Annotated in this window: 236 protein-coding genes, 1 tRNA gene, 5 pseudogenes and 2 riboswitches (2 of these 244 only partly in view); of the genes and pseudogenes, 179 read left to right on the forward strand and 63 right to left on the reverse strand. The window is 43.8% G+C overall.

Annotated features, from left to right (window positions below; genetic code table 11):
- Positions 1-117, forward strand: partial view of a hypothetical protein gene (locus V1499_RS11150; RefSeq protein WP_409276143.1) — the end only. The gene continues 1,410 nt to the left of window position 1, outside the view; 117 of the gene's 1,527 nt are visible here — the last part of the coding sequence; its start codon lies off the left edge, out of view; its stop codon occupies positions 115-117.
- Positions 118-249: 132 nt separating this feature from the next.
- On the forward strand, positions 250-1,053 hold the full coding sequence (locus V1499_RS11155) for a phosphoadenosine phosphosulfate reductase family protein (protein ID WP_409276144.1): 804 nt from the start codon (positions 250-252) through the stop codon (positions 1,051-1,053).
- A gap of 255 nt (positions 1,054-1,308) precedes the next feature.
- Here V1499_RS11155 and V1499_RS11160 read toward each other — a convergent pair whose 3' ends face one another.
- Entirely contained in the window at positions 1,309-1,470 is a 162-nt protein-coding gene (locus V1499_RS11160; protein WP_409276145.1) for a hypothetical protein, read from the reverse strand.
- A 1,151-nt stretch (positions 1,471-2,621) separates the two neighbouring features.
- Here V1499_RS11160 and V1499_RS11165 point away from each other — a divergent pair.
- Positions 2,622-2,954: a hypothetical protein gene (locus V1499_RS11165; RefSeq protein ID WP_409276146.1), complete on the forward strand. Its 333-nt coding sequence runs from the start codon at positions 2,622-2,624 to the stop codon at positions 2,952-2,954.
- A 162-nt stretch (positions 2,955-3,116) separates the two neighbouring features.
- On the opposite strand, the gene V1499_RS11170 is transcribed toward V1499_RS11165, so the two are convergent.
- On the reverse strand, positions 3,117-3,665 hold the full coding sequence (locus V1499_RS11170) for an NADPH-dependent FMN reductase (protein WP_409276147.1): 549 nt from the start codon (positions 3,663-3,665) through the stop codon (positions 3,117-3,119).
- 383 nt (positions 3,666-4,048) lie between these two features.
- On the opposite strand from V1499_RS11170, the gene V1499_RS11175 reads away from it, so the two are divergent.
- Positions 4,049-4,756 (forward strand): pirin family protein, encoded by a 708-nt coding sequence (locus V1499_RS11175; RefSeq protein ID WP_409276148.1) that lies wholly within the window; start codon positions 4,049-4,051, stop codon positions 4,754-4,756.
- A gap of 1 nt (position 4,757) precedes the next feature.
- Positions 4,758-5,033, forward strand: a complete 276-nt coding sequence (locus tag V1499_RS11180; RefSeq protein WP_409276149.1) for a hypothetical protein — start codon at positions 4,758-4,760, stop codon at positions 5,031-5,033.
- 179 nt (positions 5,034-5,212) lie between these two features.
- Here V1499_RS11180 and V1499_RS11185 read toward each other — a convergent pair whose 3' ends face one another.
- Together V1499_RS11185 and V1499_RS11190 are read right to left on the reverse strand one after the other, a co-directional pair.
- Positions 5,213-5,434 (reverse strand): hypothetical protein, encoded by a 222-nt coding sequence (locus V1499_RS11185; protein ID WP_409276150.1) that lies wholly within the window; start codon positions 5,432-5,434, stop codon positions 5,213-5,215.
- Between the two features lie 173 nt (positions 5,435-5,607).
- Entirely contained in the window at positions 5,608-6,024 is a 417-nt protein-coding gene (locus V1499_RS11190; protein WP_409276151.1) for a hypothetical protein, read from the reverse strand.
- A gap of 552 nt (positions 6,025-6,576) precedes the next feature.
- On the opposite strand from V1499_RS11190, the gene V1499_RS11195 reads away from it, so the two are divergent.
- The 12 genes and pseudogenes from V1499_RS11195 (at position 6,577) to V1499_RS11250 (ending at position 18,656) form a co-directional block, all read left to right on the forward strand.
- Complete coding sequence (locus V1499_RS11195; RefSeq protein WP_409276152.1) at positions 6,577-7,152, forward strand: Pycsar system effector family protein; 576 nt, start codon at positions 6,577-6,579, stop codon at positions 7,150-7,152.
- Between the two features lie 2 nt (positions 7,153-7,154).
- The gene (locus V1499_RS11200; protein WP_409276153.1) at positions 7,155-7,910 is read left to right on the forward strand and encodes an adenylate cyclase; all 756 of its coding nucleotides are present in this window, start codon (positions 7,155-7,157) and stop codon (positions 7,908-7,910) included.
- 483 nt (positions 7,911-8,393) lie between these two features.
- Complete coding sequence (locus tag V1499_RS11205) at positions 8,394-9,320, forward strand: hypothetical protein (protein ID WP_409276154.1); 927 nt, start codon at positions 8,394-8,396, stop codon at positions 9,318-9,320.
- Between the two features lie 111 nt (positions 9,321-9,431).
- Positions 9,432-10,409: a hypothetical protein gene (locus tag V1499_RS11210; protein WP_409276155.1), complete on the forward strand. Its 978-nt coding sequence runs from the start codon at positions 9,432-9,434 to the stop codon at positions 10,407-10,409.
- A 749-nt stretch (positions 10,410-11,158) separates the two neighbouring features.
- Positions 11,159-12,391 (forward strand): annotated as a pseudogene (locus tag V1499_RS11215) (MFS transporter).
- Between the two features lie 74 nt (positions 12,392-12,465).
- Positions 12,466-12,508, forward strand: a riboswitch (PreQ1 riboswitch).
- Positions 12,509-12,558: 50 nt separating this feature from the next.
- Positions 12,559-13,221, forward strand: coding sequence for a 7-cyano-7-deazaguanine synthase QueC (gene queC, locus V1499_RS11220; protein ID WP_409276156.1), 663 nt, complete (start codon positions 12,559-12,561; stop codon positions 13,219-13,221).
- 2 nt (positions 13,222-13,223) lie between these two features.
- Positions 13,224-13,700: a 6-carboxytetrahydropterin synthase QueD gene (queD, locus tag V1499_RS11225; protein WP_409276157.1), complete on the forward strand. Its 477-nt coding sequence runs from the start codon at positions 13,224-13,226 to the stop codon at positions 13,698-13,700.
- A complete protein-coding gene (queE, locus tag V1499_RS11230; protein ID WP_409276158.1) occupies positions 13,693-14,418 on the forward strand; it encodes a 7-carboxy-7-deazaguanine synthase QueE in 726 nt (241 codons plus the stop codon). The genes queD and queE overlap by 8 nt, the downstream gene beginning before the upstream one ends.
- Before the next feature lie 862 nt (positions 14,419-15,280).
- Positions 15,281-15,976: a response regulator transcription factor gene (locus V1499_RS11235; protein ID WP_409276159.1), complete on the forward strand. Its 696-nt coding sequence runs from the start codon at positions 15,281-15,283 to the stop codon at positions 15,974-15,976.
- A 3-nt stretch (positions 15,977-15,979) separates the two neighbouring features.
- Positions 15,980-16,915 carry a sensor histidine kinase gene (locus V1499_RS11240; protein WP_409276160.1) on the forward strand — a complete coding sequence of 312 codons (936 nt, stop codon included), beginning with the start codon at positions 15,980-15,982 and terminating at the stop codon, positions 16,913-16,915.
- A gap of 144 nt (positions 16,916-17,059) precedes the next feature.
- Positions 17,060-17,983, forward strand: a complete 924-nt coding sequence (locus tag V1499_RS11245; RefSeq protein ID WP_409276161.1) for an ATP-binding cassette domain-containing protein — start codon at positions 17,060-17,062, stop codon at positions 17,981-17,983.
- Positions 17,976-18,656 carry an ABC transporter permease gene (locus tag V1499_RS11250; protein WP_409276162.1) on the forward strand — a complete coding sequence of 227 codons (681 nt, stop codon included), beginning with the start codon at positions 17,976-17,978 and terminating at the stop codon, positions 18,654-18,656. Before V1499_RS11245 ends, V1499_RS11250 begins: the two co-directional genes overlap by 8 nt.
- Before the next feature lie 190 nt (positions 18,657-18,846).
- Here V1499_RS11250 and V1499_RS11255 read toward each other — a convergent pair whose 3' ends face one another.
- A complete protein-coding gene (locus V1499_RS11255) occupies positions 18,847-19,290 on the reverse strand; it encodes a DinB family protein (protein WP_409276279.1) in 444 nt (147 codons plus the stop codon).
- Between the two features lie 101 nt (positions 19,291-19,391).
- Positions 19,392-19,991: a CBS domain-containing protein gene (locus tag V1499_RS11260; RefSeq protein WP_409276163.1), complete on the reverse strand. Its 600-nt coding sequence runs from the start codon at positions 19,989-19,991 to the stop codon at positions 19,392-19,394.
- Between the two features lie 638 nt (positions 19,992-20,629).
- Between V1499_RS11260 and V1499_RS11265 the strand changes: the two genes are divergently transcribed.
- The gene (locus tag V1499_RS11265; RefSeq protein WP_409276164.1) at positions 20,630-24,748 is read left to right on the forward strand and encodes a S8 family serine peptidase; all 4,119 of its coding nucleotides are present in this window, start codon (positions 20,630-20,632) and stop codon (positions 24,746-24,748) included.
- Between the two features lie 221 nt (positions 24,749-24,969).
- Here the strand turns inward: V1499_RS11265 and V1499_RS11270 are convergent, their stop codons facing one another.
- The 3 genes from V1499_RS11270 to V1499_RS11280 form a co-directional block, all read right to left on the reverse strand.
- Positions 24,970-25,431 carry a DUF2269 family protein gene (locus tag V1499_RS11270; protein WP_409276165.1) on the reverse strand — a complete coding sequence of 154 codons (462 nt, stop codon included), beginning with the start codon at positions 25,429-25,431 and terminating at the stop codon, positions 24,970-24,972.
- A gap of 15 nt (positions 25,432-25,446) precedes the next feature.
- Positions 25,447-26,175, reverse strand: coding sequence for an NAD(P)-dependent oxidoreductase (locus V1499_RS11275; RefSeq protein WP_409276166.1), 729 nt, complete (start codon positions 26,173-26,175; stop codon positions 25,447-25,449).
- 269 nt (positions 26,176-26,444) lie between these two features.
- Positions 26,445-26,777, reverse strand: a complete 333-nt coding sequence (locus tag V1499_RS11280) for a winged helix-turn-helix transcriptional regulator (protein WP_409276167.1) — start codon at positions 26,775-26,777, stop codon at positions 26,445-26,447.
- 227 nt (positions 26,778-27,004) lie between these two features.
- Between V1499_RS11280 and V1499_RS11285 the strand changes: the two genes are divergently transcribed.
- On the forward strand, positions 27,005-27,379 hold the full coding sequence (locus V1499_RS11285; protein ID WP_409276168.1) for a GntR family transcriptional regulator: 375 nt from the start codon (positions 27,005-27,007) through the stop codon (positions 27,377-27,379).
- A gap of 16 nt (positions 27,380-27,395) precedes the next feature.
- Entirely contained in the window at positions 27,396-28,499 is a 1,104-nt protein-coding gene (locus V1499_RS11290) for a DUF1648 domain-containing protein (RefSeq protein WP_409276169.1), read from the forward strand.
- A 181-nt stretch (positions 28,500-28,680) separates the two neighbouring features.
- Here V1499_RS11290 and V1499_RS11295 read toward each other — a convergent pair.
- A pseudogene (locus V1499_RS11295) lies at positions 28,681-28,839 on the reverse strand (recombinase family protein); the annotation flags it as partial.
- 302 nt (positions 28,840-29,141) lie between these two features.
- On the opposite strand from V1499_RS11295, the gene V1499_RS11300 reads away from it, so the two are divergent.
- From V1499_RS11300 to V1499_RS11315, 4 genes and pseudogenes are all read left to right on the forward strand, one after another.
- The gene (locus tag V1499_RS11300; RefSeq protein WP_409276170.1) at positions 29,142-29,765 is read left to right on the forward strand and encodes a hydrolase; all 624 of its coding nucleotides are present in this window, start codon (positions 29,142-29,144) and stop codon (positions 29,763-29,765) included.
- A gap of 48 nt (positions 29,766-29,813) precedes the next feature.
- On the forward strand, positions 29,814-30,146 hold the full coding sequence (locus V1499_RS11305) for a hypothetical protein (RefSeq protein ID WP_409276171.1): 333 nt from the start codon (positions 29,814-29,816) through the stop codon (positions 30,144-30,146).
- 76 nt (positions 30,147-30,222) lie between these two features.
- Positions 30,223-30,333: pseudogene (locus tag V1499_RS11310) on the forward strand (IS1595 family transposase); the annotation flags it as partial.
- Between the two features lie 119 nt (positions 30,334-30,452).
- Positions 30,453-31,469 (forward strand): C45 family autoproteolytic acyltransferase/hydolase, encoded by a 1,017-nt coding sequence (locus V1499_RS11315; protein ID WP_409276172.1) that lies wholly within the window; start codon positions 30,453-30,455, stop codon positions 31,467-31,469.
- A 293-nt stretch (positions 31,470-31,762) separates the two neighbouring features.
- On the opposite strand, the gene V1499_RS11320 is transcribed toward V1499_RS11315, so the two are convergent.
- The gene (locus tag V1499_RS11320) at positions 31,763-31,930 is read right to left on the reverse strand and encodes a hypothetical protein (RefSeq protein WP_409276173.1); all 168 of its coding nucleotides are present in this window, start codon (positions 31,928-31,930) and stop codon (positions 31,763-31,765) included.
- A 263-nt stretch (positions 31,931-32,193) separates the two neighbouring features.
- Between V1499_RS11320 and V1499_RS11325 the strand changes: the two genes are divergently transcribed.
- The 15 genes from V1499_RS11325 to V1499_RS11395 all read left to right on the forward strand — a co-directional run bounded on the left by V1499_RS11325 (position 32,194) and on the right by V1499_RS11395 (position 43,586).
- On the forward strand, positions 32,194-32,631 hold the full coding sequence (locus V1499_RS11325; protein WP_409276174.1) for a hypothetical protein: 438 nt from the start codon (positions 32,194-32,196) through the stop codon (positions 32,629-32,631).
- Between the two features lie 161 nt (positions 32,632-32,792).
- Positions 32,793-33,086: a hypothetical protein gene (locus tag V1499_RS11330; RefSeq protein WP_409276175.1), complete on the forward strand. Its 294-nt coding sequence runs from the start codon at positions 32,793-32,795 to the stop codon at positions 33,084-33,086.
- Positions 33,087-33,304: 218 nt separating this feature from the next.
- A complete protein-coding gene (locus V1499_RS11335) occupies positions 33,305-33,715 on the forward strand; it encodes a hypothetical protein (protein ID WP_409276280.1) in 411 nt (136 codons plus the stop codon).
- 187 nt (positions 33,716-33,902) lie between these two features.
- Positions 33,903-34,070 carry a hypothetical protein gene (locus V1499_RS11340; protein WP_409276176.1) on the forward strand — a complete coding sequence of 56 codons (168 nt, stop codon included), beginning with the start codon at positions 33,903-33,905 and terminating at the stop codon, positions 34,068-34,070.
- A 717-nt stretch (positions 34,071-34,787) separates the two neighbouring features.
- Positions 34,788-35,489: a Type 1 glutamine amidotransferase-like domain-containing protein gene (locus V1499_RS11345; RefSeq protein ID WP_409276177.1), complete on the forward strand. Its 702-nt coding sequence runs from the start codon at positions 34,788-34,790 to the stop codon at positions 35,487-35,489.
- A 133-nt stretch (positions 35,490-35,622) separates the two neighbouring features.
- The gene (locus V1499_RS11350) at positions 35,623-36,069 is read left to right on the forward strand and encodes an HIT family protein (RefSeq protein WP_409276178.1); all 447 of its coding nucleotides are present in this window, start codon (positions 35,623-35,625) and stop codon (positions 36,067-36,069) included.
- 70 nt (positions 36,070-36,139) lie between these two features.
- Positions 36,140-36,646, forward strand: a complete 507-nt coding sequence (locus tag V1499_RS11355) for a kinase (RefSeq protein WP_409276179.1) — start codon at positions 36,140-36,142, stop codon at positions 36,644-36,646.
- 112 nt (positions 36,647-36,758) lie between these two features.
- A complete protein-coding gene (locus V1499_RS11360) occupies positions 36,759-37,097 on the forward strand; it encodes a hypothetical protein (protein ID WP_409276180.1) in 339 nt (112 codons plus the stop codon).
- Between the two features lie 83 nt (positions 37,098-37,180).
- Positions 37,181-37,534, forward strand: coding sequence for a hypothetical protein (locus tag V1499_RS11365; RefSeq protein ID WP_409276181.1), 354 nt, complete (start codon positions 37,181-37,183; stop codon positions 37,532-37,534).
- Positions 37,535-37,734: 200 nt separating this feature from the next.
- Entirely contained in the window at positions 37,735-38,184 is a 450-nt protein-coding gene (locus tag V1499_RS11370; protein WP_409276182.1) for an NUDIX domain-containing protein, read from the forward strand.
- 351 nt (positions 38,185-38,535) lie between these two features.
- Entirely contained in the window at positions 38,536-39,831 is a 1,296-nt protein-coding gene (murA, locus tag V1499_RS11375; protein ID WP_409276183.1) for a UDP-N-acetylglucosamine 1-carboxyvinyltransferase, read from the forward strand.
- Between the two features lie 369 nt (positions 39,832-40,200).
- Positions 40,201-40,743: a sigma-70 family RNA polymerase sigma factor gene (locus V1499_RS11380; RefSeq protein WP_409276281.1), complete on the forward strand. Its 543-nt coding sequence runs from the start codon at positions 40,201-40,203 to the stop codon at positions 40,741-40,743.
- The gene (gene lepB / locus V1499_RS11385; RefSeq protein WP_409276184.1) at positions 40,733-41,530 is read left to right on the forward strand and encodes a signal peptidase I; all 798 of its coding nucleotides are present in this window, start codon (positions 40,733-40,735) and stop codon (positions 41,528-41,530) included. Before V1499_RS11380 ends, lepB begins: the two co-directional genes overlap by 11 nt.
- A gap of 86 nt (positions 41,531-41,616) precedes the next feature.
- Positions 41,617-42,276: an NUDIX domain-containing protein gene (locus tag V1499_RS11390; protein WP_409276185.1), complete on the forward strand. Its 660-nt coding sequence runs from the start codon at positions 41,617-41,619 to the stop codon at positions 42,274-42,276.
- Between the two features lie 215 nt (positions 42,277-42,491).
- Positions 42,492-43,586, forward strand: coding sequence for an L-dopachrome tautomerase-related protein (locus V1499_RS11395; RefSeq protein WP_409276186.1), 1,095 nt, complete (start codon positions 42,492-42,494; stop codon positions 43,584-43,586).
- A gap of 183 nt (positions 43,587-43,769) precedes the next feature.
- Here V1499_RS11395 and V1499_RS11400 read toward each other — a convergent pair whose 3' ends face one another.
- Genes V1499_RS11400 through V1499_RS11410 form a run of 3 tightly spaced genes read right to left on the reverse strand, consistent with a single transcriptional unit; the run spans position 43,770 to position 45,509 of the window.
- Positions 43,770-44,906, reverse strand: coding sequence for a zinc-dependent alcohol dehydrogenase (locus V1499_RS11400; RefSeq protein ID WP_409270007.1), 1,137 nt, complete (start codon positions 44,904-44,906; stop codon positions 43,770-43,772).
- Positions 44,907-44,924: 18 nt separating this feature from the next.
- A complete protein-coding gene (locus V1499_RS11405) occupies positions 44,925-45,284 on the reverse strand; it encodes a spore coat protein (RefSeq protein ID WP_409270009.1) in 360 nt (119 codons plus the stop codon).
- Positions 45,285-45,299: 15 nt separating this feature from the next.
- Positions 45,300-45,509, reverse strand: coding sequence for a hypothetical protein (locus V1499_RS11410; RefSeq protein ID WP_053367862.1), 210 nt, complete (start codon positions 45,507-45,509; stop codon positions 45,300-45,302).
- A gap of 157 nt (positions 45,510-45,666) precedes the next feature.
- Between V1499_RS11410 and V1499_RS11415 the strand changes: the two genes are divergently transcribed.
- The 4 genes and pseudogenes from V1499_RS11415 (at position 45,667) to V1499_RS11430 (ending at position 47,223) form a co-directional block, all read left to right on the forward strand.
- Positions 45,667-45,873 carry a hypothetical protein gene (locus V1499_RS11415; RefSeq protein ID WP_409270011.1) on the forward strand — a complete coding sequence of 69 codons (207 nt, stop codon included), beginning with the start codon at positions 45,667-45,669 and terminating at the stop codon, positions 45,871-45,873.
- Positions 45,870-46,169: a spore coat protein gene (locus V1499_RS11420; protein WP_409270013.1), complete on the forward strand. Its 300-nt coding sequence runs from the start codon at positions 45,870-45,872 to the stop codon at positions 46,167-46,169. The genes V1499_RS11415 and V1499_RS11420 overlap by 4 nt, the downstream gene beginning before the upstream one ends.
- Positions 46,170-46,284: 115 nt before the next feature.
- Positions 46,285-46,792, forward strand: a pseudogene (locus V1499_RS11425) (class I SAM-dependent methyltransferase); the annotation flags it as partial.
- A 38-nt stretch (positions 46,793-46,830) separates the two neighbouring features.
- Positions 46,831-47,223: a YidH family protein gene (locus tag V1499_RS11430; RefSeq protein WP_409270015.1), complete on the forward strand. Its 393-nt coding sequence runs from the start codon at positions 46,831-46,833 to the stop codon at positions 47,221-47,223.
- Positions 47,224-47,226: 3 nt separating this feature from the next.
- On the opposite strand, the gene V1499_RS11435 is transcribed toward V1499_RS11430, so the two are convergent.
- Positions 47,227-47,523, reverse strand: a complete 297-nt coding sequence (locus tag V1499_RS11435) for a hypothetical protein (RefSeq protein WP_409270017.1) — start codon at positions 47,521-47,523, stop codon at positions 47,227-47,229.
- 657 nt (positions 47,524-48,180) lie between these two features.
- On the opposite strand from V1499_RS11435, the gene V1499_RS11440 reads away from it, so the two are divergent.
- The 9 genes from V1499_RS11440 to V1499_RS11480 all read left to right on the forward strand — a co-directional run bounded on the left by V1499_RS11440 (position 48,181) and on the right by V1499_RS11480 (position 66,187).
- Positions 48,181-49,095 (forward strand): dihydrodipicolinate synthase family protein, encoded by a 915-nt coding sequence (locus V1499_RS11440; protein WP_409270019.1) that lies wholly within the window; start codon positions 48,181-48,183, stop codon positions 49,093-49,095.
- Between the two features lie 96 nt (positions 49,096-49,191).
- Positions 49,192-50,586 (forward strand): ABC transporter substrate-binding protein, encoded by a 1,395-nt coding sequence (locus V1499_RS11445; RefSeq protein WP_409270020.1) that lies wholly within the window; start codon positions 49,192-49,194, stop codon positions 50,584-50,586.
- Between the two features lie 76 nt (positions 50,587-50,662).
- On the forward strand, positions 50,663-51,535 hold the full coding sequence (locus V1499_RS11450) for a carbohydrate ABC transporter permease (RefSeq protein WP_115453055.1): 873 nt from the start codon (positions 50,663-50,665) through the stop codon (positions 51,533-51,535).
- A 13-nt stretch (positions 51,536-51,548) separates the two neighbouring features.
- Positions 51,549-52,397, forward strand: a complete 849-nt coding sequence (locus tag V1499_RS11455; protein WP_409270022.1) for a carbohydrate ABC transporter permease — start codon at positions 51,549-51,551, stop codon at positions 52,395-52,397.
- A 178-nt stretch (positions 52,398-52,575) separates the two neighbouring features.
- Positions 52,576-53,265 carry an N-acetylmannosamine-6-phosphate 2-epimerase gene (locus V1499_RS11460; RefSeq protein WP_409270024.1) on the forward strand — a complete coding sequence of 230 codons (690 nt, stop codon included), beginning with the start codon at positions 52,576-52,578 and terminating at the stop codon, positions 53,263-53,265.
- A gap of 55 nt (positions 53,266-53,320) precedes the next feature.
- Entirely contained in the window at positions 53,321-54,208 is an 888-nt protein-coding gene (locus V1499_RS11465; RefSeq protein ID WP_409270026.1) for an ROK family protein, read from the forward strand.
- 12 nt (positions 54,209-54,220) lie between these two features.
- Positions 54,221-55,075: a MurR/RpiR family transcriptional regulator gene (locus tag V1499_RS11470; protein WP_409270028.1), complete on the forward strand. Its 855-nt coding sequence runs from the start codon at positions 54,221-54,223 to the stop codon at positions 55,073-55,075.
- A gap of 499 nt (positions 55,076-55,574) precedes the next feature.
- A complete protein-coding gene (locus tag V1499_RS11475; protein WP_409270030.1) occupies positions 55,575-56,558 on the forward strand; it encodes a nuclease-related domain-containing protein in 984 nt (327 codons plus the stop codon).
- Between the two features lie 509 nt (positions 56,559-57,067).
- Positions 57,068-66,187, forward strand: coding sequence for a carboxypeptidase regulatory-like domain-containing protein (locus tag V1499_RS11480; protein ID WP_409270032.1), 9,120 nt, complete (start codon positions 57,068-57,070; stop codon positions 66,185-66,187).
- Positions 66,188-66,662: 475 nt separating this feature from the next.
- On the opposite strand, the gene V1499_RS11485 is transcribed toward V1499_RS11480, so the two are convergent.
- Positions 66,663-66,857 (reverse strand): alpha/beta-type small acid-soluble spore protein, encoded by a 195-nt coding sequence (locus V1499_RS11485; protein ID WP_316568919.1) that lies wholly within the window; start codon positions 66,855-66,857, stop codon positions 66,663-66,665.
- A gap of 887 nt (positions 66,858-67,744) precedes the next feature.
- Between V1499_RS11485 and V1499_RS11490 the strand changes: the two genes are divergently transcribed.
- The 11 genes from V1499_RS11490 to V1499_RS11540 all read left to right on the forward strand — a co-directional run bounded on the left by V1499_RS11490 (position 67,745) and on the right by V1499_RS11540 (position 77,326).
- Positions 67,745-68,344 carry a cell wall hydrolase gene (locus V1499_RS11490; protein ID WP_409270034.1) on the forward strand — a complete coding sequence of 200 codons (600 nt, stop codon included), beginning with the start codon at positions 67,745-67,747 and terminating at the stop codon, positions 68,342-68,344.
- Positions 68,345-68,466: 122 nt separating this feature from the next.
- Positions 68,467-69,741: a VTT domain-containing protein gene (locus V1499_RS11495; protein ID WP_409270036.1), complete on the forward strand. Its 1,275-nt coding sequence runs from the start codon at positions 68,467-68,469 to the stop codon at positions 69,739-69,741.
- 234 nt (positions 69,742-69,975) lie between these two features.
- Positions 69,976-71,010 (forward strand): hypothetical protein, encoded by a 1,035-nt coding sequence (locus V1499_RS11500; protein WP_409270037.1) that lies wholly within the window; start codon positions 69,976-69,978, stop codon positions 71,008-71,010.
- 42 nt (positions 71,011-71,052) lie between these two features.
- On the forward strand, positions 71,053-72,087 hold the full coding sequence (locus V1499_RS11505) for a hypothetical protein (protein WP_409270039.1): 1,035 nt from the start codon (positions 71,053-71,055) through the stop codon (positions 72,085-72,087).
- Between the two features lie 30 nt (positions 72,088-72,117).
- A complete protein-coding gene (locus V1499_RS11510) occupies positions 72,118-72,363 on the forward strand; it encodes a hypothetical protein (RefSeq protein WP_409270041.1) in 246 nt (81 codons plus the stop codon).
- Between the two features lie 178 nt (positions 72,364-72,541).
- Complete coding sequence (locus V1499_RS11515) at positions 72,542-73,519, forward strand: hypothetical protein (protein WP_409270043.1); 978 nt, start codon at positions 72,542-72,544, stop codon at positions 73,517-73,519.
- A gap of 14 nt (positions 73,520-73,533) precedes the next feature.
- Positions 73,534-74,586, forward strand: coding sequence for a hypothetical protein (locus tag V1499_RS11520; RefSeq protein WP_409270044.1), 1,053 nt, complete (start codon positions 73,534-73,536; stop codon positions 74,584-74,586).
- A gap of 152 nt (positions 74,587-74,738) precedes the next feature.
- Entirely contained in the window at positions 74,739-75,164 is a 426-nt protein-coding gene (locus tag V1499_RS11525; RefSeq protein WP_409270046.1) for a DMT family transporter, read from the forward strand.
- A 50-nt stretch (positions 75,165-75,214) separates the two neighbouring features.
- Positions 75,215-75,913 (forward strand): Crp/Fnr family transcriptional regulator, encoded by a 699-nt coding sequence (locus tag V1499_RS11530; protein WP_409270048.1) that lies wholly within the window; start codon positions 75,215-75,217, stop codon positions 75,911-75,913.
- 88 nt (positions 75,914-76,001) lie between these two features.
- A complete protein-coding gene (locus tag V1499_RS11535; RefSeq protein WP_409270050.1) occupies positions 76,002-76,457 on the forward strand; it encodes a DMT family transporter in 456 nt (151 codons plus the stop codon).
- Between the two features lie 164 nt (positions 76,458-76,621).
- Positions 76,622-77,326, forward strand: coding sequence for a YjjG family noncanonical pyrimidine nucleotidase (locus V1499_RS11540; protein ID WP_409270052.1), 705 nt, complete (start codon positions 76,622-76,624; stop codon positions 77,324-77,326).
- Positions 77,327-77,577: 251 nt separating this feature from the next.
- On the opposite strand, the gene V1499_RS11545 is transcribed toward V1499_RS11540, so the two are convergent.
- Positions 77,578-77,736: a hypothetical protein gene (locus tag V1499_RS11545; RefSeq protein ID WP_409270054.1), complete on the reverse strand. Its 159-nt coding sequence runs from the start codon at positions 77,734-77,736 to the stop codon at positions 77,578-77,580.
- 340 nt (positions 77,737-78,076) lie between these two features.
- Here V1499_RS11545 and V1499_RS11550 point away from each other — a divergent pair, with 340 nt between their 5' ends.
- The 4 genes from V1499_RS11550 to V1499_RS11565 all read left to right on the forward strand — a co-directional run bounded on the left by V1499_RS11550 (position 78,077) and on the right by V1499_RS11565 (position 82,471).
- The gene (locus V1499_RS11550) at positions 78,077-78,937 is read left to right on the forward strand and encodes a DMT family transporter (protein ID WP_409276282.1); all 861 of its coding nucleotides are present in this window, start codon (positions 78,077-78,079) and stop codon (positions 78,935-78,937) included.
- Positions 78,938-79,031: 94 nt separating this feature from the next.
- On the forward strand, positions 79,032-79,742 hold the full coding sequence (locus V1499_RS11555) for an ankyrin repeat domain-containing protein (RefSeq protein WP_409270056.1): 711 nt from the start codon (positions 79,032-79,034) through the stop codon (positions 79,740-79,742).
- Between the two features lie 216 nt (positions 79,743-79,958).
- Positions 79,959-81,845, forward strand: a complete 1,887-nt coding sequence (locus V1499_RS11560; protein ID WP_409270058.1) for an LTA synthase family protein — start codon at positions 79,959-79,961, stop codon at positions 81,843-81,845.
- 218 nt (positions 81,846-82,063) lie between these two features.
- Positions 82,064-82,471, forward strand: coding sequence for a GNAT family N-acetyltransferase (locus V1499_RS11565; RefSeq protein ID WP_409270060.1), 408 nt, complete (start codon positions 82,064-82,066; stop codon positions 82,469-82,471).
- Positions 82,472-82,891: 420 nt separating this feature from the next.
- Here V1499_RS11565 and V1499_RS11570 read toward each other — a convergent pair whose 3' ends face one another.
- Positions 82,892-83,905, reverse strand: coding sequence for a S66 peptidase family protein (locus tag V1499_RS11570; RefSeq protein WP_409270062.1), 1,014 nt, complete (start codon positions 83,903-83,905; stop codon positions 82,892-82,894).
- Between the two features lie 529 nt (positions 83,906-84,434).
- On the opposite strand from V1499_RS11570, the gene V1499_RS11575 reads away from it, so the two are divergent.
- The 13 genes from V1499_RS11575 to V1499_RS11635 all read left to right on the forward strand — a co-directional run bounded on the left by V1499_RS11575 (position 84,435) and on the right by V1499_RS11635 (position 93,288).
- Entirely contained in the window at positions 84,435-85,067 is a 633-nt protein-coding gene (locus tag V1499_RS11575; RefSeq protein WP_409270064.1) for a pyridoxamine 5'-phosphate oxidase family protein, read from the forward strand.
- 17 nt (positions 85,068-85,084) lie between these two features.
- Positions 85,085-85,357, forward strand: a complete 273-nt coding sequence (locus V1499_RS11580; RefSeq protein ID WP_409270066.1) for a hypothetical protein — start codon at positions 85,085-85,087, stop codon at positions 85,355-85,357.
- A 10-nt stretch (positions 85,358-85,367) separates the two neighbouring features.
- Positions 85,368-85,628, forward strand: coding sequence for a hypothetical protein (locus tag V1499_RS11585; protein WP_409270068.1), 261 nt, complete (start codon positions 85,368-85,370; stop codon positions 85,626-85,628).
- 29 nt (positions 85,629-85,657) lie between these two features.
- Positions 85,658-86,260, forward strand: coding sequence for a histidine phosphatase family protein (locus tag V1499_RS11590; RefSeq protein WP_409270070.1), 603 nt, complete (start codon positions 85,658-85,660; stop codon positions 86,258-86,260).
- A 56-nt stretch (positions 86,261-86,316) separates the two neighbouring features.
- The gene (locus tag V1499_RS11595) at positions 86,317-86,625 is read left to right on the forward strand and encodes a hypothetical protein (RefSeq protein WP_409270072.1); all 309 of its coding nucleotides are present in this window, start codon (positions 86,317-86,319) and stop codon (positions 86,623-86,625) included.
- A 70-nt stretch (positions 86,626-86,695) separates the two neighbouring features.
- The gene (locus V1499_RS11600; RefSeq protein WP_409270074.1) at positions 86,696-87,352 is read left to right on the forward strand and encodes a TetR/AcrR family transcriptional regulator; all 657 of its coding nucleotides are present in this window, start codon (positions 86,696-86,698) and stop codon (positions 87,350-87,352) included.
- A gap of 26 nt (positions 87,353-87,378) precedes the next feature.
- Positions 87,379-88,449 (forward strand): alpha/beta fold hydrolase, encoded by a 1,071-nt coding sequence (locus tag V1499_RS11605; RefSeq protein WP_409270076.1) that lies wholly within the window; start codon positions 87,379-87,381, stop codon positions 88,447-88,449.
- 173 nt (positions 88,450-88,622) lie between these two features.
- Positions 88,623-89,207, forward strand: coding sequence for a lysophospholipid acyltransferase family protein (locus V1499_RS11610; protein WP_409270078.1), 585 nt, complete (start codon positions 88,623-88,625; stop codon positions 89,205-89,207).
- Positions 89,208-89,278: 71 nt separating this feature from the next.
- Positions 89,279-89,437, forward strand: coding sequence for a hypothetical protein (locus V1499_RS11615; protein WP_409270080.1), 159 nt, complete (start codon positions 89,279-89,281; stop codon positions 89,435-89,437).
- A gap of 108 nt (positions 89,438-89,545) precedes the next feature.
- Positions 89,546-90,013 (forward strand): DinB family protein, encoded by a 468-nt coding sequence (locus tag V1499_RS11620; RefSeq protein WP_409270082.1) that lies wholly within the window; start codon positions 89,546-89,548, stop codon positions 90,011-90,013.
- A gap of 63 nt (positions 90,014-90,076) precedes the next feature.
- Positions 90,077-90,601, forward strand: a complete 525-nt coding sequence (locus V1499_RS11625) for a YbaK/EbsC family protein (protein WP_409270084.1) — start codon at positions 90,077-90,079, stop codon at positions 90,599-90,601.
- A 218-nt stretch (positions 90,602-90,819) separates the two neighbouring features.
- Positions 90,820-91,119 carry a hypothetical protein gene (locus V1499_RS11630; protein ID WP_409270086.1) on the forward strand — a complete coding sequence of 100 codons (300 nt, stop codon included), beginning with the start codon at positions 90,820-90,822 and terminating at the stop codon, positions 91,117-91,119.
- A 390-nt stretch (positions 91,120-91,509) separates the two neighbouring features.
- Positions 91,510-93,288, forward strand: a complete 1,779-nt coding sequence (locus tag V1499_RS11635; protein ID WP_409270088.1) for a glycoside hydrolase family 3 protein — start codon at positions 91,510-91,512, stop codon at positions 93,286-93,288.
- Positions 93,289-93,402: 114 nt separating this feature from the next.
- On the opposite strand, the gene V1499_RS11640 is transcribed toward V1499_RS11635, so the two are convergent.
- Positions 93,403-93,783, reverse strand: a complete 381-nt coding sequence (locus tag V1499_RS11640) for a hypothetical protein (protein WP_409270089.1) — start codon at positions 93,781-93,783, stop codon at positions 93,403-93,405.
- A 109-nt stretch (positions 93,784-93,892) separates the two neighbouring features.
- Here V1499_RS11640 and V1499_RS11645 point away from each other — a divergent pair, with 109 nt between their 5' ends.
- From V1499_RS11645 to V1499_RS11665, 5 genes are all read left to right on the forward strand, one after another.
- Positions 93,893-94,651, forward strand: coding sequence for an NAD-dependent protein deacylase (locus V1499_RS11645; protein ID WP_409270090.1), 759 nt, complete (start codon positions 93,893-93,895; stop codon positions 94,649-94,651).
- Positions 94,652-94,979: 328 nt separating this feature from the next.
- The gene (locus V1499_RS11650) at positions 94,980-96,017 is read left to right on the forward strand and encodes a fatty acid desaturase (RefSeq protein WP_409270091.1); all 1,038 of its coding nucleotides are present in this window, start codon (positions 94,980-94,982) and stop codon (positions 96,015-96,017) included.
- Between the two features lie 131 nt (positions 96,018-96,148).
- A complete protein-coding gene (locus V1499_RS11655; protein WP_409270092.1) occupies positions 96,149-97,285 on the forward strand; it encodes a sensor histidine kinase in 1,137 nt (378 codons plus the stop codon).
- Entirely contained in the window at positions 97,282-97,881 is a 600-nt protein-coding gene (locus tag V1499_RS11660) for a response regulator (RefSeq protein ID WP_409270093.1), read from the forward strand. The genes V1499_RS11655 and V1499_RS11660 overlap by 4 nt, the downstream gene beginning before the upstream one ends.
- A gap of 114 nt (positions 97,882-97,995) precedes the next feature.
- Positions 97,996-98,925, forward strand: coding sequence for a hypothetical protein (locus tag V1499_RS11665; protein ID WP_409270094.1), 930 nt, complete (start codon positions 97,996-97,998; stop codon positions 98,923-98,925).
- Between the two features lie 33 nt (positions 98,926-98,958).
- Here V1499_RS11665 and V1499_RS11670 read toward each other — a convergent pair whose 3' ends face one another.
- From V1499_RS11670 to V1499_RS11690, 5 genes are all read right to left on the reverse strand, one after another.
- Positions 98,959-99,270: a hypothetical protein gene (locus V1499_RS11670; RefSeq protein WP_409270095.1), complete on the reverse strand. Its 312-nt coding sequence runs from the start codon at positions 99,268-99,270 to the stop codon at positions 98,959-98,961.
- Between the two features lie 263 nt (positions 99,271-99,533).
- Positions 99,534-100,220 carry a Na-translocating system protein MpsC family protein gene (locus tag V1499_RS11675; RefSeq protein ID WP_409270096.1) on the reverse strand — a complete coding sequence of 229 codons (687 nt, stop codon included), beginning with the start codon at positions 100,218-100,220 and terminating at the stop codon, positions 99,534-99,536.
- Positions 100,221-100,418: 198 nt separating this feature from the next.
- Complete coding sequence (gene pheA, locus V1499_RS11680; RefSeq protein ID WP_409270097.1) at positions 100,419-101,249, reverse strand: prephenate dehydratase; 831 nt, start codon at positions 101,247-101,249, stop codon at positions 100,419-100,421.
- Between the two features lie 129 nt (positions 101,250-101,378).
- A complete protein-coding gene (locus V1499_RS11685) occupies positions 101,379-101,600 on the reverse strand; it encodes a hypothetical protein (RefSeq protein WP_409270098.1) in 222 nt (73 codons plus the stop codon).
- Positions 101,601-101,603: 3 nt separating this feature from the next.
- Positions 101,604-102,467 carry a deoxyribonuclease IV gene (locus tag V1499_RS11690; RefSeq protein ID WP_409270099.1) on the reverse strand — a complete coding sequence of 288 codons (864 nt, stop codon included), beginning with the start codon at positions 102,465-102,467 and terminating at the stop codon, positions 101,604-101,606.
- A 517-nt stretch (positions 102,468-102,984) separates the two neighbouring features.
- On the opposite strand from V1499_RS11690, the gene V1499_RS11695 reads away from it, so the two are divergent.
- Positions 102,985-103,275, forward strand: a complete 291-nt coding sequence (locus V1499_RS11695; protein WP_409270100.1) for a hypothetical protein — start codon at positions 102,985-102,987, stop codon at positions 103,273-103,275.
- Between the two features lie 125 nt (positions 103,276-103,400).
- Here the strand turns inward: V1499_RS11695 and V1499_RS11700 are convergent, their stop codons facing one another.
- A complete protein-coding gene (locus tag V1499_RS11700; protein WP_409270101.1) occupies positions 103,401-103,862 on the reverse strand; it encodes a GNAT family N-acetyltransferase in 462 nt (153 codons plus the stop codon).
- Positions 103,863-104,039: 177 nt separating this feature from the next.
- Here V1499_RS11700 and V1499_RS11705 point away from each other — a divergent pair, with 177 nt between their 5' ends.
- Positions 104,040-104,441: a hypothetical protein gene (locus V1499_RS11705; RefSeq protein ID WP_409270102.1), complete on the forward strand. Its 402-nt coding sequence runs from the start codon at positions 104,040-104,042 to the stop codon at positions 104,439-104,441.
- Positions 104,442-104,609: 168 nt separating this feature from the next.
- Here V1499_RS11705 and V1499_RS11710 read toward each other — a convergent pair whose 3' ends face one another.
- Positions 104,610-105,437, reverse strand: coding sequence for an undecaprenyl-diphosphate phosphatase (locus V1499_RS11710; RefSeq protein ID WP_409270103.1), 828 nt, complete (start codon positions 105,435-105,437; stop codon positions 104,610-104,612).
- Between the two features lie 206 nt (positions 105,438-105,643).
- Here V1499_RS11710 and V1499_RS11715 point away from each other — a divergent pair, with 206 nt between their 5' ends.
- The 5 genes from V1499_RS11715 to V1499_RS11735 all read left to right on the forward strand — a co-directional run bounded on the left by V1499_RS11715 (position 105,644) and on the right by V1499_RS11735 (position 108,437).
- Positions 105,644-106,255 carry a hypothetical protein gene (locus V1499_RS11715; RefSeq protein WP_409270104.1) on the forward strand — a complete coding sequence of 204 codons (612 nt, stop codon included), beginning with the start codon at positions 105,644-105,646 and terminating at the stop codon, positions 106,253-106,255.
- A gap of 1 nt (position 106,256) precedes the next feature.
- On the forward strand, positions 106,257-106,643 hold the full coding sequence (locus V1499_RS11720; protein ID WP_409270105.1) for a DUF2500 domain-containing protein: 387 nt from the start codon (positions 106,257-106,259) through the stop codon (positions 106,641-106,643).
- 194 nt (positions 106,644-106,837) lie between these two features.
- Complete coding sequence (locus V1499_RS11725; protein ID WP_409270106.1) at positions 106,838-106,984, forward strand: hypothetical protein; 147 nt, start codon at positions 106,838-106,840, stop codon at positions 106,982-106,984.
- A 77-nt stretch (positions 106,985-107,061) separates the two neighbouring features.
- Complete coding sequence (locus V1499_RS11730; protein ID WP_409270107.1) at positions 107,062-107,394, forward strand: hypothetical protein; 333 nt, start codon at positions 107,062-107,064, stop codon at positions 107,392-107,394.
- Positions 107,395-107,597: 203 nt separating this feature from the next.
- Positions 107,598-108,437 carry an STAS domain-containing protein gene (locus V1499_RS11735; RefSeq protein WP_409270108.1) on the forward strand — a complete coding sequence of 280 codons (840 nt, stop codon included), beginning with the start codon at positions 107,598-107,600 and terminating at the stop codon, positions 108,435-108,437.
- Between the two features lie 52 nt (positions 108,438-108,489).
- Here the strand turns inward: V1499_RS11735 and V1499_RS11740 are convergent, their stop codons facing one another.
- Positions 108,490-109,584 carry a DUF4236 domain-containing protein gene (locus V1499_RS11740; RefSeq protein ID WP_409270109.1) on the reverse strand — a complete coding sequence of 365 codons (1,095 nt, stop codon included), beginning with the start codon at positions 109,582-109,584 and terminating at the stop codon, positions 108,490-108,492.
- Between the two features lie 97 nt (positions 109,585-109,681).
- Here V1499_RS11740 and V1499_RS11745 point away from each other — a divergent pair, with 97 nt between their 5' ends.
- From V1499_RS11745 to V1499_RS11760, 4 genes are all read left to right on the forward strand, one after another.
- Positions 109,682-110,128: a VanZ family protein gene (locus tag V1499_RS11745; RefSeq protein WP_409270110.1), complete on the forward strand. Its 447-nt coding sequence runs from the start codon at positions 109,682-109,684 to the stop codon at positions 110,126-110,128.
- A 73-nt stretch (positions 110,129-110,201) separates the two neighbouring features.
- A complete protein-coding gene (locus tag V1499_RS11750) occupies positions 110,202-110,549 on the forward strand; it encodes a PadR family transcriptional regulator (protein WP_409270111.1) in 348 nt (115 codons plus the stop codon).
- A complete protein-coding gene (locus V1499_RS11755) occupies positions 110,530-111,165 on the forward strand; it encodes an HAAS signaling domain-containing protein (RefSeq protein ID WP_409270112.1) in 636 nt (211 codons plus the stop codon). The genes V1499_RS11750 and V1499_RS11755 overlap by 20 nt, the downstream gene beginning before the upstream one ends.
- A 69-nt stretch (positions 111,166-111,234) precedes the next feature.
- Positions 111,235-112,689, forward strand: coding sequence for a DUF4153 domain-containing protein (locus V1499_RS11760; protein ID WP_409270113.1), 1,455 nt, complete (start codon positions 111,235-111,237; stop codon positions 112,687-112,689).
- A gap of 389 nt (positions 112,690-113,078) precedes the next feature.
- Here V1499_RS11760 and V1499_RS11765 read toward each other — a convergent pair whose 3' ends face one another.
- Positions 113,079-113,747, reverse strand: coding sequence for a DUF975 family protein (locus V1499_RS11765; RefSeq protein WP_409270114.1), 669 nt, complete (start codon positions 113,745-113,747; stop codon positions 113,079-113,081).
- Positions 113,748-113,899: 152 nt separating this feature from the next.
- Entirely contained in the window at positions 113,900-114,931 is a 1,032-nt protein-coding gene (locus V1499_RS11770) for an LLM class flavin-dependent oxidoreductase (protein ID WP_409270115.1), read from the reverse strand.
- Between the two features lie 170 nt (positions 114,932-115,101).
- On the opposite strand from V1499_RS11770, the gene V1499_RS11775 reads away from it, so the two are divergent.
- Positions 115,102-116,469, forward strand: a complete 1,368-nt coding sequence (locus V1499_RS11775; RefSeq protein ID WP_409270116.1) for an aldehyde dehydrogenase — start codon at positions 115,102-115,104, stop codon at positions 116,467-116,469.
- Between the two features lie 56 nt (positions 116,470-116,525).
- On the opposite strand, the gene V1499_RS11780 is transcribed toward V1499_RS11775, so the two are convergent.
- Positions 116,526-117,044 carry a MerR family transcriptional regulator gene (locus V1499_RS11780; RefSeq protein ID WP_409270117.1) on the reverse strand — a complete coding sequence of 173 codons (519 nt, stop codon included), beginning with the start codon at positions 117,042-117,044 and terminating at the stop codon, positions 116,526-116,528.
- Positions 117,045-117,086: 42 nt separating this feature from the next.
- On the reverse strand, positions 117,087-118,034 hold the full coding sequence (locus V1499_RS11785) for a MerR family transcriptional regulator (protein WP_409270118.1): 948 nt from the start codon (positions 118,032-118,034) through the stop codon (positions 117,087-117,089).
- Positions 118,035-118,377: 343 nt separating this feature from the next.
- On the opposite strand from V1499_RS11785, the gene V1499_RS11790 reads away from it, so the two are divergent.
- Together V1499_RS11790 and V1499_RS11795 are read left to right on the forward strand one after the other, a co-directional pair.
- Positions 118,378-118,821 carry a ferritin family protein gene (locus V1499_RS11790; protein ID WP_409270119.1) on the forward strand — a complete coding sequence of 148 codons (444 nt, stop codon included), beginning with the start codon at positions 118,378-118,380 and terminating at the stop codon, positions 118,819-118,821.
- 791 nt (positions 118,822-119,612) lie between these two features.
- On the forward strand, positions 119,613-120,863 hold the full coding sequence (locus V1499_RS11795) for an MFS transporter (RefSeq protein WP_409270120.1): 1,251 nt from the start codon (positions 119,613-119,615) through the stop codon (positions 120,861-120,863).
- A 296-nt stretch (positions 120,864-121,159) separates the two neighbouring features.
- Here the strand turns inward: V1499_RS11795 and V1499_RS11800 are convergent, their stop codons facing one another.
- Positions 121,160-121,315: a hypothetical protein gene (locus tag V1499_RS11800; RefSeq protein WP_409270121.1), complete on the reverse strand. Its 156-nt coding sequence runs from the start codon at positions 121,313-121,315 to the stop codon at positions 121,160-121,162.
- 675 nt (positions 121,316-121,990) lie between these two features.
- Here V1499_RS11800 and V1499_RS11805 point away from each other — a divergent pair.
- A complete protein-coding gene (locus V1499_RS11805; protein ID WP_409270122.1) occupies positions 121,991-122,479 on the forward strand; it encodes a L,D-transpeptidase family protein in 489 nt (162 codons plus the stop codon).
- Between the two features lie 221 nt (positions 122,480-122,700).
- Positions 122,701-123,939: an ATP-binding protein gene (locus V1499_RS11810; RefSeq protein WP_409270123.1), complete on the forward strand. Its 1,239-nt coding sequence runs from the start codon at positions 122,701-122,703 to the stop codon at positions 123,937-123,939.
- A gap of 257 nt (positions 123,940-124,196) precedes the next feature.
- Here the strand turns inward: V1499_RS11810 and V1499_RS11815 are convergent, their stop codons facing one another.
- Positions 124,197-125,546 carry an alkaline phosphatase family protein gene (locus tag V1499_RS11815; RefSeq protein WP_409270124.1) on the reverse strand — a complete coding sequence of 450 codons (1,350 nt, stop codon included), beginning with the start codon at positions 125,544-125,546 and terminating at the stop codon, positions 124,197-124,199.
- 198 nt (positions 125,547-125,744) lie between these two features.
- Here V1499_RS11815 and V1499_RS11820 point away from each other — a divergent pair, with 198 nt between their 5' ends.
- Entirely contained in the window at positions 125,745-126,515 is a 771-nt protein-coding gene (locus tag V1499_RS11820; protein ID WP_409270125.1) for a thermonuclease family protein, read from the forward strand.
- 84 nt (positions 126,516-126,599) lie between these two features.
- Here the strand turns inward: V1499_RS11820 and mntR are convergent, their stop codons facing one another.
- Together mntR and V1499_RS11830 are read right to left on the reverse strand one after the other, a co-directional pair.
- Positions 126,600-127,019 (reverse strand): transcriptional regulator MntR, encoded by a 420-nt coding sequence (gene mntR / locus V1499_RS11825; RefSeq protein ID WP_409270126.1) that lies wholly within the window; start codon positions 127,017-127,019, stop codon positions 126,600-126,602.
- A gap of 240 nt (positions 127,020-127,259) precedes the next feature.
- Positions 127,260-129,104: a M6 family metalloprotease domain-containing protein gene (locus V1499_RS11830; RefSeq protein WP_409270127.1), complete on the reverse strand. Its 1,845-nt coding sequence runs from the start codon at positions 129,102-129,104 to the stop codon at positions 127,260-127,262.
- A gap of 1,065 nt (positions 129,105-130,169) precedes the next feature.
- Here V1499_RS11830 and V1499_RS11835 point away from each other — a divergent pair.
- Positions 130,170-131,129 carry an NAD(P)H-dependent flavin oxidoreductase gene (locus V1499_RS11835; RefSeq protein ID WP_409276283.1) on the forward strand — a complete coding sequence of 320 codons (960 nt, stop codon included), beginning with the start codon at positions 130,170-130,172 and terminating at the stop codon, positions 131,127-131,129.
- Positions 131,130-131,337: 208 nt separating this feature from the next.
- Positions 131,338-132,036 (forward strand): hypothetical protein, encoded by a 699-nt coding sequence (locus tag V1499_RS11840; RefSeq protein WP_409270128.1) that lies wholly within the window; start codon positions 131,338-131,340, stop codon positions 132,034-132,036.
- Between the two features lie 61 nt (positions 132,037-132,097).
- Here the strand turns inward: V1499_RS11840 and tnpB are convergent, their stop codons facing one another.
- The 3 genes from tnpB to V1499_RS11855 all read right to left on the reverse strand — a co-directional run bounded on the left by tnpB (position 132,098) and on the right by V1499_RS11855 (position 134,177).
- Complete coding sequence (gene tnpB / locus V1499_RS11845) at positions 132,098-133,291, reverse strand: IS200/IS605 family element RNA-guided endonuclease TnpB (RefSeq protein ID WP_409270129.1); 1,194 nt, start codon at positions 133,289-133,291, stop codon at positions 132,098-132,100.
- A gap of 229 nt (positions 133,292-133,520) precedes the next feature.
- Positions 133,521-133,655: a BA3454 family stress response protein gene (locus V1499_RS11850; RefSeq protein WP_409270130.1), complete on the reverse strand. Its 135-nt coding sequence runs from the start codon at positions 133,653-133,655 to the stop codon at positions 133,521-133,523.
- Positions 133,656-133,946: 291 nt separating this feature from the next.
- Positions 133,947-134,177, reverse strand: coding sequence for a hypothetical protein (locus V1499_RS11855; protein WP_409270131.1), 231 nt, complete (start codon positions 134,175-134,177; stop codon positions 133,947-133,949).
- Between the two features lie 235 nt (positions 134,178-134,412).
- Here V1499_RS11855 and V1499_RS11860 point away from each other — a divergent pair, with 235 nt between their 5' ends.
- The 6 genes from V1499_RS11860 (at position 134,413) to V1499_RS11885 (ending at position 139,013) form a co-directional block, all read left to right on the forward strand.
- Positions 134,413-135,147, forward strand: coding sequence for an SDR family NAD(P)-dependent oxidoreductase (locus V1499_RS11860; RefSeq protein WP_409270132.1), 735 nt, complete (start codon positions 134,413-134,415; stop codon positions 135,145-135,147).
- Positions 135,144-136,160: an S-adenosylmethionine:tRNA ribosyltransferase-isomerase gene (locus V1499_RS11865; protein ID WP_409270133.1), complete on the forward strand. Its 1,017-nt coding sequence runs from the start codon at positions 135,144-135,146 to the stop codon at positions 136,158-136,160. The genes V1499_RS11860 and V1499_RS11865 overlap by 4 nt, the downstream gene beginning before the upstream one ends.
- 11 nt (positions 136,161-136,171) lie before the next feature.
- Entirely contained in the window at positions 136,172-136,528 is a 357-nt protein-coding gene (locus V1499_RS11870) for a VOC family protein (RefSeq protein WP_409270134.1), read from the forward strand.
- A gap of 302 nt (positions 136,529-136,830) precedes the next feature.
- Positions 136,831-137,643: a YitT family protein gene (locus tag V1499_RS11875; protein WP_409270135.1), complete on the forward strand. Its 813-nt coding sequence runs from the start codon at positions 136,831-136,833 to the stop codon at positions 137,641-137,643.
- A 150-nt stretch (positions 137,644-137,793) separates the two neighbouring features.
- The gene (locus V1499_RS11880) at positions 137,794-138,036 is read left to right on the forward strand and encodes a DUF2164 domain-containing protein (RefSeq protein WP_409270136.1); all 243 of its coding nucleotides are present in this window, start codon (positions 137,794-137,796) and stop codon (positions 138,034-138,036) included.
- An 11-nt stretch (positions 138,037-138,047) separates the two neighbouring features.
- Positions 138,048-139,013: a multidrug resistance efflux transporter family protein gene (locus V1499_RS11885; protein WP_409270137.1), complete on the forward strand. Its 966-nt coding sequence runs from the start codon at positions 138,048-138,050 to the stop codon at positions 139,011-139,013.
- A gap of 54 nt (positions 139,014-139,067) precedes the next feature.
- Here V1499_RS11885 and V1499_RS11890 read toward each other — a convergent pair whose 3' ends face one another.
- The gene (locus tag V1499_RS11890) at positions 139,068-139,667 is read right to left on the reverse strand and encodes a TetR/AcrR family transcriptional regulator (protein ID WP_409270138.1); all 600 of its coding nucleotides are present in this window, start codon (positions 139,665-139,667) and stop codon (positions 139,068-139,070) included.
- Between the two features lie 23 nt (positions 139,668-139,690).
- Here V1499_RS11890 and V1499_RS11895 point away from each other — a divergent pair, with 23 nt between their 5' ends.
- From V1499_RS11895 to V1499_RS11910, 4 genes are all read left to right on the forward strand, one after another.
- Positions 139,691-140,038 carry a VOC family protein gene (locus tag V1499_RS11895; RefSeq protein WP_409270139.1) on the forward strand — a complete coding sequence of 116 codons (348 nt, stop codon included), beginning with the start codon at positions 139,691-139,693 and terminating at the stop codon, positions 140,036-140,038.
- 104 nt (positions 140,039-140,142) lie between these two features.
- On the forward strand, positions 140,143-141,063 hold the full coding sequence (locus V1499_RS11900; RefSeq protein ID WP_409270140.1) for an oxidoreductase: 921 nt from the start codon (positions 140,143-140,145) through the stop codon (positions 141,061-141,063).
- Positions 141,064-141,161: 98 nt separating this feature from the next.
- Positions 141,162-141,626 carry a CBS domain-containing protein gene (locus V1499_RS11905; RefSeq protein ID WP_409270141.1) on the forward strand — a complete coding sequence of 155 codons (465 nt, stop codon included), beginning with the start codon at positions 141,162-141,164 and terminating at the stop codon, positions 141,624-141,626.
- Between the two features lie 110 nt (positions 141,627-141,736).
- On the forward strand, positions 141,737-142,825 hold the full coding sequence (locus V1499_RS11910) for a metallophosphoesterase (protein ID WP_409270142.1): 1,089 nt from the start codon (positions 141,737-141,739) through the stop codon (positions 142,823-142,825).
- A gap of 178 nt (positions 142,826-143,003) precedes the next feature.
- Here the strand turns inward: V1499_RS11910 and V1499_RS11915 are convergent, their stop codons facing one another.
- The 3 genes from V1499_RS11915 to V1499_RS11925 form a co-directional block, all read right to left on the reverse strand.
- Positions 143,004-143,165, reverse strand: coding sequence for a hypothetical protein (locus V1499_RS11915; RefSeq protein WP_409270143.1), 162 nt, complete (start codon positions 143,163-143,165; stop codon positions 143,004-143,006).
- A gap of 77 nt (positions 143,166-143,242) precedes the next feature.
- Positions 143,243-143,479 (reverse strand): transcriptional regulator SplA domain-containing protein, encoded by a 237-nt coding sequence (locus V1499_RS11920; RefSeq protein ID WP_409270144.1) that lies wholly within the window; start codon positions 143,477-143,479, stop codon positions 143,243-143,245.
- A 29-nt stretch (positions 143,480-143,508) separates the two neighbouring features.
- On the reverse strand, positions 143,509-145,017 hold the full coding sequence (locus V1499_RS11925) for an alkaline phosphatase family protein (RefSeq protein ID WP_409270145.1): 1,509 nt from the start codon (positions 145,015-145,017) through the stop codon (positions 143,509-143,511).
- A 194-nt stretch (positions 145,018-145,211) separates the two neighbouring features.
- Between V1499_RS11925 and V1499_RS11930 the strand changes: the two genes are divergently transcribed.
- Together V1499_RS11930 and V1499_RS11935 are read left to right on the forward strand one after the other, a co-directional pair.
- Positions 145,212-145,934, forward strand: a complete 723-nt coding sequence (locus tag V1499_RS11930) for an endonuclease/exonuclease/phosphatase family protein (RefSeq protein WP_409270146.1) — start codon at positions 145,212-145,214, stop codon at positions 145,932-145,934.
- Between the two features lie 46 nt (positions 145,935-145,980).
- Positions 145,981-146,544, forward strand: coding sequence for a YkoP family protein (locus V1499_RS11935; RefSeq protein ID WP_409270147.1), 564 nt, complete (start codon positions 145,981-145,983; stop codon positions 146,542-146,544).
- 26 nt (positions 146,545-146,570) lie between these two features.
- Here the strand turns inward: V1499_RS11935 and V1499_RS11940 are convergent, their stop codons facing one another.
- On the reverse strand, positions 146,571-147,416 hold the full coding sequence (locus V1499_RS11940; protein ID WP_409270148.1) for a metallophosphoesterase: 846 nt from the start codon (positions 147,414-147,416) through the stop codon (positions 146,571-146,573).
- Positions 147,417-147,526: 110 nt separating this feature from the next.
- Here V1499_RS11940 and V1499_RS11945 point away from each other — a divergent pair, with 110 nt between their 5' ends.
- Complete coding sequence (locus tag V1499_RS11945) at positions 147,527-148,663, forward strand: MGDG synthase family glycosyltransferase (protein ID WP_409270149.1); 1,137 nt, start codon at positions 147,527-147,529, stop codon at positions 148,661-148,663.
- Positions 148,664-148,743: 80 nt separating this feature from the next.
- On the opposite strand, the gene V1499_RS11950 is transcribed toward V1499_RS11945, so the two are convergent.
- Both V1499_RS11950 and V1499_RS11955 read right to left on the reverse strand, forming a co-directional pair.
- Positions 148,744-148,817, reverse strand: a tRNA-Arg gene (locus tag V1499_RS11950).
- A gap of 782 nt (positions 148,818-149,599) precedes the next feature.
- The gene (locus V1499_RS11955; RefSeq protein ID WP_409270150.1) at positions 149,600-149,740 is read right to left on the reverse strand and encodes a hypothetical protein; all 141 of its coding nucleotides are present in this window, start codon (positions 149,738-149,740) and stop codon (positions 149,600-149,602) included.
- Between the two features lie 192 nt (positions 149,741-149,932).
- On the opposite strand from V1499_RS11955, the gene V1499_RS11960 reads away from it, so the two are divergent.
- Positions 149,933-150,817 (forward strand): YitT family protein, encoded by an 885-nt coding sequence (locus V1499_RS11960; protein WP_409270151.1) that lies wholly within the window; start codon positions 149,933-149,935, stop codon positions 150,815-150,817.
- A gap of 194 nt (positions 150,818-151,011) precedes the next feature.
- Here the strand turns inward: V1499_RS11960 and V1499_RS11965 are convergent, their stop codons facing one another.
- A complete protein-coding gene (locus tag V1499_RS11965) occupies positions 151,012-151,671 on the reverse strand; it encodes an FMN-dependent NADH-azoreductase (protein ID WP_409270152.1) in 660 nt (219 codons plus the stop codon).
- 163 nt (positions 151,672-151,834) lie between these two features.
- Here V1499_RS11965 and V1499_RS11970 point away from each other — a divergent pair, with 163 nt between their 5' ends.
- The 3 genes from V1499_RS11970 to V1499_RS11980 all read left to right on the forward strand — a co-directional run bounded on the left by V1499_RS11970 (position 151,835) and on the right by V1499_RS11980 (position 153,598).
- On the forward strand, positions 151,835-152,032 hold the full coding sequence (locus V1499_RS11970; RefSeq protein WP_409270153.1) for a hypothetical protein: 198 nt from the start codon (positions 151,835-151,837) through the stop codon (positions 152,030-152,032).
- 127 nt (positions 152,033-152,159) lie between these two features.
- Positions 152,160-152,414, forward strand: coding sequence for a hypothetical protein (locus tag V1499_RS11975; RefSeq protein ID WP_409270154.1), 255 nt, complete (start codon positions 152,160-152,162; stop codon positions 152,412-152,414).
- Complete coding sequence (locus tag V1499_RS11980) at positions 152,411-153,598, forward strand: alanyl-tRNA editing protein (protein WP_409270155.1); 1,188 nt, start codon at positions 152,411-152,413, stop codon at positions 153,596-153,598. Before V1499_RS11975 ends, V1499_RS11980 begins: the two co-directional genes overlap by 4 nt.
- 170 nt (positions 153,599-153,768) lie before the next feature.
- On the opposite strand, the gene V1499_RS11985 is transcribed toward V1499_RS11980, so the two are convergent.
- Positions 153,769-154,557, reverse strand: a complete 789-nt coding sequence (locus tag V1499_RS11985) for a TIGR00266 family protein (RefSeq protein WP_409270156.1) — start codon at positions 154,555-154,557, stop codon at positions 153,769-153,771.
- Positions 154,558-154,774: 217 nt separating this feature from the next.
- Here V1499_RS11985 and V1499_RS11990 point away from each other — a divergent pair, with 217 nt between their 5' ends.
- Together V1499_RS11990 and V1499_RS11995 are read left to right on the forward strand one after the other, a co-directional pair.
- Positions 154,775-155,428: an exonuclease domain-containing protein gene (locus tag V1499_RS11990; RefSeq protein WP_409270157.1), complete on the forward strand. Its 654-nt coding sequence runs from the start codon at positions 154,775-154,777 to the stop codon at positions 155,426-155,428.
- 62 nt (positions 155,429-155,490) lie between these two features.
- Complete coding sequence (locus tag V1499_RS11995) at positions 155,491-155,652, forward strand: hypothetical protein (RefSeq protein WP_409270158.1); 162 nt, start codon at positions 155,491-155,493, stop codon at positions 155,650-155,652.
- 29 nt (positions 155,653-155,681) lie between these two features.
- Here V1499_RS11995 and V1499_RS12000 read toward each other — a convergent pair whose 3' ends face one another.
- Positions 155,682-155,861, reverse strand: a complete 180-nt coding sequence (locus tag V1499_RS12000) for a small, acid-soluble spore protein, H family (protein ID WP_409276284.1) — start codon at positions 155,859-155,861, stop codon at positions 155,682-155,684.
- A 178-nt stretch (positions 155,862-156,039) separates the two neighbouring features.
- Between V1499_RS12000 and V1499_RS12005 the strand changes: the two genes are divergently transcribed.
- The 5 genes from V1499_RS12005 (at position 156,040) to V1499_RS12025 (ending at position 162,668) form a co-directional block, all read left to right on the forward strand.
- Positions 156,040-156,291 (forward strand): hypothetical protein, encoded by a 252-nt coding sequence (locus tag V1499_RS12005; RefSeq protein ID WP_409270159.1) that lies wholly within the window; start codon positions 156,040-156,042, stop codon positions 156,289-156,291.
- 268 nt (positions 156,292-156,559) lie between these two features.
- Positions 156,560-157,840: an MFS transporter gene (locus V1499_RS12010; protein WP_409270160.1), complete on the forward strand. Its 1,281-nt coding sequence runs from the start codon at positions 156,560-156,562 to the stop codon at positions 157,838-157,840.
- A 5-nt stretch (positions 157,841-157,845) separates the two neighbouring features.
- Positions 157,846-158,094: a hypothetical protein gene (locus V1499_RS12015; RefSeq protein WP_409270161.1), complete on the forward strand. Its 249-nt coding sequence runs from the start codon at positions 157,846-157,848 to the stop codon at positions 158,092-158,094.
- Between the two features lie 119 nt (positions 158,095-158,213).
- Complete coding sequence (locus V1499_RS12020) at positions 158,214-160,160, forward strand: LTA synthase family protein (RefSeq protein WP_409270162.1); 1,947 nt, start codon at positions 158,214-158,216, stop codon at positions 160,158-160,160.
- Positions 160,161-160,388: 228 nt separating this feature from the next.
- The gene (locus V1499_RS12025) at positions 160,389-162,668 is read left to right on the forward strand and encodes a helicase C-terminal domain-containing protein (RefSeq protein WP_409270163.1); all 2,280 of its coding nucleotides are present in this window, start codon (positions 160,389-160,391) and stop codon (positions 162,666-162,668) included.
- 119 nt (positions 162,669-162,787) lie between these two features.
- Here the strand turns inward: V1499_RS12025 and V1499_RS12030 are convergent, their stop codons facing one another.
- Positions 162,788-163,255, reverse strand: coding sequence for a hypothetical protein (locus V1499_RS12030; RefSeq protein WP_409270164.1), 468 nt, complete (start codon positions 163,253-163,255; stop codon positions 162,788-162,790).
- A 178-nt stretch (positions 163,256-163,433) separates the two neighbouring features.
- Between V1499_RS12030 and V1499_RS12035 the strand changes: the two genes are divergently transcribed.
- Positions 163,434-164,276 (forward strand): MBL fold metallo-hydrolase, encoded by an 843-nt coding sequence (locus tag V1499_RS12035; RefSeq protein ID WP_409270165.1) that lies wholly within the window; start codon positions 163,434-163,436, stop codon positions 164,274-164,276.
- 86 nt (positions 164,277-164,362) lie between these two features.
- Here the strand turns inward: V1499_RS12035 and V1499_RS12040 are convergent, their stop codons facing one another.
- On the reverse strand, positions 164,363-165,736 hold the full coding sequence (locus V1499_RS12040; protein ID WP_409270166.1) for a dipeptidase: 1,374 nt from the start codon (positions 165,734-165,736) through the stop codon (positions 164,363-164,365).
- A 223-nt stretch (positions 165,737-165,959) separates the two neighbouring features.
- On the opposite strand from V1499_RS12040, the gene V1499_RS12045 reads away from it, so the two are divergent.
- From V1499_RS12045 to V1499_RS12195, 31 genes are all read left to right on the forward strand, one after another.
- A complete protein-coding gene (locus V1499_RS12045; RefSeq protein ID WP_409270167.1) occupies positions 165,960-169,433 on the forward strand; it encodes a hypothetical protein in 3,474 nt (1,157 codons plus the stop codon).
- Positions 169,434-169,670: 237 nt separating this feature from the next.
- Positions 169,671-172,913: an efflux RND transporter permease subunit gene (locus V1499_RS12050; protein WP_409270168.1), complete on the forward strand. Its 3,243-nt coding sequence runs from the start codon at positions 169,671-169,673 to the stop codon at positions 172,911-172,913.
- 310 nt (positions 172,914-173,223) lie between these two features.
- Positions 173,224-173,505, forward strand: a complete 282-nt coding sequence (locus V1499_RS12055; RefSeq protein WP_409270169.1) for a YkvA family protein — start codon at positions 173,224-173,226, stop codon at positions 173,503-173,505.
- Between the two features lie 43 nt (positions 173,506-173,548).
- Positions 173,549-174,220 (forward strand): TerC family protein, encoded by a 672-nt coding sequence (locus V1499_RS12060; protein WP_409270170.1) that lies wholly within the window; start codon positions 173,549-173,551, stop codon positions 174,218-174,220.
- 540 nt (positions 174,221-174,760) lie between these two features.
- Positions 174,761-175,669 (forward strand): 1,2-phenylacetyl-CoA epoxidase subunit PaaA, encoded by a 909-nt coding sequence (gene paaA / locus V1499_RS12065; protein ID WP_409276285.1) that lies wholly within the window; start codon positions 174,761-174,763, stop codon positions 175,667-175,669.
- A 96-nt stretch (positions 175,670-175,765) separates the two neighbouring features.
- Complete coding sequence (gene paaB / locus V1499_RS12070; RefSeq protein WP_409270171.1) at positions 175,766-176,140, forward strand: 1,2-phenylacetyl-CoA epoxidase subunit PaaB; 375 nt, start codon at positions 175,766-175,768, stop codon at positions 176,138-176,140.
- Entirely contained in the window at positions 176,130-176,930 is an 801-nt protein-coding gene (gene paaC, locus V1499_RS12075) for a 1,2-phenylacetyl-CoA epoxidase subunit PaaC (protein ID WP_409276286.1), read from the forward strand. Before paaB ends, paaC begins: the two co-directional genes overlap by 11 nt.
- A gap of 54 nt (positions 176,931-176,984) precedes the next feature.
- Positions 176,985-177,467 carry a 1,2-phenylacetyl-CoA epoxidase subunit PaaD gene (gene paaD / locus V1499_RS12080; protein WP_409276287.1) on the forward strand — a complete coding sequence of 161 codons (483 nt, stop codon included), beginning with the start codon at positions 176,985-176,987 and terminating at the stop codon, positions 177,465-177,467.
- A gap of 62 nt (positions 177,468-177,529) precedes the next feature.
- Positions 177,530-177,838 carry an EthD family reductase gene (locus tag V1499_RS12085; RefSeq protein ID WP_409270172.1) on the forward strand — a complete coding sequence of 103 codons (309 nt, stop codon included), beginning with the start codon at positions 177,530-177,532 and terminating at the stop codon, positions 177,836-177,838.
- Positions 177,831-178,610, forward strand: a complete 780-nt coding sequence (locus tag V1499_RS12090; RefSeq protein WP_409270173.1) for an enoyl-CoA hydratase/isomerase family protein — start codon at positions 177,831-177,833, stop codon at positions 178,608-178,610. Before V1499_RS12085 ends, V1499_RS12090 begins: the two co-directional genes overlap by 8 nt.
- Before the next feature lie 15 nt (positions 178,611-178,625).
- Entirely contained in the window at positions 178,626-179,399 is a 774-nt protein-coding gene (locus V1499_RS12095; RefSeq protein ID WP_409270174.1) for an enoyl-CoA hydratase-related protein, read from the forward strand.
- A 35-nt stretch (positions 179,400-179,434) separates the two neighbouring features.
- The gene (locus V1499_RS12100) at positions 179,435-180,952 is read left to right on the forward strand and encodes an aldehyde dehydrogenase family protein (protein ID WP_409270175.1); all 1,518 of its coding nucleotides are present in this window, start codon (positions 179,435-179,437) and stop codon (positions 180,950-180,952) included.
- 99 nt (positions 180,953-181,051) lie between these two features.
- Positions 181,052-181,924, forward strand: a complete 873-nt coding sequence (locus tag V1499_RS12105; protein ID WP_409276288.1) for a 3-hydroxyacyl-CoA dehydrogenase — start codon at positions 181,052-181,054, stop codon at positions 181,922-181,924.
- Positions 181,925-181,929: 5 nt separating this feature from the next.
- Entirely contained in the window at positions 181,930-183,147 is a 1,218-nt protein-coding gene (locus V1499_RS12110; protein WP_409270176.1) for an acetyl-CoA C-acyltransferase, read from the forward strand.
- 358 nt (positions 183,148-183,505) lie between these two features.
- On the forward strand, positions 183,506-184,381 hold the full coding sequence (gene paaX / locus V1499_RS12115) for a phenylacetic acid degradation operon negative regulatory protein PaaX (RefSeq protein ID WP_409270177.1): 876 nt from the start codon (positions 183,506-183,508) through the stop codon (positions 184,379-184,381).
- 43 nt (positions 184,382-184,424) lie between these two features.
- Entirely contained in the window at positions 184,425-185,378 is a 954-nt protein-coding gene (locus V1499_RS12120; protein ID WP_409270178.1) for an NAD(P)H-dependent flavin oxidoreductase, read from the forward strand.
- Positions 185,379-185,652: 274 nt separating this feature from the next.
- Positions 185,653-186,657, forward strand: coding sequence for an ABC transporter substrate binding protein (locus V1499_RS12125; RefSeq protein ID WP_409270179.1), 1,005 nt, complete (start codon positions 185,653-185,655; stop codon positions 186,655-186,657).
- 94 nt (positions 186,658-186,751) lie between these two features.
- Positions 186,752-187,780, forward strand: a complete 1,029-nt coding sequence (locus V1499_RS12130; RefSeq protein ID WP_409270180.1) for an ABC transporter permease — start codon at positions 186,752-186,754, stop codon at positions 187,778-187,780.
- Positions 187,758-188,552 carry an ABC transporter ATP-binding protein gene (locus V1499_RS12135; RefSeq protein ID WP_409270181.1) on the forward strand — a complete coding sequence of 265 codons (795 nt, stop codon included), beginning with the start codon at positions 187,758-187,760 and terminating at the stop codon, positions 188,550-188,552. The genes V1499_RS12130 and V1499_RS12135 overlap by 23 nt, the downstream gene beginning before the upstream one ends.
- A 37-nt stretch (positions 188,553-188,589) precedes the next feature.
- Entirely contained in the window at positions 188,590-188,976 is a 387-nt protein-coding gene (locus V1499_RS12140; RefSeq protein WP_409270182.1) for a thioesterase family protein, read from the forward strand.
- A gap of 203 nt (positions 188,977-189,179) precedes the next feature.
- Positions 189,180-190,325, forward strand: a complete 1,146-nt coding sequence (locus tag V1499_RS12145) for a Leu/Phe/Val dehydrogenase (RefSeq protein ID WP_409270183.1) — start codon at positions 189,180-189,182, stop codon at positions 190,323-190,325.
- Positions 190,326-190,352: 27 nt separating this feature from the next.
- Positions 190,353-191,420 carry a pyruvate dehydrogenase (acetyl-transferring) E1 component subunit alpha gene (gene pdhA, locus V1499_RS12150; RefSeq protein WP_409270184.1) on the forward strand — a complete coding sequence of 356 codons (1,068 nt, stop codon included), beginning with the start codon at positions 190,353-190,355 and terminating at the stop codon, positions 191,418-191,420.
- 32 nt (positions 191,421-191,452) lie between these two features.
- A complete protein-coding gene (locus V1499_RS12155; RefSeq protein ID WP_409276289.1) occupies positions 191,453-192,415 on the forward strand; it encodes an alpha-ketoacid dehydrogenase subunit beta in 963 nt (320 codons plus the stop codon).
- A gap of 12 nt (positions 192,416-192,427) precedes the next feature.
- A complete protein-coding gene (locus tag V1499_RS12160) occupies positions 192,428-193,651 on the forward strand; it encodes a dihydrolipoamide acetyltransferase family protein (protein ID WP_409270185.1) in 1,224 nt (407 codons plus the stop codon).
- Complete coding sequence (locus V1499_RS12165; protein WP_409270186.1) at positions 193,652-195,124, forward strand: dihydrolipoyl dehydrogenase family protein; 1,473 nt, start codon at positions 193,652-193,654, stop codon at positions 195,122-195,124.
- 25 nt (positions 195,125-195,149) lie between these two features.
- On the forward strand, positions 195,150-196,265 hold the full coding sequence (gene hppD, locus V1499_RS12170; protein ID WP_409270187.1) for a 4-hydroxyphenylpyruvate dioxygenase: 1,116 nt from the start codon (positions 195,150-195,152) through the stop codon (positions 196,263-196,265).
- A 29-nt stretch (positions 196,266-196,294) separates the two neighbouring features.
- A complete protein-coding gene (hisC, locus tag V1499_RS12175) occupies positions 196,295-197,398 on the forward strand; it encodes a histidinol-phosphate transaminase (protein WP_409270188.1) in 1,104 nt (367 codons plus the stop codon).
- A gap of 3 nt (positions 197,399-197,401) precedes the next feature.
- Complete coding sequence (locus V1499_RS12180; RefSeq protein WP_409270189.1) at positions 197,402-198,031, forward strand: flavin reductase family protein; 630 nt, start codon at positions 197,402-197,404, stop codon at positions 198,029-198,031.
- Positions 198,028-198,954 carry a fumarylacetoacetate hydrolase family protein gene (locus tag V1499_RS12185; protein ID WP_409270190.1) on the forward strand — a complete coding sequence of 309 codons (927 nt, stop codon included), beginning with the start codon at positions 198,028-198,030 and terminating at the stop codon, positions 198,952-198,954. Before V1499_RS12180 ends, V1499_RS12185 begins: the two co-directional genes overlap by 4 nt.
- Positions 198,955-198,958: 4 nt before the next feature.
- Complete coding sequence (locus V1499_RS12190) at positions 198,959-200,110, forward strand: homogentisate 1,2-dioxygenase (protein WP_409270191.1); 1,152 nt, start codon at positions 198,959-198,961, stop codon at positions 200,108-200,110.
- A gap of 170 nt (positions 200,111-200,280) precedes the next feature.
- On the forward strand, positions 200,281-202,101 hold the full coding sequence (locus V1499_RS12195; protein ID WP_409270192.1) for a S41 family peptidase: 1,821 nt from the start codon (positions 200,281-200,283) through the stop codon (positions 202,099-202,101).
- 221 nt (positions 202,102-202,322) lie between these two features.
- On the opposite strand, the gene V1499_RS12200 is transcribed toward V1499_RS12195, so the two are convergent.
- Positions 202,323-203,183 carry a DegV family protein gene (locus tag V1499_RS12200; RefSeq protein WP_409270193.1) on the reverse strand — a complete coding sequence of 287 codons (861 nt, stop codon included), beginning with the start codon at positions 203,181-203,183 and terminating at the stop codon, positions 202,323-202,325.
- 207 nt (positions 203,184-203,390) lie between these two features.
- On the opposite strand from V1499_RS12200, the gene V1499_RS12205 reads away from it, so the two are divergent.
- The 4 genes from V1499_RS12205 (at position 203,391) to V1499_RS12220 (ending at position 206,252) form a co-directional block, all read left to right on the forward strand.
- Positions 203,391-203,786: a cytosolic protein gene (locus V1499_RS12205; protein WP_409270194.1), complete on the forward strand. Its 396-nt coding sequence runs from the start codon at positions 203,391-203,393 to the stop codon at positions 203,784-203,786.
- A gap of 172 nt (positions 203,787-203,958) precedes the next feature.
- On the forward strand, positions 203,959-204,606 hold the full coding sequence (locus V1499_RS12210) for a phosphatase PAP2 family protein (protein ID WP_409270195.1): 648 nt from the start codon (positions 203,959-203,961) through the stop codon (positions 204,604-204,606).
- Between the two features lie 227 nt (positions 204,607-204,833).
- On the forward strand, positions 204,834-205,883 hold the full coding sequence (locus V1499_RS12215; protein ID WP_409270196.1) for a mechanosensitive ion channel family protein: 1,050 nt from the start codon (positions 204,834-204,836) through the stop codon (positions 205,881-205,883).
- A 102-nt stretch (positions 205,884-205,985) separates the two neighbouring features.
- Positions 205,986-206,252 carry a DUF2188 domain-containing protein gene (locus V1499_RS12220; protein WP_409270197.1) on the forward strand — a complete coding sequence of 89 codons (267 nt, stop codon included), beginning with the start codon at positions 205,986-205,988 and terminating at the stop codon, positions 206,250-206,252.
- Between the two features lie 121 nt (positions 206,253-206,373).
- On the opposite strand, the gene V1499_RS12225 is transcribed toward V1499_RS12220, so the two are convergent.
- The 3 genes from V1499_RS12225 to V1499_RS12235 all read right to left on the reverse strand — a co-directional run bounded on the left by V1499_RS12225 (position 206,374) and on the right by V1499_RS12235 (position 209,085).
- Positions 206,374-206,709, reverse strand: coding sequence for a hypothetical protein (locus tag V1499_RS12225; protein WP_409270198.1), 336 nt, complete (start codon positions 206,707-206,709; stop codon positions 206,374-206,376).
- A 136-nt stretch (positions 206,710-206,845) separates the two neighbouring features.
- Entirely contained in the window at positions 206,846-208,015 is a 1,170-nt protein-coding gene (locus V1499_RS12230) for an MFS transporter (RefSeq protein ID WP_409270199.1), read from the reverse strand.
- 272 nt (positions 208,016-208,287) lie between these two features.
- Positions 208,288-209,085: an SGNH/GDSL hydrolase family protein gene (locus V1499_RS12235; RefSeq protein WP_409270200.1), complete on the reverse strand. Its 798-nt coding sequence runs from the start codon at positions 209,083-209,085 to the stop codon at positions 208,288-208,290.
- Positions 209,086-209,242: 157 nt separating this feature from the next.
- On the opposite strand from V1499_RS12235, the gene V1499_RS12240 reads away from it, so the two are divergent.
- Together V1499_RS12240 and V1499_RS12245 are read left to right on the forward strand one after the other, a co-directional pair.
- Complete coding sequence (locus V1499_RS12240) at positions 209,243-210,121, forward strand: arginase family protein (RefSeq protein WP_409270201.1); 879 nt, start codon at positions 209,243-209,245, stop codon at positions 210,119-210,121.
- The gene (locus V1499_RS12245) at positions 210,118-210,663 is read left to right on the forward strand and encodes a GNAT family N-acetyltransferase (protein ID WP_409270202.1); all 546 of its coding nucleotides are present in this window, start codon (positions 210,118-210,120) and stop codon (positions 210,661-210,663) included. Before V1499_RS12240 ends, V1499_RS12245 begins: the two co-directional genes overlap by 4 nt.
- Positions 210,664-210,703: 40 nt before the next feature.
- On the opposite strand, the gene V1499_RS12250 is transcribed toward V1499_RS12245, so the two are convergent.
- The 4 genes from V1499_RS12250 to V1499_RS12265 all read right to left on the reverse strand — a co-directional run bounded on the left by V1499_RS12250 (position 210,704) and on the right by V1499_RS12265 (position 215,957).
- On the reverse strand, positions 210,704-212,344 hold the full coding sequence (locus tag V1499_RS12250) for a PhnE/PtxC family ABC transporter permease (protein WP_409270203.1): 1,641 nt from the start codon (positions 212,342-212,344) through the stop codon (positions 210,704-210,706).
- Complete coding sequence (locus tag V1499_RS12255) at positions 212,337-213,098, reverse strand: phosphonate ABC transporter ATP-binding protein (RefSeq protein WP_409270204.1); 762 nt, start codon at positions 213,096-213,098, stop codon at positions 212,337-212,339. The genes V1499_RS12250 and V1499_RS12255 overlap by 8 nt, the downstream gene beginning before the upstream one ends.
- 15 nt (positions 213,099-213,113) lie before the next feature.
- Positions 213,114-214,004, reverse strand: a complete 891-nt coding sequence (locus V1499_RS12260; protein WP_409270205.1) for a putative selenate ABC transporter substrate-binding protein — start codon at positions 214,002-214,004, stop codon at positions 213,114-213,116.
- A gap of 399 nt (positions 214,005-214,403) precedes the next feature.
- The gene (locus tag V1499_RS12265) at positions 214,404-215,957 is read right to left on the reverse strand and encodes an ABC-F family ATP-binding cassette domain-containing protein (protein ID WP_409270206.1); all 1,554 of its coding nucleotides are present in this window, start codon (positions 215,955-215,957) and stop codon (positions 214,404-214,406) included.
- A gap of 191 nt (positions 215,958-216,148) precedes the next feature.
- On the opposite strand from V1499_RS12265, the gene V1499_RS12270 reads away from it, so the two are divergent.
- Positions 216,149-216,586, forward strand: coding sequence for a GNAT family N-acetyltransferase (locus tag V1499_RS12270; protein ID WP_409270207.1), 438 nt, complete (start codon positions 216,149-216,151; stop codon positions 216,584-216,586).
- A 274-nt stretch (positions 216,587-216,860) separates the two neighbouring features.
- Here the strand turns inward: V1499_RS12270 and V1499_RS12275 are convergent, their stop codons facing one another.
- Positions 216,861-217,457: a xanthine phosphoribosyltransferase gene (locus V1499_RS12275; RefSeq protein ID WP_409270208.1), complete on the reverse strand. Its 597-nt coding sequence runs from the start codon at positions 217,455-217,457 to the stop codon at positions 216,861-216,863.
- Positions 217,458-217,585: 128 nt separating this feature from the next.
- A riboswitch (purine riboswitch) is annotated at positions 217,586-217,687 on the reverse strand.
- Between the two features lie 293 nt (positions 217,688-217,980).
- On the opposite strand from V1499_RS12275, the gene V1499_RS12280 reads away from it, so the two are divergent.
- Entirely contained in the window at positions 217,981-219,174 is a 1,194-nt protein-coding gene (locus V1499_RS12280; protein WP_409270209.1) for a glycine C-acetyltransferase, read from the forward strand.
- A 40-nt stretch (positions 219,175-219,214) separates the two neighbouring features.
- Positions 219,215-220,159, forward strand: coding sequence for an L-threonine 3-dehydrogenase (locus V1499_RS12285; protein ID WP_409270210.1), 945 nt, complete (start codon positions 219,215-219,217; stop codon positions 220,157-220,159).
- A 41-nt stretch (positions 220,160-220,200) separates the two neighbouring features.
- Here V1499_RS12285 and selD read toward each other — a convergent pair whose 3' ends face one another.
- A complete protein-coding gene (gene selD / locus V1499_RS12290; protein ID WP_409270211.1) occupies positions 220,201-221,268 on the reverse strand; it encodes a selenide, water dikinase SelD in 1,068 nt (355 codons plus the stop codon).
- A gap of 174 nt (positions 221,269-221,442) precedes the next feature.
- On the opposite strand from selD, the pseudogene V1499_RS12295 reads away from it, so the two are divergent.
- Positions 221,443-221,628, forward strand: a pseudogene (locus V1499_RS12295) (Rdx family protein); the annotation flags it as partial.
- Between the two features lie 127 nt (positions 221,629-221,755).
- Positions 221,756-223,162 (forward strand): L-seryl-tRNA(Sec) selenium transferase, encoded by a 1,407-nt coding sequence (gene selA / locus V1499_RS12300; RefSeq protein WP_409270212.1) that lies wholly within the window; start codon positions 221,756-221,758, stop codon positions 223,160-223,162.
- 97 nt (positions 223,163-223,259) lie between these two features.
- Here the strand turns inward: selA and V1499_RS12305 are convergent, their stop codons facing one another.
- Positions 223,260-223,394, reverse strand: coding sequence for a small acid-soluble spore protein P (locus tag V1499_RS12305; RefSeq protein ID WP_409270213.1), 135 nt, complete (start codon positions 223,392-223,394; stop codon positions 223,260-223,262).
- A 147-nt stretch (positions 223,395-223,541) separates the two neighbouring features.
- Here V1499_RS12305 and V1499_RS12310 point away from each other — a divergent pair, with 147 nt between their 5' ends.
- Positions 223,542-223,802: a hypothetical protein gene (locus tag V1499_RS12310; protein WP_409270214.1), complete on the forward strand. Its 261-nt coding sequence runs from the start codon at positions 223,542-223,544 to the stop codon at positions 223,800-223,802.
- Between the two features lie 131 nt (positions 223,803-223,933).
- On the opposite strand, the gene sspO is transcribed toward V1499_RS12310, so the two are convergent.
- Positions 223,934-224,083, reverse strand: coding sequence for a small acid-soluble spore protein O (gene sspO / locus V1499_RS12315; RefSeq protein ID WP_409270215.1), 150 nt, complete (start codon positions 224,081-224,083; stop codon positions 223,934-223,936).
- A gap of 316 nt (positions 224,084-224,399) precedes the next feature.
- Between sspO and acnA the strand changes: the two genes are divergently transcribed.
- Positions 224,400-227,108 (forward strand): aconitate hydratase AcnA, encoded by a 2,709-nt coding sequence (gene acnA / locus V1499_RS12320; RefSeq protein ID WP_409270216.1) that lies wholly within the window; start codon positions 224,400-224,402, stop codon positions 227,106-227,108.
- Positions 227,109-227,159: 51 nt separating this feature from the next.
- Here acnA and V1499_RS12325 read toward each other — a convergent pair whose 3' ends face one another.
- Positions 227,160-228,200 (reverse strand): NAD-dependent epimerase/dehydratase family protein, encoded by a 1,041-nt coding sequence (locus V1499_RS12325; RefSeq protein WP_409270217.1) that lies wholly within the window; start codon positions 228,198-228,200, stop codon positions 227,160-227,162.
- 214 nt (positions 228,201-228,414) lie between these two features.
- On the opposite strand from V1499_RS12325, the gene V1499_RS12330 reads away from it, so the two are divergent.
- From V1499_RS12330 to V1499_RS12355, 6 genes are all read left to right on the forward strand, one after another.
- Positions 228,415-228,942 carry a redoxin domain-containing protein gene (locus V1499_RS12330; protein ID WP_409270218.1) on the forward strand — a complete coding sequence of 176 codons (528 nt, stop codon included), beginning with the start codon at positions 228,415-228,417 and terminating at the stop codon, positions 228,940-228,942.
- A 140-nt stretch (positions 228,943-229,082) separates the two neighbouring features.
- On the forward strand, positions 229,083-229,214 hold the full coding sequence (locus tag V1499_RS12335; protein ID WP_316571302.1) for an FbpB family small basic protein: 132 nt from the start codon (positions 229,083-229,085) through the stop codon (positions 229,212-229,214).
- 63 nt (positions 229,215-229,277) lie between these two features.
- Positions 229,278-229,421 (forward strand): acid-soluble spore protein N, encoded by a 144-nt coding sequence (locus V1499_RS12340; protein WP_316571303.1) that lies wholly within the window; start codon positions 229,278-229,280, stop codon positions 229,419-229,421.
- Between the two features lie 146 nt (positions 229,422-229,567).
- Complete coding sequence (gene tlp, locus V1499_RS12345; protein WP_409270219.1) at positions 229,568-229,807, forward strand: small acid-soluble spore protein Tlp; 240 nt, start codon at positions 229,568-229,570, stop codon at positions 229,805-229,807.
- Positions 229,808-229,955: 148 nt separating this feature from the next.
- Positions 229,956-230,381, forward strand: coding sequence for an acyl-CoA thioesterase (locus V1499_RS12350; RefSeq protein WP_409270220.1), 426 nt, complete (start codon positions 229,956-229,958; stop codon positions 230,379-230,381).
- Positions 230,382-230,396: 15 nt separating this feature from the next.
- Positions 230,397-230,686, forward strand: the 5' portion of a protein-coding gene (locus V1499_RS12355; protein ID WP_409270221.1) for a hypothetical protein. 22 nt of this gene lie beyond the right edge of the window; 290 of the gene's 312 nt are visible here — the first part of the coding sequence; the start codon lies at positions 230,397-230,399; the stop codon falls past the right edge of the window.

The following is a 230,686-nucleotide window of genomic DNA, read 5'->3' on the forward strand; positions in this document are numbered from 1 at the left end:
AAAAATGGTGGGCCATATACATTAAAACAATACCGTTTAGATATTGAAAGAGAAGGAATTGAGAAATATCTGTTTAAACCAGATGATACTATTCCCTGTGTATGTTCCTTTTCTTAAGTTGTTAGAACCCTCAAATAATGTTTTGGGGGTTTTTTATTTACTTGTATATTGAATTTCATTTTTGGTATAATCAATTTAGAACATACGTTCGAAAAAAGTCACCTTAACTTTTATTAAAGAGGTGGTAATATGAAACATGTAGTTATGTATTCAGGTGGGGTAGGTAGTTACATGGCTGCTAAATTGGTTGCAAATAAGGTTCCTAAGCAAGATGTTATATTATTATTTTCTGATACTCTTAATGAGGATGAGGACTTGTATAGGTTTTTGGAGGAAAGTGTAGCAGAAATTGGTGTTGAACTTGTTAAACTATGTGATGGTAGGGACATTTGGCAAGTATTTAAGGATGTTAGATATCTAGGAAACTCCAGAGTAGCTCCATGTACAAGGATCTTAAAACAAGAACCAGCAAAAAAATGGGTTATTGACAATTTCAAACCTGAGGAAGTTACCTTATATGTAGGTATTGATTGGACAGAGTCACATAGATTAGAAAAAGTAAAAAATAACTGGGCCCCCTTTATTGTATATGCACCTTTATGTGACGAACCGTATATTTCTAAAGATGAAATCTTTCTTGAATTAAAACAACGCGGAATAAAAATACCTCGCTTATACGAAATGGGATTCTCGCATAATAATTGTGGAGGCTTTTGTGTAAGAGCCGGCCAAGCGCATTTTAGAAACTTATTATTTTCACTACCAGACCGATATAGATATCACGAATACAAGGAAGAGGAATTAATAAATTACTTACAAAAGGATGTCTCCATATTAAAAAGGCAAAGGAATTATAAAAACGAGAAAATTACTTTAAAGCAATTAAGAGAGGAAATTGAAAGTCAATCTGAGAATATTGACCTTTTTGATTTTGGAGGTTGTGGTTGTTTTATTGAAGATCCTAGGGCTAGCTACAACTATTGTTATGTTTAAATAATAATTAAAAGGATGAAAGCCTTTGGCTAACATCCTTTTTTATTAACCAAAATCTGGCTCATTTGAATCTGGCTGTATGGTATAAAGTATTAAACAGTCATGACCTTCCTCTTCTAAACGCTCAGTTTCTTCTTCATTTTCATTTGCCTCTTTAATCTTTTCACAAACGAAATGAACTGTACCATCAAATTGAGCTAAAGATACTGTCTCTTCATCGTCATGTTGTAATACTAGTGGGCTGTTGCAGACATGTCAGTTTCCTATTTCATAATTATCAAAACCATGTTTTACTTCATCAATAAAACAACTTGGACAATAGGTATATATGTCAGATCCATAAACTCCAAATTCATCTGTTTTAATAGCATCTGATTTATTAATTTCAGTTTTACATTTTTTACATGTATTAGCCAAAGTAGACCCTCCTAAAAAAATAATATCTAATCCATTATAATTGATTAAAAGCCCTCTTTCACATAAAACATTTCATTTTCCATTTATTAATAAATTTCGGTGAATACTAGGGAATAAAATATGGCGTTATATTAATTCCTTTTTTAAAATCGAATTATCTAATTATGTAAGAGTTTTATGAAATCTATTTTTAAATGAGTTAAATAGATTCCCAACTGAAACAACTTTTATTTAACGATTTATGAACAGGTTTGTCCTTACATATTGGGAGTAATATAGAGAATTTAGATGTACTTTTAAAAAGCTATTTAATTAGTATGGTATTTAATGTAAAGTAAAAAATATATTGGATTATTAATTTATATAATAGGAGGTTTAGTCAATGAGCAAAGTACAACCAGGGTGGGATCCTTATAGAACTATTTTGGTTTAAGTAGGATAGGATATGCACCACCTGCAGCTATTGGTGATATTCTTGATAATTCAGTTCGGTCAGGCGTAAAAAATATATTTGTAAAAGTTGTTAAGAGGAATTCTGAGAGTTTAGATCGAAAAAAAATAATGTTAAAAAGTAAATTATTATTGACCTAACAATACAAAGTTAATATGAACATGAATACTCCTGTTTGCTCTAAGATTCTTCTATTTATGACGGAATTAATAAATCTTATATATAGGGGTATGAAAAAAAGTTTCCGGGCGAGCAAGATCGCATGTTGGTTCTGATGGGGCACTTAGAAAACAAGCAGAAGATAAGTTAGGTGAAAGTTAGAAACTTGCATCTATCATCTTTTCAATTACCCTAGGATCCCAAATTCATTGGCATTCAGGTTCGTATAAGAGTCTGTTGAATACTTAGTCCAAAAATTAAGTTAATCGAAAAAAGTGGGATATGTGACCCTCCCTTTAGGAATATCACTAATATAAGAACTTTTGCTCGAACAACTAAATCAAGTAATCAACCATAAGCTGATGAAATTGTTGAGGGCTTTATTACTGCAAATGCAAAATTTAAATCTAAACTGAAAATGTTTGATAATTAATAAAGGATTTTTGAAGATAGGCAAGTGATCTAAATTAGAAACAGAATGTGGGGTTACTTAAAAACGATGTTCTGCTTCTAATAATGCTATTGTTAAGGAGATGTTTAGATGAACTGCTTCTCCGATTTTGGGAAACAAACAATTGAAGAACGATTTAAAATACAATTAAAAGAGGAAAATAATAAACTCTTAAAGAAAGTATTTAAAAACTTATTAAGTGAAATAATCAATGATTATCAATGTGGCGAAATTGGGGAGGAGTTTAAGGATAAAACATTCAAACTACTAGAAAAAGGAACAGTGAATTTATTTGATATAATTGATCTCTTCACAATATTTAAAGAGTTAAGATTTGAATATGATGAAGACATGAAAATTTATAACGAATTAGAAGAAGAAATATTAAAATTATTTAATATTTATTTGGGATTACTTGGATAACCTCTTCTGCCAATTAATGGATATACTTGTAAAAAATGATTTAAGGAAAGAGAAATATCCAAAATTTTCTTTGAAAGAAGAAAATGAAAGGGAAATATAATTGATAAAAAAAGATGGAGCTTTGGCAGGGAAGTCCTACACAATACTCCAACTTTTTATACATTATTGATATTTCTTGATTAATTCAACGAATTCATTAACGAAGCCTTGTAGGAATTGTGCAGTTCCTTGATTTACCTTGCCATTTTCATCTAGCAATTCATGAACAGAACCGATATATGCTTCTGGTTGTTGAACAACTGGCATATTTAAAAATGCTAGTACTTGGCGTAGGTGATGGTTGGCACCGAATCCGGCAAGAGCACCTGGAGATTGGCTGATGATTGCCGCAGGTTTTCCATTCCAAACGCTTTCGCCATAAGGGCGGGATGCTACATCTAGAGCATTCTTTAATGCAGCTGGGATAGAACGGTTATATTCAGGAGTAACAAATAATACCGCGTCCAATTCTTTGACTGTATTACGGAATGCAGTATATTCTGCAGGAGTTCCCAGGTCTCCTTCAAAATCCTGGTTAAATAATGGCAGGTTGCCGATTTCAACAAATTCCGTAACATATCCTTCAGGGAATAAAGATGCTACGTTATCCGCAATTTGCTTTGAAAAAGAATTCTTCCGAAGACTGCCAACAATGATGCCAACTTTCGTCATACGATTCATCCATCCTTTTTTAAAAATATTGAATTCAATACAAATATCTTGAATTCATTATAATTGTATTGAATTAAAAATATATTGGCAAAAGAATTGCCTCGCAATCAAAAAAGGGAACGGGTGATCATTATTAAATAGATAGGTATACTTAAATAATTGTTAATCTCTATTTAGACTTACCCTCCAAAACGCAAAGGAATCATTCTTGTAAAGTAGCACATTATTTGGCAAGGCGGATTTTTGATTTTATTTCAGCAAAGTGGCTGGATTAATGTGCTTTTTTTCGCTCATACGGAATTTGGAATAGGCTGTTCAAATTGACAGTTTGGGGTTTTTCATCTATATTTATCTTTAATTTGAGACATCCGGGAGTGAGATACATGATTCAAATGTTTTCAGCGGCATCTCGTTACTCTGTAAAAAATGATTGGCTGGAGAGTAATCTTAGTTTTTCATTTGGTGGGTACTATGATGAGGAAAATATCCAATTTGGTCCGCTTCGAGTTTTTAATGATGACACAGTACAAGCCGGTAAAGGATTTGGCATCCATCCACACAGGGAAGCGGAAATTGTATCGATTGTATTGCATGGCCAGTTAAAGCATGAAGATAGCCTGGGGAACAGTGGAATTTTAAAATTTGGAAATGTGCAGCGTATGACGGCTGGAACTGGTTTGCTCCATTCTGAAATGAATCCATCCTATGAAGAGGAAGCAAGCTTTTTACAGCTATGGTTTAAACCATCTGAAAAGCAATTACCTCCTTCTTATGAGGATATTTCTTATAACGTAGATTCAATGAAGAATAAATTGTTGCCAATCGTTTCTTCGGTCCCAACCAAAGGCGCAGCGAAAATTCATAGTGATGTTACATTATACTTATCCAAGTTGGATGAGGGAGAAGAGATCTTCTATCAACAAGAACATGGAAGAAAGATGTATGTCTTTGTGATTGAAGGGGAGCTAATTTTAGATAACGATGTTGTTGTTGGAAAAAGAGACAGTGCGCGCATAACGGAACAAAACAAACTTACTTTAAAATCAACAAAAGAAGCCTTCTTTTTATTGATAGATTTGGGTGGTGTTTAATATGTTATTGATTCGCCATTCGATTGGAAGCAGACTTTTTTATCAGACAGATGAATATGAGATTGATTCAGTAGAAGATAAGTGGGTCATTTCTTTCAAAATTACTGAAGAGGATTCTAAAGAAATCATCAAATTTAAAGACGAATTGAACCTCTTTGATGTAGGGAAAAACCAGAAGACCTGGTATTATACATCAGGCGCGAACGTTAAGTTTAATAAGGAAAAGTCTGAGATTACTATTATTGCAGACCATAAAACAATCTATCCAGTTGATTAAAATAATCACATAAAAAGTGTTTTGTAAGGCAAATTAGTATCATACTAGGTGGTAAGTGATACAGTGTCGGCAGAATAATAGGATTAGCTCTCTAAGTTGTACAGTGATGCTAAAGAGCCAACCTGGAATACACATGACGTGCTTCTTTTTCATTTCCTCTGTCTGTAAATGCTCTGATACTAATAATAACACCTGGCATACTTCACTATCTCTTCCTCCATTTCAGAAAAGTGCATTCCTATGAATTTTTTGCTGAGGATGCCATAGAAGTAGGCGATTGGGTTACGGATGCCATTCTTTGATTTCAATTTGCCGATCATTTGCTTGAATGCGTGGATGGCGGTTTCCAGGATGTCCCGTTCGTTATCGCGGTAGTTGGAGTAGGCGGCAATGTTGGCCATCCGCCAGTATTCCTCGATTGTTTTCGCGTTTGGAAAGAAACAGTTAACAAGTTCTGTGAATTCTTGTGGGATTTTGTCATTTACATATGATCCGTCCAGCTGCTTTTGTTCGGCTGGACGTTCTTTTTTCTCTTTAATTTTTTGTTTTGAAAGATTGGTGGTTTCTGGGTGGTTCAGAATTTCGGGTTTGGGTGGTTCAGAATTTCGGGTTTGGGTGGTTCAATTGTTGGAAAACGGTTGAAGAAGTACAGATTGCTAGTTTGCGAGCCGTTTTTTCGTTCGGTTTCGTGAATGGACAGGATGCCGATTTTCATCGCTTTTTGTGTCATCCGCTTAAAAGTCGTGCGGGAAATTCCGTTCTCGCCCAGGTCCTCGTTGATTGCTTTTAACACGGTTGCGATTTTTGCATTTGACACGCCTGGTACTTTCGCGCAGAAACGGACGAGGCGCTTCAGACCGATCAATTCGCTTTTTGTAAAATCCTCCTTATGAAGCAGAAGCCATTGCTCGAAGTGGCTGTTGAATTCTTTTAGGTTGCTAAAATTTGAGTAGTGTGCGAACGTTTCAATTTTCCCTGTTCTGAGGGTCATAATGGATGCACCATCCTTTCACCTTTTATATAGGGAGGAGGAGGGGAAAAGGACATGGTGGTTCGCATGAAAACGTGTCAGATTGGTGAACTATTGCGAGTATGTTATGAAAAGTGAAGAAATTGTCTAGATTATTTAAGTAATATAAACAAGATGGAAAGTGAGAGGGTTGACTAATTAAGCACCCGCTAAGTAGACCACTAGAAATACAATTACACTTTTACAACTACAAAAAACCCCGAAGCCCCTTTTTAAAAGTGGATCCTTTTTCATTCACTTGAGCAATTGTCAAAAAGAAGGAGAAAGTAATGGAAATTTAAAAATACTGAACCCAGATTACAGAAAAAGTAAATAAGTGTTTTTTTATAGATTTATCAAAGAGTGGTCGCCAGTACTATCACTGAATTTACGTTTGATGTTCCCTTAAAAAGATATTTTTTATTTTAGTTCTGTAGATTTCTTCCTCATTTTGTTAAAGTGCCCGTTCATTTGTTCCTTTTAATATTATTTTCCTGTTATACTATAAATAGTAAATTAGTGGTGGGGTGTAGTATGATTGAAGATAAAACTCTTAATAAGGAAAACTTAGTTTCACAATTAGACCGTCACTTAGATTGGATAAAAAACTGTGATACAAAATCTTCAATTGTGTTAGCTGTAATAGGAATTTTCCTTTCTGTGTTTACTTCCGAGCATTCTATTAATATGTTAAATGATATTTTAACTAAATCAGTCCATAATATTAGTTTTTCTAATTTTTTGTATCTCCTGCTCTTTACACTTTTCTGGTGTATCTTTCTATATGGAGCGTATTGCTTAATTAGAGTGTTAATACCTAGATTGGGTAAAGATGCACAGCTCTATGATAGGACAACTCATAAGGACTCACTTTACTATTTCGAAGACATATCTAAAAACACTTTTTCTGAATACAAGGATAAAATGCTAAGTCTTAGTCAAAGCGATGAATTGACAGATATTCTATCTCAAATTTTCATAAACGCCAATATTTGTACTAGGAAGTATACATATTATAGCAAGGGAATCAAGTACGCATTTTTAGGTATATCCGGAGTCCTTATTTTTTATATAATAGGCATTATTTTGGTAAAGGCGGGAGGATTTTAACATTGAAATCTGTTAATTACAATTACAAAGAACGTAAGGTAAAAGTAGAAGAAATACTGGATAATACAGATAAAGTAAATGAAGTAAATTCTTTTCCAAGAGATGAAGAATTCACTTATACGAACGGATATAAGGCTTGGGCTGGTGCTATATTTGTTGATTTAAGAGACTCCACCACACTTTTTACTAATTCAGATGATGTGGAAATTTCAAAAGTTATTCGTGGGTTTACCTCGGAAATTATAGAAATCCTAAGGAACAATACAGATGGAAACGATCTTAAAGAAATTGGTATTAGAGGAGACTGTGTATTTGCGGTTTACTCAACACCGTATCAACAGGACATTTATGAAATTGCTAGAAGAGCCTTTTATATAAATACTTATATAAAAATGCTAAATAAACTATTGAAGAAACGAAACCTACCCACTATTAAAGTAGGAATTGGATTAGCAACAAAAATTACTTTAGCCGTTAAAGCTGGTAGAAAGTCTTCCGGAATTAATAATTTAGTTTGGATTGGCGAAGCTGTTGCAAAGGCATCTAAGTTATCTGATATCGGTAATAAGAATGGTAAAGACCCTATTGTTATGTCTTCCACCTTTTATGACAATTACATAGAGGTTGGAATTAAAAAAAATGCAAAATCAAAGGATTGGTGGACGTATGTTAATGATAGTACGTATGATGAGTACTATCACGGTGACGTAATCATAAAGGATTTTAACGAATGGATAAATAACGGAATGGAAGATTAATGAAAAACAAAAGCCGAATCCATTATAAATAAAAGAATGTAAAAAACCAACCGAATAGAAATTTTAAATAACCGATATTTTTGGAAATAACTAGACAAAACAGACCATAAACTTTTGGATCTTTTGTGGTAGTTAATCAATTACTGATGGGTGAGTTATTTCGTTTTGTGGGAAAAGGAATTTTCGTAACGGCTAAAATATACATAAAAGGGGAAGCGCATTTCAGGATAGAAACGTGCTTCCCCTTTTGTTGGAATTAGCTTTAGCCGTTTCTGGACACAAGTACCGATTAACTATTCAACTCATTTAAGGTATCTAGATACGGGTCGATAACTGAAAATTAATATTATTACCTTTAGTCGGTACCGTCATTGTATGGGGAAAAAAAGTATTCATTTTATCCTCGAAATAAAGACCTTTTGGAACAGTAAATAATTGGGGTATAATTCCAATTGATTAGAAATAAAAAAGGAGGACTATTGATTGAAACAAAGTAGATGTAGTCATATTTTAGAGCTATCACAGGAATTATTAGATGATATTGAACTTAGCCGTCTTAGTGGGGAACAACTAATTTTAAAAGCTAGTAGATTAGCAAGACTTTCCGGTCCAGAAGAAGTTCAAAAATGGCTATCTCTGGAATTAGGGGGATATATAAATACACCAATAGGAAAAAAGTACATGGCTAAAACAGGCAGATGGATAAATCGAGTAGAAGAAACTGGATATTGGGATTCTTTAGCACAACTAGAAGCCGCATTAGAATCAAATAAATTAAAATTGCAGACAATGAGTATAGCAAATGCAAGTGGTAATTATGAAATTATAGCTATTAACAATGTTATTCAAGCAATAAATATTACGACCAACAATATCTCTAAATATGAATCAATAAAAAGTAGAGTTTTGGCTCAGTTACACAATTTTGTTACGAGTGTGTACTATGATAAGATGTTTGATTCTTTATCCGAAAGTATCTTTGAGACATATAAAAGTGATGTGGATGAATTAATTACTGAATATTGCGGTGAAGTAATTCAACAAATACCATTTGTTATGGACCGATTATCAGATGGAGATTCAGAATCGGTTAGCCAAGCTCTAAATACGTGTAGAAGAATTATTGATTCATTTGCAGATAGTGTCTTCCCAGCACAGGATGAAACTCTTGAAATCGATGGAAATCATATTTCTTTAAAAGCCGACAAAACTCAAAATAGGATTAATGCTTTTATTAATAATAATTGTGAAAGTAAATCAAGAAAGAAAAAGATTAAGCAAAATTTATCCAATTTATATGACCGTGTTTCTACGGGAGTACATAAAAGAGTAGATGTATATGAAGCTAAGTCATTATTTTTAAATACGTATCTAATTTTAGGTGAAATTTTAACTTTAAATAAAAAATAGTATTCAAGTGCTTTAATCTTATGGATTGAATTTTAAAACAGCTTAATTTAATTTCCTTATTTTACGATTATTTTTTACATCAACTAACGCGTTGAAAGGAAGAGAAAACAATTGAATTATCATTTTATTGCTAAATTATTTGATATAAAAATTTCCACTTCTTTGTCCCGAGGTAAAATAATAGATGATAAAGCTCGTATTTCCAATGGAACAATGAATTATAAAAGATTTTTTGAAGATGATTTCTTTATAAAATCCATTGGATTTCTTGAAGCCAATGCATTCGCGAATAGTACTTATGTGTATGAGGTAGGGGAATATAACGACCTAAAGAAGGTTTTTGAAAAACCATACTATCCCACTGCATATCTAAATTACTTAATCAGAAAAGTTCAGATTTTTTTAAACGCTTTATGGTTAGTTAAAGATAATAGTGTTAATTTAGAATTGGGTTTTTTATATATATATTCTAATAACAGTCCACACCTTAGAGGAGTGCATAGCAATTCTGGAACCTCATCACCGACTAATTGTTATGGTGAGTATGAAGAATCAGTGTTTACTATGGATGAGTTGGAACTTGCAATTAAATACAACAACATTATACAATCAGAAAATTGGGACGAAAAAGAATTATCGGCTGGAAGATTGCCTTTAAGAAATCCTTTAACTAAAGAAAACGGCAGAGTTGGAAGAGCATTTTATTTCTTGATGTTAGCTCGAAGTGAATCGGTCTTACCGCTTAAAATAATGAATTTCTGTTCAATTTTAGAGTGCTTATTTACATCGGATAGTTCTGAGGTAACCCATAAAGTATCGGAAAGGTTTGCCCGTTTTATGGGGAAAAATTTAAATGAGCGAATAAGCTATTTTAAATTAGTAAAGGACCTATATAAAATAAGGTCAAAAGCCGTTCACGGACAAATAGTGAGAGAAACTCCTGAGCAAATGAAAGAGCTTTTAAAAGAAATTGACAATAATATTAGAGAAATATTTGTCGGATATTTTACAAGGGAAGAAAAGTATAAAGTATTTAACCTCAATAATGAAGAATATGAGAAATGGTTTAATGAATTAATTCTAAAATAACGGTTTATTTAAAGTATTGATCCTTGTTATCAAACCGAAACTTATTTATTAAAAGAATCCTGGCATATTAAGGTTTTCAAGGTTTGTACAATATTTTCACTTTTCATAGGGTGGGACGATTTCTAGAGGAGGCAGGAATGAAATATGATGTAAAGCAATATAAAAAGGGCGACAACCATATAATGATTATAAAATAGTATTATTATAATATTGTAATGATTAGTCAACACTATATGTAGACTGTGACGCTACAGTACAATTATGCTATCAACTATCTGGAGTCGGACAAAATTCTTATGTGAATTATTCAAAGGCGCGGAAAATACTGGGACTAAATTAGGATTGCCCACTTAGACATTCCAGAAAATTCATCAATCCTGGCAGGAGTATACACATGCAGTCCTCAAGGGAGAGGGCAAGAAGTCCGTTTTGATTATATTCCATTAGAAGAACTTGATTACGATCCAACAAAGGGTTACTTATTACAATATTGTTTTTATTTTCTTTTTTTACAAGTTAAATTTATATACGTTGAAATAAATATTTACAATAATAGTTTGGAATGTAAGTTGATTGGACCGGAGGGCACCAACTCCTGCGGGATGCAGCGGCAAGGTGGGGGTCCACAGGCTCTTGCGCCGAGGAGGCTCCACTGACGACCCGCGGAAAGTGTGTGCCCGGAGCGGTAATCAACCACAAGGTTCCTTTTAATTATAAACATTGTGGAATCAATAAATGCGAGGTTAAACATGACAACATTGCTTTTAGTAATCATATATTTGGCTTTTATCAGCCTGGGGTTGCCGGATTCATTGTTGGGGGCGGCGTGGCCCGTGATGCAGCCAGACTTTGGAGCTCCGCTGGAGACGGCTGGCTACCTTTTTATGACGGTTGCGGGCGGGACAATCATCTCCAGTTTGGTCAGCGGAAGGGTACTTAAACGATTCGGGACCGGCAAGGTTACATTTGTCAGCGTTTTAATGACAGCTGTAGCTTTGCTCGGATTTCATTTTGCTCCATCAATTGGTTGGCTTGTTGTTTTTGCAATCCCACTGGGATTGGGAGCAGGAGCTATTGATGCGGGATTAAACGATTATGTTGCTGTAAATTATAAGGCGCATCATATGAGTTGGTTACATTGTTTTTGGGGAGTCGGACCTACATTGGGCCCTATCATTATGGCTCAGTTTATTTTTAGAGGGTAATACTTGGAGAAATGGATATTTTGTTATTTCTGGCATTCAGTTTGCGTTAGTTATTATCCTTCTCTTCGCTTTGCCTTTATGGAGCAGAGTGAATAAACCCGACACTATTCCTTTTAATGATGAGACTACAGATCAGAAACGTGTAAAGAATCATAAAGATTCTGTAGATGTGCCCCCATTAAAAATTAAGGGGGTAAAACTGGCACTTGCCTCGTTCTTGTTTTATTGCGGGGTAGAAGCAACAGTGGGCCTTTGGGGAAGCAGTTTTTTGGTTAATGTAAAAGGGTTAAGTGCGGCAACGGCAGCTACATGGGTTTCCTTATATTACGCGGGCATCACTATTGGCAGATTTATTACTGGCTTTATTACTTTTAAAATTACGAACCGTACTCTCATTGAGTGGGGCAAATAATAGCATTAATTGGTACTGTTATTGTATTTTTGCCGTTGCCGTCCATTTTTTCATTAATTGGTTTTGTTACTGTTGGCCTCGGCCTGGCTCCGATATTTCCTGGTATGTTGCATGAAACGCCAGCCCATTTTGGGAAAAAGCATTCACAGACAATCATGGGCTGTCAAATGGCACTCGCGTACACGGGTACCACATTCATGCCGCCGTTACTCGGCTTCATGGCGTCCCAAACAACAATTGGAATCTTCCCGATTTGTATCGTGATTTTTGCAGCGGTCATGCTCCTAAGTTCCGAAAAATTGAATCAAGCACTTAACAAGGAGGACTTAATCAAAAGGGAAGATGCAAAACAGTTTGTTAATTAAGTTGGAAGGCCATGCAAAATTTCGTTTAATCGTTTATAATGATGAAATGACCTATATAAAAAATCCGCCATTTGGCGGTAGAGGTTCTAGCTACCCTCTTTAAAAAACTAAGGAAACAGTACTGCTTTCTTTAGCCGTGCTGTTTTTTTGTTGGAAGGAGAAAGAAAATGTTAAAGAGTGAAAAAGCGCTCGTTGTGTTTAGCGGGGGACAGGATAGTACGACTTGCCTTTTTTGGGCAATGGAGCAGTTTGCCGAGGTTGCCGCTGTAACGTTTGACTACAATCAACGGCATATTACAGAAATAGAATGCGCTAAATCGATTGCAAAGGAACTTGGCATTGAGCACTATATCCTCGATATGAGCCTGCTGAATCAGCTTGCCCCGAATGCGTTGACGAGGGACGACATTGAAGTTAAGGATGGGGAAGGCGGCGGGCTGCCCAATACGTTTGTGCCGGGCAGGAATTTGTTGTTCATGTCATTTGCCGGGGTACTGGCCAGCCAGATTGGGGCGAAGCACATCGTTACCGGAGTATGTGAAACGGATTTCAGCGGTTATCCCGACTGCCGTGATATTTTTGTGAAGTCGCTTAACGTGACTCTTAATCTATCGATGGATCAAGATTTTGTTATTCATACACCGCTGATGTGGCTGAACAAGGCTGAAGCATGGAAACTAGCCGATGAGCTGGGAGCGTTCGAGTTTGTCCGTGAAAAGACGCTTACCTGCTATAACGGAATCATCGCGGACGGCTGCGGCGAATGCCCTGCCTGCAAGCTAAGGAAAAAAGGCCTGGATGACTATCTGGCAGAACGGAATGGGATGTAATGATGTACGGATTCAGGATTGTAGATAAATTGCAAAAAATTGATGTAGATATTAAGCGTGACCAATTGAAGTACCATTCGAAACGGGTCCTTGTCAGCAAGGAATTCACGTTTGATTCGGCTCATCATTTACATGATTATGAGGGTAAATGCAAAAACCTTCATGGCCATACGTATAAGGTCGTTTTTGGGATCAGCGGTTTTGTTGACAACCGCGGCTTGATGATTGACTTCGGTGATATTAAAGAAATTTGGAAAAATGAAATTGAAATTTTCTTGGATCACCGATATTTGAATGAAACACTTCCGCCTATGAATACAACTGCGGAAAACATTGTCGTGTGGATTTATGAAAAAATGGCTGAATCGCTGAAAAAACGCGCGAATTTATATGATGGCGCGCGCGTTGAATTCGTCCGTCTCTATGAAACTCCGACCAGCTATGCGGAAGCGAGAAGGGAGTGGATGGAGGATGAGTAAGATACCTGTTATGGAAATCTTCGGTCCGACTATCCAGGGCGAAGGGATGGTCATGGGCCGCAAGAGTATGTTCGTCCGGACTGCGGGGTGTGATTATAAATGCTCCTGGTGCGACTCCGCTTTTACGTGGGACGGGTCTGAAAAAGAAAGAATCCGAATGATGGCCCCAATGGATGTCTTTCAAGAACTCAAGGAACTTGGTGGCGACCACTTCGACCATGTGACGATTACAGGTGGAAACCCAGCTTTGATTGGAGACGCAATGAAACAGTTCATTGAACGTCTTCACCAATCTAATATTGAAGTAGGATTGGAGACTCAGGGAAGCAAGTGGCAGGACTGGTTTTACCTTGTCAACGACTTAACGATCTCTCCTAAACCACCTAGCAGCGGTATGAAACCGGATCTTGAACTATTGGATGATATCATTCGCAAGTTAAAGAACCACAAATCGAACTTTTCACTTAAAATTGTTGTATTTGATGATGCGGACTTTGAATTTGCTAAGATGTTGAATAACCGTTACATGGGGGATCATATTCCATTTTTCCTATCAGTAGGCAATAGCAATCCCGGAGAGGAAGGGGATATTTCAAGCCGGTTACTTCATTCCCTTGACTGGCTGTGGGGGAAGGTGCTGGAAGATCCTGAAATGAACAATGTTCGCCCTTTGCCACAACTTCATGCCTTGGTTTGGTCGAACAAGCGCGGTGTTTAAGGGTCCGCATGACGAAAGTAAGACTAGAGATTTGGTGATTATCTAAAATACCCCAATTAATTCATTGTGTGTAACAAAAAATTAAATCAAGCACTAAAAAAAAAAACCTACTCAAAAGAGAAGATACAAACCCAACCGTTTGTTAAATATTTTTAATAGATTTTCACCTAAAGGGGTACCACCTGTAAAACGCGGATTTACATCGTTAAGGAAAGTCCAAAAGAAAAAACCCAATTTCTTAGTATTGAAGAAATTGGGTTTTTCGTTACTTTGGAAAACTCTTCTTTTGCTGACTTAACTCTTCTTTATCTTCCTTATCTACATTTTTTTCACAGTTTAATTAACAGACTATAATACTGGTAAATTCAATCTATTAATTATAGTCCTTTCCAAATCAGGTGTAAGCTTAATGAGGAAATTGTAATTATCTAGTGTAAAATGGAGCTTATTCGAGTCAATACTGAAGCCATTTACTTTTTTGGCTGTTTTATTTATAAAATCTCTATCTGGTGTTCCAAATGTTACTTTCATTTTTGGCGGAAGAGCCCACATCGCGATTGGAATCCAAGGCCTATGTTTGGAAACAACTATTAAATGTGCGGTACCACTAATGACAAAAATAAATATATCTTTGTCCATTTCTGTTTATAAAGCTACTGCTTTATCCCGAAGCAAATGAACAAGGTTTTTTCGTTCGGTCTGAATCCAATCCTGAAATAAGAATAGGTGCTTAATTTTCATGTTAGGACCATTTATATACATAAGAAGGAGTTTTTAACTAGGTATCGAAGTTAATTGAGATGACAAATGGAGTTTTCCTATACTTATTAGTGAGATTAGTTTAAAGAATGGAAGTGAAGATGTGCAAAGGAAAGTTCTGCTTGTAGAAGATGATAGAGATATTAGTAAATTGGTTAAAAGTTACTTGGAACAGGAAAATTTTACAATACTTACTGCATTTGATGGCGAGGAGGCATTGGCTCTTTTTAAGAAAAATGAGGTGGATTTAATCTTACTTGATCTAATGCTTCCAAAGCTAAGTGGGATGGATTTTCTAAAGCAGATTAGAACAACAAGTTTAGTTCCTGTCTTGATCATTTCAGCAAAAGGCAGTGATATAGATAAAGCGTTAGGTCTTGGTTTTGGTGCGGACGATTATATTAGCAAGCCTTTTTCTATGGTTGAACTAACCGCCAGGGTTCATGCTGCAATTCGAAGGGCTACACAATATCTTCCTTCAGAGAATGAATCTACTTCAACTATCCTCCATTATAATGAGCTTACTCTTGATTTAAAAACCTTTTTGGCACTGGTAAAGGGGGAGACCGTGCAGCTTACATCAAAGGAATTTCATATTTTAAAGCTATTTATGACAAACCAGAACAGGGTGTTTACAAAGGAGCAAATTTACCATTTAATTTGGGAAGATGACTATTATGGAAATGAAAATGTAATTAACGTACATATTAGGAGGCTTCGGGAAAAAATAGAAGTCGATCCGTCCAACCCGGAATACATTCGGACAATATGGGGAATAGGGTATAAATTAGGTGAATAAACTATGACCCTTTTATTAAGTATCATTATCATTTTTTTGCTTATCATTATTGCCGTGCAATCTTATGGTAGGAGAAAAATGAATACGAGCCTGAACGAAATACAAAAAAAACTATCAGATATTTTTGAACAGAAAACGACTGAAAAAGTGTTAATACAAACAGACCACCAAACCATTAAACAATTCCTCATTCAAATGAACCGTCTTTTAGATTACAATCAACAAGTTATTGCGGACTATGTAAAAACGAAAGAAAGCTTAAGAAAACTGCTGTCTAATATGTCTCACGATTTGAAAACCCCGTTAACTGTCATTTTAGGATATGTTGAAAAATTACATTTAGACAACAGTATGAGTGTGGAAGAACGGAGCCAGGCCATTTCCCGTCTTCATCAAAAAACGCTAAATGTCATCACACTGCTCAATCAATTTTTTGACCTTGTTAAGCTTGATTCTGGAGATTATTCGTTCCCTTTAAGCAAGATTTCGATTAATGAAGTTTGCAGGAAAAATGTGCTTGAGTTTTATGATTTGCTTCAATCGAAAAATCTTCGGGTAGAAGTGAACATTCCAGAACAACCTTATTTCGTTCTTGGAAACGAGGAGGCATTAAATCGGGTTTTAAGCAATCTCATATCAAATGCGATCCGTTATGGAAGTGATGGTGGAGTATTTGGTTTAACTGTTCGGGAGGATGGAGAGTTTATTGCGATTGATATTTGGGATAAGGGGAAAGGAATAGCTAAGGTGCACCAAGATCAGGTGTTTGAACGGTTATATACTTTGGATGATGCGAGAAGTCCAGAATTTCAAGGAAGTGGGATTGGATTAAGTATCACGAAAAACCTGATAGAAGTAATGAAAGGTTCCATTTACTTAAGCAGCACCCCTTATGAAAAAACAGTATTTACTTGTGTTTTCCATCGAATTACGTATTAATTACGATCCAAGAGAGGTGTTCAGGTAGAACGGCCTCTTTTTTGCTTTCAATAATAAACTTAAGAGATTTGTAAGGATTGAGAAAGAAAAAAGATATTCTTGATGCTTATGATGAAAATAGATAAAGGAAAGGAGAAATCGGCAATGAATAGTGTGGTGAAAACAACCGGGCTTACGAAAAAGCGAAAAGGAAAAGAACTGGTTACCAATGTTAATCTTCAGATTCATAAAGGGGAAATTTACGGTTTACTTGGTCAAAATGGCGCTGGTAAAACAACAATTATGAAAATGCTCACTGGAATATTGAAGCCAACAAGTGGAGAAATCGAATTATTTGGCCAGAAGCTTACCGAAAGCTCGAAGTTAATGTTAAAAAGAGTCGGAAGTATAATTGAATATCCCATCTTTTTTGAGCACTTAACTGCGATAGAAAATTTGAAGCTCCATTGCGAATATATAGGATATTATGATGAAAAAGGAATAAAACAAGCATTGGATATGGTTCATTTAAAAGGGATTGAGGAAAAATGTGTAGAGGAATTTTCCTTAGGAATGAAGCAGCGTCTTGGGATAGCGAGAGCGATTATTACCAAGCCTGAACTGATTATTTTAGATGAGCCTACGAATGGCCTCGATCCGATTGGAATAAAAGATACCAGGGATTTAATCTTAATGCTTAACAAGGAATACGGAATAACATTTATTCTATCTAGTCATATTTTAGGAGAAATGGAACAGGTTGTGGATAGAATTGGCGTCATTGATAATGGAAGGCTGGTAAATGAAGTAACATTAGAAGATATTCAAAAAGAACGCACGGATTACATCGAGATATTGACAACCGATGTCCAAAAAACACTTTATTTACTTGAGCAAGAACTTAATATCTCAAATATGAAAATTATTCAAGGAAATCGAATTCGCATATATGATTTGACTCATTCTCAAAGCGCGATTTCCAAGTTGTTAATTCTCCATAATGTTGGCATTGAGGAAATTCTAAAACATACGAGCTCCCTGGAAGACTATTTTTATGCTCAAATAAATGGAGGAGATAAAATTGATTAAATTAATCGGTTTAGAATTGAAAAAATTAAAACGTCTTTCTGTTATTAGTGAAGTAATCATTTACTGGCTTATTCTTATGTTTATGCCTTTGTTATTAATAAAAATCGCGATGCCCGTTTTGGGGCAAAGCTATGCTGCGGCCATTGAACATCTTAATTTGAATATACAAATGGGATTAGTCTTGTTTGGGGGATCCCTTATCAGTCAGGTTTTCATAGATGAATATAAAAATAAAACGATTTCACTTGCGTTTGGATACCCCATTAGCAGAAAAAAGCTGTTTATGGCAAAAGTGCTGTTTATCTCACTATTTGTCTTTCTTACTGCAATAATTTCCTTTATCTTAACAGGTTTGACAACCTATTTACTTGATCAGGTTTTTCCATTTATTAACGGACAGCCAACTAACTCGGATATGATTACCTTTTTTAGTAGTATGATTTCTGGTTCGCTATTAATTACATTGATTAGTTTTATACCACTCTTTCTCTTTGGGATTTTGAAAAGAGGAACAATATCCACCGTTATATGCTCAATACTAGTTATGAATTTACCGAAATTATCATATTTCAGTAATTTTGAACAGGAGTACATTCTTGCAGTCATGTGCATACTCGGAGGACTTAGTATCTACCTTTCCATTATTACTGCGGAGAGTGTAGGAGAGATTTAGTTTTGAATGCAAAGGGGGTATACACGTTAAGAAAAAGAATTGGGGGAGGGGAGGTAATCCATGCATGGGCTGCCAACGCTTATACCAATAGATAAATTCAATGATTTTGATATATTAAAAGCCTAATCCCTCCATGTTTTTATCTAGGAATTAGGCTTGTTATCTTTCGCCATTTATTGTGGAGAGATACTTAGCGGAAAAACGGAACTTCTTTTACACCTACCATACGTGCATACAAAAATAGTTGGCCTTTATGGTGTATTTCGTGATCGTACATCGCGACAAGATATCTTCTTTTCTGTCCCTTTAATTTCGGATGTGATGAACTATTTACAGCTTCTAAATCCGCATCTGTCAACGATTCATATGTATTCTTTGTTTTTTCGGTAAAGGCTTTTACCACTTTTCGTATTTCCTCGATTGTCTTACATTCAGGAATGTCTGGTGGAACAATTTCTTCGGACTTGACCAGCGAAACAAACACATCATTCCATCCAGCAACATGCAAGGCAAGTTCACCAAACGTCATTGCCTCTTCCCAAGGCTTGAAATCGATATGTTTGTCATCGATGAGCTCTAGCAAATTTTCCAATACATTTCGATGTTGCAGCCATTCATTCATCATTTGCTCCACTTGAGTCAAAACAATTCCTCCTTTTTATCTATAGTAATTGAAAATCCTACTGAGAAATAAATTCCAGTGGGGAAAGACATAACCCCACTGGAAAGATTTATTTATTCGATATTGGTTACGCGGACGCCAGTGCCGTGGAGTTCTTCGATGATTTGGTTGACGGTTTCTTTTGGCGTTTCTTTTGGAATGGATAGATGGATTTGCCGGACGGCGCGGTTGCTGCCGAGTGTGAACATCGAGAGGATGCTCGTATGTTTGCCGACGATGGCCGAAATGCGCTCGATCGCGTGGTTTTGATCGAACAGGCCGATTGTCAGCGAAATGCCGTCACTGTATGTATCCTCAAGGAGGTCCATGATTTGCGCATGTGTCAGGATGCCGTGGAATTTCCCGTCTTCGTTGACGATGGCGAGGTAAGGAAGCCTTTTGATGCTCTTAAAAATCGTCCGGAAGGAATCGCCGCCCTGTACATAGCCATCCTCTTCTTTAATAATCTTCAGGACACTATCATTTTTATCGCCTGAATATTCAAAAATATCAATTTTTTCGACATTGCCCAAAAATCGGTTTGTACCCGATTCCAGAACCGGCACCCTGCGGTATCCTGTTTCATCCAGGAAAGCAAGAGCCTCCGCAATGGAATGCTTTTCCGAAAGGTGGCTTACATCAGCCTTGTCGATTACGAACTGTTGAATTTTCATGCCATTCCTCCTCAATTCCCATGAATTTCTCTTTCTAGCTATATATATTCTTCAAAAAAAAGAAATTACCTCCTTTTTCCCCTATATGTAGATGGATAAATTTTGACTTTTTGCCCTCTAAAATAGCTTTTTAATATAAGCAAGTTGGAAACGTAAATCGACAAGGAGGGTGGAAACCTCGTCTTTTTTGTCAATCGAAATTTTTATCCTCTATTAAGAACAGACATACTTCGACTGCGGCAGTATCTATAATGAGGGGGAATAGGAATTTCCTCATATTACGTACTGTTAGTGTACAAGCCTTTGCTATGGGTTCAAATTTTCGATTGATCGTCGTGCGAAATAGGTATTTTGCAGGGCGAAACCTTTCGCAATAGGGGTTCCAGAGAGGTCATTTCTATTTTGTTAAACTACTGTGGAATTAATAGGAAAAAACCAAGGGAGTTAGACCTAGCAGAAAAACAAGTCATCTAGTACATATTGCACTTACATAATTTTACATGTTCATGGTACATTCGGATTATTCTGACAATTAAAATGTTGGAATACCGATGGACCAGAAGGGGGGTGGTTATTTTTTAAAAGCGAAGGGGTTTGGCCAGCAAAAAAAGAGAGATTATTAGAAGAGGAGAGTCCTAATGCGTAGAATGAAAAAGAGTTTTAGTTTATTGCTTATTTTTCTACTATCATTTTCCAGCTTTGCGTATGCGGCCCCGCAAAATGGCGCCGAGGAAGCAATCCCTGCATTGGCTGCAGTGCAGAATGGGGAAGAATCCGTCACTCCGACGGATGGAAATGAACCTGCTTTTTCCGATGATGAAAAAGTAAGGGTCGTTGTCGAGCTCAAGGAAGAATCAGCGATTGAGTATGCGACCAAAAAAGGAGTTAAGTTTTCCAATCTCTCAAAAGAAGAAAAGAAAGCGCTGAATGGCAAAGCTGCCAACGCTCAGGAAAAAGTGAAACAGAAGCTTGCCGATAAAAAGGTCAAGATGAATTATAAAAATACTTTTTCTACCGTAATGAACGGCTTTAGCGGCGAGGTTACATACGGTGAGATCAAGGAGATCGAAAGCCTGCCGGAAGTCAAAGAGGTTTACCTGGCCAATGAATATGAGCGGCCGGTTGTCGAACCTGATATGACGACAAGCCATGAGTTCATCCAGTCGTACAGCGCCTGGGCGGATGGCAAGTACAAGGGCGAAGGAATGGTCGTCGCGATCATTGACTCCGGAATCGATCCATCCCACCGCGATATGATTTTGACTAAAGGGGCCAAAGCCGACCTGACTCTTCCAAAAGTGAATTCGGCAATTGCCGAGCATGGGCTTCTAGGTAAGTTCCACTCGGACAAGGTTCCTTACGGCTACAACTATTTTGACAAGAACCAGGAAATCCGTGACCTGGTGCCAGGCGGTTCCAACCATGGCATGCACGTTGGGGGAACTGTCGCTGCGAACGGAAATCCTGACAATGGTGGCGTAAAAGGTGTCGCGCCTGAAGCACAGCTTCTTGCGATGAAGGTTTTCAGTAACGACCCGAACTATGCTTCGACTTTCTCCGATATTTATATCGTTGCGATTGATGAAGCGATCAAACTCGGTGCCGATGTCCTGAACATGAGCCTTGGCTCGGTTGCATCGTTCTATTCTGCTGATGATCCTGCCAACCTGGCGATCACCCGTGCGGTTGACAATGGTATTGTCAGCTCCGTATCAGCAGGGAACTCCCGCCATATCGGACGCGGCTACAAGACGCCATATGCGGAAAATCCGGATATCGGTGTAGTCGGAGCTCCTGGACTTTCCTACAACTCAATCCAGGTTGCGGCTTCCGGAAATAAGCAGACTTGGTATGACTATTCACTTTCTTTGTCTGGAAATGCACTAAACGGAGTTGCCCATTCCGGAGATGACTGGATGAAGAAACCTGGCAACAAGGAATATGATTTAGTATCCCTTGGCAACAAACCTGGAGCTGCTGCAGACTATGCGGGGCTTGATGTAAAAGGAAAAATTGTTGTCGCAATGCGCGGCGGCACGCCTGGTCCGTTCATCGATAAGGCTGCTGAGGCTGCAAGGCAGGGCGCTGCCGGAATCATCGTTATCGATACAGGTACAGGCGGTACGATTTTCAGAGACCTTGGCGGTTTTGATGTTCCGATCATGCTCGTGACGAAACCGACAGGAGACCAACTGAACCAGCTGTACAACGCTGGCAATACTAAGCTGACATTCTCACTTGCCAATGCACAGGTAGCTCCGCAAAATGGACGTCCAACTGAATTCTCGTCCTGGGGCACAACGCCAAGCCTTGACATCAAACCTGAGATCATGGCTCCTGGCGGTAATATTTACTCAACTCTTAATGACAACAAATATGGATTGATGAGCGGAACATCGATGGCAGCTCCACATGTTGCAGGCGGCTCCGCGCTTGTTATGGAGTACATTAAGAAGAGCCCGCTTTATAAAAACCTGCCGCTTGGGCAGCAGACTCGCCTTGCCAAAGTTCTTTTGATGAACACGGCGAAGCAAGCAATCGGCACGAATGACCAGCCTTATTCTCCACGCCTCCAGGGTGCGGGAATGATGCAGATCCACAATGCCACTTTGACTCCAGTTCGCGTTGTCAACCCGGCAACGAATGAAGCGAAAGTGGAGCTGAGGGATTTTACAAGCAAGGTTATTGATTTCAAGGTAAAAGCAATCAACGATTCGAAGAGTGCTGTAACTTATAATGTAAATGTCGATGTCCTGACTGACGCGATTCAGCGCACAGCAGCCGGCGACGTCAACTGGTCTGCTGCAGTGGCAGCCACAGGAGACCCGCATTTGAGAGGCGCCGAACCAATGCCTGGAGCAAACGTAACCGCACCGGCTACTGTAACAGTACCAGCGGGAGGAAGCGTTGAAATTCCAGTCTCGATTGATATTACAAATGCAAAAATTCCTGGCTATACTGCTACAGGAGCGAAGACAACCTTCGACCTGAAGGAAGATATTTTCGTTGAAGGCTTTGTTCGCCTGACGGATGTAAATGGCAAAAACGTCAACCTTGGCGTTCCGTATGTCGGTTTCTACGGCGAGTGGGACCGTCCAAGCATCCTTGATGGAATGCGCAATATTGACAGCAAATTCTACTTTACGGATGCAGCAGGTGGAACTCCTGTAGCGGGCATGATTGATAACCGGCAAACTTATATTGGTTGGGACCCGCTAACGGGATATGCGGATGCTATGAGCAAGTTCGCTCTATCTCCGAATGGCGACGGCCAGTTTGATACGATTGTGCCGATTATGAGTTTCCTGCGTAATGCTGTTGACATGCAGTTCAATATTCTGGATGAAAACGGCAATAAGATTCGGACACTCCGGAATGAGTCGTATGTCCGGAAGCATTATGGAAGCCTGGCTACTCGTTATTCTTTCTCCACAGCACGTGCTTGGGATGGAAAAATCAATGGTTCTTTAGCAGAAGATGGTAAGTATTTCTACGAAATCAAAGCACGTGTCGACATGCAGCACAGGGAAGCAAAGTGGCAAACAAAGAGGATTCCGTTTGTCCTCGATACGACAAAGCCAGTCGTTTTGGACGCTGTTTACAATGCGGCCAAAAAGCAACTTACTTGGGAAGCAACAGATGGTGATGGAATTGGGCTTTCCCATATCAATGTAATGGTCAACGGAAAGAGTGTGTTGCCAGCCAATACGCTGATCTTGCCAACTGCAAAATCTTACAGCTTGGCAAATGTTGAAGTACCTGCGGGGGCGAAGGTTGAAGTTGTAGCCCACGACTATGCCAACAACATCACTGTCCAGGAAGCAACAATTAACGAAAGTGGAGATACTGCACCACCAACGATTTACCTTACAGCTCCTGGAAATGCATCGATCCATACTTCTAGGACGATTGCAGTAAGCGGTTATGCCACAGACGATACGGCAGTCAAAGAAATCTTTGTGGATGGCAAGCCAGTTGATATTACAAAGGTAACAGTAAGTGGTGTCGATCAATATCGCTTCTCTACTAACGTAACGGTGGAGAATGATGGGGTCCATGAATTTGCAATCAAGGCCATTGATATGGCTGGCAATGAAATGCAAATCGTTAGGCGCCCGGTATTCGTCGATACGACTCCTGCTACATTAGAAGTAAATGCCCCGGCAACAGTTGACTTACCTGTTGATAAGGCAAACCTCGAGATTACGGTTAGAGATAATTTCGATTCGATTAGGATGTATGTAAATGACGACGAAGTGTTGTTCAACTCCGGTCCAAGTTCATGGGTAGCCGCGGTGCCATACGAAAAAACCATCAGCCACGAGGTTAGCCTGAAAGAAGGAGACAATACCTTCACAATCCGCGCGGTTGACCTGTCCGGAAGGGCGACAACAAAAACCGTAACAATTAAACGTGAGGCGAAAGCTGAAGAGCCGAAGCCAGATCCAAAACCAGAACCAGCACCTGTACCTGAAATCCTGTCTGTAAGCGTCTCTCCGAACACGGATGTCAGCCACAAGACTCCGGTTTCCATTTCTGGTGAGGCGAGCGAGTCCATTACATGGACAGTTAAAATCGTAAAGCCTGACGGATCCGCGATCAACCTTAAGGAACAAACAAGAAAAACGTACAAAGAAACGTACACTCCTGCCGCTAACGCTGCAAAAGGAACGTACAAAGTCATCTTCAGCGGCGCCAATGACAAAGGCGTTAAAGTCGCCGAAAAGCAGGCTACGTTCACAATCGGGAAAAAATAAGAGTTTTTAAAATGAAAGATGCCTGGCTCCCGCATTGCTGCGGGGCCAGGCATCTTTTTTTATTGTCGAGGTACGGATTCAGTGGTTTACTTTGGGTTGTATCCTCAAGCAATGGAGGGGTTATAATTAAGCAATAACCATGTTGTATCAAAGCCATAACTCCTGCCACTATTTCCTTTTTGATACTACCTACGAGCCGATCGGTGGGCTTTATGGCTTCTTTAGAATGGTTTAAGGACCATAAGCACAATTATGGCAATCATCAGCAGTTGTGACGCCAACTCAATTGGAACGATTTTCTTCATCAATTGAGCGAGCTCAGCGGGTACTTCATCCCCTTTCGTTTGACTTAAAGATACAATCTTCATGATCTTTTTAATGCGCGGCCCGATGAGTCCGTCAATTATGACGACCATTAGCAGCGATAAAAGGATCGATATATTTAGCCACATTTCGGACCAGCCCATGTTGGTTATAATCATAAGCCAAATCCCGGTAATAACAAGCATGACACCGCCTATTTTTGGAAAAAAGGCAAGCTTGTTCGTTACATCTAAAGCAAAGCGAAACTGGTCGGCGGTTTTAGCGGACCTTCGTATGACGGGTACCACGAAAGCGGGACCAACTACTGCGATAGCTGCCAAAGTATGCAAAACGAGGAGCCATCCAAACAAACTGATCATCTCCTTTCTTGCTCTTTAGCGAACTGGAGATTCGCTTTGATAGGCGAGACCGACTCTTTTTCTATTAAAAGGTCCTTCGAGCTCGATATGGTTTAACATGCAATTCACGACATCATCATACGTAACTTCCAGTTCTTTTAGTCGACTGAACAAGTAACCGGCTATATCGGCCTCAGAAAATTCCTTAATAGTCTTTAAAATTGATATGGGCAAGGTTTCTGTTGTTATATGCAGATGAACCGGCCCTGGAGGCTCTATCGAGTCAACCATAGTTCCCGGACACATAATTGACCAATCGAGCTCAGACTGCAGCAATCGTTCAAAATTCCGGTTGTGATTTTTATATTCGGGCGGAAAGCCGGGCAGATTGTTGCCAATGAGATCCGTATAAGGAATATCCAGCAGGCCAGCACCTCCCATTACCCATACCCTCCCAGAAAAATTTGGTTGTTTTTCACATTGGCTAATAATGTTATCAACGAGACGAACGAACTCATCTCCTTGGCCGGCATGGCCGGCAGCTATAATTGCAGCGTCTTGATACGAGAGCGCGTCACGGACGCTTACTGGGTTCATTATATCGTCTACGATCAACTTCACATGTTTTGTGGTACGTTCGCCTTGTTGTTCATAATACTTCTCAGGGTTCCGTACGAATGCGGTCATTTCATGTCCCATTTTGACCCCTTGCTCCAGTGCTCTTCTTCCTGTATTTCCCGTTGCTCCGAAAACAATAATTTTCATTATTTTCCTCCTTTTAATAAAGACTCCCGAAATGTCATCTTTAGACTGACTCAAGCTTAGCATCGTTACTGAATCTTGATAAGAACCCACTTTAATGTAGGGTACTTACTTAAAAGTAATCCTTAGTAGATTGGGATATTCATTTTTGACGATAGCGAAAAATCGTTAAGGAATGCTGACCGCTAAAAAGCAAAAGCTGCCAGCTAAAATCCGCTGGCAGCTTACATTATTAGTGCTTCAATTAAGTGTACAATTTATTGGAATCAGCTTTATGAAGCTGGTTCTTTATATTTCCGATTATTGTGTTTTTCTCCCCAAGCACACATGGATTCTGCTACAGGAATCAATGTTTTGCCATATTCAGTAAGCGAATATTCCACTTTTGGAGGGACGGTAGGGTAGACCGTTCTAGCGATTATGCCCTCTTGTTCCAGATCCCTTAGATGTTGTGAAAGCATTTTTTGAGAAACATCAGGTATAAGCTTTTCGAGATCGCTAAAACGCTTTTTGGATTGTATCAATTGCCATAAAATCATCGGTTTCCATTTACCACCTAGAACATGAATGATTGTCTCCAATGGACATTCCAGCTTATGAATCATCGATAAGTCACCCCTTTAACTTGAAGTATACACTTAACAAGATTTTACAGGAAGTTCTAAAATCCGGTCAACCAAATAAAAGGTATCCTAAACAGACAAAGAAAAAATTCTCTCTTAAAGTGACAACAATTGAAATTTGCAAAAAATAGAAAAAACAAGTTGTGTTATTGTTATAACTGTTATAGTATATATATAACAGATGACACACGGAAAGGAGTGTGAAAAATGTGTATATCGCACTTGATCTCGAGTCGGAAGAACCGATTTATACGCAATTAAGGAATCAAATCATTGCCGGGATTGCAAGGGGAGAGCTTAAACCAGGCGAAGCACTGCCATCGGTCCGGTCGTTGGCTGCGGATATTGGCATAAATTTTCATACAGTCAATAAAGCTTACCAGCTCCTGAAGCAGGAAGGGTTCATCCTTATTCATAGGCAAAAAGGAGTGGTTGTCAATCCCGATGGGACACCGCTCGCGGATGAAGTTTACCTTGCGCAGCTAAAAACAAGGCTTCAACCGTTAATCGCGGAATCAGTGTGCCGGAACGTTTCGGCGGAAGAGTTTTTACGGATGTGCCAACAACTCTATAATGAATTTTAGGGAAGGGGATTTTTTCATGAACACTTCGATTATGCTTCTAATGGTCATTCTATTGATACCAGTTTATGTTTCAATGATTTTTATCCCATATTGGACGAGGAAAACAGAAAGCTTCGGAGTCTCCATTCCAGAGGAAGCCTACCACCTTCCTGATATTAAAGAAATGCGGAAAAAGTATGCATTGTCAACGGGGTTGGCTGCACTCCTAACTGCAGTTATTTTTATACTTACATCAAACGGCCGGAATGAAGAGGCCATTAGCATCCTGTATGCGGTTCTGCTGGTAATTTTTATAACCGCCAGCTTTGGGGTGTACCTGGTTTTTCATAAAAAAATGAAACAGCTTAAAGAGCAGTATAATGAATGGGGCCAAACAGTTCAGTTGGTCATGATCGATACTGGATTTCGTCAGAAAAAGCTGGCCTACTCCAATTTATGGTTTATTATTCCTTTTTTGATTTCAGTTGTCTCCATCGTCATTACTCTAGTCAACTATCAGCATATTCCGGAAAGGTTTCCGATGAAGTATGACTTGAGCGGCGAGGTGACGAATTGGGGAGTGAAATCCTACCGCTCCGTATTGGTCCTACCCATCATGCAAATATATTTGACTCTTTTATTTCTATTCATTAATACTGTGATCAGCAAAGCCAAACAGCAGGTTTCTGCCGCCAATCCCGAGGAATCCATACGGAAAAATATAATTTTCAGAAGAAGATGGTCCCTTTATACGATTTTTGTAGGTACAGGGCTCGTTAGTGTATTCCTTTTTCCACAAATGTCGATTATCTATCCGGTCGATCCAAAGATCCATAATATCGTGCCGCTGGTTTTCGCTGCTGTGGTTTTGATTGGAACACTCGTCCTTTCGATTTTTACCGGCCAGGGCGGAAGCAGGGTGAAAGTGGAGGCCTCTAGTTTAAACGGTAAAGTAGTTAGCCGGGACGACGATCGATACTGGAAGCTAGGAATGTTTTATTTTAACCCGAATGACCCGGCGATTTTTTTGGAAAAGAGGTTTGGTATCGGCTGGACAAATAACTGGGCCCATCCAATCTCGTGGATCATATTTCTGGCGATTATCGGTATTGCTGTAGGAATTCCACTTTTGCTAAGTTAAGAGAATCGCTGATGGCTTTCTTTTAAAAAGGAGAGTAATGGTCTTCTTTTTATAGGAAGGCCATTTTTTACGAGAAAAAATAAAACAAAGCCGATTTATCCATCGGATGGAGCAATCGGCTTTTAAAATGGCACTGTTAGCTTTCAAGGTATTGATATAAGGTGGATTTGCGTATCCCTGTTTATTCCTTAATTTCCGCAAGACTGTATTTTTTACTTTGATACATTTGAATAGCCCGCTTAACATTTTCATCGGGTTTTCTTGGCCTTCCAGTAGGAATCCCTTTTTGTTTTGCTTCGTTTAATCCTTTTTTTGTGTTTTCGCTTATTACATCACTTTGAGGAATATTCGATTAGGGCTGGGGGAAAGGACACGATAAAAATTGCTTCCTCTGTCCCTAACTGCAGCGTAATAAGTGTACGGCTCTTATTGTAGAATAAATAATATATAGTGAAAGCAATAGAAGGTTCTGATATTAAGGTTGTGTGACCAAAAAATCAGGACCTTTTTTATTTTTCGAAAAAAACATTTTGGAACCGTTTTTTTAAAAGTAAGAAGGAAATCCTGTCGAAATATGGAATATAACAAGAGTGGTGAAAAAATACAAAAGTAGTAAAGAACCAAGTGATAAGGCGGGAGAAGATGGGATCAAGAATCATGCATTCGATAATCGGCTATAAAATTGCCGAGAGTTTATCAATAGACGATAAAACTTCATTTTTGCTGGGGAGCATTGCTGCGGATGCTGTTTTTTCCTTAGAAGAGAAAAATGCATCGCATTTCTTTGTGGGCGATGCAAAGGATTTTACGAGAAGGGTTGATTATAGCGGGTTTTTCCAAAAATATAGGTCGTTTGTAGAAAGCAAGAATGAATACATATTGGGCTTTTATACGCATTTAATCGCCGACGACATATGGTTAAGAGGTTTTTATCTTCCATGGTTAAGGAATCGAATGGAGACTGATGAAGGATATTATAAGTTCTATCACAACGATTTCCGGATGTTGAATGGCAAACTGCTGGAACACTATGGTTGTAAGGATGAGCTGAAAAGAACGTTCAATCATTTTCCGGCAATTGTCGACCTGGAAGAGGTAAAAGCTCAGGACGTAGAAAAATTTGTACCTTATGTATTGGGCGATATGGAATATGGCCGCGACGTACTGAATGAGAAACTGAATGTTTTTACTTTCGACCAGATTGTTGGTTATATTGAGACATCCGTTGAGCTGGGAGTTTTGAAAATTAAGCATCTACTAACTTAACTTTTTTAAAAAACCTCATAGATTAAAGGATAAAGAAGGGGAACGAATGTGAAAAAGAAGATAAAATATCTTATTATATCTGTTTTGTTGCTTTCTATATTAATCCCTGGTTATCTTTATTTACACTATAAAAAGCTCCCGTTATATCAGATTGAATATAATGCTGGGGAGGATACCACATACGCTTTACATTACGCTTATTTCAAAGATCACACATATCAATCAGTAAACCCATTCCTATATGAGGATGATTATCCTCTAGGTAAAAAGATTGGTAGGACTGAGAACGGGAGTGAAACCGTTTTTGCAGTGAAAGGACATAAAGATTTAATAGCTGTAAAAGGATTTATGATTCCTCCCACTTATTTTAAAGAGAAATGAAGGACCTTGATTAGGATCCATATATTTATGGTCGTTTTTTTAGAATAGCTCTGTTAAACAAATCTGATGCGATAAGGAACAAATCAAAAGGCTTTACAATATCCAAATTGTCAATAACCATCACAGCCGCTTAAAGGGCTGGATGAACCGTTTCAATGGCGTGGCTACCAGGTACCTCGACCATTATTAACTTACAGTTGTTATTCAGAATGAGTCAGGAGTCCTAACGTGGGAGGTTGAACATTGAGAGTAGTTACATAAAGCAATTGTTTAAAGTGAAGAGTGGATAAAATTGGGGGTAAAGGTATGTCGACTTTTTCGGTAAGTGTGATTCAATTAAGAGATCGCTCTTTTGATATTGGGTTAAAGATGGGGCAGTATATGAAAAATAAACCAATCTTAAAAACCTTAGAGTTGATTACGAAATCAGAAATTGACTATAAAAATATGAAAGCCATTTTTTTAAACTTTGCACCTCATTTACTTGATGAGCTTGATGGATTATCTCAAGGACTGGAAATTTCGCCTAGCAGGGCAGCTTCCTTGTTTAGTGGCTATGATATGCCAAAGACGGAAGCTATGGGTTGCTCTGCATTAATTACTAAAGATTATTACGTCAGAAATTACGATTTTTCACCTGCTCTATATGATGGTGTTTTTAGTCTAGTTCAACCTGAAACAGCTTTTGCTTCAGCAGGATATAACCTTCAAATCTTAGGAAGGCACGATGGTGTTAATCAAGAAGGGATAGTAGTAGGTCTCCACTTTGTAAGTAATAATGGTTATACAAAAGGGATTTCTCCTTGGACATCAATTAGGATGATTTTGGATACGTGTTCTTCAATTGATGATGCAATTTATATGCTGAAGGAATTACCTCATTCCGCTTGTTATAATTTCTCGCTCGGAGATAAACAGGGAAATATTGCTGAGGTAGAAGCTACCCCAGAAAAGGTTATTGTCAGGAATGGCCAATCATTTATGACTTGTGTTAATCACTTTCAGGATGATTCCCTTAAACATAAAAATAGAATATCAATTGAAGGTTCAATCGAGAGAAATCATTACCTACTAGGTCTCAAGGATAAAAATTATACACATCGGCAAATGTTCGAAGAGTTTAAAAGCATAAAATCTCCAGTGTTTTTTACGGACTATGGAAATATGTTTGGAACTCTCCATACATTTTCGTACTCACATAAAGATTCAAGAATTCTTACTACTATTGCTAAAAGTAATCAAGTCTTAGACATTAACTTTCAAGATTGGGTAGATGGGGAAGAAATAAACGATCGAGTTTTACAAGGTGTTATAGAAGTATGATAAAGCATTAATTCTTCGGGTAACGAGGGGAATATCAAAAAAGATCCGCCTTTTTGGAATTCCTTATTACTCAAACGGGTGCATTGATCCAGGAAGGATTAGGCACCTTTTTTGTTAAAATCCTTATTGAACGGGGCAGGTCAATAAAGACTTACACACAACTTGGAGCTTTAAAAATCATATTACCACATACAGATGAAGGAACTTCAGTAGGTTGCGATCAAAGGGCGGAGTTTTTCGTTTCTTATGAACGAACGGGGGAATTAAATTAAATAAGAAAAAGATATTCACTTTTATAACCCTGAAGCGTTGCATTGAGAAATAACCATAATTATTATAAAAATAACCAAAATAGCCTCAAGTGTAGCATTTTTACTTCCAATGTACTTGTCATTTCGTATGACTTTTCGATACAATGCTTGGATTTTTAATTTTTTATGTTTTTTATCATCTTGATTCATTCCACTATCCCCCTTATTAAGTCACACCCTACACATTTAAATTACCATAAAATGGTCAATCTGAGACGTTGATTTTTTTGAACAAGTTTGGGAGAAGGGAACAATTTTGCAACGGGTGCTTTAATCGAAGCAGGATTAAGGCACCTTTTTTTCAAATCCATATTGAACAAACGGGGCAGAATACTTCAATAAGAAGTCACAAAGGAGTTAGATATTTATCGTAAAATATAATTAGAAATACAAATATTTAGGGGGCGGTTAAATTGAAAAAAATACTCACCATATTATTCATAATTATAGTCTTCGCGGCTTGTTCAAGTGAAGAAAACCACTATGATTATATATTTAATGGTGAAGGTGAATATTGGAAAGCTGAATATTCTGTTAGTGGAACAGAAATATGGGGAGAAAAAGGTGGGAAAACCACCTACTCTAATGAAAATGACGAGGAATTTGTATTAACATACAAAGGGTCTTTAAAAGAGATTTCTTCAATGAAAACTCTTGAATACTCTTATGAAACAACTGCTGGAGGTGGAAGTGGTACAAGGGAATTTAATGAACCACCCACAGAAATTACATTTAAGATTATGGGAAGTTCGGGAAACGGAGCAAAAGTAAATGAAGATGAAGTGGTACAAGTAAATGTTAAATGGGATGATTTTGAAGAGTCATTTGAATTGCACAATAAAAGTAAGTGATTTTGTTGGGCTAACGGGTGCGTTGATCCAGGAAGGTTCAACCGCCTTTTTTGTTGAATTTATTATTTAGCAAACGGGAGTTGAAGAAGGTTATTTCAAAATTATGAATAAATTGTTATAGTAAGTGTAAAATTACACATTTAAAATTAGGGGGGGAGTACTTGTCTTCTGAATTAGAGGGTCTATTATACTTTGGAGTAATGGGAACAGTGTTCTTAATAAGCCTAACATTTGCGATTATTACAATTAAAAAATCAGGTAACCTCATAGAAACAATGGCAAAATTCATCGGTTTAAGTTTTTTATTACATGCTTTAGCTTGTATATGGTGGTTTTTCCAAGCAAGTGATGGGTTTAGTCAAGTGTTTGGTGGATTATACTATGGAATTGCTTTTGTTCTAGGTGGTTTATTAAACACAGTGGTAGTAATCTACTTGAAGAAGAAAATCAGCTAAAAATAAAATGTTATTTAATCTAACTGGTGCTTTGATCCAAGAAGGATTAAGGTACTTTTTTGTTGAAATAGTTGAACATTAAATTGGCTTATTTTTGTCTTATTTGAACAAGCGAAACAGACTGGTTTGGAGATGAGGATTGGTTGTTGTAAATAATATTAAATGAAGATGCTAAATCTAACTGTAAAAAAATTATTGGAGTGAGCATCTTGAAGAAAATGATTGTTCTCTTTACAATTTTATTAATTTTCGCCACAGATACCTTGGTTTATGCTAAACCCCCAGAGCCAAAGGAAATTAAACCGTATGCAGAAGACTGGTATGTTACACCGGAAGATATAATCCGAGATATTATATTTCCAGCTATTGATAAAAGGGTAATAAAAGAATATGGAGGAAAAGAAGCTTCTGGTTTTGGCTGGCAGCAACAGAGAATTGTTAATATTGTTTATAACAACAATCATTCTTATGATATTTCCTTAAGAATTCATGTTCCTGATAGTAACAATAAACCATTTGAATATTCAGAAGACCTGGTTAAAGTAAGAGTTTCTCCTTCTTGTGATAGTCCTAAAATAGGATGTAGCCACGGCTTTAAAATAGAAGTATTAGATTACCAACATAAGTAACAGGAATTGGTGTTACCTTTAATTCATAGCACATTATTTCAATGACCATGTTTAACCAACGGGTGCGTAGATCCATAAAGGATTTCCGCACTTTTTTGTTGAATTCCTTATAGAACATACGGGGTAGTTTAGTTTAAGTTTAAAATAAAGTTAAAATATGGGATAATTGCAAAAAAGGGGGATTGGAATGAGTTTTAAAAAGGCGTTTAATATAGGTTACGTAATATTTTTAATAATATTAGTAGCCCTTTATTTCCTTGTTCCCGCAGAAAATATGTGGATAGCAGTTGTTATATTAAGTTTTCTATTCGGTTTGTATCAATTAGTGGTTGGTTATAAATTAAAAGAAAAATAGTGATAAAATAGACCCTGCTAAAAACAGTGGGGACTATTTGTTTAACAGAGAATCCAATTTGGGTATCTCTGATACGTTACTTGAACAACAAAAATTGTTTGCTATCCAATATGAAGCAAAATTTGTGAAGTAATGTACTCAAACTAACGGCGATGAGCCAGGAAGGATTGCCGTCCTTTTTTGTTGAATTCCTTATTGAACAAATGGGGATTAGTTAAATAAGGAGGCATTCTTAAAGAGGGGTTTACAACTAAGAGGGAGTGGAAGTTGGTGGATAGGAAAAAGGACCATTACTTGTATATTGTCTTAGGACATATAGGTACTTTATTAATTGTTATTGCTGTTTTAAGGTACATTTTAATCATGGATGATGTCATAGGACGTGGATTCACAATGTTTGGGCTTATTTTTATCCAAAGTAGTTTAAATTTTATGGTATCTAAATTTCTTACAGGAAAAGAAAGACGAATTGTTAATTGGTCATTTCTTAGTGTGATGGCAATAATTTTTATAATTGGTTTCACTTACGTATAGAAATCATCTTAATTGAATCATTTTTCAACAAACGGGTGCGTTGATCCAGAAGGGAACAACGCTGTTTTTGTGGAATTACCTTATTGAACAAACGGTGCAGTTGAATAAGGGTTCTCAAAAATCGGAAGAAAAGCAACAACCGTTTGTAGTATTCATGTTTAACAAACTGAAAGGAACGAAGAAATGAGACAAATTATTGCAATGGGTGGCGGCGGGTTTTCTATGGAGCCAGAAAATCTTCTACTTGATAAATATATATTAAACCAAGCCAAGAAAGACTTACCAAAAGTATGTTTTGCTCCAACTGCTAGTGGAGACCAAACAAATTATATTGAAAGGTTTTATAAGGCATTTAAGACTCTCCCTTGCCAACCATCTCATTTATCATTATTTGAGCCAGAATATCCTGATATAGAAAGCTATATTCTTGAGCAAGATGTAATCTATGTAGGTGGTGGCAATACCAGGAATATGCTTGTTTTATGGAAAGAATGGGGTTTAGATCACTATTTGAAAAAGGCTTATAAAAATGGGGTTATACTTGCAGGCTTAAGTGCTGGTTCGATTTGCTGGTTCGAAGAAGGATTAACTGACCCATTGAATGCTCCTTTGTATAAGTTGGATGGTTTAGGGTTCTTAAAGGGAAGTAATTGTCCCCATTATGACGGGGAGAATAAAAGAAAGCCTTCATATCACAAATTAATCTTAGAAGGGAAAATAAAAGAAGGTTATGCAGTTGATGACGGTGTGGCTCTTCACTTTATAAATGAAACATTGTCTTCTTCTGTTAGTTCCAGACCAAAAGCTAAGGCATACTTTGTTAAATGTATTGATAGCGAAATTATTGAAAACGAGGTTAATACAATTTACTTAGGCAATTTATAAGGTTCACTTGTTGAACTAGTGTACGTTGATCCAGACTAACCGCCTTAATTCCTTATTAAACAAACGGGGTAGTATTGTTAAAGACGATAGATTTTGAGGCTACTATAAAAGTTTGGGGGAGGAATAAAATTTCATGACATATGCAGAAAACTGTCCATTTTGTAACCCAATGAAAGATAACGAACAAAATATTATTTTTGAAAATGAGACCTGCTATTTTTTACAACACAATAAAGAACAAGATGTGTTAGAAGGGTGTGGAGTAATAGTTCCAAAAAAACATCACGCAAATGCCTTTAAATTAACTAAAAAAGAATGGAACGATACATATGAACTTTTACAAAATGTAAAAGAGTATTTAGATAAAGAGTTTTCTCCTGATGGTTATACTCTTGGATGGAATGTTGGCGAAGTTTCTAATCAGTCTATTTTTCATAGTCATTTACACGTTATTCCAAGATATAACGACGAACCGTTAGCTGGCAAAGGAGTTCGTTATTGGTTAAAGCAATCTGAAAATAAGAGGGAAAAACTAAAGCTAAAAAATAGTCTTATTCTAACGGGGAGTTTAGTGGAATAAGGAAAAACCGATTTTTATATTGAAGTATTACCAGTAAGAACTAATTAAAAGACAACGAATAGGAGGGTTTATGGAATCCAAGTTAATTATCTTACGAGGCAATTCAGGGAGTGGAAAAACAACTACTGCGAAAAATCTTCAAAATCATTTGGGTCATGGAACGCTCTTGGTTTCTCAGGATGTCGTACGCCGTGAAATGTTGAAGGTTCACGATAGAGACGGGAACCTTTCAATTGACTTAATTCGCCAAATTGCAGAATACGGTAAAGATAAATGTGAATTTGTTATTGTAGAAGGGATATTATATAAAAATCGTTATGGGAAAATGCTAAATAACTTAATACAATTCTATAACCAAAGGGCATATGCTTATTATTTTGAATTATCCTTTGAGGAAACGGTCATTCGTCACAACAAAAGTCTGAAAAAGGAGGAATTCGGGGAAGATTCTTTACAAGCCTGGTGGAACCCAAACGATTATCTTGGCGTGAAAGGAGAAACAATATTGACGAATGATATGTCACAGAATATTGTATTGAAACTCATTTTAAATCAACTACAACAAGAATTACTCTGATTGGTTTGGAATAAACGGGTGCGTTGATCCAAGGAGGATTAACCACCTTTTTAGTTGGATTCCTTATTGAACGGGGAGTTGAACAAATAATACTCCATAAAGGGGGATAGATATGGCGAATTTTTGGAACTTAAATAGTACCTCCATCAACTTACCCTATATCTATGAAAATTTAATTTTGTTATTGACTCAAATAAGTAAAGGCAAGAATAACTTTTCTGAATACGATTTTGCTCAGTGGTGCGATAATTTCACAATGATCTTTGAAGATGATGAAGTGTCTAAAAATACAGAACACGCCCTTTTAATAGCTCGTGATATAGAATGCCAGTGGGATTTATTTTTGGCTGATACCTATTCCATAGAAGAATTACAAAAGATGGATTTAACAAAAGTAAAGCTACCTCTCGAATGGTATGAACGCTGGTTGGAGGAACTGCATGAAGTATAATCCTTTGTTATTGAACAAACGGTGCAGTTTAGTGCAATAATGCAGGTATTACAAATGAGTTTTCGTGATAGGGTGGTTGAAACATGTTAAAGGCTACAAACTTAAAGAAAGCTTTTTACCTCCTTTTAGTCCTTCTTATCATTTGTTTTGCTTATGCATACCAAAAGCCAATAATGACAACTTTGGAAGCAACAAATAATGCGGTTTTGTGTTTGAACAATCCACCGAAAGAATTGGGAATAAAAGCTGATGATATCACTTTTGATGATATTACGCAGGTAATGTTTTCCATTTATGCAAAGAGTGGGTTCTTGAATCGAATCACTAATCAACGTGAGCTAAGTGTAACACTGAAAACTAGTAATGGAAAACAACCAACCATTAGGATGGACGCATATAATGGAAAATGTCTTGGGGTGACTGGTCCATTAAACTAAAAGGAAACCTACTGCTTATTGTGCTAAAGGGTGCGGTGCTCGAGTAAGGATTTGAGTCACTTAATTGAAATCCTTATTGAACAAACGGGAGATATTCTTTTCTTTATTTAGGGAGTTTAGTTCAATAAGAAAACCAAAGCATATTTTCGTGCTGATATAGAAGTAATTTTTAATCTAAGATACGAGGAGGTACTGATTGCTTGTTAAAAAATAATGGATTTGAATTTCTCGAATTTATTAATAATATAAAGGAGACAAGTTTAAACGAATATCAACCCTTGGCTGGTTCTTTTGCAGTTTTAAAATGCGAAGGAAAGTACCTCCTATGCTATAACACCTTGCGTAGACAATGGGAACTACCCTCTGGTCGTAGAGAAAGTAATGAAACACCAAAGGAATGTGCCATAAGAGAACTTTATGAGGAAACAGGACAATATGTTACTAATTTAGACTTCCAAGGTTTATTAAAGGTGAAAAATACATTGAACGGCAACATAAAATATAACCCAATTTACTTTACGACGATTGAACAACTACAACCATTTAAACAAAATGAAGAAACATCAAAAATAAAACTTTGGGACTTAGTAGAAAAAATAGATTACATTGATTCAGTTGATGTAAAAATCTTTGACTATCTTTCGAAATGATTTTAATCATAATATCGGTATAGTCGAATTAGAAATGAGTTTGTGAAAGAATGTATTCTCAAGAAACGGGGGGGCGATGATCCAAGAGGAATTATCGCCCTTTTTGTTGAAATCCTTTTTAAGCAAACGGAGTTTAGTTAAATAAGAAAAAGGTTTTTTTACGATTATGTAGAATAAGTTACAATATGTAAAATATTGAATAAAAATGTTATTTTATGTAGAATTTTAAGCTAAGTTTTTTACTTTTTTTCTTTAACAGATTTAATTTCTTTAAATTTGATTTCTACTTATCAGACTTAAAATCAATTCTCTTTTTAAAGTCTACAGACATTCTAAATAGGAGTGAGTATATTGAAAGCTATTCACGTAGAATATTCACCGAACATAAATGGGGTTGTTCAAATTCCAGGTTCCAAAAATAGCTCATTGGCCCTACTTGCGGCAGCTTGTCTATCCGATGAAACTATAACCTTTCAAGGAATACCACATATAGCTGATTTTCGCGTTATTTGTGAAATGGGTAAGGAAGTTGGACTGAAAATTAAGCGTGAAACATCTGGGGAAGTTTCCATTGATCCAAGATTCATTTCCTCTACCGAATTCGACCCTGAAAAATCTTCATTATTTAGGACTGCTTATTATTTTATAGGAGCTCTACTCGCGAAGTATGGAAAAGTATCTGTAGGGTATCCTGGTGGCGATGATTTTGTCAGTCGGCCAATTGATCAGCATATTAAGGCGTTAGAAATGATGGGTGCTGAGTTTACGTATCATAAGGATTACTATGAGGTAGAGACTAAAGGATTACATGGTTCAACTATATATTTCGATACAATCACTTCCGGTGCAACAATAAATGCAATGTTAGCTGCAGTAAGAGCTAAAGGTAAAACGGTGTTGTTGAATGCAGCCCGTGATCCGGAAGTTATTGATACGGCAATTTTTTTAAACAAGATTGGTGCAAGAATAAGTGGTGCAGGAACGGACACTATTCGTATTACAGGAGTAAATCGGTTACACGGTGCAACGCATCGTGTAATCCCAGATCGGTTGATAGCAGGGTCATTCTTAATTGCTGCCGGTGTAGTAGGAGGGAATGTAACCGTAACAGATGTTATCCCGGAGCACTTGGGATCTTGTATAGCTAAGCTTGAAGAAATTGGAATAGAGATAGATGTGCAGGATAATTCTATAACTGCACATTCTACAGGAAAGCTAGCTGCCTCACGAATTAGAACAGGTATGTATCCAAGTTTTCCAACAGATTTACAGCAACCGATGACAACCTTATTCACGCAAGCTTCAGGGAAAAGCATTATTGCAGAAAAAATTTATCCGAATCGTTTCCAACATGTTGGTCAACTGATAAAAATGGGAGCGGACATAAGGGTACGGTCTGGAGTTGCTTTCGTTCAAGGAAAAAGCAATTTAAGGGGTACTATAGTTTCCACCTCAGATATTCGGGCTGGTATTTCCTTGATTCTTGCAGGCATGGTTGCAGAAGGTACTACCTATATCACTGGTGTTGAGCACATTGAACGCGGTTACGAAGATGTCATAAAAGGCTTTCAATCCTTGGGAGTTCATATTAGAAAAGAAGATATTGACTATAGATTTAATAACCAGTTTTATGAAAATGTTCAATAAGGAAAAGCAAATATAAAATCAAAGGTTAAAGTATAAGAGGTCTAATTGTGCTAAAGGGTGCGATGATCCAGGAAGGATTAGCGTCCTTTTTTGTTGAATCACTTAATGAGCAAACGGGCAGGTTAGTTCAACAAAAAGAAGGTTATGAAGAACTTTTGGGCAGGATACAAAACTTCAATGAATTATACCCGAGGATTCACTGGGTATCTCCATCATCGCCAAGCCAACTCACTTCGTAAAAGGTAATCTTAGGCTGTTGAAAAAATTATTTTTTCAACAGCCATTTTTGTTTTTAAAAATGAAACTTAAACACAACTCAGTCGTCTTAGCATTAAGCCAGAAATAGGGGGTGGTAAAGGATTGAATAGGATGATGGGTAAGGACAATGATTACACGGATAAAGATGCATGGTTTTCAGGGATTATGGACCTATATGGTGATCGATTAACCAAATTGTCTTTTACGTATACAAAGGATTGGGGTTTGGCGGAGGATATAGTCCAGGAAGTATTCATTATTTGTTATAAGGAATATGAAAACATTACCAAGATCGTATCGTTGAAGGGTTGGCTCTTCACGATAACTATAAACAAATGTAAGGATTTGATAAGGAGTTCATTTTTCAAAAGGGTTTTTACAAATCCAGACTTGCTTCTACATGCAAAGTCTCCTGAATTGTCACCAGAGATGGCCTTATTGAAAAGCAATGAAGAGGCTATATTATCATCCTGTGTTTTAGCGTTGCCCATTAATTACCGAGAAGTAATAACTCTATTTTATTATGAAGAACTATCAATAGAGGAGATTAGTGAAATTTTGAAATTAAACAGTAACACCATAAAAACTAGAATGAAAAGGGCTAGAATGAAATTGAAATCTTTATTGGAAAGGAGGATAAAAGATGGAGAATAAACTACGGAACCTACGTAAAGCAATGAATTCCTCAACCCACAAAGGAATTCACTTTACAGAAATCCACAAAAAGAAAATATGGGCAAAGTTACATCAGGAAGAACCAACAGTGAAGAGAAAACCATTTTTACGTTATTATTTTGTTGCATTCGTTGCAGTGTCCTTGTTCCTCCTACTCTTTTCTCAAGATATAACTCAAAACATATTTCCAAATAAAAATGCAGAACTTCGTGATGATATAACAAAACCAACAATCGCAAGGGTAGATGCAGGTAGTAATACAATCGTTATTAATTATGGTATAGACAATATGGATCGGGGTAAATATGATTTTTATTCTATTCAAGGAGAACCAAAAATTGTTATTGAAAAGGTAAATGGTGAGGATGTTCGTAGAGGAGAGATTGTTTATCTTAAATATCCTGATGACGATGGTTTCCCGCTATTTAACCCCGATTACTATTTAGCAAGAGTGGTAGGCCTTCCAAAAGAAACGGTGGAAATCAAAAACGGGCAGGTATATATAAACAATAAGAAATTGGTCGCATTTTACGGTGAAAAAACAATCAATGGTGTTACCCTCGAAACTTACCTTAAGCGTCCAAAGTATAAGAAGTCCACCTTAGAAGAAAGTGATTTTTTAGAAGATATGGAACCAATTAAAATCCCTGAGGCAACGGTTTTTGTACTATCAGATAACTGGTTGAGAGCAGTAGACAGCCGTCACTTCGGTCCTCTGGATATGTCAGTAATTGAAGGAAAAGTATTAGGCTATTTAAAAGAGTAGGTAATGTTAGATTCCTGCAAAATAATTATGAATTAGAATGAACACTGGAGAGGCTGTCCCATAAATAACTATTCGGTATTAAGCTAATGGGTGCGTTGATCCAGGAAGGATTAGGCACCTTTTTTGTTGAATTCCTTATTGAGCAAACGGGAGTTGAAGAAGGATTCCTTTTAAACAAAGCGTATATGTATAATAATATCCAGTTCATAGGAAAAAAGAGAAACCCAGAAACAAGGGGGATGAGTATGGCAAATATATGTTGGGAAGATTCATATGTAGGACAAATAAGAAAACTGGTTGGTCATAAAAGATTAATCCACCCATCTGTTCGTGCCATTATTCAGGATGAAAAAGGAAGAGTTCTTTTCATTAACCGAAGGGGACACAGTAGATGGGGAATGCCAGCAGGTTCAATGGAACTTGATGAGTCAATTTTTGAAACTCTTAAAAGGGAAGTGAAAGAAGAAACGGGTATTGATGTAATAAATGCGAAGTTAATTGCAATATATTCGGGACCTGATAAGTCAATTGTAAATGAATTCGGAGACGAATATCAGATGTTTGAATTTTTATTTTTAGTTGATGAATGGAAAGGAACAATCCTTAAGGAAACTGATGAAAGTAATAACGCAGAATTCTTCTCATTAGATAAAATTCCTCAAGGTTCAAATCAGTTTTGGGATAAACATCATAAGGAAGTTATTGAGGATTTAAGAAACTTCAAAGGTCAATTGATTTTAAAATAAATCGGGTGCGTTGATCCAGGAAGGATTAGGCATATTCTTCAACTTGTCATTTCCTTTAAAGCATGTAGACATTCGTTCACCTGACAGACTTTATAAATTTCGTAAACAATCATACGATCATCTTTTTGAATAGAAAAATTATTAAGAAACATGCACTAGAAAAAATAAAAATCATATATAGGTGATATCCGGTTTAAATGGTTGAGGAGGATATCATGAAACCTATGCTACCTATTGAAAAATATTTCGGTAAGCTAGAACTTGTTTATACATTTTTTGGGGCAATGCCCACTGGTGTTAGTGTTTCAGAAACAGGGCGTATTTTTATTTGTTTTCCGAAATGGGGAGACGAAGTAAAATTTACTGTGGCGGAAATTGTTGATGATAAATTGCAGCCTTATCCTAATTTACAAACCAATTTGTTTAACCCCGAGAATATCAAAATGACTTTCATCAGTGTCCAAAGTGTAGTTACTGATGGAAGGGGAACGCTTTGGGTATTAGATACAGCCGCACCCAATTTCTCTGAACCTATTAAAGGCGGAGCAAAATTAGTCGCTGTTGATTTAAAAACCAATACAATTAGAAGAGTGTATTCCTTTACAGAAGATGTTGTCCTGCCAACAACTTACCTGAATGATGTCCGATTTGATTTTCGTGTTGGTAGAGCCGGATATGCATATATTACCGATTCCTCATCTTCAGGACCAGGAGCTATTATCGTGGTTGATTTAGAAACTGGAACAGCATTTAGACGGTTAAATGGGGCAAATCCAACTTCACCCGATCCCTTTTTTTTGCCGAAAGTAGAAGGCAAAATTTTGATGAATCGAAACAAAGATGGCTCAACCTCCCCATTTAGGCTGGCTTCCGACGGAATTGCAATTTCTCCCGATGGCAAGGTATTATTTTTTTGCCCACTCACCAGTCGTCATCTGTTTTCGATTTCAACAGAAGTCCTAAGAGACCGGTCCATACCGGATGCAGATTTAATTTATCATGTGAAGTATCGGGGAGAGAAAGGTGCATCTGATGGAATGATCACCGATGCAAAAGGAATCGTTTATGCTGGGGATTATGAACATAACAGTATTCGAAAGATATTACCGAATGGAGCGATGGAAACCATTGCACATGATCCAAGAATACTTTGGCCGGATACTTTTTCAATTGGCCCTGATGGATACTTATATGTCATTGTAAACCAATTACATCGGCAAGCCAGATTTCATTATGGAAGAGATTTACGAGAAAAACCTTATAGTTTACTTCGTATGAAAATCGGCGAATTACCTGCTCCAGCCTTTTAATAATAATGGGCTACTTCCATCACAGCCGTAGGCCTTTTAGATGTTATTCAGCCACTGCTAGCCTTTTCTTTTCATAACACTCCAATTGTGATTTCACTGAAGAGGATGAAAAACGGGGAGAGATCAGTACTTTTCCAGTGATACAACAAAACCCAGTCTTAAACTAACTGGGCTGTCTGTTTTTTAAGGTTTTAATATAACTTTAATGCAATCTTCTGTTTTTGTGTCGAAAACCTCATATCCATGCTTAGCCTGATCGAGGGGGAGAACGTGGGTAATAACATCGCTAGGATCTACTTTTCCAGAATTGAACAGGTCATATAGGAAAGGCATATACGGAATTACTGGTGCCTGTCCCATTTTTAAATCGATATTTCTCTGGAAGAAGTCTCCAAGCGGAAAAGCATTGTATCGTCCTCCATAAACGCCTGTTATTTGGACGGTACCGCCTTTTCTAACCGCCTGGCTGGCAATTACAATCGCCCCCATCGCTCCGCCCTGAAGCTTTAGTCCGCTTGCAAGAAATTCCATTTCGGTCCACTTTCCATCCATACCGACAGCATCTATGACTATATCTGCTCCGCCCTTTGTAATTTCCTTTAGGTACTGACCGGTGTTTTCATGCTGTTCAAAATTCACAATCTCAACCTTGTTGTGTTTCTTGGCATGCTGCAGCCGGTAGTTAATGTAATCTACAGCAATAACCCTTTTTGCTCCTTTGTACCAGGCAAATTTTTGGGCAAGCAGTCCAACCGGGCCGCAACCAAGCACTATGACTGTATCTCCCTCTTTGACGCCGGCATGGTCTACCGTCCAGTAGGCGGTTGAAGCTGCATCGGCAAGTAAACAAAGCTTTTCATCTTCAATTTCGCAAGCTTCGGGAATTTTAAAAGGCGTAAAGTTTCCGTAAGGGACACGCATATACTCAGCTTGCCCGCCAGCATAACCGCCAGTAAGTTCAGAGTAGCCGAAGAATCCGCCCATGTCACCATGGGGATTGGAATTATCACATTGGCTGGTTAAATCATGCTGACAATACCAGCACGAGCCGCAACTCACGTTGAAAGGGATAATGACCCGGTCACCTTTTTTTAAATTCCTTACATCTGGCCCTACTTCCTCAACAATCCCCATCGGCTCATGCCCAATGACAAAGTCAGTAGGCATGCTGGGAATCATACCATGAATTAAATGAAGGTCCGACCCACAAATTGCGGAACTTGTTATTTTAACTATAATATCATCGGAATTCTTAATTGTGGGATCTTTAACTTCTCTTACTTCTACATTTTTAATCCCTTGATAGGTAACAGCTTTCATCTAAGTATTTCTCTCCTTTTATTCATTTGGAGTAGCGAACATTCCGCCCCGGTCGGTGTCATTATGGAAGAGAGTCATTTGGCCAATTTGAACGGCTGTCTCTGCTCCTTTTAAATCAACTGGATACTGCTCCTTAAAATTATAGGGGTGAAGCCATTTTCTCTCCATCATTAAGTCGGAAATTTCTCCGTGTAGATCAATTGCTTGCATCAATTGTTTAGTTAATACTCTTTTAAGTGCCGGATTGGCAACTTCTGCAATGGCAAATCCATAATTACGAATACCATTTTTTACTGAAAGCAAGAAGTCCAAAGCAAATGCAGAATCAGCCAGATTCGGCATGCCTTCCGCGTTTCTCGGGTCTAGATAGTCTTTCATGATTCCACCTCCTGATTAATGAAGAATTTCACTCTGTTTATAAAAAGGCAGTAGCTCATTTATCGCCTCTGTTGATTGTTGAACATCTTTCTGCATTAACTGTTTTAACTCATTATTAAAGCAAATCCCTTGCATTAATTTTGACCTCAGTAAACAAACAGTTTTCAGATTGATGATTTCATGTGTTTCCAAAGTTTCGTGTAGTGCCAACTTTTGCTGGTCCATCAACTCTTCACCTCTACTTTTTTAGTCTAAAGTATTTTCCCAATGAGGATTTCTTTTTATACACAATCAATGGGCGATTTTATTTTTTGACATGAATATTCCATTAAAGTCATTCAAATAAATAAGAAGGTACAAAAACACCAAAGGAGTGAATATGATGGTCAAATATCTAGGATTGCATGAGACTCTGGAAGTACACGAATTGTTAACCTTTAAAAACCTATGTTTAACCAAATCAACAACAATGGGTCCTTTGGCACAGGATGAAGAATTAAAAACAATTCTTTCAAATGATGTTTCGGCAGGACAACAGCATATTCAGCAATTGCAGCAAATCTTAACAAATAGGGGGGCCAACCAATGAATCAATTTATCCAAAACATGGTAGGAATGGGCGGTATGACGGACCAAGTTATCGCAAATGATTTCTTAATGTCTGCTAAAGCAGGAATAAGGAATTACACAATTGCAATAACAGAAGCAGCTACCCCGGAATTAAGAACAATATTGAGGGAACAGTTACAGGCTGCTATTCAAACTCATGAAAATATAACCAGCTATATGATGTCAAAAGGATACTATCATCCGCATAATCTAAGTGAGCAATTGCAGGTTGATTTAACTGCATCACAAACAGCAACAAACCTGGCCCAGCAATAGGCTTTTTGTTTATTAAGGTAATAGAGGACTTCATAGCGGACCTTAACAAAGTGAGGACTTACGAATGTGCCTGTGTAGAGTTAATCTGCACAGGTTTATTCTTTTATAGGATATGAAGCTAAACTTGAGGGGCGAGGCGCTGGCGATTGCGGAGGGCGAGAGCCGGGCGGTTTTCCTGGCGGAGCAAGAAGGTGACTGCCTGGGATTATGCGAAATCCGGTCTCGAAAAAACGAAAAAGCTTGCCGAGTCGAGACACGTCTCCTTGGAAACAAGGCTCGTTGATTTAAACGAGGCAAATTGGGATAAAGACAAATGAGACGAAATTGTATGTGTGTTCGGGCATTTTCCGGCTAGCCTCCGTGCTAAAACTTTGGCAGGAGTAAAAGAAGCGGTAAGGCCGGGTGGAAATTTTGTAACGGAAGTGTATTCTGTTCACCAAATTCCGTATGGGAGCGGCGGCCCGAAAGAGGTTCGATTACTGTATAAGCCAGAGGAATTATTAGAAACGTTCAGCGACTGGCGGATTGTCCATTTTTTCATGGGCGAGGTTGTAAGGAAAGAGGGGGAACTCCATAATGGGTTATCCCACGTCATTCAATTTACAGGGCAAAAGCCGCTTTGAAAATGCTGCTAGATTGTCTTGGTTAAGGGAGGGATTTCATGAGGGACGAAGATGCAAAGATTAATGAAGTTGAAAAGACGGTTGATTCAAAATACATTCAGCAGCACCTTGCGAATGAGCGGACCTTCCTTGCCTGGGTCCGGACCGCGATTGCGATCATTGGGGTAGGCTTCCTTGTCACAAACCTGCATTTCAACATGCAGGCGAGCCTCACACCAATCGGCAATTTCATGGCGAACTTAATCGGTATTTCTTCGGTTGCGCTCGGAATTATCGTGATTGTCATGTCAATGGCTGCTTATTTGCGTAAAGTCCAGTCAATTAATGACCAAACATTCAGGACACCTCGGCTATCGATCATTCTTCTCGGTATCCTGGTTGTGGTCATTACGGCGTTTTTCGGAGTTTACTTTGTGATGGTGAATATGTAGTTGCTAAAAATGTTCGTCCGGACGAACCGGAGTTAGTTGCTCCGAATCGATTGGATCGCGTTCCTGCCTGTCCTCGGTGATTTCACGAACCAAAACCCATGTGTGTTTCAGGAATTGCTGAAAGTCGCTGAACAGAAGCCAGGCCGCTTCCGTCACTTCGGGATTTTCCTTCAGCGCCCGAAGCTCGTTTTGGACGCGGTCAACCGCTTCGCCGGGATTATCCAGCTGCCGCTCGATCGCCGGCCAGGTGGAAAAGAGGAACATCATCGATAAAATCAGTGTAAACAAACGAAACATCATCCTCAGCCTCCAAATGATTGTTATATAGCTGCAAAGAATTTTTACGGGTAATTTTTAAAAAAATTCGTCCACTCTAAAGAGCAGGTCTCCTGGAATAGGTACCCGACCGGTGTCTAAAGACAGATGTTGCTGGAAATGCAAAGCCAATCGGTCAAAAGAACCTCCAGTAAAGGACTCCCCACTGTAAAAGCGCCTTTTTCCAACTAAATCCTTTATTTATTGTCCCGATTACACTCCATTAAATTTATACCTGCCTGTCAGTACAATTTTTGCCATATCTAGCATGTTCTATAAGCATCTTTAACTTAAATGCAAATTTCCTTGATGCTTGAAAATATTTTTCAAAAAGAGAGTAAGAATAATTGTTTTTCTAAAAAAGCATTTAGGCGTATCTTATACCGCAATAAAAAACAGATGAGTTTTTATAGAAACCATCACATTCCAACTCCTAATCACCATTTGGTAAAGCCCTTTCACGCTCAAATTAAACATATTAGTATAACATTATTGTGAAGAAAAAATAACATTAAAAGAAAATGATGGATATTTTTTTCAAAATAATAAAAAATGGTGAAAATAATTTACACATTTAAGATAATTGTGTTATGCTGAACTCGTAAGCGCTAACATGACTAAATAACTAGGTGGGGTTGAAAGATGACAGTCGAAAAATTCAAGGGGATTATTCCTGCTTTTTACGCTTCCTATGACGAAGCTGGCGATGTTTCGGAAGCGCGTACAAAAGCGCTATGCAGCTATTTATACGATAAGGGCGTACAGGGCCTTTACGTTGGGGGCAGCTCGGGTGAATGCATTTACCAGAACCTCGAGGAGAGGAAGGCGACATTGAAATACGTCGCGGAAAGCATGAAAGGGAAGCTTGTCCTGATAGCCCATGTCGGCGCTCCGTCTACAAGGGAAAGCGTGGAGTTGGCAAAATATGCGGAGGACTTGGGTTACGACGCGTTGTCGGCAATTCCGCCAATCTATTTCAAATTACCGGAAAGCTCAATTTATAAGTATTGGACAAGCATTATGGACGCGACAGCCCTCCCATTCATCATTTACAACATTCCGCAGACGACTGGCTACAACCTGTCACTGAACCTGTTCGGCAAATTAATCGAGAACAAAAAGGTGATCGGCGTAAAGAACTCGTCCATGCCAGCGCTAGATATCGAACGATTCAAAGCGGCGGGCGGAGAAAACTTCATCGTCTTCAATGGGCCTGACGAGCAATATGTAGCAGGACGCCTCATTGGCGCGGATGCTGGAATCGGTGGAACATACGCCGCGATGCCTGAGCTTTATTTGAAAGCGGAACAGTATGTATCAACAGGCAATTTTTCAAAAGCAAGAAGCATCCAAAGAGATATCAATGACCTGATCATCGCGCTTTGCTCATTGAACGGAAACATGTATTCCGCCATCAAGGAAGTATTGAAGCTGCGCGGCGTGAATGTCGGCAGTGTCCGCGAGCCGCTTGAGCCGGTAACAGGAGACGATTTAGAAACCAAAATTCCTGTAATCCGCGACATGATCGATGCTGCGATTGCGAAATACGACAATTGATAGATTGTCAGAATGCTAGTTTCAAAGGATAAAAGGGAGTTCCAGGCAACAGCCTGTCTTCATAAAAAACAAACACAAATGTCAGGGGGAAAGTTTATGTTGAAAAAACGGTTTGTCGCATTGACGTCCGCTGCTGTACTCGGCCTTGGACTTTTAGCAGGTTGCACAGACGCAAAAGACAAAGAAGCCGCAAACGGTGAATCCAAGAAACCTGTAGAGATCTCCGTTTGGCTCACACCGCAGTGGAAGGGAGTCATGGATGCAACCGAAGAGGGTGCCGATTACAACAGCTTCTTCAAGTACGCTGGTGAAAAATTCTCCAAGCAGTACAAAGACCGCGAAGTGAAGGTCAACGTTGAAGTCGTTGCGGGCGACCAGCGTGATGAATTGCTAAACGTAAACCTGAATGGCGGCACTCCGCCAGATATCTTCTTTGAAAGTACTTTCGCGATGGGCGATTATGCACACAGGGGAGCGCTCGTTCCGCTGAACGACATCGTCGATGAGGACGCGAAGAAAGATATTGAACAAAACTTCTGGGACACCGTGACTTTCGGCGATGACATTTACTTCTATCCGTTCTCACACATGCCTGGCACACTCGTGTACAACGCTGACATGTTCAAGGCTGCTGGGCTTGAAAGCTATATCGGCGAACAAGATGAAATTAAGACTTGGACTCTTGAAGAATATGAAACAATCTTGAACAAACTGAAAAAGGATGTTCCTAAAGATAAATATGCAAACGCTTACCCGATGGGCCTCTATGCACTTAACAATCAGGGTGACACTTGGAACCTTGCTTACCTGAGAATGTTTGGCAACGAATTTTTCAATGACGAGTCCAATATTGTCCTTGATGACGCTAAAGGGGAAAAGGCTGCGGCATGGCTGAAAAAAATCTATGACGCGAAGCTCACGAACCCTGGCGCTGAGTCCGTATCATCGAACGATGTAAACGCAATGTTCCAAAACCAGCAGCTTGGAATCAGCTTCACTAACTCTGTCCTTTACAACAACGCGCAGGCGGATATGAACAGCGGCAAAGCGCCTAAGTTTGACGCAAGGCTCGCGAACATTCCATCCGAGAGCGGCGACCCGCTGACATTCACGTATGTGACAGGTGCAAGCGTATTCAATACTGGCGATGAAGAAAAAATCAAAATCAGCAAAGAGTTCGTTAAGTTCTTCTCTTCTGATCCCGAGCTTGTAAAAGCATCGAAAAACGGCGTTCCTGTAAGGACTTCCGTTGTTGAGGAGTTCAAGTCCGAAAAGCCATTGTTCGAAGCATATGACAAAAACGCGCAGTACATGTTCAACTTCACTGGCAGCGTTCCAGGCTACGGTGAATTAAGGCAAGTATTGTATCCGGAGCTTCAAGCCCTCTACACTGGTGAAAAAACTCCTGCCCAGGCAGTGAAGGATTACCAGAAAAACGGCAATAGCGTACTGGAAAACACTAAAGCGAATTCCGTGATTTTTAACAAGTAAATTTTTGTAAGGCATTGACTGATAGCTGCGGGCCCGGATAGCGGGCCTGCAGTTATAGAAAGGTAGGGGAGGGCCTATGAAAAACAACTCGGCTTTGAAGGAAAATATAACGGGCTACCTTTTTATCGCGCCGCAGCTATTATTGTTCCTCGTGTTCATCGTTTATCCGATTATAGAAGGAATCAGGCTGAGCCTGTATCGAATCAACTATCAGCAGGAAACGTTCATCGGCTTTGAAAACTATACAAGGCTATTCGCAAATCCCGTATTCATGAAATCCACCATTAACACTGTTATTTTCGTAGTGTTCATCGTTGCACTGACAGTGGTCTTCGCACTTTTCGTTTCTGCTTCAATTTTCGATAAAAATGCAAAATACGTGTCCTTTATCAGAGGCAGTTATTATATACCTGTTATGGTTTCCATGGTTGTTATGAGTATGGTCTGGAGCTTCCTGTTGAACCCTGCTAATGGGTTGATCCCCTACGCGGCGCGGCAGCTCGAATTGGCATCGGTCAATTTCCTCGGTGACAAGGATCTCGTCCTCCCGGTAATCATTTTCATTACATTCGCCACAAACGTCGGCCAGGCGATTATCCTGTATGTCGCGTCGATGATTGGCGTGCCGAAGGATGTTTTTGAGGCGGCGGAAGTCGATGGCGCGAACAGGCTGCAAATCATTTTTAAAATTCTGATCCCGATGGTCAAGCCGACAACGATTTACATTATTATCATGAACATCATCGCGGTTTTGAAAATCTTCGTAGTCATCCAGCTATTGACCGGCGGCGGGCCGAACAACGCTTCCACTACATTGATGTATTTCCTATATAATAACGCGTTTAAATACAACCAGCTTGGCATTGCCTCCGCTGTCGGAGTGATCATGTTCCTGATCACGCTCGCCCTGTCGATTCCGCAGTTGCGCGCGATGTTCAAGAAAGATTAGGAGGTGGCCGGACATGTTTGGAGCAAAAAACTCGAATAAGAAAAAGAAGGAAAAGATCGATATAGTCTTCAATGCGCTCATCATTTTCTTCGCAATCCTGAACTTGTTCCCGCTGTACTGGCTTGCTACAAGCTCGTTGAAAAACAGCTCGGACGTTGTAAAAATGCCTCCGGACTGGTGGCCAAAAACGTTCACGTTCAGCAACTATGTCGATGTATTCAACAACACTCCCGCTTTGCGCTGGGCGTACAACAGCATTTTCGTCTCGCTCGTTTCGACGATTTTGCTGATCGCAGTGAGCTGTCTCGCAGCCTATGCTTTTTCAAAGCTGAGGTTCAAGGGAAGAAATATCATTTTCATCATCTTTATCTCAAGTTTGATGGTTCCGAAAGAAGTCATGATCGTCCCATTGTTCAGGATTATCCAGGACCTTGGAATGGTAAATACACTTAGCGGGATGATTTGGCCGAACGTGGCGACAGCTTTCGGCGTGTTCTTGCTAAAAGGTTTTTTTGACTCGATTCCTGACTCATTGCGTGAGTCGGCTAAAATTGATGGCGCGAGTGAATTCACCGTTTTCTTCAAAATCATGCTTCCAATGGTGAAGCCGGGAATCGGAGCATTGTTCATCCTTAATTTTGTCAATGTTTGGAACGACTATCTATGGCAGCTCGTCGTCGGCCAAAGCCAAAACTCAAAGACGCTCATGGTCGGGATTGCAACGCTTATGCAGGATCTGAATCCGAACTTTGCCTATAAAATGGCTGGCGCGACCGTAGCCGCTATTCCGATGCTAATTATCTTTATCTTCTTCCAGCGCTATTTTACAGCCGGAATTTCAATTGGGGCGGTAAAGGAATAAAGCAGAATTGGTATTGGGCGGAAAATTCGCCAGTTGTGGGGAGGGGTTTCTTTTACCCTCGGCTAAAAGAAAGGCTAAACCTGCCGGCAATACAAGGCGGCATAACCACACACGCGGATTTCGCGAGGAGGGAATGCTGCCTTTTTGCCGGGCCAAATTCAAACTTGGAGATGTTTTTATGAGCAGCAAAGAAATTACATTTGAACAAATCCGCGGGAAGCTTATCGTTTCCTGCCAGGCACTGCCGAATGAGCCGCTCCATAGCCCTTTCATTATGGGGAGGATGGCGTATGCCGCGTTGCTTGGCGGCGCGAAGGGAATACGGGCAAACGGGGTGGAGGACATCCGTGAGATTAAGAAAATGGTTGACCTGCCCATTATCGGCATCATCAAGAAGGATTACGAAGGTTCCGAAGTATTCATCACCCCGACAATGGAAGAAATCGGCTTACTTCATGAAGAAGGTGTCGACATCATCGCCCTTGATGCCACAAAACGTGTCCGCCCGGACGGGACGACAATCAGTGAAATTTTTCCAAGAATCAGAGAAAAGTATAATGACCAGCTCTTTATGGCGGACTGCTCGACCTACGAGGAGGCGCAAGAAGCCTTTCGACTTGGCTTTGACTGCATCGGCACGACGCTAAGCGGGTATACCTCCTATACGAAAGGTGTCGAACTCCCGGATATTGCGCTGCTTGAAAGGCTCGTGAAGGATTTCGATATCCCGGTCATCGCGGAAGGCGGAATCTGGACTCCGGAACAGGTGAAGCGCATATTTGAAATCGGCGTTCACACAGCCGTCGTCGGAACCGCGATCACAAGGCCAATGGAAATCACAAAGCGGTTCGTTGCGGCCATTGGGTAGTATTTGTTTATTAAAAAATTGAGCGGAATTTCAAACAGCAAAGAGGTTGGATACTATGAAAATTCTCGCGGCGGATATCGGCGGAACGTCCACCAAGGTTGGCTTGTGCAGCGAAGGCGGCAAAATCGAATCCTATAAAGAATACAGCACCGAATGGGCTCGTACCGGACTGAATCCGGTAGATGTACTAGGTGAAATATTTACAGAGTACAGCGGCTTTGACGCAATCGGCATCAGCACGGCCGGCCAGGTGGACAGCACCGAAGGAAAAATCATTTATGCCAATGAAAACATCCCGGGCTATACGGGCGTGGGGCTGAAGGACATTTTTCAAAAGAGGTTTGGCGTCCCGGTCAAAGTGGAAAACGATGTGAATGCAGCAGCCCTTGGCGAAAAGCATTTCGGCGCTGGAAGTGGATTCCACGACTTCCTATGCCTGACGTACGGCACCGGGATTGGCGGGGCAATTATCCTGGGCGGTGAATTGTACAGGGGCCATAGCGGGAGCGCTTCTGAATTCGGGCATATCATCACCCATCCACTTGGACGTCCGTGCAATTGCGGCGGGATGGGCTGCTATGAGCAGTACGCATCAACCACCGCGCTCGTACGGAACGCGAAAGAAATTGACAAACTCTATAATAATGGGAGAATAGTTTTTGAGAAGTTTTTCCAAGGGGAGGCAGTTGTGGAAGAAATCGTCCATGAATGGGTTTTCGAAATCGCAATCGGGCTCGTTTCCCTCATCCATACATTCAATCCGCCAGCGGTTGTGCTCGGCGGGGGAATCATGGAGCAGGAGCTTCTTGTCCAAATGGTTTCTGACAAAGTGAAAGAGCTTATCATGGAAAGCTTCTCCGATGTAAAAATACTGAAGGCTGAGCTCGGAAATAAAGCAGGCGTGCTTGGCGCAGCATCTCTTCATCTTACACGAGTTGGTTAGGAGGAGCCGGAAATGGCCAGCCAGGATATCTTTACACTCATCCATTCACGTTACAATTCTTTTACAAATACCGAAAAAAAAGTAGCCGATTATATCCTTGAGAATTTGAAGGATGTCATCTTCATGTCGATTACCGATCTTGCGGATGCCTGCAATGTAGGGGAGTCGAGCATCTTCCGTTTTTGCAAGACGATGAACCTAAAAGGCTACCAGGAGTTCAAGATTCTACTCGCGCACAGCATTTCTCCGGATGGTGAGTCGCCGCAGCTGTCGAGCAGGATCACAATGGAGGATACGATTGAAGAGCTTTCCTCGAAAATTCTGTCCGCGAATGTGAACGCGATGACGGAGACGTACAATTTGATTTCAAAGCAGGACATTTCGGATGCGGTCGACAGCATCATGAAGGCAGACAGGGTGCATTTCTTTGGCGTCGGGTCGTCGTTGATGACCGCACTCGAGGCGAAGAACAAATTCATGCGGATCACGAACAAGGCTGAGTGTACGGTCGATTCGCATCTTCAAATCATGGCAGCAGCGCTCATGACCCAGAAGGATGTCGCGGTTTTGATCTCGTATTCCGGTTCTACAAAGGATACGATTGAGGTGGCAAAAGTGGCCAAGGAACGCGGCGCGAAAATCATCGCCATCACCCGGTTCGCCAAGTCGCCGCTAACGACCTACTCCGACATCACCCTGTTGTGCGGCGCGAACGAGGGTCCTTTACAGGGTGGTAGTCTGACAGCCAAGATTGCGCAGCTCTACCTGCTCGACCTTCTGTACTTCGAGTACTACAAACGCACGAACAAGGAATCGGCATATAATAAGGAACTTACGGCAAAAGCGGTTATTGAGAAGATGCTGTAATTTTAGTATGGCCCCGGTTTAAATTGCCGGGGCTTTTTTTACGTTGTGGGAAAGGCGGGTTAATGAAGGGCCGGTTATCGAAGGGCAAGTTAACGTAGGGCCGGTTAATGAAAAACCGGTTAATGAAAGGCATGTTAACGAAGGGGTGGTAATATAAAAAGCCGGTTGTGGAAACCGTTTTTCCACCTAAACTTGGTTGGCTGCTGGGGTTTTGGATGGCTGGCTTTTCGTTCAATGAATTGGGTTTGGACGATAGGCAATATTATCCGGGTGTTCGGCAATATTAGCTAGGTGTTCGGCAAGATTACCCGGGCGTTCGGCAAGATTACCCCGGTAGTAGGCAAAATTACCCGGGTGTTCGGCAATATTCCCACCGAGGTTCGCAATCTGAAACTTAATTCCAAAGTAAAATTCATAAAAAGTTCAATATCTCCGTAGATTTTCGCAAGGTTTAGCGCTTTTTCAAACGAATTTTTTTAAAAAGAAAGGAGAGGATCACTTGGAAGTTTTGCCGAAAGTGGTTTCAGTTTCTATTTTGGCGATGGAGGCCTTAAAAGGGAGAGTATTGCCTAGCTTGAAAATCTATAATGAATTGGTTGAGGATTTAAAGAAGGAGTGGGCGGGCCATAATGGTGAGAAATCGTTAATTTACCCATTACGCCATCTCGAAAACAATAAGTATTTAATTTTCCATGGTTTACGGCTGCAAGGGGACGGATATACGGTGCAACTGGATGTATATTTGATTTCACGCTACTTTTCACTCATTTTGGAAGCGAAAAACTGGGCGGGCGAGGTTTGTTTTAAAAAAAATCCCAAACAAGTCGTCCGAATTGTTAACGACGTTACCCAAGGTATGCCTAACCCGGTGGAGCAGGTGAAAATGCAGCAGCACAATATAAAAAAATGGCTTGCGGATAACCATTTACCGTCGATTCCAATTGAAGGCTACGCCGTTTTTGGCAGTTCAACCATCGTTACAATCGAAAAAGGCTACTACGAAGCGGAAAAATTTATTTGTAAAACCGACTACCTCTACTCCACTATCCGTAAAATGGAAACCCTCTACAAAACCCCAATCCTTACTCATGAAGAACTACATGAAATTAAAACCAAACTTCTCGAAAAAAATACTCCATTAATAAAAAACCTATATGAACATTATCGTTTTGAAAGGTCTGTTGTCATTACAGGGGTCCGCTGCCCACAATGCTTGGCTCTCGGAATGAAGTATAAAAGAAAGCAATGGTATTGTGCGTGCGGATGTAATTCAAAGGATGCACATATCCAAGCTTTAAGGGACTATCTTCTTTTGTTTGGGCCGATGATTTCAAACCAGGAGTTGAGGTGGTTTTTGCATCTGCCATCGAAAAGCATCACAAGCAAATTAATGGCTGAAGTAAAACTTGAAAAGGTAGGCAGTACCAGAAACGCTAGGTATAAGCTTCCTTGGTATCTAGTGTACTCTACTTCTAAAAAGTGAAAATAAAGTGTAGTTTTGCCGAGAGGCGATGCATAAATTATAGCTCGTTTGGCATTATTACCTGGGGGTTCGGCAAGATTACCACGGTAGTCGGCAAAATTACCCGGGTGTTCGGCAAGATTACCCCGGCATTCGGCAAAATTACCTGGGTGTTCGGCACGATTACCCATGTGTGCACCCCCTCGATTCGAGGCCAAACGACAGATGCCAAAACCAAGTTAATGAAAAGCCGGTTATAAAAAGCTGTATAGGTTCGGCAGGAGTAAGGAGTATTTAACCGAAATCGCTTTTAGCGACGCGGTTTTTATCATCTGCCTGTCGAGTTATGCAAATAACCGAAAAAGCTCCGACAAATTCGGTCAGGGGCTTTTTTCCTATTCATTAAATTGCTAGGTATGACAATAGAACTAAATCTATCTGAATTTTTAGAAAACTAGTATTTCTTGAAGGAATTGGCAATATGTTTATAGTATTCTTTCGATTATCAAACTATTGGAGGTGCTATTTTATTGTCATTTTTACGTAAGAAAACAACGAGTAAGTGGTTTGCTGTCCTGTTGTCGTTTATGGTCCTGCTTTCGACGTTTGCTCCGCAGATTGCGCTTGCGGAAGCAAAACCAGGAAGTTTTTCCGAGGCAGATCTTCAGCTTGAAAAAAAGCGCGAGCAGGATGCGAGGGTCGATGACCTGAAACCGGGAGCGCCTGAAACAAACGAGGATTCCAACTCGAATGAGCTTCCCGACCTTCTAAAGGGCCTCGGGATCGAGCCGGCTCCGCTTGAACAGCCGGCAGCTCCCAAAGAAGAAGCAAAACTAGAAGAAGCCTTTCAAAAGAGCAATGAAGTAGACGTCATCATCCGAATGAAAGACCACCCTGACCTCCAGGCAATTTACCCCCAAGTGAAACAGAAGAAAGACCGTACTGATAAAATCAAGGCCATCAAAGAACACCTCACACAAAAAGCCAACAACTCGCAAAAAGGGCTCCAACAGGCACTCCAGGCAATGGAATCTAAAGGAAAAGCCAAGAAAAAGGAAACCCTTTGGATTATCAACGGCGTCTCCGCAACCCTTACAAAAGAAGCGTACGATGAAATGAAACAGCGGGAAGACGTCGCTGAAATTACAATGGACAAAATCCTGACTGTACCGGAAATCACCGTGGAAGATTCCAAGCCGCGGCTTCCTGAATGGGGCCTTGAAAAAATCTTCGCCACGAAGGTTTGGGGCCAATATGGCATAAAGGGCGAAGGGATTGTCGTCGGCATCATGGATAGCGGAGTTGACGGGAACCATGAAGCGCTGAAAAAGAACTACCGTGGCCGCGACGGCAACCACCAGTATTCCTGGATCGACGTTTCCGGCGATAAATACCAGACGCCGAACGACGGGAACGGACACGGCACGCATGTTGCCGGAACATCTGTAGGAGGCGGCGACGGCGAACCTATCGGCGTAGCGCCGGGAGCACAATGGATTGCGGCGAAAATTTTCAACGACAATGGATCGGCGACAACTTCGGGCATCCATCAGGCGTTCCAGTGGTTCTTGGCACCAGGCGGAGACCCATCGAAAGCGCCGCATGTTGTCAACAACTCATGGGGGAATTCGAATACATACAACCTCGAATTCTATGAAGATGTAAAAGCATGGATTGCGGCAGGCATTTTCCCATCCTTCGCAGCGGGGAATAACGGGCCAGGCTCCCAGACAATCGGATCGCCGGGAAGTTTCCCTGAGACGTTTGCCGTCGGAGCTACTGATGTTTATGACCAAACGGCTTCCTTCTCAAGCAGGGGACCGGTTTATTGGCAGGAAGGAAACGGCGAAACGAAACGCCTCATCAAGCCGGATATTTCCGCGCCGGGCCACCGGATTTACTCAGCTTGGCCAGGTAAGCTGAATAAAGGGAAATACAACACGATCAGCGGGACATCGATGGCGACACCGCACGTAACCGGGGCAATCGCGCTCCTTTACCAGGCAAATCCGAATCTAACCATTGATGATGTGAAAAAAATCCTCAAAGATACCGCCCGCAAGGATCCCCACATGGGAACCCTGCCGAACGATTCTTACGGAAGCGGGATCATCAACATCTACCAGGCAGTCACCGAAGCCGCGTATGCAGGTGAATTGAAAGGATCTGTGAAGAACAAAAAAGGCGAACCGATTTCAGCGAAATTGGCGATTCAGGCTGAAGGGTTATCCTATGACATCCCGGCATCCGGCAGCTTTTCTTTTAAAATAAGGGAAGGCACGCACAAGGTAATGGTTACGGCCTTCGGCTACAAGACGTACGAAGGGTCAGTGACCCTCAAAAAAGGACAGGTTACAACTGTAAACATCGTCCTGGATGACGCGGAAGCATATACGGTCAGCGGGAAAGTCGTTGATGAAGCCGGAAAAGGCGTTCCTTATGCGTTTATCCGGATGAAAAATACGCCTCTTTCCGCTATACGCACCGATGCCGCAGGCAACTTCACAATTCAAAGGGTACCTGCCTCAACCTACGGCATCCAGGTAACCGGTGAAGGAATTCAAGGAAAAGCGGAAGAAATCACCGTAAACAAAAATGTGGTGCTCGAGCTGAAAGTCCAGAAAGTGGCCTCCACACCAAATAAGCAATGGGGCATCGCGAACGGAAATGTTCAGCGGAATGCAGTTTCCGGTAACGCGATTGACGTCCATGCGCTTGAAAAAGGCTGGGAATACAGCACAGAAGGAAAAGGCGACATCCTCTTCTCGACGCCAGCTGCATCGGAAGGGAAAGTTGTTTTAACAACCGACAGGGGATGGGTCGTGGCGCTTGATTCCAAATCGGGGAAGGAGCAATGGGCCGTCAGGATTGGCAGCTCGAACCGCTCCTCGCCAACGATTGAAAACGGCACTGTTTACCTCTCCGGCGGTGCGGATGGAAGGATTTACGCGCTTGACCTGAAATCCGGCAGCATTAAATGGAACACGGTGGTCGGATCGATGGCAATTTACGAATCACCAGTTTATTACGAAGGCGTGCTATACGTATCATCCGATCTTACTGCCAACGCCCACTTGAACGCGTTGAACCCTGAAACCGGCAGCAAGCTGTGGAGCGTGAAACTTGGCGCGCCAACATATTTTGGCCCGAGTATCGGGAATGGCCTCCTGTATGTCGGCAGCTATGATAACCAGACAATCCGCGCCTTGAAACTATCAGACGGCACGGAAGTTTGGCAGAAGAAACTGTCCGGCGAAGGAATCGCATCTAAGCCGGTCTATGACAACGGAGTCATTTATTTTACAGGAATTAATTTTGACACGGACGGAGGTACCCTGTATGCATTTGATGCAGCGACCGGAGCTGAAAAATGGAGGGTCGCTTCCATAGGGGATACACAGGCTGCGTCGCCGATTGTGTACGAGAACATGGTCATCATGGGTTCTTCGGTACAGTCGAACCTGCGTGCGTTTGATAAGGTAACCGGGAAGGAAGTTTGGAGCAATACGACGCTTGGAACGGCCTTGAATAGCGGTTCCGTTACAGCGAACAGCTTGCTGTTCTTTGCTTCTACAAATGGAGCGGTTTCCGTTCTCGACGTCTACACTGGCGAGCGGCTGAAGGATATCATCCAGCCAACCTACAGTACATCCGGAATTCCGGTTATCCCGGGACAGGTTATTTTGCCGCATTTAAAAGGAGTCCAGAGCTACAATTCATCTGGTATCTTCGCCGGGTCCGTGAAAGATGCGAATGGCCAGCCTATTAAAGGGACGCTGACTGTCGAGGAAACCGGCGAGACAGCGACTGCCGGTGCGGACGGAAGCTTTATCCTGAAGCATACGCCTGGCGACTACACTGTCCTCGTTTCGCAATACGGGAAAAAGCAGGTAGCCGAGAAGCTCCAATTTGTAACCGGCTATACGTTCACAAAGAATTTCACGCTTGAGGATGCCAAAAAGGGATCGGTTTCGATTACCGTCAAGGATAAGCGGACCGGCAAACCGCTCGATGGCGTAACGGTTGATATGAAGGCAACAGGCATAAAAGGCGTGACGAATGACAGTGGTATTTTTGCCAAGGAAGACGTCTTCGAAGGAACGTGGGATATCGCATTCTCACTCGGAGGCTTTAAGGACGGTTCTGGTAAAATTACTGTCAAGCCTGGCGAAGCTGCAACGCTTACGTTTGACCTGCAGCCAATCGATGTTGCGGTTTTGAACGATTACAAAGGCCAAATCACCGCACTCCTTGAAGCGAATGGCTATCCGGCTGAAGAACGCGGCTGGGACGTGATCAAAGATATTAGCCGATACCAGGTTTTATACTTGAACGGCGCGTATGGATCGGACGGAGTGAAGCCGACCGAGGAGCAGGTTAAGAACTTAGTTGATGAAGCAAACAGGCATGATGTGAGCATTATTTTTACCGACCAATGGGGCCAAAATTATGGCTCGATCCACCAATTGAAGGATTATTTCAACAATCCGGGCGACCTTGGCCATAACTATGATGTTGGCGCGGTTTCCCTGAAGGTGGAGACCGAGCATCCAATCCTGAAGGGTTACAAGGCTGGAAGTGAAATTCCGCTTTTGATGCATGATGCGGACTTTGCCTGGTTCAATCATTATTCAGGCAGGACGATTGGTAAAATTGGCACAAACGAAATTGGCTATGTTGGTTCAGGCGTTGCCTACCAGGCCGTTTCGGAAAATAGCGCACACCTCCTGTTGTCAAGCTTCGCGTCTGCGCCATGGGAGACAACGGACGCCTGGCTGCTAGGCCAGAAGCAAATCCTATTGAACAGCCTGGACTATTTATATAGTTCGCAGTTCGGGAAAGTATCCGGGACTGTTGTGGACGCCGACGGAAACCCGATTGAAGCGACCATTGAAGTCGTCGAAACAGGCGTAAAGGCGAAAAGCAATACGAAAGGCGAGTTTGCGTTTTTCCATGACGAAGGCACCTTTACACTTGAGGTCCGCGGGAAAGGGCTTGGCACATTTACTGGCGAGTTCACTGCTGCGAAAGGCAAGCCTGCACAAGTTGCGGTGAAGCTCGGCAGATCTGAAAAGGGCACAATGTCAGGCGTCGTTACCGATGCGTTGACGAACCTTGAACTTCCAGGGGTAAAGGTGGCAGTGACGAATGCCGCCGGCGAAAAGGTTTTCGAAACCGAGTCCGCCACGAATGGCCGTTACGAAATCACCAGCCTTCAGGAGGAAACATATAAAATAGCCTTCACGAAAGAAGGTTATATTGCTTACTCTACAACGGTCGATATCGCCCGCCATACTGGGGACATCGATGTAAAGCTTCATACGATGCCGGCAGTGGCGGTGGTTGGCGACTACACTTCAAGTGCTACAAACTTTAAAGCATTCCTCAAGGAGTTCGGTATTTCTGCTGTCGATGTCTTGCCAGCCGACCTTCCGAAGCGAATGGCAGAATTCGATGTTGTGCTAATTAATGACCCGAGCAGTACTACATTTACAAAAACCGTTTTTGAAAATACTATGAAAGCCGCCGATGCAGCGGGGACTAGTGTGATTTTCGGTGAATCGTATTGGAGCAGTTCCGGCCTGAACCATGTGGTCAATTACAGGAAGGACCCGGAATCACGCACAACCTTCCGCAGCACTTCACAGGCAGCGGTATACAAAGTTCTTAAGGAACATCCAATTTTCAATGGTGCAAAAGCGGGCGATTCAATTAAGATTTTGGCTCCTGCCGCGAGTGCGGTTGCTTCTTTTAAAAATTACAGCGGCTATCCGATTGCGGAAATCGGCCTAGATGTGGCACCTGCAACAAACGGGGTTGGCTTGGCTTACAAGCCGAGAACAGAAACTAGTGTCGAGCTGCTAATGGGCGGTCATGGTTTCTCTTCTAACCATGGTGCAAACCAATACACGCCTGAAGGAAAACAAATAATGCTAAACGCTATCCTATGGGCAGCCAATGTGAAGTTCGAGACGATCAAGGGAACGATTCTTGATGAAAACGGGGAACCATTGAAGGCTGATATCAAAGTTGACGGCCATCCGTTTGCCACCCAATCCGATGCTGAAACGGGCACGTTCTCAATTGCACTCCTTAAAGGCGACTATGATGTGACCATCAGCGCATATGGATATGAAACAAAGACGGTTAAATTAAAGGCTGTAGTGGATGGGGAGCCGCAGACAATTTCAATGAAGGTTGCCGGAAATGTTGCTTCCATTGCTGGTACAGTCGAAAATGAAAGGGACGGAAATGCGATTCCGGGAGCAAAAGTTACACTGGTAGGCAAGCCGAGGTCCACAGAATCCAATACACAAGGACAGTTCAGCCTATCGAAAATCGAACCGGGAACGTATACGGTCCGGGTTGAAAAAGAAGGATTTGTAAGGAAAGACGTTCAAGTCACGGTTAAGGCCGGGGAAAAATTCCCTGTCAGCGTAAAGCTGAGGCCATCCCCAACGATCGGCATCATTGTTGATTTGACGGCTTCCGGAATGACGTTTAAACAGTATCTTGAGGAAAGGGGCTACAAAGTCGAATACCTGGACTTCAAGGATATTGACAAACTTGATGCGGTCGACCTTGTTTTCGCGAATTCAGATTACAAAAACGAAGTCATTCCAAAGAAAGCCGATTTCAAGGCTTTCCAGGAAGCCCTTGATAAAAAGCGGAAATCTGTCATTTGGACCGGCCAGGCTGGCGGTCGCGGCTCAATCCGATATTTGTGGGAATATGATGGCGATCCATCGGCTATTTTTGACGGTACGAATAAAACGGGATCAAAAGGGATCGTTGCGGAAGACCATCCTTTAGCGGCAGGCTATAAGGCTGGGGATGTGATTGAGATTCCTGGCAAAACCGGCTACTATTACGGATTTACTGGCTATTCCGGAAAGACGGTTATTGATTTTGAACAGGGACAGACCGGCCAGAAAGGGTCCATGGTCGCATACAAGGGACGGACTAGCGAATCCCTTGAAATTCTTCTCGCGAATATGACAATTAGCCACGTATTCCATCCAGGTGACCCGACTCTGTTTGACGCCGGAAGGGAAAAGCTGCTCATGAACGCGCTTGACTGGGCGCTAGCGGAAAAAGCTCCTCTCGTTGGGGAACTGCACGGCGTGATCAAAAACGAAAATGGCGTTCAGATAAAAGGGGAAGCGGCCATTAAAGAGACCGGCAAAAAGCTCGTTGTTGATGACGAGGGCAAATTCTTTACAGCGCTTGAAACCGGTACGTATACCCTTACCATAAAAGCGTTCGGCCACATCGAAAAAGATTTCACCGTTTCGATCAAGAATGGCCAGGTATTGGATGAAACCTTTGTCATCCAATCGGAAAATGCCGGCACCCTCAAAGGTAAAATCATTGACGTTGCCACGAAAGATTCAATTGAAGGTGCGTTAATTGAAGTCCTTGGAACCCCAGCGGTGGCGAAAACGAATGCGGCAGGTGAGTACGAACTGACATTGCCGAACGGAACATTCGAACTCCGTTTCAGCGCATCCGGCTACAAGCCAGTATTCGAAACGGTCCAGATTGCGGAAGGACAGGCGGTTTCTCTAAATGTATCGATGGTCACTTCCGAGAAAATCGCAGTCCTTGCCAATCCGACCAATGAAGCAAGAATCGCGCCGCTTCTGAATAAGTACGGATACGATTATGAATTTATTCCGTTTGCAAATTTTGAGTACCTGATTGAAAATATCGGCGATTACAAGCTCATCATTGCGAATGACATCTCCAGCACGATGAAGGAACGCTTCAAGGCAATGGTTGAAAAGGCGAATGAAAATGAAACGAGCATTATGTTCGTCGGTCAATTCGGTTCAGGCTCAATTAGCGAGCTTTCGAAGGCTTATGGCGATCCGCAAAAAATAACATCAAGTTTTGTGGATAAGGAACTCTTCATCCGTGTCGAACAGAACCACCCGATATTCCGCGGCTTCGAAGCGGGTAAGGAGGTTCTGCTGCTCCAGAATATTAAGGGTTCAGTCCAGTACTCTAATTTTGAAAATTACAGCGGTTCAACCCTGGGGACCATGACCAACCCAGTAAAAGGGAATGTTGGTTCATCGGTTGCGGTTAAGTTCAGTTCGTCCAATAGTGTCCATATTCTTCTGTCGGCCCTTCAAATTGGCATTTACGGAACTCCTGCAGACAGATGGACCGAAAATGCTGAAAAGCTTTACGTAAATGCCATCGACTATGCGCTGATTGCGAGCCAGGGTGAGATCAAAGGTTCTGTAACAGATGCCCAGGGCAAGCCGATTGCCAATGCTCTCGTCACAATCCCGGGCACAAATGTTAAAACCGCGACCAATTCGGCCGGGCTTTACCGGATTGGAATCGGAATCGGCAAGTACGACGTAAAGGTTCAAGCTCGCGGCTATGCCGAACAGACCGGCCACGTTGAAATTGTTGAAACCGGCAGCAGTGTCGACTTGAACTTTGTCCTTGAAGCAATTGAAGGATCAGACATCAAGGGCACGGTCGTCGATAAAAAGAATGGCGGACCTATCGTTGGGGCTTCAGTGACGCTCATTCCAAAGGACGATCCTAACTTTATCAGCGTCGCTAATAGTGGGGCGGACGGCTCATTCGTCTTTGAAAACCTTCTTCCGGGCGAGTATGTGGTGGAAGTTGCCATGGATGGCTATCTCCCAGCAATTGTCGAGGCAGCAATTGCAGACAAGGATGTGACAGTCCATCTTGAAATTAATGGAATTGAGGTGGCTGTCCTCGGCGACCATAATGGCGCTCTAAGCAGCTTCCTGAATGAACAGGGTATTTTTACTGAAGAAAGGGGCTGGGATATCCTTGGCCAGCTCAGCAAGTATGAAACTGTTGTTGTAAATACGAACAGCGGTACAAAGGAACAGGTTGACCAGCTAATCAAAGAAAGCAACGAGCAGAAAGTCAGCCTGATTTTCACAGGAACATGGGGAATGAAAGATGGCTCCATCCAGCTGCTCCAGCAAGCTTTGGGTACTCCTGAACCAGACCAGCAAGGCTACAATGAAGGCGCGGTTTACCTGAAAGCTCTTGGGGACCATCCGCTCTTCGGAGGCCTTCAGGCTGATGAAAATGGGCTGATTAAGATTCATAATGAAAAGAGCCCGTATGCCACTTTCAAAAATTACAGCGGAATCCCGCTCGCTGGATTGAACGTCGATGGCTCAGATAAGGGTACGGCAATTGCCTACGAATTCAGGGGCAAAGACCACATCCATTTGCTGCTATCCTCGTTCACTGCAACGAATATCATCGGACCTGAACACGGCTGGACTGCTGGAGGGAAACAGCTGTTTGCAAATGCGGTGCGCTGGTCGATGAGCGCAGAGCAGCAGGTGCCGGTCGCCCCATCATGGGATGCCGACAGCCTAATGGTAAAAGGCGAACCCGTTGTCCTGACCGGAAAAGCCGATCCATTGGCTACCGTGCATGTATACGAACAGGCAGGCAATAAACGGAATCATCTTGGCTCAGTAAAAGCCGCGATTAATGGAACGTTCTCGATACAGCTGGAACTTCCAAACGGCCAGCATTCTCTATTTGTTGCTGCTGAAAACTACGCCGGCATAACCGAGTCCCCGACCGCGATGAAGGTTATTGTCACCGGAAAACCGGAGAAGAAAGCCGGATAATGAGTAGAAATAGTTTGAGTGATTGGGCTTCCCTTAAAAAGGGGAGCTCTTTTTTTGATAAAATGCCCACCTACGTAGTTAGCTATTTTGGATAAGGGCAACAACTTTGACTATATTAGGGTATTTTTTCTGCTATATCCCGGAATTTTCAGGGTTAATCCGGGAATTTTTAGACTATACCCAGTAATTTTTTTGTGATATCCGGGAATTTTTGGGATTTATCCGGGGATTTTTCTACGATATCCGGGAATTTTGAATTTTATCCGGGATTTTTAGCACTATATTCGGGTCTGTCACTTTTTGGACACAAATACCGTGTGGTTGACGTTCAAAAAAGGGGTAGGATTGGCTCTCAAATCAGGATAAACGACATGGTACATCCAAGAAGCCGGTTTTCCATGGCTGGCCTTTCGTTCACATAAAAAGAAAAGAGGCTCCTTAAAAAGCGAGCCCCTTTATCCGCAACCAAACCGGGTTATTGACCTTGCCGGTTTCGCATTGCCTGTTCGCCCATTGCGACAAGACGCTTGGTCATTTCGCCGCCGACCGAACCGTTTGCCCTTGCGGTTGTGTCCGCACCAAGTTGTACTCCAAACTCATTGGCAATTTCTTCTTTCATTTGGTCAAGGGCGTTGCCCGAACCAGGAACCAAAAGTTTGTTTCTAGCCATGATCGATCACTCCCTATCAAGGATTTGAGCAAAAAATCTGCTCAGTTTTACTGTTTCCTATATGAACATGTTCATTCTTACTAAATGAAAATCCCACGACAGAGGACATTACTTCATTTCCTTAAAGGTTGTTTTTGTAAACTTATTATTAGTATGCAAAATATAATATAATAGTAATATAATATTTAAGCGGCAGGAGTGAATAAAATGGAATGGATAGGGTTCTTTTTTGGTGTATCTGCATTTTCTTTAGTTGTTCATCAGATGGAACAAATAAAAAAATTAGAGGTACGACTCGAAAAAATAGAGAAAGGTGAATAGCGGTTTATTCTTTAAAATTTTTCAAATGTCAAATTCAATAAACTTTTGGCTTTTTATCCTGCTCTAAAATTGTTTACTGCAATTGAGTTTGATTTTATGCTAGCTGAATTAAGCATTTGTTCCACCCGTTTTTAAAGGTTAAGCTTGTCAATTTTGATCCAACGCAACCAATACAGGTAGGGTTGGAAAATTGAACAAGAATGACATGGAAATCAACAGGATTGGAAAGATCACAACTTCTAAAATTACCAAAAAACAACATTAGGACTTGTTGAGATTTCCATTACATAAGCAATTCACCAGCTTATCTTTTACAAAAATACCCAACCTATTTGAAACATTCCCGTAACATTTTGTAAAAAACCATCCAACTCTTTCACCCATTGGTTAGTTCCTCCAGAATTGGTTGACGGGGAAAGTTTTTCCTGCTCTCTAACCAACTCGCTAACCTGAAGGGTTTGCAATGGGCGGCTTGTCTTTGTAAAATTTTGGGCGATGAATAAGTATATTACAGCTGATAGCCTAGTGGTAGAGACAACAACTGAAACTACTAGGGGGAAAGAAACATGAATAGATTTAAAAAACTAGTAATTGCAGCTGGGTTGATCTTTTCCATGTCAGCAACAATGATGGCAGGAACAACAGAGGCAGCAACGAATCACCAGGTAAAACCGGGTGAAACTTACTACAAAATCGCAGTAAAGTATGGTGTTCCAGTTAATAAGTTAATGAGTGAAAACAATGCGAAAAGCTCTGCTTTGAATGCAGGAAAGAGTCTTGTTATCCCAAAATCCGAAATTACAGCGGCTGAAAAAGATTTAATCGCACGCCTTGTCCGTGCGGAAGCAGTCGGAGAGCCGTATGCCGGAAAGGTAGCGGTTGCGACAGTTGTCCTGAACCGCGTTGCAAGCAAGGATTTCCCGAATACAGTAAGCGGTGTCGTTAATCAGGTTTCCAATGGCTATTATGCATTCACGCCAGTCAAGAATGGCCAAATCAACAAGCCTGCGGACGCGGAATCGAAAAGGGCTGTTAATGAAGCACTTGCTTTTAAAGGCCAGGGAAAAGGGAGCCTATTCTTCTATAACCCAAAAACAGCTGTAAGCAAATGGGTTTTCTCAAGGAAAACTACTGTCACAATTGGCAAGCACCGTTTCGCAATCTAAACATTACGTGAGCACCATCCTTCAAAGGGTGGTGCTCTTCATTTTTGGCGCAACTTTTACAAAGGGAAAATTCCGGGTAACGAAGAGTAGTGATGAATTTCCTTACTATACTGGAGGTTCCCATGTCCGATTTGTTATCCTTGTTCGAACAGTACAGCTACCTCATATTATTCATGGGTATTTTCCTGGAACTATTGGCGCTCCCGATTTCCGGGCAGCTGTTGATGGCGTATGCCGGCTATTTTGCCTACCTTGGAAAAATGAGCTTCCCTTTGGCCTTGCTGACAGCTTTCGGAGCAGCGGTTGCAGGAATTACAATCACGTATTTGATTGGAAGAACAGGAGGATACAAGCTAGTTGAGAAATATGGCCGCTATATCCATTTGACGCCCGAGAGATACGCAAAGACAGCGGCCTGGTACGAGCGTTCTGGTAAAATCCTGCTCGTTTTTTCTTATTTCATTCCGGGCGTGCGCCATTTTGCCGGTTATGTATCTGGAATTTCCAGGCTGTCGTTCCGGACGTTTGCGATACCCGCATATAGCGGCGCGTTTATATGGAGTTTCGGCTTTGTCACGCTAGGAAGAATTCTCGGACCAAAATGGGCGCTTTTCCATGATGCAGCCAGCGATTATTTTGTGTACTTTATCGCAGCCGGGGGCGTGGTGGCCGCAGGATTCCTTTTTTACCGCTATTTTAAGGACGAGATAAAGGACTTTTCAAAAAAGCTGTTGAAATGGGTCTTGGCTCACTCGAAAACGATTAGGGCGGCCGAATTTTTCCTAAGCACGATGGCGCTTGTTTTGGCAGTATTCGTAGTGTTGATGATTGGCTTGGCGGAAAATTATTTGCATGAGGAGTTTACACAGTTCAATACGGTAACGATATATGTTTTATCGAGGGCTGTTTATAAAAATGCAGTGGAAGGGTTTTCGGTCTTTGGCTCAGGCTATACACAGTTCTTTCTTCTTGCTGTGACAGTTTCGGTCGTCTGGGCGAAAAACAGAAACCGCGTCCTCGAATATTGTTTGCTGAGTGTAAGCATTATTGGGGCAAAGCTATTCCATGTTCTCGTTTTATTCATTTTCTCGACGCTAGGGTTAAGTGCTGTCCGATCGGCCGACTTTCCAGAGTTCAGTTCATTTATGATGATGGTTGTCTACGGATCGTGTTTGTACTTGCTCGCCAGGCATTCGGAACGGAACTTGGCACCAGTGGCGGCTGCATTGTCGGTATTATTTGTGCTACTGTCCTTAGGGGCTGCCAAAGTATTGGGCGGAGGCGTTTTACCCAGCGATATCGTCGGCGGCTATGTGTTCGGCGCTGTCTGGATATTTTTCAACTTCCTGCTATTTGAAATGATACGGATGATATTAAAAGAATTCAAGAAAGGCTGAAGCGTAGGGAGCTTTAGCCTTTTTATGTTGTGGAGGTTTGTGGCAAGGACCAATTTTACAAAAGCCGGTTGGGGAAAGACTTTGGCAAAAGGAAACGCCGAATTTCCCAAGCATTCTAGCCATTTTTTGGCTATTTGATTTCAAGAAAACCGAAAGTGTATTCTCGGAAATTATATTTCTTCAATTTTCCAAAAATGGTATCCTTTAAGTAGTAACATGAAATGGGGATGCTGGATGAAAAAATACATTTTTCCATTATTAATCATAATCGTATCGATTTTCTTTTTGAATAATGTCATCGATTCTGATGAAGAGAAAAAGCCGCCGAAAACCGAGGCTAAAATAATTCCGGTTCCCGAGCTTAGGGTGGCACAGGATAAGGCACAAGCAGCACTCCTTTATAAAGGGAAAAAGAATCCTAAAAAGCTGTCCAGGGATAAAGTAGAAAAAGCGGCAAGGGACTTAAAGCCGGTCGTCGCCATGCCTTATGAAGATGTGACGGTTTCTTTTTCAAAAATGCCGGGGGTTTTGTCGATCACTGAATGGAACAATGGCAAAGAAACGAAGGTAACCGATAGCAATATTATCCCAACTGTTGGGGCTCCCAGCTACAAATACTTTATTATTCGCGGAGAGTGGCTTAACGATGGCCAGGCAACCTATGTCGCCAAGGTTAGGGTGCCGAAAATTTATTCCTATCAGGATCTTTTAACGACAAGGGTGAATCACTATACAGTTATTGGCTTTTTTGATGAAGAAGATCAAGTAAAACAAATGCCGGCAAAGAACGGGAATCCTTTCGATATGGGGGAAGTCAGCGAACCGTTGGGGCATCTGATGTTTTCATTCCCTGAATTGTCTTTTGAAAAGCTGCCAACGTACTATGTTTTTGGTCAGGGAGAGGTTCCAATTCGTTTCGATGATTTCGAAGAGCTGACAACGTACCTAAGCGAAGGATTGGACTATGTATTCATCGGTGAATCCGAAAATTGGAAGATTGAAATGACGTCAACGCAAAAACTCGGGGAAGGGAAAATCGAAACAGCCGTAACCTATATCGGGGACGGCGAAACACCAGGTTGGGGCACCTCCTTGGGTCTGGCAAGCGCTTCATTCAATTTCCTAGAACCCGGATTCCCTCTCGACCAAAATGGAAGATACCTTTCCGTTTATAATGGCTTTCAACCGGTTTTAAAAACCGATTCCATTTTGGTGACAGTCAATTGGGACGGGAAGGAAGAACTTATTCATTTGAAGTTTATGGAATAGAGGAAATGCCGGCTGATTTTTAATAGAAAAGGAGAAGCGTTAATGAAAAAATCCCTTTTGCCAATCATCATCATCCTTCTGTCCATCTTCTTCATCAATACATTCATAAATGAAAAGGATGAAGATGAAGAAAAGATTGTAGGAAAAAGCTTTCCAGTTCCTGTAATGATTTCTGGGAACCAGACTGTAGAGCCGGAATTCCTTTTCGGTGGGGAGGGAAAGATTACGAAGGCGATGGTCGATAAAGCGGTTCAGAAGGCGCCAACCCTTAAAGTAAATCCATATGGCGAAGTGGTGGTTAATGTACCTGATCACTATGCACTAATTAAATTATCTGAATGGGATTTAAAGTCTGGAAAAGAAATACAGCAGTTCGAAAGGAATTTCATATCCGGAGAAGCAAACGAACCTGGGACCAGGGTTATCCTAATTCGTGCGGAAACGGAGGAAGCCTCCGCAGTATATGTCGGAAAAATAAATGTTTTAAAGCTGTACTCCTATCAGCAATTATTACACCCTTCCAGAGCTCTTTATACCATTCTAGTATTTTCGGAGGGCGAACCTGGAATAAGGGAGGTCCCATCCAGCAATGAAGACAAATATGTTATGCGTGAAATAAGTGCTCCTATTGCAGAATTCCGTGAACGGTACCCTGACCTTGAATTTAAAAGGCTACCCGCCATCTATGTGTTTCACCAGGGTGCAATTATTTTTAGAAGTAATGAAATGACGGAACTGCAATCTTTTATAACTGACTTGGCAACAATATTTTTCCGAGGAGAGAGCGAAAACTGGCAGGTTGAATTAAGGGCAAAGCAAAACATGTCTGAAGGAACAGGGGAACTATTCATTACGTATATAGGAAAGGAATCAAAGCCTGAGAGCGTTGACTTTCGATTGAGTAGCCGGGGGTGGAGCTGGGGAAGCGGCGCGAACAAGTTGGATGATACGGGTAAAATTTTCTCTTCCATCGATTTGAGATTTATTTTATCCGAAAGCGATTCAATACCAATGGAACTAACTTGGGATGGGAAAAAAGAAGAAATCATCCTTGCTTATAGGAAAACTCCGTACTGAAAGGAGGGGCTTTAGATTAAAAAGTCCTTATTGCCGGCCGCAATCATCATTCTATCAATTTTCTTCCTAAATACGTTTATTGATACTGAAAAAGAGGAGCGGATTGAAGCGAAGGACAGCGAAGAACAAATTAGGAAAGCATTTGACTCAATGGTGGTGACTGTTTACTTCAACAACGGGGGGGAAAAATGCGTTGAAGGAATACAAACTTGGGGATTACTTGAGTTTCGGAGAGTAACTGAGCAGACGTTGGTTATCGGTTTCTGGAAAATGTGATATTCATCAATACATGAGTAACAACTGTCTGAATCGGATTTGAAAAACCGGGAAGGAAATCAATAAGTTTAGGGAAGTTCATTTCTGGGACGGCAAACGAACATGGGACCAAGAACGGAAGGAGGGATGTAAGATTAAAAAGTACATTCTGCCTGCAGCGATTATAATCCTATCAATTTTGGTTTTAAATACATTCATTGATAAAAGTGAAAAAGAGGAGCGCCTTGAAGCAGCGGCCAGCGAGGCACCAGAGGTCCTCTCTGGTAGTAAAAAAATAAAGTCTGTTTTTCTTACTAAAGGCGAACGAACAATTACGAAGAAGATGGTTGAGAATGCGGCAAAAAAATCTCGTGTTCTTGATCTTGAACCATACCAAAGTGCGACTATCCAATTGGCTGCTAACCAAACGAGGATGGTTTTAGGAGAATGGGATTCAAAGGCAGGGAAAGAAATTCAAGAACCGGACTGGTATCAAATTGAAGGGACGGTAAACAGGCTGGATACGAGGATTTTCCTGATTCACGTTGAAACGGACGGTGGAAAGGCGACATACCTGACTAAAGTAAAGGTGAAGAAATGGCACTCCTACCAGGAATTGCTTAATCCCGATTTTAATGGCTATACACTTATTGTTTTTTCAAGCGAAGCAACGGGAATCGGCGATTTGGCCCTCAATTCGCAAAAGTATACTAGTCATGAAGTGAAGGGGACACTCCCGGAAATTCAGGAAAAGTACCCCGAACTTGAAATAAGGAATCTCCCTACCGCTTTTATCATAAATGGGATGACGGTTATTTTTAAAAGCGAGGATATAAGTGAGCTGCGCACCTTGATTACCGACGTCAAAACGTTTGAATTCGTGGGTGAAAATGAAAATTGGCACGTTGTGCTAGAGGGAAAACAAACCCTCTCACGTAGGGATGCCGAGTTCTTTATAACTTATAGAGGAAACGAAGATATTACCGGAGATATCGACGTTACTCTAAACGGGGACAATTGGGGCTGGGGCCCTGGAGCTGTTATGCCGCTGTCAGACACTCTTACTATTTCTGGTAAAACCCCCGTTTTTCTGTCCAAATCGGATAAACTTTCCGTTGTTCTTAGATGGGACGGCAAAGAAGAACAGATTGCTCTTGAGTTTAAAGGGGAGAAATGATTTTTTAATAGGGGGTGGTCCGGATAAAAAAATACATTCTTCCAGCGGCCATTGTTTTGCTATCGATCTTCTTTTTGAATAACGAAATCAATCCAAAAAAAGAAGATAAGCCAACCATAAATGAAAGAATGCTCCCGGATTTGAAACTCGCTACCCCGTCGGGTGGTAAGGCTGAGCCTGTATTATTAGCAAGGGAAATAATTGAACCCAGTAAGCTGTCAAGGGAGTCAGTTGCCGAAGCAGCAAGAAATGCAGATGCTTTGTTAATTGAGCCTTACTCTGAAGTGGGTCTTATTTTTCCAAAGGGAGAAAAAAGCCTCTCCGTCACGGAGTGGGACCGGAAAACCGGTAAAGAGTCGGAAAAATTGCCTAATAATAGTTTCCAGGCTGGAGGCCAATCCGCAGTCAAGATTTTTATTATCAGGGTAGATTGGCCGGAATCCGGGCCGGCAACATATGTAGCAAGAGTCAGAATCAAAAAAATGTATTCCTATCAGGACCTTTTTTCTAGGGACAGAGAAAAATACACCGTATTAAAGCTGCTGCCTGAGGATGATAAAGAAATGGGTTTACCGCCTCTTAGTACCCCCCTTTATGACGAACGTAGAATTGGAGGGACACTTGAACTGCTTCAACGAACATTTCCGGAGCTGGGAATTTCGAAATTGCCTACATATTTTGTATTTCATAAAGGAATAAAAATTGCGGCCACCGAGGATGAATCCGAACTCCAACGATTCCTGACCGAAAGCACAACGATAACGCACGCTGGCCAGGGCGAGAATTGGGAAGCAGAGTTCATATCGAAGCAAGAGTTGGGAAAAGGGTTAGCCATCCTATCGGTAAAGTATATTGGAAATGAAGAAGTTCCACCAAGTAACATTCCGCTAACCATTCAGGGAACAGAGTGGAATCTGAATAGGTATATCGAAAATCTGGATGAAAATCTCCAGGGGATTTTTTCTATCGAGTTTGAGCAGTTGGTAAGAAAAGAGGACAACCTCGGCCTCGCAATAAAGTGGACCGGAAAGGAAGAAACGGTTTATCTTTCAGGTAAAAATAAATAACCGATGATTAAAGCTGCCTTCTTGTTGGCGGCTTTTTAAAATGGAAATATAGAATCCTTTTTTATAATTTTTTCTGTTGAGGACATATGTCCTTTGCAAATATGCGGGCCGAGATTCATAATAGGCTCATGACAGACTTGGGAGAGTATAACATGAAAGGTGTTTTATTTGCTTTAATGGGCGGGGCATTTATTACGTTGCAAAGTGTCGCCAATGCGCGGATCAGCCAGGATATCGGCATGTGGCAAACGGCCACGCTAACTCAGCTTACCGGCTTTCTTACGGCCCTGCTGATACTGCTGGCCACCAAAGACCGGAATTGGCGTGAATTCAAAAACGTGAAACCGCTTTACCTGCTTGGTGGCGCTTTGGCCGCTTTGATTTTATCGAGTAATGTGGTGGCGATTCAACTCGTTGGCGTGACGGTGACGACTTCTGCGACGCTGATTGCCCAGCTCGGTGCCGCATTTATTATTGATGGCAAGGGCATTTTTGAAGTGCCGAAGCAAGACATGAAGCTACCTCAATTCATTGGAATCGGGCTCATGATAGTTGGCGTTATGATTTTACAATTTTAAAAGATTGAAAATATCCCGTAAAATTTTTCTCTACCTGGGGGAGGGCGGCTATGCAGGAATTGCTTGACCGTGATCAAATAGTTAGCATTCTGGAGGAACACGGGCTCCAGCAAATTTTCATAGATACTTTAAAGCCTCATCTAAGGCTCTACAGTTTCGAACAGGGGGAACTCGTATGTTCCCAAGGGGACCGTTCGGAATATTTGTATGTGCTCGTAAAAGGAAAAATCAAAATATTTACCACCTCGCCTGAAGGCCGAACATTGATTCTTTCCTTTAGGACCCCGCTTGAAATCATTGGGGACATTGAATACATACAAAAGCGGGACATCATCAACACGGTAGAGGCGATTTCGCCGGCGTTTTTCCTCGGCATCCATTATCGCTGGTTGGAAAAATACGCGGAAAACCACGCGCCGTTTCTGAAATTCAAGCTTGGCATAATTACCGAAAAATTTTATGCGAATTCACACGCAGCGAATTTTAATTTGATGTATCCCGTTGAAGTCCGTCTCGCCAGCTACCTTCTTTCTGTATCGGTTGGTGAATCGCCCGCAGGATTTGCAGGGCAGCTGAGTACTGAAGAGCTCTCCGATGCGGCGAACCTGATTGGTACAAGCTACCGGCATATGAACCGGGTGATCCTTAAATTTAGCGAAGCAGGTCTTGTTGAAAGGAAAAACGGATACGTCCGGATCATTGACCGGGAAGGCTTGCAAGGGGTAGCTAGCCGGAATATATACGAGTAGGAATTTTTTAAATGTTTAAAGGCATTTTTATAAAAAAAGCCCAGTTCTTTACGTTGTCAATAGTACGTATTTAAGAGGAGAGTGCATCATGATCACCGGACTCGTTTTGGCGGCTGTATCCGGGGCGCTGCTCAGCGTCCAAAATGTCTTTAATAGCAAAGTTAGCTTCCTCGCGGGAACGAAGTCGACAACAGCGCTCGTGCTGTTCCTTGGCTTTCTCGCTTCGTTTTTGATTGGCATCGCGGTTGAAGGGAAATCGATGTTCGCGCTGCAAAATATGCAGCCTTGGTACTGGTTTAGCGGGATGTTAGGAGTTGGGGTAGTCGTTTCCGTAGTACAAGCGGTTATGCGGCTTGGCCCGACATATGGAATTTCAATTGTGATGGTTTCGCAGCTCGTGTACGCGCTGATTACGGATTCACTCGGACTGATGGGACTTGAAAAAGTGGCTTTCTCGGGAAAGCATATTGTAGGAGTACTAGTTATTGTGGCCGGAATCCTTGTTTTCAAGTTTGGCGGCGTCCGGAAAGCTGACAAAGCTTAATCCGCGAAGCAAGGTTCTTAGAGAGCGCTTTTTTAAATCCTTGTCGACGCCAGACCGAGCAATTTTTTTCAAATGGAACGGCGTGTTTTTTTAATAGGATACCCCGCCATTTTTCCACATTAACTCATGGACATTGTGCAATTTTCAAAAAGGGGGAGTTATGGATGAAGAAGTACAAGACGCTGCTTTTCGATGTCGATGACACGCTACTTGATTTCGCTGCGGCAGAAAAGATCGCGTTGAAGATGCTGCTTGAAGGGCAAAAAATCGTGGTGACTCCCGAAATTGAAGCATTGTATAAGAAGGTGAACAGCGGGTTATGGACTGCGTTCGAGGAAGGAAAGCTTAGGAGAGATGAGGTTGTGAATACCCGCTTTGCGCATTTTTTCCGGGAAATCGGGCGGGAGGTTGACGGTGCTGAGCTTGAGGTAAGCTACCGGGCCTATTTGGATAAAGGGCATGACTTGCTGGACGGTGCGTTTGAGTTGATTACAGATCTTCAGGGGAGGTTTGATTTGTATATCGTGACGAATGGCGTTTCGCGGACACAGTACAGGCGCCTGCAAGATTCAGGATTGCTGCCATTGTTTAAAAGAATTTTTGTTTCCGAGGATACAGGCTACCAGAAGCCGATGAAGGAATTTTTTGATTTCGTGTTCTCACGGATCCCTGAGATTTCGATTGAGGAAACAATGATTATAGGTGATTCGTTGAGTTCCGATATAAAGGGCGGCAACCAGGCGGGGATCGATACATGCTGGTTTAACCCGCTGATGAAGGCGAACCGGACGGGGATCGCTCCGACGTATGAGATTCACAGCCTGGCGGAGCTTTATCGGATTCTGGGTGTGGAATTTACTAAGGAGTAGTGTTGTTCGGTTTTTGTAAAAAGGCCGCTTTTTCAATAACTGTTGTAAAAACCTGGATTACCCGAGTTACTCCATGTTTGGACAGAGACTTAAAAATCGCTGCCTCAGTGTCCAAAGGTCTCGTGTTGTACGCATACACTACACAATGAAACTCGATTAGAATCCTAAAATGTTCATAAAAACTATCCAACTAGCTATCTTCCAAAAAGTAAGGCACCCGGCAATCCTTCTAAGGGGCCGGGCGCCTTTCGTTATTTATTCAGCGAGGTATTTTCGATGGCTACTATTGTATGTTTCTTCTCAATTTCAAAGACCAGTTCATAGATATCGGATATGCGGTCACCTGACAGCTTTTTTGTTCGCGGTCTTTCCTCGCCTTTTTTGATATACGTTACAAGATATTGCGGCATGCGATTTTCCACCCGGCCCTTCTTGTGAGTAGGATTTGTACAACCTTTACCCATTGCAACGATGAATATAACAGCAGTTTAGCAAAAATTGTCGATTCAGTTTTTGAATTTTACACGCCGGGTTGCCTACAAGATTTCAGCCGTTACGAAGGATCGCTGTACATATTCCTGAATGAATGTCCTTTAAAAATACCGTTTACTATATACTTTAAAGTGTTTTCATTATATAAATATTTTAGGATAATTTAATCTTCAATAGCGGGTTTCTATTAAAAAACCAGAATAACCGATGCAGCTTAGAGACAGGGGAGAGTTGGAAGTGCGCGCAAAGGGACTTGCTATGATTGTGATAGGCGCGATGTTGTGGGGGACAACCGGGCCAATAATGGAATGGATTTTATCTGAAACCACTATTACGGTACCATTTATGCTGAGCATCAGGATGGTGGTTGCCGGCGTGGTGATATTGGGAACATTGTTGCTTATGAAGAAGCCGGTGCTTGCGGTATGGAAAAACCGTTATTGGGCGAAACAGCTTGTGATATACAGCATTTTTGGCATGCTAGGGGTCCAGTACACTTTCGTGGCCTCCATTCATGCGAGCAACGCTGTCATGGCGACGCTCATGCAATTTTCCGCGCCGATTTTTATCATTATTTTCGTATCGGTAAAAGCTCGGAAGTTTCCGCCGGCTTATCAGGTGATTGGTATACTCGGAACGCTTACGGGGCTTTTCCTGCTTTTGACGAATGGCTCATTCAATAATCTCTTGGTCAGCAAAGAAGCACTGATTTGGGGATTACTTCTCGGGTTGACGTTTACTTTCTACACACTCCATCCAATTCGCTTGATGAATGAATGGGGCGTATTGATTGTCATTGGCTGGGGGATGCTGGTCGCTGGGGTTGTCCTTAGTTTTGCCAGCCAGATTTGGAAGACAGGTGAATGGAGCGAGCTTGCCGAACCGAAAATACTCGTATTGATGATAGTGCTGATAATTTTTGGAACAGCCGCATTCGTCCTATTCCTCGGCAGCCTGAAATATATCACTCCTGTTGAGAACAGCGTACTATCCAGTATCGAACCGCTGACCGCGATGCTCGTCTCGGCCGTCTGGCTCGGCGCCACGCTTAAGGGCATCCAGCTGCTAGGAGCGTTCCTCATGCTCGTATTTGTCATTAGGCTTTCTTTGAAAAAATAAGATCCTGACAAGGTTGCAAACTATTTATACGAAACTATTTTTACCAAAAGGTATAATGGTTTTAATCAACTTCCTTAGAAAAGGAGCTGACGCTTTGAGGAAATGGGTGGGAGCCTTGGTGGCGGGGGTTTTGCTGCTTTCAGGGTGCGGTTTTGATAAAGACAGCCATCCGGTTCAAGATGAAAAGGGGAGTGAAAACGTGGAAAAAGGGTTGAATGAGCAGTTGCTTGCCGCGGCCGAACGCGGAGATGTGGATGAAATCAGCCGCCTGATTGAGAAGGGTGCAAATATTAATGCCCAAGATCCGAACGGCCGGACTCCGGTCATGATTGCTACATACAACAATGATGTAACTGCGGCGAAAGTATTGATTGACGCTGGAGCTGACGTGGACATTCGCGATAATATGAAAAACAATGTGTTTTTGTATGCTGGAGCTGAAGGATATATCGATATCTTGAAGCTTGCAATAAAAGCAGGCGCGGACCCTCACATTACGAACCGCTATGGCGGGGTTGCGGTTATTCCCGCAGCGGAGCGGGGGCACGTCGATGTTGTGGAATTGCTTCTAACCGAAACGGATATTAATGTGAATCATGTAAACAATCTCGGCTGGACAGCGCTCATTGAAGCAATCATTTTGAACAACGGCGGCAAACGGCAGCAGGAAATCATCGGGCTTCTCATTGACCATGGTGCCGATGTAAACATTCCGGATGGCGATGGCGTGACGCCGCTAGAGCATACTCGGGAAAAAGGATTTAAAGAAATTGAAAAAATGCTAGTCAAGGCAGGCGCTAAATAGTGCCTGCCTTTTCGTTTATAAAAGTATAATTCCTTGCATGTTTTATATATACAGTGTATCATCTTCATTTTTCTGCTATATCAATTTGGATTTTATTGCATTTGAATATCTTTCGAAATGTTAGTAAATTAATCCCTATAGGAAAACTAATTTAGTATATGAATATAATTTTTAACTCTAACTTTAATTTAAGAAACTAAAGGAGTCATTTTATTAATGGACAGTTCAATACACCCTGATAAACACGCCCACACGGATCCTGTAGACAAGGTCCATGATGAAGAATATACACTTTTCAAAACATACTTTTTCGTATTTTTAATTCTTTTCATAATAAAAAGAGTTGCTTTCAATACCGTGATTTTTTCGGAATTTAGCATTCGCTACTTTTTCGGACTGGAAATTGTTACTGTGATAAGCTTTTTCCTGTTCGTGGAGTTACTATTTAAAAGGAAGAAATTATGGGGATACTTCATTTTTAATCTACTTTCTTCTATCTTCTTTATAGTCGTTATTCTATATCACAGTTATTATGGAACTCTTCCCAGCTATCACGTTCTGTATCAACTTTCCGAAGCAGGCAAAGTAGGCGAAAGTATTGGGGCGTTATTAAATCCCGCTTATTTTTTATTTATGCTTGATACAGTAATCCTGGGATTATTGCTTAAAAAATTCGACTTTAAAACGGATATTTTTACTACGATTAAACCAAGAAAGCTGTTTATCAGTTTTCTCGTTTTTTGTATTTTTTCTATAGCCGTACCAATCACTCATGCTTCGGAAATAGCGAAAGATAGGAACAAAAAAATTCAAGGCATGGGTATTGTCAATTATCAATTTGCAAGTATTTATAGTCAACTTTTTGCTGAACCGGTAATTACTGATGCCAATCAAATCAATAATGATCTAATAAGTAAAACCAAGGGAATAAAAGATATAACAAACCCTGAATTCTTTGGAGCAGCCAAGGATATGAATGTCATCATGGTCCAGTTGGAAGCTTTTCAAAATTTCCCTATAGGCAGAGAAATTAATGGGAATGAAATAACACCAGTATTAAATCAATTGACTAGTGAAAGTTTTTATTTCACCAATTTTTATCAACAAATTTCTCAGGGAAATACAGTGGATGCGGAGTTTTTAGTTAATACTTCACTTTACCCTTCCGGACAATACGTTACTGCCAAGCGATATGCTGAAAAAGAAATTCCAAGTTTACCTAGGCTATTAAAGGGCATTGGATACCAAACAGCAACGTTGCACACCAATGATAAAGAGTTTTATAACAGAGGGGAATTTTATAAGGCTTTAGGTTTTGATCGAGTATACGACAAAGAGTTTTTTGGCGAAGACCGCACCTTGCTATTTGGCGAAATAGATGAACTGCTTTATCGAGACTCAATCAATGAGTTGGTCAAACTAAGCGAAAACAATAACAGGTTTTACGCGCATTACATCGCAATGTCTAGCCACCATCCTTTTAAAATGCCTAAAGATTTACAGAAACTGAATCTACCAAAAGGGTATGAAGGGACTTTATTAGGGGATTATCTGCAATCCATCCATTATGCCGATTTTGCTCTAGGCGTACTAGTGGAAGAATTAAAGAAAAATAACTTATGGGATAATACGCTCCTGGTTATTTATGGAGACCACTTCGCGATTCATTCCGATACTGTTCAGAACAAAGATAAAGCAATGTTAGAAGACTTTATTGGAGAACCGTATACGAAATTAACAATGATGAATACACCTTTAATCATCAAGGTTCCAGGAATAGAAGGCGAAAAGAGGAATAACGTAGGAGGACAAGTTGATATTTTGCCGACAATAACAAATTTATTAGGCATGAATATTAATTCGGTTCATTTTGGCCAGGACCTGCTTAATGCTCAACCGAATCTGCTGCCTCAGAGGTTTTATATGGAAAACGGCTCATATATCAACGACAATGTCATGTATTCATCCTCCGATTCTAAAACACTTTCCTTAAACGGAACGGCAAGCGGATTTGAAAAAAATCAAATCGAAGAAGATTACAATAAAACACTTAGACTACTCGAATACTCCGACCTTTACCTTGAAAATTTACCAAATAGATAAAGCGAAATAGAGTCTTTTATGAAAGCAGCCGTACTATGGGCTGCTTTTTTTCAATTCAGTTTTGATTTTGTTTTTCATTTATAATTAAGATAGAATAATCGTCGAATGCGTAAATTTTTCCTGTTATGCTATCTTGTTCGTAGTAAAAACAGTACTGGTCACCTCCGTTTCCTGAATGCGTTCAAAATCAAATTTTTAAAAAAAGAAAAGGGGCCTTTATGGAAAATAGAATCCTTTATACAAGCGAAGCTCCGGTTGATTTCGGTCAATTGGTGGAGCTTTACGAAGCGCTTGATTGGAATTCACTGAACCTTACTGCCGAAGAGATGGAGAAGATGTGCGGGCAGAGCTGGTTCGCGGTGTATGCATTCGATGGCGAAAGGCTGATCGGCATGGGGCGGGTGATTTCAGATGGGGTCATTAACGGCGTCATTTGCGGAGTTTGCGTGCATCCGGATTACCAATCCAAAGGAATCGGGAGCGAAATCGTGAAAAGGCTCGCGTATCATTGTGAGCAAAACCGTGTCATTCCCCAACTCATGTGTGTTGAAAGCCTGGAACCGTATTATGAGAAGCTTGGTTTTCATAGATTTACGATTGGGATGAAGAGGGATATTATTAGGTAAAAGTTGCTTGTATGGCAGTTAGCGATAAACTACATGCAAGAATTTTATTTCGATTGGCTAGATATCTCAAAACCTTAAGGTGGCTTGCTTAATAAATGAATATTAGAAGGATTCTTTATTATTTATTTTGGATTTCCATATTAATCTCTATTGTCTTGGGGTATGATTTTGTATTATTTATTCCTGGACTTTGGTACTTGTTAATTGGACTTTTTATTAAGAAGAATAATTCCAAGATTTTAAAATTATTGTTGGCTGATTTCCTGATAGGAGAGGAATACAATAGTAAAAAAGCTTTTGTTTCAGGTTCATTTTTACTATTGTTAGGGTGCATTTCTTATGTATTATATTAAAAATTCATGCATTGGCGAAAAACATGATGACCGGTTTCATCATGTTTTTCGCGCTGTATGAAAGGATTCATTTAAACGTTTGCTTAACGGTGCCTTTGCCGTCCTCATAAACAACCTCTGCATAAGCGCCGTTTATGAGCGTAAGCTGCGGAGGCATATGGCCGCAGTCAATATCGTAGACGACCGGCACGCCGAGTTCTTGATGCAAATCCTGATAGACATCTTCTATCGTATAATTATCAACCGGTTCGTTCGCGGGGCTGCGCCCGAACAAAATGCCCGAACAGCCTTCAAACCAGCCTGCGAGCTTCATTTGCATAAGCGATCTCCGCAAATCGGTGGTTTTCATATTGCAATTTTCAAAATACCAGATGATTGGCTCACCAGGGATATGGCTTTCGCGGAAACTGCGAATATTTCCGAAAGGCGTGCCAACCAGGTGCCTGATAATATCGATGCAGCCGCCGAGAAGCCTGCCGTTCATTTTGATTTTGCCATATGAAACGGACTTCCAGACGGTAGGTTCAGTCAGGTGGAAGACGCATGGAGCCGGATCACCATGCTGCCATTCGAGTTGGAATTTTTCCGAAGAAGTCTGTTCGACGGTTTCGCCAGGCTTGGTCGAAAGGACGATTTCCCACATGGCGGTAACAGGATCGGAGTACTCCCCACGCAGGTCGACAAGGTTGGTGCCGTGCGCCGTCGCGATTCCAGTTTTCAAGGTAATAGCCAAGAGCAATGCGCTCGTGTCGGAGTAGCCGAGAACCCACTTGTTTTTCAACGAATGGAAGTCAATGTGTTCAAGCATTTCAATCAGCAGCTCTCCGCCCCATGGCGGGATGATGGCTCCGATTTCGTCATTTTCTATCATGGCTGTGAATTCTTCGGCGCGCTTAGTGGCTGGTGCGGAACGGGTTTTGTCATCCGTCCAAACCGTTTCACCTACCACGAGCTTATAACCTTTCGCCTCGAGTCTCTTTACCGCCTGTTTCACGATATCGTGTAATTCCTCCGGGACACCTGACGATGGCGCCGTGACTCCGATTGTCGTGTCTTTTTGTAAAAAAGGATATGTAATCATCTGCAATAACCCCATTTCGCTCTATCTTTTCTACTATATTTCTATTAAAAAGGCTAATTTCCTTTTTATAAAATGAGATATGGTGATTAACCACTTTTATATTTTCAAAAGCTTTCCATACTTGAAGGATTCACACTTATCAAAACCGTTTCGCGAGGAGATAGCATTCAAATCGGTCTTGAGAGAGGCCGTAAAGACCGTTTCGTAAGGAGATGGCATTTAAAACGGTCTTCTAGAGGCCATCAAGACCGTTTCGTAAGGAGATGGCATTCAAAAGGTCTGCATAGAGGCCGTCAAGACCGTTTCGTGGGGAGATGGCATTCAAAATGGTCTTGAGAAGGGGCAAGACCGTGATTTTTACAAGATTTATCCGTGCTAGTGCCATCCACCTAAATTAATATAGATATAACTTTCATTTAAAAGTCTTTCTATTTCATAAAGTCTATTTTTCGTTTATTCTGATAGTAAGGGAACCTACATATGGATGAGTAGTCATTTTTTTACAAAAGGGAGAAAAGAGGTTTTCATTATGTTTAAAGACATTCTCACAACAGAGGAACAGTTCATGGAATTGCGTGCACTAGCGGGGAAACCGAGCGTACGCGCACTAAACAAAGTGATTGACCATTTGGATGACCATTGCAGAGAATTCATCGCGAAGTCACCATTTTTGACACTCGCCACATCAGGGCCTGGGGGACGATGCGACGTTTCGCCACGTGGGGATGCGCCTGGATTCGTGCTTGTATTGGATGATCATCATTTATTCATTCCAGAGCGGCCTGGCAATAAGAGGATGGATTCTGTGCAAAATATCCTTCACAATCCAAACGTTGGCCTGTTGTTTATGATACCCGGGCTCGGCGAAACGCTCAGGATTAACGGGAAAGCGTATGTGTGCCGAGACCAGGAACTTATAGAAAGGACAGCAGCTTATGGGAAAACGCCGTTATTCGGGATAGGTGTAGAAGTTGAAGAGTGCTTCGCCCACTGTGCGAAAGCGTTCTTGCGCTCCGGGCTTTGGAAGCCGGACACCTGGCTTTCGGAAGATTCCCAGCCATCCATGCCAAAAATGCTCGCCGACCATTGCAAAATGCCTGATATGACTGCGGAGGATGTTGAAAAAGCACTGCAGGAAGGCTACGCTACAAGGCTATATTAAGCTTGGGAGGTGGAGTGATGGGACGGAATATTATTTGGGTAATGATTTTTAGCATCTTAGGTGTACTATTTTTCGAAAAAGGAATGAGCCTGCTTGGCGCCATTCATTTAGTGGACGGTGAGGGAATTGGTCTTTCATTTTTAGGGATTGAGGTAAATGATCGTATTCCTGCCGGACACATTATCTATTATTCGATTGCATTTATTTTGTTTGGAGTAACCCTGTTTTGTACTGCGTTTGTTATGGTTTTCAAATACATAAAAAAAGTGGCTTTCAAAGACAATTTTTAAAGGAGGAAACATGGATAAATATCTTTGGAAGTCATCTGGGTATGTGGTTCTATTTGTTGTATTGTTTTACTTTTTACTGAATGGGATGGTTTCCGGTACGATTGGCAGGCTCAATATTCTATTAATGTTATTTTTCCCGCTTATGGGTATTTTTTCGGCCAGGAAAAGTACAAGCAGGATTGGAAAATCCCTGCTCATTATCCTGCACATTATTGCAATTTGTACCATCGGCTTTTTGTTGTTCCTCGGTTTAGGGATGGGAGAAAAATAAAAATAGAAGATTAGTAGGGGGAAATTGTTTTGGAATTGATTATCATACGCCATGGAGAATCAGAAGCTGATCTATTAGGAGTCCATGAAGGAAGGGCCGATTTTCCATTGACTGAACATGGCCGGGAGCAGGCCGAGAAAATGGCGGCTTATATCGCAGCGAAATGGAAGCCGGATATCATTCTGGCAAGTACGCTGAAACGCGCATGGGAAACAGCCCAATTTTTACAGAAAGAAACTGGATGCGAATTGATCGCGGAACCAAACCTTATGGAGTATAACAATGGGGTGCTCGCTGGACTTCCAAGGGAGGTAGCCGCAACGAGATATCCACTTCCTCCGGGAGGTCGTCCGTCATATATACCGATTGAAGGTGGTGAATCGGAGCTTGAGTTCCGGTTCCGGGTGGAGTACGTTTTGCAAAAAATTCACTATGAACAGCCTGCGGACGGACGGATTGCCATCGTTTCGCATGGCGGGACGATCTCGAAACTTATCAATGCGTTTCTTGGGCTTCCTGTCACCAACGAAACGATTTTTCCAACAGTGGACACGGGATTCCACGTGCTTGAAATAAAGAAAGACAGGAAAATGATTCGTATACTCAACAGCCAGATCCATCTTGCAAATTAAAAAATTTCATATGTAAGGCCATCCAGCACTTAATCGTTGGATGGTTTTTTGTTGTTTTGGTTATTTTATCGATGGTGATTGCGGAAGAGGTTAGTGACAGCGATTGGGCAATATCCGGAAAAGGTGTCATTCAAATCCTGTTGAGTGACAAAGATTTGTCCAAAATCCAAAAAGGTGTCATTCAAATTCTGTTGAATGATAAAGATTTGGCTAAAAGCCCAAAAAGTGTCACTCAAATCGTGTTGAGCGACAAAGATTTGCCCAAAGGCCAAAAAGGTGTCGCACAAATCAGGTTTTGTGGCAACCACACCCTAAATGAGTCCCACTACAAGTTGATTTTAGCAAAAAATAACAATCCGTATTGACGGCTAACAACTGTTATCCTATAATCAAGCTAACGATTGTTATCTTACTAGCATACAAGGAGTAAAAACGATGAAAAACGACCAAGAGATTGAGCAATTCCTTGATAAGGATTTAAAACCGATCATGAATGCAACGAAAAATAAGATTTTGCATGTAGCAATTGACCTTTTTTCACAGAGGGGCTATCGGGGGGTTTCAATTCGCCAAATTACCGGCGAGGTGGGGATTAAGGAAAGTTCGTTGTATAAACACTTTCAAAATAAAGATGAAATCCTTGATACGATATTCGCGAATTTTGTAGTGGAGGTCGGAAAAATCCTTCCTCCCGAAGATCGGATTGAACAGATTGCAGGGTTGATGGATCCGCGAGGTTTCCTTGATCGCGGACTGCAAAATTTTATGAACCACATCAACAACCTCACAATGCGAAAAATCTGGCGGATCATTTACAATGAGCTGTTTTCCGATCCACGGGCAAGGGCGATATATTTTGAGACCATTATCAACCAGACGATTGATCGGGTTGGAGCGATTTTCCAAAAGATGATCGAACTCGGAAAGCTGCCAAGCGAGGAGGATGGGAAAATGCTTTCGGCGGAATACCATTATCCGGTTTTCGCGCTTATCATGGAATACAATGTGCTGAAATTCGAGGGGAAATCAACAGAAGAAATTGAAAAGAGGCTGCACGACCATATCGAGTTTTTCATTAAAGCAGTATCTTAATCACGATTTTTAGGGGGAAAATGGGGATGGCTGGAATTTTCACTAAAAAAGCAGATTTTGAAATTACATCAAAAGGGATCAGTTCGGTGGAAAAAATAAAAATAGGGGGATTGGAGCAATCGATTTTGATTCAGGGCCAGGATAAAGAAAACCCGGTCCTGCTCGTAATCCATGGCGGGCCGTCGCTGCCGCTGCCAGGGGTATCATCAAGGGGAAGGGACTACACAATCGTTACAAATACGAAAGAGTTGGTCCGGCACTATACCGTCGTGTTCTGGGATCAGAGGGGAACAGGAAAATCCTACTACCCTGACATTCCGCAGGAAACAATGAACCTCTCACGGTTTGTGGAGGACGCTAATGAAGTGACGGATTATTTGAGGAGCCGGTTCGGCGTCGAAAAAATCTTTCTGGCCGGCCATTCATGGGGATCGACGGTCGCTCTTACCCTTGCTTCCACATTCCCGGAGAAGTTCTATTCTTATGTTGGCTTGTCCCAAATTGTCAGCTGGACGGAAAATGACAGGCTGGCACTTAATTGGCTAAAAGGGGAAGCCAAACGCCGCGGAAACAAGAAAGCCCTTAAAGAGCTCCAATCTGTCGGTGAACCGCCGTTTCTGGAAAGCTTTGAGCAATGGGCGGTCATCCGCCAGTGGCAGCAAAGATTCAACACACTCATATATACTGACGAAAAAATTAAGCATCCGGGCCTTATCCGAATCACTTTCTCCATGTTCCAATCACCGGATTATACTCTGAAGGATATTTACAATACGTTCGCCAAAGGGTTTAAGCTCGTCTACCACCTGGCGTTCATTAAGGAACTTGCCACAACTAACTTTATGGAAACCGCGAAGGAACTGCCGATACCGGTCACCTTTATACACGGCCGAAAGGATTTCCATGTGAATGGTGAGCTTGTCGAAAAATATATCGGCATGTTACATGCTGAAAAAGGGAAGCAGCTCATTTGGGCAGAGAAATCCGCGCATGTTTTCCACCCAGACGATACGAAAATCATAGAGCAGTATTTAATTGCTGAAAAAAAACATGCCGCCAAGGCAGATACTTCAGAAAGAATTTACAGCATCCGTTAAACGTTTTCGGGCGCAATCCACCTGCCCAGCAGGAAAATCCTTCTTGCAAACTGCATCCTTTGTGATTAAATGATTAATAGAAGGAAAATTTTCATAAAAAAGGAATTCTTTCATGGCTTGCCCGTATTTCTATCAGGCAACCAAAAAGGGCCTTTTCAGGTGGGGGATGCATCATGTATACGTTCGTTGGCTATTTGGCTAAAGGGATCCTGGCTTTTTTTACAAGACCAAAGGTTGTTAATCGAGGGGTTCTCCCTAAGGAAGGTGGCTTTGTCCTGGCCTGTACCCATACCGGGTGGGTTGATGTACTCGTCCTCGGGACAGCTGTCCTGCCAAGGCAAATTCACTATATGGCAAAAAAACAATTGTTCGCTAGACGGTTTGGCGGCTGGTTTTTAAAAAAGCTGAACGCATTTCCGGTCGACAGGGATGCCCCTGGGCCAAGCGTGCTGAAAATTCCACATCGCCTGTTGTCAAAAGGCGAAATTGTCGGCATTTTTCCAAGCGGGACACGAGTGAAGGAACAGGCAGAGTTGAAGCAAGGTGCCATCACCATTGCCATGCGCTCAAAAGTACCAATCATCCCGGCTGCTTACAGCGGGCCTAATACATTCAAGGAATTGTTTTCATTCAAAGGTTCTTCGATCATTTTCGGCGAACCCATCGAAATTCCGTCAGCAGCCAGGGAAGATAGGGAACATTACACCCAGTTGCTTGAGGAAAAATTGCAGAGCCTTCAGCAACGCATTTCCTCTTAATGGCTTGATTTGCATAGCACCCGTGCTTTTGGAAAACATAACAATGATTTTTCCAAAAGGAGGATGACCAGATGGCCAGGAATGACAACGAAAAGAAGATCGGAACGGATAAAATGAGCGGAGGACCCGCGGGCAACGAATTCACAAGCGACAACGCGTTCAGCGACCGAGGCCTCGCCAATGAAGAACGCCTGAACAAGGCGATGACAAAAGGAAAAAATCCAAAGTGATGTTTGCACGAAAGGCCGGGATTCGGCCTTTTTTACATAGACCAATTTCCACCAATTTAAATAGAACAAAAGAATACAAATATCGGCTTCTAATAAGGGAGAGAACCAATGAATTTTTGCGAAAACGTATTGAATCAAATAAGATTTGTACTGGATACCATTACTGCAATCACCGATCAGCTTGAGGAAGAAGACCTGATATTTCGCCCCACGCAAAACAAGCACTCTGTCGGGGAACTGCTCGAGCACTTGGCGATGATTTGCCATGCGGATTTGCGGATTGCGGAAGGCTTGTCTAAAGAGGAAATGGAAAAGTTTTACTCGGAGCACACGTACAAATCAATTTCGGAAATTAAAGCTGCGATTGCGGAAAACTACGGAATTTTAAAAAAAGCGTATTTGGGATTGTCAGAAAAGGAACTAAATGAACGGATTACATCTTATTGGGGCGTGTCGTATTCCAGGTTCGAATGGCTGCTTGAAATCCTTGCGCACCTTAGCCATCACCGCGGCCAGCTGCATGCCATCCTCGTCCATTGCCTTCATAAAGATCCGGGAATCCCACTGTTCGAGTAAAACGCAGATTGGTTTACATCCAGCAACCCTTGGCTTAAGATAGCTTAAAAAGGAGGTTGCGCTATGTCGCTTGAAAGTGTTAAAGAACATTTGAAGCAATGGAACAGGGAACAGGATGTCATGGAGTTTGATACGTCGAGCGCGACCGTGGAACTTGCGGCCGAAACAATCGGCGTTATTCCAGCACGGATTGCGAAGACTTTGTCGTTCAGAGCTGAAGGCGATAAGGCAATTTTGATTGTTGCCGCGGGGGATGCGAAAGTCGACAACAAAAAGTTCAGGCAAACCTTTGGCTTCAAAGCGAGGATGCTGAATCCTGATGAGGTACTCGAACAGACAGGCCATGCAATTGGCGGTGTTTGCCCGTTTGGGTTGAAAAACGATCTCGACGTTTATTTGGATGAGTCGTTAAAACGGTTTACTACTGTTTTTCCGGCATGCGGGAGCGCCAACTCGGCAATCGAAGTAACCCTCGAAGAATTGTATACATATTCTTCCGCACAAGGCTGGGCCGATGTGTGCAAGGGCTGGGAAGAGCCGCAGGAAAACAGAGAAATGGCCGCAGCCCAGGTGGCTGAAGGACGATAAAAATGAAACATGCAGTCGCGCAGGTGGCTGCATGTTTTTTTAATGGAAAATGACAAAGGGGTATCTCAAAATATTCAGAATCATGTTAATATTTAGTTAACAAGTCCTGGTTCAACGTCCAGTCCAGTTTACTTCTCTAAGGGTTTATATATATTAAAAAAAATCGAAAGACCACAATTCCGTTCTTGGTTAAGATTAAAGTGAATTGGAGGGGTTGTATGAAAACAAGGAAAAGATGGGTAATTGGAATTGTAATTATGGTTGTTTTGATCTTCCTAGCGTTAACAAATCCTAATGAAAAAGATTATTATGATTTTACCGTGAACGAGTATGGAAAACCACCACATGATAGCTTGTATTTTTCTAAAATAGAGAGAATAAATTTTATTATCTTCTCAACATTTACTCCCTATTTTTTATATGAAAATGGAGTAACCCATATTGGTATTATGGGGAACTTCATACAGGTTTCAGATGGACAATTTGATTATCCAAGATGGCTTAAATTGTTCAAATAAAGGTGGCTTCAAGGGAAAAAGTAAAGACTAGAATTTACTCTTTAAATGTATGGGTTTACCCAAGCGTTTATTTTTTTGTACTTAATCAAACACTTGAATTCAAAAAGGCAATGAAGACTTATTTTCGTCAACCCTGCATGCTCTCACGGGTTTGATCCCGAAAAAAGCTATTTTAGGCCCACGATGATTCCAGAAGCCTAGGCAGAAAGGAATAGTTTTCAGAATTAACTGCGAATTATTAGGCCAATAGCTGCATAGACATCAAAAAGATTCCCTGTTAGGGTAAAATTGGCGGCAGTTGTAAGCCCTTACATACAATCAATTGAAAATGCCCAAGCGGCTGCCGGCTGAAATTCGTTCCATATACCTTAAAGGAGGAGGAGGATTTTTTTGAAGATTAACCGATATTTGATTATGGCAATGGTGTTGTCGCTTGTCTTGCTTGGCCTGCCGTTTTACACCCATGCGAGCTGGCAGGATCCTGTTAAGCCGGGATGGAAGGAAGGCGAAGCCAAAAAGGGCTGGATTCAGAGTAAGCTGCAGCACATGACGCTCGAAGAAAAGGTCGGCCAGCTTTTCATTGTCCATGTTTATGGAAAAACAGCCGAGGACCCAGCTTACGAACAAACGAATTTAACGAACAACCGGGGCGGCAAAAACTTTAAAGAAGTAATCGAGAAATACAAAATCGGTGGAGTCATCTATTTTAACTGGAGCCAAAACATTACGACTCCAGCCGATCCGCCGCAGGTAAATGCCCTTTCTAATGAACTTCAGAAAATAGCGATGTCCCAGCGGATGTCGATTCCGCTCTATATTTCGACAGACCAGGAAGGCGGCATTGTCCAGAGGCTTACATCTCCTGGGACAGTCTTCCCTGGAAATATGGCGCTGGGAGCAACAAGATCGACTGAATACGCCGCGAAAACAGCTGATATTTTAGCAAAAGAGCTGAAGGCAATCGGCGTCAACATGGATTTCGCGCCAGTTGCCGATGTGAATATGAACCCGGCGAACCCGGTTATCGGGGTAAGGTCATTCGGTGAAGATCCGAAGCTTGTTTCCGATTTGACAGTTGCCCAAGTAAAAGCTTTCCAAGATCAAAACGTAATCGCGACAGCGAAGCATTTCCCTGGCCATGGCGATACGGCGGTTGATTCGCATTACGGACTGCCGATTATCAACCATGACCTTGAAACACTTCATAAAGTTGATTTGGCGCCGTTCAAAGCGGCAATTGAGGCGGGCGTCGATTCAATCATGACGGCTCACATCGTTGTGCCGGCTCTGGATGAGTCAGGTCTGCCGGCCACGTTGTCGAAACCGATCCTCACCGATTTGCTCCGGAAGGAACTTGGATTCGACGGCCTGATTATCACGGACAGCCTTGATATGTCCGGTGCGCAAGTCGTCCCGGCTGACCGAATCGCGGTAGAAGCGTTCAAAGCGGGAGCGGATATCCTTTTAAATCCGCCAAATGTTGATGTTGCTTACAATGCGGTTCTGAGCGCTGTGAAAAACGGCGAAATCAGCAAAAAGCGACTTGATGAATCCGTATTCCGAATCCTTGAATACAAAATGAAGCGCGGACTTTTCAGCAATCCGTATACCGATGCTTCCGCGGTAAAAGCGGTTGGCGCTCCGGAACACCTTGCCGCTGCTGATGAAATCGCCAATAAGAGCATCACGCTTGTAAAAAATGCTGATGGATTGCTACCGCTCAAGAAAACAGAATCTGTTCTTATTGCGGGCCCGTCAACCGGAAAGCCTGCAATGCTCGCCGATCTTTTGAAAGCGAAGGGCTTCAATGCAAGTGCGTATTCGGCAGCAGCCACTCCAACAGCGGCACAAATTGCAGCTGCGGTGGACAGGGCGAAACAGGTTGATAAAGTCATTGTCACCACCTACAATGGGGCCACCAACGCTGGACAGCAACAACTTGTCAAAGCGCTGCAGGATTCAGGTAAAAAAGTGATTGTCGCTGCAATCCGCAATCCATATGACCTGATGGCGTTCCCGACTGTTAGCGCCTACCTCACAACATATGGCGACCGCGATGTGTCCATCCAGGCATTGTCAAGGGTTCTGGCAGGGGAAGTTAATCCTGCTGGCAAACTTCCTGTAAGCATACCTGGACTTTATGGTTATGGAACTGGGTTGACCTATTAAGGGTAGAAAAAAGGGGATAAAAAGAAGCAGGCTGCGCGCCTGCTTTTTGTTATGACTTAGGGAATTATAAGGTTTTTGCTTATCGCGAAGGCTTACTCATTTTGCCCTTTTTCATCAATCCATAAAAATTGTCGAAGCTGCATCGATGCGCTGCATGATACCGGTTTCAAGTTCAAATGTAAAGAGAATATATACTTTATCCGTAGAATAAGAACGGAATTCATATTGGCTTGTCGAGTTCACCTCTCCCTCGCCGAAAATCGAAAGGACATCCGGGATGGTAACTTGCTTTTCGGGACGCATCCTAATAACGAGGATCACATCTTCGTATCTTTCAACTACGAACTTGCCATAATCGTAATTGTTATTTTCAATCTTTAATGGTTCCGAGAATTCAGGCCATGAAAGAAGCTCGTTAAAATCTCCTCCAATCGGAATACCGAACAGTTCATTTGTTTGTAGAGCGTCCTTAATTTCGTAAAGTATTTTCTCCAAAATCATTCCTCCAAAAAATTGTTTAGGACTTAATTCTAGGTTGTATTTGTTTATCCTTCCGAGAAATGCGTATTATTCTAAATAGATATTAATTTAGGGGGTGAGCCTTATGAAGTTTGCAAAAGCGGCCGAAATAATCGCGAAGTCGAATAGCATGGTCGTCCTAACCGGAGCGGGGATTAGCACGGAGTCGGGCATCAAGGATTTCCGGTCCCGGACAGGCATTTACAAAATGGCGCCGGAATACATCCTATCGCTCGATTATTTCTTTAAGAATCCAAAAGAGTTTTACCAATTTGCCTTGGAAAATTTATATCACCCGGATGCTCAGCCGAATGTTGGCCATGAAATTTTAGCCAAGTGGGAGAAGGACGGCTGGGTCGGGCAGGTCATCACGCAGAACATTGACGGCCTTCACCAGAAAGCCGGCAGCAGGGAGGTCATCGAATTTCACGGCTCGATGAATACAGCGAGCTGCCTGAACTGCGGAGAAACGTACACCGCGGAGGAAATGCTGCACCGCTACCGTGAAATGGACGAATTTTATGTATGTGGCGAGTGTGAAACGCGGAAAGAACGCGATCGGTTTATTAAGCCGGATGTGGTTCTATTTGGTGATGCGGGTGAATGGTTCACGCCGGAAGGCTTTTCCACTATTCTTGGGCGGATTGGCGCGGCGGATTGCGTTTTGGTGCTCGGAACCAGCTTGAAAGTGGTCCCGTTTTCATCGTTTCCGCAGCATCGTGGACCAGATGTGCCGCTTATCATCATAAATAAGGATGAAACACCGTACGACCATGCCCATAATACGGTTGTTATCCATGATTCGATAGGGAAAACCCTCTTGGAGATCGAAAAATTGCTGTGATTTTTTATGGTGAGTAAAAATATCAGGTGCTTTTTTAACATTATCCGGGTTTTCAACCGACTTATCCGGGTTTCTAGCCCACTTATCCGGGTTTTCGGCCGACTTATCCGGGTTTTCAATCCACATATCCGGATCTGTCACTTTTCCGCCACATTTCAAGCCAACTCAAGCGAGTTTAGCACTAAATATTAGCACCAAATCATAAAAATAACTCCCAAACATGACATTTGTCATGTGACACACATGACAGCTGCTACTGCACAGCCTTTTTCGTTTCCTATATAATCATGATACTAAGATTGATAACGAAAGGGGCTTATATAACAAAATGACTGTACAAAACCAACAAAAAGCTCTCAAGAAACAGGTTGCTCCTTATGAAAAATCCGACACTAAAAAAAGCGTAATCCAAATTTTGAACACAATCATCCCGTTTGTGGGCTTATGGCTCCTTGCTTACAAAGCAATGCCGATTAGCTATTTGTTAACTCTTGCACTAGGGATCATGGCCTCAGGCTTTATGGTGCGGACGTTCATCATTTTCCATGACTGCTGCCACCATTCTTTTTTCAAAAACAGGAAAGCGAATAAGTTCGTCGGCACCATTACTGGCGTATTGACATTTTTCCCTTACAGCCAGTGGGGGCGCGACCATAACATCCATCACGCGACAAGCGGAAACCTTGATAAGCGCGGGACAGGCGACATTTGGGTCATGACCGTCGAAGAATATGCCAAAGCGGCTCCAATGCAGAAATTGGGGTACAGGCTATACCGCAACCCACTCGTCATGTTCGGCCTCGGCCCGATTTGGCTCGTAATCATAAAAAACAGATTCAACCGCCGCGATGCGCGCATGCCTGAAAAAATGAACACATGGCTCACGAACGTACTGATTGTCGCCATCATCGCGATTTTAGTATGGGCAATCGGCTGGAAGGCTTTCCTCATGGTTCAGCTCCCAATCATGTTCGTCGCGGGCGTACTAGGCATCTGGCTATTCTACATCCAGCACACATTTGAAGATTCGTATTTCGAACACGATGAGGAGTGGGAATATGTCCTGGCCGCTGTGGAGGGCAGCTCTTTTTACAAGCTTCCGAAACTCCTGCAATGGGTGACAGGGAACATCGGCTACCACCATGTCCATCACCTTGCGCCAAGGGTTCCGAACTACAATCTTGAGGAAGTCCATAATAACACACAGCCGCTGCAGCATGTTCCGACAGTAACCTTGTCGACAAGCCTGGAATCACTGAAGTACCGCCTTTGGGATGAGGAAAAGAAACGCTTCGTCGGCTACTCGGCAGCAAAATCTTTTTCAAAAAAGCCCGCTTCCATTAAAATGAATCCGGAAACCGAATAAATCCGACAAGTGAAATTCTCAACTTTCCGCTCCCCTCACTGAAGGGGAGTGTTTTTGTATAGCTGGGGTGGAGGAACCGAAGTAATATGGTAAAATACCGGTAAGAGAATTCACTAAAACGAGGTTCGCATATGTTTAAAAAATATTGGGCTCTGCTAGGGAGCACGGGGATATCACCCTACATTTGGACAATCCTCGGAATCCTTCCGTTTTATTTTATATACCTTACTTCCTCGACTGTGAAAATTATGGCGGGGATCATCCTTACACTTTCATTCTTCGCGATTTACAGGCTCGCTTTTATCTCGAAGGGCTGGACGGTTTATATTTGGACGCTCCTCCTGATCGGGATATCAATCGCGCTCACAAGCCTGTTCAGCTACGTGTATTTCGCGTTTTTCATCGCGTATTTCATTGGCAATATACGCAACAAGATTCCGTTCTACGTCCTGTACTCCATCAACCTTGCAGGGATGGTCATCGCGATCAATTTAAAAATTATCCTGCATGATGAATTTTTGCTGAGGCAATTGCCGCTCGTTGTCATAGTTGTCCTCAGCCTAATCCTCCTGCCATTCAGCCTACGCCATCGGAACGAGCGCGGGTTGCTTGAGGAAAAGCTCGAGGATGCGAACAAGCGGATTTCTGAGTTGATCAAAATCGAGGAGCGCCAGCGGATTGCCCGCGACCTCCACGATACTCTTGGCCAAAAGCTGTCCTTGATCGGCTTGAAAAGCGACCTCGCCCGAAGGCTGATTTCCAAGGATCCCGCCCGCGCAGCCGATGAATTGAAGGATGTCCAGCAAACAGCAAGGACAGCCTTGAACGAAGTACGAAAAATGGTTGCCCAAATGCGGGGAATCCGGCTCAGTGAAGAAATCGTCCGTGTCCAGGAAATGCTCAAAGCCGCGCAAATCAAGTTTGCCGGAAGCCAGGAATGGTCGCTTCCTAACGTACCGCTCCTCGTCGAAAACATCTTGAGCATGTGCCTGAAAGAAGCCGTAACGAATATCGTCCGTCACAGTGGCGCAACCCGGTGCGAAATAACATTAACCCACACGAATAAAGAAATTTTGCTTTCAGTAAAAGATAACGGTAAAGGAAATGTCAGCAAAGAGCATTTTTCAAAAGGAAGCGGACTGTCCGGCATGAGGGAACGGCTTGACTTTGTCAACGGATCCCTTGATATTGAATCGAACGGAGGAACGGAATTACTGATACGCGTACCGACCATCGTCAAACATTTAGAAAAGGAGGGCTTGAGATGATTCGGATTGTCATTGCGGAAGACCAACGAATGCTCCTCGGCGCATTCGGGTCACTGATAAACCTTGAAGAAGACATGGAGGTTGTCGGGATGGCAGCGAACGGGGAAGAGGCCGTCGCGCTCGTCCGCTCGCTCCAGCCAGATGTTTGCATCATGGATATCGAAATGCCAGGCAAAAGTGGCCTTGAAGCAGCCGAAGAACTAAAAGACTCGGACTGCAAAATCATGATTCTCACAACGTTTGCCCGCCCCGGTTATTTCAAGCGCGCCCTGAAAGCCGGAGTCACCGCCTATTTGCTGAAAGACGGCCCAAGCGAAGAACTCGCCGGCTCAATCCGGAACGTCATGGCCGGAAAACGAATCTACGCCCCGGAACTGATGGATGATTTGTACAGCGAGGACAACCCTTTGACAGAAAGAGAAATGGACGTCCTCGGCCTCATCGCCGACGGCAAAAACACAAAGGAAATCGCCAGTGAACTCACACTGTCCACCGGAACCGTCCGGAACTATATCTCCACCATCCTCGACAAACTCCAAGTTAAAAACCGAATCGAAGCCATCACCCACTCCAAAGAAAAGGGATGGTTTAAGTAGAAAGCGGCGGGCCCTACCCGGCGCTTTTTCTATTCGGCTTAAATCCGCGGTGCTAAAGCAACACCCCATCCCCATATGAATAGCCTAAAGAAGTACTTTTTAGGAGGTCCAGGGATGTTCTTTTTTTGGAAAAATGCCTTCGGCGCCCACAAACGGATGGGAGGCCAATACAAAAAGCAGCCGATTGCACACCGTTCAGCGGAAATCGCAACCCCAACCGAGCGGCAGCTCCCGAACGAAGCCTTTTTCCGCCCATCCTGTTCGGTTGTTTTGAACAACCGCTACACAGATTTCAGCTTTTTCACCCCATTCAACGAAAAGTCGCATAAAGAAATCGTCATCCCGCATTCATTATTGCGTTCCCCGCGTGATACCGTCCTGAATTATTTCAGCATTTTGCGCGACGCTGAAAACCTTGTAATGGGGAAGATGGGGGGATGCGGGACAGTCGGAATGGCGAAAATCCCATTTCCCGTTGCGTATAATATGCTCAGCAGACAATACCGCAAAAAACTCAGCTACTCAAACTACCTGAAATCCTTTGAAGGGATAGGCCGTACACACTTGCTCGTTTTAGAGGAAGTGCCAGCAGACAGCCCTGGAATGGATACGTTTTTCATCGAACTGGAAACGATCGAAGGGTCGGATAAGGGCGTCACTACCTTTGGCTATTATTACGGGTATGTGGATGTAGTGAAAGAGAAAGGCCTTTATACAATTGATTCGATTCGGCTTTTCGGAGAGGATTTTCTATGCGCCGCCTTTCATGGCTGGGATCATGATGCAGTGGCCGTCGTTGAAATAAAATTCGGAGAATGGTGCAAGCTTGTTGAGAAGCTCAAACCCGTTAAGCAGGAGGGGCACCGGAAAACAATCGAATTTGCCGGAACGGATGGAAATGAATACCGCTTCATCTTTTTCCAGCTTACAAACCATACGGATATCCTCGCCGCCCAGTATAGGAAGAAACCGGGCGGGGGGTGGGAAGCGATCCGCATCGTTCCTGAAAAATGCCTTCAGGAGGGCGGAGGGAGCGAGCTTTGACAGTTGAATGCCGTGCGGATATAACCGATTACCTTATTCGGAATTGGTTGGAATGTTGTCAGACAAAATAATGGCTTGATGCCTCGTATAAAAGTTCGAATACCGGTAAAACAGCTCCAGCTGCACCTGCTGGTTGTTATATTCAGCTAGATACGTAGTTTTCAGTGGGGAGCTTTGCTTTGTAAATTTAATGGAAGAGGCTTTGGCCAGGCCCTCCAAATAGCGTTCCAATTCATTTTTCTTTATTGTTGGCGATTTTCCTGGCGCTAGCTTGCTTTCCTGTTTTTCTTTTATTACTTTGTCTATTTTTTCTATAATCACATTTTCCCCGTAATCTTTTATCATTTTTTTGTAAGTCTCATCCCTTTCCAGTGCATGATGAATAAACAGTAAATGGAAAATAAAAAAAGCCAGAAAAGGAGAAGCAGCGGCTCCCCCTTTTCTGACTTATGTTTGGCTCGTGTCCATCCATTGCGATCAGAATGAATTCTATTTAACTGTTTAATTTGTTTGTATATTGGGCTGGCTAAGATTTTTGTCTTACCCTTCCACTATTGTAACATTGGGAATAGGGGCAATCAATACAATTTCCCGTTTTATTCATTCACTTATCCTTTTAAAATTAACAGGATATAGCTCAAATCCTTTTGGAAATTCCAGTCGACGAATACATCGTCAATCTGGGTGTGAAGGTAATTTTCAAAAGCCGCCTGGTGTTCACCAAGCAATTTCTTTTCAAGGCTTCGTTTCGCAAGCTTTAACGTTTCTTCAAAGCCGAGTAGGATTAACTCTTTCTCGATTTGGACAAGGATGCCTGTCCTCGCAATCAGAAGGACCCTCGGGCTCAGAAGCTCGGAATAGGTTTCCTCCGGCGGCTTCTGTGCTACCATGCTTATATCGATGATTTCCCTGTGCACCTTTTCCTTGTTCCTGTAAGATTCACGAAGCTCGGCGAATCCACTAGGGGAGAGCACAACTATGAATGCACCGGACTGTGATTCAAGGTTCCAGTCATAGTAAAATTCTTCAACTGTACGCCTAATACTTAATGAGAAAAAGCTTTTAATTTCCTCAATCAATGTTTCCATCAGAAGGTCGCGTGTTTTTTCAACGTACACGCTTTGTTTGCTGACCATTAGCGATTTTTCCATCGGAGACAGGAAATTTGTTATATGGACAGTGATGAATGGCTCGGAGTACGTGCAATGGACCGCTCCCGGGCCCCGGCCAAAATTATCCCGGAGGAGCTTTCCGATATAGCCGCTGACTTCTTTTTCAAGAGTAACGGTTTCCATAAATATCCTCTCCCAACAGTATTTACCCTACTTATCTTTCCATCTTTTGTCCTATTTAAACGTTTAGTTAGGGAGCTGCACTGTGTTAGCACGAAAAAAGGCCGCTGGAAGCGGACTTTTCACATGGGAGGAATTTACTGAGCACCATCGCAGATAAAATTCAAGTTAGGTTTACCAAAAAACAGAGACCTGCAATTTTTATAGCCGGCTCGTATCATAGCTGCCGAGCACCTGGACTTCATGGCCAAACGCGCGCAGGATCGTGAGCGCCTTTCCTGTTTTTGCTTCATCCATTCCGGTTTCAGCTTCAATGAAAAAGTGGTATGTACCAAGCCTTTTTTTCGTAGGTCGAGATTCAATCCACGTCAGGTTGATGGAAAGGGCGGAAAACACATTTAAAATGGACGATAAGACGCCCGACTGATCAAGTCCTGGGGCGATGAGAAGCATGACTTTATTCCGTTTATGGAAAGGCAGTACGTCCGGTCTCCGTTTTCCTACAACGAGGAAGCGGGTATGGTTTTCGCCATTGTCTTGGACAGAGTCATTGGCTATTTTAAGCCCGAACAGCCTGGCGGCGGCGCTGGAGGCAATTGCCCCGGCATCCGTCCTTCCCTGTTCCTTCAATGCTTTCGCTGCGGAAGAGGTGCTGTCAAATTCCTTCGTTTTCACACGGGATTCTTTTATAAAATCCTTACATTGGGCGAGCGCTGGTGAAATCGACCAAACCTCGCGTATCGTTTCCAATGAAGCTCCTTCATTGACAAGCAGTTTGAGCGAGACAGGGAAAATGACTTCCGATTCAATGAAAAGATTGTTCGCTAAAAGGCCATCCGCGGTTATATTAATCGTTCCTTCAATCGAATTTTCAATTGGCACGATGCCTTTATCAACCTTCCTGTCTCCGACCGCCTCGAGTACCTCGAGGATTGAGCCGCATAGCTGCCAATCGACATCCTTGTCGGTAAACGTCCGTAACGCAGCTTCTTCTGAAAAACTTCCATGAGGTCCTAAATACGCTACTTTCATTTCTATACACTCCTTTTTGCCATGTAATTAAGTATACACAATGGCGGCGGGAGGTCTAGCGTTTTTCGGATTTTTTCAAATTTATCGACAAAAAACCGGGATTCTTCCATAAATCCCGGTTTTCTATTGTTATTCTAAAATAACCCCATCTTGGTAACCTGCCATAAAGCTGCCAAGGGTTTCTTCAAGGGATTCATTGTTTTCCGGTATCTGGACAATCAGTTCGTTCCTTTGCCCTACGGCTGTAATCCCAACATTTTCGAACCTGTTAACGTTTAGTTGTACCTTAAGCGCTTCGGCGATTTTTTCCGCATCATAACCGTCCTGGATGATGTAACGTACGTTCTTCATTTGTCATTCTCCTTTCTTCCGTGTAGTTTTTGCCGGTCTTGAAAGCTCTAACCGCTTGAGGACCCTTATTTCTTCCTCGTGCGAAACGCCAAAATCGGATGGAGTTTCCAAAATGAATGGAATGTCTGAAAAGGCCGATATCATGTCCTCCATTTGTTCAGGAAGGATTTTGCCGCCTTTATAAATATTGGCGTGCCGGTCTTTCCTTGATCCATGGGGATGTATGGAATTGTTCAAATGGATGGCCTTCAGGTGTTCCGTGTAGCCGAGAGCATCGGCTTTTTCCTTGAATGCCTTCGTATTCGAGCCATCCCACATTCCGCTTGCGAAGGCATGGCAAGTGTCCAGGCAAAAACCAATTTTCGCCGGATACTTGGATAAATTCCTTACCTGTACAAGTTCTTCAATTGCCGTACCCAAAGCCGCCTGTTTACCCGCATTGTTTTCCAAAAGAAGCAGGCAGCCGCCATCCCATTTTTCAAGGATTGAATTAATCATGTCCAGCATGAGGTGATAGCTCGCAAGGGGATTTTCTTCGCTAATCCGGCTCCCGAAATGGACGACGATTCCCGTAGAACCGCACGCGTCCGCGATAGCGAGATCGTTCAGGATTGATACGATATTCAGCTCTTTTTTTGCAGGAGGAGGGGTGATACTCGTCGGATAGGGAGTATGCGCGATTGAAAAAAGCCCGTTCTCTTTGCAAAATCTCCTGCAGCTTTCAGCGTTAGCAAGGTCGAATTCCTTAACTGAAAGGCTCCGGGGATTTTTCGGGAAGTATTGGTACGCCTGGGCGCCAATTTGCTTTGCATGCTTAGCGGCGGATAAATACCCGCCCCGGATGCTCACATGGCAGCCGAATATCATTTCGGGCCACATCCTTTTTTAATTTAGCCTTCAGCAGAAAGGGGGTTTCTATTCGTAGCCGAGGCTGCGGAAAATTGTCTACGATTGCTGCGTCCAGATAACGTCGGACTTATCCAGCTTGTTTTTCGATAAAGCTATCAGAAGACTGGGTAACTTCTGACACGTTCGTATCAGATTTGCGAAAAGCTGTCAGAACCAGGAGTAACTTCTGACTCGTTTGCTTTAGATTTGCGAAAAGCTGTCAGAACTAGGGGTATCTTCTGACTCGATTGCCTCAATTTTCGAAAAGCTGTCAGAAGTAAGGGCATCTTCTGACTCGATTGCCCCAATTTTCCGAAAAGCTGTCCGAACTTGGGTAACTTCTGGCTCATACCCGCCGGATTATTAAAAAGCTGTCCGAACCTGGCTCAAAGGCTACACTCTGGTGGGGTTGGACCTTGAAATGGAAGCGAATAGCACCAGTCCGAGGAGGGAACACTACCGTGGGATTGACAGTCACTCGGAAAGGGGAATGAAGATGAAAGAACTATTACAGCAGGTAAAAAAAGAATTGGAAAAGGCGTATGACCACCCTGAAATGCATAACTTGGATGAGAGTATTACCAAGCTTCGGGCCGCTCTTGAACACCACGGCGATAAAGGGACAATGATCAATGATGCGATTACTGCGCTTTCCCAGGCCAGGAATGCCGCGGCAGAACTTGAGCACGCGGGAACGGTTTCATCCTCGGCGGCATTCGGGGAGGCGTTCAATGCCTTGGACCAGGCGATTGAATCGTATACCGATCCAAACAACGACCCTTTTTAAAAAGCGAAAAGCAACCAGATTAACGGGTTCGGTTTTGAAGTACAAAACTTTAATTAGCAATAAAAAAAGAGGTGCAATTCGCACCTCCCTTTGTTTATCATTTAACAAATGAATTAGCATTAGAATTAAATGTCTTTGTAGACAAACTCTCGATATTTCACAAATTCATTCTTCTTATAAAAGTTCTTTGCTATTTCGTTATTGAACCAATAGTCTAATTCAATCTTATTAATGCCGTTTTCTTTTGCAATATCCGTAATTTCGTTCATCAATTCAGAACCGTATCCTTTTTTTCTTTGGCTCTCTGCGATACTTATTTGATGCACATATACCGATTTATATGATTTTTTAAAGGCATTATCGGGATAATTTCGTAACTCAATCCAAGCATAACCGAAAGATTGGTCATCGTCCTCTAACAGAAGGAAATAGAATTCCTCTTTATCAATAATCTTTTGAAAGAAAGTCTTAATTTCCTCAAAATTATATTCTTTGAAATACTCCGGGAACAAATTTGCGTGTAAATCGTGAACATATTTATTCAATTTAGCCACTAATTCAAAATCGTTTGTTCGACTGATATTCATATTCGTTCCCCTTTGCAAGAAAATTCCTATTCTCATACTATCATAAAAGTGTATCTCCTAAATAAAAAACATCCTTTTTCAGGTCGCTTTGACATAAGTTGCTATTAAGCTTGAAATTCGAAATATAATTAGTAATAAAAATGGAGAAAAGAAGCGATTCAATCCTGGGAGCCTTTCATGGGTAAGTTCAAACACGTTTCCTATGCGGTTAACATCAGTATCCCGGAAGATGTGGCCAAACAATATAATTTGGAAGATACATATGATCAAATCTATCAAAACCACAAAACTGTAATGAGCGAATACATTTTTATTGCAGAAATCGAAAAATCATTTGTTAAGGAAAAAGAAAAAGGCAAGGTTGCCGATTTACTTGACCACATTATACAGAGGGGCCTGAAGGATTACTCAATTGAATGTCTGTACTACGAGGAAGGAAAACAGGACCCCGATGTTTTTAAAATGAAAGAAGAAATCCCATCGTACAGCTGGCGCACCTCAAAACAACAATTGCCGGAGAATATGGCAGAGAAAAATCTTGATCAATTTTTTATGGGGCATAAAGCTCCGGGCCAATGAATCAGGGAATTAAAAGGATCATATTGTGTGGTTGAATTGTCACAAGCACGGATGAAGAGCTTCACTGTGGCGGTACAGGATTTTTTTGTAGACGTTGAGGCTTCCGTCAAGTAATTCGATTCACATGCAGTAAAAAAGGACTCCTAAAATTTAGGAGTCCACATTTCGTTAAAAGTAAAGAAAATAAATCAATCCCGCAAGCAAAATCCTGTAAATCGCGAATGGTACAAGCTTAATCCGGTTGATTAGCTTCAGGAAAAAGCGGATCGATATAAGCGCAACGACAAATGCGGCGATAAATCCAGTGATAAAAAAGGGCAGGTCATCGAAACTGAAGTACTGCCAATTTTTCAAAAGGGAGATTCCGCTTGCTCCCGCCATAATGGGGACCGCCATGATGAACGTAAAATCCGATGCGGCGCGGTGGCTCATTCCAAGAAGGACGCCGCCCGCAATCGTCGAACCTGAACGGGAAAATCCCGGCCATAGACCGAGGCACTGAAATAACCCAATCCCGAGTGCCTGCTTGTAGCCAACTTGGTCGACCATTTCCGCTTTCGGCTTTTTTGGGCGCACATAATCGGCGATGATCATCAAGATTGCTCCAAGTACGAGGCCAATGACGACCGTTTTTACCGAAAAAAGATAAGTATCGATATAATCCTCGAACAATAACCCCGTGATTCCGGCGGGGAGGAGGCCAACGAAAATTTTCGGAAGGCTCAATGTTTCTCCGGCTGCCTCGGATCGTGTTTTTTTCGAAAGGCCGAGCAAGCTTAAAATCCGTTCCTTAAAGACAATGACGACGGCGAGTATCGATCCAAGTTGGATGACAACTTTAAACGTGTTTGCTACCTGCGGTGAAAAAAGTTCTTTTGAGTGAAGCAGCAAGTCATCGACGAGAATCATATGGCCTGTAGAGGAAACAGGCGCAAATTCAGTTAAACCTTCAACAATTCCAAGTATGAGTGCAACAATTAATTCCCAAAGATTCATTTTTCAAACTCCAATTCTAGCTGTATTATTTGCCTAAGAGTAAATGATAAAGGAATTTGGGAAATCAGACAAGGGAAAAGGGGAGAGGGAAATGATTTGAGTTTACATAATATAAATATAGTAAACATATTACCGTTCCCCAATTTGACGTAAATTATGATAAAGTAAACAGTATGAAGGGTTTGGAAATTCCAGGAGGTATTTTGATGGTTTTTTGGTATTTGGGCTTATTCATTCTTGCTTTTACTTTGGGGATGCTGGATCTTCCCCCGTTCGTAACCTTTTTGGCTATTACTTTGTACATTATCGTAAGTATTCCATATATCATGCCGCTTCTCTGGAGCAAGGATACGAAAAGAATGTTCCTTTACTTACAAAAATCGCGTAATCCATATTATCGATTTTTGTATTATCTTTTAAACGGTGAAGTGGATTCAGCCGGGCAAATAGCCAATAAAATGAGGGCGGGCTACATAAAGGATATGGCACTTGCCATGCTGTTCCTGAAGGAGAAGCAATTTGGGGAAGCTAGGGACCTCCTTTTAAAAATGAAAGAGGGTACGTTTAAACATTATTACCTCGCAGTGATTTCTCTTGAAGAAGGAGATGTAACGGGCTACAACAACCATCGTAGCAAGGTTGCGGACAAAGATTACCGGACATGGCTTGAGGTCGAGGAACACGCCATAATGGGAAACTATTCGGAAGCTTTATCACTTTTGGAAGCGCATATTTCAAAATTAAGAGGTATAAAACTGTTGTCTGCAACATATTACAGGGATGAATTGTTAAAGCGAAAAAAGGTTGAGGAGGGGTAAGATGGAGGGCTTTCCTGGGGATTCTTTTATGTTTAATATGGTTCCTGTTTTTGTCATGGTTATCTTCGTGGTTGTCATTGGACTCATTCTTTTTACGGTTATCAAAGGGGTTGGCGAATGGTCTAACAACAACAAACAGCCCCGTTTGAGTGCGAAGGGGGTCGTCGTTTCCAAGAGAACAGAGGTAAGCGGCGGCTCCGGCGATTCCTCCGCGTCGACGTGGTATTACGCCACATTTGAAGTCGAGAGCGGGGACAGAATGGAATTTGCAGTGAACGGGCAGGAATTTGGCCTGCTTGCGGAAGGTGATGCGGGAGAATTGACATTCCAGGGCACCCGCTATCATGGATTTACCCGCACCAATGCCTTTGCAGCGAAAGACTTATAATCCAGCCACAGAAAGCTGGAACCCTCCTATAAATCGACACTGCGAAATCGGATTTGGTTCCCATCAATAGTACTGGTAATTTTTAAAGCAATAAACTATACTGAAAAGTAGGAATATTAGAAAATAAACACGATCCTTGTATGCATGAACACATGGAATTTGTGGAAAAGTAAGCCGACAAGGAGGGAAAACAAATGGAATTGAAACCACTTCATTTTGACGGCAGCATTCATCCCGAGGGAAATGAGGAGAACCAGGCAATTTCACAGCCTTTCGTCCTCACGGAAGAAGCAAGGCTGAACATAGGGAAGAATCCTTACTCTCTTGACCAGGGCGAGTAACGCAAAACGCTTGGTTATTATGTTTGGTAAAGGCGGGCCATACAGGATTTGGGACAATATACGGGAGGTAAGAGTGAATGGAGAAGCATGAATTGATGAAAATTCTGGTGCTGATCGAATCTGTTTATCCTGAGTTTACGGTCAAAGACGAAACGGTTGAGAACTGGTTTGCTGTTTGCCGGGAAATGGATTATTCGCTGGTGATGAAAAAGCTTTCCGCCCATATCAGGAAAAGCCCTTATCCTCCATTGATGACCGAAATCGCGGTATACAATGAGGACGATTTAGTAAGCGGAAGGGAAGGCATGCTTTTGGAAGAAGAAGGATGGATTCAAATGAAGCATGACAGCCTTCTACCAAAAGAGCCGCCGCAAATGCCATGGCAGAACGAATATTTTGTAGGCTTATAAAAACAGGTTGAGAATAGCGCAAAAACCATCCAACGTGTTGCACCTGCCAATCAAATAACGGATTGAACACTTAAAGGCCTGCCTTCTCGCGGGCTTTTTCATATTGGGATTTAATTTTTATGGATAGAAGCAGCGTATGATTTTAGATATTCGATGATATTCTCTAAAATAGGAAAGACAAGGCAAAAATGGGGGGGAAATTCATGGCATTAAACAACGAATTATACGAATTTTTTATGAGCAAAACATGGCAGCTATCGGAAGACTGGTATGCAATGGTCGATGACAAAGATCCTTCTTCCGTTTATTCAACCAATAACCCTGACATCATAGCCGAACTGAAACGGCAGAACCAGGAATATTTCCTGCGCTTTTATAAGCTGTTTACGAAAGGCGAGGACCATCTACAAGGTGAATTCAGGAAATGGTCACAGGATTTGGCTGACGACGCCAAGCATTTGGAAACTCCATTGCATTATGTGATCCGGGAATACATGAACAGCCAGAAAGTAGCATTAAAATACATAAACCAATTCATTCAGCAAAACGAAGAACGCGTAAGCCTGGAGCAGGCGCTATTGTGGTACGAAACGACCATTAACGCATTCAATCTTTCAATCGCAATCTTTGTGGAAAGCTATTATAAAAAGACAATGCTTCGCCTGACCTCCCAAAACGATTTAATCAATGAGCTTAGTTCACCGGTCATCAAGCTCCAGGGAGATTCCGCCCTTTTACCGTTGATCGGGGATATTGATACGGCCCGAGCGAAAATCATCCTGGAAAACACCCTGGCACAGTGCGTCGAACAGGGCGTTTCAAGCTTATGCATCGACCTTTCCGGCGTTGTGATTATGGATACAATGGTCGCGAATGAGCTGTTTAACCTTATTAAGGCACTGAAATTGATCGGGGTCCGAACAACTTTATCCGGAATCCGCCCAGAAATCGCGCAAACGGCTGTCCAGCTCGGCCTTAAATTCGAAAATGTAGCCATCCTGCCATCGCTGACCCAGGCACTTGATGCAATAAAGCAGTACTAACCGATCACCAAAATGGCCCCAGCCGGCAGCAAGCGGCGGGGGCCAGTTGTTCTTAAGAAAGGATAGGCTCTACTTCCGCAAAACCCTTTGTTTTCCTGAACATCATTTCATGGGGGAAATTCGCCAGTGCCTCAGACGGGTCCACATTCGTGAAAAGAAGGCTATTCACTGTATCCCGATCGTATTTAACCGAAAGGACCAGGATTTTGTTCACATGTCCGGTTGCGGGATCAAGCTTGTCCTCGTAAGCATGTACAAAGATAAATTTGACTGGGAGGAGGGCGAACATATCCCGTGCAATCCTTAATGCGCAGCTGCAAACATAATCCTGGGTTAGGTCATAATATTTCGTCCTCGCCATTGCTTTTTCTGAAAGTTTTCCGGTCTTGGTAAGCGATAGTTCTTTTTCGGGAATCACGGTTTGCGCGTTTACATCAACAGAGACATGGATGGCTTCAGGGGTATCTGTCCCGAATTCAAAACTGCTTCCAAATTCGACAAGATCATCCAGCGGACCGAATTCTTCTATCACCTCAAAATAGGCATCGATATTGCCCTGATTGATCTGGTTTGCGATGGAAGTCATACGACGCCACTCTTTGTAGGATTCCATGTCCTCTTTTTTCGCCAATTCGACATTTGCCAAGAGCTCCCGCCGCTTTTTATCGGCCCTCATGAAAAGCCGGTCAAAAAAACCAGGCTCATACGAAGAAAGCCTTGCCCGGGCTGCTTTTTCCATTGGGCCGGGATTATTGCTATCAAAGTCTAGCTTCCTGCTAGCAACCTCTAGCCAATTGATAGGCTCATCGCATTCATGATGGATGGAGGTCAGCATCGCCAGTTTGTTTTCAATCAATTCCACCTGAAGGCGGGCATATTCCTGTTCCTGCAGCTTTCGGCTTTCCCGTTCGAGCCGCGCCAATTCGCTTCTCCTTCTATACGCCTCCGATTTATAGGCCCTGCCACCACTAGAGGATGAATAGGATAACCCGCTTCCGGGAATTCCGGCCGTTGACGTCCGTCTTCCGCTCGAATGCACCGAGTAGCGCAAACCACGGCCGCCAACGCTCACACCAACACCTGTTTTCCCAACCGTCATCCGAACCCCAGGCGCTATTTTGAAGCTCTTCCGAAACCTCAAACCCATTTTCCAACCCTCCCAAAAATTAACTCACATTTTAATTATCACATCGCCAGAAATCATTTACAATGTAAAAAGACGAACAGAAAGAGGGCGTAAACTAGTGAAGAAAATCCTTAAAGCACTTATCTGGGGCAGCTTTTCTTTTTACATAATCGTATTATTTTATCTCTTATTTTTTTCCGCCTATCGAACAGGAGTTAAGGGAATCGTTGATTACAACCTTATCCCTTTTCACACAATACGACGGTATTTTTCTTCCTGGGACGGTTTAAGGACCGGCCTGTTAACCGATGAATTTTTCGGAAACATCCTTGCATTCCTGCCGTTCGGATTTTTCATCCCCTTTCTTTTTGGAAAATTGGCCACACGGGCAAGGATTGGGGCTTGTTCGTTTTTGCTGTCCCTTTCCGTTGAAATCGCCCAGTTCGCTTTCAGGGTAGGCGCTTTCGATGTGGATGACCTGTTCCTCAATACATTGGGAGGGATACTTGGGTTTGGAGTTTACGCTTTGTTGAGAAGAGTTTTTCCAATGAGCAAAAAAATTTAAATATGACTTTACATTCAATGGGCATTCAGTGTAGTATTTCTATATACCTAACAAATCTAGGTAGGTGATAAAGATGTTCAATCGTGAACTTGTTAAAGGAAGCACCTCGCTTTTGCTCCTTCAGCTGCTTGCGGACAGGGATATGTACGGGTATGAGCTCGTCAAGGAACTCGAAGCTAGGAGCGGCAACGGTTTTACCGTGAAGGAGGGTACCCTTTACCCAGCGCTTCACAAGCTTGAAAAACAGGAATACATTCAGTGTTACTGGCAAGAGCAGGAAAAGGGTCCAGCCAGGAAATATTACCAGATTACGGAAGAGGGCAGGAATCTGCTGAAAGAAAAAACACGTGAATGGCAGGATTTTGTTCAAATGATGAACAAAATGATTGGGAGAACGGACCATGGAACAGCTGAAGAATGATTTTTTAAGCGAACTTGAACGAAGGCTGGGATCCTTCAAGGAAAAGGATTCCATCCTACTTGAGTACGAGTCGCATCTCGATGAAATGCTTGTCGAATTCATGTCTTCCAATGAAGGAGAAGCTAGGAGGCTCGTTTACAATAGGCTCGGGAGCCCTGAAGAAATTGCCGCCATGTGGAAAGAGGAACTCTCTGTCACGCCGAGTAATATGAAGTGGCTGTTCGTGCTCCTCAATGTCTTCATGTTTGCCGGCGGATCTGCTCTGACAGTAGCTCACAACGTTTTTGAATGGGAATGGCTCGGAGTTGTGTGGAGCTACCTGACATCTATACCGTTCATTATCGCATTTGTCTACATATTCTTTTGGGCGCTGCTTGGCTATGAGATCGGCCGTAGTTTCGGGCATAAGGGAAGGTCACTCGTCAAAAAAACCTTTTTGCTGGCGCTTATCCCAAATTTGACTCTGATGTTGCTGACGGTATCCGGAGCGATTCCACATGAGTGGTTCCATCCGCTATTGACCAAAGCCTTTATTACAGCTTGTATCGTCTTGACTGCCGCGCTGTATCCAATATGCCTATTTGCATACAAATGGGGACGCAGGGCATCGGTATAAGCTTTTTTTTGCACATCTACCTAGTAAATCTATATACAAAGAATGATTATGTATCAGGAGGGAAAAAACGTGGATATTAGAATGAGAAGAGAGGATTGGCTCTTTTTGGCGATTTGCCTTGGGGTCGGAATTTTAGGGGAGGAAGCTTTTACACGAGGGCAAATCGGGATATCGTATTTTGTTTTCATAGCGGCATTTTACTCGGCTTTCTTCTGGAGGTTTCGGGGTTTCCCATTCAGGCACCAGCGCCTGGGCTGGCTTGTGCTAGGGGTAATTTGGCTGCTGTCGGCAAGTTATTTCCTTTTTGATTCAGAGGTTTTTTACGGATTGAATATCTTTGCCATCCCAGCCCTTGTTGTGTTCCATATCGCCCTGATCACTGGGCCAAAACAAGCGCATTGGGCTCACCCTGTTTTCCTGGTCTATATCTTAAAAAGGATTGGCGCAAGCATTGCCTATAACACGGCTATAACACGATTGTTTGGAAGGCTTGCGCTTCGGAAATCAGGTGGGGGGAAAGGGGTTGTAGCGAAGAAAATCCTGATTGGCGCCGCCGTTTCCCTGCCTGTGCTCGCGGTTGTCCTGAACTTGCTGATTTCAGCGGATAGCCAATTCGAACGGATTTTATCAGGCTTTCCGGATTGGTTCAGTATTAGCGGCGAGACTGTCTTCCGGATTGTAGCTGCCTTGTTTTATACATTTGCGTTTTTCGGGTTCCTTCAGGTCAATTTAAAAAGAAGGCTGGAAATCCACCAGTTGAAAAATGGGGGGCCAGCAGGATTAGTCGATCCTGTTACGGCTCTGACTGTCCTTGTCATTCTTGATGCAGTGTATGTCCTGTTCGTCGCCGTCCAGTTCAAGTATTTTTTCAGCGGTACGCTTGGTGAAGGGTTTACTTACGCGGAGTACGCGCGCCGCGGATTTTTCGAACTTGTATTCGTTTCATTGATAAATTTGAGCGTCACTGTAGCTGTTCTTACTTTCTCAAAAAATGGGGGCCTCCGCCTTTGGAGAACGGTTCAGGGAGCGCTCTCGGTTCTTGTGCTAGCGACCGGCGTCATCCTGACATCTGCATTTATGAGGCTGATGATGTATGAAGAAGCATACGGTTTTACGTTTACAAGAGTGCTGGTCCATTCATTCATGATTTTCCTGCTCGTCATTTTTTGCTACACGTTCGCAAAAATCTGGCTCGCCAGGCTGTCGCTTCTGCATTTTTACTTCATTTCCGCGCTTGTTTTTTATACAGCGATTAACGTTGTCGGCATTGACCATATTGTGGTGGATCGAAACCTTGAAAGGTATGAGGAAACGGGAAAAATTGACCTCCGTTATTTGGCGTACATGTCCGACACCGGCACACTTGGTTTGGTAAAACTGTACCGCGAACAGCCAGAAACCCCTGGACTGAAGGAACTGCTTTTGGAAAAGAAACAATCCTTGCCGGAACAAGAACGCTGGCAATCTTTTAACCTGACAAGGGAAAAGGCGGAAGCAGCGTTGAAGCAGCTTGAGTTGGAGTAGTAAAGAGCAAGGTTGTGTGTTATGGGAAGGGGTAACTAGTGATTTAAGGCTATGAAAATTGAAGAAAAATAGTAGGCGTCTGACCCGGACTAGTTTCTTCTAAATAAAATAGCTAAAAATCACTAGTGAAATGATGCAAAAAGCCTTTTCATCGTGGATGAAGACACTTTCAACGGGAAAACCCATTCAAAACTGTCTTCATTAACCCGATGAAGACACTTTCAACGGAGAAACCTATTCAAAACTGTCCTCATTGCAGTTGAGAGAAGAATTAAATGTAAAATAATCTGAATGTGTCCACCGAATCAAGAGGGGACGTAAAAAGCGGCCACCAAACTGGAGGCCGCTTATTAGCTTCTTCAAATTCATACTCTTTTTAAATGAGGCAGCTACTCCAATGCTGCCGCCATTTGGGCGTCGCGGTTTTCAATCAGCCTCTGGTAGAACGAAGCAAGTGATGCGGTAATATAAGGAGCCAGCCAGATAAAGCCGATACCTAGCGTCAAAATACATAGCAAGCCCCAGCCGATGAAGCTAAGGTTCAGAAGGAAGTACTTGCCTTTGTACCCGTCCATCAGCTTTCTGCTTTGTGTGATCGCGTCATTGAGGACGATACCCGGATTGTCCTTAAGGATAAAGTATGTCTGCGAATAGGCGAGTCCTTTAATTATCCCCGGAATGATCAACAGCAGGGACCAAAGGACAGTATAAATGGTTACAAGTAAGTAAAGGCCGAGCATTTTGATATACATCATCCCGGAAAGATTGCTAAAAAGGCTTCCGATAGTCACTTCGCGGCCACGTCGCATATCCAGGAACACCCAATATAAGCTGAACAGTAACGGAGCAAATGCCAACGAAACTACAGTTGAAAGTCCGGCAGCAGCAGGAATCGATTCCTGATTGACCCAAGCTCCAAAGCCTCCGCTAGCGATTATTTCCGCCGCAATTGGGACAATCAAATAAATCGCATACGTTATAATCATCAGGAGAATCGCAATTCCCCACCGCCCTTTAAGTGAAGCGAGGGCGTCTTTTTTAATGTCTTTGATTCTCACTCTCTTTCCCCCTATAAAAATAATAATTATATTGACTAGTATATAGCAAAACGGATGGGTATTGGTGTGTGATTTTACTGTAAATTGACAAAAAAGGCTTACTACGAAGAAAATCCCGCCGAATTTTGGCGGGATTTATCGAAATTAATCCATCAATTTTCAGTTTGATTCAATTCCTTCATGATTTCAGCTGCTAGTTCAAACGATTTGAGCCGTTCCTGGTGGTCAAAGATTTGTGCGTTGATGATGACTTCATCTACCTCTGTTTCTTCTAGGAATGCGTGAAGCTTTTCTTTTACAGATTCCTTTGTGCCGGTTATCGTCGAGGAAAGCCTGCCTTCGAGAAGGGTTAGTTCATATGGGCTGGCGATTTCCTCAATGTTTTCCACTGGCGGCTGAAGTTTTACCGGACGGTTCCTGAGCAGGGAAAGGAATTGCTGCTGCATGGAGGTCGCAAGGAATTTGGCTTTTTCTTCTGAATCGGAAGCGATGATATTGACCCCCGCCATGCTGTAAGGTTCTTTCAGTACCTCTGAAGGCTGGAATGTTTGCCGATAAAGGTTTAAAGCGGCCAGGGTATTTTCAGGGGCGAAATGGCTGGCGAACGCGAATGGGAGTCCAAGCTTGCCAGCCAGTTGGGCGCTGAAGCCGCTTGATCCAAGCAGCCAGATTGGGACATCCAATCCTTCGCCCGGAATCGCCCGAACATGGATGACGCCTTCACGCCTTGAAGGATCGAAATATGCTCTTAGCTCTTCAACCTGGTTCGGGAAATCGTCCGCATTCATCCGCCAATCCCTCCTGAGTGCGGAGGCAGTGAGTTGGTCGGTTCCTGGCGCGCGACCAAGCCCAAGGTCAATCCGGCCGGGGAATAAGGATTCCAACGTACCGAAGTGCTCGGCAATCACCAAAGGAGAGTGATTTGGAAGCATGACGCCTCCGGAACCAACTCGAATCGTATCCGTATGGGCTGCGACCTGGCCAATTACAACGGCAGTCGCGGAGCTTGCGATGCCTGGCATATTATGGTGTTCGGCGAGCCAGTATCGGGTATAACCCCATTTTTCCGCATTTCTTGCGAGGTCGATTGTGTTCCGCAGTGAATCTGCTGCTGTGCTGCCCTCAACAATAGGGGAAAGGTCGAGGACAGAAAAGCGGACTTGCTTCTTATTATTTATCGTCATTAAAATCACTTCTTTCAATTATTGCTGTCAAAGTGATTGTAACAAGTAAAGGCTTATTGTCAAAACGGGTTGCTCTGCAATGATGGATATGAAATGCCGCAATCTTGCGCTTGCCAAAGGGAAACTTTACGATAGAAGCAACAGCGAGCAATACGAAGGGGGATTCCTCTATGAGTACATATTCAGGCTTGGTCGAGAGGCAGAAGGCATTTTTTTCAAAAGGAAAGACAAAGGATATCCATTTCAGGAAAGAGGCCCTGTCAAAACTACGCAGCTTGATAAAAAGGCATGAGCGAGAATTGATGGACGCATTGAAGCGGGATTTAAATAAAAGTGAATTTGAAGCCTATTTAACGGAAATTGGCGTCGTCCTAAGCGAATTGAATTTTACTGAAAAGCATCTAGGCAAATGGACCAAACCGCGCAAAGTGAAATCTACGGTTACCATGGCCGGATCTAAAAGCTATATTTATCCGGAACCATACGGTGTCGCCCTCATCATATCCCCTTGGAATTATCCCTTTCAGCTTGCCATTGCACCCCTGATTGGTGCGATTGCGGCAGGTAACTGTGCGATCCTAAAGCCTTCCGAACTTACGCCTGCAACGTCGGGGCTTTTGGCGGAAATGGTTGGGAAAACGTTCTCCGAAGACTACATCGCGGTTGTTGAAGGGGGCGCTGAAACAAGCCAAGGATTATTGGACTCCAATGTGGACTACATCTTTTTCACAGGAAGCGTACCTGTAGGAAAGATTATCATGGAGGCTGCGGCCAAAAACCTTACCCCTGTAACACTGGAACTTGGCGGGAAAAGCCCGTGCATCGTCCACAGTGACGCGAACCTTGAACTCGCCGCGAAACGGATCGCTTGGGGAAAGTACATCAATGCTGGACAAACTTGCGTCGCGCCTGATTATCTTTATGTGGAAAAATCGATAAAGGATAAGTTTATTCGCCTGCTTGGCGAGGCAGTTTCGACAATTTACGGTTTAGCGCCGCAAGAGGGGGATACCTTCACACGAATCGTCAGCAAACGCCATTTCGACAGGCTCGGCAGCTTCCTCACGAACGGAAGGGTTCTTTTTGGAGGAAGGCAAAACCCTGAACAACTTTTGATTGAACCAACCGCGATTGACAACGTCGACTGGGATTCGCCAGTCATGCAGGAGGAAGTTTTCGGGCCGATTTTGCCTGTGCTAGAGTACGATTCGCTTTCTGAAGTTGTGACAAAGGTAAATGACCGGGCGAAGCCCCTGGCGTTGTATCTTTTTTCCGAAAGCAAAGAGGTTCAGAAGGAGATTCTCGCGAAAATTTCCTTCGGCGGCGGCTGCATCAATGATACAGTCATGCATCTTGCTTCACCGTATCTTCCGTTTGGCGGGGTAGGGGAGAGCGGGATCGGAGCCTACCACGGAAAGGGCAGCTTCGATGTTTTTTCCCATGAAAAAAGCATCATGAAACAGACAACCAAATTCGATTTGCCCTTCCGCTACCAACATACGAAAGATGCCCTAAGGAAAATCAAATTGTTTTTATAATAGCCCCTATCTTTAAATTAAAGAAGGCGCACGGCTGTTGTGCGCCTTTTTAGAGATTAAAATCCAAAGAACATATTCATGAGTTTGCGTTTTTTCTTTCTTTTTCCAAGTGTGGCAGCATCCAGTCCAGGTGGTGCCGCGCTTTGAAGTTCCACTGTTGCAGCCGGCTGTTCCCATTTTTCAATGACAGCTGTAAGGATGGCCACCTGCGCTTGGAGTTCCTCGATTTCTTTTCGGTGCTGGAGGAGCTGATAGGCCGTAACCGAATCGGCTTTCGTATCTATCCGCCTTTCCAGGTCAGAAAACATAACAAGGATCTTGTCCATGTCAGGATGCACTTCAACGGCTTTGACATTACCTTTTCTCCATTGTTTTTCATTCACGGGTGCGATGTCCTGCAAAAGTGCGCCATTCTGAATTTGTTCACGGATGTTTTCAAGAAGGGCGATGTCTTCATCTTTAAAGGTATAGTGGCCGCGCTCATTCCGTTCCATCGGTAAATTCAGCTGTTTGACCCATCGTTGAATCGTGCTTGTAGACACTCCAAGAAGTTTGGCAACTTCGCTTGAATTCATTTTTATTCCCCCGTTTTGATAATGAGCTTTTTTAAAAAATCATCAATTCGTTTTTCTGCCCCAGAATTTCCACCATCTTTTCTCTTTTGAGGCGGCGGTGTCCCTAAAGCTTGAAACGATTTCTTGAAGCAATTCTTCCCGCCGGTCCATTTCCTGGCTATGTACCACCCGCTCCATATGCAAAGTTTCGAGATAAAATTCCCTGTCCTTGGCCATTGTTTCATTAAAGCTCTCCACTACGCTTTCTGTCACTAGATTGGCATCCGCCATCGACTTGATCAGGGCTTTCATTTCTTTGGACGACCGGTCCGCTTGTTGGGTCATCCTTTTGTGTAAGTTTGCGAACTGTTCGGAGCTTGCCTTCGAAACATTCGAAATGCTGTTGGAAAGGAAACGGGCTGTTTCGGAAGCTTGTTCCGAAGATCGCGCAACCTCTAAAGATAGCTCTTCAACTTCCGCTGCGACGCGTTCGCCGGATTTATAAATGGAATCGGATAAGGTTTTTACTGTGTGAAAAGATCCTTTCGATACCTCCTTTTTAACTTCCTCAATTAGTTCCTTTCGAATCGTGCCTCTGATTTCTTCTCTGACTCCAGCAAGGAAATCCTGCTTGTACACCTCCATTGCGGCGAAAAATGCTTCCATATCTAATGTTGGCGATGAAGGTTCGGAAGGGACTGGCTTTGTTTCCCCAACTACCGTAATTGGTGCTGCGAGCGTTTCGGAAGTAGCCTCCGAACTCTGCCTGAAATGTTCCAGAATTAATTCCCTGATCATTTCCTTGCCAAGGTTTTTCTCGCGCATTTGTTTGATTTTTACTAAAAGGCTAATCTCCGAATCTGTGTAAAAACGTGAGCCCTGCCTTGTACGCGGAATCGTTAGCAGCCCATTGAAGTCGCGTTCCCACTGGCGGAGCGTACCTTGGGGAACATTGATAAGCCTGGAAACCTCCTGGATTGTATATGCCTTCATGATTTGTCCTTCTTTCATCTGCACGCATCCTCTCTTCTGAAAATGTCATTCAAAGCTTAAAAAAATTGGTAATTTATAAATTTAGCTGAAAAAGGGGCGTATTCCTGCATCATGACAAAAGCTATCAAAACTAGTGGGATTCTGAGCAATTCAAACAAAGGCTAAAGAATTTGCCATCTTGGCACGAAAAAGCTTTGGGGAAAAATACTGTTCCCGACATACAGACAAATTTTTCAGGATATCCGAAAAAGGAACGGTCCTAAGAACGATTAGATTGCTGCACCATGGGATTACCACCCCGTAATGTTAGCATTACTCACCAGCTTCCCAGTCCGCCCATATATTAAAGGAAGGAGGAGGGATGAGAGTGTACCCAAATTATTATGAGAATGATTTTTATAGGCAGCAGGAGAAGCTTGCGTCCGATATATTGCGGGCAATCAATGGGGAATATTCCGCAATCCAGTGCTATGAGCGGATTGCGAGGCTTGCGCCAAATGAACGGGTACGCAGGCAAATTAGGGAAATTAGGGAGGATGAGCAGAGGCATTACAACGAGTTTGTCAGGATTTATACACGCATGACCGGAGGGCAGCCAAATGTCCAGGCAATCGAAGGCTGTCCATCAACCTATCGTGAAGGCCTCGATTTTGCGTTCCATGATGAGCAGGAGACGGTTGATTTCTATCACCGAATAGCGCTGGAAACAACATCCCCAGATGTTCGGGAGGCTTTCCGGAACGCTGCCGCTGATGAGCAAAACCACGCTGTCTGGTTTTTGTATTTCATGACGGCCGGCCGCTGAGATAAAACATTAACCGTACAAAACCTATCCAAAAAACTCTTTAATGCCACTCCTGGCAGGGAAAAGGATTTGTAATCGCAGACAGGCCAAAATGGATAACTCTATGGCCTGTTTGTTTTTAGTCAACAAATGTTTCATGCACCAGAAGGAAATCTTTTGTATGTCATACCGAAAACCACAAACCCGGACGCGGTAAAGAAAAATGGTACTTCAAACCTTGAAAAATTATCAAGAAAAAATAGCCCAGTTGGTCGTGCTAGAAAATGTGTAGATGATTACAACAGCCGTAATACCAAAAAATTCAACAAAATCAATCGCATAATTTCTTCCCATGATTTATTTCCTCAAGTCCTGTCACGTTATATAATCCAGTACTGCCAAAGTGAAAACATTATAATACTTGCTATACTTAAGGAATTTCCCTCATTAATGGGAAATAAGATCCCCTCCTCATGAATCCAAGCTGGGATAAACAGCCCGTAAAAGCCTGATTGATGATTCACTTTATCCGCTCGTCTTTAACCAAAATTTAACAAACAGAAGAGCATTGGCCCTATTGATATTTAAGGGATAAAAAGGTAATATGTTGATACTAAAGCGAGAAAGGGTGGCCTGGGGCGATGATGATATAATCCTATTTCAGAAAAACGCTCGCAGTTAAATTTGAGACAAACACATTTTTCTGGATGGGATAGGTATTGCCTTTAGGTGAAATAGAATTGCGGGGGGACCCTATTTTCTTTTTGCCCAAATGATAGCCTTCTGTCCAGAAAGGGATAGGGGGATTTTTTATGTCCGAGATAACTGGAAATGAAAAACTGGGAATGGGGGCATTGTTCCGTAACCAGGTAATTAGGACAATATTGATGTCTATGCTGTTCTTGCAAATTGGAATTTGGGTTAGGAACTATTCCATTCTTTTATTTGTAATTGAAAAGACCGATAGCGACCCGATTGCGGTATCGCTTATTTCAGTTGCTGAGTTTGCACCAATCTTTTTATTTTCAATCATAGGCGGAACATTTGCCGACAGGTGGCGGCCAAAGAAGACCATGATTTGGTGTGACATATTAAGTGCAGTGTCTGTATTTATCGTGATGCTGACGTTGTTTTTTGGCAGTTGGAAAGTGGTTTTCTTTGCAACGTTGGTATCTTCAATCCTTTCACAATTTTCACAGCCGTCCGGCATGAAGTTGTTTAAACTGCATGTTCCTGCAGAACTTGTCCAGATGGGGATGTCCATGTACCAAACCCTTTTTGCTTTCTTTTTAATTTTGGGACCGGTTTTGGGCACATTTGTCTATCAGCATTTTGGGATCCTGGCAGCGATTGCCATCATGGGGGTTGCGTTTATTTGCTCGGCAGCTGTCCTGCTAATGCTTCCGGCGGATCCGGCTTTAACAGAAGAAAAGCAGAAGACTACATTGGTAGACGAAATGAAGGCAGGTTTCCGTTATGTTTGGAAACGCAAGGCCTTAACCTTGCTTGGTGGTTGTTTTGCTGTATCAGGGCTGGCTATCGGTTTGACGCAGCCGCTGGGTGTATTCCTGATCACGGAGAGGCTTGGGCTTCCTAAAGAAAATTTACAATGGCTGATGGCTGCATTTGGAGTCGGTATGATTCTTGGTGGAGGCATCACAGTAGCAATTGCCCGAAAGATACAGCCACAGGTTCTTCTTGCCATAGGGATGGCAGCAAGTGCCGTTGGTTTCATTGGAATGGGCATATCGACAGCACTCTGGCTGACCCTTGCAGCACAGTTTTTTTCAGGTTTATTCATGCCATGCATTCAAATAGGAATCAACACAATGATTTTGCAAAACACAGAGGAATCGTTCATTGGAAGAGTGAATGGATTATTAAATCCGATTTTCATGGGTGCTACGGTCCTGACAATGTCGATTGCAGGCTGGCTAAAGACACATTTATCAATCGTTTACATCTACGAAACATCGGCGATTCTTCTCATTATTGGTATTATCGTCCTGCTGCCTTTATTGAAAAAGAATCCGGGCAGCATTGGACTTAAGGAAGGACTATAAAATAAGGTGGCGTACAGCAAATTTTCCGCAGGCTTGTGAATGATATTAATTTGCAAGATTGCTAAAGTGGATGGAGGGCAGTGATTTGGGCTGGCTTGGAGATGTCAAGGTAAAGTATGAAGATGCCAACGATAGATTAGGGATGGGTTATATAAAACAGTAAAAATTTCTTCCCCTTTGGAAAAAGGTTTTGTTAACGCAACAAATTGTTGATACTTTGAAGATTAGAGCGGAAATCAACATAGTCTTGAAAAAATAGACCCCTGCCGATTGGCAGGGGTCTGATTACTGTAAACTTATTCCTCCGAATCTTCTTCGTTTCCGGATTCTTCAGTGTCAGGATCTTCTGATTCTGTATCATCATTGCTGCAACCTGTGGCAATACCCGTTAACATGAAAGCTGCCAAGAACGCTAATAGCCCTTTTTTCATTCCTTTTATATCTTTCATCATTTTCCTTTGCCTCCTTAATAGTTGCGAGATTGACTTACAGGCCTATCATACAGTAGAAAGAACTTTAAAACAGTTAAATTAACAATTCTTTACAATAGTAGACGGCAAATGTTAAATTCTTCACCCTGGATTAACAAAATTTACTCAATATTAGTTGTACTTAATATAGAAGAAAGGGAGGGTGACATATTTAGCTGAAATCCTCTTTGCGTTTATTTTTCTTACGGGTATATATTATCTTGAATCCTATTTTCTTAAACTAAAAAAGGTGGCAGACCTCTCAGACAAGGCGCTTTTCCAGTAAATGATGAGTAACATTCAATTATTCTATTTGCACCTGAATGGAAAGAGATGAAGCCGTATCGAAAAGGTCCAGAGCCTATAGGCTTGCAAAATGGGGAACCATTTTAATTCTGCTCGTAATGGCAGCCTTGATTGTAATTGCAATTTCCACTTATTGTTGAACTCATGTCTTTTTAACGTTGTATATATTTTTTTCTTCTGCATTAGTACCATTAATCAGTCGCCTCCACGCTATTGAAATAGCCCTTTTTTATAAGGAAAACGGTGCTATTTTTAATGTATTTCCAAGCCATATGATCCTTGGGACATAGCGTAGAGCAGGCAACTGCCCGGGTATACATGAATAGGATATGAAAAAAAGGCGTGAAACAAATGGTGCATATAGTTAAACCGGGCGAAACGCTTGCTATCATTGCGATGAACTACAGAGTCAGCCTCCGCAGGCTCCAAAGGGCCAATCCAGGAGTCACGGCAGTTAAGCCTGGACAAAGGATCACGATTCCAAGCCTGCCAAATCCCAATTCGACTCCTTACCATATTGATATTTCGGTAAAAAAGAGGACTCTGGCCCTCTTTAAAGACGGAAGGTTCGTGAAAGTTTATCCGATAGCGGTCGGGAAAATGCTGACTGCAACGCCGACAGGGGAGTTTGTCATTGTAAACAGACAGCCAAATCCGGGCGGCCCGTTCGGCGTCATGTGGCTGTCGTTATCGCGGGCGGGGTATGGAATTCATGGCACAAACCGGCCTTCTTCGATAGGGAAGGCTGTCTCACATGGCTGCGTGAGGATGCACAATAAGGATGTTCTCGAACTTGCATCACTCGTCCCAAATGGAACAAGGGTCATCATCCGGAACTGACTCCGGATGTTGGCCCTTTCCTTTTTAAAAAATCCCCACATGAAACGAATTCTATCAACAATCAGAAAATTGTTTCTCTATTTTTTACCATTTTCTGAAAAATTTAGAGGATTCCCGTCCATATTGTCGAATGTAAAGGGGGAAGACCTAACGCTTTTTAAAATTGGCCCTCTTAATTAAACCTTTATACGTTGTTTAACCTTTCATGGCGGGGTGCTTTCATGAAGATTGTCGGACGGATAACGATGGTGATCCTGTCGCTTGGTTTGCTATTGTTTGATAAGTTTTACTATGGGGAAGATTTTTTCAGGCTCCACACCCTTTTCTTCCTTGTGATGGCGTTTGTTGTTGGGTGGCAATACGACAGGCGGTCTTATTATGTGAAAAAAACTCAGGAGAGCGAGGACAGTTACAAGCGTTTAATCGAATCGTTGCCGGAAGCCGTCATCATCCACAGGGGTTATCAGGTCCTTTATGTCAATGAGGCAGCGGTTAAAATGATGCGGGCTGAAAATAAGCGGCAACTCATTGGCCTGAATATTTTTGAATACACCGATTCCCAATATATTGACCGAGTAAAAGAAAGAATCAACCTCGCCGAGCAGGAACAAAGGCCACTCTCTATCATGGAATACAAGGTAAAGCGGCTGGACGGGGAATCCTTCTTTTTTGAAGCGTCCTCAATGGCGATAACATATGGGGGAAAGGATTGCCATTTAACACTTGGGAAAGATATTACGAACCGCAAGAAGGAGACAGACCGGCTCCTACAGAAATCAGAAAAGCTTGCTCTCCTTGGCCAAATGGCAGCCGGAATCGCACATGAAATCCGGAATCCGTTAACTTCTATTAAAGGGTTCATTCAGCTTTTCAAAGCCGAAAACGATAAAAAAGAATATTACGATATCGTGCTTACGGAACTGGATAGAATAAACAGCATCGTCAGCGAATTTCTTTTGCTTGCAAAACCGACAGCCGCTGTTTTTCGGGAAGGCAATCTCGTCCAGATTTTACGGGACGTTGTCACGTTAATTAATACGCAAACCGCTTTGAATAATGTTCTAATCACAACCGCTGTAGGGCCAAACATTCCACCTATCATTTGCGAAGAGAATCAATTAAAGCAGGTCTTTATCAATCTTTTAAAAAATTCTATTGAAGCCATGCCTGAAGGCGGAAATATTTATATCAGTGTCCAGAAATCCCAGCCGGAGGAAGTGTTTGTAAAAATAGTGGATGAAGGAGTCGGAATCCCGGAGGAAAGAATGAAAACGATTGGAGAGCCATTTTACACGACTAAGGAAAAGGGGACTGGGCTCGGGCTTATGACCTGTTTCAAAATCATTGAAAGCCACAATGGAAAACTCATTTTTTCAAGTAAGGTAGGAGTCGGGACTTCTACTATGATCGTCTTGCCGGCCATGACGAGGTCGCACCTTAAGAAGGAAATAGAGGAGTAGGGGATAAAGGATAGTAATGATAGAAGGGTTGACTGGAGCCTTATTCACTTTAAAAATATACAAAGAAACCCCTTCAGAAAACGGCCCGGGGGAGTTGGGCGTTTCCTGAGAAGGGGTTTTTCCTATTATTGACACTTCCTGAAATTTTTATGCAGTGTGATTGGCGATTCTTTTACTTGGCAACTGTTTTGCAGATGAACGGAACGATCCAGCGGTCAAGGCCATAACGGCCGGCGTTATAACGAAGCCTTTAAAGCTCAGGAATTGATAAATGATTTATTATGTTTAACGTTGCCAGGTGCCAATTCAAGTATTTCTTCCAAAATCCGGCCATCCGTATCGCCGAGGCTTACGCCTAACAGCCTTGCAAACGTTGGCCCCTCGTCAATAAGCTTCATCGAAGGAATGCGGACCCCATCAAGGACTCCCTTGCCCTTAGCAAAAAAGACTGTGCTGTAGTTTTCCTTGAACGGAGAATAGCCGTGGCACGAAAACGAAAAGTTTTTATTCAAAACAGACTCTTTGGTGACATCCTCAAGGAACATTCCTTCGTGATTATCCTCAAAATAAAACCCTTTTATTGCCTCCAGCATGAAATCAGCGTTTTCGTCAGCACCCATTCGCTTAACTTCATGGCTAGAGTAGACTTTTTCAATTCCGTTCCGTTTATCGGAAAGGATGAAGTCAATCAGGTTTTTAACTGCTCTCTTCGTTTCGGTATCCGCTGGGTTATTTACATACAAATAGGCGGAACCGTCACAGCTTTTGCAGTAAGCTTTCCAGCCGGTTATTTTTCCGGTTATGTCTGTTTTGATCAAACCCTTTTCCTTTAAAAGCACATTCATCTTTATCGCTTTCGATACATCCAGAGCGCTGTGGTCACCTAGTATAACGACCGTAGAGGAATCGGACAATCCCGCTTCCTTGATAGCCCGTAACACCCTTCCAAGCCTTTTGTCATGGCGTTTTAGCGCGGCATTCGCTTCTTTTGATGAAAAGCCGTGATGATGGCGCTGTGAATCTAGGTCAACAAAATGGACGAGCATTAACCCAGGCTTTTTAGCCTTGATTGTATAAATAGTGGATTCAAGGACAAAGTCGTCAAGCTCTGGTTGCCTGATTCCTCGGCGGATTTTACCGAAACGGGCTTCCATTTCCAGTTGATAAAGGGGAGAGCCGTTAAAAAGGGAGACCATCACTTGATTTTGCCAAGGCCTGTTTGCGAAAATCTCTGGCATATTGTAGTCGATTTTCGCTTTGGCAGTTACGGGCCAAAGGAGAGCGGCTGTTTTCATCCCGGCTTTTTTCGCTTCATCATACAGTGTTGTCCCGTTAATTGTGCGCCGATGCCAGTACCAGTCGGGGGAAGTCCTTCCCGGCTGAATGAAGGTGTTGTTCACGACGCCATGCATACTCGGGTAGTTACCCGTAATAATTGAAGTATGGGAAGGATACGTAACAGACGGATAAATGGTTTGGACATTGGTACAATATGAGCTACCGTCAATGAATGACTTGAAATTTGGAAGTTTTAACAGCGCCGGGACATCGAGTGAAGAAAGGCAATCAAATGATAGAACGATAAGGTGATTGGTTAGCCGGTTCATAACATCCTCCGTAAAAGAGTATGGTATATTGAAAGAAAAGTGGTACGTAAAAACATAGTGGATCGTCTTCAAAAATATCGGACGCACCTTTTCCTGAATTTTACCACAATGAAGAATAGATTGCGTCATGCTAATAGGGTAAAAAGAGCAGCCTTTCAAAAGCGAAATAGGTGTTTCTTAGAAGAAGGTGGAGGGATTATGGCATCAAAAGGTTGGAAATGGCTTTTTGTGGCATTGTTGTCTTTATTGGTCGCGACAGGATGCTCTCTTTCTTTGAAAACCGAGGGCACTGAAACAGGAAAAGTTCCAGCCAAAATAAAATCGGCTAAAGGTCTTTATAAAGCAAAGGTAATTAGAAACATAGACGGGGACACAATTGTCATTTCGCTGAAAGGAACGGAAGAAACGGTGCGGCTTCTTTGCGTGGACACGCCGGAAACGCAGCATCCCCGCGTCGGTGTCCAGCCGTTCGGGCCGGAAGCATCAGATTTCGCAAAAAAAGTTCTCCATAAAGGAAAGGAAATCGAGGTTGAGCCAGGAATTAACTGGGGAAGGGACAAATATGGAAGGCTCCTTGCCTATGTGTATGTGGACGGCAAAATGTTCAATGAACTCCTGCTTGAAAAAGGCCTTGCCCGGGTAGCGTATGTGTATCCGCCAAATACAAAATATGTAGACCGTTTTTATAAAATACAGGATCAGGCGAAAAAGAAAGCCGTTGGTATTTGGTCCATTGAAAATTATGCGACAGAAGAAGGATACCAGTCGGACATCTCGGGTAAGGGAACAAACCGCGGGGAAGCATACAAAATCCAGGAAAAATGTGAAGGAAAAGTAAAGGGGAATGCAAACTCAAAAATTTATCATGTTCCCGGCGGCGCTTATTATGAATCGAACATTAAGGAAATTGTCTGGTTTTGCAAGGAAACTGATGCCCGGAAGGCAGGGTACCGGAAGTCGAAAAGGTGATGTTGATACCTTTTTAGAAGGAGCATATAAAAATCTTTAAATTTGAAAGAAAGGAAGCGTCCGCTACAACGGATGCTTCCTTTTTTAAAGTTCGTTTTTTTCCTGAAGTTCTTTCAGCCTGTCTGTAAGGGTTGGATCGTCCTGGAGAAGCTGGACTAGGTCGCCAATCCGGTCGATTGCATTCCAGCTTAAATGATGCTCGATTCCTTCTACATCTTCGTATATATTTTCCTCATCTACGCCAATGAGGGTTAAAAATTGCTCAAGCAAATCATGCCGGTAAACAAGGCGCTTGCCGATTTTACGTCCTTTAGGAGTCAGCGCCAGCCCGCGGTATTTTTCATAAACAAGATAGTCATCCTTATCGAGCTTTTGGACCATTTTTGTAACAGCGGAAGGCTGGACAGATAAATTGACAGCAATATCCGAAACCCGGGCATAGCCTTTTTGTTCAATTAGCAAATAAATTTGTTCAATATAATCTTCCATGCTCGGTGTCGGCATTTTCTTCCCACTTTCATCCTATACTATCTACTATTATATAAGACTGTGACGGGGCTTACAAGATATCGAACTATTCTGCTGGGATGTGCTGGAGTCCGGCGGGGAGGGGGGAACTATTAATAGCGAAGGTGCGTGCACAGGATCGTATTGAATGGCCACAACTAGGTTTTACCGAAAACGATGGACCTTTATTTTTGTAAAAAAACCGGGTCCCAAAAATCGGGCCCGGCTTCGTTGATATTACTTTTTGGAGCTGTTGAAATTATAGAAGAACTTGGCTGTGATGGAACCGTCCTTGTTTTCCTTAATGTCCGTTACATGGATTCCGGAATCTGCTGGCGTGTCGCTGTAGCCTTTCCAGAAGTAATAGGAACCAGTATGGACATTCCCGCTAACCGGGGTCAGCTTGTTGCCCGACTTGAAGAAGTCGCCGGCATTTCCGCGGTTCATGTTCTTCTCTAGCTCATATAGGCCGTCCTTTTGGAGGACAGATAGGCCGTAATGGGTAACGACAGTGCCATCGCTGGCCGTCTGGGATTGGTTGTACTGGAATCGCTTGTTCATCCAGTTTTCCACATTGTTAGGGCGGAACCCGGCCGTTTGATACAGGCTGATGACATTTTCGTCAACATGCCATGCCAAGAGGCCTTTGGAATCTTTGCCCTGGCGGATTAAGCCTTGGTTAAAGCCCTGCTGCTGGACGTTTTCAAATAGGAAATACTCTGTTCCATTCGAGCCCGGAACCTCCATTTTCACAATTGCATTTTTTGCGTTTGCGGCATTGACTGGAGGAAGGGTAATTGTTTTCACGCCATCCTGAGGTTTTACCTCAACTGGTTCAACCCATCCAAGGAAGATCTTTGAGAACGGGTCGAAATGGGTAGGCGAGTTGCCTGAGAATGGAGCGGCATCAGGGAAACGCATCCAGGAACCGCCGGCCATCATCGAATAGTTTCCTACACCTTCAGAAGAATAAACTGTGTCATAGAAATCCGGCAAACCTAGCGCATGGCCGAACTCATGGGCATAAACTCCTGTTTGGGCAGGGAATGGGCCAGATATTAATTCTTCTTTATAGGTGTCAGTTGCTGCATCATAACCCGCAACGTTTCCGCCAATTCCAGGCTGCATGTTGTAGTTGTTTACAATCACGCCATCGTAAGTCATGTCTTTAGCAATCGTTTTGTTCATCCAGTCGGACTGCTTCATGCCAGCATGGACATCAGCAGGTTTGCCAGTTTCATAGTATTTTCCGTAATAAAGAGCGCTCAGCAAGTTCCATTTGTGGGACCACCATTGAGCAGGGTCTCGGCTGAATTCCGCGCCGGTTCCTTCATGGACGATGAACACATTCGGCACTTCGCCGTTTTCATCGGCATACTTTGAAAAGTCGATTTGGTCATCAGCTGCCTTCAGCAGGTCGCGGACGAATTCACCCGTGTGCGCATCACCGTTCACGTTTCCGAGCACATATGTACCATTTTCGGCATATTTTCCTTCCTGATCAAGATAGTAGGAAGCACCCTTTGGCATTTCAACCCATTCAAAGTGGGCATCCTCAAGGTGGACAAGATTGGTTTTGCCATAAGAGGACTCTTTATACGCATTTTGCATTGTTCTGTCAGTCGGCGCCTTGACCCCGTTGACTTCCGCATACTGCTTGAATTGCGGTAATTCATAAGGATTGTATTCCGTACCAAAAATTAGATCCTCGTAATAATGTGCCGGTACTTGTCCAGGCATGTCCCCGACCGGTTCATCTCCATCCGGATATTTGGCTAGGAGTACGAGCACCGGAATATCTCCAGACGCTTTTTTGTAGGCAACATGATTGTTGCCTGCCTGCTTGAACTTGGCGCCAGTTTTATCTGCGAATTTTTCGGCAGGATCAGCTTTGGAAAGGTCGATGCCAAGCTCTTTAGCCTTGTCGGCCAATTCAGGAGCGGCACTAATATAATTCGCAAGGCTTAGGTCATAAGACGCCTTCGCTTTTGCTTCAGGCCCAGCCTGGGTTTGTACGCCGGCAAAGCCGATGCTTCCGGCTAAAACAAGCGCAATTGCAGATTTAGAAAGAACTTTTAACAACTATCACCACTCCTTTAAGAATTTACTATTCTAATATATCAGAATAATTCGCTAATTTGAACGAGACTTTCTAATCAAATTTCACCCATATAAAACACACGAATTGAATAATAACGTAAAAAATCAATGCGAAAGACGGATGGCTTTTAAAAAAAACGAAGACTTTAGGACTGGTTTCGAGGAGAAGTAAATAGACTACGCGCGGAAAATGTTTTTAGGGAAACGAAATAAATACGAGTGGAGAGATGAAATAGTTGGCCTCGAGTGATTCCATTAAAATGTTATCAACTAAAATGGGAAAATTTACGGGCATTATGGGGTTATGAATTTCCGCCAACGAAAAAAGGCGCAAACATAAATGTTCGCGCCTTTTTTCTGTCCCGTTCAAGCAGGACCTACCATACCATTTGTCCCGAAATATCAGGACTTACCAGACTTTAGCGAAGTTACGAATTGCACGGGGTCGAATCGATCTTAAATATATCGATTATAGACGAGCGTGCCTTTCGACAGCTCTGCAAATGTTCCTTCACCACTTGCAAGCCCAAAAAACTGAGTCGCTGTTACCATTGCGTATTGCAATTTAACCAGTCCCTCCTGTGTTGTTTTGGTCTTGCATTATCTATATACCTCGTACTAAAAAGAATAAACGGAAAAAACCAAAAAATGAATTACCAAAATAAACCACATATTATAAAATTCAGCGTTAAATCTTCATTTATAGCCCGAATGAACGGCTACGCACTGCTGTTCGGGCTTTAAATCCTCTTTTAACGCCTGAATGATCTGATCGGCTCCACACCGCTGTTCGGGCGTTAAATCTTCTTTTAAAGCCCGAATGACCCGATCCACACTGACGTTCGGGCGTTAAATCCTCTTTTAACGACCGAATGACCTGTTCCATCCCGCTGTTCGGGCTTTAAATCGAAACAACACGCATTTCCGCCGTAAAAATATCATCAGCTATTAGTAACTGGTGATAAAAATCACGGAAAATTCTTCTGTTCAGGTTTAAAATTGGGAAGAATGAATAGTCGATAAAGAAATGAGGAATTCACGTTGAAGATGCCACAATTAAAAATCGGGGATATCGCTCCAAAATACCCAATCTTTCAAGGCGGAATGGGGGTTGGTATTTCGCTTAGCGGCCTAGCGTCCGCCGTAGCATCATCAGGAGGGATTGGGATCATTTCCGGAACCGGGATTACGATTGACGAATTGCGTTTACATATCAGACGGGCTCGCGAACTTTCGAACGGAAACGGTTATATTGGCGTCAATGTCCTCTTTGCAGTGAATGATTTTGCCGAAAAAATGAAGGCCGCATTGGAAGAAAAAGTTGACTTCATTATTTCGGGCGCAGGCATTTCACGTGATATGTATGCTTGGGGGAAAGCAGCGGGCATCCCTGTACTTTCCATTGTATCGACCGCCAAACTTGCAAGGCTGTCGGAACGGTTGGGCGCCGCCGCGGTAGTAGTGGAAGGGTTTGAAGCGGGTGGCCACCTTGGCACCGACCGTCCGATGTTTGATATTCTGCCTGAGGTCGTTGAAGCGGTGAACATACCGGTTATCGCGGCAGGCGGCATTTTAACCGGAGAGGATGTGGCCAAGGCGTTCAGTCTCGGCGCATCAGGCGTGCAAATGGGAACCCGTTTTGTCGCGAGCGAAGAATGCGATGCGCCGCTTGCGTTTAAAAAGAAATATGTTGAAGCGACAAAGGAAGACCTTATCCTTGTTAAAACAACAGTCGGCCTTGAGGGCAGGGCGATCCGCAATGCTTTTACAGACATTATTAAGGATGACGGGAAATTCAAGGTCGCAAAATGCCTGGATTGCCTAAAAAGCTGCACATACCGTTTCTGCACGATGGATTCACTCGTTCGCTCGCTGAATGGCGATGTGGATATGGGACTTGTTTTCGCTGGGGCGCGCGTAGGAGAAATTACGGACATCCTTCCCGTCCGCCAAATCATTGAAACGATTGCCAGCGAATACGATTTTGCTACAGAACAGGCAGGATAATACCACGAACGCCGGCACATCTCATGCCGGCGTTTTTGGCTTTATTCATCAAAAAGAATAAATTATCCTCGCCATTGGCAGTTGATTTGTGACCCAGAATTTTAGGTTAAGACTTCGTAAAACCGTTAACATTTCAAAAATGTGCCAACTCATTTTCCCGCCGCAAGTGGCATACTAACCCAGAAAACAGCCGAAGGGAAGGATGCATATGTCATTGGAGTGGTTTGACCGGGTAACTTCTGAGTTGCAGGACCATTTGGAATCAATTTGCGAAAAATACGATCAGGCGGGCCAAATGTCAATTGAACGGAGTTCGAGGCACCCGAGGATTGATTTCTTTGTGGAAACGGATGATTGCGACGGACGCGATTATTTTTGCACGTTATTCTTTGACCCGCACAATGAAGAGTTTTATGTCGAAACGTATGACCCTGACCTTGAACAGCCATCAAGGACAATTTTGCCTGATATTGAAAACATCATCGATGCAGTCCATGAAAGCTTTCATGAATATATGAACGATGATCCAGAAGACTTTGATAACGAGCTGTACGATGACGAGGAAGAAGATGATGAGTTAGATGACATCCTTGATGCGGTTGGAGACGAAGATGTTACGATCATCGCTTACTCGGACGATGAAGTATATGAGGAAATCGATGTCGAGTGGGAAACGCCTGAAATTACCGCTTTCCAAAAAGAAGACGAGGTGGAAGTGACCTACCAGTTCGGTGTTGTGGAGGGCACCGGCGACGGAGTTCTTCGCAGGGTAAACCGGATTTGGACCGAGGACGATGAACTGGTGAAGGATGAAACGAATTTTATTTTTACAAAAGAAGAAGCGGGTACGATTATCGCGATGATCGCCAGCCACATGGATAAAATGAAAGGCTACGAACTCGATTGAACTACTCCCACTTACTTCGTTGAAGTGGGAGATTCCTGCGAACACCGCCCTAACAGGCAGTTTATGAACAGGCTATCCCCGCAGTTCCTGCGGTTTTTTTATCAGTCAGAAGCCGTCTGGCTTCGTTTAATAGGTTTTGGCTTGCATTGTGGTCACGGTCATGAAGGCTTCCGCACCCTGGGCATGTCCATTGTCTTACTGACAGATTTTTTGTTTCTTTATGCTGATGCCCACAGGCAGAACAGAGTTGGGAGGATGCATACCAAGGGCTGACAACAACGACCTTCCTGCCATACCACTCTGCTTTATACGTGAGCATCCTGCGGAATTCTCCCCATGCCACATCGCTAATGTGTTTGGATAAAGTTTTGTTCTTCACCATAATGGCGATGCGTAAGTCCTCAATGGCAATGAGGTCGTGGGTTTTGACCACTTGCGTCGAGAGCTTATGCAAAAAATCCATTCTGGCGTTGGTGATTTTTTCGTGAAGACGGGCAACAACGATTTTTTGCTTCCTCCAATTCGAGGAGCCAATGGTGCGCCTTGAGAGGGTTCGCTGTTCCTTTGCGATACGTTGTTCCATACGCACCAGAAAGTGGTGATTAGGGGCTTTTGTCTCGTCCGACAGGACGGCAAACTCCTTGATGCCAAGGTCAATGCCCACTTCCTTGTGGACTGGCTCCATAGGTTGGATGTTCACTTCAGCCACAATGGAAATGTAATATTTCCCGCTTGGCGCTTTGCGGATCGTAGCATTCAGGATGCGTCCTTCCACCTCACGGCTCTTGGCAAAGCGAATCCATCCAAGTTTCGGAAGCTTCACTTTGTTGCTGTCAATGGCAATGTTTCCGTTGACACATTTGGTTGTGTACGCCTGGACAGGGTTGCGCTTGCTTTTGAAGTGGGGTGCTTTGTTCTGCTTTTTGTAGTAGCGTTCATAAGCGTCATGAAGGTTTTCAACGGCTTTTTGAAGGGCAATGCTGTCCACTTCCTTTAGGAAGGGAGCCTGCTTTTTCAATTCTGGCAACTCCTTGATGGAAGTGAACTTTTGGAAGAATCCACTTTTCCAGTTATTCATAGGGAGCTGACCGTTTTGAACCATTTCCTCCGTCATGTGCCAGTAGGCATCCTTTTTCTTTTGTTGTGCAAGGAAGTGGTTGAACACAAAACGGGTACAGCCAATGGTTCGATTAATCAGGGAGGCTTGTGCCTTGGAAGGGTGCAAGCGAAACTTGAAGGCTTTGTGATGGCTCAAAACAGTCACCTCCTTTGGAAATAGTCACCTCCAGTATAGAACATATGTACTGTTTTGACTAGTCTTCAAAAGAGCAAAAGCGTTTGACGCCATTCATCTCCCACCTGCTTCGCTGAGGAAGGAGTCTTCTGGCTAGTAATGATAAAACTAAAATAGACGGAGCCAATCCCTTTTTGCAAAGCGGACCAACTCCGTCTATTGTCTATTTTCTTCCACAGAGGTTATCATCTTATTCAGCCCATTGCTTCATGACTTGCTCAAGAGCCAGCTGCATGATTTCCTCATCGCTTGCCTGAGGGGTCGTGATCACATTCGTCATGTAATTCCTGCCAAGGTATTCTACCTTCACATTTACTTGAACCATTTTAATCATCCTTTCGAAAAATTACTTTACTGCTATAACAAGCAGTACTTCTATATACCAACGAACCAGACAGTCTAAACCTGTATGCTTTTTCCATCTTATTCTCCATTTGGTCGGACATGCCTACTTTTTTTAAAAAGAATCTGGTTCCATAATAGGGGACTGCAAGAAAATACCAGCACCTCATCTTACCACGGCGTACCTTCCTAAACAATAGAAGTTACCACTATAAATAACTTGTTTTTGTGACAAATTATGCACAAAAAAAGCCCCTGAAAAGGGGGCATGCTTCTATGCTTCTACAAACAAATACTGCTCTACAAACTTCTGGATTTCTTCTTTATTAACGGACTGCTTCTTCAATGCCGCTTCGGCGGTGTCTAAAAGATTTACCATGTCCGGATCAGACCTCAGCTCTCGGAGATCGGTCTCTCCATTGAGCAAATCCACGGCTCTTGCTTTTACTTCAGGGTCATCGGTGGCATGAAAAAGAATGAATGCAATACTGGTTACCTTATCCATTTCAACGTCCCCCTTCAATTTTCAACTCTCTTACTAGTTTCGCCAAAAAACGCTTTTTTCCTCCCTTTTTAGCTAAAAATAGTTAAAAAATTGCAATCCCTAATAAGGTGGAATTCCCAAATCTCGGACTAAAGTTGTATGGAAGTTCAAGCTTCTTTCCGAGGTTTCGGTTTCTCGAACCGGCTATCATAAAAGCATGAAAACCAGTTAGCGAAATTCGAAAGGGGAAATCAAAATGACTAATAGGAAACACGTTATGATTACCGGAGCATCACGGGGACTCGGAAAAGCATTGGCGCTGGCTTTTGCAAAGCAGGGTGCGAGGCTCTCGATTTGCGCGCGGAGTGAGGAAGGGTTGCTAAGGGTGAAAAAAGAAGCCGAGGTGGCCGGGGCTGAAGAGGTCCTTGCAATCCGGGCGGATATCTCAATCGCACGCGATGTAGAACGCTTTGTCGCGTTGACGGAAGAAAGGTTTGGCCATATCGATGTCCTGATCAACAACGCTTCTATTCTAGGACCGAGCCCGATGCCGATGCTGCTCGATTATCCCGAGGAAGATTTCGCTGAAGTAATTAGAGTCAATACGATGAGCACATTCCTTGTGACACGGCGGGTACTTCCGGTCATGCTTCAACGTGATAATGGAGTGATAATCAATGTGACGTCGGAAGCTGGAAATACAGGCTACGCGGGCTGGGGTGCTTATGGTATTTCCAAATTCGCGGTCGAAGGATTGACCGAAACATGGGCTGACGAACTGAGTGAAACTGGGGTACGGGTTAACATGGTGGACCCGGGGGAGATGGATACGGAAATGCATCAACTTGCCGTCCCGAATTGCGATTATGAACTTGCAGATCCAAATGATGTTGTGCCTGTTTTCCTTTTTCTCGCATCCGATCAAGCCATTAACATAACCGGACAGCGGATTTCAGCCCAGGAATTCAATGAAGGGAAGTGGCATGCATGATTGCCGGGAGCCTGACTTTCAATCTGCCGCCATCCCTGAATGCCGCTGCCCCTCCGGAAAGGCGGGGGCTAAGGCGTGACCATGTGCGCATGATGGTTTTATCAAAAGAGACAGGGTATGCCTGCCACGATTCTTTTTACAATCTTGACCACTATTTGAATGAAGGTGACGTTCTTGTGCTGAATAGCTCACGGACGATTCCCGCGACTTTGCACGGCCGTCTTCTTTCTCGTAATGAAGAGGTTGAAATCAGGCTTGCAGGCAAAATTGACGATAGCCGCTGGTACGCCTTGGTCGTCGCTCCTTCTGTCCAGACTGGTGAAATTATATGGTTTTCCAGCCAGCTTGAAGCGGTCATCGAACAGGTCGCCGGGGAGACGCCTTTGTCAGTTATCCGCTTTTCAAAATCAGGCACAAGCCTGTTTGATGAAATCTACTCTTTGGGCGAGCCAATCCGCTATGAATATATTGAAACCCCGTGGAGCCTCGATTATTATCAGACTGTGTTCGCATCACATCCTGGTTCGGTTGAAATGCCATCCGCGGGAAGGGCATTCAGTTGGGAACTGCTGTTCAAGCTGCGCAGAAAAGGAGTCAAAATCGCGTTCATCCAGCTTCATACCGGCTTAAGTTATTTTCTTGACGACAATTATGACCATCATCCTTCGAAAAATAAAGAAGAATATGCTATTCCCGCAGAAACTTTAACAGCAATCAAGGAAGCCAGAAAGTCGGGCAAACGGGTGATTGCAGCCGGGACGACAGTTGTCCGCGCGCTTGAAACCGCGATGGCGACTGGCCAAACCCATGGCTGGACCAACTTGTTCGTTCATCCGGGATATGAACTGATGGCGGTGGACGGAATTCTGACCGGCCTTCACGAACCGGAAGCAAGCCATCTTGCCATGCTGTCGGTTTTCATCCCGCAGGATAAGCTGTACGGCGCGTATATGGACGCGGTCGAAGCAAAATACCTTTGGCATGAATTTGGCGATATGAACCTGATTTTATGAGGGGGAAAACGATGGTTGAATTTCATCATTACGCAATTGAAACGGACCTTCTTGAAGAGGTAGCTGAATTTTATAAAACTACCCTTGGCTTTCGTGGTGAGAATACGATGGAGTTTCACGGGAAGAAGCTAATTTTTATGACCCTTGGCGGTTTTCGGATCGAATTGATTGAAGCGGATGAGCCAAGAGTAGGGGAAGGGGCCATTCACCTTTGCTTTAAGACAAGAGAGCTTGATGGCTTGATTAAAAAATTGCAAGAGGCGGGCCTGAAAATGGCGGAAGGCCCGTATACATTGGAAAATGGCTGGAGAACCGTTTTTTATACAGGGCTTGCGGGCGAAACCCTGGAATTCCTGGAACAGCGATAATTACGGAAGGATAGTTAAATTCCTTCCTTTTTTTCTTTTGTGAAAAAATAAGGAACTGATTCCTGAAAGCCAGGAAGGGAAAAGTGTCCGTTTCCCGACCTATTCATTTATTATTGGGTTGATCGTTATGCTTACTATGGTGGAAAAGCTCGGCTGAAGGCAATCCGGGCGTTGGGGCCGCGAAATGTTTTTCGCGGCCTTTTTCATGATTTCTTTTAATAATGAAAATAAACTATTAAATTTACTGCCGTATGGAGTTGGTGTTATGTTAGAATAAGTGATTTTAAGAGGAGGATACCTGAATGCAGCTACTAGCTATCACGATTGGTTCGGTCATTATCGCGGCTGCCTTTAATTGTTTCCTGATCCCGCACGAGGTCCTTTCAAGCGGTTTAAGCGGACTTTCGATGATGATTGGGATGCTAACCCCTCTTGATACCGGAGCCGCGAACTTCCTGCTGAATTTGCCGTTGCTCGTCCTAGGATATTTAATGCTGGGCAGGAAATTTATTATACAAACAATCCTTTCGGTCATCGTAATCTCAGCTGGGTTGTCAGTAATTCCGGTATATGAAGTTGCCAGCAATAGCATCCTTTCATCGGTTTTTGGCGGGGCGCTTGCTGGTTTGGGCATGGGGCTTGTCTTGCGCCAGTCGGCGTCCACCGGCGGTCTGGATATAATGGCGATGATTGTAGCCCGCAAAAAAGACTTCCCAATCGGTACGCTGCTGTCTGCGATGAATGCTGTTATAATCGCGATAAGCGGTTTCCTGTTTAACTGGGATACTGCACTGAATACGATGGTTTCAATTTTCGTTACTGGAAAGGTCATCGACGCCATCTACACCCACCATGTCAAACTTACATTGACCATCATTACGGCAAAAGGGGAAGAAATGCGGGAACAGCTTGTGCAAAATGTGTACCGTGGCCTGACTGTGCTGGATGGGATGGGCGGATTTTCAAAAGAAGGACGGAATATCCTTTTGACCGTCATCACCCGATACGAGCTCGCCGAGGTTAAATCATTGATTGCGGAAGTTGATCCGGATGCTTTCGTCAATATCACGAAAACAATCGAAGTTATGGGGCTTTTCCATAAACAGAGCGCCTGAGTACAACCGGTTATCCTCCAAAGGAACCGGCTTTTTTTTGGCTTTACAAAAGGGCGGTTATTCATTATCCTTGGATAATACAGATTATTGTGAAAAAATAAACTTCGGCGTTTCCCTTAAAAGTGCCGGCTAGAGGAAGTGGAGAATACGATGTTTATTACATTCAGTAAACAGCAAAAGGATCAACTCATTGCCGATATTCAAGAGTATTTTATAAAAGAGCGCGGAGAGGAGCTTGGCAATTTGGAGGCGGAGGGCTTGCTTGAGTTTTTTAAAACTGAACTTGGGCCTTACTTTTACAACGAGGGCATTAAGCAATCCAGGAAAGTGGCCGAAGAAAAAATGGCCCAGCTGGAAGAGGAATTGTTTTTGCTTGAACGCCCAATGAGATAGGGGGCAGGAGAATGAAACCGATTGTCCTTGGAATCGCCTCCGCGTTTTTCTTCGCGTTTACCTTTGTCCTGAACCGATCGATGGAGCTCTCAGGCGGCCATTGGATTTGGAGTGCGTCACTCCGGTATTTTTTCATGATTCCGTTTTTGCTTTTGATTGTCGCAGGCAGGAAAAATCTGAAGCCGCTTTGGGATGAAATGAAACAGAAGCCGGGGGCGTGGCTTTTGTGGAGCACAGTTGGTTTCGGGTTATTTTACGCACCGATTTGTTTTGCCGCAGCCTTTTCGCCAGGTTGGCTGATTGCTGGCACCTGGCTCGTAACGATTGTATCCGGGTCTCTGCTTTCGCCGCTCTTTTTTGAAACGAAGGATGGGGTTCGGGTAAGAGGAAGAATTCCGGTAAAAGGAATGGTCATGTCCACCATCATCCTCGCGGGGGTTGCGATTATGCAGCTGGATCATGCCAAAACGCTTGGAACGAAGGAATTTTTATTCGGGGTTGTTCCAGTATTGATAGCTACTTTCGCCTATCCGCTCGGGAATCGGAAAATGATGGATGTCGCTGGCGGTAGGCTGGATACGTTCCAGCGCGTACTGGGAATGACGATCGCCAGCCTTCCGTTTTGGCTGATATTGTCTGTATATGGAGCCCTTATAGCCGATTTGCCTGCTAAAAGCCAAATCTTACAGTCGGCAGGGGTTGCAGTCAGCTCAGGCGTCATCGCTACCGTACTGTTTTTCATGGCGACCGATCTAGTCAGGGGAGACATGACAAAAATGGCCACAGTCGAAGCCACACAATCCGTCGAAATCTTGTTTGCTTTAGGTGGAGAGGTGCTCTTTTTGGCAGCCCCGTTTCCATCACCGATATCGTGGGCGGGAATCGTTCTTGTCATTGTCGGCATGGGGCTGCACAGCTTTTCGGCCGTCATCCATACGGGAAACAAGAAAAAGGCCTTTGCCCAGGAGCAGGCCTGACATAGGCGGCAATGTTAATTTCAATTCAAATGATGTAAAAGCAAAAAGGGAACTTCATGCAAGTTCCCTTTTAAATATCCATTTAATAATACTTTTGGCCTGTCCGACATTCAGGCTTCGATCAGCTATCTCGAGCAAAAGGGTTCTCCAGACGGCGAGCATAGCAATTTCTATTGGCAAATTATCGTTTTTATTCATTCCTTCAAGAAAGGCTGCAATCTTATTTTTTTTGCCTGAAATCGGCTCTTCGCCAATTAAGCGGCAACTATTGGATTTGGCCGCGAAATCCAATCCTGTGATAAGCGCAGCCTCCAACGCTTCATTCGCATCCTCGAATAAAGATGCGGCACCCTCCATTCTGTCTAAGACTCTTTGTTCCATTTCACTCCTAATTACCTCAAAAAGCCCGGCTTTCGAACCAAAATGATGATAAATCGCCCCGGTGGTCATTTCGGCTTTTGCAGCCAACTCCGCAATATTGGTTTTTTTGTAGCCTTTAGCGCTGAATTCCTGTAAAGCTACCTGTACTAAGGTGTTTTTACTTGAACCTGGAATCGGTATCCACTCTTTCATATTTTTTATTATAGCATATTGACACAATGTACGTAAATCAATTATGTTTAACATAACATAGTTACGTATTGCATAATTCATTTATTACATTAGGAGGGAATCAAATGAAATTGCTATTTTTGTACCATCCTGTAAAAAACCTAAAGGAATCTTTGGCATTTTATAGGGACAATCTTGGTTTTGAAGAATCCTGGCGTGAAGGTGAGCATACAGCGGCGTTGAAACTGCCTGGGAGCGAGGTTCAATTAATGTTGGAGGATGAAATGGATAAGGAAGAAATGACTCCTGGAGGAATCTTTCTAGTTGATAGCGTAGATTCCTTTTATGAAGAAAATAAACAAAAATACGAATTTACGAAAGAACCGTTTGATATCCCTCCAGGCCGGTATGCCATTTATTTAGACAATTCAGGAAACCCGATACGAATCTTGGACTTCTCCAAGGAGAAGTAAATATTCAGGAAGCCCTCCGACAATCCGGGAGGGCTTTTGTTTCTTTTTCCGATGTACGTTCAGCTATACTAAATTCTAGATACTAATATGAGGGAAGAGTGCCGATGGTGAAAGGATGGACTACAGAGGATATAAAGGATGTGTCGGGAAAAACGGTGATTATTACTGGCGGGAATAGCGGAATCGGTTTCGAGGCCGCACGTGCCCTTGCCGCCAAAGGGGCAGAAGTCATCCTTGCAGTAAGGAACATGGCTAGGGGAGAAGCGGCCGCTGCAAAAATCATCGAGGAAAGCCCCAAAGCTTCCGTGCGCTTGTTGCACCTTAATTTAAGTGACCAAGCTTCAATAAGGAAGTTTGTGGTCGAATTTTCGGCCCGATATTCATCGCTGGATATTCTTATCAACAATGCCGGGATTATGATGTCTCCACTAAGCAAAACACGTGATGGATTTGAAACGCAATTCGGTAGCAACCATCTTGGCCATTTCGCTCTGACCGGGCTTTTATTGAACGTGTTGAAAAATACTCCGGGTTCCCGTGTTGTCACGGTAAGCAGCCTGGCCGCACACAATGCGCGCATTGACTTCGATAACCTTGACGGGTCGAAGGGCTATAAACGGTACAAATTTTATGGACAAAGTAAACTCGCCAACATGCTGTTCGGGAAAGAGTTGCAGATTCGGCTTGAACGGAACGGCCATAGTATGAAAAGCATTATCTGCCACCCCGGCGTTACCCATACGAATCTCGCATCAAGAAATTCCGGACGGGATATGAACAGCTTGTTCAGGTTGATTTCCAGGGCCGTCACCCAGCCGACCGCGATGGGCGCCCTGCCGACTCTGTATGCGGCAACCGAGCCCTCATTGCTGGGAGGGGAATACATTGGGCCGGACGGGAAAAAGAAACGGAAGGGATACCCAAGAAAGGATTCGGTCATTGAAAGGATATATGACTCTGAAACCGCGGAGCTGCTGTGGAGCCTTTCAGAGGAATTGACGGGAGTAGTCTACAATTTCAAGTAGGTACCTAATTTAACCAATCCAACACGTTTGACTTTTTCTGCCCAAATTGAAATACTAAAATTGCACTGACATCCTATGTAAAAGGGCTGGTGGCACGAATGAAAGTGAAGGATTTTATGATTACGGATGTAATAAGCGCTACCCCGGAAATGACACTTACCGAGGTAATGGCCCTGTTTGTTGAAAAAGAAATAGGAGGAGTGCCAGTTTGCAGTGGTGACGGCGAATTGCTTGGCATGGTGACAGATGGGGATATCCTACGGGCAATCCAGCCAATTGACAGGAAGATTTTTGACTTCCTTCTTTATATGGAATGCATGGAAGAAATGGATGTAAAAACTAGGCTGAAGGAAACGGCGGGAGCGCCAATCCTTTCAATCGCTAAAACGAAAAATCTTGTTACGGTTACGCCTGATGACGACGTTAATCTTGCTGTAAAACACCTTTCTACCCACCACTTTAAAAAATTGCCAGTCATTGATGAAGCAAAAAGGGTAGTCGGCGTTATCAGCAGGGGAGATGCCATCCGGAAAATCCAATCTTCTCTCCTTAAGGATTTGTAGCACGGTATATATAACCTTCTGCTCGCTTTTTTATAAGTCGCTGGGAATTGTTCTATCAACACAATTTTACATACGAAAAAGATAAAGGAACTTAAAGGAACTTACTGTTTATGACTTGGACTGTTGTTGCAGCCATAGCGGCTGTCTTGATTGTTTACGGACTCATTTGTTTCTATATTGGATACAATGGCTGGGTTTGGCTGAGGCTGAACAAGCCGCTGCGAAAATACAAATATGCTTATGTGGCGCTAATCATCTTCCTATCCCTTTCAATGTTCGCGGGCAGATTTATTCCCATTCCTCTCCTTAGCTTGATTGGCGGGTATTGGATGGTCATGATCGGCTATGGGATATTAATATTGCCGATTGTTAACGTGGTCGTGCTTCTTTTAAAAAAGCGGGGGGTTTATTGGATTGGCATTGGAGTTGTCGCTTTTTTTGCAATTATCTTTGTGTATGGTTCGTTTAATGCTTGGAGCCCTGTTGTCCGTACATATGATGTAACAATCCAAAAGCCGGCAGATAGGGAAAACATGAAGATCCTGATGGCATCCGATTTTCATCTCGGCTCCATAGTGGGAAGAAAGCATCTTGACCGCTTTGTAGAAATATCTCAGGCGGAAAAACCGGATATGATTTTAATTCCGGGTGACTTGATAGACGACTATATTGCCCCTTTCCTTAAAACCGATATGGACGAAAGCATGAAAAAAATCCACGCTCCTCTTGGGGTATACGCGGCTCTTGGCAATCATGATTATTATGGCGGGGATAAGGAGAAAATCGTAGCGGAAATGGAGAAGGCGGGGATTACGGTCCTCGAGGATGAAACGATTTTGGTCAATAATGAAATTGTGCTTGCCGGGCGAAAGGATCCGACTGACCATAGCAGAGCCCCGCTCGATTCAATTATAGGAAGCGGAGATGATTCCAAGCCCGTTTTCCTGATGGACCACCAGCCGATTGCCCTTGAGGAAGCAAGGCGTGCTGGAGTTGATCTTCTCGTCTCCGGGCACACACACCGCGGCCAGGTAGCCCCCGCGCATTTCATTACTAGCCGGATTTATGAAAATGATTGGGGTTATCTAAAAAAAGGGAAGCTGCATTCAATCGTTTCATCCGGATTCGGTACATGGGGCCCTGCCCTCCGGATAGGCACCCGTTCAGAGGCGGTAATGATAAACGTTCATTTTAAATAGGAAAAGAAAGCTGCCGTAACTCGGGCAGCTTTTTTTCAGAAAAAAATAACCATCCTACAAGCTGGTCGTGGCTGACCACTAAGGAAAGCTACTTAGAATAATCATCGAAGACCTTGAGGGGCTAGGCGCTGGAGCTAGCCAATGAAAAAACGCCAAAATGATTGGCGTTTCGAAAAAATTATTGCTGGTTGTTGTTTTTCCTGCGGTTTTGTTGGCCATTGTTCTGGTTATTACCCGTGACAGCGTCCACAACGTTCTCAATCGTCTGGCCGACCTTATTCATGAATCCGCCGTTGTTACCGCGATTATTGTTTCCCTGGCGATTGTTTTGGTTTTCCATTCCATTCACCTCCAATAATAGGGTGTGCAAATATAAGCAATCTATTCAGCATTCCCGGGATTAAGAAGGGGCTGTTTTCAAAAATAATGGTCTTTAAACGCTTTTTCAGCAGCTTCTTCTGAGGAAAAAAGCGCGTCATCATCCTCAATGACATGAAAGGTTTCATGAATGAACAAGGCTAGCGCGTTTGGATCTTTAGGGTGCTGGACAACTTCTGCCGGGCGGATATTCGCAACTGTCGGTGTATGCGGATTATTATAAATAACGAACACTTCATCTCCGGCTTTTACATCCTTTGGGTCAATTGTTTCCATCAGGCATACCTCCTTCTATTAATTAAAAATCAAGAACCCATCTTTGGTTTCGAATCATAAACACCGTTTGTTATCAGAGAAAGGACCCATTTTTTTAAATCGACGATCCTCATATGTTCCGGAAGCGAATCGGTTCCCGCAACAATCAGCGGGACAACCGAATCCTGTTGATGCAATCCCCCGTGTCCTGCTCCGCCCAAGTGAACCGGGCTGCCTTCTCCGGCAAACTCATGGCCGGGACGGGCACTTATCGCGAGGAATTCACCCTCATGTGAGTGAAGACAGCTATGCAGCCGTCCGAGAGCATCGGGATACAAACCGAATTGAATCCTATTATTCGTGACAGATAGATCGAGAATTTCCATGTTCCCTTCCAATTCCCACGACTGTCCATATTGATCCTGTAAAACGCCACTTGGCTGAAAACGTATTTCCCCATCAATTCCTCCAGAACGGACCTTAATGTGCCTGCCGCTTTTCCAGGCAATCACATCAATCCTGTTATCCCCCGTCAGGAGCATGGCGATGTCCTCTATCAGCTCCTTTTCCTCATTTAAGGAATAGATATAAGCCATCCTATCGTTCACCGCTAGGGCAATTTGATCCCCAGTTCTGGGCCCTTTTCGAAGCCTCATGATTTTATAAGGGCTAAACAGCTTCCTTAAATCGATTACCGCATGGTTCCGGTCAGAATGCACCCATGCCTGGCCGTTATCGCCCATAATAATCCACTGATTAAGCTCCAGCGCTTTTTTCCAATCTCCAAAAAGGCCAAGGATTTTTTGCAGTTGCTGATCCGCTTTTTCGATGCCTACTCGGTCCAATCTCCCGTACTTATGAATCCGTTGATCGAGATCAGGAAGGTAAACAATCGTAAAAGGGGGCAGGATATTTTCCGAAACAAGATGGCTTAATTGCTGGACGGACGAAGGGTCATTGACGCCGGCCTTTTGCCAGAAATGTTGGTTCTTTAATGATTTCCCTAGTTTTGAAAATCTTCCGTAGGAAAAAATGGCGGGAGCATAGACTGGACGATGCCTGCTTAACGGGGTAAATCGCCCGAGCATTTTTGGCAGGTCAAGAAAATGCGGCGTGTTTCCGCGGAAGACAAGTGCGTTGATCGATGCTGAATCAAGTCCCTGCCTGTATAAATCTTCATGTAGGGTTCGAACCTCCCGGCTAATGTGTGACTGATTCAAGTTGAAGAGCAAATCCTCAACTGCTTTTACAACTCCCAGTTTGAACAACTCCCGGTAATGGCTGCCGTAATTAATGAGCCGGTTTTCCTTCTTATTAAACCAGACAAGGCCGGGGATTTTATGTTGATCGCAATACGTCCCGGTCAGCAAAGTGGTATCCACATTTACCGACATGGTTGGAAAGGGGGCGATAAGACCCGGGGAATATGTGCCATTCTTTATCAGAAAATCAAATGCCGGCGCCATGCCTGCCCGGATTGCATCGTTAAGCGGGGCGTCCATTAATGTATCGACTATGACCATGATGACTGGTTTTCCTGCGGGTGGTTTCACATTCATGGTAGTATTCCATCCCTTGTCAGTAATAGTGACTTACCGTTAATATGTACGGATTTCGAAAAAAACATGTTCCCGCCTTTCTACTTCTAGGAAAGCAAATAATTGGATAGAGGGTTATTTAATAAAGATTCCCGCTTGAGAAAAGATATAAGTGATTTCTTCGGCAAGAAGGTGGGGCAGTGGAGTTTAAAGTGATGACATTTAATATTCGTCATGGGGAAGGAACCGATAAAAAGCTTAATTTGAAGAGGATCGCAAGAATTATCAATGACTCTGGGGCCGATGTTATCGGCTTGAATGAAGTGGACCGTTTTTTTTCAAACAGAAGCGGATTTCTTGACCAAGCCAAGTGGCTTGCGGAGAAGCTGGAGATGGACCATGTTTATGGCCCTGCGTTGACAACGGAAAACCTGGAGGGCGGAAACGACATGCAGTTTGGCAATGCGCTGCTCAGCCGTTTTCCAATTGTGAAAGCAGAGAACCATCCTTATGACTTCCTTCCAAAAAGGGCGGAAGCCCGGGCCTTGCTAGAGGCCAAAGTTCAAATAGAAGGAAAGGAAATTAGTGTTTGGGTTACACACTTAAGCCTCGGTCCATTTCAGCACAGAAAGCAAATCGCGTTTATATTGGAAAAGGCCAATAAGGAGCAACTGCCTCTTCTCGTAATGGGGGATTGGAACATGGGCCCATCTTCCAGGGGGTGGAGGAAAATGACTGAAACATTCATTGATGTATGGGTGGAAACAAACGAAGGGCCTGGGGGATATACGTTTCCTTCGAGGAGGCCGTTTCGCCGGCTCGATTATATTTTCTCAACAAAAAACCTTAAGGTCATTAGCTCCGAAGTATACAAATTGGAAAACAATGCTTCAGACCATCTTCCCTTATTGGCAACTATCCGGTTTCTTGATAGATGAGCGCCAGAATTTAAAAAATCATTAATCGTAAAAAGGAAGAAAAGGCATGAAACAACATTTGTTAAGCGCGTGGATGGTATTGGATCCGCTTTATTTCAGCTGCACCAGGCTCACTTACCTCGATGATACTAACAATATTTTTCGTGTGAGGCTTACAAAATATAAAGGGCGTGAACTTTTGCTTTCCGATGGAACCCGAATTGCAAAGGATGACGTCCTTGTAAAAATCCACCTTCATAACGTCAGGCTTCTAAGGGATATATACCCAATTAAGAGTGATGTGCGAAGGGCAAGGATTATTTATCAGCATGTACTGAGGTCATTACCGGGGATTGAAACTTTTATCCAAAGCCATAAACGCTCAGAAGAAATTAAAGGAATCATCGGGATTACAACTTTATGCAAGGGGGCGGAGCGGCTTGGATTTGAGGTTTTCTCCATTTCAAATCCTTTTTACAACTGGCTAAAATGGGTAACATTCCTGCCAATTCTCCTCCTCTCAGTAAATGGCAATTCACTGCAAAGGCTTGGGAAAAAAACGCTGCCCGGTTATTTGGTCATGTCAAAGGACAAGCTAAAATTGCTATACAGCTCCACCCACGAAAAATAAGCTGCCAACGAGGGGTTGGCAGCTTTTTAGACAGCGGGGTGTGAAGCACTTTTTGCCGATGCGAGAAACAATTGATGCAAGGTAATTTCGGGTCGGCTTCCTACACGAATATTAACTCCGGTTTGTCCAAGCCCTTCGTTAATATAGAACGGCTTTCCATCGTGCCAGTGAAGGCCTTTGATCATATTCATCCTGACAAGCCGTCCCATCTTCACAAGATGATAGGCTTTCGGATAACAAATTTGCCCGCCGTGGAAGTGGCCTGAAAGCAAATAATCAAAATGGTAATTCTTCATATGGAGAACAACATTCGGGTCGTGTGTCAGAACCACGTTCATCCCGTCCTTCAACCCCTTATAGGAAGGTTCTAGTCTGCTCCGGCCTGTACTGAAATCGTCAATGCCAATAATATTGACGAGTTGCCCATTTACGATAATGTGCCTGTTTTCATTATGCAGGAGTTTGCAACCTTCCTGTTTTAGCGTGTCTTTTAAAGACTGAAGGTTTTCCCCCTTCAGGACATAGTCGTGGTTTCCCAACACCGCGTACATTCCATATTTTGCTTCCAATTTCCGCAATGCTCTTAGGTACGGAACAAGCCTTGGAATGGAACGCTTCCGATCGAGGAAGTCACCTGTGATGGCGATGAGGTCGATTTTTTCCTTTTTAACTTTTTCAAACAGTTCCTCAGGAGAAATGGAGATATTCTCAAGATGCAAATCTGAAAGCTGCAGGATGTTCAGGACTGGAACAGCGCCTGAGCCCTGTCCAATAGCAATTTTCGTGAAAACAACGTCCTTTGTATTTCTATATGCACGCCGAATGGCCCAAATAAGGAAAAACAGGGCTGCGGCGAAAATGAATAATTTCATGGAAAGTCACCTCCGTATTCGATTATACAGGCTAACTGGCCATTTAAACCTAGGGAATTGATGGTATCCCTGTGTACGCCCGGCCAGGCCAAACAGATTGAGGGATATGAATGGAACACACAGCCAACAAAAAAATCCTGTTTCTTCCCTTTTTGCAAATCCCGTCCGGTCATTACCAGGCAGCGAGAGCAATCATCGACGGTATTGCCGAAAAGCAGCCGGATGTTGAATGCGAAGTCGTGGACATCCTCTCTTATACGTTCGGGAAACTGGAGAAGGCTGTCTCCCAAATTTACTTAGGCTGGATCCATGCGTTTCCGCGGTTATACAGCATCGTGTACCGGTTGAATGTAAATACCGGAACCTCAATTGAGAAACAATTCAAGATGTATGAATGGTTATTTTTAAAGACAATGAGAAAACTGCTGGAAGAGAAAACGCCCGATCTTATCGTTTGCACACATGGACTGCCTTCCTATTTGCTGAACATCCTAAAAGGCAGGGGAGAGGTGCAAATTCCTGTAGTCAACGTTTATACTGACTATTTCATCCATCAGGTGTGGGGGAAAAAGAAAATAGATTACCATTTTGTGCCGACAAGGGAAGCCGGTGATTTTTTAGTGTCTGGCGGAGTAAACGAAGCTGGCATCTATGTGACAGGGATTCCCATTCATCCATACATACGAAAAAAAAACCTTTCTCATAGAAATAAAAACTCTTCCGGGTTATCCGTTTTGGTCACAGGAGGGAGCCTTGGCATAGGGGCCATAGAAAAAATGTTTTCGGAAATTGATGATAGAGGGGAAGTCCATTATTCCATATTATGCGGTACGAATAAAGGCTTATATGAACGGCTCAACGCGCTGAGAAAAGGAAATGTCCGGCCATTTGAATACATCCGTTGCAGGAAAGAGATGGATAAGTTATACGAGTCTGCAGACGCTATTGTGACAAAACCAGGAGGAGTTACGCTAAGTGAATGTTTGTCTAAAAGACTGCCGATTTTTATTTTCCACGCATTGCCTGGCCAGGAGGAAATCAATTTGAAAACTCTCGAAAAGCTTGGCCTTGTTATGCGCCTGGATATCGAAAGCAAGGGTGGGCAGGGAATGGAAAGCCAAATCGCAGAATTCTTTCATGACAGCAATTCCGTTAAAAAGTATGAGGACAGGGTAAACAACTATCTCGAAACATTAACAAGCAAACGTCCAGAGGATATTGTCCTGGACATATTATTCAGTAACTAAACGGCAGTGTTGAAGTTGATGCAAAATCAGCAACACGGAATGGGAAAACAAAAACCCTTGAAGACTCAAGGGTTTTTAAGCGTCCCAGAAAGGATTCGAACCTCCGACCTACAGTTTAGGAAACTGTTGCTCTATCCTACTGAGCTACTGGGACATGATATAAAAAATATAAGGTTTTCGCTCTACATTTAGGCGGCCTCAATTTGTGCGTTTCGTTATGGCACAAAAATTATTATAGCGCCAAAAGCAAAAAAGGTCAAATGGATTTTAAACTTTTTTAAAAAAACCATAACCGAAATCGTCCTTCAAAAATAATAATTGGGTTTGCATGCGGATATGAAAGATACCTAGCATTGTATACCCTCTTCGAACCGATTTTAATGGTGATTTATATTTTACCCGGGATTCGTGACAACCAAAGGGCAAAATCCGGTTTCGTTGTCACAATAAGAACGGATTCGTGACAACCTAAAGGAAAAATGCGGTTTTGTTGTCACGATAAGCGAGGATTCGTGACAACTAAAGGGCAAAATCGGGTTTCCTTGTCACGTTAAGGACGGATTCGTGACAACCAAAGGGCAAAATTGGGTTTCCTTGTCACGATAAGGACGGATTCGTGACAACCAAGGGGCAAAATCGGGTTTCGTTGTCATGATAAGCACGGATTCGTGACAACCAAGGGGCAAAATCCGATTTCGTTGTCACAATAAGCACCGATTCGTGACAACCAAAGGCCAAAATCCGGTTTCGTTGTCATGATAAGCACGGATTCATGACAACCAAAGCGCAAAATCAGGTTTCATTGTCATAATAAACCATTCTTACAATCCAAGCCCAATAGCTCCACGCCCCAAGACATCGGTTTATGGCCTGGAATGAGATTAGAGAAGTAAAAAAGGGGGCTATCCTTCCATTTGGAAAGGCCCCCGCATTCAGTTAAAAATAATTTTTGTATACTTCCGTGTTCTGTCCGCATACGGCGCAGTGGTATTCAATCTCAAGCGAGTCCTCAATGGCAAGATGCTCCGTTTCCTGCTTGCAGTTTTCGCAGTACCTGATTTCTTTTAGGTTCTCCATGATCCTGCCTCCTTTAAAAAAGTCCTCAATACTGTTTTGACCTTTTTCTGCTTGGAATAAACCCTCTTGTAAAAAAATATCCCAATACGCTGGTATGCACCAAAAAAAATTTACCGAAAAAAGGGATTTATACGAGTTAGGCGGTCTTTGTTCCTGTATAATTAGATTATGTAGAAAAAAGGAGGTCCATGAATGACAGATTTAACACATGAAAAGGCCACACATAAACGGCTTACTAGAGTCCAGGTCACGGCAAGGACGATTGGGATCTTTATAGGGGCCGTATTGACTGCGGTCGGGCTGGAAATATTTCTTGTCCCGAATAACGTCATTGATGGAGGAATTGTCGGTGTCTCCATTATGCTTTCCCACGTTACTGGCATCAGCCTCGGTTTATTTATTTTCATCCTCAATATTCCATTCTTTTATTTAGGGTACAAACAAATTGGCAAAACCTTTGCCTTTTCTACGTTGTTCGGGATTACAGCCTTATCCATTTTCACTGCCCTCTTTCATCCGGTGCCAGCGTTTACGGATGATATCTTGTTAGCGACCGTTTTTGGGGGAATGGCCGTTGGGGTTGGCGTCGGGCTTGTTATCCGATATGGAGGAGCCCTTGATGGCACGGAAATCCTGGCCATTCTGATAACGAAGAAAACACCTTTTTCTGTTGGTGAAATCATTATGTTCTTCAATATTTTCATTCTTGGCGCTGCTGGATTTGTCTTCAGCTGGGACAGGGCGATGTACTCCATCCTAGCCTATGTCATTGCGTTCAAATCGATCGATGTGGTTGTCGAGGGCCTTGAGGAATCAAAATCTGCCTGGATTATCAGCGATCAGTACCAGGAAATAGGGGATGCAATCCTTCACCGCCTTGGTCGAGGAGTCACTTTTTTGGAAGGTGAAGGCGCTTTTTCTGGCGACAATAAGAAAGTAATCTTCTGTGTCATTACCCGGCTGGAAGAGGCAAAATTAAAGGATATTGTCCAGGGGTATGACAATTCTGCTTTCCTTGCGCTTGCTGATATTTCGGAAGTTAGGGGCGGCCGTTTCAAAAAGAGAGATATACATTAAAACAGGTCCTCCGAAGGGCCTTTTTTAATTTCCTCTTTTTTAGATGAACAAATTTCCGCGAAGGAAAAAAACAAATCGTGAAGTAAAAATAAGCTCCGAAACTTAATAGAGCCATTTTTGCAAAAATTGCAGAGAGGAAAGGGGAGTAAGAATAAGCTGGCACCAATTATGGGACCAGCTTCCGATTTTGGTTTTTAAATGAAGACCGATTTGCTCGCCATCTCTTTAGCGGCGTCCGCGGCCCGCACTTTGGCATCTTCAACAATTTCCGGTGCTTTTTTGGAAAAAGCATCTAGGCCTTCTGCAATTATCGTATCTAGTACCTGGATTCCGAGAAATCGAAGGGCGATTTTCAAATACCTGTCTCCTGACTCCAGGTCCGCCACTGGAAGCCCTGTATACATGCCGCCCCTTGTCTGGATATGGATGGCGGTTTTTCCTGCCAGCAATCCCTTTGGGCCGTTGGCTGTGTGGACGAAAGTCTTCCCTGAAACAAATAGATTGTCAAGGAATGTTTTCAATACGGCCGGGGATCCCAGATTCCAAAGAGGAGAGACGAACACAAAGTAATCGTATTGGATAAACTCATCGACAAGTCCATGCATTTTGGAGATTTTGGCCCTTTCCTTATTAGTAAGCTCTTCAAATGTCATTCCATAAGCCGCTAGTTTACCGCGGGCTGAGATTAGATCCGCATCCATCCGCACCATGTCAAACTGGAATAGGTCAATTTTTGTGATTTCGATATTGGGCTGTTCGTCGATGAAAGATCGTAAAAAAGCCTCACCAATTTGCATGCCTTTGGACTTTTTCGGACCTTTTGGATTTGCTGAAATATAAAGCAACTTGGCCATTTTTATCATCCATTCTACGTAAAGTTTTACAATTTCATTATACGAATAAAATCTTGCTCACTATTTCACAAATAATGAACATTGCGTGACCTATTTTTTGGGCCACTTATGATTATGTTTGGTTTTCGTTACTATAGTATAATGGTAAAAAAGGGGTGATGCTGTGCTCATCTTGTTCATTTTTATTTTCGCGGCTGTTCTTTTGGGTTTCGGCTTTTTTGTGGACTATTTTTACAAGAAGAAAGGAATCACAGATCTTGACCCTGAACGAAATACAATGAATATCAATGGAATGGAAAGGGCTTATGTCGAGTCGCATATGAATCATATACGCGATGAGTCAAAAAGCCATGGAATATAAACCTCTGGAAGATCCCGGAGGTTTTCTTTTTTCTTTTTTCTAAATTTCATTTTTAAAGGAATATAAAATGAGGTAATGGCACTTTTGGATATGGTAATATTGTTCAAAAAGGGGGATGCTTGGAAAGGTGGAATCAACTACTTCTGCCTTCATTAATTTGACCAAGGGATTTAAGCTTCCTGGAATCTCGATTGCCATCGCCGGTCTCAAGCCGGAAATCACATTGCACGCCGTCAATGCCGGAATTGATATCAAGGGCAAGAGGAACGTTCACGAACTCGAGCCAGGCAATCGACTTTTTAAGGCCAGGCAATATAATCAGGTTACAGGCATTCTACTAACATTCAGGACTTACTGTACATACAGAGGTGGCGCGCAATGACGAGAAAATTATATTATGAAAATCCTTATCTGGCTTCTTTTCAAACGAGCCTTATTAATCAGGGAGAGGATGAAAACGGAGAATGGTATGCCGTTTTGGAATCGACAGGATTTTACCCAGAAGGTGGCGGCCAGCCATATGACACTGGATCATTGAATGGGATAGAAGTAAACAGAGTGGAGGAGGTGGATGGGGAAATTCGGCATTACCTTGTCTCAAGCCTTGATGCCGAAACTGGGTTGGTTGAAGGAAAAATCGACTGGGAACGGAGATTCGACCACATGCAGCAGCATACCGGCCAGCATATCCTATCAGCCGCGTTTGATAATCTTTTTGCTTTTAAGACGGTCGGATTCCATCTTGGTAGGGAAGAATCAACAATTGATCTTGATACAAGCGCCCTCGAAAGCAGCCAAATTGAGGAAGCCGAAAAGCTGGCAAACCAAATTGTCCTCGAAAATCGGCCGATTGAAAAGAGATGGGTGACCAAAGAGGAAGCGGAAAAACTGCCATTGCGAAAGTCCTTGGCCGTGGAAGAAGATATCCGGCTTGTAATTATTCCCGATTTCGATTACAACGGTTGCGGCGGTACCCATCCTTCCTCGACATGTGAGGTAGGGATGATAAAAATCCTTGCAATAGAAAAAGAAAAGAAGAAATATCGAGTCAGTTTTGTAGCCGGAAACAGGTCTTTCCGCCAATTTTCAAAGAAAAATCACATTCTCGGCAAGCTTACTCCGCTATTAAATGCTCCTCAGGAAGAAATGGAAGCTGCAATACTTAAGCTTTTGGAGACGAAAAACTCGCTGGAAAAAAAGCTGGAAGAAGCAAATGATAGGCTGATCGTCTCCGAAGCGGGCCAAATGCGGCTGAAAAGGGAAAATACGGATCTTCCAGTCACTGGCTTGTTTAAAAACAGGCCGATCCAGGAACTTCAGAAACTGGCTAGAGCGATCGTTGTGGAGGATGGAACGAGGGCAGTACTTGTTGCGAAAAATGGGGACAAGCTACAGCTCGTTTGCGCAAAAAGCAGCGATGCTAGAGGGAACATGAAAGAAGCTGTTAACGGTGCGCTTTCATTGATCAATGGCAGAGGGGGAGGAAACGAAACGTTCGCCCAGGGAGGCGGAGACGCAACTATAACCCCAAGCGAACTGCTCAGCAAACTCCTGGCAAAACTATAAAAGGAAAGGCGCCTGTCACAAGGACAGGCGCCTTTCTGCGTATTGAGGCGGGGAACCACGCGCCACATTCGCATGTTCCTAAAAGGAATGTTCCCCGGCTTACACAATTCAGCTCATCGCTTTGCTATTGTACCACGGAAAAGGACTGTACACAAGTTCTTTTTTTTAGATTAATCGCCATCAAGGATGTTGAATAGGCCCTTTGCCAGGCTTCCTTCGTCTCGGGCCCCGCCCCTATGAGGCAAGGCTGCAAATACACGGCTTGCAAGGCGGCTGAATGGAAGCGATTGTATCCAAACGGTCCCCGGTCCCCTAAGTGTTGCGAAGAAAAGGCCTTCGCCCCCAAACAGGGCGGTTTTAACTCCTTTTACAAATTCGATGTTATAGTCGACGCCCGCCGTCATACCGACAAGGCAGCCAGTATCAACCCGTAATACCTCTCCAGGCTGCAGTTCTTTTTTATGGATTGTCCCTCCCGCATGGACAAACGCCATTCCGTCTCCTTCGAGCTTTTGCATAATAAAACCTTCGCCCCCGAAGAAACCGGTGCCTATTTTTCGTTGAAATTCGATTCCGACTGAAACGCCTTTCGCGGCCGCAAGGAATGCATCTTTTTGGCAAATAATTTTGCCGCCTAGTTCACTTAAATCCATAGGAATAATTTTCCCCGGATAAGGGGATGCGAAGGAAACATGGCGTTTTCCGCTTCCAACATTCGTGAACGTTGTCATGAACAGGCTTTCCCCCGTCAAAATCCTCTTCCCGGCGGAGAAAATCTTCCCCATAAAGCCGCCGTTCCCTCTGGAACCATCCCCAAAAATCGTTTCCATTGAAATGCCGTCTTCCATCATCATCAGGCTTCCGGCCTCGGCAACGACCGTTTCATTCGGGTCTAGCTCAACCTCAACGAATTGCATATCATCCCCATAAAGCTTGTAATCAATTTCATGGTTATTCATGGTTTTCCTCCTAACGGATTTTATTTTCTATTCCAAGTATAATCGAATTATTGGAAAGGCGCTTCTTTTAAAATAAAATAAATTGTTCCTTGTTCCAAGCCAATCAAGAGGTGCAAAGGAAACCAAGTTTTAAACGAAAGACAAATGCCAGACAAAAGTGTACAATAACCATTAACTGGGCGTTTAGGAAGCCCATTATTGCAAGGGGGATGCTACTATGGCCGGAAAAATTAAAACGGGCCTTCTGGCGGATACTGAAACAACCGGTCTTAAGCCGGGAGCAGATGAAATCATCGAGCTGGGTCTTATACTATTTACATATAATGAAGAAACAGGGGAGATAATTGATACTCTTGAGGAGGCATCGTTCCTTCGCGAGCCGATCTCTTCGGCGGCGATTCACAATTATCCTGGCGCATTCAGAGTACACGGAATCCCATTTAGCCTTGTGGAGGGAAAAGCGTTTGATGATGAAAAGATTAAAAAGCTTTTTTCCTACCCGGATTCTGTGCTGGCCCATAACGCATCTTTTGACAGAAGCTTCCTTTATCATATGTATCCAGAGGTAAACGATCTAAAATGGTACTGCACAATGAGGCATATTCCCTGGAAGCAATACGGCTTCCCAAGCGGCAGCCTTCTTTCCCTTTTGAAAGCCCATGGAATTTCTGGGGTCCAGCAGCATAGGGCAATGGACGACATATTACAATTAATGGCGCTCCTAAAGCATCCAAATCAGGACGGACACCCTTATTTACGGGAAGTTTTTCGAAAAAAACCAATGGCGAAATATGAACCCGGAGGAAGAAAGACAGGCTACCGGAATTGGCGAAAGCCAGGGGCCGCAAGAATTCCCTTCCAGGGAAAGTAGCATCTGAAAAAGAATAGGTACACTCCATCTAAGCCAACAATAAGGCAAAAGGGGGTATTAGGATGCCAAGAGGAAAAGAATTGGAACAGCTCCCAATGGGAAAGACCTTGCCGGGAGCCGGGAAAGACCTTGGGTTTTTTAGAAGGGATACTCTTCAATCTTTTAATCGCAATACACAGCCGAAGCCGTCATCGATAAGGGACGGTCCGGACGATAACGCGTAAAAAGAGCCCCGCATTTTGCGGGGCTTCGCTTATACCTCTTTAAGTTCCCTTATATCAACTACCGTTCTTTCCTCCAACGGACCTCTCAAATGTACTGTAGCCCTTTCCCCATCACCATGCAGCTCATCAATCCAAACGGAAACACCGTTATACGTTACATCGATATCCGCTGATGACGAAAGGATTTGCTTTACCCTCTTTGAATCCATCATTAACTCCTCCTTCCATGTTCCCTTTTTAGTTAGAGTGGACAGTTTAGATCAAAATATCCATTCGTCAAATACATAAATAAAAACAAAAAGTTTTTGAAATTTGGATACTTGTCCACTCAAGTTCTTCTGTCATTACATAAGTTACAGTATAAATAATGAAAGGAGGGAAAGAAAAATGTCTTACGATCATAACTACACTATGGGCCAAGCCCATCACCGCAACCGAGTCAGAAGGGTGGAAATTGACGCCGACGAGGTCATCATCCGCACGAATAAGGTTCGGATTGAAGGTGCGCGGAGAAGAAGGGACCACGAGTATGACGTCGCTGGAGCAGAAGATTACAACTACGGCGACTACGGTAACGAATATGATGGAAATGTCGGTGGAGCACACAACCGCAAACGCCATTGCAGAGGCTGGTTCTAATTAGGCTTGAGGCAGGAAATGCGATTTGCATTTCCTGTTTTTCGCGTTTTCCTTCAATTATTATATTCCTTATGATACGCTACGATTTTTGACTGAGATAAAAATGATTTCAGGTGGTAGAAATTTTGTTTCTTTAAAGAAGTTTGGAAAAAGGTTTTTATTTATTTATCGGAATGATAAATTTCATCTTGCACGTTCATTAGTGCGGGTTTATGATTACAAAAGAAGTTACCAATATCGGTTTATAATTTAAAGGACGATGAATCCGTTGAACGTAAATCACCTCCCGGAAACGGTGAAAGCAAACGAGAAGTTCAGCATTAAAAATGGAATTGCTTCTACAATTGTACAGAATTTAACAAATAATTATTTTTCCCTTTTTGCAATTGGCGTCCTGGGGGCGTCGAATTATCAGGTGGGGCTTATCAGTTCCCTCCCACAGTTTATCGGAATGTTCGCCATGCTGGTTTGTTCCATTTTGATGGGGAGGATTAGCGAGAAAAAAAACTTTACTGCCTATTCAGTTCTCGCAACGAGATGTTTCCTTCTTTGCATGGTTTTTGTTATCTATGTTCCTGAAGCTTATAGAAGCTGGGTATTTGTGCTTCTGGTAGGATTAATGAACTTCCCTGGTTCTTTTGCCATGCTTAGCTGGCAATCTTTTATAAGGGATCTTATTCCTGACCATCGGCGGAATGGTTTTTTTAGCGAAAGAAACAAGATATTGACGATTGTCGGGATGGCTACTACGTTCCTAATTGGCCTCTCCTTGCAGCAATTCGACAAAAGCAATCCATTTCCGTATCAGGCTCTCTTCCTTCTGGCTGTTCTGTTCGGAGCGGCCGAAGTGTATTACATAATGAAACATCGGGAAGAAAAGTCCGCGAATAAACCAAAACATTCCGGATTCAGTCTGAATCTAAGGATTTTCAGCGATAAGTCATATTTTTATTTTCTTATTTGCGGTTTGTATTTCAATTTTGGCTGGCAAATGGCCTGGCCATTGTTCAGCATCTATCAAATCAGTTATGCCCATGCAAATGGATTTTGGATTAGCATTTTTACGGTAGCAAACCAACTTGCCCAAATTGCGAGCTTTAAATTGTGGGGAAAGATGGCTGACAAACACGGTAATTCAAAAATGATGATTCCGCTCGCATTGGGAATGGCTATCGCGCCGGTATCGATGATCCTATCCACCAACCTTGTCTATATAACGATTGCGAACGGCCTATCAGGATTTTTTGTTTCCGGGACAGTCCTTATTCTGTTCAATCAGCTATTAGATGTGACCAAGGAAGATAACCGGAGCTCTTATATTGCCAATTATAATGTTCTGTTGGCTGTAATCGGTTTCATCGCACCACAATTTGGGGTATTTCTACTAGAAGCAACCAATATAGGGGTATCAATGTCCATTTCCACCGGAGTTCGTGCCTCTAGCGCGATCCTCTTCTTTATGTTTTACGTGTTTATGAAGGCTAATAAAAACAAAATCCAGATTAATAAATTGGGAGTTTCAGCGGGCAGCGAATTTAAAAGGAGATGATCACCTTGGGAAAATGCAATCTTGACCACAGTTTGGAAGATGTCAAAAAAAAATATGAAACCCAAAAGGGGTTTCTTCCGTCTACTATATATGATGCTTTTGAAGCCAGGCTTATGGAGACCCCGGACCAAATGACACTGAATGAACTTTTTCACCTGCTTAAAAAATATGACCTTGCCTCCGTGGAAGAAAGGGCTACAAGGAATGTCGAACTCGAACGGATCCTGTTGGGAAATAAAGAAAAAAGCCAATAAATATTACAGCCAAGCGGCAGTAAATGGCAGTATTATTGTTTTAACTTTTCCCTATAATGTGTTATAGTAATTGAGGTTCGTTTACCTGTAGTTTTACGGTAAGTGAAAGGAGACTCAAGATGTTGCAATTCAAACAAACCGTAGATTGGAAAAATAAAAAATATTCCTTCTTTATCCTGGCGGTCACACTGTTTTGGATAAAAACCTATATTGCTTACAATATTGAATTTAATCTTGGAATTGACAATGGCTTACAGGAATTCCTCTTATTGATTAACCCGATTAGCTCGGCACTCTTTTTCTTTGGATTCGCGCTTTTGTTCAGGAAAAAGATCCAGTTTACAGTCATCCTGATATTAAACTTTGTCCTTTCCTTCCTTTTATACGCAAATATTGTGTATTACCGATTCTTTAATGATTTCATTACAGTACCGGTTTTGATGCAGACAAAGACAAATGCGGGGCAACTTGGCGACAGCGCGCTATCGCTAATGTCCTTTACAGATGTATTTTATTTTACCGACACAATTTTACTTGCCTTTTTGGCTGTTAAAGCATTCGGGAAATTCAGGGAACCTGGAAAGCGTTCATTCAGGCTTGCGATGTTATTTGCGGTAACAACGTTCCTGTTCAACCTTGGCCTTGCTGAAAAAGACCGCCCACAGCTGCTTACACGTTCGTTTGACAGGGCGTATCTTGTGAAGTACCTTGGGGCATACAACTTTACCATCTATGATGCGGTTCAAAACATTAAATCATCCAGCCAGCGGGCGCTGGCGGACAGCAGCGATATTACCGAAATCCAAAACTACAGGAATGCGAACTATACCGAACCGAATCCGAAATATTTTGGGAAAGCAAAAGGGATGAATGTGGTTTACATTTCCCTCGAATCGCTTCAAAACTTCATCATCGACTATAAACTTGACGGGCAGGAGGTTACACCTTTCCTCAACTCGTTGACGAGGGATCCAAATACGTTCTACTTTAACAACGTATTCCATCAGACTAGCCAGGGAAAAACATCAGATGCCGAATTTTTGATGGAAAACTCCCTTTACCCGATGTCACAAGGTTCCGTATTCATCAACAAGGCACAGAACACGTTCCATGCAACCCCAGCAATCCTGAAGGGCTATGGCTATAATTCCGCGGTTTTCCACGGAAACTATAAAACGTTCTGGAATCGGAATGTTATGTATAAAGCGCTTGGCTACGACCGTTTCTTTGACGCAGAATATTACACGATGAAAGAAGAAGAAACAAAAAACTATGGAATGAAGGATAAGCCTTTCTTTAAGGAATCCATTCCATTGCTGAAAACATTGGAACAGCCTTTCTACACGAAGTTTATTACCCTGTCCAACCATTTCCCATTTGAAATGGACGAAGGGGATACAGACTTTCCGGCGGGTACAACCGGAAATAATGTTGTTGACCATTATTTCCAATCAGCGAATTACATGGACCAGGCAATTGAGCAGTTCTTCAATGACCTAAAAGCTTCCGGTCTGTATGACAATACAATGATTGTCATGTACGGGGACCACTACGGAATTTCTGAAAATCATAACGCAGCAATGAGCCAGGTAATTGGTGAAGAAATTACCTCATTCAAAAACGCGCAGCTTCAGAGGGTTCCTGTGTTTATCCATGCACCAGGCGTAAAAGCTGAGCAAATTGACAGATTTGGCGGCCAAATTGATGTTCGCCCGACCGTTCTGCATCTTCTTGGAATCGATACGAAAGACTTCCTTGAATTCGGTTCTGACTTGCTATCTCCGCAGCATCACGGGGTAGTTAGTTTCAGGAATGGCGATTTCATTTCATCTAAAGTGACTCAGGTGAACGAGAAGTGCTATGATACGGCCACTGGCGAACTGCTGGAAGATCAAGCAATGTGCGCCGAAAATGCGGAAAGGGTAAAAAACGAACTTCAACTGTCGGATGAAATCGTCCTTAAGGATTTGTTGAGGTTTTACACTCCTGACGGCTTCAAACCAATCAACCCGAACGACTATGAATATATAAAGGAAGACATTCCTGTGGAAGATATGAATGAATAAGAAAAAAGGCGAAGGAGAAATCCTTCGCCTTTTTATTTTCTAAAGCAGAATAATCAGCATGGACATAAAGGAAGACTCCCCACAATTAGCACGCATGGAAAGACGCCCTTTATTTGTTCCGAGGCGATTTTGGTTTATCACGATGACGCTTGCGCATTTTGTAGTTTCGTATTCCTCTTGGGTTATGGTACGATGAAAGAACATATATTCGCTAAAAGGGGAAAGAAAATGGCAGATTTCCATATATCTGCAAGGGCACTTGCGGAGTACGTATACAGGAGCGGCAGTATTGAAACCGGAATTGGCGCGGCATCTGCGATGGCGGAGGGCACAAAAGCCCACCAATTTGTCCAAAAGAGGTATAAAGAGGGCGATCAAAAAGAAGTCCCACTCCGAATTTCAATCCAATACGAAGACATTGATTTTATCATTGATGGACGATGTGATGGCCTGCTTCTGGAAGACGGGCAACTCGTTATTGATGAAATCAAGTCTACTTCACTAAATCTTGATACGATTGAAGTGGACTCTTATCCCGTCCACTGGGCACAGGCGAAATGCTATGCGTATATTGTGGCGGCTGAACAGGGAATCGGCCAGATTGGCGTAAGAATTACTTATGTTCAAAGGGCTACATATGAACAAAAGCATTTTAATCGAATTTTTTCTATAAATGAGTTACAGCAATTTATTCAACAGCTGCTAATCGATTTCGCCCCCTACGCGAAACTTACGATTTCCCTAATGGAAAGGCGGACAGAAACGGCGCAAAAGCTTGCCTTTCCTTTCCCAGCTTACAGGCCCGGGCAAAAACCGCTTGCCGGTTCTGTATACCGGACTATCAATGAGGGAGGGAATTTATTTGTAAATGCACCGACCGGGATTGGAAAGACAATTTCGACACTGTTCCCTGCCATAAAAGCGATGGGCGAGGGAAATATTGGCCATATTTTTTATATTACCGCAAGGACAACGACCAGGAAGGCCGCGGAGCAGGCGCTGGCCCTAATGGCATCCAAGGGGCTTCACGTAACCTCTGTTTCCCTTACTGCAAAGGAGAAAACATGCTTCAATGAAGAACACGGGTGCCAGCCAGGAAATTGCGCATTTGCCGCTGGCTATTACGACCGGATTAATGGGGCGGTCCTTAATATATTGGAGAACGGGACGTTTTTGAACAGGGAAAAAATTGAAACGTACGCCCGGAAACATCGTGTTTGCCCATTCGAATTTTCTCTGGACCTTGCTTATCTTGCCGATGTGGTGATTTGTGATTACAACTATATTTACGATCCGCGTGTTTCGTTAAAGCGTCTTTTTGATGAAAAAAAGAAACGGGCGGCCCTGCTCGTAGATGAAGCCCACAATCTTCCCGATCGTGCCAGAGACATGTTCTCCGCTTCACTCGAGAAGTCTCTTTTCCTTACGGTTAAAAGAGGCTACAAATCAGCAAACCGTGAATTGGGAAAGGCAGCCTCCAAGGTCAACCAATTTTTTATCGACGCGAGGAAAAGGCTGTCAGGTGAAAGAGAATGCTTGCTTGAGGAATTGCCTGAAGGGCTCGTGGAAACGGTAAGAGAGTTTGTCGGCGAAGCCGAAAAGCAGCTTGCGGCCGAGTCCGCTTCCGAAGAAATGCTGCTCGATGCGTATTTTAATGCCCAGAATTTTTTAAAAGCCGAAATGGTGGCAGATGAACGATTTGCCGTCTATACCACAGTGAATCACGGGGAAGTTTCAATAAAACTGTTTTGCCTGGATCCGTCCGAATTGCTCAGGAAAACCGGAAAGGGATTTAGGGCAAAAGTTTTCTTTTCCGGAACATTGGTTCCGCCCGATTATTTTAGGGAAATGCTCGGCGGAGTAGAGGGCGATCCATTCCTGTCCGTTTCTTCGCCGTTTGATACTAGCCAGACGGATGTATTTATTCAAGCTTTGTCCACCCGCTATAGGGACAGGGAGCGTTCTTACAACCGTATTGCCGATACCATCCGGATGCTTCTCGATGAAAGGCCTGGGAATTATTTTTGTTTTTTCCCATCCTATCAATTCATGGAGAAGGTAGTGAATATCCTCGAGCCTGGGAATGAGGTAGAATATATTATCCAGCAATCCAATATGGGTGAGGAGGAACGGGATGAGTTCCTTTCTCACTTCAGGACAAGGGGCAATAACAGCCTTGTTGGTTTTGCCGTTCTTGGTGGAATTTTTTCAGAGGGAATTGATCTTCCCGGAGATAGCCTTAATGGGGTGGTTATAGTAGGGCCTGGGATTCCACAGATTTCATTCGAACGAGACTTGCTAAAGAAGTTTTATTCTTCAACGGGGCGCAATGGGTATGATTATGCCTACACATTTCCAGGAATGGTCAAAGTTCTTCAAGCTGGCGGAAGGCTAATCCGCTCCGAGACAGACACCGGTACAATTCTTTTAATCGACGACCGATTCTTGCAGCAGAAATATATGAGCCTTTTTCCGGATGAGTGGGAGCCATTTACCATTATTGAATAAGTAAAGCAGCAATTTGATTAGGCCGGCCCTTTCATTCAGGTACCGGCCTAGTTTGGCATTCACTCATGATGTAGAGATTCAATTCGATCTTGTTATTAAAACAAACGGCTTACCGGACATTATCTATCCTTCGTAAATCCTTCTTCCGCCATATAGTCTTCCACTTCCTTGTATGTACCAAAGCTCTCTTCAAGATTTGCGCCAAAATAAACATTCCATAATTCATCTTCATGCGCAACAACTAGGACATCATTTTCCTTATTCAACCATCTTTCAGGCGTAGTTCCGGAAACGGTTTCCGGTGCTTCAACACCTGACAAAAGTGAAATCGACTTTGCAACAAGTGATTTGAGTTCCTCAGCGGAAAAGTCCCTGATATTAACGAATCCTTTTTCATCCGTCTTATAGCCATCCAGGCCACGAGCATATACAAATCCGTTGCCATTAGGATGAAGATGGTAAACTACATTTTTCTTGTCGATCTCACTGCCTTCAAATTGGTAGTTCACACGCCCCAAAGATACGTTTTTGCGTTCCAATTCCGGGAACGCTTCCATGATTGCGATTTTTTCTTGAAAAGTCAGCATAATGCCTCCAAAATTTTTATTTCGTGTAAAGTATACCAAACCACTGGAACTGTGGGCAAATAGCTGATAGCTTATCGGACGGGCCTAGCGCTTACAACCTATTCCTGCTTGCTTTTTTGTGAATAAATGAACAGGGAGCGGGTATAAGGAAAGAGAGCAAAGGATTGGAGGTTTTACAATGGAGAACAAAGCAGAAAAAAAAATCATCCCGATGACCAGCATCGACAGTGGTATCGGAGAGCAAATAACAAGCGACTTGTATTATTTCCCTTTTCAAATTGTCAATGTCGTTTTTTACGGCTATCCGGGCGAGGGAAATGACTGGGTTCTCATTGATGCCGGAATGCCAAGATCCGGTGACAATATTATTATTGAAGCGGAAGAGAGATTTGGCAAAAATAACCCTCCTAAAGCTCTCATTCTGACCCATGGCCATTTTGATCATGTTGGGGGAATAACCGAACTTATCGAAAAGTGGGGAATGCCAGTTTATGCGCATGAGCTGGAATTGCCATTTTTAAGGGGAGAGAAGGACTATCCTAAACCGGATCCGACAGTGGAGGGGGGATTGCTTGCAAAGATTTCCCCATATTACCCAAATGAAGCAATCACAATTGACGGCCATGTACAGGCGCTTCCACAGGATGGGACTGTCCCGTTTATGGAAGGATGGAGATGGATCCATACACCAGGGCATACACAGGGACATGTTTCTTTATTCCGTGAAAAAGATGGCGCCCTTATTGCCGGGGATGCCTTTGTGACTGTTAAACAGGAATCCCTTTATAAGGTGTTTACCCAGGAGCAGGAAATCAGCGGGCCACCACGTTATTTAACCCCAGATTGGGAGACAGCAAGGATTTCTGTCGAAAAACTCGCCTCTATGAAACCAATGGTAGCCATCACTGGCCACGGACGCCCAATGACAGGGAAGACTTTACGTGAAAACCTCGCTCTTCTTGTTGAGAAATTTGATGAAATTGCGATTCCGGACTACGGCAAATTTGTTGACGATAAATAAACAGGAAGGGCAGCCCTATTCAATTGGGCTGCCCTTTTTCAATCTTCCAAACCTTCAACGGAAGACCGCGGCTCATAAAAAGTTTCCTATAAGCTCCCGTCCAGTTTAAAAAGATACCTGGCGATTACTTCAAGGCCCTTATCAAAGTTTTCTAGATTGAAATGTTCATTTGGCGCATGAAAATTTTCATCTGACAGCCCAAATCCCATCATAACAATCGGCATGTTCAGGATCTCGGCGAATGACGCTACTACCGGGATTGACCCTCCGCCCCGGATGTAGGCCGTCGGGACTCCGTATACCTCTTCATATGCCTTTCCCGCTAGCTGGATGGCCGGATGGTCGAAAGGGGTGAGGAATGGCGCACCTTTGTCAAACTGAGTGACGGTAACTGTTACCCCTTTTGGCGCCACTTTTTTAACATGGCTTTCGAGGAGGTCAGCGATTTCCTGTGGATCCTGGTCAGGTACAAGCCTGCACGTTATTTTTGCATGTGCTTCTGAAGGGATGACCGTTTTAAGTCCCTCGCCCTGGAAGCCTCCATAAATTCCATTTACTTCAAGTGTGGGACGAGCCCAAATTCGTTCAAGGGCGGTAAAGCCTTCCTCGCCAAAGAGTTCCGGAACGGCAAGCTGGCTAGCCATCGCCTCTTCACTTTGGCCCAGGCCAGCGAATTCCGACCGTTCCTCCGCGGTCAGTTCCCTTACTTTATCGTAAAATCCCTCTACAGTAATAAAGCCATTTTTAGCCCGCATGGAAGCGAGGATTTCAACGATCGCATGAATCGGGTTTTGGACTGCGCCGCCGTAAAGCCCGGAGTGCAAATCCCCCGATGCACCCTTTACATCGATTTGGATTCCGGTCATGCCCCGGAGGCCGTACACGATTGCCGGCTTGCCCCGTTCAAGCAGGGTGGTATCGGAAATGACAAGTACATCCGCCGCTAGGAGGTCCTTTTTTTCCTCAACAAACGCAGGGAGGGTCGGGCTCCCGATTTCTTCTTCACCTTCAATTAAGAACTTAATATTTACTGGAAGCTGTCTATGTGTTTGTAAAATGGCTTCGACTGCTTTTAAATGCATGAATACCTGGCCTTTATCATCACTTGAACCGCGCGCATAAAGTTTCCCGTCCCTGATTGTAGCTTCGAACGGAGGCGTATCCCATAATTCAAGCGGGTCGACCGGCTGTACATCGTAATGGCCATACATGAGGACAGTTGGCATTCCTGGAGCTTTCATCCATTCACCATATACGATCGGATGGCCTTTTCCAGTATAGACTTCCGCTTTTTCAAGTCCGATTTTCCTCATCATATCCGCCGTCCATTCCGCTGCCTTCAACATATCCTCTTTATGGGAGGGAATCGCGGAAATGCTTGGGATTGCGAGATATTCCTTTAATTCATTCAATTGCCTTTCCCTGTTATGTACAAAATAATCACGAAGCTTTTGGTCCATCTTTTAATTCCTCCTAAAAGTTCTCCCTGTAGTATTTCTTTCCCTGGAACCAAAAATCCTTTAATTTAACAGGATTTCGTTTTTGGTGCCCTGTAAAAATTATCATAACTACAAATTAAAAGGATTGAAAATTTTTGCTAAATGTGTAAAATTACACTATAAGAAGAACATTTGGATTCTTTTTCCTAACTTACATAACAAATCCGATTAGGGGGGATGCTGGATGGAACCTAATTTTAGGAGTGAAGCCCGGAGAATATTCAGGCGGGAACTATTCAATATGAAAGAAAAAGGCTATTTGAAGCCCGAAATCATGGACGAAGTGGCCAATGCCCATTTCCAGTACCACCAGGACCTTTTGGAAGAAGACAGGAAAAGGGAAGAGGCCTTGCAAGCCCGCCTAGCTCATCAGGAACCGGTTATTCAGCCGCCATCCGTCCCAATCCTTGAAAGCAGCTCTCCGCTAAAGCACGTACCAAAACCACCGGGCATGCCGAAAAAACCAAAAAAAGTCCTTACGAATGAACAAATGAGGGAACGAAATATATCATGGCTTCTAAATATCGGGGTCATTTTCCTTCTTGTCGGTGGTCTGTTCGTTGCAACGAGCAATTGGGAGACAATGTCCCCTGGAATGAAAAGCAGCGCGATTGCACTCGTTTCGCTCCTTTTTTACGGATTCGCCTATTTGTCTTCAAGAATACTGAAAATCGAAAAGACGGCATTTGCCTTCATCGTTCTCGGAAGCTTGTTTTTGCCGATATTCGTCCTTTCACTTGGCTGGTTTGGCCTGCTTGGGGAAAATTTGTCCGTAACCGGTGAAGGGAAGTATCTGCTCGGATTTATAGGCAGCATCCTCCCGGCGGCAGCGTATGTTTTCTTTGCCAAAAGGCTTGAATCGAGGCTCTTCGTCTGGTTTTCTCTTATTGCAATATCTGTTTCGGCGGGATTTTTGCTGGCATCCTTCCACCTGGCGATTGATTATTTCTATCTTGGCATCATGGGCTATAATGCGGCAATCATTTTCTTTTTCTATAAATTGCGTGGCAGGCCATCCATTGCGTTGTTCCTTAAGGAGTTCCCGGTCTTTATCCAGGCCAATCTGGTCGTGTCCACATTGCTAATGCTGTTTTTCTATGACAGCAAACTTATTTATAGCTTTAATCTCCTTCTGACCGCGGCCATCTACCTGTCTATGATGTTTGTGAGCGGAAAAAAGCAGTATCATTTTATTTTCAGCACAATGGCCGTGTACGGAGCATACCAGTTGATTGAACATTCCATCCTTGATGAAGCGGGCGCCATTTTTTACGCGGCAATCGCATTTGGCTTTGTCTTCATACCAAAGGGGCTGAAAGGGAATTTGATGCTCGATACGGTTTTCCGGTACACGAGCGCCATCGTTTCCATTCTTGCATTCTTTTACATCTCGCTCGAAGGGATATTCCTTAAGGCAGGGGAGCCTTCGTTTGTCCTTTTGCTTGCTTATATTATCATTGCAGGGAATTTCCTGTATCTCTCCCATACAGAGAAATTGCCGGCATTCCCTTATTTAAGCGCCGCGTTTCTTGGGACAGCGTTTTATGAAGCTGCTTCCTTGTTTGGAAAATATGTCTTTGGCATCAGCCAGCAAACCGGAATGTATTTAGCTGGTTCCGTATTGTTTTTGGTCATTGGAGTACTGGCCACGAAGAAGGAGTTGGCGCCAATAAAATTGCCAGCAAGGGATCTTGGTTTGGCCGCAATGCTGCTCTCAATCCTGATTGCCTTAGGTTTCCGGGAATGGATTGAACTCGGAGTGATGCTCATTCTTTTTTCTGGTTGGCTATTTATTGTGAAACTAATAGAGAAAAGACCTGTTTTCCGGAGCTTGTCCATTTGGGTAGTTCCCGTATCCGCGGGATTGTCGGTCCTTGCTTTTTGTCAAAAAGCGATGATTGAATCCGATGCTTTCAGAACAGAATGGGGCTATCCAACGGCCTTCGCCGCGGGGGCTGTTTTCTTGCTCGGGCTGTCGCTGTTTTTGAAGAACAAAGGGGACCGGGAACTGGCTGGATCCTTCTTTTATACAGCTCAGCTTCTGTATACCCCTGGCCTTATAGCATCCGCTTTTTGGGAAATCGATCCGCTGATTGTCCGCCCGGTGCTTGTCCTTTGCGCCTTAGGGATGTATTTCCTGCTTTATAGGCTGCATCGAATCCAGACGGTGGCCATGCTTATCAGTACAGTAACACTTGGTTTTTATTTTTCAGTTGTTGCTTCAGCCTATTCACAAATAAAATTTAGCGAGTTTGCAGAATCGCTACTTGTACCCATTGGGGCATTCGTACTCTTGTTGCTTTCCTTGGGGCTGATGAAAAAGGATGCTCTTTTGCATAAGGGATATGCATGGTTGGGACATATCTTGCTTCCGGCTTCGTTACTCCTTGTGTGGTTCGCTTTTCCTGCATGGTCAATTTACAGCTTTTCTGCATCAATTGCCATTTATTGTCTTTCCTGTTTTGTGGCTAAAGACAGCTGGAATAAGACATTGTTTTTATACAGCGCGTACACAACACTATTCCTTACGGTCACTAAAGGATTCGATATCGCCATAAGGGATTATTCGGGCAGTTACGAATTTCCGGCCACGAGCTTCATACTCCTTTTTGCCTGGCTGCTTTTAAAAGCAGAATTGAAAAAGCTGACGCAACACTTTCTCGCAGTGTTTTCCATATTCGGCATCGCCGCTGTCGCATTCATGGATCCATTCACGCTCCTCCCGTACGCGATTACTTTGGTTTATGGAGCCGCGACGCTTGGCTTGTTGCATAAGGTAAAATGGGATTTGCTTGGAATTTTGCCGGTTTTGTTTATGTTTTTCGCAACCATGGGATATTTGTCAGGCTCAGGTCTTAAGACGGAATGGATATTTATCGTAACCGCGGCAATTGGGCTAGCCCATGCGGGAATTGGCTACTTTGTCTATCCCCGTTTGCTGAAAAGCGGCAGCCAAATCCAGTATTCGCAATTCGACTGGTATACCTTCGGGGCGTTTCTATATTATGCCTCTCTATATTCGCTTTCAGGAGAATCCATCTGGATGATCGCTCTTCCTGGACTGCTTGTTTCCTTTACATTGTTGCTGCAACGGAAGAGAATGAATAAAACAATCGGGTTCTTTATACCATTCCTATCAGGAGCGTATTTGCTTCAGCCTTATTACGGGGTAATCAGCAAACTCTCGATTCCCGTGCTGTTAGAACGGGAAGCATATGTCCTGCCATTTGTCGCGCTGATCATCTATTTAAGGAAAACGTTGAAGGGCATGTATACCCAGTTGACCGGCAAACTGCAATGGGCAGTCCTCATTATTGCAGCGATTGCCCTCATCCAGGATGGGCTTGAAAGCAACACCGTTTACGATGCCCTTATTCTTGGGACATTGTCACTTGTTTCTATGCTTGCCGGAATGTTTTACAGGATAAAATCGTACTTTATTACCGGTGCAGGCGTCCTGCTGCTTAATTTGTTCCTGCAGACACGGCCGTTATGGGGAAATCTCCCATGGTGGGGCTATCTCCTTGCAGCCGGCACACTTCTGATCGGAATTGCCAGCTACAATGAATGGAGGAAGCAACATCCTGAAAAAGGCGGGGAAGCGCTTGGAAAACGCCTGAAGGAAAAACTTGTTTCTTCATTAAAAGGGTGGGATTAAGAATGAGGGATGGCGGCTGCCATCCCTTAAACTATTTAGCACACTCAAAAGGGGATTATGGCCTATTAGCTGTGAGTAATGAAATCTATTCATTTCTGCCCATTGGCAGTTAAGGGAACGGCATAGTAGTTCTACAATCCATTATTTTCCCCATATTTTGATTGACCGATATTACAGAACCCGATATAGTGTAGTTTGGAATAAAATTCAAAGCATTTCGAAAGGAAGTACGCACTTTTGAGAAACGTCATTGACTTTTCGCTGAAAAATAAGTTTGCCATCTGGCTTCTAACGATTATGGTCACCGTCGCGGGACTTTATTCCGGGATTAGGATGAAACTTGAAACCTTGCCGGATATCACGATTCCTGTTATTACGGTAACAACCATCCTGCCTGGGGCATCACCGGAGGAAGTGGCGGCAAAACTTTCAGAGCCGATGGAGAAACGCCTCCAAAACCTTGACGGCGTAAAAAACGTAAGTTCGAGCTCGTATCAAAATGCAAGTTCTCTTCAAATAGAATACAGCTATAAAAAGGATATGGAGGAAGCCAAGCGCGAGGCGGATGAGGCATTGAGTGATTTCCAGCTTCCAGAAGGGGCGGGGGAACCGGAAGTTTCACGAATTTCCTTCAACGCCTTTCCAATTATCGCGATGAGTGTTTCAAATGAAAGTGAGTCGCTTGCGAGCCTGACAGAAAAAGTGGAAGGCGAGCTTGTCCCCGCGCTTGAAGGGTTGGAAGGGGTAGCATCCGTCCAGATTTCCGGCCAGAACATCGAGGAAGGCCAGCTTGTTTTTAAAAAAGAAAAATTGGCCCAGTATGGTTTATCCGAGCAAACGATTCTCTCAGTGCTAAAAGGGTCGACAGTTTCCTTGCCTCTCGGGTTGTATACTCTCGGAGAAACACAAAAATCCATTCTGGTGGACGGCCAAATTACGACTCTGAAAGATCTTAATAAGGTGGAAATTCCGATTTTCCCTTCCATATCGGGTGGAACCGGACAGGAGGCGAACGGCCAGGGTGGGAATGGACAAAACACCCTTAATCCGGCAGGCGCTACCGGCAATGCCCCTGCCTTACAGCCGGGGTCACAGCAGGCTCCTGGAAACGGGCAAACACCGCCGGCCGCCACTCCTTCAACTGGCGCCCAGCCTCAGTTGCCGGACGGTCAGGGAACGGCCAATCCATACCCGGCGGGCCTCCCAACTGTGGAACTTCAGGAATTAGCTGATGTGAAAATTGTCGGCAGGGCTGAGTCGATTTCAAAGACGAACGGCAAAGAGTCCATCGGGCTTCAGATTATCAAGGCTCCGGAAGCGAACACAGTAGAAGTCGCCAACGAAGTTAAGGAAGAATTGAAGAAATTCAAGAACGAGTGGAAGAATGCCGAATTTACACTTACATTCGACCAGGGGACACCGATAGAGGAATCGGTCAAAACGATGCTCAGCAAAGCATTATTCGGAGCGTTGTTTGCCGTTGCCATCATTCTGTTGTTCCTTCGAAGCTTTAAATCTACCATTATAAGCATTATCTCGATTCCGCTTTCGTTATTGATCGCCATCCTGGCGCTGAAGCAAATGGACATCACGTTAAATATTATGACACTCGGCGCGATGACAGTCGCAATCGGCAGGGTTATCGACGACTCCATCGTTGTTATCGAGAATATATATAGAAGAATGTCATTAAAAACGGAAAAGCTCAAAGGGAGCGAACTGATTAAATCAGCCACACTCGAAATGTTCATCCCGATTTTTTCATCGACGATTGTAACTGTCGCAGTGTTTCTGCCGCTCGGCTTTGTCGAGGGGCAAATAGGCGAACTGTTTCTGCCATTCGCCCTAACCATTGTGTTTGCCTTGATGGCCTCCCTGCTTGTCGCAGTAACTTTGGTGCCGATGCTTGCCCATTCCCTTTTGAAAAAAGGTGTTGGGGACAAGCATAGCGAAGGGAAACCGGGAATCTTGGCCGGTACTTACAAAAAAATATTGGAATGGTCGCTCAATCATAAAATCGTCACATTTGGCCTGGCTGTCCTACTTTTGATAGGAAGCTTTTTGCTTGTGCCAAAAATTGGGGTTAGCTTCATACCATCCGAGGAAGAGAAAATGGCCATCCTTACATTCAACCCCGCACCCGGCCAAACGCTCGAACAGGTTGCCGATACGGCTACCAAAGCCAATGACTTCCTTCTTGAAAGGAAAGACGTTCAAACCGTGCAATATTCCGCAGGGGGAAGAAACCCGATGAATCCGGGAGCTTCCAACCAGGCAATGTTTTTTGTAAAGTATGATAATGATACGGAAGACTTTGAAAACGAAAAGGAAAGGGTTGTTAAAGCCCTTCAGGACCGGACCGATAAAGGCGAGTGGGCAACCCAAGACTTTTCCGGCGCTGGTGCAAGCAATAGCATAACCTATTATGTCTATGGTGATAACCTTCAGCAGCTTGAGCCGGTTGTCGGCAAAATCGAAACAATCATGGCAGATCACTCATCTCTCCGGAATGTTGAAACGAGCATTTCCGCTTCCTATGAGGAATATGCCTTGAAGGTTGACCAAACGAAAGCCGGCAAACTCGGGCTTACCGCGGGGCAGGTTGGAATGGCGCTCATGCAGGAAAGGGAAAGGCCTGCTGCGGCGGTCATCCAAAAAGATGGCCGGAACATAACGGTTTATATTCAGGCAGACAAAAAGGAATTTAAAGATATCAATGATGTGACAAACCAAACTGTCATCTCTCCGCTCGGAATAGAGGTTAAAATTGCAGAATTGGTTTCCGTGGAAAAAGGCACAACATCCGATACTGTCCATCGCCGCAACGGGAAATTATTTGTTTCCGTTGGCGGTGAACTGCGCACAAAGGATGTCGCAAAAGTCTCGGCAGACATCCAAAAGGAAATCGATAAGCTTTCCTTGCCTGCCGGAGTCGATATTAAAACGGGCGGAGTAACGGAAGATATCAGGGAATCTTTCACCCAGCTTGGATTGGCAATGCTAGCCGCAGTCGCGATCGTTTACTTCATCCTTGTCCTGACGTTTGGCGGGGCACTCGCGCCGTTTGCGATATTATTTTCCCTGCCATTCAGCATTATCGGGGGCCTTGTGGCACTCCTGATCGCAAAGGAAACCATTTCGATTTCCGCGATGATTGGCGCGCTCATGCTGATTGGAATTGTCGTAACAAACGCAATCGTCCTTATCGACCGTGTCATCAATAAAGAAAAAGAAGGATACTCGGTTAGGGAAGCACTTCTTGAAGCTGGCGTTACGCGCCTAAGGCCGATTCTAATGACGGCAATCGCTACCATCGGCGCCTTGATTCCGCTTGCAATGGGAGTTGAAGGAAGCGGCGTCATCTCAAGGGGGCTGGGCGTGACAGTAATCGGGGGACTGACAAGTTCGACGCTGTTGACGCTTGTTATTGTCCCAATTGTTTATGAAGCGTTAAGAAGGCCGGGAAAAAAGAGGGCTTGACTTGCAAGCATGCAGGAACAATCCTAAGTCCTTTTTTTAGGTGCCATAAAAATCCTTGACGGCGGCCCATCGTTTTTCTAAAATTATACTATAGCCCTTAAAGGGGAGTAGCTGAGACAGCAAAGTCGTCATGACGGGAAGGATCCCCGGCTTTGTTGGCAACTTTTCGTTGTAAGCGAGACCTTTACCGTTTGCCGGTAAAGGTCTTTTGTTTTCTTTTTTTCTGGAAATATATGTACTTTTACCCACTTCTCTAAAAGGGAAATGGTAATGTACAGCCAATTTTAACGATAGGGTATGAGGTGAAACGATGAGGAAATTTTGGAAACGGATCAAAATGGTTTTTACGATAAGAAAATTCGGGCCTTTCCTGTTTGATTTTTTTAAATCGGATACGGTTCCTTTGAAAAAAAAGTTGTTATCTGTCGGTTTCTTCGCCGGATATTTACTGCTCCCGTTCGATGCCATCCCCGATTTCTTCACGTTTTTCGGGCTGGTTGACGACGTCGGCATTTTGCTGCTGATCCTCCAGCAAATCATTAAGCTTGCACCGGATTCATTAAGGGAAAAGCACAGGATTGGGTTGGAATAGTTTTAATAAGAAAGCAAATATTATTGTTATGGAGTGATTAGCAATGGAGTTATTTTCAGCAGAGTTTTGGTCAGCATTATTATCCCTCATCATCATAGATCTCGTGCTCGCGGGCGACAATGCGATTGTAATTGGGCTCGCGGCGAGGAGGCTTCCAAAGAACCAGCAGAAGAAGGCGATTATCTGGGGGACTGTCGGAGCGATTATCATCCGCGCCACGGCCACAATCCTGGTCGTATGGCTGCTGATGATACCGGGCCTCCGTTTAATTGGCGGCATTTTGCTTGTTTGGATTGCGTACAAGCTCCTAACTGAAGAAAGCGGACATGACATTAAGGCAGGCGCGAGTTTCTGGGGGGCGATTAAAACGATTATCATAGCCGATGCTTTAATGGGCCTTGATAACGTACTTGCAGTCGCCGGGGCAGCGAACGGACATCCGCTTCTAGTCATCCTCGGATTGCTGATTTCCATCCCGATCGTTGTATGGGGCAGCACAATCATTCTGAAATGGATGGAACGCTTCCCAATCATTATTACATTCGGAGCAGGTGTGCTGGCTTATACAGCGGCTCATATGATTACGGGAGAAGAATTCCTTGCTGGTTTCTTCCAGCAAAACCCTATTATAAAGTGGGCTTTTATCATCATCATAATCATCGCGGTCATCTTCGCAGGCAAATTCAAACAGAGGAAACTCGCGGAACAGCATTAAAATGTGGGAGAACCCGGCGGATGCCGGGTTTTTTTCAGACTAACTTTTTTTTTCAAAAAAATAAAAATTTATTTTTGGACACCCCCAAAAAGGCTTGTTCAACCCCGAATCATTTGGTAAAAGCAGCAGGGAGGTGCGACATGGATCTCGTTACAATTGATATTGACCAATTGCTAGAAATGCATTCCGGCCATCGCTGCACGGATTTGGAAATTGTCCATGTTGAATTGGATGCCTTCCTTGAAAAGAACTGAATATTTATTACTATGTTAGTTTCTCACCCTCTTTCTATAAATTTGGGCCCTTCGCATTTATGTGAAGGGCTATTTTTTTTGCTCGTCGGACCGCCTATTTTAAGGAATATAACTAATTTTCAGAATAATTATTTGACTTTTCACTATCAAGAAGTTATTTTTGAAATAAATATATAACACTAGATAACATCTACGGTAAAAACCCGTTATATAATATTTGAAGACTGGAGGGTGTAAATTGGCAAACCAAAATCACTTGTCTGATGATGTTAAACTCGAGCAGTTTATGGACCGGATCAATGCGGGTGAGAAAATTGAGGCGGATGACTGGATGCCTGATGAATACAGAAAGACGCTCATCAAGCTGATTTCCATGCATGGCATCAGTGAAATCATGGGGGCGTTGCCCGAAAAAGAATGGGTTCCAAAGGCTCCATCCTTAAAAAGGAAGCTAGGGATCATGGCTAAAGTACAGGACGAAATGGGCCACGGCCAGCTCCTCCTCCGTGTTGCGGAGGATTTAATGAAACCTTATGGAAAAAATCGTGAATCCATTATGGAAGATTTGTTCAGTGGAGATTTGAAGTTTCATAATGTCTTTCACATGGAAGCTCCTACCTGGGCGGATGCCGGTTTGATCGGCTGGCTTGTCGATGGGGCTGCGATCATCACACAGACGAATATGCTCGATGCCTCTTATGGACCGTATGCCCGCGCACTGAAGAGGATTTGCGCAGAGGAAGTATTCCATGCCCAGCACGGCGAGTCAATTATCATCGCCCTTGCCGAAGGAACCGATGCGCAAAAAGCGATGATCCAGCATTCCCTCAACCGTTGGTGGGATTCCTTGCTTATGTTCTTCGGTCCGGGGGATGCCTCGACGACCGGTACATCAAAACAGGATATCACGATAAAATACAAAATCCGCACAAAAACGAATGAAGAACTGCGCCAGGACTTCTTTACAAAATACATTCCACGTGTTCTGTCTCTCGGCTTGAAACTTCCTGACCCTACGATGCGCTTTGATGAAGAAACAGGGCAGTGGGTTTATCGCCAGCCGGACTGGAGCAGATTCAAGGAAATTATCAAAAACAAAGGGCCTAAATCGGAAGAGCGCCTAAGACTCCGGAAAATTTCCTACGAAACAAATGCATGGGTCCGGGAAGCCCTCGGAGCCCCGGTTCTTTCATAGATATAAATTCTATGAGGTAAATAGAATTATTCAATTGTTAATATGTATCAATAGACCAATTGATAATACTTTATGAAGAAGAAAGGAGGGGCGCATTTGCCGGAAAACAGCTTTTACCAGGAATATGAAGTATTCAGCAAACGGTCTGATACGTCTCCAATCCAATATCAGTTTTCACTTCTAGCGCCAAATGAAGAGCTTGCCCTCGTAATGGCGCAGGAAAACTTCATGCGCCGGGAACCTGTGGCTGATATTTGGGTCGTGAAAAGGTCGGCCATCCGAAAAATGACAGCCGAGGAAAAGGAGACATTGAAGCGCCTGGACAACAAGGACTACCGGAATACGAAAGGGTACGGATACCTAAAAAAGAAATGGCGCCAGTACGAACAGGAAATGCTCGATGAAAAGGAAATCATGTCATGGGGAGGCGGTGGTGAGCGTGTCAATCAAAACTCCGGAAATGGCGGCTGAAATACAAGGCTTTAGGGAAGCGGCGGTTGAATTGCTTTACCAGCTTGCAGATGATGACTTTATTGTCGCCTACAGGGGCTCTGAGTGGCTCGGCCTCGCCCCGCATATCGAAGAAGACGTCGCCTTCTCTTCTATTAGCCAGGATACAATGGGCCATGCGGCTATGTTTTACAAGCTGCTGGAAGAACTGGGAGAGGGAAATTTGGACGAATTGGCTCATGGCCGTCCGGCACGGGATCGGAAAAATGCAGTTTTGCTTGAGATGGCGAACGGGACAGGAACATATTTGAATGAACCTCGTTATGACTGGGCATTTGCAGTTGTCCGCCACTATTTCTATACAGTCGCCAAAAGAGTTAAAATGGCGTCGCTTATGCGTTCCAGCTACATTCCACTGGCAGAAGCGGCAACAAGGGTGAATGTGGAATTGTATTACCACCAGCTCCACTGGAAAACGTGGTTCACTCAGCTGATAGCGGCGGGTGGGGAAGCAAGGGACCGGATGGAAGCTGCAATGACAAAGGTTTCTGCAGGATTTGGCGATGTCCTTTCCCTTGGAAGAAAGGAAAGTGAATTAACAAGCCATGGGTTAATCGCCGGAAGCCAGGACATGAAGGAACAGTGGATCGCCAGTATGGAACCGATTTTTTCACAGGTTGGTGCATCGATCCCAGCACAATTCGGAATGGCCGGCGGCTCGGGAAGAAATGGAGAGCATACACTGGACCTTGACGATGCGCTCTCCGTTCTGAGTGAAGTTTACAGATTTGACCCTGCTGCAGGCTGGTAGGATTAAAATTAAGGCAAAGGAATGACTGGTGTGGAAGCGAACAAACCGCAAGAAATGCTCTCAAAAGAAATAGTTATGAAAGCGCTCTATTCGGTAATGGATCCGGAAATTCCCTCTGTATCAATTGTCGATCTTGGTATGCTTCATGATATTACGGTTTCCGGAACAAGGGTGGAGGTTTCCCTGATACCGACATTCCTTGGCTGCCCGGCACTGGACATGATAAAAGGAAACACGGTGAAGGCCCTTGAAGGGATTGGTAGCTTTAAAGAAATTGACGTAAATTTCGTTTACAGCGAGGTATGGACGACGGACCGGATTTCTGAAGTTGGCCGTTTGGGCTTGAAGGAATTCGGGATTGCCCCTCCGCCAAGGCAGCTGGAGGAAGGTGGTTGGGAAGTGGACTGCCCATTTTGCGGTTCTCCGTATACGACGCTCGACAATATTTTTGGCCCGACTGCGTGCAGGAGCATCCTGTACTGCCGTTCATGCAAAAATCCATTCGAGGCGATGAAACCAGTTTCTACTTTGATGTAAGGATATTCAGGGCAAAGCCGAATATCGGATTTGCCCTAATACTAAATAGGGGAGAGAAGAACATGATTAAAATGATTGCGCTTTACAAGCATCCAGAGAACAAGGAAGCGTTTGACGAGCATTATTTTAAAACCCACGGGCCTTTGACTTCGAAAATTCCTGGCCTTAGGAAAATGGACGTTACAAGGATTATTGGCAGCCCGATGGGTGGGGAGCCAGCCTATTATTTAATGTGCGAAATGTATTACGATGACATGGCTTCCTTCAAAGCTGCCATGAAGACCGATGAAGCAAAGGCGTCCGGTAAGGATGTAATGAGTTTCGCCGGGGATCTTGTCACGTTGATGATTGGCGAGGAAGTAAATGAGTAGGGATTTGCGTTTCATTGAAACAAGAACGGATGGGCCCGTTGCGTTTATCGAACTGAACCGGCCTGAAGTCCTGAACGCGCTAAACCGGGGAATGGTCGCCGAAATTTTAGCCGCAATGGAAGATTTCGACAAAGCAGAAGACGTTCGGGTCATTGTCCTAAGCGGAAAGGGGCGTTGCTTTGCAGCCGGGGCTGATATTGATGAAATGGCCTCCGCGGAATCAATCGAAATGGAACTGCTCAATCAATTTACCGATTGGGACCGGCTGGCGTGGATTAAAAAACCAATTATTGGCGCGGTCCATGGCTTCGCGCTTGGCGGGGCATTCGAGCTGGCATTATGCTGCGACCTTCTTTTTGCCGCGGAGGACGCTGAGTTCGGCTTTCCCGAAGTTCTTCTCGGGGTGATGCCTGGCGCTGGAGGTACTGTCAGGCTGACAAAGCTTGTCGGGAAAACAAAGGCGATGGAGTGGCTGTTCACCGGGAAACGGATATCCGCAAAGGAAGCGAGCGACTTCGGAATTGTCAACAAGGTGTTCGCGCGCGAGGCACTTATGGATGAAACAGCCCGGTATGCGCAGGAGCTTGCAAAGATGCCTCCGCTCTCGGTTCGGTTCATTAAGGAATCGGTTTTAAAGGCGATAGACGCTTCCATTTTTGAAGGAATGCAGTTCGAACGGAAGAATTTTTCGCTATTGTTTTCTTCTGAAGACCAAAAAGAAGGCATGAAGGCATTTATTGAAAAAAGAAAGGCGCAATTTAGAGGCCGTTGAGGAGGTTACATAGCTTTGTTTAAAACGGCGATATACGAAGTGCGTGGGCAAACCGCATGGATTACCCTTAACCGGCCAGATAAGCTTAATGCTTTTACAGCACAGCTGAATAAGGATGTCGCTTCGGCGGTCCGGACAGCAGCAAAGGATGGATCTGTGCGGGCGATTGTCATTACCGGTGCAGGAAGGGCATTTTGTTCCGGCCAGGATTTAGGGGACGTGGATGAAAATACCGATTATAGCGATGTACTCAGGAACCGCTACAACCCTATGGTTATGGAAATAGAAAAATGCGAAAAGCCGATCGTGGCCGCGGTCAATGGAGTAGCGGCAGGAGCGGGGATGAGCCTTGCCCTTGCATGCGATTTCAGGATTCTTTCCGAAAAGGCCAGTTTTCTCCAGGCATTCATTCATGTTGGGCTTGTGCCGGATGCCGGTAACCTCTATTATTTGCCGCGCCTTGTTGGGCATGCAAAAGCACTGGAACTTGCAGTCCTTGGCGAAAAAATAGGTGCCGAAGAAGCTTTGCGCATCGGACTCGCAACAAAAGTTGTCCCGGTGGACCAATTTTTCGATGAAACGTCAGCCTTTGGCGACAGGCTGGCGGCGATGCCGACAAAGGCAATCGGCTTGATCAAACGCAATTTGAAAGCAAGCTGGGAATCGGGAATTGAACAGTTCCTGGATAGGGATGCCCAAAGCCAGCGGATCGCGAGCCTGACGGGCGACCATAAAGAAGGCGTCCAGGCATTCCTCGAAAAACGAAAAGCCGTCTTTAAAGGAATATAACATTCTATTATTCAATCGAAAAAGGAGCTGGAACGATGTCTACAGTAAAAGAGCAAAAATTCGAGACTCTTGCAATGAAGAGAGAACTTTACCAGCTAATTATCAATGGTGAGCGTGCCGACAGCGACTCCGGCGAAACATATGCGACAATCAATCCGGCAACAGGGGAAGAAATCGCCCGCGTTGCCAAAGCGTCCATTGAGGATGCGGAACGCGCGGTCCAGGCGGCAAGGGATGCGTTCGATAACGGCAAATGGCGCCGATCCCCTGTAAATAAACGTTCCAGGACGTTGAATAAAATTGCTTCAATTATGCGTTCCAGGTTCAATGAACTTGTGGAATTGGAGATACTTGATACCGGTAAATCGCTGTCCGCCGCCCAGGGCCAAGTGATGCAGGCAATCGAGGATTTCGAATTTTACGCGGGCGCGATTGTCAGCCTCAGAGGAGCTGTCAACAGTATGCCGGGCGCGTTCCAGAACATAACAGAGAAGGAGCCCGTTGGCGTCTGCGCGCAAATCATCCCGTGGAACTATCCATTGATGATGGCCGCATGGAAAATCGCCCCCGCAATCGCTGTTGGATGTTCGGTAGTCGTAAAACCTGCTTCCCTGACTCCCCTGACCGCAATTGTCCTAGGGGAAATCTGCATCGAAGCGGGGGTACCAGCTGGAGTCGTCAATATCCTTCCTGGCGCGGGCTCCGAGATCGGCAATTACCTAGTCGAGCATCCAAAGGTCGACAAAGTCGCCTTTACCGGTTCTACGCCGATAGGGAAGGATATCATGGCAATAGCATCAAAGACGCTGAAACGTGTAACGCTTGAGCTTGGAGGAAAATCGCCGAATATCGTTTTTGACGACGCTGATATTGACGCCGCTGTCGACGGGTCGCTTTTTGGCATTTTCTACAACAGCGGCCAGTCATGCGAGGCGCGCTCGAGGCTGTATGTACACGAAAACATTTACGATGAATTCATGGAAAAATTCACTGCGAAAACAAAAAAACTTAAGCTTGGCAACCCTTTCGATACTGGGACCCATGTAGGTGCCATCATAAGCCGCTCGCAGCTGGAAGTAATTGATGGCTATGTAAAGTCAGCGATTGAAGACGGTGCGGTGGCGGAAACAGGCGGCCGGGAAGCAAAAGTAGAAGGCTACGAACAGGGTTACTGGTATGAGCCTACGATTCTCACAAATGTGAATCACGGTATGAAAGCCGTTCGCGAAGAAATTTTCGGCCCGGTTGTGGTCGTCATGAAATTTTCAGATGAAAAAGAAGCCATCAAGCTTGCGAACGATAGTGACTACGGCCTTGGCTCAGCCATCTGGACAAAGGATTACGGCAGGGCTACCAGGGTTTCAAAACAAATCCAGGCCGGTATCGTCATGGTCAACTGCCCATTCTCCGCATTCCCGGGAACACCATTCGGAGGCTATAAGCAATCCGGATTTGGCAGGGAATTGTCAATCGAGACGCTTGATTTGTATACAGAAACAAAGAGCATTATCTCCTACTACGGGCCGAAGCCGTTAAACCCTCTAGGCGTTTAAGGTTTTGGAGATTTAAAAAAATACAATAAGCCAGGCACCTTGAAAAAGGTGCTTGTCGCTGTTTTTAAAAGAATGATAGAGGGAGGTAGGCGGGTGAGTATGGAAAATGTTGTAGTTATTGGATCGGGAGTCATGGGGCGCGGGATTGCCTATGTCAGCGCGGCAGGAGGCTTTCGGGTTGTATTGGTCGATATTAGGCAGGAACAGCTTGATGCAGCGAAAGCAGACATCCTGTCCATTTTTGAAGGGGCGAAAAAACGTGGTAAGCTCAGCGACTCCGAAATGAATGAGGGAATCGGCAGGCTTTCGTATTCAACCGATTTGGAGAAAGCAGTTAAAACAGCGGATCTAATCATTGAAGCTGTACCCGAAGTTCTTTCCATTAAAAAGGACATCTTCGAAAGGATTGACCGGCATGCTCCTGACGGCTGCTATTTTGCTACGAACACGTCCACGATGAGCCCGACGGAAATCGGGTCTTTTACACACCGGCCGGAAAAGGTTATTGCCATGCATTTTTTCAATCCGGTCCATAAAATGAAGCTTGTCGAAATTGTCCGCGGTCTCGAGACCAGCGACGATACGGCAGAAAAAATCAGGGCGGCCGCCGAAAAAATGGGAAAGGAAACGGTTGTCGTCAATGAATTCCCCGGCTTTGTGACGAGCAGGATCAGCGCTCTTGTCGGAAATGAGGCTTTTTATATGCTTCAGGAAGGCGTCGGCACACCTGAGGAAATCGATAAAGCCATCCGGCTTGGCCTGAATTATCCGATGGGGCCATTCGAACTTGGGGATCTCGTCGGCCTTGACACAAGGCTGAACAACCTTAAATACCTCCATGAGAAGCTTGGAGAAAAATACCGTCCCGCCCCCCTACTGGAGCAATATGTCAAAGCGGGCCGCCTCGGAAGGAAGAGCGGCAGAGGGGTATACGACTATAGCAATCGGACAGAGTCCTTGAATCGGGGGTAATCAGTATGAAAAGAAGGGAAGCTGTTATCATTGACGCGGTTCGGACGCCAATCGGGAAATACAATGGAGCATTAAGGCTAATCAGGCCGGATGATCTTGGCGCTGTCGTCATCAAGGCTCTAGTTGAGCGTAATCCGGCTGTAAACCCGAATGAAATTGAAGAGGTGGTATTCGGAAACGCCAATCAGGCTGGGGAGGATAACCGCAATGTCGCTAGGATGTCAGCCCTCCTAGCAGGCCTTCCGGTAGAAGTGGCGGGAACAACAATCAATCGCCTTTGTGGTTCTGGTCTTGACGCAGTCAATTACGCGGCAAGGGCCATAATAGCCGGGGAAGGGGATATTTTCATCGCCGGCGGAACCGAAAGCATGACACGCGCGCCTTTTGTGATGGCAAAGCCTGAATCCGGTTTCCCGCGCGGAAATATGGAATTGTTCGACACCACCATCGGCTGGCGGTTCATTAACAAAACGCTGGAGGAGAAGTTTGGTACAGACAGTATGCCGGAAACAGCTGAAAATGTCGCCAGGGAATACTCAATTGGCAGGGAGGAACAGGATGAATTTGCCTTCAAGAGCCAAATGAAGGCAAAGGTGGCGATGGAAAGCGGAGTCTTCCGGGATGAGCTTGTGCCTGTCAGTTATACGGACAAAAAAGGAAATGTAATCATCATTGAGCAGGATGAACATCCACGCGCCGATACAACAATCGAAAAACTTGCGAAGCTAAAGCCATTATTCCGTGGCGGAACGGTTACGGCCGGCAATGCATCTGGGGTAAATGACGGTGCGTCGGCCATGTTGCTAATGAGTTCCGAAAAGGCGGAAGCACTTGGGTTAAAACCACTGGCCAAATACGTTGCTTCCGCCGCCGCAGGGCTTGAACCGAGGGTAATGGGGCTTGGACCGATCGCCGCTGTAAGGAAGGCGCTGCAAAGGGCGGGCTTGCACCCGGACGATATCGGCTTATGCGAATTAAACGAGGCATTCGCCTCACAATCACTTGCGTGTATAAAGGAAATGGGAATCGCACCAGAAAAAATCAATGTAAACGGTGGAGCCATTGCATTCGGCCATCCTCTTGGCGCAAGCGGCGCCCGTATCCTCACCACACTGGTACATGAAATGAACAGGCGCAAAACCCGTTACGGCCTTGCTACAATGTGCGTAGGAGTAGGCCAGGGAATCGCCTCCATCATCGAGCTCCCGGACCATTTAAATTGACTTGTCCGGAAAAATCAGGAACAATCGTAGTGGGAAAATAAAAAGTGGAAGCGCCTTGTTTAGCCCCGACAAGCATAAGACAGGGCCCGCAGGACACTGAAGGGCATCCCGAGTTCGCCCACGCACGAAGGAAATGCGTGCATTTCCGAGGACGGGCCTGCCCTCCGGAGGGAACCGGCTTATGACCTCGAGCTGTAACAAATCATCGCTAGTTCAAGCCATGATTTGTTACATGATATTCAAGGAAGCTATTTCGGGGATGAAAACTGGCTAGGCGCTGAAACTAGATTAAAACTCTCTCCTTGTTTTAGGGGAAGTTTATTTTATCTTCTAGCATCTTGAAAAGGTGAGCAGAACAGTGAATACGAGATCAATGATTTTTACGCTTTACGGCGACTACATTTCCCACTACGGGAACAAAATTTGGATCGGGAGCCTGATCAGGCTGCTGGAGGAGTTCGGCCATAACAGCCAGTCTGTCCGCGCGGCCATTTCCAGAATGAATAAGCAAGGCTGGGTCCAGGCAGAAAAATCGGGGAACAAAAGCTATTATTCCCTCACTCCCCGTGGGGTCAGGCGGATCGAAGAAGCAGCGAGAAGGATTTTTAAATTGAAGCCTGAAGCCTGGGACGGCAAATGGCGCATCCTCATGTACTCCATTCCTGAAGAAATCAGGAATGTAAGGGATGAACTCAGGAAGGAACTTGTCTGGAGCGGGTTTGGCACACTTTCGAACAGTTCGTGGATTTCAGCCAATCCGCTTGAAAACGAAGTGTATGACCTGATTGATAAGTACAAAATTGCCGATTATGTTGATTTTTTTGCCGCGGAATATAAAGGGCCAAAGGAAAATATCCGGCTTGTCGAGAAATGCTGGGACCTTGAAGAAATCAATCATCGTTACCAGGATTTCATCCAGGAATACAGCCAAAAGTACATTATTGGCAAAAATATGATCCACAAAGGACAAATGTCCGATGCCGACTGTTTTGTGGAGAGGACAAAACTTGTCCATGAATACAGGAAATTCCTTTTTATCGACCCCGGCCTGCCCGAGGAACTGCTGCCGGATAAATGGTTGGGGGGACATGCGGCATCCCTGTTTTCCGATTATTACAAGGAGCTGGCAGAGCCGGCTTCGCGTTTTTTCGAAGAGGTTTTCAAGGAGGGAAATCTGCTTGAGGAACGCGATGAGGATTATGATGTTCTTGAGCATCCATTTATCATTGAGTGACCGGGAAACTTTATAACGCTTTCTAAACGGAAGGATGGAATTTGTGAATAAGCTAGCAGAAATACTTGGAATCCGTTTCCCTATTATCCAGGGAGGCATGGGCAATATCAGCAATGCCCAATTGGCTGCAGCTGTTTCGGAAACAGGAGGTTTGGGGACGATTGGCGCCGGGACGATGGAACCAGACGAAGTGGAAGCGATGATTGTGGACACTAAGTCAAGAACCAGCCATCCATTCTGCGTCAATGTACCACTTGGCGTTTCCCCCTACGGCAAGGAGATTCTTTCCCTCGTACTGAAGCATAAAGTTCCGGTTATTTCCTTGTCCGCGGGAAACCCGGCCCCTTACATTCCAAAGCTTCACGGCGAGGGAGTCAAGGTAATCGTTGTCACCGGATCCGTTAAGCATGCGAAAAAGGCGGAAGAAGCAGGCGCGGATGCCATTGTGGCGGAAGGCTACGAGGCAGCCGGAATCAATTCGCCGTTCGAAACGACAACGATGGCGCTCATTCCGCAGATAGCCAGCGCGGTGGCCGTTCCGGTCGTGGCCGCTGGCGGAATAGCCGATGGCCGAGGCCTGGCTGCGGCACTCGCATTGGGGGCAAGCGGCGTGCAGATGGGCACCCGGTTTATCGCGGTGAAGGAAGCGCCGTTTCATGTGATCTATAAACAACTGATTACAAATGCGGAAGATACTTCTACGATAATCGTTGGCAGGGGACTGGGGAGAATCCGCAGACTCCTAAACACTCCATATGCCCAGAAGCTGATTGATGAAGAGCGCAAAGGAATAAGCCTGAGCGATTTTATCGACATGACCGCTGAATATTATCATAAATTGGGTGCATTAGAAGGGAATTTGGAAGATGGGTTCCTGAACGCCGGGCAAATAGCCGGGGTGATCAAGGACATTCCGTCAACCGCGGAACTTCTTGAAAGAATGGTAGAAGAGGCTGAAATAAGCTTGGATTCGGCGAAAACAAAACTTTTTTGTTGAAAATGAAATTGCTAATACTTTAACGCACCAACGGGTTTAAGCGTTAATTTTGCAGGAGAATAAAATTTTCTCTTGCTTTTTTTATTTTATACCAATATAATTTTTGATAATATTCAATTTTTAGAATATTGTTTGACTTACAAATATTGCGAATGTTAGTATAACGATATAAATACGGTGGTGATAGTAAATATCATATTGACATCAAAAGAAAGTTTACATAAAGGCTTTCATCCAAAATTGGGTGGCACTTAAAAACAAGGGGGTATTTTTTATGAAGAAACATGTAAAAACGATTTCCATCGCCCTTGCCGGCATGTTAATGCTCGCGGCATGCGGCAGCAAAGACTCGGCTGGCGGCAAGACAGGCGATGGAGGGGAGAAAGAAAAAGAGTATAAAGTGGGCATTTCACAATTTGCTCCTCATCCATCACTTGACGCAGCAACCGAAGGCTTCAAAAAAGCACTTGAAGACAAAGGATTGAAGGTAAGCTTTGACGAACAGAATGCACAGGGAGACCAGAACAACACACGGACAATCGCACAAAACTTTGTCGGCGACAAGGTTGACATGATTTTCGCGAATGCGACTCCAAGTGCCATGGCGGCTTTGGGCGTGACACAGGATATCCCAATCCTGTTCACCTCCGTGACAGACCCGGTTGGCGCGGGCCTAGTAAAATCGTTTGATGAACCAGGCGACAATATTACTGGAACGACTGACAACCACCCGGATGCCACGAAAAAGACTATTGATTTTATTACAAATGAAGTAGGCGCGAAGAAAATTGGGATTGTCTATAATTCCGGTGAGCAAAACTCCGTCGTACAGGTAGAGGCTGTTGAAAAACTGGCAAAGGACAATGGCGGATCATTAGTAAAGGTATCGGTTTCGACCACCGCTGAAGTAAAACAAGCGGCTGAATCCCTTGTCGGGCGTGTAGACGCTATCTATATCCCTACTGATAATACAGTTGTTTCCGCATTGGATTCAGTTATTTCTGTAGCTAATAGCAAAAAAATCCCACTTTTCGTTGGGGAGCTTGATTCCATGAAAAAGGGCGCGGTTGCCGCAAGTGGATTCAGCTACTATGACCTTGGCTATGAAACAGGCCTAATGGCGGTCGAAATTTTAACAGGACAGAAAAAAGCCTCAGAAATTCCGGTCGCGCTTCCTCAAAGCCTGACACTTATGATCAACAAAAAGGCCGCTGAGGAACAGGGCCTCGAAGTGAAGGATGAGTGGAAGGACGCCGGGGAGTTTTACGAAGGGGAATAATCCCTGATAACTTTCAAGCTAAGTTGGAGCCGAAAATGGCGGGAGCGGTCCGGGAACTGCCCCGCCATCCGGCTGGACAGGAAGGATGATGAATGTGTTTACTGCAATATTCGGATCATTTGAATCAGGAATCATTTACGCAATTATGGCGCTTGGTGTCTATTTATCCTTCAGGATCCTTGATTTTCCCGACTTGACGGTTGATGGCAGCTTTGTGACAGGCGCCGCTATTGCGGCAACAATGATCGTGAATGGCTACAATCCATTTGTCGCGACAGTCGCAGCCCTTATTGCAGGTTTTGCTGCGGGCTGTGTGACAGGCATCCTCCATACGGCCGGGAAAATAAATGCGCTTCTGTCAGGAATCCTTGTTATGATTGCCCTTTATTCTATTAATCTCAGGATTATGGGCAGATCGAATGTGACTCTTCTAAACCAGGAAACTTCTTTATCAACGGTAAGCGGTTTGTTCGAAAAGGCGGGCATTGATGCATTCATGAACAATCTGCTTGTTTCAATCGGCCTTGGGGACAGTTTGCCGTCTACATGGGGCATCCTCTTGTTCATGATTATCGTTACCTTCCTAATCAAGTTTTTTACCGACTGGTTCCTTAAAACGGAAATCGGCCTTGCCGTGCGTGCGACCGGGGACAATAAACGAATGATCAGCAGCTTTTCAGCGAATACAAATTTGCTGATTATCCTTGCTCTTGGAATTTCGAATTCAATGGTCGCTTTTTCCGGAGCCATGATTGCCCAGCAATCGGGATTCGCCGATGTTGGAATGGGAATCGGGATGATCATCATCGGACTTGCTTCGGTGATAATTGGAGAAGCGCTCTTTGGGGCCAAAACAATCGCCAGGGCTACTCTTGCGGTTGTCGGCGGGGCGATTATTTACAGAATCGTCGTTACCCTCGCTTTAAGGATTGACTTCCTTGATCCGGGCGACATGAAATTGATCACTGCCTTAATTGTCATCATTTCACTCATTACCCCAAAGATTTTTGGAGGGGCAAAGGAAAGAAAGCGGAAAGCAAGAAAGAGGGCGGAAAGGCTCTCGCTCATGAAAACTGTCCAAGCGGGAAAGGGGGATGTCCATGCTTCGATTAAATCAGATTAATAAGGTTTTCAATGAAGGGACCCCCGATGAAAAAATCGCTATCGACCATATTGACCTGGAGCTTAAAAGAGGCGATTTCGTCACAGTCATAGGCAGTAACGGGGCAGGCAAATCAACCCTCATGAATATCATATCAGGCGCTCTTTCGCCTGATATCGGTGAAATTTATCTTGATGGAAAAAATGTCACCAACATGACAGAATACAATCGTTCAAAGCTGATAGGCCGTGTTTTTCAGGATCCGATGGCCGGGACGGCTCCGAGCATGACGATTGAAGAAAACCTCGCGATGGCGTACTCGAGGGATAAAACGAGGACGTTCAGGCAGGGGGTCACGAAAAAGCGGAGGGAATTGTTCAAGGAAGTGCTTGAATCCCTTCATCTTGGCCTTGAAAACAGGCTGAACGCAAAAGTTGGGCTGTTATCTGGAGGGGAAAGGCAGGCACTGTCACTATTGATGGCGACTTTTACTGAACCATGCGTTCTCCTTTTGGATGAACATACCGCCGCGCTCGACCCATCAAGGGCGGAGCTGATCACGAACCTGACTAAGCAAATCATTGATCAATACGGCCTGACGACGTTGATGGTCACTCACAATATGCAACAGGCAATCGACCTTGGCAACAGGCTGATTATGATGGATAAAGGACAAATCATCCTCGAAGTAAATGAGGAAGAAAAGAAAAAGCTTACGATTGAAAGCCTTCTTCAAGAGTTCCAGCGGATTCGCGGCACACAGATGGCCAATGACCGGGCACTCTTGACGTAATATTTTTCCATTACTACAGATATAGGGAGAACATACAATGAAACCGGGTATGCGAATTGGCCAGGAGGAAACCATTCAGTTCACGGTTACAAAGGAAATGTTCGCCGAGTTTGGCGGACAGGTGGTCCATCCCGCCTATTCGACAGCCTGGATGGTCTATCATATGGAATGGGCTTCCAGGAAGATTATCCTCCCCTTTCTTGAGGTGAACGAGGAAGGCATGGGTGCAGAGGTTACTGTCAAACATATCGCGCCGGGACTTGAAGGCGATGCAATTACCGTTACAGCTTCACTTTCATCCATGGAAGGAAACACGGTAGTGACCGAGGTCAAGGCGTACGGGCCGGACGGACTCATTGGGATAGGCGACGTAAAACAGAAAATTTTGCCAAAAATGAAAATTAGCAGTATCCTAAAATCATAGACGAATTAGCACAACAGCGGCAATACGAAGAAACAGCCCATTATTGGGTTTGTTTCTTTCTTGCTTTCTAGGGGCTTCATTTGCTTTAAAGCGGTGAAGCAGTTTGGTTATAAATATGTACATAGCAGCTTCAGCTGAACTGTAAACCGCCTTTTTTAATAAAGCCGATTTGATTTTTCCACAAGCCGAAAGGGGAGCTAAAAATGAAAGCGTTACCATTTGCAGGGGGAGACACGAACACAATGGACATTTTCAAGAAAATTGGCGAGCATGAACAGATTGTTTTTTGCAATGATGAGACAACCGGGCTGAAGGCCATCATCGCCATTCACAGTACGAAGCTTGGACCGGCTTTGGGCGGCTGCCGGATGAGGCCGTATTCCAGTACGGAGGAAGCGCTCGAGGATGTCCTTCGCCTGTCAAAAGGGATGACTTATAAATGCGCCGCGGCGGACGTTGACTTTGGAGGTGGAAAAGCGGTCATCATCGGCGATCCGATGAAGGATAAAAGCCCAGAGCTATTCAGGGCGTTCGGCCAGTTTGTCGATTCCCTCAACGGCCGGTTTTACACAGGTACGGATATGGGGACGACGCCCTCTGATTTCGTCCATGCGATGAAAGAAACGAATTGCATTGTCGGGGTTGATGAAGCTTACGGCGGAAGCGGTGATTCATCGATTCCGACAGCGCAAGGCGTGATTTACGGTATCAAGGCTACGAACCGGGTCATCTGGGGGACGGACCGCCTATCAGGAAGAAGCTATGCGATCCAGGGGTTGGGAAAAGTCGGCTATAAGGTTGCGGAACAGCTTTTGGAAGAAGGCGCCGACCTTTACGTTACAGATATAAATGAAGAAGCGGTGAACCGCCTCACGGAACACGCGAAGTCACTGGGCGGGAGCATTAAGGCGGTGGGAAGCAATGAAATTTATGCCCAGGAAGCAGACGTGTTTGTCCCGTGCGCGCTCGGCGGAATTATCAATGACGACACCGTACCTGAGCTCAAATGCCTTGCAGTGGCAGGCTCCGCGAACAATCAGCTGGCCGAGGAAAGGCATGGCCAGTTACTCCAGGCGAAAGGTATTTTGTACGCGCCCGATTATATCGTCAATGCCGGCGGACTGATACAGGTTGCCGATGAATTGTACACGCCGAATAAGGAGCGTGTGATACAAAAAACACGGGCAATCTACGACTCCCTGCTTGATATATACCGTCGTGCCGCGGAGGATGGGCTGACCACGGTCGAGGCTGCCAACCATTTCTGCGAGTCCAGGATTGAAGCCCGGGTGAAGAGAAACAGTTTCTTCTCCCATCACAAGCGCCCGAAATGGGCTGTCCGTTCCTAATAATTCCTGCCAAGGAGGGCGATAGCAGTGAAAGTTGATTTTCCAATCATACAAATCATGGACGAACAAGGCAATGTTGCAGAGCCTTCCGTAAAGGAAAAAATTAACCGTGACCTTGCCTTGGAGTTTTATAAGCAAATGATAAGAATCCGCCTGTTTGACAGGAAGGCCGTAAGCCTCCAACGGCAAGGACGGATTGGCACCTACGCCCCTTTCGAAGGGCAGGAAGCCTCTCATGTAGGAAGCGCGCTCGCACTTAATAGCGATGACTGGATGTTTCCAACCTACCGTGAGCATGGAGCAGCATTTGTGTTCGGCCATTCGCTCCGGAACATCCTATTATTCTGGAATGGGAGGAACGAAGGATGCGTGCCGCCAAATCGCAAGAAAATTTTTCCGCCAGGCATCCCAATCGCCACCCAGATTCCCCATGCTGCCGGGGCCGCCCTTGCTGAAAAAATGAAGGGTACTTCATGCGCCGCGATTGCCTATTTTGGCGACGGGGCGACTTCGGAAGGCGATTTCCATGAAGGCTTAAACTTTGCGAGCGTAACGAAGGCTCCTGTCGTCTTTTTTAACCAGAATAACGGCTATGCTATTTCTGTCCCGATTGAGAAACAAACGAATTCGGAAACAATTGCTCAGAAAGCAATTGCTTATGGAATTCCAGGCGTCAGGATAGACGGAAACGATGTATTCGCTGTTTATTTCGAAACGTTGAATGCGCTCGCCCGGGCCCGTAGTGGCGGGGGGCCAACCTTAATCGAAGCGGTGACTTGGAGGTACGGAGCCCATACGACGGCGGACGATCCGTCAAAATACAGGGACCAGGCCGAAAGCCACAAAAAGCGTGAACGGATCGACCCGATTCTCAGGCTTGAGCGGTTCCTAAAAAATGAAGGGTACTTTGATGCTGAACTTTTCAAGGCATTTGAGGACGAAGCATCGGCGGAAATAGAAAAAGCGGTCGAAGACATGGAACAATATCCGCCCGCAAATCCGGCTGATATTTTCGATTACGTCTTCGAGAAACCGGTTTGGCCGATAGAAAAGCAAAAAAGAGACTATTTACAGCTGATTGGGGGCGGAATGTAGTGGATGTTGCTGTAAAAGCAAGGACGGTGACCATGGTTCAGGCTATTAATGACGCACTTGCCGCCATGCTCGAAAAACATAATGAGGTCATTCTCCTTGGCGAAGATATCGGTAAGAATGGAGGGGTATTCCGGGTAACAGACGGGCTTCAGGAAAGATTCGGGGAAATGCGGGTCATGGATACGCCACTATCCGAGGCGGGTTTTATCGGAGCCGCGATCGGCATGGCCGCTGCCGGATTTAAGCCAATCGCCGAAATCCAGTTTCTTGGCTTTATTTATCCCGCCTACGAACAAATCATGACACATGCCTCGAGGCTCCGGATGAGGACGTTCGGGCATTTCACGGTCCCGATGGTTATCCGCGCCCCATATGGAGCGGGCGTCCGGGCTCCGGAAATCCATTGCGACAGTACAGAAGCGTTGTTCACCCATATGCCGGGCATCAAGGTTGTCTGCCCATCATCCGCTTATGACGCGAAGGGATTGCTGATTGCCTCCATCCTTGATCCGGATCCGGTCCTGTTCCTTGAGCCAATGCACCTATACCGGTCGGTGAGGGATGAGGTTCCTGAAGGTATTTACGAGATTGAACTTGGTAAAGGAAAGCGCCTGATGGATGGTGATGATGTTTCCATCTTTACCTGGGGGGCGATGGTTCCTGTCGCCATGAAAGCAGCAAGGGCCATGGCTGAAAAGGGAATCCATTGCGATGTAATTGATATGAGAACATTGTATCCTCTTGATCGGGACATCATTGCCGAATCTGTCCAAAAAACAGGCAGGACTGTCATTGTCCATGAAGCCCACGAAACCGGCGGAGTTGGAAACGACATCCTAGCCATCATCAATGACACTTCTTTCCTTTATCAAAAAGCACCGGCGGAAAGGGTAACCGGTTTTGATACCCCGGTCCCCTATTTTGGTTTTGAAAACCACTACTTGCCGACATCAAGGCGTGTAGAGGCTGCAATAGAAAAAGTAATTCGTTTTTAGGAGGTGAACTGAATGGAGGTAAAGCTCCATGATATCGGGGAAGGCATGGCTGAAGCTGGAATTAATTGTTTCCTCGTCAAACCGGGTGATTTTGTTAAAGCCGACGATCCCTTAATTGAAGTACAAACAGACAAAATGGTAGCTGAAATTCCTTCTCCCGCATCCGGGATTGTTAAGGAATTTAAAGTTGCACCAGGCGACACTGTTCCGGTTGGCACGGTTCTTCTCATCCTTGAGGCTGCCAGTAAATCGGCAGGAACCGAAAGTGGCGGGGAAACTGGTAAAGAAGCTAATCCGGTCCTGGAAACGGTGCTTGCTCCTAGGAGGGAGGCCATCAAACAAAACTATTCCCGAATTTTGGCGTCGCCATACACACGGAAATTAGCGAGGGACAATTCCGTCAATATAGAAGAAATCAAGGGAACCGGCCCCGCAGGGAGAATCCTCGATGAAGATGTATCCAGGTTCATAGAACATAGCAAAGGAACAATAAAGGCCAAAGATCCGGAACGAACCAACCCACCCGCACCGGCCCCGCAACAGGGCCAATCCCTTCCATTCAGGGGCAGGCGCAGGCAAATCGCGAAAAACCTTCTTCATTCCATCCAGACTATACCCCATTGCACCCATTTTGAAGAAATCGATGTGACAAACCTGATCCAATTCAGGAATGAGCTGAAAGAAGTAGGAAGGCCGATTTCGACAACTGCATTTTTTCTAAAAACATTGTCAATCTGCTTAAAAGAATTTCCAATTTTCAACTCCGTTCTTGACGAGCAAAAAGAAGAAATCAGGCTGATGGATGACCATCATTTTGGTATCGCGGTAGATACTGAGGACGGGCTGATCGTCCCGGTCATGCGTTCAATCCAAACAAAATCCCTGCCGAAAATTAATAAGGAAATGAAATCACTTACCGAAAAGGCGTTGAAGAACGAACTTGCGGTAAGCGATATCAAGGGCGGAACATTTACGATAAGCAATGTCGGGCCGCTTGGGGGAAGCATCGGCGCAACCCCGATTATCCAGCATCCGCAAGTGGCGCTTGTTTCCTTCCATAAGACGAAAAAGATGCCTGTCGTAAACGACAATGATGAAATTGTCATCCGCTCAATCATGAACCTGTCGATGTCATTCGACCACAGAGTAGCCGACGGGGCAACCGCTGTTAAATTTACGAACCGCTTTGCCGCCTATATCCAAAATCCGAACATGCTGTTACTGGAGTTAAGCTAAATGGTTGTCGGTGAATTGGCCAACCAGGCGGATCTTATTGTCATTGGCGGCGGACCGGGCGGCTACCATGCGGCCATAAGGGCGGCCCAGCTCGGCAGGCAAGTCGTCCTCATTGAAAAAGCGGACTTGGGAGGGGTTTGCCTCAATAAAGGCTGCATTCCCTCCAAGGTTATAACTGAAGCGGGGAAAAGGCTTGATGATGTAAAAAAATCCTCTCTTTTTGGGTTAAGCACCGAAGATGCGGGCATACAATTTGATAGATTGCTTGAACACCAGAAAAGAACAATTGAAGGGTTGCGGGCAGGGGTGAAAGCTCTCTGCAAAGCAAATAAGGTTCAGATTCTAAAAGGTTCTGCGTTTTTCCTATCGGATACAAGAATTGGCGTGGAGGAAGGCGACAATTACGAAGTATATGAATTCAAAGACGCCATCGTCGCGGCGGGGGTAAAGCCCGTACCGAATACTTCTTACCCTGAGAGCAGAAGAATTTTTAATCAATTGGCGATTTCCTTCTTGGATGAGATTCCGGGACACCTAGCAATATACGGTTCGGGCTCTCTCCAGTTAGAGTTGGCCATGGCCTACAGGGCCCTCGGTGCGGAAGTTACAATCCTTTTAAAAATAGGGGAACAGATGCCCTTCGATTCTGCAGTATCGAAAGAACTGGCACGGATTTTTAAAAAGGAAAAAATAACAATCGTAAAGGATTGCACTTTACAGGAGGTAGCGGAAACTAAAAACGGCGTCGCCATTACATTCAATGAGCCATCCGGTGAAAAAGTGCTCAAGGCATCGCATTTCTTTTACGAAGAAAAACAAAGGCCTGATTCAACTGGGCTTGGAACATCAAGGATTGGGATTAAACACGATGAGGATGGGTTCATTCTTACTGATACCCAATGCCGCACCTCGGTGAAGGGGATCTATGCAATAGGAGATATAACAGGTGGGCCATTCCTGGCCTCCAAAGCGATTAAACAAGGGAAAACGGCCGCTGAAGCAGCCTGCGGGCTTAACCCGGAAGCTGATTTCCGCTTCTTGCCATCGGTATCGTTTACCCGGCCGCCGATCGCCTCGGCGGGAATGACGGAAGAAGAGGCGATTGCGGAAAAACTTGATATTAAAACAAGCCAGTTTCCGTTGGCTGCGAATGGGTTCAGCACCATTACCGGAAAGAAGGATGGCTTTGTAAAAATTGTTTCTGAACGGGGAACCGACGTGATTCTTGGCGTCCATATAATTGGTGAAGGAGCCCATGAACTCATTTTCAGCGGAGTAGTTGGCCTTGAGATGGGCGCGAGGGAGGAGGATTTGCATTTTCCATCCTACCCGCATCCCGGGCTTGCAGAAGCGTTGCTTGAAGCTGCGGAAGGGCTTGAAGGAAACGCTGTCCACTTAAAACCGCAAAAAGAAAAGAAAAGCAGCCCAGTCAATACTGAAAGTTTACAAGCCGGAATTTCCGGTACTAAATAAACTATTCTTATAGGAGGGTTATTTCATGCAGGAAAAAACAATGAAAACGACTGAGTTGGTGGAGGATTTTTTTCCAGTAAGGGATGTTGATTACCTTGAAATCTATACAGGGAACGCCAAACAGGCCGCCTACTTTTTCTGCCATTCGTTCGGATTCAGGACTGTAGCGTATTCTGGCCTTGAGACCGGCAGCCGCGAAACTGTTTCCTATGTTCTGCAGCAGCGGAACATCAGGCTCGTTATCACTGGCTCGCTAGTTGAAAACAGCGAAGTTTCCGCTTTTGTTAAAAAACATGGCGACGGAGTCAAGGATGTCGCCCTTCTCGTTGATAATGTCGATAAAGCCTTCTCAGCGGCAGTCGACCGCGGCGCAATCGCGTTGATGGCGCCAACGGATTTCAGCGACGAGCATGGAACGATTAAGAAAGCAGTCATCGGTACTTACGGCGACACCATCCATACACTTGTCCAAAGGGAGGGGTATACTGGGCCATTCATGCCTGGATACGAGCCGTACACGCTGTTTGACCAGGTCCCGGATACCGGACTGATTGGTATAGACCATGTTGTCGGCAACGTCGAGAGCATGGACGAGTGGGTTGAATATTACGAAAAAGTCATGGGCTTCAAGGAAATGAAGCATTTCTCCGATGAGGATATTTCAACAGAGTACTCCGCTCTAATGTCCAAAGTTATGCATAACGGCGGCAGGATCAAGTTCCCAATCAACGAACCGGCGGAAGGAAAGCGGAAATCGCAAATCCAGGAATACCTCGAGTTTTATAACGGCCCAGGAGTACAACATTTGGCCATCCTTACTGAAGACATCGTATCGACTGTTACTGCCCTGAAAGACAATGGCGTTGAATTCCTGTCCACTCCGGATGCCTATTATGAAGAGCTTTCCGAAAGGGTGGGGCAAATCGACGAGGAAATCTCAAAGCTTCGGGAATTGAGCATTCTGGTCGACCGCGATGATGAAGGGTACCTTCTGCAAATTTTCACAAAACCGATTGTCGACAGGCCAACGTTGTTCGTAGAGATTATCCAGCGCAAGGGCGCAAGGGGATTCGGCGAAGGAAACTTCAAAGCACTCTTCGAATCGATCGAACGCGAACAGGCAAGGCGCGGAAACCTATAAAAAACAGCATCACGAAAGTGGGAATGGGTATGGCAACGATTAAACCAAGGGATGAACTGGCCTCAGTCATCCCTTACCCACTGGGCCCCCCACCTGAAACAAAGCAGAAAGAGCTGGGGTTTTCCAGGATTATTAGAATGGGAGATAACGAGAATCCATATGGCGCATCGCCATTGGCCCTCGAAGCGGCGAAAAGGGAGCTTGATGCGATAAGCTGCTATCCCGATGGCACCTATTCGGGGCTTTATAAATCATTGAGCAATTTCCACGGACTGCCTGAAGGTTATTTTACTGTCGGAAACGGCTCGGATGAAGTGATTCGTCTGTTAACAAGGGCATTCATTAGCCGTGGGGATGAAGCTGTCATGGCTTCCTGCACATTTCCTAGATACAAAACAAATGTTTTGATCGAAGGCGGGGTGCCAATTGAAGTTCCGCTCGTTAACGGATCGCACGACCTCGAAGGGATGATGTCCAGGATTAGTGGAAGGACAAAAATAGTTTTTGTCTGCAATCCAAACAACCCGACAGGAACGATTGTCGACAAAGATACGCTGGCCCAATTTATTTCAGATGTCCCCCAGAATGTGATGGTTGTGATTGATGAAGCGTATGTGGAGTATGTCACACACGGAGCGATGAATGATGCTGTAAAAATTCTCAACCAGCATCGAAATGTTGTGATTTTGCGTACTTTTTCAAAAATCCACGGGCTTGCCGGGCTCCGGATTGGCTACGGGATTATGGACCCGAAAATTGCAGGGGAACTTCAAAAGGTCAGGGACGTGTTCAACGTCAACAGAGTTGGCGCGGCAGCTGCGGCAGCCTCCCTTTCAGATACCGCTTTTGTCACGGCTTCCGCCGAAAAAAACAGGGAGGAACGGGAATACGTTGCCGATTGCCTTGCCGGAATGGGTTTTACGGTTTTGCCGTCCGAGGCGAATTTCCTGTTTGTTTTGCTGAAAGATTCAGCCCTAATGGCAGAAGCTTCCCTAGCCAGGAAAGGGATATTCGTTAAAGGGATATCAGCACCGGGATATCCGAATGCTCTCCGTGTCGCTCTTGGATGCAGGGAAGATAATGTTTTATTTCTTGATGCGATAAGAACCTTCACTGCGGAAGGAGTGGTATAGGGAATGGAATTTACTCCAGGAAAGATGGATTGGCGCGATGGCTACAAGCTTTTGATCGGCTCGATTTTGCCAAGGCCGATTGCCTTTGTCTCCACGGTCAGCAAAGATGGGATTACCAATGCCGCACCGTTCAGCTTTTTTACGGTCATCAGCGCAGAACCAATGCTTGTCTGCTTTTCGCCGATGAGGCGGGGGAGCGATGGCGCTAAAAAAGACACGCTAATCAACATAGAAGAAACCGGCCAGTTCGTCATTAACATAGTTAGCGAAGAAATAGCGGCTCAGATGAACATTTGTGCCACGGAATTTCCTCCTGAAGTTGATGAACTGCAAGAATCTGGCCTTACACGCGAGCCTGCCGCGGCTGTGCGTCCGCCAAGGATAAAGGAAGCGAAAATCCATTTGGAATGTGAGCTGCACGAGGTCCATCATTACGGGAATCAGCCGGGCGCTGGCAGCCTGGTCGTCGGGAAAGTCGTCCATATCCAGGCGGATGACAGCTTGCTGGACAAAGGCAGGATCCTTGCCGAAGAACTTAGGCCGATTGGGCGGATGGCGGGCAATTTGTATACAAGGCCGCTTGGTTCTACCTTCGAGCTCAAACGGCAGGTAAAGCCGGGTGAGGCGAAATGAGGTTTATTTCTTTTTTAAAAACAAGTGGTGAAGCCGCGGCAGGCTGGATTTTGGCGGATAGGTTCGCTGTTGATATGAAAGAAGCTTCCGGAGGAGATTTGCCAGGAACGGTGGAAGAGTTTCTTTTACGAGCCGACATCAACCTTGAAAAAGCCAGGTCGCTTCAAGTGGACGTTGAGTCCCAGGGGGTTTATCCACTGGATTCTGTGAAGCTTTTGGCACCGCTTCCCCAGCCGAAAAGCTTCCGCGACTTCTACGCGTTTGAACAGCATGTGAAGACGGCGAGGAGAAATAGGGGACTCGACATGGTCCCCGAGTGGTATGAAATTCCCGTTTTTTATTTCTCAAACCACCTGGCCATCAAGGGGACGGAGGAAGACATTACGAGGCCCAAAGGGTGCGGAAAGCTGGATTATGAACTCGAAATCGCCTGTGTGATCGGTGAGGAAGGAAGTAATATAAAAGCCGAGGATGCCGAGGAATTTATTTTCGGCTACTGCATCCTAAACGACTGGAGCGCGCGCGATTTTCAGCAGAAGGAAATGAAAGTCGGACTCGGCCCCGCCAAAGGAAAGGATTTCGCTACATCGATCGGCCCGTGGATTGTAACGGCTGATGAACTTTCCGGACATAAAGCGGGCAAGGGCTTTAACCTATCCATGACGGCCAAAGTAAACGGGGAAGTTTTATCAGTAGGGAATATGAAAGATATTTATTATTCCTTTGGAGAAATGATTGAGCGCGCATCGGCGGGTACAACCCTTTATCCCGGCGAATTGATTGGCTCCGGGACTGTAGGGACAGGATGCATACTTGAACTTGGCGAGGAGGACCACCGCTGGCTTGAACCGGGCGATTTAGTCGAACTCGAAATAGAAAAGCTTGGCGTATTGCGAAATACTGTTATAGGGGAAAAGGGGTGAGCTGATGTTTTACCGGCAAATGGGGAAAATTCCCCGTAAAAGGCATACCGTTTTCAGGAAGAATGACGAAACATTATACAGGGAACAGGTGATGGGGACGAAAGGCTTCTCCGGGACCCAGTCCATACTTTACCACGAACATATGCCGACAGAAGTTGTCAGGGCGGAAAAGGTTATTCCTTTTCTTCCTGAATATGAAGAACAGGGTGCGCTCAGGCACAGGCACTTTTTTACGCCGGAAATAAAGAAAACGGGAGATGCGCTTGGCGCGAGGGAATATTTGATGGGGAACAGCGACTTGTTGATCGGCACGGCAAATGTTAACCGGTCAATGGAGGCCTATTACCGTAATGGTGATGGTGATGAAATGCTGTTCATCCATTATGGTTCCGGTAAGCTTGAAACGATGTTCGGATCGCTTACGTACCGGCGCGGTGATTATCTTATTATCCCAATTGGTACGATCTACAGGCTGATTCCCGAGTCGGAAACAAAAATCCTTTTCATAGAATCGTCCTCACAACTGACGACCCCTAGGCGTTACCGGAATGAATACGGCCAGCTGCTTGAGCACAGTCCGTTTTGCGAGCGCGATTTAAGAGGGCCGGAAACACTTGAAACGTATTCCGAGAAAGGTGAATTCGAGGTCCTGACCAAAACACGGGGCTTCTTGCATCAGCATATCCTTGGCCACCATCCGTTCGATGTCGTTGGCTGGGACGGCTATTTGTATCCTTGGGCATTCAATATTGAGGATTTTGAACCGATTACCGGCAGGATTCACCAGCCGCCCCCAGTGCACCAGACTTTTGAAGGACATAATTTCGTTGTCTGTTCTTTCGTACCGCGGCTTTATGATTACCACCCTGATGCGATTCCTGCCCCATACTTCCACAGCAATGTCAACAGTGACGAGATGCTGTATTACGTCGAAGGGAATTTCATGAGCCGGAAGGGCATCAAGGAAGGCTCGATCAGCCTGCACCCAAGCGGCATACCGCACGGGCCTCATCCGGGGAAAACGGAAGCAAGCATCGGAAAAAAAGAAACGCTCGAGCATGCCGTCATGATCGACACTTTCCGCCCGCTCCATATTTTCAAGCCAGCGGGGGAAATTGAAGACAAAGGCTATATGTATTCGTGGACAGGCGGATGACACTCGTTCGAGGAGGGTTTTTACAAGGAAAATAAAACTGAAAAAATATTTTCATTTTGAGACACAATCAAATATAGATTGGGGTCTCATTTTTTTGTAAGTGACATCTTCTAATAAATAGAAAATTTTGTTAAAATTAATTAAAAAAGAATTTATGGGAGAGTGAGTAGGTGCCAATTAAATCTTCTAATCTGGTAAAGATCGTTTTGGCCCTAGTAATAATAGGAACCACATCCTTGATATTAACGCAAAGGTACGGAAAAGAAGCCAATACATCATCGATTAAAGAAGAACCGAACCACGGTGATGAACTAAATGATAGACTTGAAGTTTTCGCCAGAACATATGGATACATAAGATATTTCCATCCAAGCGATGAATCAGCTGACATCGATTGGGACCAATTTGCCATTTATGGGGTTCATAAGATAAAACAAACCAAAAATAACGAAGAGTTTTTAATTGCATTAAATGAACTATTTTTACCTATTGCTCCTACCATTCATATTTCTTCCCAACCACGAAACGATGAAATTCTTATAGAAGAAATACCTTCAAATGCTGTTTTAACGATGATAAAGAATTATTTCAATAAGCAAAAAAAATACATCCGTGATAGAATTTACTCGCCAAATTCCGATTCCATTACACTTTTCGAACACACTTTTCAATATGGAGACAATATAATAAAACGACAACTTGGCAATGTTCATATTTCGATTCCTACAATCCTGTATGCTTCTTTAGGGAGAACATTAGGAAGTTCAGTTGAATCGGAAAAAAAATTTATTGATTTAAAAAATGATATGGATAAATATTTTTCTGCAAATTTAATTGACTACGACAACCCGGATGTAAGGTTAGCGAATGTCATAATTTCGTGGAATACATTTCAACATTTTTACCCTTATTTTGATGAAGTAGGCATTGATTGGAACGGACAATTGCCGTTATTTTTAAAAGAAATGAATCGATTAAAAGATGGGGAAAGGACCTACGAGGTTATGCGGAAAATGCTAGCTGGCCTTGAAGATGGTCATATAGGATATTTAAATGACACTAAAAAGGCTATGTTGAAGCTGCCTATAAGCATTAAATATATCGAAGATAAGCTTGTCGTTATAGGCAGTGACATAGAAGACATCCTACCGGGTGACATACTAATAAAAATTGGTAATGATGATGCATTGATTCAATTCCAAAAGTTGGTTGACCAGACATCAGGCTCTAGACAATCTAAAGAGGTACGTGCCGCCTGGTTTTCCGTTATTACCTACGATAAGTTTGAAACAGAATTAACTTTGAATCGAAAAGGAAAAATCATAAAAATAGGGGTTCCTTATAACCCTATTAGTGAAAACGATTACAAAAGCTTTCATCAGTTATTTGAAGATTTGGTAGAACTCGAACCAGGAATTTTGTATCTCAATTCTATACAGCCTTTTCCTTGGGAAGATGAATCGTTTATGAATAAATTACTAAATGCCAAAGGAATTATCGTAGAAATGAGAGGTTATCCGACTAATTTTCACCCTTTCCTCCAACGTTTAACCGAGCGAAAATTGCAAAGTGCAGGATTCAACGAAATTCAAATGCTTTCACCTGACCATGCTGCTTCTAATCCTTTAAAAAACTGGGGCTGGACATTGGAACCAATAAAACCATCAATAAAAGGGAAGGTAGTATTTGTAACCGACGCAAATGCGATTAGCTATGCGGAAACAATCATGGGAATTGTTGAACATTACAAACTAGGTGAAATTGTTGGTGAATCCACGGCTGGTACTAATGGAAATGTAGTGGAGATGATACTGCCTGGAGGAATAGGTTTTTATTGGACTGGTTTAAAAACGATTAAACATGACGGTTCACAACACCATAATATTGGTATTCAACCTACCGTCCCAATAAAAAGAACAATAAAAGGAGTTTCTGAAGGAAGAGATGAGCAATTGGAAGCTGCAATAAAGATAATCAAGAACGGCCAGTAAAGAGGGGAAGCTAAAGGATATATGATCTCGTGCTTTTTTACGAAGAAGTGGATAAATAGTAAATGCTCAGAGTTGGCTCTGAGCATTTTTTATAGTAATTATTGTGATAAAATTGGCTTTTTAAATCAGTGCTATTTTTTCTGTGATTTTAAAAGATAACTGAATAGAGTATTTGATAAATTGAACGATTTGAGTATATTGCCAGTACCCATTTTTCTACTCTATTTCTGTTCATTGTGCCAAATGATCGCGACAGTTCCTTCGCCCGCGTGGACGGCGATGGTTGAACTGATCTCACCAATCGATGTCTTTAAGCGAGGGTAGGCGGTATGCAGCATTGCTTCTATTTCCCTGGCTTTGCCGGGCACATTTCCATGCATAATCCAGACTTCTTCGACTCTGTTTTCCCTATATGCTTCTCCAAAAAGTTCCACCAGCCGGGCGGAAGCTTTTTTCTCGGAGCGGACCTTTTCGAATAATTCGAACTCGCCAGCGGAATTAATTCGGATAATCGGCTTTATTTTAAGGATGCTCCCTAATAAATACTGAGTTCCGGACATCCTGCCCCCTTTGAAAAATTGTTCCAGACTTCCAAGAACGATATAATTTTGTGAGTTCTCCGCTTCTTCTCTCAGTATGGAGGCTATGTCACTCGCTCCAAGGCCGGATCCCCAAAGTTCAATTCCTTTTTCAATTAGCGCGGTTATCGCGTAGGACATCGATTTTGAATCTATGACTTCAACGGGGAATTTAGCAAGCTTCGCGCCAGCAATGCAGCTTGAAAATGTGCCGCTTAATTTTGAAGAAATATGAACTGCAATTGCCCCATCGTACTCTTCTTCCTTCAATTTTTCGAATAGCCGGGCAAATTTGCCTGGTGATGGCTGGGATGTTTTTGGAACTTTTTTTTCACCGTTGATGCGTTTGTATAATTGCTCCGTGCCAAGCTCGACTCCGTCCTCGAAAGCCTCGTCCCCAAAGATGATTTCAAGCGGAACGACATGGACATCGGGATTACGTTTTAATTCATCGGTTAAATAAGCGGTACTGTCAGTAATCCATGCAAGTTTCTTATTCTTCATAAAATGATATTTCCTTTACGGTTTTAGTATTTTATCTTTCCTATAATTTTACCATTTAAACTAGTAATAGGTAATAAAATTATTATTCTACCAATAATGTTTCAAGGAATAGCAAGCTCTTTGGCACAGGATTGACATTGGATAATTAGAGGAAATATAGGGTATATTGATTCGGGAGCAAGTTGATGAAAAAGGAGGTTAATGGAAATGCAATCGTTTGTTGTCAGTTTCCATCAGGAGGACAAAGTTGACTCCATGCAAATCCAAAAGTTGAATGAAGAGGATTATAACAGGGCGACGGAAGGTGGGACGCGCCATTTGTTTGAGCTTGATACGAATATCGGTTTTTTTGTCTTTTTTGATGCAGAGGATGTGGATGGCACTGTTTCACATCTAGTCCTCCACTATGAGGAAGAGAGTGAAGATCCGAGTGCTTGCTATTCTTTCGCAATGAAGGATTTTTATGAGTTCATGGCTCTTTACTTGAACGACCTGGAATTCAACGAAGAAACAAATGAAGAAGAGGAAGAATACGGGCCCATCCACCATTTGGCCCATCTCCTATATCACATTGTCGAGGAAGGCGAATCGCTGGACGTATAAGAGGAAAAGAGCAGCCGGATGTGCTGCTTTTCCTTTTTTAGTGACATTTCCTTATAAAAGTGGAAAATTACAACATTACAAGATAATTTATGATATACTTAGAGAGCGTTATTGTTATCCATAAAGGGTAAAAAGGCATAAATACCAAATTGGGGGGAGCTCTGCCATCTTTATGAATACGTATCTCAAGAAATCTCCATATTTGTTATTTTTGCTGGTCATGCCTGTTCTCGGCATGGTTTATAAATTTTTGAATGAAAACCCGCAAAACGCAGTCCAAATATCAACAGCGGTAGATGGATTAATTCCTTTCCTGCCGATATTCATTATTCCCTACATCCTCTGGTATGGATATGTGTTTATTTACCTTGTTTATTTTTGTTTTAAGGATACCCGAGTGTATCTTAAAACCTTGATTCTAATCGTTGCCGGAGAAATCATCTGCTTTTTGATTTATTTCTTTTTCCAGACAGTCGTCCCTAGGCCCCAACTGACAGGAGACGGAATGTTGATCCAGTTGGTCGGTTTCATTTATGCAAATGATCAGCCATACAATTGTTTTCCGAGCATCCATGTGCTGACAACGTTTGCGATTATGCTTGGTTCCCGCCACATTGGAAATAAGCATCTGCTCAATACATTGTTTATTCATATTGTCGGTTCGCTCATCATTATTTCTACGTTGTTCGTTAAGCAGCATGTTGTGCCGGATATGATTGCATCCATGTTCCTTGTTTCGTTCCTGTATGGCATTCTTTTCGAATTTTACAGTGTGCCTGTGGCAGAAAAGCGGGATACCGTTTTTGTGAAAAATAAGTAGGAAGAATATTAGTTAAGGTGCGAAATAAGGTCGTCTTAAAACCGCATTAATTATAGATAAAGGCAGTCCGTTTCTTTTGAAAAACGGGCTGTTTTTATTTTGCCAAAAACATTGCAGGACCCTCATAGGATGCCATTTCAAGGTGATCGCATCTGCCCCAATGTTTAGTAACGGATTCGGACAGGTAAATGTTCATATAGCATGCGATGATTGATGTGGTGATGGTAATGGAAGAATGGATCTCTCATTTAAAAGGGATAACAGCTGGCAATGTCGTAACCTTTTTTATTGAAGCGGGGCTTGTCCTGATTGGAAATTGGTGTCTAAAAGGCTTGGCAAGGCTGCTCGCATTAAAAAAACCCGCTCTTAAAAGCAGGTTCCTTCCCGCTGTAGGCTCTCTGTTGAACTGGATTACTTTTTATGGAATCATTCTTTTGTTCCTTGTTCATTTTTCAACTACAAAATGGCTATTCGAACCTTTGTATTCAAAGGACGGAATCAAGGTTTCCACCTTCCTGATCATTGTCGCGTTTATGATTGTTACTTTGGCGAGCAGGGTTATCAAGCTTTTCACAAAATATGTTCTTTCAAATCTTTACGAACATTACAATGTTGACAAGGGGCTTAGCTACACAATCAACCAAATTATTTATTACACGGTAATGATTTCTGCCCTGGCCTTCAGCTTTACAATAGTCGGAATTAACCTAACTGCCCTTGGAGCAATCTTTGGCGTTCTGGGAATCGGAATCGGATTTGGGATGCGAAATATCGCCGGGAACTTTGTTTCCGGAATCATTATCCTGTTTGAAAGGCCTATCGAAGTAGGGGAAGTTATTGAGGTTGATGGGAAAATTGGCAGGGTTGAAAAAATCCGGCTCAGGTCGACGCTTGTCAGGACTGCGAAGGAAGGCACTTTAATTATACCGAACCAATATTTTATTGAAACGATCATCAAGAATCGGACCGGTGCCGAAATGAGGGCCGAGGTAAAGGTGAGCGTTAGCCAGGGGGTTGATTCGAAATTGGTGCATCGGCTACTGGAAGATGCCGTTGACCAAATAAAAGAAAACTGTGAAGGGATTCTGAAGTCATCCCAGCTTGAAATCAGATTCGTTAATTTCAGGAATAGCGCAATGGATTTCTACGTTGAATTGCCGGTGGTTAATTTTGAAATTAAAGAAAAGGTTGAAAGTGAATTACGCCACTCCATTTCCCGGCTTTTTGATGAGCATCAAATAAGCATGCCGCCGATTGTAACATATCCGGAAAAATGATGCCGCTTTTCCGACAGGTTTTTGGGCAAAGATGAAAATACCTGTTTTTTTGGTAGCTCTTATCGGGTACAGGCATGTAAGGAATGCAAAGGAGGAATTCAAATGGCTGATAAAAACAATCATATCCATTCAAAAGACCAGGTACACTATTTTAAAGACCGGGCCGGTACCGAGGACGCACGTTTTCATGTTGTTCCCCATGATGAAGAAGGATGGGCTGTCAAACCCGAAGGCGAAGATGGACCTGAAATGACAACAGGTTCAAAGTCCGAAGCAGTTGGGGAAGCAAAGCGCCTTGCCGAAGAAGCCGGGACGATGGCATACATCCATAATGAAGAGGGACGAATTGAAGAACAGCACAATTACTAGGATAAAAAATAAATGGGGAACAGGCATCCGTGCGGAAACGGATGCTTTTTTATGGAAAAAACAAAATCGATCAACATGCACAAATTAATAATTGATTTTGTTATCTAATATTTTATTCGCTCTAGGGGGTAAGCCGGAAAGAATAGTCACGGTATTTGACCTCTTCAATTCTATCTCCAGGTTTTTTTTCAACTATTTTGCCGGTTTTATCTCGTATGACCTCATACTCCCTATATATCTCAATAATATATCCATTGCTTTTCCGTTCTTCAACAAGCATCATTTGGTACTCAGGCAAGTTTCTGATAGCTGGCTCCGTTATCGCGGGTGCGGGTTTGGGGCCATCTGTTTCATAATAATACTCCTTGTTCAGAAAGGAAAAAGGGGAATCCAAATAGGCTGCCCCTATAATCAGCAAACCAAGGCACAACAGTCGGAAGGGTTTCATTTTTTCCATTAAGGCCACCTCGTTCTATGTATGGTTGTACAATATATGCGGGATAAGTGGATTTATCCATCAAAAAAGCGGCCGGTTAACAATTCCGGCCGCTTTTTAGCGGGTGAGGCAGAACCAAGAGCAATGGCTTCTAAATCTACGAAAGGGCGCCATGCTTCATCCGCCCGTGATATAAACGGTAAAGGATTAGTGCTGCAATGGATAAAACTGCTCCAGAAATATATGGAAGGCCCGACGCGGCTGAAAAAAGCAGCCCGCCAAGGGGAGGCCCGGCAATCCTGCCCAAAGAATCAAAGGAAGAGAGGAGGCCGGTAACACTTCCATGTCCAGTGTTGATTGTTTTCGTCAGGACTGAGGAAACACTCGGCCTGATTACGCCGTTCCCGATGCCAAATATCGTGAGGAATATTGCGGCGGTTGCAAAGCTATTCACTAAAAGGATCAAGGCAAAACCGATTGCAGAAACGATGATCCCTCCCTGAATGACCTTTCCTTCCCCATACTTTTTCGTAAGCTTTCCAATAAGGCCGCCCTGGACAAACGCACCGGCAAGCCCCATAATCATAAAAATATATCCTAGGCTCGTCGTATCAAGGCCAGCCCTCTCGGCCGCGAAATAAGCAAAAGTGGCTTCAAGCCCAGCAAGCGACAGGGAAATAAAAAATTGCAAAAAGAACAGCATGCCGGAAGCTCCGCGAAGCGCGACACTGAACGGTGCTTTTTGCTGGGAGTTTTGTCCTCTGCTTTCTTTTGTTGAGGATTCCTTAAGTAATAAAGCAACAAGGGCAAGCGTCAAAATGGATGAGCAGCCCGCAATTATGAAAGGAAGGCTTAGGCTGCTTTTGGAAAAAATCCCCCCGATTGCCGGGCCGAATACAAAGCCCATACCAACCGCTGCTCCCACAATTCCCATGCCTTTGCTGCGGTTTTCCGGGGTTGTGATGTCCGCAACATATGCCATAACGGTTGGCATGTTTGCCGCGGACAACAGGCCACCGACGATCCTGGCTACAAACAGCATCATTATCGAGTCGGCAAACGCCGTTAAGAAAAACGAGATTGCAAGTCCGGTAATGCCTGCAAGCATGACAGGTTTCCTGCCAATTTTGTCTGAAACCCTGCCCCATATCGGGGCAAACAATAGCTGCATAAGCGAATAGACAGCCATAAGGAAACCAAGCTGGGTAGGGCTTGCTCCAAGATTTTCCGCATAGAAAGGCAATACCGGAATGATGATCCCAAAACCGACCATCACTAAAAACATAATAAGAAATAAAATAGGCAACGCCTTTTTTGTTTCAACCATCGTGTTCACTCCCAGGACCAATTACAACATTCCTACTAACATAATTTGAAAAAATACACATTAAAAGGGCTAAGATAATCTTATATTTTATAAGGGAAAAGTCAACTGTTACGATTGATGCCAACTTCGTTATTTTTTTTAAAAAAATATAAAAAGAAAACTCCCATTCATAAAAGGTAAAGCTATTGCTATCAAATAGATAGAAAAGTAATAGCTCATGCTAGCAAAAAGATAGACTGCGCGCCAACAGGGCGGGCAGCCTATCTTAATGGTTATTTCGAAAACTTCAGTTTCAGACGTTTATCACCAAGTGCAACAATTTGCTCCTCAGCTAATTTTGCGAGCACTACCTGCCCATCCAAATTAGGATGGATGTCATTTGGCAGTATGTATCCTGCCTGTTTTCCATCGAAAGCGCTGAATGCATCGGCGATTAATATTGAGCCGGTTTTTGCCTGGCGAAGGATAACATCCTTATTGACCTGGTTAAGAATCTGATTGCCAAGTCCATAAAGAGTTGTTGCCAGAGGATTGCTTGGGTCATAGCCATACGGATTATACAGATTGTATAAAATTACTGGGGCATCTGTTTTTGACCTAATGTTCTCTATAATGGTATTCAGGTTGACCGTTAATTGCATGGATGCCAAGGTTGCTTTTTGGGAAATCACAGCCGGATTGAACGGTATTTTGCCATTCACCATATCTATAATCCCAGTGGTCTGGAGAAGATCATTGCTGCCAATGTTCAACGTAATGATATCCGCTTTTCGAATTGCATCCGCGTACTCAGGATTTTGTTCAATCTCCGCTAGCAGCTGGGAGGACGTCCAGCCCGGCTTGCTAAGATTTGTTACCTTGTGGTCCCGCTCGCCAATCAAGTTGGGAAAGGCTGATTCGGATGGCTTGGACCTATCCTGGTCGAGATTCCAGCCATAGGTGATCGAGTCACCAAGCGAAACAATTTTTAGCTTTTTTCCACCGACGTTTGCTGCGGCTACAGTTGGCGCGAAAATCGTGCCAAACAGGAGAATGAATACTAGCATTATATTCATTTTTGAATGCTTCATCGTCTTCCTCCTTTACAATTCGTTTCAACTTTGATTATATTTTAAATTTTCGGAAAATAATATAAACATATTCCGTCATCTTTTGCAGGTACTGTGCTAATTTCGAAGTGGCGCTTGCTTTGTATATCTTTTAAGATGGAAGGAGGGGGGGATTGCTGTGAAAATTATTGTCACAGGGGTACCAAGCTGTGCTGGCGCTTTATATACAGGTACGGAACTAGCACCTAATGCTTTAAGGAAAACTGATTTGCTGCCATCTCTATTAAAAATGGATTTTCCAGTAGAAGATAGGGGGAATCTTTTGCAAGGCAAGATACTGGCCCGGCATAATATACCGCCTGTACGAAACTGGCCCGCACCCAGGGAGGTATGGGATGAAATTGTCGAAGAGCAAGCCGCGATTTTTGAAGAGGACGCCTTTTCAATCATCCTCGGCGGTGATTGCAGCATAATTGTAGGTACCTTTACCGCTTTCCAAAAGGTGTTTGGGGAAAATACATATCTTATCGTCATTGATGGGCATTTCGATACGGTGGCACCCGATGGAAACCGCTGTATTGGGGCGGCCGGCATGGGTCTCTGGTTCCTTGCCCAGGACACTCATGTTTGGTGGACAGAAAAACGCGTCCCAGTAGAAAGGATTATGGTTTTAGGCACCTATACTCCTGGCGAAACGCTTGGAATTGAACATATTCCTTATGAGAAGTTCCTAACGGACGAGGGAAGCGAAGAACTGGCCCGGATGTTGAAAAGTATTCCTGAGGATGCTGGCATCCTTGTCCATTTTGATGTGGATGTCCTGCATGAAAGCATCATGCCCGCCGCGTATTCGCCAAGCAATACTGGTCTGGATATTAATTCTGCTTCCAGATTATTCTCCATCCTACTTAAAGATCAGCGGGTTAAGGGTATTGAAGTAACCGAATTCGCAGCTAACAAGGAAAGGGCATCCAAAAGCGCGGCTACGGTAGCCCATTTGCTTATTGAAGGACTGAAGATGCGCCACCCATTACCGTTAAGCGGGGAATCCGTATGAATAAAGGAGAAAAAGTAACGCTGAAGCAGCTAGCTGAAGAGGATCTGCCTGTGTTATGGGAAATGATATACGGGGAAGAAGATCCTGAATGGAAGAGGTGGGATGCGCCTTATTATCCATTAAAGCCGAGAGAGAAGGAAGAGTATGTCATTAGCATGAAAATCCTTCTTGAAGAAGGATTGGATACTAGGTGGGCCATTTGGGCCAGGGAAAGACTGATTGGGAGTGTCTCTTGTTATTGGGAACATAAGCCTTCCAACTGGCTTGAAGCTGGAATTGTCATCTATGACCCGGCTTTTTGGAATGGAGGGTATGGCACGGAAGCATTCAAACTTTGGATCAGCCACCTTTTCGAACATTATCCAATCCACCGGATCGGCTACACCACCTGGTCGGGGAACGAAAGGATGATGAAGGTCGGTGAAAAGCTTGGCATGAAAATGGAAGCCCGCATCAGAAAGTGCAGGCTTTATAATGGCATATATTTCGATTCAATCAAAATGGGCATTTTAAAAGAAGAATGGGAAGCTTTGCACCATTAAACTACAAAAAACGCCATTGATCCAATCAACGGCGTTTTTATTATTTAATCGTTTTCCTTGCCGTTTCCGAGGCAATATCAGCAAGAAAGACCAGGACCATGTAGCACAATAGAAGCAAGGTCAATTCTGAATAATGGAAGAAGCTCATACTTAATTTAAATTGCTGGCCTAGGCCTCCTGCGCCGACAAACCCGACAACGATGGTCGTCCTCATAATTACTTCCCAACGATAGAGGAAGTATGTCAGGAATTTAGGCATGACGGATGGGAGAACCCCATAAAAGAGGCTTTGCCATTTAGAGGCGCCCGAGCTGGCCAGATTCCGAACCGGCCTCGGTTCCATATCTTCAATGACCTCCGCCCAAAGCTTCCCGAGAATCCCGAAATTATGGAGGGCAAGCGCAATCGCTCCCGGAAGAAGTCCCGGTTTTAAAATAAAGACGATCATCATTGCCCAAACGAGTTCGGGGACTGCCCGTGAAAAAATATACGAAATCCGGACGATTCCAAAGAGAGGCCAGTTGTACCATCGCTTTGTAGCTGTCAAGTTTCCGTCGGCAATATTCCGCGCCGCGGGAATAACCGTCAAAAACGCCGCAATTGCAGCAAAGCCGATTGCCATGACGCTCATTTCCAGCGTTTCGAGCGTCAAATGAAGCGCATTTTTCCATTCGGAGGCTTGCATAAAAGCCGGCGTTTCTTCGCCTATTCCAAGCATACCGCCGAAAAACTTCGCCGCATAGTTTACATTTTCATTCGTCAAAAGGGAGGAGAGGCTTGCGCCTTCGGCTACATAAATATAAATCCATGAAACGGCTGCAAGTATTATAGCAATCAGGGCAGAGAACTTGCCGCCCGCTAAGAAAGGTTTCTCCGCTTTATCAAGCAACGAGCGCCTGACAAGTGTGCTCCATCCATCAACGAGAATGACCAGTATGATTAAAAAGAAAACGTAGGTCCACACTTCATTGTATTTTAAGTCAGCGAGTGATAACTGAATCTGATAACCGAGGCCTCCAAGCCCAACAAAGCTCATAATGGCCGAAGAACGAATTGCGCATTCATACCTGTACATTGTGTAGCTGACAAAATCTGCTCGGACAAGCGGCAAGTATCCGTAGAACAATAATTGGAGGCGCGACGCCCCTGCTGTTTTAAGGGCAATGATCGGCTGCTGCGGGACATCAGCGAGCATGTCGGCAAATATCCTCCCCAAAATGCCTCCATACGGAATTGCAAGGGCAAAAATAGCCGCATAAGGGGATAAACCGAAAGATGCTACAAACAACCATGCCCAAACAAGCTCATGAATTGAGCGGGTAAACCCGAGAATCCCTCGAAAAAAGAGCTTGGAGAAGAATTTTGATCCCTTCCCATTCGACAGGACTCCGGATGCAAGGACGCCTGCCACAAACGCATACACAAATGCAAGGGACATCCCAACTGTGGCGTAGGCCATTGTAAGCCAAGAAGCTTCGAGGCCAAGCCAAAGGACATCAGGGGAAAGGGAAGGGGAAACAAGCCCCTTCAAGATCTCAACAATCATCGCCCCTCCGCCTGCATGCAGTAGCCCTGGACCCCAATCCACGGAAAAAAGGCTCCAGGCAAATACAAGGAACAAAACCGCGGTCAGAGTAAGCCGTTTATGCCTCGGCAGCGGATTTGACAGCGGCCTACTCATGTTCTGGCAGCTCCTTCAACTTATACAAATCGCCAAGAAGGGCATCGGTTACCTGGCTGGCTGGTAGATCGAAAAAGATTTCTCCATCCTTCATGGCAATGATCCGGGTAAAATACTTCCTCGCATATTCAACAGAGTGGAGGCTCGCAAAAAGCGTCTGTTTTTCATCTTCGACAATTGTAGATAGTGCATCCAGCACATCTTCTGCGCGCGCCGGATCAAGGGAAGCGACGGGCTCGTCCGCAAGTACGATTTCAGGCTTCTGGACAAGAATACGCGCCAGGGCAACCCGCTGCTGCTCGCCGCCGGAAAGTCTTGCCGTTTCCTCATATAGCTTGTCAGCCAAACCGACACGCTCAAGCGCTTCAATCGCGAGCTTTTTATCTCTTGGAAACAGGAGCGAGACTAGCGATTTTGCCACTCCCCATTCGGAAAACCTGCCGGCGAGGACATTATGGATGACCGCAAGCTGGCCGACAAGGTCGAACTGCTGGCGGATGACGCCTACTTTTTTCGCAAACTCTTTTCCGCTTTTATAGGAGCCCCTCGGCTTTCCCGCAATAATCCATTCGCCAGCGTCCGGTTCCACAATACCGGCAATCGTATTAAGGAGAGTTGTTTTCCCCGCGCCGCTCGGGCCTATCAGGGCGACTCTTTCTCCTTTTCGAACGGAAAAGGAAAGGGAAGAAAGCGCGGTTTTCTTCCCAAAAAACTTCATTATATTTTTAGCTTCCAATGCCGTTGTTTGTTTCATAACATCTCACACCAGTTATTTTATAATCTTCAGTTCTTTCGCAACTTCCTCGATTGCTTCGTAGTTTTCATTTTTTGTTTCAATAAATCGATCTGTTGCAAACATATTGAGTCCAGATAGCTGCTCAGGAGTCATTGAAAGGAGAGCCGCCTTTACTTTCTCCTTTGTTTCCTTGTCTACTTTATTAATCGTCCAATGATAATCATAGTAGGAAGGGGTTGTGTAGAACACACGTACTTTATTTGTATCAACCTTTTTCTCTTTTACTGCAGTCTCCCACACAGCTTCGTTCAGGGCACCCGCCATAAATGCTCCGGATTCGATTAGCTTATATGTTGTATCATGCGAGCCGGAGAAATTCGGCTGACCGTCAAAATCCTTAGCCGGGTAAATACCATCCTTCATTAAATAATAGCGGGGCATCAAATGTCCAGAAGTTGAGCTCTCACTTCCGAAGGTGAACGACTTGCCTTTTACATCGGCAAGCGATTCAATTCCAGAATCGGCTTGGGTAATAAACACGGAATGAAATTCTGCATCCCGTGGACGCTGGGCAATCGCTTCTGCTTCAGGCACAAGGTTTCTTGCCTGTACCCCTGTTAGGCCGCCGAAAAAGGCAAGCTTGATTTCACCACGATGGAAAGCGGTCACTAGCGCCGCGTAATCAACAGAAGGGACAAATTCCACCTTCATGCCGGTTTCATTCGACAAATGTTCAGCGACTGCATCCATGCTCTTTTTCATTTCCGTTGCGCTCTGGTCAGGTATCGCACCTATTTTAAACACTTCTTCGTTCTTTTTAGTTTCCTTATTCGCACCTGGTTTGGCGGATTCATCTTTATTGCCGCAGGCAGCCAATCCAACTGCAAGCAGACATACCAACAATAATGCCAAGATTTTCTTCATAAGTTATTCCTCCAGTTTTCTGCGTGTTGTCCTTCAACTGTTGTTAATTTTATAGAAAAAAAGAGAAATAACAATGGATTTAACAATTTAGCCACCATTCAAATTATAGATACCACGCTTATGTGATTATCGGAAAAATCGATAGTTGAAAGGAGGGAGCTTTCCTATCTATATAGGTTGGATTAATAAATTTGTACTCTATAGGAATTTTTCCTCTGTATCCTTTGGAGTGGGTTCCCGCCGTTCCAACATTTCAATGGTTCATTTATAGTTATTTGTCTTCCTAAGGATTTTGATGTCAGTTTTAAAACTTTTCCGCTTGCAAAATTTTTTATGCGGTACAGAAATACCATTAAACAAAACCCCGATTCAAAAGAACCGGGGTCCGATATCATGTTATTAATTTACCTGTAAAGACCATTCTTCAACATTCCAAACCCGTGTTACCCAGCCTTCATAAAAATCAGGCTCGTGGCAGACGAGGACGATTGTGCCCTTGTAATTTTTCAGGGCGCGCTGCAGCTCTTCCTTGGCCGTCACATCGAGATGGTTCGTCGGCTCATCGAAAAGGATCCAGTTGCTTTCGTGCATCATCAGCTTGCACAAGCGGACTTTCGCCTGCTCGCCTCCGCTAAGCTGGCTAAGCGGCCGGGAAATATGCTCGTTTTTCAGTCCGCAGCGGGCTAGCGCGGCGCGGACTTGATGCTGGTCGAGATTCGGGAACTCATTCCAAACATCATCAATCGGGGTAATGTCCATCGCTCTCACTTCCTGCTCGAAATAGGAAGGGAAGAGGAAGTCGCCATGTTCGATTTTGCCGCCAAGCGGAGGAATTTTCCCGAGCATCGTCTTTAATAATGTTGATTTCCCGACTCCGTTGCAGCCTATAATCGCAATTTTTTCACCCTTTTCAATCACCATGTCCATTTTTGGCAAAAGCGGGTGGGAGTAGCCGATTTCGAGATCCTTCGCTTCAAAAACAAACCGGCTGCTGCTGCGAGCCTCCTTGAATTCGAATGTCGGCTTAACCGCTGTTTCTGGGCGGTCGATCCGTTCCATACGGTCAAGCTGCTTCTGGCGGCTTTTCGCGCGGCCTGTTGTTGAGTAGCGGGCTTTATTTTTCGCGATGAATTCTTCCTGTTTCTTGATAAACTCCTGCTGTTTTTCATACGCATTAATATGTTGGTTCTTATTGATTTCCGCAAGCTCAAGGAATTTTTCATACGTCGCTGTATAGCGTGTCAGTTTTGAAAATTCCAGGTGGAAAATCGTATTCGAAACGGAATTCATAAACTCAGTATCGTGCGAGATTAGCAGGAACGCATATGGGTATTCCTTCAAATAGCCGGAAAGCCAACGGATATGCTCGACATCCAGATAGTTGGTCGGCTCGTCAAGCAGAAGGACCCTAGGCTGCTCAAGCAACAGCTTTGCAAGCAAAACTTTGGTCCGCTGCCCGCCGCTAAGGGCTGCAACGTCCCTATCAAGGCCGATCGCATCAAGGCCAAGGCCCCGCGCGGCTTCTTCTATTTTAATATCAACCGTGTAGAAACCGCCGGCGTCCAGCGCATCCTGGATTTCACCCATCCGCTCAAGAAGCTCCTCAAGTTCCTCCGGCGTGGCATCGGCCATTTTGGAGGTAACTTCATTCAATTCCCTTTCTTTTTCGAAAAGAGGAAGGAAGGCGTCCCGTAAAACATCCCGCATCGTGCGGCCAGGAGTGAGGACGGTGTGCTGGTCAAGATACCCATATTGGACACCAGGCGTCCATTCAACGTTTCCGCCGTCATGGATCAATTGGTTTGTAATGATATTCATTAATGTTGATTTTCCCACGCCGTTCGCGCCGACCAGGCCGACATGGTCCTCAGCCAAAAGGCGGAAGGAAACATCTTTAAAGAGGATGCGATCCCCGAATGTATGAGTTAAATTTTCAACTGTTAATAGCGCCATTTTAGTTCTTTTCCTCACTTTATCTTAAAAATACACCTATTTTCCTATCATACAGGATTTTATGGGAAACGGCTATAGGCAAGAATGGAAAAGCTTTGCCAACGTTCATTCCGGACTGATTTTCAAATAAAAAGGAATTAACCGATATTGCAAAGAATAGTTTAGGAGCCACAAGAAAAGGGGGTAGGGGAATGAATGTGAAATTAGTTGAATTGACAAAGGAAAACTGGGAAGAATGCGTGGAGCTTTCCGTGGCGGAGAACCAGAAGGGGTTTATGGCGTCAAATCTGTATTCACTCGCGGAAGTTCAGTACCTGCAAAACTTCGAGGCACTAGGAATCCATGATGGCGAGAGGATGGTTGGTTTCGTCATGGCAGGGCTTGACCCGGACGACAACAATTATTGGATTTACCGATTTATGATCGACAAATCGTTCCAGGGCAGGGGGTATGGAAAAATAGGCTTGAAGGCGGTGGTAGATTGGCTGAAAGGCAAGGACGGTTGCCGGTTGATTATGGTGGGCTACAATCCTGAAAATGTGGCTGCCGAGAAGCTGTACAAATCGGCAGGTTTCGAGGATAAAGGACTTGCCCCTTGGGGGGAAAAGCTTTCCGGGTTGCGTGTTTAATGGTTAAAGGGAGCGGAGAACATTTTTTCAAATATAAAAGAAATATATTTCAGATAAAATGAACTTTATTTCAGATTTTGTTGCACTTTTTCTCAAATTATAATCTTCAATTTCAGTAGGTGAGAACACTTTATTATTTCGCTTGTTACAAAAGTTCAATTTGATTAAAAAAAGTGGACTCCACGTTTGGAATCCACCTTTTAAACAACCCACGTATCAACGCTAGCCTGTTATAATCACGTTAGAAAGCGAGGATGTCTTTGCTATCCCGTTTTTAGATCGAGACTTCCTCAGCGGTTTCATTTACAAATGTTACTTTCCCATTATTTAGAGACTTGATTCTAGCAAGCGATTCGACACGGACGCCTTTAAATTCAAGCAGTTTTCTTCCGCTTTGGAATGATTTTTCTATTACAATTCCAATTCCGGATACCTGGGCCCCGGCATCTTCCGTGAGCTTAATCAATGCAAGCGCGGCCTGTCCGTTGGCAAGGAAATCATCAATAATGAGAATTTTGTCATTTGGGGATACGTATTTCGATGCAATCGATATTTCAGATGTTTCCTGCTTTGTAAACGAGTAGACGCTTGCAGTCAGGAGCCCGTCGGTCATTGTGAGGGACTTTCTTTTCCTTGCAAAAATAACTGGAACGTTCAACTCAAGGCCTGCCATAACAGAAGGAGCGATTCCCGATGATTCCAGTGTCAATATTTTCGTAATTCCATCGTCTGCAAAGCGCGTGGCGAATTCCTCGCCAATTTCACGCATTAAAAATGGGTCGATCTGATGGTTCAGGAATGCATCTACCTTTAAAACACTCTCCGACAATACCCGGCCTTCCTCAATGATTTTTCTTTTCAAGCTTTCCATATATATATCCCCCTGTAAAAGGTAAATTTTTATTTGAATGCAAAAAGCCCAAAGGCATGCTTCCTGATAGGGAGCAATAGCCTTTGGGCTGAAAAACCAAAAGGTAATAAAGGATTAGCCAATTGAGCCATCCTTCCATTGCCACCCATAGCCGGTCCGTTTACGGCGGTCCGGTAGAAACTTGCAGGCCATATTCCTGCGATTATACGAGTGATATTTTAAAAATTAAGGGTAATTATATCATGGAGAACGTGAGTTGCAACGCCTTTATATCCTTCCAATATCTCCAAGAAAACAAACCGCAATAATTGTAAGCGTATACAAAACCCCCGGAGTAATGGTAAAATCAGTTTTAAGAGTGTCCTTCCAGTATGAACAAAGAAGAAAATATGCTATAGTAAGCAGGGAATGAATCGCTTTATATCCCTGTTAAATCGAGGTTTAGTAGTGTCCGCGTCAGAAGGACACCTGTCTGCATAGCCGGAACAAATTACTAGTAAACTAATGATAAGGAGAGATTTCGATGTCGAGCAAAACTCTTGAGCAATTTTTGAACGAGAACCTGGAAGATTTAAAGACAAAAGGACTTTACAATGTGATTGACCCGCTCGAAAGCCCGAATGGGCCCATGATCAAAATCAACGGAAGGGAGCTAATCAATCTTTCTTCTAATAACTACCTCGGCCTGGCTACTGACGAGCGACTTAAAAAGGCAGCTGAACAGGCGATTGAACATTTCGGCGTAGGCGCCGGGGCGGTCAGGACCATTAACGGAACGCTTGAACTCCACATCAAATTGGAGGAAAAGCTTGCTGAATTTAAGGGGACAGAAGCGGCGATAGCCTACCAGTCCGGTTTCAACTGCAACATGGCGGCAATCTCGGCAGTGATGGATAAAAACGATGCCATTTTGTCGGACGAATTGAACCACGCTTCCATTATTGACGGCTGCAGGCTCTCCCGCGCAAAAATCATCCGCTACAACCATTCGGACATGGAAGATTTGCGCGCCAAGGCAAAGGAAGCCCGTGAATCAGGGCTTTATAAAAAATTGATGGTCATTACGGATGGAGTTTTCTCTATGGATGGCGATATCGCGCTTCTTCCTGAAATCGTCGACATCGCGGAAGAATTCGATTTGATGACCTACGTGGATGATGCCCATGGCTCAGGCGTTCTCGGAAAAGGCGCGGGAACGGTGAAGCATTTCGGACTTCAGGATAAAATTGATTTCCAAATCGGAACACTGTCAAAAGCCATCGGCGTTGTCGGCGGCTATGTAGCCGGCAAACAGAACCTTATTGATTGGCTGAAAGTACGGAGCCGCCCATTCCTATTCTCAACATCACTTACACCAGCCGATGTAGCCGCTTCGATTAAATCTATTGAAATTTTAACGGAAAGCACCGAACTGAACGAACGGCTTTGGGAAAATGGCAACTATCTGAAAAAAGGCTTAAAAAAGCTTGGCTTTAACATCGGCGATAGCGAAACCCCGATTACGCCATGCATTATCGGCGAAGAAAAGCTGACCCAGCAATTCAGCAAGCGGTTAAACGAAGAAGGGGTCTATGCTAAGTCGATTGTATTCCCGACGGTTCCAGCCGGCACTGGGCGGGTACGGAATATGCCTACAGCGGCGCATACGAAGGAAATGCTAGACAAAGCCATTTCTATCTATGAAAAAGTCGGGAAAGAAATGGGTGTAATTAAATAATTCCACTTAAAGATGTTTGACTTAGGGGAGGAAATGGAGAATGAAACGTATTTTGCTCACCGGAGCGCTCGGCCAAATTGGTTCCGAGCTGACGATGAAGCTTAGGGAAATTTACGGAAACGACAACGTCATCGCGACAGATATTAGAATGAATGAAGATAATGAAGCCGCAACGAGCGGCCCGTTTGAAATACTCGATGTAACAGACGGAAAGCGAATGGCCGAAATTGCTAAAAAATACAATGTCGATGCAATCATGCATTTGGCCGCATTGTTGTCCGCGACCGCAGAAGCAAATCCGATATTTGCCTGGAACCTGAACATGGGCGGCCTGATGAACGCGCTTGAAACGGCCAGGGAAGTGAACGCACAGTTTTTCACGCCAAGTTCAATTGGCGCTTTTGGACCGTCTACCCCGAAGGAACAAACCCCCCAGGATACAATTATGCGCCCAACGACAATGTATGGTGTGAACAAAGTGGCGGGTGAGCTTTTATCGGACTATTATTTCCACAAGTTCGGAGTCGACACTCGCGGCGTCCGATTCCCCGGCCTGATTTCATATGTTACTCCCCCAGGCGGCGGGACGACCGATTATGCTGTTGAGATTTATTACGAAGCCGTAAAAAACAAAAAATATACTTCTTTCATCGACAAGGGCACATACATGGATATGATGTATATGCCTGATGCTCTTAATGCAATTATCAACCTTATGGAAGCCGATCCGGCCAAACTTATTCACAGGAACTCGTTTAACGTGACCGCGATGAGCTTTGACCCGGAAGAATTGGCAGCGGAAATTAGGAAGCACATTCCTGATTTCGAGATGACGTATGATGTTGATCTCGTTCGCCAAAGGATAGCCGACAGCTGGCCGAATTCCATTGATGCATCCGCCGCCGCGGAGGAATGGGGATTCAGGGCAGAATACGATATCGCCCGCATGACAGCGGATATGCTTGATAAATTAAAAGTAAAATAAAAGCATAAAAAAACGGCAGCCAAAAAGGCTTTGCCGTTTTTTTATTTCCGGATATAAATAAGCTTTTCTTTCTTTTCCGTTACTTTGCCAATGATGGCAGCTTCCTCAAGTCCAAGCGCCTGGAGGTCAGATACGTAAAGTTCCGCTTCTTCGGCCGGCATGGATACGAGCAAGCCCCCGGATGTGATCGCATCGCAGGCGACAAGCTGCTCTTCAAGCGAGAGGCCGCTGTATTCAATGTCATCCTTGAGCCAGGAATGGTTTGACTTTGTCCCGCCAGGAACGATTCCAGCGTGGGCAAGTTCAAGCGAACCGTCCAAATACGGGATGCTCACAAAATCAAACTCAAAGCTGACAGAGCTTCCCCTCGCCATTTCACTTCCATGGCCGAGAAGCCCGAATCCGGTCACATCGGTCACTGCATGGGGATGATACTTTTTCAAGGCTTCGGCAGCGGTTTTATTCAAGAACGCCATCGTTTCGGTCACCTTTTTTTCCTGCTCGGGCGATACCGCACCGCGTTTTATGCCGGTCGTCAGGATGCCGACTCCAATAGGCTTCGTTAAAACTAGCACGTCACCAGGTACAGCACCCACGTTTTTCCAAACCTTTTCAGGATGGACAATCCCTGTGACGGAAAGGCCGAATTTTGGTTCCTGGTCATCAATGGAATGTCCCCCAACAGTAATTGCCCCAGCTTCTTTCACTTTATCAGCGGCGCCACGGAGAATTTCCGATAGCATTTCGGCACCGAGCTTCTTGATCGGATATCCGACAATATTCAGCACCGTTTTGGGTTCGCCTCCCATCGCATAGACATCGCTAAGCGAATTGGCAGCGGCAATCTGTCCAAACATGTAGGGATCGTCAACGACCGGAGTGAAGTAATCAACGGTCTGGATTAACGCGATTGAATCAGTAAGCTGGTAGACGCCTGCATCATCCGATGTTTCATGGCCTACCAACAGTTCCGGTACTGGCTCTTGCTTTGGCAATAGGCGCAAAACTTGCGCCAGGTCCTCTGGACCAATTTTGCAGCCTCAACCTGCTTTAGTCGATAAAGAGGTCAGGCGAATTTTATCCTGCTCGTTCAATTTGTCCACCTCCATTCCATAGTATACCTTTTGCGACAGATTTCCGCACGCAAGCAAGCAGATGATTTGCAGAAGTTTTTAAGGTTATACTAAAATGGCTTTATCTTACTATGGAGAATAATGGAGGTTTTTGCCATGAAGAACCTGGAAGTTAAAATCGAATTTTGCATGATGTGAAACTACGCCCCAAAAGCCGCGGGTCTCGCGGAGGATCTTTTCACACATTTTCGCCGGGATATTTCCAACATGGAACTCATACCGGCCTCAGGAGGAATTTTCGAGGTATACGTTAACGGCGATAAGATTTATTCAAAGGATGAAACAGGAGTCTTCCCGAAGTCGGATGATATAATATCGAAATTGGAATCACTTTAATGCAACGCTCTCCCGAAGGTGGCTTCGGGAGAGTTTTTCTTTTAGGATTAGTCCTCCTATTTCCGTTTGCCTATATGCAAAAATGATATAATGAAGTCAATATTCTTTTGGTGAAGGAGTTTTTCGCTTGAAACAGTTGCTTCGTTCAATCCCGCCAATTCACGAGCTCCAGCAGGACAGCCGATTCCTAAGACTTATGGAAGACACAGGGCTTGATTCCAGCCAGCTTGTCCAGCATGTTCGTACGGCAATTGACGAAATACGGGATTCCATCCTGTCCGGTTTGTGGTCCGGACCGTCTCCCGGAACCTCCGCATTTTTGGATGAATTCTTTTCCATACTTGAAGCCAGGGTTACGGAGGATTTCTCCTATACATTAAAAAAAGTCATCAATGCCACGGGGACAATTCTCCATACAAACTTGGGCAGGGCCAGGCTGAGCGAAGAAGCAATTCGCCATGCCACCGAAGTAGCCGGAAATTATTCAAACCTTGAATACAAGCTGGAGGAAGGAGAGAGGGGCTCGCGGCACAGCCATATTGAAAAGATATTGACAGAAATAACTGGAGCGGAAGCGGCAATGGTTGTTAATAATAACGCCGCGGCTGTTTACCTGATCCTTCGGGCCCTTGCTGGGAACAGGGAAGTTATCGTTTCGAGGGGCCAGCTTGTCGAAATCGGGGGTTCGTTCAGAATTTCTTCCATCATGGAAGAGAGCGGCGCGCAGCTTGTCGAAATTGGAACGACAAACAAAACCCATCTTTTCGATTATGAAAATGCAATTTCCGAAAATACTGCCATGATCATGAAAGTCCATACTAGCAACTTCAAGACAATCGGTTTTACGAAATCGGTCGATACATTGGAGCTTTCTAGTTTAGCCGCCATCCACAAGGACATTATATTTTACGAAGACCTTGGAAGCGGGGCTTTGTATGATTTTCGAAAACATGGGATTGGCGAGGAACCACATGTAAGGGAAGTTATTGAAATGGGAGTGGATATCGTCTCATTCAGCGGGGACAAACTCCTTGGCGGCCCTCAGGCGGGAATCATTGCAGGAAAGAAGCACCTCATTGATAAATTAAAGAAGCATCAGCTTGCAAGGGTAGTAAGAGTCGATAAAATGACACTCGCTGCTTTGGAAGGAACGCTGCTCGCCTATGCAAAGGGAGAAAAAGGGATGTTGGGCATACCGACAATCCGGAACCTTTTGACAGGGCCGGAAGAACTGAAGGAACGTTCTGATGCTTTCATTCGGGCTCTTACTGAAAAAACGGACAGCTACAAGGCAAAGGCGGTTTCGGCTACAGGCCAGGTTGGAGGAGGGACGATGCCGGATGTCAGCTTGCCTTCGTATGCCGTTTCGATTCGACATACGTCCCTTTCTGCAGAACAGCTCGCAACTAAACTTCGGAAAGATGCAACCGAGCCAATCGTCGTCCGTATCCAAAACGAGGAAGTGTTGATTGATTTGCGCTCTGTTACTTCTCTGGAAGAAGAAATTATTATTAAATCTTTAATCAAGTGGTAAAGAAACCGCCAGTTTTCGGTTAGGCCCCTGCGAATTGCAGGGGCTTTTTCCCTTAAATAAAAACTGTGTGAGAACCGCCTAGTTCCAGGGCTTTTCTTTACATGTCGTGGTGGGAGTTGTGTTTTTGGCGGGAATGCTGGCGGTTTTTCACTTTATGCGACCCGCTCATCGGTTCTGGCTGGCTAACGTTCTGGACATTCTTCGCATTTTGCCTGTTCGGTTTTTTAGCCATTTCAATCCCTCCTTCCCATTAGGATGGGTAAAGGGAACATTTCTATTCTGTATAACGGTGGAAGACGAGCCAATCAATGATTGAATAAATCCTTTTGTGCTGGATAATTTAACGGTACATGCTTAACATAATGAAGGAGTGGACACAATGCCATACCATAAAAACAAGCAGCAGGCCTTTCAGGCAGCCCAACAGGGAGTTGAGGAGGCCAGAGATTTGTTCACTGAAATTGTCCGTGACAGCGCAAGCTACGGGCATCAACTTAAACATTTAAAAAATGAAGTCAATGAGGCATATCAGCAAATTGAAAACGCCCTGGAAGTTGCTTCCGAACACCAGCGGATCCAGTTGGAACAGTTCCGCGAGGATTTACAAAGAATGGTTGAAGAAGTAAATAATTTTATGTGAAAGCTTTCCATTCAAAAATTGTTATACGTTAATAAAAAAACAGGCTGGGTGCCTGTTTTTTGTCGTTTACTGAGTTTATTTTTACCTGCGAAAGTGAAAGGCTTGGCGGCGGGCAAAGCCTTTCACATGAATTACTGGTTCTTTTTGCACTTTTTATTGTTCTGCCTTTCCATTTCGGTCAAAGGCTCGGTTCCGGCTTCTTCATTGTATCCCGCGCCAATTCCCTGTGCCTTTGCGGCATTCATGCCAGGTCGGACATGATTCGACCTTCGTTTGGCCATACTTTCACCCCCACATACTATTCTTCCCAGAAACCTTCGGGCAATTAATATCTTTTCCACAATAATAATTTTAGTTAGCAAGAAAGATAAGCAGCAGTATACGAGCCTTGATTTTCCAGCAAAAAGTACCTACAGGGGATTTACTATAAGAAAAACTTATTATATTTCATAAATTTCCGGTCATTTACTCTTTGACCGCGCTGTATTACGATATAATTGTGAGAAAAGTCGTGGAGGAGCGAATTAATACAAACCTTTCGACTTTTATAAATTTTTCCTATATTATTGGGTTGATGAATTGAAGGGGGAGTTACATATGGCGAAAAATGATGTTTTCAATGCCCGCTCTTCATTTGAAGCAAACGGTAAACAATACCATTATTACCGTCTTGCCGCTCTTGAAGAAGCAGGAGCAGGCAATGTTTCCAGGCTGCCATATTCCATTAAAGTATTATTGGAATCCGTCCTTAGGCAGCATGATGGGCGTGTTATTACGAAAGAGCATGTTGAAAACCTGGCGAAATGGGGCACAAACAATGTAAGGGAGGTAGATGTTCCTTTTAAACCTTCCCGCGTCATTCTTCAGGACTTTACTGGCGTTCCGGTTGTAGTTGACCTTGCTTCCCTTAGGAAAGCGGTTGCAGACCTTGGCGGCGACCCTGATAAAATCAATCCAGAAAAAACGGTTGATCTCGTTATCGACCACTCCGTACAAGTTGACCAATACGGTGGTCCGGGTTCCCTTGAAGCGAACATGGTGCTTGAATTTGAACGAAACGCTGAACGTTACCAGTTCCTGAACTGGGCACAAAAAGCATTCAACAACTACCGAGCTGTGCCACCAGCAACGGGTATCGTCCACCAGGTAAACCTTGAGTACCTTGCGGATGTCGTCCACGTGGCCGAAACAGCGGACGGCGAACTCGAAGCTTATCCGGACACACTTGTCGGCACCGACTCCCATACGACAATGATCAACGGCCTTGGCGTTCTTGGCTGGGGGGTTGGCGGCATTGAGGCTGAAGCAGGAATGCTTGGCCAGCCATCTTATTTCCCTGTACCTGAAGTAGTGGGCGTGAAGCTTGTTGGAACTCTTCCGAATGGCGCGACAGCTACCGACCTTGCATTGAAAGTGACTCAGGTTCTCCGCAGCAAGGGAGTAGTTGGCAAGTTCGTTGAGTTCTTCGGGCCAGGTGTATCTGCGCTTCCATTGGCGGATCGCGCAACCATTGCCAACATGGCTCCGGAATATGGCGCTACATGCGGATTTTTCCCGATCGACGATGAATCGCTTGATTATTTACGCCTGACAGGCCGCGATGAAGATCAGGTTAAAGTGGTTGAAGCATACTGCAAGGCAAATGGCCTGTTCTTTAATCCGGAAGAAGAGCCTGTTTACACAGATGTAGTTGAGATCGATCTTTCCATTATCGAAGCGAACCTTTCCGGCCCTAAGCGCCCGCAGGATTTGATCCCTCTTTCAAAAATGAAGGAAGAATTCGTGAAGGCTGTCAGTGCACCGCAGGGCAACCAAGGCTTCGGCTTGAAGGAAAAAGAACTTGATAAAGATGTGAATGTCACATTCCATAATGGTGACCAGACAGTGATGAAAACCGGCGCTGTCGCCATCGCTGCTATTACAAGCTGTACAAATACATCCAACCCATATGTACTTGTTGGTGCCGGCCTCGTAGCAAAGAAAGCTGTCGAGCTTGGAATGGAAGTACCGAAGTTTGTTAAAACTTCCCTCGCCCCGGGATCGAAAGTTGTTACTGGATACCTGCGTGATTCCGGCCTGCTTCCATACCTTGAACAGCTCGGTTTCAACCTTGTTGGCTACGGCTGTACGACTTGCATCGGAAACTCCGGCCCGCTTCGCGAAGAAATCGAAAAAGCCGTTGCTGAAAACGATCTTCTTGTTACTTCCGTCCTATCAGGGAACCGTAACTTTGAAGGCCGGATCCATCCGCTTGTAAAAGCGAACTATCTTGCTTCTCCGCCGCTCGTCGTAGCTTGTGCTCTTGCCGGCAATGTCAACATTGACCTCAAGAGTGAGCCAATCGGCAAAGACAGGAACGGAAATGATGTATTCTTTAATGATGTCTGGCCTTCGACCGAGGAAGTAAATGAAGTGGTTCGCCGGACAGTTACTCCTGAACTATTCAGGAGAGAATACGAAAATGTTTTCAGTGACAACGAGCGCTGGAATGAAATCAAAACAAGCAATGAGCCACTGTATTCATGGGATGCAGATTCAACTTATATCCAGAATCCTCCTTATTTTGAAGGGCTTTCCCCTGAGCCTGGCCTTGTCGAACCGCTTACAGGCTTGAGGGTTGTCGCCAAGTTTGGCGATTCTGTAACAACCGACCATATTTCACCTGCGGGAGCGATCGGCAAAAATACGCCTGCAGGACAATATCTGCTTGAAAAAGGCGTTCAGCCTCGTGATTTCAACTCCTACGGTTCACGCCGCGGCAACCACGAAGTCATGATGCGCGGAACGTTTGCGAACATCCGCATCCGCAATCAGATTGCGCCGGGCACAGAAGGCGGCTTTACTACCTACTGGCCTACTGGGGAAGTTACAACTATTTATGATGCGTGCATGAAATACAAGGGTGAAGGAACAGGCCTTGTTGTCATCGCAGGCAAAGACTATGGCATGGGATCTTCCCGTGACTGGGCAGCGAAAGGAACAAACCTTCTTGGCATTAAGACGGTTATCGCCGAAAGCTTCGAGCGTATCCACCGCTCCAACCTTGTCATGATGGGCGTCCTTCCGCTCCAGTTCAGGGAAGGCGAAAATGCGGAATCACTTGGACTTTCCGGAAAAGAAACTTTTACAGTCCATGTCGATGAGAATGTCCGCCCAAGGGATCTTGTCAAAGTGACTGCTGTGGATGAAAGCGGAAAAACGACTGAATTTGAAGTGCTTGTGCGTTTTGATTCGGAAGTAGAAATCGACTACTATCGCCATGGCGGGATTCTTCCAATGGTTCTCCGCGAAAAGCTTAAAGCTTAATAGAAGGTAACATTAAAACACCATGCAGCCTTAATGCCGCATGGTGTTTTTTTAACTTCTAGATTCCGCCTTGTTTTCTTCCCATTCTTTAAGGAGGATTTTTTCCTTATCAAAAGATATTCCTGCTTTCAATTCCTTGCAATTTCGTGTTAGATCCCATGTTAAGGTATCTCGGACAGTTGTTTCAATCGGGCTGAATAAAAGACCCGACCGCAATGCTTTGTCAATGTTAAAAGAAAATCCTCCCTTTGCCGAATTTCCCGAATCCCCATTTTTTTCAGGAAGCCATAGGGGCATTTCCGTCCACGGGGCGACCTTACGTTCCAGGAGAAAGGTTTCATCGACCCACTCTATTTCGGCGTTGCTGCCGGATACGGCTTTTATTGTTTCCAACAATTCTCCCATTTCCATAGGTGATTCAGGACCGGTAGCATTGTATGTTCCAGCAGATTTGTTCACCATCATAAAAAGCAGCCATTTACCAAGGTCGCGAATATCAATGAATTGAATTTTCCTCTTTGGGCTGCCCGGCGCAAGAACCCGGCCACCCCGTGAAACACGGTTTATCCAATATGTGAACCTGTCAGAATAATCATCCGGGCCAACAAGCAGCCCTGCCCTGACATTCAAGACACGTCCTGGCATGTTTCGTTCTGCCTCTCGCTCGCAAAGAGCTTTGAACTCACCATAGTATTCCATTAATGGCCCCGTTGCACCGCTGGATAATTCGTCCGCCTTTTCCGGAGAAATACTCAGGATTGGGGCGGATTCATCCATGTTTTCCTGGCTCCAGTCCTTGTATACTGATATGCTCGATATGAAGGTATACTGCCCGGCATGGCCGCTAAGCAGTTCTGTGGACTTCCTTACGGTCGAGGGGACATATCCGCTCGTATCAAGCACCGCATCCCAATACCGCCCTCTCAGGCCGCTTAAATTGCCGAATCGATCTCCTTTAATGAACTCGATATTTGCAAAAGGGTTATTGTGATTACCTCGATTAAATACAGTAATCTCATGGTTATGTTTCAAGGCTTCCTCAACAAACGCCTTTCCAAGAAACCTGCTGCCTCCAAGCACAAGAATTTTCACTTCGCATCCCCCTTTCTTTCCTTGATTTTAACAGGTACAAGCCAATAGGGATATTAGTTAATGGTAAATTTATCTAAAATTCCAAAATGCACAAAACAACTTCAGCCATGAAGGACATTTGTCACATTATCGGCACGATTATGGCCCACAGGCATGTTTATTTTCCCACTAGGGATAGTGTAAAATCGGTATAGAGTTAAAAGGAGGGGCGCAAGTGGCGAAAAAAGGGATTGCATGCATATTAATCGTCTCCTTAATGGCGATTGCGATTGTCCAGGCGCTAGATAAAAAGGAAGAACCAAAGGAGTCAAATGAAGCGGTGGCCCAGGGGGTAAAGGAAGGGGCCAAAGCACCGGATTTTGAACTTAAAACGCTGACAGGGGAAACTGTTAAACTATCCAGCTTAAAGGGAAAAAAAGTCATGTTAAATTTCTGGGCAACATGGTGCGGCCCTTGCAAAGCGGAAATGCCAGCAATGGAAAAATTATTCAATGAAGCGGATGACAATGTAGCCATTCTGGGCGTCAACATCGATCCCCAATTGGATGTAAAGGGGTTTGTCGAAGAGTATGGCATTACGTTCCCAATCCTGCTTGATGAAAAAGATAAAGTAAACACAACTTACCAAATCATCTCGATTCCCACTACTTTTTTTATTGATAGCAACGGAATAATTCAGGATAAAGTTATCGGTTCCATGCCGCATGATGCTATGGTGGGATACATGGAAAAATTGAAATAACACAATTGCCACCGGGGTTATGCCGGCGGCTTTTTTTAAAGTTCAATTACGTTTCGATTAAATTTTCAAAAAGTTGTAATAATTGAAATCGTTTGCGGGCATACTTACTGTTAGAATAGTAAGTAAGGGAAGGTGATAACATGCGAAAGCCTCGGAAACGCACATTTGCTGAGCTTGTTATGGAAAACAAGACACAAATTTTAAAAGACGAAGCGGCACTGGAAAAAATCGAGCAGCGCCTTGAAGCTAAACGTCTCGGCAAAGCTGAATAGAGCATTGATTTCCAATCATGATTTCATCTTCTCCTGGCAAAAATAACGGCAGGAGGGATGAAGATGGGAAATCCAAAGAAACACAGCCAGCATTTCTCGCCGGACCATCTTGGGACACAACCAAGAGGGTTCAGCGGCAACAAAGGCAAGAAGATGCAGGATAAATCAGGGGAGCATGCCCAAGTAATCCAAACAAAGGGAGAATAGGGCAGAATATACCCCAGCTACTATTAAAGCAAGCAATCCAAAAGCCCGGGAGACCGGGCTTTTTGCATTTGCCATTTTCTGCTCATATTTTGGCGGACACGGCTCATCCTAATGAAGAACGATCGATTTTAAAGGAGGAAAACAGGATGCCATTTGGAAATAAGCCAAAGCCGGATGACAGAAACGACAATGTTGAAAAGCTACAGGAAATGATTCAAAACACAATTGAAAATATGGAACGAGCCGAGGAGACTTTGGCTCTAAGCGGCAGTGATGAAACAAGGCGGCAGGTCGAGGAGAAAAACGAACGAAGGCGGGAAAGCATTGCGGCCATGAGGGAGGAAGTAAAGGATGAAGCCCGCGCCAACGGCCAAATAACGGAATAATGGAGGGAGGGCTTTACTATCCAGCCCTCCTTTCTTCATTATTCAATCCTCTTCAACGATAAATGAAGCCTGATACGTCGCGATGCGCTTACCGGTATGATAACATAGGAAAAAGAAAAAAAGAGTTTTCAGGAAGTGGGGAAAAATCATGTTAATCAGCGAGACAACAGTGGAAGTACGCTACGCGGAAACGGACCAGATGGGCGTCGTCTACCATGCGAACTATCTTGTATGGATGGAATTGGGAAGGACAAGTTTTATCAAGGAACTCGGCTATAGCTATGCGAAAATGGAGGAAGACGGAATCATTTCACCCGTTATCGATATCCAGGCTTCATACAAAAAAGCAATGAGATATGGAGAAAAAGCGACCGTTAAAACGTGGGTGGAGGAATACGATGGCTTTAGGGTCAAATACGGATATGAAATCCTGAATGAGGAAGGGGAACTAGCCGTTACGGGTTTTTCCGTCCATGTATGTGTAAAGAAAGAAAATTTCCGTCCTGTTTCACTAAAGCGGCTTTATCCAGATTGGCACGAGTCCTATCTAGAAGCTTCCAAAAAGGAAGACTGACAGGGGCAAATTCAGGTGGCTTTTGGGATTAAGAAAAAGGACGTACAGGAATGGAAACAGAAAATTGATCGAGGGGAAATCGCATTCTTGACCCATTACTGGCTTGATGACCGTTTTCCAGAATGTAAAACCGTAACGAAAGCGGGCTGCAATGACATCGAAAAGCTCGCGGAGTGGGGGGAAAAACACGGTTTGCGAAAAGAATGGATTCACAAGCGGCCTGATGGGTATCCACATTTTGACCTTCTTGGCGAAAGGCAGAGAGAGATCCTGCGAGCGGAAGGATTGTATGAGCATATTTGGGA

The sequence above is a fragment of the Neobacillus oceani genome (genome assembly GCF_046237595.1).
GTDB lineage: Bacteria > Bacillota > Bacilli > Bacillales > Cytobacillaceae > Bacillus_D > Bacillus_D oceani.

Coding starts and splice junctions, on each gene's coding strand:
- V1499_RS11155 (WP_409276144.1), top strand. CDS start 250: ATGAAACATGTAGTTATGTATTCAGGTGGGGTAGGTAGTTACATGGCT.
- V1499_RS11165 (WP_409276146.1), top strand. CDS start 2,622: ATGAACTGCTTCTCCGATTTTGGGAAACAAACAATTGAAGAACGATTT.
- V1499_RS11170 (WP_409276147.1), bottom strand. CDS start 3,665: ATGACGAAAGTTGGCATCATTGTTGGCAGTCTTCGGAAGAATTCTTTT.
- V1499_RS11175 (WP_409276148.1), top strand. CDS start 4,049: ATGATTCAAATGTTTTCAGCGGCATCTCGTTACTCTGTAAAAAATGAT.
- V1499_RS11180 (WP_409276149.1), top strand. CDS start 4,758: ATGTTATTGATTCGCCATTCGATTGGAAGCAGACTTTTTTATCAGACA.
- V1499_RS11185 (WP_409276150.1), bottom strand. CDS start 5,434: ATGGCCAACATTGCCGCCTACTCCAACTACCGCGATAACGAACGGGAC.
- V1499_RS11190 (WP_409276151.1), bottom strand. CDS start 6,024: ATGACCCTCAGAACAGGGAAAATTGAAACGTTCGCACACTACTCAAAT.
- V1499_RS11195 (WP_409276152.1), top strand. CDS start 6,577: ATGATTGAAGATAAAACTCTTAATAAGGAAAACTTAGTTTCACAATTA.
- queC (WP_409276156.1), top strand. CDS start 12,559: ATGTTAAAGAGTGAAAAAGCGCTCGTTGTGTTTAGCGGGGGACAGGAT.
- queD (WP_409276157.1), top strand. CDS start 13,224: ATGTACGGATTCAGGATTGTAGATAAATTGCAAAAAATTGATGTAGAT.
- queE (WP_409276158.1), top strand. CDS start 13,693: ATGAGTAAGATACCTGTTATGGAAATCTTCGGTCCGACTATCCAGGGC.
- V1499_RS11240 (WP_409276160.1), top strand. CDS start 15,980: ATGACCCTTTTATTAAGTATCATTATCATTTTTTTGCTTATCATTATT.
- V1499_RS11245 (WP_409276161.1), top strand. CDS start 17,060: ATGAATAGTGTGGTGAAAACAACCGGGCTTACGAAAAAGCGAAAAGGA.
- V1499_RS11260 (WP_409276163.1), bottom strand. CDS start 19,991: ATGAAAATTCAACAGTTCGTAATCGACAAGGCTGATGTAAGCCACCTT.
- V1499_RS11265 (WP_409276164.1), top strand. CDS start 20,630: ATGCGTAGAATGAAAAAGAGTTTTAGTTTATTGCTTATTTTTCTACTA.
- V1499_RS11270 (WP_409276165.1), bottom strand. CDS start 25,431: ATGATCAGTTTGTTTGGATGGCTCCTCGTTTTGCATACTTTGGCAGCT.
- V1499_RS11275 (WP_409276166.1), bottom strand. CDS start 26,175: ATGAAAATTATTGTTTTCGGAGCAACGGGAAATACAGGAAGAAGAGCA.
- V1499_RS11280 (WP_409276167.1), bottom strand. CDS start 26,777: ATGATTCATAAGCTGGAATGTCCATTGGAGACAATCATTCATGTTCTA.
- V1499_RS11290 (WP_409276169.1), top strand. CDS start 27,396: ATGAACACTTCGATTATGCTTCTAATGGTCATTCTATTGATACCAGTT.
- V1499_RS11300 (WP_409276170.1), top strand. CDS start 29,142: ATGGGATCAAGAATCATGCATTCGATAATCGGCTATAAAATTGCCGAG.
- V1499_RS11315 (WP_409276172.1), top strand. CDS start 30,453: ATGTCGACTTTTTCGGTAAGTGTGATTCAATTAAGAGATCGCTCTTTT.
- V1499_RS11320 (WP_409276173.1), bottom strand. CDS start 31,930: ATGAATCAAGATGATAAAAAACATAAAAAATTAAAAATCCAAGCATTG.
- V1499_RS11335 (WP_409276280.1), top strand. CDS start 33,305: ATGATTGTTCTCTTTACAATTTTATTAATTTTCGCCACAGATACCTTG.
- V1499_RS11340 (WP_409276176.1), top strand. CDS start 33,903: ATGAGTTTTAAAAAGGCGTTTAATATAGGTTACGTAATATTTTTAATA.
- V1499_RS11345 (WP_409276177.1), top strand. CDS start 34,788: ATGAGACAAATTATTGCAATGGGTGGCGGCGGGTTTTCTATGGAGCCA.
- V1499_RS11350 (WP_409276178.1), top strand. CDS start 35,623: ATGACATATGCAGAAAACTGTCCATTTTGTAACCCAATGAAAGATAAC.
- V1499_RS11355 (WP_409276179.1), top strand. CDS start 36,140: ATGGAATCCAAGTTAATTATCTTACGAGGCAATTCAGGGAGTGGAAAA.
- V1499_RS11360 (WP_409276180.1), top strand. CDS start 36,759: ATGGCGAATTTTTGGAACTTAAATAGTACCTCCATCAACTTACCCTAT.
- V1499_RS11365 (WP_409276181.1), top strand. CDS start 37,181: ATGTTAAAGGCTACAAACTTAAAGAAAGCTTTTTACCTCCTTTTAGTC.
- V1499_RS11380 (WP_409276281.1), top strand. CDS start 40,201: ATGATGGGTAAGGACAATGATTACACGGATAAAGATGCATGGTTTTCA.
- lepB (WP_409276184.1), top strand. CDS start 40,733: ATGGAGAATAAACTACGGAACCTACGTAAAGCAATGAATTCCTCAACC.
- V1499_RS11390 (WP_409276185.1), top strand. CDS start 41,617: ATGGGTGCGTTGATCCAGGAAGGATTAGGCACCTTTTTTGTTGAATTC.
- V1499_RS11395 (WP_409276186.1), top strand. CDS start 42,492: ATGAAACCTATGCTACCTATTGAAAAATATTTCGGTAAGCTAGAACTT.
- V1499_RS11400 (WP_409270007.1), bottom strand. CDS start 44,906: ATGAAAGCTGTTACCTATCAAGGGATTAAAAATGTAGAAGTAAGAGAA.
- V1499_RS11405 (WP_409270009.1), bottom strand. CDS start 45,284: ATGAAAGACTATCTAGACCCGAGAAACGCGGAAGGCATGCCGAATCTG.
- V1499_RS11410 (WP_053367862.1), bottom strand. CDS start 45,509: ATGGACCAGCAAAAGTTGGCACTACACGAAACTTTGGAAACACATGAA.
- V1499_RS11415 (WP_409270011.1), top strand. CDS start 45,667: ATGGTCAAATATCTAGGATTGCATGAGACTCTGGAAGTACACGAATTG.
- V1499_RS11420 (WP_409270013.1), top strand. CDS start 45,870: ATGAATCAATTTATCCAAAACATGGTAGGAATGGGCGGTATGACGGAC.
- V1499_RS11430 (WP_409270015.1), top strand. CDS start 46,831: ATGAGGGACGAAGATGCAAAGATTAATGAAGTTGAAAAGACGGTTGAT.
- V1499_RS11435 (WP_409270017.1), bottom strand. CDS start 47,523: ATGATGTTTCGTTTGTTTACACTGATTTTATCGATGATGTTCCTCTTT.
- V1499_RS11440 (WP_409270019.1), top strand. CDS start 48,181: ATGACAGTCGAAAAATTCAAGGGGATTATTCCTGCTTTTTACGCTTCC.
- V1499_RS11445 (WP_409270020.1), top strand. CDS start 49,192: ATGTTGAAAAAACGGTTTGTCGCATTGACGTCCGCTGCTGTACTCGGC.
- V1499_RS11450 (WP_115453055.1), top strand. CDS start 50,663: ATGAAAAACAACTCGGCTTTGAAGGAAAATATAACGGGCTACCTTTTT.
- V1499_RS11455 (WP_409270022.1), top strand. CDS start 51,549: ATGTTTGGAGCAAAAAACTCGAATAAGAAAAAGAAGGAAAAGATCGAT.
- V1499_RS11460 (WP_409270024.1), top strand. CDS start 52,576: ATGAGCAGCAAAGAAATTACATTTGAACAAATCCGCGGGAAGCTTATC.
- V1499_RS11465 (WP_409270026.1), top strand. CDS start 53,321: ATGAAAATTCTCGCGGCGGATATCGGCGGAACGTCCACCAAGGTTGGC.
- V1499_RS11470 (WP_409270028.1), top strand. CDS start 54,221: ATGGCCAGCCAGGATATCTTTACACTCATCCATTCACGTTACAATTCT.
- V1499_RS11485 (WP_316568919.1), bottom strand. CDS start 66,857: ATGGCTAGAAACAAACTTTTGGTTCCTGGTTCGGGCAACGCCCTTGAC.
- V1499_RS11490 (WP_409270034.1), top strand. CDS start 67,745: ATGAATAGATTTAAAAAACTAGTAATTGCAGCTGGGTTGATCTTTTCC.
- V1499_RS11495 (WP_409270036.1), top strand. CDS start 68,467: ATGTCCGATTTGTTATCCTTGTTCGAACAGTACAGCTACCTCATATTA.
- V1499_RS11500 (WP_409270037.1), top strand. CDS start 69,976: ATGAAAAAATACATTTTTCCATTATTAATCATAATCGTATCGATTTTC.
- V1499_RS11505 (WP_409270039.1), top strand. CDS start 71,053: ATGAAAAAATCCCTTTTGCCAATCATCATCATCCTTCTGTCCATCTTC.
- V1499_RS11525 (WP_409270046.1), top strand. CDS start 74,739: ATGAAAGGTGTTTTATTTGCTTTAATGGGCGGGGCATTTATTACGTTG.
- V1499_RS11530 (WP_409270048.1), top strand. CDS start 75,215: ATGCAGGAATTGCTTGACCGTGATCAAATAGTTAGCATTCTGGAGGAA.
- V1499_RS11535 (WP_409270050.1), top strand. CDS start 76,002: ATGATCACCGGACTCGTTTTGGCGGCTGTATCCGGGGCGCTGCTCAGC.
- V1499_RS11540 (WP_409270052.1), top strand. CDS start 76,622: ATGAAGAAGTACAAGACGCTGCTTTTCGATGTCGATGACACGCTACTT.
- V1499_RS11545 (WP_409270054.1), bottom strand. CDS start 77,736: ATGCCGCAATATCTTGTAACGTATATCAAAAAAGGCGAGGAAAGACCG.
- V1499_RS11550 (WP_409276282.1), top strand. CDS start 78,077: ATGATTGTGATAGGCGCGATGTTGTGGGGGACAACCGGGCCAATAATG.
- V1499_RS11560 (WP_409270058.1), top strand. CDS start 79,959: ATGGACAGTTCAATACACCCTGATAAACACGCCCACACGGATCCTGTA.
- V1499_RS11565 (WP_409270060.1), top strand. CDS start 82,064: ATGGAAAATAGAATCCTTTATACAAGCGAAGCTCCGGTTGATTTCGGT.
- V1499_RS11570 (WP_409270062.1), bottom strand. CDS start 83,905: ATGATTACATATCCTTTTTTACAAAAAGACACGACAATCGGAGTCACG.
- V1499_RS11575 (WP_409270064.1), top strand. CDS start 84,435: ATGTTTAAAGACATTCTCACAACAGAGGAACAGTTCATGGAATTGCGT.
- V1499_RS11580 (WP_409270066.1), top strand. CDS start 85,085: ATGGGACGGAATATTATTTGGGTAATGATTTTTAGCATCTTAGGTGTA.
- V1499_RS11585 (WP_409270068.1), top strand. CDS start 85,368: ATGGATAAATATCTTTGGAAGTCATCTGGGTATGTGGTTCTATTTGTT.
- V1499_RS11600 (WP_409270074.1), top strand. CDS start 86,696: ATGAAAAACGACCAAGAGATTGAGCAATTCCTTGATAAGGATTTAAAA.
- V1499_RS11605 (WP_409270076.1), top strand. CDS start 87,379: ATGGCTGGAATTTTCACTAAAAAAGCAGATTTTGAAATTACATCAAAA.
- V1499_RS11610 (WP_409270078.1), top strand. CDS start 88,623: ATGTATACGTTCGTTGGCTATTTGGCTAAAGGGATCCTGGCTTTTTTT.
- V1499_RS11615 (WP_409270080.1), top strand. CDS start 89,279: ATGGCCAGGAATGACAACGAAAAGAAGATCGGAACGGATAAAATGAGC.
- V1499_RS11620 (WP_409270082.1), top strand. CDS start 89,546: ATGAATTTTTGCGAAAACGTATTGAATCAAATAAGATTTGTACTGGAT.
- V1499_RS11625 (WP_409270084.1), top strand. CDS start 90,077: ATGTCGCTTGAAAGTGTTAAAGAACATTTGAAGCAATGGAACAGGGAA.
- V1499_RS11630 (WP_409270086.1), top strand. CDS start 90,820: ATGAAAACAAGGAAAAGATGGGTAATTGGAATTGTAATTATGGTTGTT.
- V1499_RS11645 (WP_409270090.1), top strand. CDS start 93,893: ATGAAGTTTGCAAAAGCGGCCGAAATAATCGCGAAGTCGAATAGCATG.
- V1499_RS11650 (WP_409270091.1), top strand. CDS start 94,980: ATGACTGTACAAAACCAACAAAAAGCTCTCAAGAAACAGGTTGCTCCT.
- V1499_RS11655 (WP_409270092.1), top strand. CDS start 96,149: ATGTTTAAAAAATATTGGGCTCTGCTAGGGAGCACGGGGATATCACCC.
- V1499_RS11660 (WP_409270093.1), top strand. CDS start 97,282: ATGATTCGGATTGTCATTGCGGAAGACCAACGAATGCTCCTCGGCGCA.
- V1499_RS11665 (WP_409270094.1), top strand. CDS start 97,996: ATGTTCTTTTTTTGGAAAAATGCCTTCGGCGCCCACAAACGGATGGGA.
- V1499_RS11670 (WP_409270095.1), bottom strand. CDS start 99,270: ATGATAAAAGATTACGGGGAAAATGTGATTATAGAAAAAATAGACAAA.
- V1499_RS11675 (WP_409270096.1), bottom strand. CDS start 100,220: ATGGAAACCGTTACTCTTGAAAAAGAAGTCAGCGGCTATATCGGAAAG.
- pheA (WP_409270097.1), bottom strand. CDS start 101,249: ATGAAAGTAGCGTATTTAGGACCTCATGGAAGTTTTTCAGAAGAAGCT.
- V1499_RS11685 (WP_409270098.1), bottom strand. CDS start 101,600: ATGAAGAACGTACGTTACATCATCCAGGACGGTTATGATGCGGAAAAA.
- V1499_RS11690 (WP_409270099.1), bottom strand. CDS start 102,467: ATGATATTCGGCTGCCATGTGAGCATCCGGGGCGGGTATTTATCCGCC.
- V1499_RS11695 (WP_409270100.1), top strand. CDS start 102,985: ATGAAAGAACTATTACAGCAGGTAAAAAAAGAATTGGAAAAGGCGTAT.
- V1499_RS11700 (WP_409270101.1), bottom strand. CDS start 103,862: ATGAATATCAGTCGAACAAACGATTTTGAATTAGTGGCTAAATTGAAT.
- V1499_RS11705 (WP_409270102.1), top strand. CDS start 104,040: ATGGGTAAGTTCAAACACGTTTCCTATGCGGTTAACATCAGTATCCCG.
- V1499_RS11710 (WP_409270103.1), bottom strand. CDS start 105,437: ATGAATCTTTGGGAATTAATTGTTGCACTCATACTTGGAATTGTTGAA.
- V1499_RS11715 (WP_409270104.1), top strand. CDS start 105,644: ATGGTTTTTTGGTATTTGGGCTTATTCATTCTTGCTTTTACTTTGGGG.
- V1499_RS11720 (WP_409270105.1), top strand. CDS start 106,257: ATGGAGGGCTTTCCTGGGGATTCTTTTATGTTTAATATGGTTCCTGTT.
- V1499_RS11725 (WP_409270106.1), top strand. CDS start 106,838: ATGGAATTGAAACCACTTCATTTTGACGGCAGCATTCATCCCGAGGGA.
- V1499_RS11730 (WP_409270107.1), top strand. CDS start 107,062: ATGGAGAAGCATGAATTGATGAAAATTCTGGTGCTGATCGAATCTGTT.
- V1499_RS11735 (WP_409270108.1), top strand. CDS start 107,598: ATGGCATTAAACAACGAATTATACGAATTTTTTATGAGCAAAACATGG.
- V1499_RS11740 (WP_409270109.1), bottom strand. CDS start 109,584: ATGGGTTTGAGGTTTCGGAAGAGCTTCAAAATAGCGCCTGGGGTTCGG.
- V1499_RS11750 (WP_409270111.1), top strand. CDS start 110,202: ATGTTCAATCGTGAACTTGTTAAAGGAAGCACCTCGCTTTTGCTCCTT.
- V1499_RS11755 (WP_409270112.1), top strand. CDS start 110,530: ATGGAACAGCTGAAGAATGATTTTTTAAGCGAACTTGAACGAAGGCTG.
- V1499_RS11770 (WP_409270115.1), bottom strand. CDS start 114,931: ATGACGATAAATAATAAGAAGCAAGTCCGCTTTTCTGTCCTCGACCTT.
- V1499_RS11775 (WP_409270116.1), top strand. CDS start 115,102: ATGAGTACATATTCAGGCTTGGTCGAGAGGCAGAAGGCATTTTTTTCA.
- V1499_RS11780 (WP_409270117.1), bottom strand. CDS start 117,044: ATGAATTCAAGCGAAGTTGCCAAACTTCTTGGAGTGTCTACAAGCACG.
- V1499_RS11785 (WP_409270118.1), bottom strand. CDS start 118,034: ATGAAAGAAGGACAAATCATGAAGGCATATACAATCCAGGAGGTTTCC.
- V1499_RS11790 (WP_409270119.1), top strand. CDS start 118,378: ATGAGAGTGTACCCAAATTATTATGAGAATGATTTTTATAGGCAGCAG.
- V1499_RS11795 (WP_409270120.1), top strand. CDS start 119,613: ATGTCCGAGATAACTGGAAATGAAAAACTGGGAATGGGGGCATTGTTC.
- V1499_RS11800 (WP_409270121.1), bottom strand. CDS start 121,315: ATGATGAAAGATATAAAAGGAATGAAAAAAGGGCTATTAGCGTTCTTG.
- V1499_RS11805 (WP_409270122.1), top strand. CDS start 121,991: ATGGTGCATATAGTTAAACCGGGCGAAACGCTTGCTATCATTGCGATG.
- V1499_RS11810 (WP_409270123.1), top strand. CDS start 122,701: ATGAAGATTGTCGGACGGATAACGATGGTGATCCTGTCGCTTGGTTTG.
- V1499_RS11815 (WP_409270124.1), bottom strand. CDS start 125,546: ATGAACCGGCTAACCAATCACCTTATCGTTCTATCATTTGATTGCCTT.
- V1499_RS11820 (WP_409270125.1), top strand. CDS start 125,745: ATGGCATCAAAAGGTTGGAAATGGCTTTTTGTGGCATTGTTGTCTTTA.
- mntR (WP_409270126.1), bottom strand. CDS start 127,019: ATGCCGACACCGAGCATGGAAGATTATATTGAACAAATTTATTTGCTA.
- V1499_RS11835 (WP_409276283.1), top strand. CDS start 130,170: ATGCCACAATTAAAAATCGGGGATATCGCTCCAAAATACCCAATCTTT.
- V1499_RS11840 (WP_409270128.1), top strand. CDS start 131,338: ATGTCATTGGAGTGGTTTGACCGGGTAACTTCTGAGTTGCAGGACCAT.
- V1499_RS11850 (WP_409270130.1), bottom strand. CDS start 133,655: ATGGTTCAAGTAAATGTGAAGGTAGAATACCTTGGCAGGAATTACATG.
- V1499_RS11855 (WP_409270131.1), bottom strand. CDS start 134,177: ATGGATAAGGTAACCAGTATTGCATTCATTCTTTTTCATGCCACCGAT.
- V1499_RS11860 (WP_409270132.1), top strand. CDS start 134,413: ATGACTAATAGGAAACACGTTATGATTACCGGAGCATCACGGGGACTC.
- V1499_RS11865 (WP_409270133.1), top strand. CDS start 135,144: ATGATTGCCGGGAGCCTGACTTTCAATCTGCCGCCATCCCTGAATGCC.
- V1499_RS11870 (WP_409270134.1), top strand. CDS start 136,172: ATGGTTGAATTTCATCATTACGCAATTGAAACGGACCTTCTTGAAGAG.
- V1499_RS11875 (WP_409270135.1), top strand. CDS start 136,831: ATGCAGCTACTAGCTATCACGATTGGTTCGGTCATTATCGCGGCTGCC.
- V1499_RS11880 (WP_409270136.1), top strand. CDS start 137,794: ATGTTTATTACATTCAGTAAACAGCAAAAGGATCAACTCATTGCCGAT.
- V1499_RS11885 (WP_409270137.1), top strand. CDS start 138,048: ATGAAACCGATTGTCCTTGGAATCGCCTCCGCGTTTTTCTTCGCGTTT.
- V1499_RS11890 (WP_409270138.1), bottom strand. CDS start 139,667: ATGAATTATGCAATACGTAACTATGTTATGTTAAACATAATTGATTTA.
- V1499_RS11895 (WP_409270139.1), top strand. CDS start 139,691: ATGAAATTGCTATTTTTGTACCATCCTGTAAAAAACCTAAAGGAATCT.
- V1499_RS11900 (WP_409270140.1), top strand. CDS start 140,143: ATGGTGAAAGGATGGACTACAGAGGATATAAAGGATGTGTCGGGAAAA.
- V1499_RS11905 (WP_409270141.1), top strand. CDS start 141,162: ATGAAAGTGAAGGATTTTATGATTACGGATGTAATAAGCGCTACCCCG.
- V1499_RS11910 (WP_409270142.1), top strand. CDS start 141,737: ATGACTTGGACTGTTGTTGCAGCCATAGCGGCTGTCTTGATTGTTTAC.
- V1499_RS11915 (WP_409270143.1), bottom strand. CDS start 143,165: ATGGAAAACCAAAACAATCGCCAGGGAAACAATAATCGCGGTAACAAC.
- V1499_RS11920 (WP_409270144.1), bottom strand. CDS start 143,479: ATGGAAACAATTGACCCAAAGGATGTAAAAGCCGGAGATGAAGTGTTC.
- V1499_RS11925 (WP_409270145.1), bottom strand. CDS start 145,017: ATGAATGTGAAACCACCCGCAGGAAAACCAGTCATCATGGTCATAGTC.
- V1499_RS11930 (WP_409270146.1), top strand. CDS start 145,212: ATGACATTTAATATTCGTCATGGGGAAGGAACCGATAAAAAGCTTAAT.
- V1499_RS11935 (WP_409270147.1), top strand. CDS start 145,981: ATGAAACAACATTTGTTAAGCGCGTGGATGGTATTGGATCCGCTTTAT.
- V1499_RS11940 (WP_409270148.1), bottom strand. CDS start 147,416: ATGAAATTATTCATTTTCGCCGCAGCCCTGTTTTTCCTTATTTGGGCC.
- V1499_RS11945 (WP_409270149.1), top strand. CDS start 147,527: ATGGAACACACAGCCAACAAAAAAATCCTGTTTCTTCCCTTTTTGCAA.
- V1499_RS11955 (WP_409270150.1), bottom strand. CDS start 149,740: ATGGAGAACCTAAAAGAAATCAGGTACTGCGAAAACTGCAAGCAGGAA.
- V1499_RS11960 (WP_409270151.1), top strand. CDS start 149,933: ATGACAGATTTAACACATGAAAAGGCCACACATAAACGGCTTACTAGA.
- V1499_RS11965 (WP_409270152.1), bottom strand. CDS start 151,671: ATGGCCAAGTTGCTTTATATTTCAGCAAATCCAAAAGGTCCGAAAAAG.
- V1499_RS11980 (WP_409270155.1), top strand. CDS start 152,411: ATGACGAGAAAATTATATTATGAAAATCCTTATCTGGCTTCTTTTCAA.
- V1499_RS11985 (WP_409270156.1), bottom strand. CDS start 154,557: ATGAATAACCATGAAATTGATTACAAGCTTTATGGGGATGATATGCAA.
- V1499_RS11990 (WP_409270157.1), top strand. CDS start 154,775: ATGGCCGGAAAAATTAAAACGGGCCTTCTGGCGGATACTGAAACAACC.
- V1499_RS11995 (WP_409270158.1), top strand. CDS start 155,491: ATGCCAAGAGGAAAAGAATTGGAACAGCTCCCAATGGGAAAGACCTTG.
- V1499_RS12000 (WP_409276284.1), bottom strand. CDS start 155,861: ATGGATTCAAAGAGGGTAAAGCAAATCCTTTCGTCATCAGCGGATATC.
- V1499_RS12005 (WP_409270159.1), top strand. CDS start 156,040: ATGTCTTACGATCATAACTACACTATGGGCCAAGCCCATCACCGCAAC.
- V1499_RS12020 (WP_409270162.1), top strand. CDS start 158,214: ATGTTGCAATTCAAACAAACCGTAGATTGGAAAAATAAAAAATATTCC.
- V1499_RS12025 (WP_409270163.1), top strand. CDS start 160,389: ATGGCAGATTTCCATATATCTGCAAGGGCACTTGCGGAGTACGTATAC.
- V1499_RS12030 (WP_409270164.1), bottom strand. CDS start 163,255: ATGCTGACTTTTCAAGAAAAAATCGCAATCATGGAAGCGTTCCCGGAA.
- V1499_RS12035 (WP_409270165.1), top strand. CDS start 163,434: ATGGAGAACAAAGCAGAAAAAAAAATCATCCCGATGACCAGCATCGAC.
- V1499_RS12040 (WP_409270166.1), bottom strand. CDS start 165,736: ATGGACCAAAAGCTTCGTGATTATTTTGTACATAACAGGGAAAGGCAA.
- V1499_RS12045 (WP_409270167.1), top strand. CDS start 165,960: ATGGAACCTAATTTTAGGAGTGAAGCCCGGAGAATATTCAGGCGGGAA.
- V1499_RS12055 (WP_409270169.1), top strand. CDS start 173,224: ATGAGGAAATTTTGGAAACGGATCAAAATGGTTTTTACGATAAGAAAA.
- V1499_RS12060 (WP_409270170.1), top strand. CDS start 173,549: ATGGAGTTATTTTCAGCAGAGTTTTGGTCAGCATTATTATCCCTCATC.
- paaA (WP_409276285.1), top strand. CDS start 174,761: ATGGACCGGATCAATGCGGGTGAGAAAATTGAGGCGGATGACTGGATG.
- paaC (WP_409276286.1), top strand. CDS start 176,130: ATGGCGGCTGAAATACAAGGCTTTAGGGAAGCGGCGGTTGAATTGCTT.
- paaD (WP_409276287.1), top strand. CDS start 176,985: ATGCTCTCAAAAGAAATAGTTATGAAAGCGCTCTATTCGGTAATGGAT.
- V1499_RS12085 (WP_409270172.1), top strand. CDS start 177,530: ATGATTAAAATGATTGCGCTTTACAAGCATCCAGAGAACAAGGAAGCG.
- V1499_RS12090 (WP_409270173.1), top strand. CDS start 177,831: ATGAGTAGGGATTTGCGTTTCATTGAAACAAGAACGGATGGGCCCGTT.
- V1499_RS12100 (WP_409270175.1), top strand. CDS start 179,435: ATGTCTACAGTAAAAGAGCAAAAATTCGAGACTCTTGCAATGAAGAGA.
- V1499_RS12105 (WP_409276288.1), top strand. CDS start 181,052: ATGGAAAATGTTGTAGTTATTGGATCGGGAGTCATGGGGCGCGGGATT.
- V1499_RS12110 (WP_409270176.1), top strand. CDS start 181,930: ATGAAAAGAAGGGAAGCTGTTATCATTGACGCGGTTCGGACGCCAATC.
- V1499_RS12125 (WP_409270179.1), top strand. CDS start 185,653: ATGAAGAAACATGTAAAAACGATTTCCATCGCCCTTGCCGGCATGTTA.
- V1499_RS12135 (WP_409270181.1), top strand. CDS start 187,758: ATGCTTCGATTAAATCAGATTAATAAGGTTTTCAATGAAGGGACCCCC.
- V1499_RS12140 (WP_409270182.1), top strand. CDS start 188,590: ATGAAACCGGGTATGCGAATTGGCCAGGAGGAAACCATTCAGTTCACG.
- V1499_RS12145 (WP_409270183.1), top strand. CDS start 189,180: ATGAAAGCGTTACCATTTGCAGGGGGAGACACGAACACAATGGACATT.
- V1499_RS12155 (WP_409276289.1), top strand. CDS start 191,453: ATGGTTCAGGCTATTAATGACGCACTTGCCGCCATGCTCGAAAAACAT.
- V1499_RS12160 (WP_409270185.1), top strand. CDS start 192,428: ATGGAGGTAAAGCTCCATGATATCGGGGAAGGCATGGCTGAAGCTGGA.
- V1499_RS12165 (WP_409270186.1), top strand. CDS start 193,652: ATGGTTGTCGGTGAATTGGCCAACCAGGCGGATCTTATTGTCATTGGC.
- hppD (WP_409270187.1), top strand. CDS start 195,150: ATGCAGGAAAAAACAATGAAAACGACTGAGTTGGTGGAGGATTTTTTT.
- hisC (WP_409270188.1), top strand. CDS start 196,295: ATGGCAACGATTAAACCAAGGGATGAACTGGCCTCAGTCATCCCTTAC.
- V1499_RS12180 (WP_409270189.1), top strand. CDS start 197,402: ATGGAATTTACTCCAGGAAAGATGGATTGGCGCGATGGCTACAAGCTT.
- V1499_RS12185 (WP_409270190.1), top strand. CDS start 198,028: ATGAGGTTTATTTCTTTTTTAAAAACAAGTGGTGAAGCCGCGGCAGGC.
- V1499_RS12190 (WP_409270191.1), top strand. CDS start 198,959: ATGTTTTACCGGCAAATGGGGAAAATTCCCCGTAAAAGGCATACCGTT.
- V1499_RS12200 (WP_409270193.1), bottom strand. CDS start 203,183: ATGAAGAATAAGAAACTTGCATGGATTACTGACAGTACCGCTTATTTA.
- V1499_RS12205 (WP_409270194.1), top strand. CDS start 203,391: ATGCAATCGTTTGTTGTCAGTTTCCATCAGGAGGACAAAGTTGACTCC.
- V1499_RS12210 (WP_409270195.1), top strand. CDS start 203,959: ATGAATACGTATCTCAAGAAATCTCCATATTTGTTATTTTTGCTGGTC.
- V1499_RS12215 (WP_409270196.1), top strand. CDS start 204,834: ATGGAAGAATGGATCTCTCATTTAAAAGGGATAACAGCTGGCAATGTC.
- V1499_RS12220 (WP_409270197.1), top strand. CDS start 205,986: ATGGCTGATAAAAACAATCATATCCATTCAAAAGACCAGGTACACTAT.
- V1499_RS12225 (WP_409270198.1), bottom strand. CDS start 206,709: ATGGAAAAAATGAAACCCTTCCGACTGTTGTGCCTTGGTTTGCTGATT.
- V1499_RS12230 (WP_409270199.1), bottom strand. CDS start 208,015: ATGGTTGAAACAAAAAAGGCGTTGCCTATTTTATTTCTTATTATGTTT.
- V1499_RS12235 (WP_409270200.1), bottom strand. CDS start 209,085: ATGAAGCATTCAAAAATGAATATAATGCTAGTATTCATTCTCCTGTTT.
- V1499_RS12245 (WP_409270202.1), top strand. CDS start 210,118: ATGAATAAAGGAGAAAAAGTAACGCTGAAGCAGCTAGCTGAAGAGGAT.
- V1499_RS12250 (WP_409270203.1), bottom strand. CDS start 212,344: ATGAGTAGGCCGCTGTCAAATCCGCTGCCGAGGCATAAACGGCTTACT.
- V1499_RS12255 (WP_409270204.1), bottom strand. CDS start 213,098: ATGAAACAAACAACGGCATTGGAAGCTAAAAATATAATGAAGTTTTTT.
- V1499_RS12260 (WP_409270205.1), bottom strand. CDS start 214,004: ATGAAGAAAATCTTGGCATTATTGTTGGTATGTCTGCTTGCAGTTGGA.
- V1499_RS12265 (WP_409270206.1), bottom strand. CDS start 215,957: ATGGCGCTATTAACAGTTGAAAATTTAACTCATACATTCGGGGATCGC.
- V1499_RS12270 (WP_409270207.1), top strand. CDS start 216,149: ATGAATGTGAAATTAGTTGAATTGACAAAGGAAAACTGGGAAGAATGC.
- V1499_RS12275 (WP_409270208.1), bottom strand. CDS start 217,457: ATGGAAAGCTTGAAAAGAAAAATCATTGAGGAAGGCCGGGTATTGTCG.
- V1499_RS12280 (WP_409270209.1), top strand. CDS start 217,981: ATGTCGAGCAAAACTCTTGAGCAATTTTTGAACGAGAACCTGGAAGAT.
- V1499_RS12285 (WP_409270210.1), top strand. CDS start 219,215: ATGAAACGTATTTTGCTCACCGGAGCGCTCGGCCAAATTGGTTCCGAG.
- V1499_RS12305 (WP_409270213.1), bottom strand. CDS start 223,394: ATGGCTAAAAAACCGAACAGGCAAAATGCGAAGAATGTCCAGAACGTT.
- V1499_RS12310 (WP_409270214.1), top strand. CDS start 223,542: ATGCCATACCATAAAAACAAGCAGCAGGCCTTTCAGGCAGCCCAACAG.
- sspO (WP_409270215.1), bottom strand. CDS start 224,083: ATGGCCAAACGAAGGTCGAATCATGTCCGACCTGGCATGAATGCCGCA.
- acnA (WP_409270216.1), top strand. CDS start 224,400: ATGGCGAAAAATGATGTTTTCAATGCCCGCTCTTCATTTGAAGCAAAC.
- V1499_RS12335 (WP_316571302.1), top strand. CDS start 229,083: ATGCGAAAGCCTCGGAAACGCACATTTGCTGAGCTTGTTATGGAAAAC.
- V1499_RS12340 (WP_316571303.1), top strand. CDS start 229,278: ATGGGAAATCCAAAGAAACACAGCCAGCATTTCTCGCCGGACCATCTT.
- tlp (WP_409270219.1), top strand. CDS start 229,568: ATGCCATTTGGAAATAAGCCAAAGCCGGATGACAGAAACGACAATGTT.
- V1499_RS12350 (WP_409270220.1), top strand. CDS start 229,956: ATGTTAATCAGCGAGACAACAGTGGAAGTACGCTACGCGGAAACGGAC.